181 protein-coding genes and 2 pseudogenes are annotated in these 182,684 nt (G+C 70.1%); 60 read left to right on the top strand and 123 right to left on the bottom strand.

Annotation, left to right across the window (positions count from 1 at the left end; all coding sequences use genetic code 11):
- The 7 genes and pseudogenes from AB0N02_RS24695 to AB0N02_RS24665 all read left to right on the top strand — a co-directional run.
- Window positions 1-212: pseudogene (locus AB0N02_RS24695) on the top strand (2-oxoacid:ferredoxin oxidoreductase subunit beta); the annotation flags it as partial.
- A 196-nt stretch (window positions 213-408) separates the two neighbouring features.
- Window positions 409-1,365, top strand: a complete 957-nt coding sequence (locus tag AB0N02_RS24690; RefSeq protein ID WP_363950745.1) for an NAD-dependent epimerase/dehydratase family protein — start codon at window positions 409-411, stop codon at window positions 1,363-1,365.
- A 244-nt stretch (window positions 1,366-1,609) separates the two neighbouring features.
- Window positions 1,610-2,275 carry a polysaccharide deacetylase family protein gene (locus AB0N02_RS24685; protein ID WP_363950742.1) on the top strand — a complete coding sequence of 222 codons (666 nt, stop codon included), beginning with the start codon at window positions 1,610-1,612 and terminating at the stop codon, window positions 2,273-2,275.
- Between the two features lie 67 nt (window positions 2,276-2,342).
- Window positions 2,343-3,266, top strand: a complete 924-nt coding sequence (locus AB0N02_RS24680; RefSeq protein WP_363950739.1) for a glycosyltransferase family 2 protein — start codon at window positions 2,343-2,345, stop codon at window positions 3,264-3,266.
- A gap of 34 nt (window positions 3,267-3,300) precedes the next feature.
- Window positions 3,301-4,413 (top strand): GNAT family N-acetyltransferase, encoded by a 1,113-nt coding sequence (locus tag AB0N02_RS24675; RefSeq protein WP_363950736.1) that lies wholly within the window; start codon window positions 3,301-3,303, stop codon window positions 4,411-4,413.
- Window positions 4,414-4,638: 225 nt separating this feature from the next.
- Window positions 4,639-5,817 carry a glycosyltransferase family 4 protein gene (locus AB0N02_RS24670; protein WP_363950733.1) on the top strand — a complete coding sequence of 393 codons (1,179 nt, stop codon included), beginning with the start codon at window positions 4,639-4,641 and terminating at the stop codon, window positions 5,815-5,817.
- Window positions 5,818-5,996: 179 nt separating this feature from the next.
- Window positions 5,997-6,746 carry a methyltransferase domain-containing protein gene (locus tag AB0N02_RS24665; RefSeq protein WP_363950731.1) on the top strand — a complete coding sequence of 250 codons (750 nt, stop codon included), beginning with the start codon at window positions 5,997-5,999 and terminating at the stop codon, window positions 6,744-6,746.
- A gap of 58 nt (window positions 6,747-6,804) precedes the next feature.
- Here the strand turns inward: AB0N02_RS24665 and AB0N02_RS24660 are convergent, their stop codons facing one another.
- Window positions 6,805-7,710: a glycosyltransferase gene (locus tag AB0N02_RS24660; protein ID WP_363950730.1), complete on the bottom strand. Its 906-nt coding sequence runs from the start codon at window positions 7,708-7,710 to the stop codon at window positions 6,805-6,807.
- A gap of 38 nt (window positions 7,711-7,748) precedes the next feature.
- Here AB0N02_RS24660 and AB0N02_RS24655 point away from each other — a divergent pair, with 38 nt between their 5' ends.
- The 3 genes from AB0N02_RS24655 (at window position 7,749) to AB0N02_RS24645 (ending at window position 11,531) form a co-directional block, all read left to right on the top strand.
- Window positions 7,749-8,360 carry a dTDP-4-dehydrorhamnose 3,5-epimerase family protein gene (locus tag AB0N02_RS24655; protein WP_363950728.1) on the top strand — a complete coding sequence of 204 codons (612 nt, stop codon included), beginning with the start codon at window positions 7,749-7,751 and terminating at the stop codon, window positions 8,358-8,360.
- A 70-nt stretch (window positions 8,361-8,430) separates the two neighbouring features.
- Window positions 8,431-9,330 (top strand): hypothetical protein, encoded by a 900-nt coding sequence (locus AB0N02_RS24650; RefSeq protein WP_363950726.1) that lies wholly within the window; start codon window positions 8,431-8,433, stop codon window positions 9,328-9,330.
- Between the two features lie 305 nt (window positions 9,331-9,635).
- Entirely contained in the window at window positions 9,636-11,531 is a 1,896-nt protein-coding gene (locus AB0N02_RS24645; protein ID WP_363950724.1) for a DUF4082 domain-containing protein, read from the top strand.
- Here AB0N02_RS24645 and AB0N02_RS24640 read toward each other — a convergent pair.
- The 12 genes from AB0N02_RS24640 to AB0N02_RS24585 all read right to left on the bottom strand — a co-directional run bounded on the left by AB0N02_RS24640 (window position 11,496) and on the right by AB0N02_RS24585 (window position 24,818).
- Entirely contained in the window at window positions 11,496-12,926 is a 1,431-nt protein-coding gene (locus AB0N02_RS24640; RefSeq protein WP_363950722.1) for an O-antigen ligase family protein, read from the bottom strand. The genes AB0N02_RS24645 and AB0N02_RS24640 overlap by 36 nt on opposite strands.
- Window positions 12,927-12,934: 8 nt before the next feature.
- Window positions 12,935-13,690, bottom strand: a complete 756-nt coding sequence (locus AB0N02_RS24635) for a hypothetical protein (RefSeq protein ID WP_363950719.1) — start codon at window positions 13,688-13,690, stop codon at window positions 12,935-12,937.
- A 134-nt stretch (window positions 13,691-13,824) separates the two neighbouring features.
- Entirely contained in the window at window positions 13,825-14,742 is a 918-nt protein-coding gene (locus AB0N02_RS24630; protein ID WP_363950717.1) for a hypothetical protein, read from the bottom strand.
- 469 nt (window positions 14,743-15,211) lie between these two features.
- Window positions 15,212-16,108 carry a hypothetical protein gene (locus AB0N02_RS24625; RefSeq protein WP_363950714.1) on the bottom strand — a complete coding sequence of 299 codons (897 nt, stop codon included), beginning with the start codon at window positions 16,106-16,108 and terminating at the stop codon, window positions 15,212-15,214.
- Between the two features lie 111 nt (window positions 16,109-16,219).
- The gene (locus AB0N02_RS24620; RefSeq protein ID WP_363950711.1) at window positions 16,220-17,119 is read right to left on the bottom strand and encodes a glycosyltransferase family 2 protein; all 900 of its coding nucleotides are present in this window, start codon (window positions 17,117-17,119) and stop codon (window positions 16,220-16,222) included.
- Between the two features lie 17 nt (window positions 17,120-17,136).
- Window positions 17,137-18,690 (bottom strand): lipopolysaccharide biosynthesis protein, encoded by a 1,554-nt coding sequence (locus AB0N02_RS24615; RefSeq protein ID WP_363950708.1) that lies wholly within the window; start codon window positions 18,688-18,690, stop codon window positions 17,137-17,139.
- Between the two features lie 59 nt (window positions 18,691-18,749).
- Entirely contained in the window at window positions 18,750-19,784 is a 1,035-nt protein-coding gene (locus tag AB0N02_RS24610) for a hypothetical protein (protein ID WP_363950705.1), read from the bottom strand.
- Window positions 19,785-19,789: 5 nt separating this feature from the next.
- Complete coding sequence (locus AB0N02_RS24605; RefSeq protein ID WP_363950702.1) at window positions 19,790-21,106, bottom strand: DUF4910 domain-containing protein; 1,317 nt, start codon at window positions 21,104-21,106, stop codon at window positions 19,790-19,792.
- The gene (locus AB0N02_RS24600; protein WP_363950700.1) at window positions 21,096-22,139 is read right to left on the bottom strand and encodes an SDR family oxidoreductase; all 1,044 of its coding nucleotides are present in this window, start codon (window positions 22,137-22,139) and stop codon (window positions 21,096-21,098) included. Before AB0N02_RS24600 ends, AB0N02_RS24605 begins: the two co-directional genes overlap by 11 nt.
- A gap of 5 nt (window positions 22,140-22,144) precedes the next feature.
- Complete coding sequence (locus AB0N02_RS24595; protein WP_363950697.1) at window positions 22,145-22,795, bottom strand: PIG-L deacetylase family protein; 651 nt, start codon at window positions 22,793-22,795, stop codon at window positions 22,145-22,147.
- Entirely contained in the window at window positions 22,792-23,586 is a 795-nt protein-coding gene (locus tag AB0N02_RS24590) for a glucose-1-phosphate cytidylyltransferase (protein WP_363950694.1), read from the bottom strand. Before AB0N02_RS24590 ends, AB0N02_RS24595 begins: the two co-directional genes overlap by 4 nt.
- A complete protein-coding gene (locus tag AB0N02_RS24585; protein ID WP_363950691.1) occupies window positions 23,583-24,818 on the bottom strand; it encodes a class I SAM-dependent methyltransferase in 1,236 nt (411 codons plus the stop codon). The genes AB0N02_RS24590 and AB0N02_RS24585 overlap by 4 nt, the downstream gene beginning before the upstream one ends.
- Window positions 24,819-24,949: 131 nt before the next feature.
- Between AB0N02_RS24585 and rfbC the strand changes: the two genes are divergently transcribed.
- Entirely contained in the window at window positions 24,950-25,555 is a 606-nt protein-coding gene (rfbC, locus tag AB0N02_RS24580) for a dTDP-4-dehydrorhamnose 3,5-epimerase (protein ID WP_363950688.1), read from the top strand.
- A gap of 42 nt (window positions 25,556-25,597) precedes the next feature.
- Here rfbC and rfbD read toward each other — a convergent pair whose 3' ends face one another.
- From rfbD to AB0N02_RS24545, 7 genes are all read right to left on the bottom strand, one after another.
- Window positions 25,598-26,449 carry a dTDP-4-dehydrorhamnose reductase gene (gene rfbD, locus AB0N02_RS24575; RefSeq protein ID WP_363950685.1) on the bottom strand — a complete coding sequence of 284 codons (852 nt, stop codon included), beginning with the start codon at window positions 26,447-26,449 and terminating at the stop codon, window positions 25,598-25,600.
- Window positions 26,446-27,483 (bottom strand): dTDP-glucose 4,6-dehydratase, encoded by a 1,038-nt coding sequence (gene rfbB, locus AB0N02_RS24570; RefSeq protein WP_363950682.1) that lies wholly within the window; start codon window positions 27,481-27,483, stop codon window positions 26,446-26,448. Before rfbB ends, rfbD begins: the two co-directional genes overlap by 4 nt.
- Window positions 27,480-28,547: a glucose-1-phosphate thymidylyltransferase gene (locus AB0N02_RS24565; protein ID WP_363950679.1), complete on the bottom strand. Its 1,068-nt coding sequence runs from the start codon at window positions 28,545-28,547 to the stop codon at window positions 27,480-27,482. The genes rfbB and AB0N02_RS24565 overlap by 4 nt, the downstream gene beginning before the upstream one ends.
- A gap of 2 nt (window positions 28,548-28,549) precedes the next feature.
- A complete protein-coding gene (locus AB0N02_RS24560; RefSeq protein WP_363950677.1) occupies window positions 28,550-30,004 on the bottom strand; it encodes a sugar transferase in 1,455 nt (484 codons plus the stop codon).
- A 254-nt stretch (window positions 30,005-30,258) separates the two neighbouring features.
- A complete protein-coding gene (locus AB0N02_RS24555; RefSeq protein ID WP_363950674.1) occupies window positions 30,259-30,609 on the bottom strand; it encodes a hypothetical protein in 351 nt (116 codons plus the stop codon).
- 176 nt (window positions 30,610-30,785) lie between these two features.
- Complete coding sequence (locus tag AB0N02_RS24550; protein WP_363950671.1) at window positions 30,786-31,406, bottom strand: GntR family transcriptional regulator; 621 nt, start codon at window positions 31,404-31,406, stop codon at window positions 30,786-30,788.
- Complete coding sequence (locus AB0N02_RS24545) at window positions 31,403-32,257, bottom strand: EamA family transporter (protein ID WP_363950668.1); 855 nt, start codon at window positions 32,255-32,257, stop codon at window positions 31,403-31,405. Before AB0N02_RS24545 ends, AB0N02_RS24550 begins: the two co-directional genes overlap by 4 nt.
- A 101-nt stretch (window positions 32,258-32,358) precedes the next feature.
- Here AB0N02_RS24545 and AB0N02_RS24540 point away from each other — a divergent pair, with 101 nt between their 5' ends.
- Both AB0N02_RS24540 and AB0N02_RS24535 read left to right on the top strand, forming a co-directional pair.
- Window positions 32,359-32,898, top strand: a complete 540-nt coding sequence (locus AB0N02_RS24540; RefSeq protein WP_363950665.1) for a ribonuclease domain-containing protein — start codon at window positions 32,359-32,361, stop codon at window positions 32,896-32,898.
- Window positions 32,899-32,904: 6 nt separating this feature from the next.
- Window positions 32,905-33,483, top strand: a complete 579-nt coding sequence (locus AB0N02_RS24535; protein WP_363950663.1) for a barstar family protein — start codon at window positions 32,905-32,907, stop codon at window positions 33,481-33,483.
- Here the strand turns inward: AB0N02_RS24535 and AB0N02_RS24530 are convergent.
- Window positions 33,393-33,770 (bottom strand): hypothetical protein, encoded by a 378-nt coding sequence (locus tag AB0N02_RS24530; RefSeq protein ID WP_363950661.1) that lies wholly within the window; start codon window positions 33,768-33,770, stop codon window positions 33,393-33,395. The genes AB0N02_RS24535 and AB0N02_RS24530 overlap by 91 nt on opposite strands.
- Window positions 33,771-34,215: 445 nt before the next feature.
- Window positions 34,216-34,707 (bottom strand): GNAT family N-acetyltransferase, encoded by a 492-nt coding sequence (locus tag AB0N02_RS24525; RefSeq protein WP_363950658.1) that lies wholly within the window; start codon window positions 34,705-34,707, stop codon window positions 34,216-34,218.
- 186 nt (window positions 34,708-34,893) lie between these two features.
- Here AB0N02_RS24525 and AB0N02_RS24520 point away from each other — a divergent pair, with 186 nt between their 5' ends.
- Complete coding sequence (locus AB0N02_RS24520) at window positions 34,894-35,220, top strand: hypothetical protein (RefSeq protein ID WP_363950656.1); 327 nt, start codon at window positions 34,894-34,896, stop codon at window positions 35,218-35,220.
- 127 nt (window positions 35,221-35,347) lie between these two features.
- Here AB0N02_RS24520 and AB0N02_RS24515 read toward each other — a convergent pair whose 3' ends face one another.
- The 5 genes from AB0N02_RS24515 to AB0N02_RS24495 all read right to left on the bottom strand — a co-directional run bounded on the left by AB0N02_RS24515 (window position 35,348) and on the right by AB0N02_RS24495 (window position 40,996).
- The gene (locus tag AB0N02_RS24515; RefSeq protein ID WP_363950653.1) at window positions 35,348-36,778 is read right to left on the bottom strand and encodes a DJ-1/PfpI family protein; all 1,431 of its coding nucleotides are present in this window, start codon (window positions 36,776-36,778) and stop codon (window positions 35,348-35,350) included.
- Window positions 36,779-37,059: 281 nt separating this feature from the next.
- Window positions 37,060-38,031 (bottom strand): GlxA family transcriptional regulator, encoded by a 972-nt coding sequence (locus AB0N02_RS24510; RefSeq protein ID WP_363950650.1) that lies wholly within the window; start codon window positions 38,029-38,031, stop codon window positions 37,060-37,062.
- Between the two features lie 169 nt (window positions 38,032-38,200).
- Window positions 38,201-38,788, bottom strand: a complete 588-nt coding sequence (locus AB0N02_RS24505) for a TetR family transcriptional regulator (protein WP_363950647.1) — start codon at window positions 38,786-38,788, stop codon at window positions 38,201-38,203.
- Window positions 38,789-38,843: 55 nt separating this feature from the next.
- On the bottom strand, window positions 38,844-40,268 hold the full coding sequence (locus tag AB0N02_RS24500; protein ID WP_363950645.1) for a HAMP domain-containing sensor histidine kinase: 1,425 nt from the start codon (window positions 40,266-40,268) through the stop codon (window positions 38,844-38,846).
- Window positions 40,265-40,996: a response regulator transcription factor gene (locus AB0N02_RS24495; protein WP_363950642.1), complete on the bottom strand. Its 732-nt coding sequence runs from the start codon at window positions 40,994-40,996 to the stop codon at window positions 40,265-40,267. The genes AB0N02_RS24500 and AB0N02_RS24495 overlap by 4 nt, the downstream gene beginning before the upstream one ends.
- 154 nt (window positions 40,997-41,150) lie before the next feature.
- Here AB0N02_RS24495 and AB0N02_RS24490 point away from each other — a divergent pair, with 154 nt between their 5' ends.
- The 3 genes from AB0N02_RS24490 to AB0N02_RS24480 all read left to right on the top strand — a co-directional run bounded on the left by AB0N02_RS24490 (window position 41,151) and on the right by AB0N02_RS24480 (window position 44,220).
- A complete protein-coding gene (locus tag AB0N02_RS24490; protein ID WP_363950639.1) occupies window positions 41,151-42,578 on the top strand; it encodes a ferredoxin reductase family protein in 1,428 nt (475 codons plus the stop codon).
- Between the two features lie 9 nt (window positions 42,579-42,587).
- Complete coding sequence (locus tag AB0N02_RS24485) at window positions 42,588-43,175, top strand: FMN-binding protein (protein ID WP_363950637.1); 588 nt, start codon at window positions 42,588-42,590, stop codon at window positions 43,173-43,175.
- A gap of 259 nt (window positions 43,176-43,434) precedes the next feature.
- A complete protein-coding gene (locus tag AB0N02_RS24480) occupies window positions 43,435-44,220 on the top strand; it encodes an FAD:protein FMN transferase (RefSeq protein ID WP_363950634.1) in 786 nt (261 codons plus the stop codon).
- 9 nt (window positions 44,221-44,229) lie between these two features.
- On the opposite strand, the gene AB0N02_RS24475 is transcribed toward AB0N02_RS24480, so the two are convergent.
- The 9 genes from AB0N02_RS24475 to AB0N02_RS24435 form a co-directional block, all read right to left on the bottom strand.
- Window positions 44,230-44,763 (bottom strand): hypothetical protein, encoded by a 534-nt coding sequence (locus AB0N02_RS24475; protein ID WP_363950631.1) that lies wholly within the window; start codon window positions 44,761-44,763, stop codon window positions 44,230-44,232.
- Between the two features lie 88 nt (window positions 44,764-44,851).
- Window positions 44,852-45,160, bottom strand: a complete 309-nt coding sequence (locus AB0N02_RS24470) for a transcriptional regulator (RefSeq protein WP_363950629.1) — start codon at window positions 45,158-45,160, stop codon at window positions 44,852-44,854.
- Complete coding sequence (locus AB0N02_RS24465; protein ID WP_363950626.1) at window positions 45,157-45,633, bottom strand: hypothetical protein; 477 nt, start codon at window positions 45,631-45,633, stop codon at window positions 45,157-45,159. Before AB0N02_RS24465 ends, AB0N02_RS24470 begins: the two co-directional genes overlap by 4 nt.
- A gap of 227 nt (window positions 45,634-45,860) precedes the next feature.
- Window positions 45,861-47,510 (bottom strand): hypothetical protein, encoded by a 1,650-nt coding sequence (locus AB0N02_RS24460; RefSeq protein ID WP_363950623.1) that lies wholly within the window; start codon window positions 47,508-47,510, stop codon window positions 45,861-45,863.
- A 119-nt stretch (window positions 47,511-47,629) separates the two neighbouring features.
- On the bottom strand, window positions 47,630-48,979 hold the full coding sequence (locus AB0N02_RS24455; RefSeq protein WP_363950620.1) for a M48 family metallopeptidase: 1,350 nt from the start codon (window positions 48,977-48,979) through the stop codon (window positions 47,630-47,632).
- 155 nt (window positions 48,980-49,134) lie between these two features.
- Window positions 49,135-49,845, bottom strand: a complete 711-nt coding sequence (locus AB0N02_RS24450; RefSeq protein ID WP_363950617.1) for a DUF4386 domain-containing protein — start codon at window positions 49,843-49,845, stop codon at window positions 49,135-49,137.
- A 190-nt stretch (window positions 49,846-50,035) separates the two neighbouring features.
- Window positions 50,036-50,260, bottom strand: a complete 225-nt coding sequence (locus AB0N02_RS24445; protein ID WP_363950614.1) for a helix-turn-helix transcriptional regulator — start codon at window positions 50,258-50,260, stop codon at window positions 50,036-50,038.
- A 2-nt stretch (window positions 50,261-50,262) separates the two neighbouring features.
- Window positions 50,263-50,682, bottom strand: a complete 420-nt coding sequence (locus AB0N02_RS24440; RefSeq protein WP_363950612.1) for a hypothetical protein — start codon at window positions 50,680-50,682, stop codon at window positions 50,263-50,265.
- A gap of 172 nt (window positions 50,683-50,854) precedes the next feature.
- Window positions 50,855-51,424 carry a CGNR zinc finger domain-containing protein gene (locus tag AB0N02_RS24435; RefSeq protein WP_363950609.1) on the bottom strand — a complete coding sequence of 190 codons (570 nt, stop codon included), beginning with the start codon at window positions 51,422-51,424 and terminating at the stop codon, window positions 50,855-50,857.
- 72 nt (window positions 51,425-51,496) lie between these two features.
- Between AB0N02_RS24435 and AB0N02_RS24430 the strand changes: the two genes are divergently transcribed.
- The gene (locus AB0N02_RS24430; protein WP_363950606.1) at window positions 51,497-52,252 is read left to right on the top strand and encodes a methyltransferase domain-containing protein; all 756 of its coding nucleotides are present in this window, start codon (window positions 51,497-51,499) and stop codon (window positions 52,250-52,252) included.
- Between the two features lie 112 nt (window positions 52,253-52,364).
- Here the strand turns inward: AB0N02_RS24430 and AB0N02_RS24425 are convergent, their stop codons facing one another.
- The 3 genes from AB0N02_RS24425 to AB0N02_RS24415 form a co-directional block, all read right to left on the bottom strand.
- The gene (locus tag AB0N02_RS24425) at window positions 52,365-52,928 is read right to left on the bottom strand and encodes a hypothetical protein (RefSeq protein ID WP_363950603.1); all 564 of its coding nucleotides are present in this window, start codon (window positions 52,926-52,928) and stop codon (window positions 52,365-52,367) included.
- 99 nt (window positions 52,929-53,027) lie between these two features.
- A complete protein-coding gene (locus AB0N02_RS24420; RefSeq protein WP_363950601.1) occupies window positions 53,028-53,606 on the bottom strand; it encodes a hypothetical protein in 579 nt (192 codons plus the stop codon).
- Between the two features lie 280 nt (window positions 53,607-53,886).
- Window positions 53,887-54,468, bottom strand: coding sequence for a hypothetical protein (locus AB0N02_RS24415; protein ID WP_363950599.1), 582 nt, complete (start codon window positions 54,466-54,468; stop codon window positions 53,887-53,889).
- Window positions 54,469-54,716: 248 nt separating this feature from the next.
- Between AB0N02_RS24415 and AB0N02_RS24410 the strand changes: the two genes are divergently transcribed.
- Both AB0N02_RS24410 and AB0N02_RS24405 read left to right on the top strand, forming a co-directional pair.
- Complete coding sequence (locus AB0N02_RS24410; RefSeq protein ID WP_363950597.1) at window positions 54,717-55,910, top strand: sensor histidine kinase; 1,194 nt, start codon at window positions 54,717-54,719, stop codon at window positions 55,908-55,910.
- Window positions 55,907-56,563, top strand: coding sequence for a response regulator transcription factor (locus AB0N02_RS24405; protein ID WP_363950595.1), 657 nt, complete (start codon window positions 55,907-55,909; stop codon window positions 56,561-56,563). The genes AB0N02_RS24410 and AB0N02_RS24405 overlap by 4 nt, the downstream gene beginning before the upstream one ends.
- Here the strand turns inward: AB0N02_RS24405 and AB0N02_RS24400 are convergent.
- A complete protein-coding gene (locus tag AB0N02_RS24400; RefSeq protein WP_363950592.1) occupies window positions 56,553-57,371 on the bottom strand; it encodes a DUF2306 domain-containing protein in 819 nt (272 codons plus the stop codon). The genes AB0N02_RS24405 and AB0N02_RS24400 overlap by 11 nt on opposite strands.
- A gap of 158 nt (window positions 57,372-57,529) precedes the next feature.
- On the opposite strand from AB0N02_RS24400, the gene AB0N02_RS24395 reads away from it, so the two are divergent.
- From AB0N02_RS24395 to AB0N02_RS24380, 4 genes are all read left to right on the top strand, one after another.
- Window positions 57,530-58,516 (top strand): NAD(P)-dependent alcohol dehydrogenase, encoded by a 987-nt coding sequence (locus AB0N02_RS24395; protein WP_363950590.1) that lies wholly within the window; start codon window positions 57,530-57,532, stop codon window positions 58,514-58,516.
- A 317-nt stretch (window positions 58,517-58,833) separates the two neighbouring features.
- Window positions 58,834-59,934 (top strand): hypothetical protein, encoded by a 1,101-nt coding sequence (locus AB0N02_RS24390; protein WP_363950588.1) that lies wholly within the window; start codon window positions 58,834-58,836, stop codon window positions 59,932-59,934.
- 85 nt (window positions 59,935-60,019) lie between these two features.
- Window positions 60,020-60,379, top strand: a complete 360-nt coding sequence (locus AB0N02_RS24385) for a hypothetical protein (protein WP_363950586.1) — start codon at window positions 60,020-60,022, stop codon at window positions 60,377-60,379.
- An 8-nt stretch (window positions 60,380-60,387) separates the two neighbouring features.
- Window positions 60,388-63,921 (top strand): hypothetical protein, encoded by a 3,534-nt coding sequence (locus AB0N02_RS24380; RefSeq protein WP_363950583.1) that lies wholly within the window; start codon window positions 60,388-60,390, stop codon window positions 63,919-63,921.
- A 129-nt stretch (window positions 63,922-64,050) separates the two neighbouring features.
- Here the strand turns inward: AB0N02_RS24380 and AB0N02_RS24375 are convergent, their stop codons facing one another.
- The 4 genes from AB0N02_RS24375 to AB0N02_RS24360 all read right to left on the bottom strand — a co-directional run bounded on the left by AB0N02_RS24375 (window position 64,051) and on the right by AB0N02_RS24360 (window position 67,610).
- Window positions 64,051-64,593, bottom strand: a complete 543-nt coding sequence (locus AB0N02_RS24375) for a hypothetical protein (protein ID WP_363950580.1) — start codon at window positions 64,591-64,593, stop codon at window positions 64,051-64,053.
- Window positions 64,594-64,817: 224 nt separating this feature from the next.
- On the bottom strand, window positions 64,818-65,732 hold the full coding sequence (locus AB0N02_RS24370; protein WP_363950577.1) for an LLM class flavin-dependent oxidoreductase: 915 nt from the start codon (window positions 65,730-65,732) through the stop codon (window positions 64,818-64,820).
- Window positions 65,733-65,950: 218 nt separating this feature from the next.
- Window positions 65,951-67,042 carry an FAD-dependent oxidoreductase gene (locus AB0N02_RS24365; RefSeq protein ID WP_363950574.1) on the bottom strand — a complete coding sequence of 364 codons (1,092 nt, stop codon included), beginning with the start codon at window positions 67,040-67,042 and terminating at the stop codon, window positions 65,951-65,953.
- An 85-nt stretch (window positions 67,043-67,127) separates the two neighbouring features.
- Window positions 67,128-67,610: a MarR family transcriptional regulator gene (locus AB0N02_RS24360; protein ID WP_363950571.1), complete on the bottom strand. Its 483-nt coding sequence runs from the start codon at window positions 67,608-67,610 to the stop codon at window positions 67,128-67,130.
- A 269-nt stretch (window positions 67,611-67,879) separates the two neighbouring features.
- Here AB0N02_RS24360 and AB0N02_RS24355 point away from each other — a divergent pair, with 269 nt between their 5' ends.
- A complete protein-coding gene (locus AB0N02_RS24355; protein ID WP_363950568.1) occupies window positions 67,880-68,248 on the top strand; it encodes a hypothetical protein in 369 nt (122 codons plus the stop codon).
- Between the two features lie 197 nt (window positions 68,249-68,445).
- Here the strand turns inward: AB0N02_RS24355 and AB0N02_RS24350 are convergent, their stop codons facing one another.
- Both AB0N02_RS24350 and AB0N02_RS24345 read right to left on the bottom strand, forming a co-directional pair.
- Window positions 68,446-68,868 carry a GntR family transcriptional regulator gene (locus AB0N02_RS24350; protein WP_363950565.1) on the bottom strand — a complete coding sequence of 141 codons (423 nt, stop codon included), beginning with the start codon at window positions 68,866-68,868 and terminating at the stop codon, window positions 68,446-68,448.
- On the bottom strand, window positions 68,865-69,749 hold the full coding sequence (locus tag AB0N02_RS24345) for a hypothetical protein (protein ID WP_363950561.1): 885 nt from the start codon (window positions 69,747-69,749) through the stop codon (window positions 68,865-68,867). The genes AB0N02_RS24350 and AB0N02_RS24345 overlap by 4 nt, the downstream gene beginning before the upstream one ends.
- Before the next feature lie 166 nt (window positions 69,750-69,915).
- On the opposite strand from AB0N02_RS24345, the gene AB0N02_RS24340 reads away from it, so the two are divergent.
- Entirely contained in the window at window positions 69,916-70,074 is a 159-nt protein-coding gene (locus tag AB0N02_RS24340; RefSeq protein ID WP_363950558.1) for a helix-turn-helix domain-containing protein, read from the top strand.
- Window positions 70,075-70,305: 231 nt separating this feature from the next.
- On the opposite strand, the gene AB0N02_RS24335 is transcribed toward AB0N02_RS24340, so the two are convergent.
- Entirely contained in the window at window positions 70,306-70,920 is a 615-nt protein-coding gene (locus tag AB0N02_RS24335) for a histidine phosphatase family protein (protein ID WP_363950556.1), read from the bottom strand.
- 128 nt (window positions 70,921-71,048) lie between these two features.
- On the bottom strand, window positions 71,049-72,296 hold the full coding sequence (locus tag AB0N02_RS24330; RefSeq protein WP_363950554.1) for a PEP/pyruvate-binding domain-containing protein: 1,248 nt from the start codon (window positions 72,294-72,296) through the stop codon (window positions 71,049-71,051).
- 59 nt (window positions 72,297-72,355) lie between these two features.
- Here AB0N02_RS24330 and AB0N02_RS24325 point away from each other — a divergent pair, with 59 nt between their 5' ends.
- Together AB0N02_RS24325 and AB0N02_RS24320 are read left to right on the top strand one after the other, a co-directional pair.
- A complete protein-coding gene (locus tag AB0N02_RS24325) occupies window positions 72,356-72,751 on the top strand; it encodes a DNA-binding protein (RefSeq protein ID WP_363950552.1) in 396 nt (131 codons plus the stop codon).
- Window positions 72,748-73,383, top strand: a complete 636-nt coding sequence (locus AB0N02_RS24320) for a transcriptional regulator (RefSeq protein ID WP_363950550.1) — start codon at window positions 72,748-72,750, stop codon at window positions 73,381-73,383. The genes AB0N02_RS24325 and AB0N02_RS24320 overlap by 4 nt, the downstream gene beginning before the upstream one ends.
- A gap of 554 nt (window positions 73,384-73,937) precedes the next feature.
- Here the strand turns inward: AB0N02_RS24320 and AB0N02_RS24315 are convergent.
- The 5 genes from AB0N02_RS24315 to msrA form a co-directional block, all read right to left on the bottom strand.
- Window positions 73,938-74,342, bottom strand: coding sequence for a DUF3592 domain-containing protein (locus AB0N02_RS24315; protein WP_363950548.1), 405 nt, complete (start codon window positions 74,340-74,342; stop codon window positions 73,938-73,940).
- A gap of 702 nt (window positions 74,343-75,044) precedes the next feature.
- Window positions 75,045-75,716, bottom strand: a complete 672-nt coding sequence (locus tag AB0N02_RS24310) for an HNH endonuclease family protein (protein WP_363950545.1) — start codon at window positions 75,714-75,716, stop codon at window positions 75,045-75,047.
- A 342-nt stretch (window positions 75,717-76,058) separates the two neighbouring features.
- Window positions 76,059-76,436 (bottom strand): GntR family transcriptional regulator, encoded by a 378-nt coding sequence (locus tag AB0N02_RS24305; protein WP_326822967.1) that lies wholly within the window; start codon window positions 76,434-76,436, stop codon window positions 76,059-76,061.
- Window positions 76,433-77,248 (bottom strand): hypothetical protein, encoded by an 816-nt coding sequence (locus AB0N02_RS24300; RefSeq protein ID WP_363950543.1) that lies wholly within the window; start codon window positions 77,246-77,248, stop codon window positions 76,433-76,435. The genes AB0N02_RS24305 and AB0N02_RS24300 overlap by 4 nt, the downstream gene beginning before the upstream one ends.
- A gap of 287 nt (window positions 77,249-77,535) precedes the next feature.
- A complete protein-coding gene (msrA, locus tag AB0N02_RS24295) occupies window positions 77,536-78,195 on the bottom strand; it encodes a peptide-methionine (S)-S-oxide reductase MsrA (RefSeq protein WP_363950541.1) in 660 nt (219 codons plus the stop codon).
- A gap of 138 nt (window positions 78,196-78,333) precedes the next feature.
- Here msrA and rarD point away from each other — a divergent pair, with 138 nt between their 5' ends.
- Entirely contained in the window at window positions 78,334-79,242 is a 909-nt protein-coding gene (gene rarD, locus AB0N02_RS24290; protein ID WP_363950539.1) for an EamA family transporter RarD, read from the top strand.
- A gap of 35 nt (window positions 79,243-79,277) precedes the next feature.
- Here the strand turns inward: rarD and AB0N02_RS24285 are convergent, their stop codons facing one another.
- From AB0N02_RS24285 to AB0N02_RS24200, 18 genes are all read right to left on the bottom strand, one after another.
- Window positions 79,278-79,679: a MarR family transcriptional regulator gene (locus tag AB0N02_RS24285; protein WP_363950537.1), complete on the bottom strand. Its 402-nt coding sequence runs from the start codon at window positions 79,677-79,679 to the stop codon at window positions 79,278-79,280.
- A 794-nt stretch (window positions 79,680-80,473) separates the two neighbouring features.
- On the bottom strand, window positions 80,474-81,469 hold the full coding sequence (locus AB0N02_RS24280; RefSeq protein WP_363950536.1) for a polyprenyl synthetase family protein: 996 nt from the start codon (window positions 81,467-81,469) through the stop codon (window positions 80,474-80,476).
- 14 nt (window positions 81,470-81,483) lie between these two features.
- Window positions 81,484-83,037, bottom strand: coding sequence for an NADH-quinone oxidoreductase subunit NuoN (gene nuoN, locus AB0N02_RS24275; protein WP_363950532.1), 1,554 nt, complete (start codon window positions 83,035-83,037; stop codon window positions 81,484-81,486).
- Complete coding sequence (locus tag AB0N02_RS24270; RefSeq protein ID WP_363950529.1) at window positions 83,034-84,581, bottom strand: NADH-quinone oxidoreductase subunit M; 1,548 nt, start codon at window positions 84,579-84,581, stop codon at window positions 83,034-83,036. Before AB0N02_RS24270 ends, nuoN begins: the two co-directional genes overlap by 4 nt.
- Window positions 84,581-86,422, bottom strand: a complete 1,842-nt coding sequence (gene nuoL, locus AB0N02_RS24265; RefSeq protein ID WP_363950776.1) for an NADH-quinone oxidoreductase subunit L — start codon at window positions 86,420-86,422, stop codon at window positions 84,581-84,583. Before nuoL ends, AB0N02_RS24270 begins: the two co-directional genes overlap by 1 nt.
- Before the next feature lie 70 nt (window positions 86,423-86,492).
- Window positions 86,493-86,789, bottom strand: coding sequence for an NADH-quinone oxidoreductase subunit NuoK (gene nuoK, locus AB0N02_RS24260; RefSeq protein ID WP_363950526.1), 297 nt, complete (start codon window positions 86,787-86,789; stop codon window positions 86,493-86,495).
- Complete coding sequence (locus tag AB0N02_RS24255; RefSeq protein ID WP_363950523.1) at window positions 86,786-87,787, bottom strand: NADH-quinone oxidoreductase subunit J; 1,002 nt, start codon at window positions 87,785-87,787, stop codon at window positions 86,786-86,788. The genes nuoK and AB0N02_RS24255 overlap by 4 nt, the downstream gene beginning before the upstream one ends.
- On the bottom strand, window positions 87,780-88,295 hold the full coding sequence (gene nuoI / locus AB0N02_RS24250; RefSeq protein WP_363950520.1) for an NADH-quinone oxidoreductase subunit NuoI: 516 nt from the start codon (window positions 88,293-88,295) through the stop codon (window positions 87,780-87,782). Before nuoI ends, AB0N02_RS24255 begins: the two co-directional genes overlap by 8 nt.
- On the bottom strand, window positions 88,282-89,634 hold the full coding sequence (gene nuoH / locus AB0N02_RS24245; RefSeq protein ID WP_363950518.1) for an NADH-quinone oxidoreductase subunit NuoH: 1,353 nt from the start codon (window positions 89,632-89,634) through the stop codon (window positions 88,282-88,284). The genes nuoI and nuoH overlap by 14 nt, the downstream gene beginning before the upstream one ends.
- Window positions 89,635-89,639: 5 nt before the next feature.
- A complete protein-coding gene (locus tag AB0N02_RS24240; protein ID WP_363950515.1) occupies window positions 89,640-92,186 on the bottom strand; it encodes an NADH-quinone oxidoreductase subunit G in 2,547 nt (848 codons plus the stop codon).
- A gap of 64 nt (window positions 92,187-92,250) precedes the next feature.
- Complete coding sequence (gene nuoF, locus AB0N02_RS24235) at window positions 92,251-93,540, bottom strand: NADH-quinone oxidoreductase subunit NuoF (RefSeq protein ID WP_363950512.1); 1,290 nt, start codon at window positions 93,538-93,540, stop codon at window positions 92,251-92,253.
- Complete coding sequence (gene nuoE / locus AB0N02_RS24230; RefSeq protein ID WP_363950509.1) at window positions 93,537-94,196, bottom strand: NADH-quinone oxidoreductase subunit NuoE; 660 nt, start codon at window positions 94,194-94,196, stop codon at window positions 93,537-93,539. Before nuoE ends, nuoF begins: the two co-directional genes overlap by 4 nt.
- Complete coding sequence (locus tag AB0N02_RS24225) at window positions 94,193-95,449, bottom strand: NADH-quinone oxidoreductase subunit D (RefSeq protein ID WP_363950773.1); 1,257 nt, start codon at window positions 95,447-95,449, stop codon at window positions 94,193-94,195. Before AB0N02_RS24225 ends, nuoE begins: the two co-directional genes overlap by 4 nt.
- A gap of 65 nt (window positions 95,450-95,514) precedes the next feature.
- Complete coding sequence (locus AB0N02_RS24220) at window positions 95,515-96,192, bottom strand: NADH-quinone oxidoreductase subunit C (RefSeq protein ID WP_363950506.1); 678 nt, start codon at window positions 96,190-96,192, stop codon at window positions 95,515-95,517.
- A 53-nt stretch (window positions 96,193-96,245) separates the two neighbouring features.
- On the bottom strand, window positions 96,246-96,797 hold the full coding sequence (locus tag AB0N02_RS24215; RefSeq protein ID WP_184755084.1) for an NADH-quinone oxidoreductase subunit B: 552 nt from the start codon (window positions 96,795-96,797) through the stop codon (window positions 96,246-96,248).
- A gap of 2 nt (window positions 96,798-96,799) precedes the next feature.
- On the bottom strand, window positions 96,800-97,159 hold the full coding sequence (locus tag AB0N02_RS24210; RefSeq protein ID WP_363950503.1) for an NADH-quinone oxidoreductase subunit A: 360 nt from the start codon (window positions 97,157-97,159) through the stop codon (window positions 96,800-96,802).
- Window positions 97,160-97,280: 121 nt separating this feature from the next.
- A complete protein-coding gene (locus AB0N02_RS24205) occupies window positions 97,281-98,558 on the bottom strand; it encodes a geranylgeranyl reductase family protein (protein ID WP_363950502.1) in 1,278 nt (425 codons plus the stop codon).
- A gap of 147 nt (window positions 98,559-98,705) precedes the next feature.
- The gene (locus tag AB0N02_RS24200) at window positions 98,706-99,431 is read right to left on the bottom strand and encodes a demethylmenaquinone methyltransferase (protein WP_363950499.1); all 726 of its coding nucleotides are present in this window, start codon (window positions 99,429-99,431) and stop codon (window positions 98,706-98,708) included.
- Window positions 99,432-99,538: 107 nt separating this feature from the next.
- On the opposite strand from AB0N02_RS24200, the gene AB0N02_RS24195 reads away from it, so the two are divergent.
- Window positions 99,539-100,858, top strand: a complete 1,320-nt coding sequence (locus AB0N02_RS24195; RefSeq protein WP_363950496.1) for a hypothetical protein — start codon at window positions 99,539-99,541, stop codon at window positions 100,856-100,858.
- On the opposite strand, the gene AB0N02_RS24190 is transcribed toward AB0N02_RS24195, so the two are convergent.
- Window positions 100,859-101,056 carry a DUF4229 domain-containing protein gene (locus tag AB0N02_RS24190; protein ID WP_363950494.1) on the bottom strand — a complete coding sequence of 66 codons (198 nt, stop codon included), beginning with the start codon at window positions 101,054-101,056 and terminating at the stop codon, window positions 100,859-100,861.
- A gap of 262 nt (window positions 101,057-101,318) precedes the next feature.
- On the opposite strand from AB0N02_RS24190, the gene AB0N02_RS24185 reads away from it, so the two are divergent.
- Window positions 101,319-101,558 carry a BldC family transcriptional regulator gene (locus AB0N02_RS24185; RefSeq protein ID WP_179820504.1) on the top strand — a complete coding sequence of 80 codons (240 nt, stop codon included), beginning with the start codon at window positions 101,319-101,321 and terminating at the stop codon, window positions 101,556-101,558.
- A 171-nt stretch (window positions 101,559-101,729) separates the two neighbouring features.
- Here AB0N02_RS24185 and AB0N02_RS24180 read toward each other — a convergent pair whose 3' ends face one another.
- The gene (locus tag AB0N02_RS24180; RefSeq protein ID WP_363950491.1) at window positions 101,730-101,969 is read right to left on the bottom strand and encodes a hypothetical protein; all 240 of its coding nucleotides are present in this window, start codon (window positions 101,967-101,969) and stop codon (window positions 101,730-101,732) included.
- A gap of 10 nt (window positions 101,970-101,979) precedes the next feature.
- Window positions 101,980-102,693: a hypothetical protein gene (locus AB0N02_RS24175; RefSeq protein WP_363950489.1), complete on the bottom strand. Its 714-nt coding sequence runs from the start codon at window positions 102,691-102,693 to the stop codon at window positions 101,980-101,982.
- A gap of 236 nt (window positions 102,694-102,929) precedes the next feature.
- On the opposite strand from AB0N02_RS24175, the gene AB0N02_RS24170 reads away from it, so the two are divergent.
- Window positions 102,930-103,229 carry a PLDc N-terminal domain-containing protein gene (locus AB0N02_RS24170; protein ID WP_363950486.1) on the top strand — a complete coding sequence of 100 codons (300 nt, stop codon included), beginning with the start codon at window positions 102,930-102,932 and terminating at the stop codon, window positions 103,227-103,229.
- Window positions 103,230-103,334: 105 nt separating this feature from the next.
- Here AB0N02_RS24170 and ccsB read toward each other — a convergent pair whose 3' ends face one another.
- The 6 genes from ccsB to AB0N02_RS24140 all read right to left on the bottom strand — a co-directional run bounded on the left by ccsB (window position 103,335) and on the right by AB0N02_RS24140 (window position 109,204).
- On the bottom strand, window positions 103,335-104,315 hold the full coding sequence (gene ccsB, locus AB0N02_RS24165) for a c-type cytochrome biogenesis protein CcsB (RefSeq protein WP_363950483.1): 981 nt from the start codon (window positions 104,313-104,315) through the stop codon (window positions 103,335-103,337).
- Entirely contained in the window at window positions 104,305-105,990 is a 1,686-nt protein-coding gene (locus AB0N02_RS24160) for a cytochrome c biogenesis protein ResB (RefSeq protein WP_363950480.1), read from the bottom strand. Before AB0N02_RS24160 ends, ccsB begins: the two co-directional genes overlap by 11 nt.
- A complete protein-coding gene (locus tag AB0N02_RS24155) occupies window positions 105,990-106,724 on the bottom strand; it encodes a cytochrome c biogenesis CcdA family protein (protein WP_363950478.1) in 735 nt (244 codons plus the stop codon). Before AB0N02_RS24155 ends, AB0N02_RS24160 begins: the two co-directional genes overlap by 1 nt.
- A 32-nt stretch (window positions 106,725-106,756) precedes the next feature.
- Entirely contained in the window at window positions 106,757-107,326 is a 570-nt protein-coding gene (locus AB0N02_RS24150; RefSeq protein WP_363950476.1) for a TlpA disulfide reductase family protein, read from the bottom strand.
- Window positions 107,327-107,382: 56 nt separating this feature from the next.
- Window positions 107,383-108,021 (bottom strand): histidine phosphatase family protein, encoded by a 639-nt coding sequence (locus AB0N02_RS24145; protein WP_363950474.1) that lies wholly within the window; start codon window positions 108,019-108,021, stop codon window positions 107,383-107,385.
- A 226-nt stretch (window positions 108,022-108,247) separates the two neighbouring features.
- Window positions 108,248-109,204, bottom strand: a complete 957-nt coding sequence (locus tag AB0N02_RS24140; RefSeq protein WP_363950472.1) for a LysR family transcriptional regulator — start codon at window positions 109,202-109,204, stop codon at window positions 108,248-108,250.
- Window positions 109,205-109,278: 74 nt separating this feature from the next.
- Between AB0N02_RS24140 and AB0N02_RS24135 the strand changes: the two genes are divergently transcribed.
- On the top strand, window positions 109,279-110,256 hold the full coding sequence (locus AB0N02_RS24135) for an EamA family transporter (RefSeq protein WP_363950470.1): 978 nt from the start codon (window positions 109,279-109,281) through the stop codon (window positions 110,254-110,256).
- Here AB0N02_RS24135 and AB0N02_RS24130 read toward each other — a convergent pair.
- Window positions 110,240-110,971, bottom strand: coding sequence for an SDR family NAD(P)-dependent oxidoreductase (locus tag AB0N02_RS24130; protein ID WP_363950468.1), 732 nt, complete (start codon window positions 110,969-110,971; stop codon window positions 110,240-110,242). The genes AB0N02_RS24135 and AB0N02_RS24130 overlap by 17 nt on opposite strands.
- Window positions 110,972-111,077: 106 nt before the next feature.
- Here AB0N02_RS24130 and AB0N02_RS24125 point away from each other — a divergent pair, with 106 nt between their 5' ends.
- Window positions 111,078-111,725: a helix-turn-helix domain-containing protein gene (locus AB0N02_RS24125; protein WP_363950466.1), complete on the top strand. Its 648-nt coding sequence runs from the start codon at window positions 111,078-111,080 to the stop codon at window positions 111,723-111,725.
- A gap of 74 nt (window positions 111,726-111,799) precedes the next feature.
- Here AB0N02_RS24125 and AB0N02_RS24120 read toward each other — a convergent pair whose 3' ends face one another.
- Both AB0N02_RS24120 and AB0N02_RS24115 read right to left on the bottom strand, forming a co-directional pair.
- Window positions 111,800-111,976 carry a hypothetical protein gene (locus tag AB0N02_RS24120; RefSeq protein ID WP_363950463.1) on the bottom strand — a complete coding sequence of 59 codons (177 nt, stop codon included), beginning with the start codon at window positions 111,974-111,976 and terminating at the stop codon, window positions 111,800-111,802.
- Window positions 111,977-112,339: 363 nt separating this feature from the next.
- On the bottom strand, window positions 112,340-112,804 hold the full coding sequence (locus AB0N02_RS24115) for a DNA-binding protein (protein ID WP_363950460.1): 465 nt from the start codon (window positions 112,802-112,804) through the stop codon (window positions 112,340-112,342).
- A gap of 509 nt (window positions 112,805-113,313) precedes the next feature.
- On the opposite strand from AB0N02_RS24115, the gene AB0N02_RS24110 reads away from it, so the two are divergent.
- Together AB0N02_RS24110 and AB0N02_RS24105 are read left to right on the top strand one after the other, a co-directional pair.
- Window positions 113,314-113,802: a vitamin K epoxide reductase family protein gene (locus AB0N02_RS24110; protein WP_363950458.1), complete on the top strand. Its 489-nt coding sequence runs from the start codon at window positions 113,314-113,316 to the stop codon at window positions 113,800-113,802.
- A gap of 52 nt (window positions 113,803-113,854) precedes the next feature.
- Window positions 113,855-114,685, top strand: a complete 831-nt coding sequence (locus tag AB0N02_RS24105) for a thioredoxin domain-containing protein (protein WP_363950455.1) — start codon at window positions 113,855-113,857, stop codon at window positions 114,683-114,685.
- A 25-nt stretch (window positions 114,686-114,710) separates the two neighbouring features.
- On the opposite strand, the gene AB0N02_RS24100 is transcribed toward AB0N02_RS24105, so the two are convergent.
- The 8 genes from AB0N02_RS24100 to AB0N02_RS24065 all read right to left on the bottom strand — a co-directional run bounded on the left by AB0N02_RS24100 (window position 114,711) and on the right by AB0N02_RS24065 (window position 123,198).
- A complete protein-coding gene (locus AB0N02_RS24100; protein WP_363950453.1) occupies window positions 114,711-115,001 on the bottom strand; it encodes an SDR family oxidoreductase in 291 nt (96 codons plus the stop codon).
- Window positions 114,908-116,203 (bottom strand): glutamate-1-semialdehyde 2,1-aminomutase, encoded by a 1,296-nt coding sequence (gene hemL, locus AB0N02_RS24095; protein WP_363950450.1) that lies wholly within the window; start codon window positions 116,201-116,203, stop codon window positions 114,908-114,910. The genes AB0N02_RS24100 and hemL overlap by 94 nt, the downstream gene beginning before the upstream one ends.
- 225 nt (window positions 116,204-116,428) lie before the next feature.
- On the bottom strand, window positions 116,429-117,070 hold the full coding sequence (locus AB0N02_RS24090; protein WP_363950448.1) for a bifunctional DNA primase/polymerase: 642 nt from the start codon (window positions 117,068-117,070) through the stop codon (window positions 116,429-116,431).
- Between the two features lie 323 nt (window positions 117,071-117,393).
- The gene (gene hemB / locus AB0N02_RS24085) at window positions 117,394-118,380 is read right to left on the bottom strand and encodes a porphobilinogen synthase (protein ID WP_363950445.1); all 987 of its coding nucleotides are present in this window, start codon (window positions 118,378-118,380) and stop codon (window positions 117,394-117,396) included.
- 145 nt (window positions 118,381-118,525) lie between these two features.
- Entirely contained in the window at window positions 118,526-120,106 is a 1,581-nt protein-coding gene (locus AB0N02_RS24080; protein WP_363950442.1) for a bifunctional uroporphyrinogen-III C-methyltransferase/uroporphyrinogen-III synthase, read from the bottom strand.
- Window positions 120,103-120,996, bottom strand: a complete 894-nt coding sequence (gene hemC, locus AB0N02_RS24075; protein ID WP_363950770.1) for a hydroxymethylbilane synthase — start codon at window positions 120,994-120,996, stop codon at window positions 120,103-120,105. Before hemC ends, AB0N02_RS24080 begins: the two co-directional genes overlap by 4 nt.
- A gap of 23 nt (window positions 120,997-121,019) precedes the next feature.
- A complete protein-coding gene (locus tag AB0N02_RS24070; RefSeq protein ID WP_363950439.1) occupies window positions 121,020-122,342 on the bottom strand; it encodes a glutamyl-tRNA reductase in 1,323 nt (440 codons plus the stop codon).
- A 148-nt stretch (window positions 122,343-122,490) separates the two neighbouring features.
- On the bottom strand, window positions 122,491-123,198 hold the full coding sequence (locus AB0N02_RS24065; RefSeq protein WP_363950437.1) for a redox-sensing transcriptional repressor Rex: 708 nt from the start codon (window positions 123,196-123,198) through the stop codon (window positions 122,491-122,493).
- Between the two features lie 395 nt (window positions 123,199-123,593).
- Here AB0N02_RS24065 and AB0N02_RS24060 point away from each other — a divergent pair, with 395 nt between their 5' ends.
- Window positions 123,594-123,842: a glutaredoxin family protein gene (locus AB0N02_RS24060; RefSeq protein WP_363950434.1), complete on the top strand. Its 249-nt coding sequence runs from the start codon at window positions 123,594-123,596 to the stop codon at window positions 123,840-123,842.
- Here the strand turns inward: AB0N02_RS24060 and AB0N02_RS24055 are convergent.
- Complete coding sequence (locus AB0N02_RS24055; protein WP_363950432.1) at window positions 123,832-125,709, bottom strand: hypothetical protein; 1,878 nt, start codon at window positions 125,707-125,709, stop codon at window positions 123,832-123,834. The two genes, AB0N02_RS24060 and AB0N02_RS24055, sit on opposite strands and share 11 nt — an antisense overlap.
- A 205-nt stretch (window positions 125,710-125,914) precedes the next feature.
- Here AB0N02_RS24055 and AB0N02_RS24050 point away from each other — a divergent pair, with 205 nt between their 5' ends.
- From AB0N02_RS24050 to AB0N02_RS24040, 3 genes are all read left to right on the top strand, one after another.
- Complete coding sequence (locus AB0N02_RS24050) at window positions 125,915-126,559, top strand: sigma-70 family RNA polymerase sigma factor (protein ID WP_363950429.1); 645 nt, start codon at window positions 125,915-125,917, stop codon at window positions 126,557-126,559.
- Window positions 126,560-126,656: 97 nt separating this feature from the next.
- Window positions 126,657-127,352 (top strand): DUF5667 domain-containing protein, encoded by a 696-nt coding sequence (locus tag AB0N02_RS24045; RefSeq protein ID WP_363950426.1) that lies wholly within the window; start codon window positions 126,657-126,659, stop codon window positions 127,350-127,352.
- A 49-nt stretch (window positions 127,353-127,401) separates the two neighbouring features.
- Complete coding sequence (locus AB0N02_RS24040) at window positions 127,402-128,268, top strand: HAD-IB family hydrolase (protein WP_363950424.1); 867 nt, start codon at window positions 127,402-127,404, stop codon at window positions 128,266-128,268.
- Between the two features lie 83 nt (window positions 128,269-128,351).
- Here the strand turns inward: AB0N02_RS24040 and AB0N02_RS24035 are convergent, their stop codons facing one another.
- The 8 genes from AB0N02_RS24035 to proC all read right to left on the bottom strand — a co-directional run bounded on the left by AB0N02_RS24035 (window position 128,352) and on the right by proC (window position 135,839).
- Window positions 128,352-129,389 (bottom strand): lysophospholipid acyltransferase family protein, encoded by a 1,038-nt coding sequence (locus AB0N02_RS24035; protein ID WP_363950422.1) that lies wholly within the window; start codon window positions 129,387-129,389, stop codon window positions 128,352-128,354.
- 89 nt (window positions 129,390-129,478) lie between these two features.
- On the bottom strand, window positions 129,479-130,507 hold the full coding sequence (locus tag AB0N02_RS24030) for an NAD-dependent epimerase/dehydratase family protein (RefSeq protein ID WP_363950419.1): 1,029 nt from the start codon (window positions 130,505-130,507) through the stop codon (window positions 129,479-129,481).
- Window positions 130,508-130,531: 24 nt separating this feature from the next.
- Entirely contained in the window at window positions 130,532-130,630 is a 99-nt protein-coding gene (locus AB0N02_RS24025) for an AURKAIP1/COX24 domain-containing protein (protein ID WP_018654693.1), read from the bottom strand.
- 290 nt (window positions 130,631-130,920) lie between these two features.
- A complete protein-coding gene (locus AB0N02_RS24020) occupies window positions 130,921-131,124 on the bottom strand; it encodes a helix-turn-helix domain-containing protein (RefSeq protein WP_012887307.1) in 204 nt (67 codons plus the stop codon).
- A gap of 322 nt (window positions 131,125-131,446) precedes the next feature.
- Window positions 131,447-132,226 (bottom strand): phosphatase, encoded by a 780-nt coding sequence (locus tag AB0N02_RS24015; protein WP_363950767.1) that lies wholly within the window; start codon window positions 132,224-132,226, stop codon window positions 131,447-131,449.
- A 168-nt stretch (window positions 132,227-132,394) separates the two neighbouring features.
- Window positions 132,395-133,558, bottom strand: a complete 1,164-nt coding sequence (locus tag AB0N02_RS24010) for an acetoin utilization protein AcuC (protein ID WP_363950415.1) — start codon at window positions 133,556-133,558, stop codon at window positions 132,395-132,397.
- 150 nt (window positions 133,559-133,708) lie between these two features.
- Window positions 133,709-134,968, bottom strand: coding sequence for an MFS transporter (locus AB0N02_RS24005; RefSeq protein WP_363950412.1), 1,260 nt, complete (start codon window positions 134,966-134,968; stop codon window positions 133,709-133,711).
- Between the two features lie 76 nt (window positions 134,969-135,044).
- The gene (gene proC / locus AB0N02_RS24000; protein ID WP_363950409.1) at window positions 135,045-135,839 is read right to left on the bottom strand and encodes a pyrroline-5-carboxylate reductase; all 795 of its coding nucleotides are present in this window, start codon (window positions 135,837-135,839) and stop codon (window positions 135,045-135,047) included.
- Between the two features lie 174 nt (window positions 135,840-136,013).
- Here proC and AB0N02_RS23995 point away from each other — a divergent pair, with 174 nt between their 5' ends.
- The 6 genes and pseudogenes from AB0N02_RS23995 (at window position 136,014) to clpB (ending at window position 143,463) form a co-directional block, all read left to right on the top strand.
- Window positions 136,014-136,481, top strand: a complete 468-nt coding sequence (locus AB0N02_RS23995) for a hypothetical protein (protein WP_363950406.1) — start codon at window positions 136,014-136,016, stop codon at window positions 136,479-136,481.
- A gap of 249 nt (window positions 136,482-136,730) precedes the next feature.
- On the top strand, window positions 136,731-138,599 hold the full coding sequence (gene dnaK / locus AB0N02_RS23990; RefSeq protein WP_363950403.1) for a molecular chaperone DnaK: 1,869 nt from the start codon (window positions 136,731-136,733) through the stop codon (window positions 138,597-138,599).
- Between the two features lie 28 nt (window positions 138,600-138,627).
- Window positions 138,628-139,218: a nucleotide exchange factor GrpE gene (grpE, locus tag AB0N02_RS23985; RefSeq protein WP_363950401.1), complete on the top strand. Its 591-nt coding sequence runs from the start codon at window positions 138,628-138,630 to the stop codon at window positions 139,216-139,218.
- Window positions 139,219-139,251: 33 nt separating this feature from the next.
- Window positions 139,252-140,445, top strand: coding sequence for a molecular chaperone DnaJ (dnaJ, locus tag AB0N02_RS23980; RefSeq protein ID WP_363950398.1), 1,194 nt, complete (start codon window positions 139,252-139,254; stop codon window positions 140,443-140,445).
- A 2-nt stretch (window positions 140,446-140,447) separates the two neighbouring features.
- Window positions 140,448-140,723: pseudogene (locus AB0N02_RS23975) on the top strand (helix-turn-helix transcriptional regulator); the annotation flags it as partial.
- A gap of 154 nt (window positions 140,724-140,877) precedes the next feature.
- The gene (gene clpB / locus AB0N02_RS23970; protein WP_363950396.1) at window positions 140,878-143,463 is read left to right on the top strand and encodes an ATP-dependent chaperone ClpB; all 2,586 of its coding nucleotides are present in this window, start codon (window positions 140,878-140,880) and stop codon (window positions 143,461-143,463) included.
- A gap of 106 nt (window positions 143,464-143,569) precedes the next feature.
- Here the strand turns inward: clpB and AB0N02_RS23965 are convergent, their stop codons facing one another.
- Window positions 143,570-144,106, bottom strand: coding sequence for a hypothetical protein (locus AB0N02_RS23965; protein WP_363950394.1), 537 nt, complete (start codon window positions 144,104-144,106; stop codon window positions 143,570-143,572).
- A 168-nt stretch (window positions 144,107-144,274) separates the two neighbouring features.
- Here AB0N02_RS23965 and AB0N02_RS23960 point away from each other — a divergent pair, with 168 nt between their 5' ends.
- Window positions 144,275-144,895, top strand: a complete 621-nt coding sequence (locus AB0N02_RS23960) for a hypothetical protein (RefSeq protein WP_363950392.1) — start codon at window positions 144,275-144,277, stop codon at window positions 144,893-144,895.
- Here AB0N02_RS23960 and AB0N02_RS23955 read toward each other — a convergent pair.
- The gene (locus AB0N02_RS23955) at window positions 144,871-145,509 is read right to left on the bottom strand and encodes a TetR family transcriptional regulator (protein ID WP_363950764.1); all 639 of its coding nucleotides are present in this window, start codon (window positions 145,507-145,509) and stop codon (window positions 144,871-144,873) included. The genes AB0N02_RS23960 and AB0N02_RS23955 overlap by 25 nt on opposite strands.
- A gap of 159 nt (window positions 145,510-145,668) precedes the next feature.
- The gene (locus AB0N02_RS23950; RefSeq protein ID WP_363950390.1) at window positions 145,669-146,775 is read right to left on the bottom strand and encodes a CapA family protein; all 1,107 of its coding nucleotides are present in this window, start codon (window positions 146,773-146,775) and stop codon (window positions 145,669-145,671) included.
- 122 nt (window positions 146,776-146,897) lie between these two features.
- Between AB0N02_RS23950 and AB0N02_RS23945 the strand changes: the two genes are divergently transcribed.
- From AB0N02_RS23945 to AB0N02_RS23930, 4 genes are all read left to right on the top strand, one after another.
- Entirely contained in the window at window positions 146,898-147,317 is a 420-nt protein-coding gene (locus tag AB0N02_RS23945) for a Fur family transcriptional regulator (protein WP_363950389.1), read from the top strand.
- Between the two features lie 22 nt (window positions 147,318-147,339).
- On the top strand, window positions 147,340-148,791 hold the full coding sequence (locus AB0N02_RS23940) for a catalase (protein ID WP_363950387.1): 1,452 nt from the start codon (window positions 147,340-147,342) through the stop codon (window positions 148,789-148,791).
- Window positions 148,792-149,226: 435 nt separating this feature from the next.
- Window positions 149,227-149,781, top strand: coding sequence for an HD domain-containing protein (locus AB0N02_RS23935; protein ID WP_363950761.1), 555 nt, complete (start codon window positions 149,227-149,229; stop codon window positions 149,779-149,781).
- A 134-nt stretch (window positions 149,782-149,915) separates the two neighbouring features.
- Entirely contained in the window at window positions 149,916-150,737 is an 822-nt protein-coding gene (locus AB0N02_RS23930; RefSeq protein WP_363950385.1) for a Rieske (2Fe-2S) protein, read from the top strand.
- A 45-nt stretch (window positions 150,738-150,782) separates the two neighbouring features.
- Here AB0N02_RS23930 and AB0N02_RS23925 read toward each other — a convergent pair whose 3' ends face one another.
- The 4 genes from AB0N02_RS23925 to AB0N02_RS23910 form a co-directional block, all read right to left on the bottom strand.
- Window positions 150,783-151,010, bottom strand: coding sequence for a hypothetical protein (locus tag AB0N02_RS23925; protein WP_363950383.1), 228 nt, complete (start codon window positions 151,008-151,010; stop codon window positions 150,783-150,785).
- A 29-nt stretch (window positions 151,011-151,039) separates the two neighbouring features.
- The gene (locus AB0N02_RS23920; RefSeq protein ID WP_363950381.1) at window positions 151,040-151,795 is read right to left on the bottom strand and encodes a sulfite exporter TauE/SafE family protein; all 756 of its coding nucleotides are present in this window, start codon (window positions 151,793-151,795) and stop codon (window positions 151,040-151,042) included.
- Window positions 151,796-151,854: 59 nt separating this feature from the next.
- Window positions 151,855-152,787, bottom strand: coding sequence for an SPFH domain-containing protein (locus AB0N02_RS23915; RefSeq protein ID WP_363950379.1), 933 nt, complete (start codon window positions 152,785-152,787; stop codon window positions 151,855-151,857).
- 94 nt (window positions 152,788-152,881) lie between these two features.
- Window positions 152,882-153,676 (bottom strand): ABC transporter ATP-binding protein, encoded by a 795-nt coding sequence (locus AB0N02_RS23910; protein WP_363950376.1) that lies wholly within the window; start codon window positions 153,674-153,676, stop codon window positions 152,882-152,884.
- A 66-nt stretch (window positions 153,677-153,742) separates the two neighbouring features.
- Here AB0N02_RS23910 and AB0N02_RS23905 point away from each other — a divergent pair, with 66 nt between their 5' ends.
- Window positions 153,743-154,462, top strand: a complete 720-nt coding sequence (locus AB0N02_RS23905; RefSeq protein ID WP_363950373.1) for a hypothetical protein — start codon at window positions 153,743-153,745, stop codon at window positions 154,460-154,462.
- A 234-nt stretch (window positions 154,463-154,696) separates the two neighbouring features.
- On the opposite strand, the gene AB0N02_RS23900 is transcribed toward AB0N02_RS23905, so the two are convergent.
- Both AB0N02_RS23900 and AB0N02_RS23895 read right to left on the bottom strand, forming a co-directional pair.
- Entirely contained in the window at window positions 154,697-155,329 is a 633-nt protein-coding gene (locus AB0N02_RS23900) for a response regulator transcription factor (protein ID WP_363950758.1), read from the bottom strand.
- 11 nt (window positions 155,330-155,340) lie between these two features.
- Window positions 155,341-156,462, bottom strand: a complete 1,122-nt coding sequence (locus AB0N02_RS23895; RefSeq protein WP_363950370.1) for a GAF domain-containing sensor histidine kinase — start codon at window positions 156,460-156,462, stop codon at window positions 155,341-155,343.
- Window positions 156,463-156,586: 124 nt separating this feature from the next.
- Between AB0N02_RS23895 and AB0N02_RS23890 the strand changes: the two genes are divergently transcribed.
- The 6 genes from AB0N02_RS23890 to AB0N02_RS23865 all read left to right on the top strand — a co-directional run bounded on the left by AB0N02_RS23890 (window position 156,587) and on the right by AB0N02_RS23865 (window position 162,937).
- Window positions 156,587-157,252 (top strand): SDR family oxidoreductase, encoded by a 666-nt coding sequence (locus AB0N02_RS23890; RefSeq protein WP_363950367.1) that lies wholly within the window; start codon window positions 156,587-156,589, stop codon window positions 157,250-157,252.
- Window positions 157,253-157,394: 142 nt separating this feature from the next.
- Window positions 157,395-158,504, top strand: a complete 1,110-nt coding sequence (locus AB0N02_RS23885) for an S-adenosylmethionine:tRNA ribosyltransferase-isomerase (RefSeq protein WP_363950364.1) — start codon at window positions 157,395-157,397, stop codon at window positions 158,502-158,504.
- 117 nt (window positions 158,505-158,621) lie between these two features.
- Window positions 158,622-159,155, top strand: a complete 534-nt coding sequence (locus tag AB0N02_RS23880) for a hypothetical protein (protein WP_363950361.1) — start codon at window positions 158,622-158,624, stop codon at window positions 159,153-159,155.
- Window positions 159,156-159,392: 237 nt separating this feature from the next.
- Window positions 159,393-159,950 (top strand): hypothetical protein, encoded by a 558-nt coding sequence (locus tag AB0N02_RS23875; RefSeq protein WP_363950359.1) that lies wholly within the window; start codon window positions 159,393-159,395, stop codon window positions 159,948-159,950.
- Between the two features lie 403 nt (window positions 159,951-160,353).
- A complete protein-coding gene (locus AB0N02_RS23870) occupies window positions 160,354-161,034 on the top strand; it encodes a response regulator transcription factor (RefSeq protein WP_363950356.1) in 681 nt (226 codons plus the stop codon).
- A 346-nt stretch (window positions 161,035-161,380) separates the two neighbouring features.
- Entirely contained in the window at window positions 161,381-162,937 is a 1,557-nt protein-coding gene (locus AB0N02_RS23865; protein ID WP_363950353.1) for a hypothetical protein, read from the top strand.
- A gap of 140 nt (window positions 162,938-163,077) precedes the next feature.
- On the opposite strand, the gene AB0N02_RS23860 is transcribed toward AB0N02_RS23865, so the two are convergent.
- A complete protein-coding gene (locus AB0N02_RS23860; RefSeq protein ID WP_363950352.1) occupies window positions 163,078-163,941 on the bottom strand; it encodes a lysophospholipid acyltransferase family protein in 864 nt (287 codons plus the stop codon).
- A complete protein-coding gene (locus tag AB0N02_RS23855; protein ID WP_363950350.1) occupies window positions 163,938-164,840 on the bottom strand; it encodes a GNAT family N-acyltransferase in 903 nt (300 codons plus the stop codon). The genes AB0N02_RS23860 and AB0N02_RS23855 overlap by 4 nt, the downstream gene beginning before the upstream one ends.
- Before the next feature lie 37 nt (window positions 164,841-164,877).
- Between AB0N02_RS23855 and serB the strand changes: the two genes are divergently transcribed.
- Window positions 164,878-166,101, top strand: coding sequence for a phosphoserine phosphatase SerB (gene serB / locus AB0N02_RS23850; RefSeq protein WP_363950348.1), 1,224 nt, complete (start codon window positions 164,878-164,880; stop codon window positions 166,099-166,101).
- 78 nt (window positions 166,102-166,179) lie between these two features.
- On the opposite strand, the gene AB0N02_RS23845 is transcribed toward serB, so the two are convergent.
- The 5 genes from AB0N02_RS23845 to AB0N02_RS23825 all read right to left on the bottom strand — a co-directional run bounded on the left by AB0N02_RS23845 (window position 166,180) and on the right by AB0N02_RS23825 (window position 172,821).
- A complete protein-coding gene (locus tag AB0N02_RS23845; protein ID WP_363950345.1) occupies window positions 166,180-168,267 on the bottom strand; it encodes an FUSC family protein in 2,088 nt (695 codons plus the stop codon).
- 87 nt (window positions 168,268-168,354) lie between these two features.
- On the bottom strand, window positions 168,355-168,828 hold the full coding sequence (locus AB0N02_RS23840; RefSeq protein ID WP_363950342.1) for a histidine phosphatase family protein: 474 nt from the start codon (window positions 168,826-168,828) through the stop codon (window positions 168,355-168,357).
- Window positions 168,829-169,233: 405 nt separating this feature from the next.
- Window positions 169,234-171,567 (bottom strand): sodium-translocating pyrophosphatase, encoded by a 2,334-nt coding sequence (locus AB0N02_RS23835; RefSeq protein WP_363950339.1) that lies wholly within the window; start codon window positions 171,565-171,567, stop codon window positions 169,234-169,236.
- Between the two features lie 452 nt (window positions 171,568-172,019).
- The gene (locus tag AB0N02_RS23830; protein WP_363950336.1) at window positions 172,020-172,466 is read right to left on the bottom strand and encodes an ATP-binding protein; all 447 of its coding nucleotides are present in this window, start codon (window positions 172,464-172,466) and stop codon (window positions 172,020-172,022) included.
- Window positions 172,467-172,479: 13 nt separating this feature from the next.
- Window positions 172,480-172,821: an STAS domain-containing protein gene (locus AB0N02_RS23825; RefSeq protein WP_363950333.1), complete on the bottom strand. Its 342-nt coding sequence runs from the start codon at window positions 172,819-172,821 to the stop codon at window positions 172,480-172,482.
- Between the two features lie 154 nt (window positions 172,822-172,975).
- Here AB0N02_RS23825 and AB0N02_RS23820 point away from each other — a divergent pair, with 154 nt between their 5' ends.
- Window positions 172,976-175,342 (top strand): DEAD/DEAH box helicase, encoded by a 2,367-nt coding sequence (locus AB0N02_RS23820; protein WP_363950331.1) that lies wholly within the window; start codon window positions 172,976-172,978, stop codon window positions 175,340-175,342.
- 498 nt (window positions 175,343-175,840) lie between these two features.
- Here the strand turns inward: AB0N02_RS23820 and AB0N02_RS23815 are convergent, their stop codons facing one another.
- The 7 genes from AB0N02_RS23815 to AB0N02_RS23785 form a co-directional block, all read right to left on the bottom strand.
- Window positions 175,841-175,972 (bottom strand): hypothetical protein, encoded by a 132-nt coding sequence (locus AB0N02_RS23815; protein WP_363950328.1) that lies wholly within the window; start codon window positions 175,970-175,972, stop codon window positions 175,841-175,843.
- A 590-nt stretch (window positions 175,973-176,562) separates the two neighbouring features.
- Window positions 176,563-177,501: a polysaccharide deacetylase family protein gene (locus AB0N02_RS23810; RefSeq protein ID WP_363950326.1), complete on the bottom strand. Its 939-nt coding sequence runs from the start codon at window positions 177,499-177,501 to the stop codon at window positions 176,563-176,565.
- 195 nt (window positions 177,502-177,696) lie between these two features.
- On the bottom strand, window positions 177,697-178,098 hold the full coding sequence (locus AB0N02_RS23805; RefSeq protein ID WP_363950755.1) for an Rv3654c family TadE-like protein: 402 nt from the start codon (window positions 178,096-178,098) through the stop codon (window positions 177,697-177,699).
- Between the two features lie 312 nt (window positions 178,099-178,410).
- Entirely contained in the window at window positions 178,411-178,779 is a 369-nt protein-coding gene (locus AB0N02_RS23800; protein WP_363950323.1) for a TadE family type IV pilus minor pilin, read from the bottom strand.
- A 121-nt stretch (window positions 178,780-178,900) separates the two neighbouring features.
- Window positions 178,901-179,137, bottom strand: a complete 237-nt coding sequence (locus AB0N02_RS23795) for a DUF4244 domain-containing protein (protein WP_363950320.1) — start codon at window positions 179,135-179,137, stop codon at window positions 178,901-178,903.
- Window positions 179,138-179,321: 184 nt separating this feature from the next.
- Window positions 179,322-179,951 carry a type II secretion system F family protein gene (locus AB0N02_RS23790; protein ID WP_363950318.1) on the bottom strand — a complete coding sequence of 210 codons (630 nt, stop codon included), beginning with the start codon at window positions 179,949-179,951 and terminating at the stop codon, window positions 179,322-179,324.
- A 1,335-nt stretch (window positions 179,952-181,286) separates the two neighbouring features.
- Complete coding sequence (locus AB0N02_RS23785; protein ID WP_363950315.1) at window positions 181,287-181,832, bottom strand: type II secretion system F family protein; 546 nt, start codon at window positions 181,830-181,832, stop codon at window positions 181,287-181,289.
- Window positions 181,833-182,684 lie beyond the last annotated feature (852 nt).

Here is a 182,684-nt window from a genome sequence, read left to right as displayed (position 1 = left end):
ACGTGCACCGCCCCGACCCCTCCCTGGCCTTCGCACTGTCCCGCCTCGACGAGCCCGCCTTCGAGCACGTCCCGATCGGCGTCTTCCGCAGCGTGGAGCGCCCCTCCTACGACGAACTGATGGCCGAGCAGCTGACCGAGGCCGCCGGCCGGAGCGGCTCCGGGGACCTGGACGACCTGCTACTGTCCGGAGACACCTGGCGCATCGAGTAACCGAAGCGAGAACGGCGGGACCACCCATCCGGGCGGTCCCGCCGTCTTTTCTCACACGCTTTTTCACAGCATGTCTTCACCTGATGTGGATACCAACCCCATCGGTCACGAGGTATGAAAAGCGTGGGCCTCTCAGCCGGGTCCGCTAGCCCAGAGCATCCGACGGAACTCGTTACGTACACGAGGAGTACGCCCCATGCTTACCGTGCCGGCTTCCCTGGACACCCTTGCCTCGGATCAGGAGGATCTCGACTGGTACGGAGCGCCCGTGCTGGTGACGGGCGCCACCGGCTTCATCGGCGCCCACCTCGTCCGCCGCCTGGCCGCCCTCGGCGCGCAGGTGCACGCGGTCAGCCGCGTCCCCAGGGAGAAAACCAAGCAGGGCGAGATCTGGCATGTCGCCGACGTCAGCGATCAGGAGGCGATCGAGCGCCTCGTCCGTTCCACCGCTCCCGCCGTCGTGTTCCACCTCGCCAGCGAGGTCGCGGGCGCCAGGGACCACCGGCTCGTGCGGCCGATGCTGGACAGCAACCTCTCCAGCGTGGTCAACCTGCTGACGGCGGTCGCCGAGAGGCCGGACACCCGGGTGGTGCTCGCCGGGTCGCTTGAGGAGCCCCGGTCCGACGAGGGCGAGGCGACCCCGTCCTCGCCGTACGCGGTCGCCAAATGGGCCGCCAGCGCCTACGCGCGGATGTTCCACCACCTGTGGGGCGTCTCGGTGACGACCCTGCGCATCGGGATGGTCTACGGGCCCGGCCAGCACGACACCAGGAAACTGGTGCCCTACGTGACGCTCTCGCTGCTGCGGGGCGAGGAGCCGAGCCTGAGCAGCGGGACACGCCAGCTGGACTGGGTCTACGTCGACGACGTGGTGGACGCCTTCCTCGCCGCGGGCGTGGCCCCGCAGGCGGCGGGCCTGAGCTTCGACATCGGCACGGGGACGCGGACGTCCATCCGGGACACCGTGGAACTGCTGCGCGACATCGTCGGCAGCGCGCTGCGCCCGCGGTACGGCGCGATCTCCGACCGCCCGCTGGACAGCGCCAGGATCGCCGACATCGCACCCGCCGCCGAGACGCTCGGCTGGCACCCCTCCGTCGGGCTGAAGGAGGGGCTCCGGCTCACCGCGAGCTGGTACGCCGACCGGCTGTAGAACCGGTCGGCTGCAGGACCGGCCGGTTGTGGAACCGGCCGGCCGTAAACACGCGGCCATCACGCCCACGAACCATCTAAAGTCACCAACAAACCTGACATAGGGACAGAGTTCGTGTAATCCGCCATCCGCAGCGGGAATGCATGTAACAGGACGCCCCGGCTCCCCGATAAAACTTAAAATCAGACATCGTGCGGCGCCATCATCCCCTGTCAGAGTGCCCACCCCAGAAACGAGGAAGCTGGTGCATTCGGTCGTCAACCTCACGGTGCACGGTATCGGCCCGACCAACCGCGAGCTCGACCCCGGCGAGGACGGCACCTGGGTCAACGTCGAGCAGTTCGAGCAGGTGCTCGACGCGGTGGTGGGCCGCCAGGACGTTCACATCACCTTCGACGACGGCAACGCCTCAGATCTTGAGATCGCCCTTCCCCGGCTCGTCGAGCGCGGCCTGACCGCGGAGTTCTTCGTGCTCGTCGGGCTCCTCGGCGAGCCGGGGAGGCTGGACGTAGCCGGGGTGCGGGAGCTGGCGGCCGCCGGCATGCGGGTCGGCTCGCACGGCTGGGCGCACCGCGACTGGCGCAAGCTGAACGCGGCGGAGGTGAAGCAGGAGATCGTCGACGCCAACCGGGTCCTCGGCGAGATCCTCGGACGGCCGGTGTCCCGGGTGGCCATCCCGTTCGGCTCCTACGACAGGCACGTGCTCGGCAGGCTGCGGCGGGCGGAGGTGACGTGCGCGTACAACAGCGACGGCGGCCGCGCGAACCCGGACTCCTGGCTCCAGGCGCGCAACAGCCTGCGTCATGACATCGACGCCGCCTGGGCTCCGCGTGTCATGGACGGCACCCCCTCGCCGCCGCTCCGCGCCCGCCGGGTCGCCGCGCGGGCGTACAAACGTCTCCGTGGTTAGGGGCCGGGGCCACGACGACATATTGGAACGTAGTAACAGCTCTCCGCCGGATGACGATGACCCGTATATGACGCCTGGTACCCCCCGGATCGCCATAGTGATCGTCACGTACAACAGTGCGCAGGTACTCGAAGGCTGTCTGCGTTCGCTGCGTGACGGTGCGCGGGACACCCATCTCGTTCACGTCGTCGTGGCCGACAACGCCTCGAAGGACGACACCCTCAGGATCGCGAAGGAGGCGGCCGACCTCCCGATGCAGATCGTCCAGCTCGGGCGGAACGCCGGTTACGCGGCGGCGATCAACGCCGGCGTCGACGCCGTGAGCATCGACGAGCTCGACGCCGTCCTCGTGCTCAACCCCGACTGCAGGCTACGGCCGGGCTCGCTCCTGCCGCTCGCCGAGGCGCTGCGGCAGCCGGGGCGCGGCATCACCGCACCGCGTCTGGTCAACCCGGACGGCAGCCTGCAGCCGTCGCTGCGCAGGATGCCCACCGTGGGCAGGGCCCTGGTCGAGGCGTTGATCGGCGGTATCCGCGCGGGCAGGATCGGCACCCTGGGGGAGATGGTCACCGCCCCCGAGGAGTACGAGCGGCCCGGCTCGGCGATCTGGGCGACCGGCGCCGCCATGCTCATCTCCACCGACGTCATCAGGAAAATCGGCCCGTGGGACGAGTCCTTCCTGCTCTACAGCGAGGAGACCGAGTACGCGCTGCGCGCCCTGGACCACGGCTGGACCCTCTGGTACGAACCCGCGTCGGTGGTCGAGCACATCGGCGGCGAGTCCAGCGTCAACCCCACCCTCGCCGCGCTGCTCACGGTCAACAGGGTGAGGCTCTTCCAGCGGCGCCGGGGCCCCCTGGCCTCGTCCGCCTTCTACTGCGTGGTCCTCCTCGGCGAGGCGTTGCGCGCGCTGGCGGGGCGCCGTACTGCCAAAGCCTCCGTCGTGGCGCTCCTGCGGCCGTCCCGCCGCCTCCAGAAGCTCGCGGACTGACCAGGATCATTCGGGGAGAGACAACGAGATGAGCATGCCCGCGAGCAAGGCCCCCGGCGGGGGGAACGAGGCCACCGGCCTCACCGGTCCCGCGACGATCCATACCGTGCGGACGGTCGCGTTCGACGCCCTCACCGAGCAGGAGGTGGACACCTGGCACCTGCTGCGGGCGGCCAACCCCCTGCTTGACAGCCCCTACTTCCACCCGGGTTTCGCCGCCGCCGTGCACGCCGGCGGGCGCGAGGTGCGGGTCACCGTCGGCAGGGACCGGGAGGGCGGGATCCGGGCGTTCCTCCCCCACCATCGCGAGCGGTCGCTGATCAGGCCCGCGGGCTGGCCGGCGGCCGACTTCCAGGGCCCCGTGATGGCCCCCGGCTCCTGCCTGCCCCCGCTGAGCCTGCTCTCGGACGGAGTCCGGGCTCTGGAGTTCGACCACCTCATCGAGGGCTACGCGGACTTCGAGCCGTGGGTGGAGTCACGCCGCCCCTCGCCCTTCCTCGACGTCTCGGGCGGTCTGGAGGGATATCTGGGCCGTGCCTCGCGCAGCGGCAAGGACAACATGGGGCAGGCACGCCGCCGCGCCGCGAAGGCGGAACGGGACCACGGCGCGGTGCGGTTCGCCGCGGACACCGTGGACCAGGAGCTCCTGGACCGGGTGGTGGAGCTCAAGCGCGCGCAGTACGCGGCGACCGGGGCCAGGGACTACTTCGCGGAACCGGACCGCCGTGACCTGATGGCGCGGCTGCTGCGCACCCGCGACTCCTCCTTCGGGGGGGTGCTGTCCACCCTGCACGCGGGCCCGCACCTGCTCGCGGCGCATTTCGGAATCCGTTCCGGAAACGTGCTGCACTGGTGGTTCCCGGTTTACGACCCCGCTTTCGGCAATCTCGCGCCGGGGTGGATGCTGCTGCGCGAACTCGTCGTCGCCTCCCCCGCCCTCGGAATAACCCGCATCGACCTCGGGCGGGGCGACGACGAGTACAAACGGCGCGCGAAGACCGGCGAGACGCTCGTCTGCCAGGGGATCGTGACGCGCAGCTCGGCCCGGCAGGCCGTGCGGCGGGTTCGCGACTCCGCGGTCCGGGCGGCGAAGTCGTCCGCCCTCGGTCCCGGCCTGCGAAAAATCGTCCGCGGATTCCGGCGTTGAGCCGCCGGCCGCCTCTGGAATCCATCGGCAGCGAGCCGCCACCCCCGGGCGACCCGCCGACCGACTCCGTCGACGATGTGCCCGCACACGCCGACACATGCGTGATCGGCCGCATGGACCCCGCCGTACCGAACGCATTCGACGGCGCGGGAGACCGCACGATCACCGACCTCGTCCGCCTCCCCGACGCCGAAAGGCGCCGAGCACACACTGGATACCTTGGCCTTGGCTGGTAAAGCACTCATCCTTGTCGAGAACCTCTCCGTGCCGTTCGACCGCCGGGTCTGGCAGGAAAGCACCACGCTGCGCGACGCCGGCTGGGAGGTGCACGTCATCTGCCCCCGCGGCACCACGCGGGACACCGAGCCGTACGTCGAGATAGACGGGGTGAGGATCCACCGCTATCCGCTGCGCGCGGCGACCGGCGGCCCCCTCGGCTACGTGCAGGAGTACAGCGCGGCGCTGTGGCACACCTTCAAGCTGGCCAGGCGGATCGGCCCCGTGGACGTCGTGCACGCCTGCAATCCGCCGGACCTGCTCTTCCTCGTGGCGCGGATGCTCAAGCGGCGTGGCGCGCGGTTCGTCTTCGACCAGCACGACCTGGTGCCCGAGCTGTACCTGTCCCGCTTCAACCGCGGCGAGGACTTCCTCTACCGCGCGGTGTGCAAGGTCGAACGGCTCACCTACCAGGCCGCGAACGTGGTGATCTCCACCAACGAGAGCTACCGTGACATCGCGCTCACCAGGGGTGGCAAGAGGCCCGAGGACGTGTTCGTCGTGCGCAGCGCGCCCGCCGTCGAACGATTCTACCGGTTACCGGTGGAGGAGTCGCTCAAGCGGGGCAAGCCCCACCTGCTGTGCTATCTGGGCGTGATGGGCCCGCAGGACGGCGTGGACTACGCGCTGCGGTCGCTCGCCAGGCTCCGCGACGAGGTCGGCCGTACGGACTGGCACGCGGTGTTCATCGGCGACGGCGACACCTACGAGGACATGATCGCGCTCTCCCGCGAGCTGAAACTGACCGACCAGGTGGAGTTCACCGGACGGCTCATAGGCGACGACCTGCTGCGCTACCTGTCGGCGGCGGACGTCGGCCTGGCCCCGGACCCGCTCAACCCGCTCAACGACCTGTCGACCATGAACAAGATCATGGAGTACATGGCGATGTCCTGCCCGGTCGTCTCCTTCGACCTGCGGGAGGGCAGGGTCTCGGCCGGGGACGCCGCCCTGTACGCCCCGGCCAACGACGAGTCGGAGTTCGCCAAGCTGGTCGCCCACCTGCTCGACAACCCGGAGGAACGCAGGCGGATGGGGGAGATCGGCAAGGCCCGCGTCGACGGCCCGCTGTCCTGGAAGCACTCCGGGGAGGCGCTCCTGGCCGCCTACGAGGCCGCCCTCGCCTAGGAGACGGCCACCCGGCCCCCACGGGCCTCGTGGGGGTCTCCCGCCGCGGCGAACCCGCCCGGGAAGTCCCGAGAAAGTCGCACCGGAAGACCTCGCAACACCCAAATGAAAAAGCAAGCAGAACAACGGAACAGGAAAACCCCCGACTATCGACAGGCAGACCGAAAAGGGTGGTTGGAATGAGCATTGTTCTTAACACGGTCGCCGCCGGAGATGTGACCTCCGTGGTGGAGAACGTCGGCGGAGTGGCGGCCGGCGCGCTGCTCGCACCGCTGCTGCGCCCCTACCGGTGGCTGCGCCGCACCGCCGTCCACCTGCTGTTCGACCGCCGGTACGGCGTGCGGACCTCCGGCATGGTGCGCCTGGAGGAGTTCGGCCTCGCCGGCGAGGAGCGCGTCTACTACGCGGCGGCCAGATGGAACCTGCTGCGCCGGTGCCTGCCCCCGGGCGACGTCGGCCCGGACGACGTGTTCGTCGACTTCGGCTCCGGCATGGGACGGATGGTGCTGGAGGCGGCGTGGCGCTATCCCTTCAAGAGGGTCATCGGCGTCGAGCTGTCGAAAGAGCTGAACGACATCGCGCAACAGAACATCGCGGGCACCCGCCTGCGCCTGCATTGCAAGGACATCCGGCTGGTCCACACCGACGTGCTCGAATACGAGATCCCCGAGGACATCAGCGTGGTGTTCTTCAACAACCCCTTCCGGGGCGAGGTGTTCGCGAGCGTGATCAAGAGGCTGCTCGCGACCGTCGACCGGAACCCGCGCCGCGTCACGATCGTCTACGCCAACCCCACCGAGGAGGAGTTCCTGCTGGGCACCGGCCGTTTCCGCCACGTCCGCACGATCAAGGGCGGGCGCCAGGCCCGGCCGGACGCCCCGTTCGACTGGATCCGGATATACGAGGTCACCGAGCGGGCCGGTGCGTGACCGTACCGCCCGCCCGGACGACATGTCCTTTCCGCACCGGCAGGCGCCTCCGGACGGGCTATCCGCCCGTCTGGGAGCGGCTGCCGGCGTCCGTGCCCCACGCGACCCCGCCACCGCGCGCGGCCCGCAGCCGGGTCAGCGCCTTGTCCATGAGCAGGACGGCGAGATAGCAGCCCGCGTCGAGCGGGCTCACCTCGCGTGCCGTCACCAGGGCGCCCAGGGAACTCGGCCGCAGCCGTCCCTCGGGCGCGGACCGGCCGAGCTCCGCGAGCTGCCGGTTGCCCATCCGCACCCTGACCCTCCGGTTCAGGTGCGCGGAGACGGTCCTCGCCGGGCGCACCAGGGAACGCGCCTCGGTGACGACCACCCGTTCCTCCGGCGCGAAGCTGCCGTGCGCCCAGCCGTCGTCGGAGATGATGTCCGGCGGCATGGGGAAGACCCTGGCGTGGCCCGGCTCGGTGAGGACGTAGACCCCGGCCCCCGCCAGCGCCCGGCCCGGCGAGATCAGCCGGTCGTGCACCCTGTGCATGCGGCGGGCGATCCAGCCGACCCCCTCCAGCGCCAGCACCGGGACCGGGGCGCAGGCGAGCACGCCGGGCTCGCCCGCCGCCGCCACCAGCGCGCGCACCGAGTCCGCGTCCAGCTCGACGTCCGCGTCCAGGTACACCCGGGGAAAGGTCCGGCAGACCTCGTCGCCGAGCCTCAGCGCGTTGGCCTTGCCCGGAACGGGCGTCTCCAGCACGCGCACCCCGGCCCGCCCGGCGACCTCGGCCGTCCGGTCGGAACACGCGTTCGCGACCACCACCACGTCGAACTCGCCCGGCGCCGTACCCTCCAGCAGCCGTTCGAGACCGCCCGCGATCACGGCCTCCTCGTTGTGAGCGGGCACGACGACACTGACGACCGGCTTCGGGTCACCGGAGCGCGGCGAACCAGGCAGGATGCCCTCGGTGGCGCCATCCATCGGAACGTCTCCCCACTCACCTCTGAAGGACCGACGACATGAGAGTAGAGCGAACCGGAATCGACGGCGTGTTGTTGTTCATACCGACGCCACACCGTGACGACCGGGGGTTGTTCACCAGGACGTTCGACAACATCACCGCCGAGAAGGCCGGTCTGGACCCCGCGGCCTTCGTGCAGGACAGCCAGTCCCGCTCACGACAGGGAACGGTCCGCGGGATGCACGGCCGCTCGGGCCGGGGCGAGGCCAAGCTGGTGCGCTGCGCGCGTGGCGCGGTGCACGACGTCCTGGTGGACGCCCGCCCGGACTCCCCCACCTTCGGGGAGCAGATCTCCATACTGCTGGACGACGAGACGTTCACCACCCTCTACGTGCCCCCGGGACTGCTCCACGGCTTCCAGGCCCTGACCGAGCAGACCGACATCTGTTACCGCATCGACCGCGAGCACGACCCCTCCGAGGACCTGTCGGTCCGCTACGACGATCCCGAGCTGCGGATCCGTTGGCCGCTGCCGGTGGCCGCGATCAGCGAGCGGGACCTGTCGGCGGGATCGTGGGCGCAGCTGCGCGAACGGCTCCGCGGCACGGGCGGGATCACAGGCGGGATCACGGGCGGGATCACGGGCGGGAGTCCGAGTGCGACGCGGTGAACGGCTCCCCGCGCGGTGGAGTGAATGCGACCGTGAACGCGATCTCGAATGCGATGGAGTGTGAACCACGATGCGATGGGTCAGCCTGCTCGCCCCTCTCTCGGCGGCCGCCGTGATGCTTCTGGCCGGATGCACCACTTCCTCCGCGGGCAAACCGACGGCTAGGCCGACCGCCGCCCCCAGCGCCGCTCCCACCGGCTCGGCCCGCTGTGAGGCCTACCCGACCCCCGCCTGCACCGGCGTGCTCCCGGGCACGAAGCTGAAGGACCTGGCGCTGAACGAGGCCAACGCGGCCTACCGGGTCACCACCCCCGGCGCCGTGCTCGACGGTGTGCGCATCCCCGGCGACCTGCTCATCCACGCCGAGAACGTCACGGTGAGGAACAGCCGGATCGACGGCACCGTGATCAACGCCAGGGGACCGGAGACCTTCCACTTCACCATCGTCGACTCGACCGTCGGCCCCACCGACAGATGCGAGTCACTGCCGGCCATCGGCCAGGACAAGTACACCGCGCTGCGGGTGCTGGTCCGCAACCACGGCGACGGATTCCGGGCCTCCGGCGACGACATCACCATCCGGGACTCCTACGTGAAGCTGTGCTCGAACCCCGGCGACCACTCCGACGGCATCCAGACCTACCACACCGGCAAGAACCTGGTCCTCGACCACAACACCATCGACCAGCGCGGCGTCAAAGATTACACCGCTCCAATTTTCCTGACCGACTCCCAGATCGTGAACGCGAGCGTCACCGACAACCTCGTCATGGGCGGCACCTTCAGCATCCAGCTGTTGAACGCGCGGGGAAAACTCGTGATGCGCGGCAACAAACTGGTCGACAAGACCTGGGACTACCAGCCGGTGGCCGCCGACTGTCCGAAGATCGAATGGGCGGACAACTGGCTGGTCACAATCGATGATAACTACCGGGTCACTTCGACGGTGGGCCCCCTGAACTGCAAGTAGGCTGATCTTCATCAGCCCCTTTCCGGCAGGCCAAAAAATGCGCTTCAGCGACAAAGAGGCCTAGTTACGACACTGCGGGGCAATCTTCATTAAATATCACTTGTAGACAAATACTCACGAAACCACTGCATACCTATGACCTCAGTCGTAACAATGGCCTCTGTACGAGGACCAAAACCGACACATCGTCAAGCCGATCACAAATCGGCACGGAGGTCAGAGATATGGCCAGTACACACCCCCCACACGGCGGAGAGAAACGTGAGGGCAGCCGACCAGGCCGCCGCAGGTCGCAACCCGGTCTCGTGGCGGCCCTGGTCGTCACCCTGACCGCGATCACCGTCCCCTCGGTCTGGGTGCTCACCCACAACGAGGTGACGGTGAAGCCGGTGGCCGCGGCCCAGCCGGCGGCGGCCGAGAAGGTGGCCCAGGAGGAGCCTCCGCGGGAGACCAGCCTCTGGTCGGAGGAGAACGCGGTGGACGCCGTGACACACTCCGACCGCGCGCCCGTCGAGCTGGGAACGCGCTTCACCGCCGCCCAGAGCGGGTGGGCGACGGGAGTCCGCTTCTACAAGGCCCGGGGCGAGAAGGGCGAGCACACCGGAAGCGTCTGGGACTCCAGCGGCCGCCGGCTGGCACAGGTCACGTTCGCCGGGGAGAGCTCCTCCGGCTGGCAGGAGGCCCGCTTCGCCTCGCCGGTCCGCCTGGAGGCCAAGCAGATCTACACGGTCTCCTACCACAGCAAGAACGGCACCTACGTGGGCACCCAGGGCTCCGCCCCCGCCAGGTCCGGCCCGCTGGTCACCACCTCCCGTGACGCGGGAGTGTTCGGGTACGGCGGCAGCGCCTTCCCCAAACGGTCGAACCCCAAGGGGTACAACTACTGGGTCGACGTCGTCTTCCGCTGGCGCCACCGTCACCCGAGGCCCACGGCCTGGCCGTCACCGACGTCCTCGACGACGACCGGCCCGACCTGGAGCCCGAGACCGACCTGGACACGGCCCGTCCCGACCTGGACCTCGACTCCCGGCCCGACCTGGACACGGCCCGTCCCGACCCTCACCTCGACTCCGGGACCGACCTGGACACGACCTGTCCCGACCTGGACATCGACTCCCGAACCGACCTGGACCTCGTCCCCCGAACCGACCTGGACCGTCAAACCCCCGCGGCCCACACCGACGTGGACCCACAGCCCACGCCCCACGTCGACGTGGACCCGTACCCCGCGGCCCACGCCGACGTGGACCCGTACCCCGCGGCCCACGCCGACGTGGACCCACAGTCCGCGGCCCACGTCGACGTGGACCCGTACCCCGCTCCCGACCCCGACCAGCGGTCCCAGCGGGACCCCGACCCCGTCTCCCACCCGGACCACTCCCAGGCCGACCCTGACCCCGGACCCGACGAGTTCGCCCCAGCCCGGGGGCGGTGGCTGCGCCTATCCGACCCCCGCCTGCGCCGGCGTGCCCGCGGGCACGAAGCTCTCCGAGAGGTCGCTGAACGAGGACAACGCGGCCTACCGGGTCACCACCCCCGGCGCGGTGATCGACGGCGTGCACATCGCCGGTGACCTGCTCATCCACGCCGACGGCGTCACGGTGAAGAACAGCCAGATCGACGGCACCGTGCTCAACGCCAACGGGCCGAAGACCTTCCGCTTCACCATCGTCGACTCGACCGTCGGCCCCGCCAAGGGGTGCGAGTCACTGCCGGCCATCGGCCAGGACAAGTACACCGCGCTGCGGGTGCTGGTCCGCAACCACGGCGACGGGTTCCGGGCGGCCGGTGACGACATCACCATCCGGGACTCCTACGTGAAGCTGTGCTCGAACCCCGGCGACCACTCGGACGGCATCCAGACCTACAACACCGGCAAGAACCTGGTCTTCGACCACAACACCGTCGACCAGCGCGGTGTGAAGGACTACACCGCTCCGATCTTCCTGACCGACCCCCAGATCGTGAACGTCACCCTCACCAACAACCTCATCATGGGCGGCACCTACAGCATCCAGCTGAGGAACGGCCGAGGGACCCTGATCGTTCGCGGCAACAGGCTGGTCGACAAGAGCTGGGACTACGCGGCCGTCGAGTCCGACTGCTCCAAGATCGACTGGGCGGACAACTCCCTCGTGACGATCGACTCGAACTACCGCATCACCTCAATCGTCGGTCCGCTGCCCTGCGCTCCCAAGTAGCGCCACCCCCGGCAGGGCGGGTGAGCCCGTCCTGCCGGGCCTGCGGAACGGCCTGGCCACGGCCCGCAGGGTCCGCCCGAAGGGAACGCGCAACCGCGGCACGGCGGGCCCCGGCGTGTTCCGCAGCAGCGCCCCGGCGGCGCCGATCAGCAGGAACGACAGGCCCGTGATGGTGGCGAAGGACAGCAGGTCGAAGGTCGCTGCCCCGATCAGCGGGACCAGCAGGCAGGCCGTGAGGGTCAGGCCGAGGTCGCGGGTGCCGGGATCGGTGCTCAGGTAGCGGGCCCGCAGCCCCGAGTACATCCCGCACGCGAACATCGCGACGATCGATCCGACGCCGACCAGGCCGGTCTCCACCGAGGAGAGCAGGTACTGGTTGTCGAAGATCTGGTGTTTCGGGGCGTACCAGGTCCCCGCGCCGCGTCCGAGCCACGGATGCCTGGCGATCTCGGCGAGGGCCACCTCGTAGTCATGGGTGCGGAAGCGGACGCTGTCGTCGTTGCTCGCGTTGGCGAACAGGTTGTAGAAGGTGCCGATGAGCCCCGGGGACATGATCCTCATCACGATCAGGAACCCGACTATGACGAGCACCACCTGGACGCGCCGCCGCATGGGCCAGCCGAAGAACAGGATCATCCCGACGCCCGCCAGGCTCAGCACCGCCGAGCGGGAGACGGAGAACATCAGGCCCATTCCGATCAGAGCGGCGCACACCCACCACCGCAGGGCGGGCTCCCCGCGCTCGCGAGCCTGGAACCCGTAGTGGGCGGCGAGCGGCAGGAGCATCGCGGATATGACGCCGAACTCGATGGCGTGGCCGGTCGTCGCGGCGACCCGGCGGAACTCGGATCTCGCGGTGATGAAGATGATCTCGTCGGTGGTGTAGCGCAGTCCGGGCAGCGCCAGGTAACGGGTGAGGTCGAACTCGAAGAGGAACTGGAAGGCCCCGACCACCGCGATGGCGGCTCCGGCCACCACCAGGACCTGGAGCAGGAAGTCCAGGCGGTCGAGACCTCGCACCCCGTCGCACACCATGAGCGCGAGCCCGGCGTTGGCGACCAAGAGGATGATGGCGTGGTCGGCGAGGTTGAGCTCGTAGGCCGGGAGGTAGCCGAAGGTGGCGTAGCCGAAGGTGGAGATCATCGCGATCACGAACACGAACAGCGAGCTGCGCACCGGCGTGCGGCCCTTCGCCATCCCCAGCGTGAGGGTGAAGTGCGCGCAGAACCAGCAGAGGGTGGAGATGAGGGCCATGAGGTTGGCCGGGGTGAGCGACAGCGGTATCCCGCGGAAGACGAGCCTGGCCGGGATGATCATCAACGCCACGACGAAGAAGGCGGCCATCGTCGCGCCGTCGGCACGCCGGCGAACCGGCAGAACGAGCTTGGTCGTCATGCGCCCGCCTACCTCGCAGCCGAGCTGTCGGCCGGCGCGCGGCCGTTGAGGGCGGCCGTGCCGGGCGGCGGTTCCGCCGTCCGCTTCGTGTCCGCGCGCTTCCTCGCCTCGCGTCTGGCCCTGCGGGACTGGGTGAAGCTCTCGGCGATGAAGGCCGCGCAGATGGCCGTCGCGATGCCGACTCCCAGGGCCGCGGCGACGGCGCGCATCTTACGGCCGCGCTGCGCCAGCGGGACGGTCGGCGGCACCGCCTCGTAGGAGGTGATGTAGGTCGCCTTGGGCGCCTTCACCGCCTCCTGGCGGTTGGCCAGCTCGATCCTCGTCCGGGCGATCACCCGCTTCACGATGTCCTGCGCGGCGTCGGGTGAGAGGCTCTCGCCCTCGATGAACACGTACGGTCCCGTGGCCAGCGACTCCAGGTTGTTGCCGCCGTTGCTGATCTTGAAGGTGGTGTCGCCGCCCTCGGCCACGCCGAGTTCCGTCCCCATGTCCGGCGTGCTCATCACCGCGATGAGGATCGAGGCGGAGATGCTCAGTCCCCGGTCGAAGTTGAGCAGCGGGTTGGTCAGGCCGTTCGGTCTCGACGGGTCGCTCGGCAGGCTGCCGCCGGTGGTCGGCGTGGTCAGGACGAGGACCGCGCTGGAGACGTAGGTGGTGGGGACCGTCGAGTAGACGCCGACCGCGGCGGCCAGGGAGAGCAGGAACGCGGGCACCACGACGTACCAACGCCGGAACAGGACGGTGATCGTCCCCCAGAAATCCATGTGCTTCCTCCCTTCAGCCTGACGGTGGGCAACCGAGCCGGCCTCGCCAATGATCATCGCCCGTGTCCGGGCGGGGTGTTACTCGAACGTCGGGCGGCGTGCCCGGTCCCGTGGGCCGTGGATCGCCGCGCCGTTCACTTGTCGTAGTCGTCCCGCCCGCCCGCGCGCATGAACACGATGGTGTCGGCCCCCTGGTCGTCGTGCGCGAACGGCTCCTCGGCGTCGTCCACCACCACCACGAGCTCCGTGGAGTCGTCTTGGAACGGTCCTTCCGCGGTTTGGAGCGCGTCGGCCGTCGCGTATACCGCCACGGCGGGCCGCTCGGCCGCCACGTCGCCGTCGCCCGGCCCCCGCGGGCCCGCGAGGCCGTCCCCGGCCCCGGGAGGGGCCGCGGGTCCCGTCCGGCCCGCCCGCCGCTGCGCCACGCCGTACGCGATGCCTATGCCGGCGAGGATCACTCCGAAGAACACCCCGCCCATGACCGCCAGCTTGCTCGACATCCTCGCCTCGGGAGAGGAGGAGGGCACGACGTCGACGATCGTGATGAAGGTGGAGCGGGGAGCCCTGAGCGCCTGCTGCCGGTTGGCCAGCTCCTTGCGGACGCGGGCCTTCGCGCGCAGCAGCACGTCCTGCGTCGTCGCGGGGCTCCTGCTCTCCACCTGCACGTAGACGAACGGGCCGTTCGTGCTGATCCCCAGCAGGTCGGGGTTGCTCCGGCCGTCGTCGATCGTGACCTTGGTCGTGCCGTTCTTCTCCACTCCCAGCTCGGTCATGACGTCGTCGGTGTTCAGGGACAGGATGAGGATGCCCGCGGTGACCTTGAGCCCGTCACTGAACTGCAGCAGGGGGTTGGTCAGGCCGATCGGCTTGGTCGGGTCGGTCGAGAGCGTTCCACCGGAGGCCGGGGTCGTCAGGACCATGGACCCGGTCGAGACGTAGGTCGTCGGCATGAGGAAGAAGACCAGAGCCGCCGCGACAAGACCGGCCGCCACCAGGGGCGGGCCGATCGTTTTCTGCCTGACGAGGCTGTAAATGGCCTTCCAGAAGTCCATGTGCCTCCGCCCCCTATTCGTGCCGGGGCACAGCAAACCCCCGAGACAATACAGTTACCAATCGACAGCCACAGGCTTGCCGTTACATCGGTCGGGCAGGAGGCCGATCTGTCCGGCGACTCCCCTCCGGTATGTTACGTCTGGTGACCATACAGCGATAGACCCGTCGATAGGCCGAAAACGGCAACATAACGTCTGCCCTGGCCCGAGATGGGGGCACCGGATGGAATCCTCTCATAGGCATCCGGGACCGTTCCATTCACCGCCCGGCCGTTCACGACGGCCCTGAAACCGCTTTTCCGGCGGCACCGGTTCCGGCCGTCACGCGAATCGGTACCGGCCGGTACCACGCGTGACGCCGCCGGCCCGTACCACGCACGGCGGCGCGGACCGGGCCGTCGCCGGCGCGCACGGGAGTACGCCCCGCGCCGTGGGCGGCGGGGGGCGGGGGGTCGGCGCGGCGGGATCCTCAGCGCACCCGGGCGAGTGCCTCGGCCTCGTACTCCAGCGCCAGTTCCTCGGGCATCGGGTCGAGGTCGGCGCAGCGCACGAAGTCGCGCAGGGTGGTCCCGGTGCACGCCGCGTCCACGTTCACCGCGCTCCTGCGCGCCCGGACGTCGTCGATGTTCACGGTCCGGAAGTCGATGCTGAAGCGGGTCCTGCCGGAGGTGTTCGGGACCGTGGAGTGCAGCTGCGCGCCGGAGAACAGCATCACCCCGCCCGGCTCGGGCACGACCCGGACCTGCGGGTCGAGCTCGATCGGCTCCTCCGGCTTCGGCTGCTCCCTGGTGTCGCTGCGCACGTGCTGGGCCGCGCTGAGCCTGCTGCTCCGGTTCCACTCGGCGTAGTCGTAGCGGGCGCTGCCGTTGCGCACGGGGTTGTCGAAGTAGGCGGGGTGGAAGGCCATCACGTTCTCCGGCACCACCGGGTAGATCGGGATCCACCAGTTGATCTGGTTGAACGGCGCGGAGTACCAGCAGTCCCGGTGCGGGTGGAAGGCGTAGGAGATGCCGGAGGTGAGGTAGTCGTTCGAGGTGGAAGTACGCATCCGGGGGACGTCGAAGTAGGTCCGGTCGAGCCGGCAGCCCAGCTCCTCCAGTACGGCCGGCAGCAGCTTCTTGCACTCCGGGTGGTGGATGAACCGGGGCTTGAGGTCGGACAGCAGCGCCGCGAACTCCTCGACCCGCATGTCGAACTGGGCGGTCTCCGGGTCACGGGCGCCGAAGGCGTCGGCGATCAGTTCCTGGGCGAAGGCGATGAGGTCCCTGGAGGCGGGTGTCGAGGAGTAGACGAACACCTTCCCCTCGTAGAGCAGACCGCGCCGGGTGTCGTCGTCCACCACGCTGTTGGAAAAGACGGTGGTCATCCTGTGTCTCCTTGTCCGCGACATTCAAGGCCGGCGGGACTTTGGGGGTTGTGGGGTTTCGCAGCCGGTGTGACGGGGCGAACCGGCGGGCACGGCCCGGGGACCCGGGGGTCAGTTCCCGGGCCTGAGCACTCCGGTGGCCAGCCGTACGAGCTTGCGGCTGCGCCGTGACACCAGCCGTCGCTGGCGGCGGGTGTACATCCGGCGCGCGGCGGCACGCGCGCGGCGCTGCTGTTCCTCGGTCAGCCGGAGGTCGGCCTCACGCAGCCAGCGGAGCATCTCCAGGTACTGCAGGGTCGTGGAGAAGTGCACCTGCCAGCCGGGGACGCCGAGGCGGCTGCTGACCACGTTCATGCTCTCGTGCTTCCAGTGGCGGTGGGCGAGCACCTCGTCCACGTGACCCCACGGCCCGGCCAGCGCGAGCTTGGTGGCGAACACCTCGTCCTCGCGGAGCATGTTGCGCCGGGGGATGTGCACCACGGACTCACGGCGCATGAGGCTGTACAGCGGGTCGATCATCAGGTGGGTCTCGTTGAGGATGCGTAACATCTCGGCGAACCGGTCGACCGGGTCGTCGGAGAGCAGCCCGGTGCCGTCGTAGGCGCTGGTCCTGACCGTGCCGTCCGGGTCGGTGTACGACATCTGCGTGGCGACGAGGATGAGCCGCTCGTCCTTGGCGAACTCCTGGAGCGAGCGGGAGACGTAGTGGGGCTCCAGGCGGTCGTCGTCGCCGATCCACCGGAAGAACGTCCCGCGCCCGTTCCTGCCCGCGTAGATGAAGTTGTTGAGCAGCCCGATGTTCTCCGGATGCCGCCGGTAGACGATCCGCTCGTCCGAGCGCGCCAGCTCCCTGCAGATCTCCTCGGTGCCGTCCGTTGAGGCGTTGTCGCAGATCAGCAGTTCGATGTTCCGGTGGTCCTGCGCCAGCACCGACCGGATCACGCCTTCCAGCCTCTCGGCGCCGTTGCGCACGGGAAGCCCGATGGACACCAGTGTGTCGGAATCAGCCATCCGATTTCCTTCTCGGGTCAACGTGAACGTACGGGGATCAGCTCGGTTACCCGGCCGCCCAGTTGCTTGAGTACGGCCTGCGGCACGACGACCAGGACGTAGACGAGCAGCCCCGTGCCGCCGGCCACGACCAGCTGGACGAACGGGGAGCCGTGGACGAGGTAGGCCAGGACGGTCGTGACGACCGCGGAGAGCACGCCGCCCACCAGCGGGCGCACCAGCGCGGACAGGAGGGGGGTCAGCACCACGCCCGCTCGCCCCAGGACGAACGTCCCCAGCGGCAGCGCGACCACGAGGGCGATCGCCGCGTGCCCCATCGCCGCGCCCTGGATGCCGCCCAGGCGCGCCCCGACCATCACTCCGGGGATCATGGCGACGGCCCAGCCCAGGTTGAGCCAGAAGGTGGCCTTGGTCTTGCCCATCGAGGCCAGGATGTCGAAGGCCAGGGCGATCAGCATCCGGACGACCATGACGACCGCCAGGAAGGTCAGCACCGCGGCGGAGGGCCTCCAGCGCTCGCCGTACAGGAAGACCACCATCGCCGTCGCGAGTGTTCCCATCAGCACCGCGACCGGCAGCACGATGGAGATCAGCATCGGCACGGCCCGCTGCACCCCCAGCGACAGCGAGTCCCTGTCCTCCTCGGCCAGCCGGGAGAAGCTGGGCAGTGCGACATAGCGCACCGCGGTGCCGACGATGCCGGGCACCCAGCTGGAGATGTTGAAGGCCAGCAGGTAGTAGCCGAGCTGGGTGCGGCCGAGGGCGTTGCCGACGATGACGGAGTCGGCGTTCAGCAGCACTCCCTCGATGCCGAGGGTGAAGCACAGCGGCAGCCCGAAGATCAGCAGCCTCTTCGCGACCACGCGGTCCAGCCCGAATCCGATCCGCACCCTGGCGTAGGCGACCACCAGTACGCCGGTGACCACGGCACCGCTGAGCTGGCCGACGGCGAAGCTGTAGGCGCCGGCCCCGTTGACGGCGAGCGTGATGGAGATCGGGGCGGTCACCAGGAAGCCGACCAGGTTGGCCTTGGTTAGCTTGTCCTGCTCGAACCTGCGCATCAGCGCCGCGCTGCGCACCGCCGTCATGCCGTAGACGAGGTTCACCGCGGTGAGCACCCGGATCACCCCGGCCGCGCTCTCGCTGCCGGACAGGGAGGAGAAGTACGGCGCGGCTATCCAGAAGATCCCGTACAGGGCGAGGCTCGACGAGATGGCGACCACCGTCGCCGTCGGCGCCATGTCCTCCAGTTTGCCCCGCCACTGCACGGTGGCGGCGATGACGCCCGCGTCGTTGATGTAGATGACGAACTGGCTGGCGGACAGGGCGATGGCGTAGACGCCGAAGTCCTCCGGGGCCAGCAGGCGGGCGAGGATCAGGCTCATGACGAAGGAACCGGCCTTGAGCAGCACGGTTCCCATCACGCTCCAGCGCAGCCCCCGGCCGGCCTGGCGGCCGATCTCGCCGACCTGGGAGGCGGGCGTGGCCGGTTCGCCCGCCGGGGTGCGCGGATCCGGTTCCCCGGACTCCGCCCTCACCTCGGCCGGTTCGGCGCCCTGTGTGTTTTCCATGTCTTACCTTTCACCGTTCGCCGCCGAACCGCCGTCGCCGCCGCGGCACCCCGGTTCGATCAGGCGGGCTCTTGGACCCGCTCAAGCCAGATTTCCCGCCAGAACGGGACGAACTGCCGGGGGCAGCTGACGCTGTACGCGCCCGCGCAGACGACGCCCTCGAGGATGATGCAGGAGCTCTTCATCGTGAGCATGCGACCGGTCTTCTCGTCGATGCACCGGTCGACCCTGGAGAGCACGCGCGCGGTCTGCCCGCAGTATCGCGACATCTCCTCCTCGAATCCCATCCCCCGGTTGAGCAGGTCCTTGTTGAGGGTCTTGAGGATCTCCTCCTTGGACTTGATCCGGACGAGCTCCCCCGGCTGGAGGTCGAGCGTCATGTTCGGCGTCGCCCCGCTGAGCCGCCCCTCGACGAAGCCCCACTTCAGGCCGCCCCTGATCTGCAGCCATTTCGGCAGCACCCGCTTGCTGCGCACCTGGTAGCGGTTGAACAGGCCGACCAGCAGCGCGCGGAGCATGAAGAACACGCTCGCGTTGCCGGTCTGCACGTCCGTGACGTACTGCCCGAACTCCTTCATCGGCAGGCAGGCAGGCGCGGCCCGCAGCAGCTCGGTCGCCTGGCAGGAGTAGCGCTCCTCCCCGTCGGACTCGGGCTCCTTCCTGGCGGCGACCCGCAGGACGGGCAGGAGGGGACGGCCCTGGGCGAGGTCGTCCGGCCCCGTCCCGGAGTCCTCGGACGCCGGAGGAGTGCCGGGGTCCACCCGCTTGAGCCAGGCCTCCTTCCAGTACATCAGGCAGGCCGTCTGGCATCCGCCGTGCGCCTGGCCGTCACACCGCGCGCCGGTGAGGTGTACGGCCCGCTCCATCCTGCGCATGCCGGAGCGGCTGATGGTGTCGCACAGCTTGTAGGCCACCTTGTGCACGGTGAGACGCTTGCCGCAGTAGGCCAGCATCTCCGGCATGAACGGCAGCTCGTCCAGTTCCCCCTTCTCGTCCAGCGTGGCCATGATCTCGGCCTCGCTCAGCACCTCGACCGTCTCCCCCACCCTGAGGTTGAGCACCTTTGGCTCTTCGACGGCTCGCAACCGCGTCATCTCCACTACTCCTTGAGGAGTCCTGCACCACGCAGGGCTTGTGCCGCTTCCGCCACGGTGGCGAAGGGCAGGTCTGACTTCTCGGCGATGTCCAGCAGGGTGTGCTCCCCGTCGGAGAGGTTGAGCACCCACAACATCGCCATCTGCGTCTGCTTGGTGTCGCTGCGGCCCCCCAGCGATCCGTACAGACCTCTCCGGCCGAGCTGTGGCTCGCCGTAGGGACTGAGGTTGAGGTAACGGCGGTTGCCCTCCAGCACCCGCGTGACCTCCCAGCAGGTCTCCAGCGTGTCGGCCATCGCCTCCGGCGAGACGAAGTCCGGGTTGTCGGCGGAGGTGTGGTACTCCGGGTAACCGGCGTACGGCGTCCGGGTGAGGGAGCCGACCGGCAGGTTGAACCCGGGCGAGCAGAACTGCCGCTCGTCGTAGCCGTACGGGGAGAAGTCCACGACCCGGTGCTCGCGCCCCGAGGTCCGCAGGACGTGGCGGACCGCCCGGTCGATCTCGGCGTCCCCGCGCCTGCTGCGCTTGTAGGTCAGCGCGCCGCTGTCGCCCGCGCAGGCCAGCACCAGGCCGTGTTTGACCCGGTCCACGCGCTCCCGGTTGCGCGCCAGCCACGTGATCGCGCCGATGGTGCCCGGCATGAACAGGAAGCGGTAGGTGTACCAGGGGTCGCTCTCGGCGAGCCGCCTGGCGAGCCGGGTCGCGACCGCGACGCCCGCCAGGTTGTCGTTGGCCAGCGAGGGGTGGCAGACGTGGCAGGAGATGAGCACCTCGTCCGCGACCCGGCCCGGCACCACGTGCTCGCCGTAGGTCAGGTGGCCGTCGGCCAGCGTCGAGTCGATCACGACCTCGTAGGGGCCGTCGCCGAGGCCCGCCAGGGTGTTCTCGCGCAGGCAGAAGCCCCAGGTCTCGGCGTAGTAGCTGGTCCGGTACGGGATCAGGTCCGGCTGCTCGGGCAGCGTGTGCAGGTGCCCGCGCAGCTCGTCGAGGGTCATGGTCGCCGAGACCGGCACGCTGTAGCCGACCACGTGGAGGTTGGACTCGGCGAAGTCGACCACCCGGGCGCCCGAGGGGTCCTTGACGTAGGCGTCGCGGATGTTCCACTCCCTGGGCACGGTCCAGTCGAGGACCTCCGTGCCCGTCGGAACCTCGCTGACCTCCAGCGGCACCGACTCGGAGACGATCTCCAGCGTACGGCGCACCCCGTCGCCGGTGATGCTCCGGCAGAGCGGATAGAGCCGCTCGACCAGGGCGTGCATCTCACGTCCCTCGGTCTCGCGGCCCTCCTGCCCGGACGGTCCGGCCTGGGCGTCAGCTGTCACCGACGGCCGCCTCACGTGGCCGCAGCGTGTCGTCGACGGTGCCCTCCGCGGTCCGGGCCGCGAGCCGGGCGAGCCTGGTGAAGCGGTGCTGGAAGTCCCGCTCGGTCAGCTCGAAACGCCGGTAGGTATCGACCAGCTCGGCCGCGCCCGCCTTGACGGTCCAGCGCGCGTCGTAGCCGGGCAGCGCGGCGCGGACGCGGGAGAAGTCCACCCGGTAGGACCGCGGGTCCGCGCCCGCCTCGCCGGTGATCACCAGCGTGGAGCCGGGCACCGCCTCGACGACCTCGGCGGCGATCTCCGCGACGGTCACGTTGTTGCGCTCGGTGCCCACGTTGAACGCCTTGGCGTGCACGGCCTCCCTGGGCGCGGTCAGCGCCTGGACGAAGGCGTCGGCGATGTCCGCGGCGTGGACCAGCGGACGCCACGGGGTGCCGTCGGACAGCACCCGCACCTCGCCGGTCAGCAGCGCGTGCCCCACCAGGTTGTTCAATACGATGTCGGCGCGCAGCCGGGGCGAGAACCCGAACGCGGTCGCGTTGCGCATGAACACCGGGGTGAAGTCGTCGTCGGCCAGTTCGGCCAGGTCGTCCTCGACGCGGACCTTGGACTCGGCGTAGGGGGTCACCGGGCGCAGCGGCGCGTCCTCCCCGACGAGCTCGTCTCCGCCCGAGGCACCGTAGACAGAGCAGGTGGAGGCGTACAGGAACCGCCGCACACCCGCGTCACGGGCCAGCTTGGCCAGGTGCACCGAGGCGTGGTGGTTGATGTCGTAGGTCAGTTCGGGCGCCAGCGAACCGAGCGGGTCGTTCGACAGCGCGGCGAGGTGCACCACGGCGTCGACTCCGGCCAGCTCGGCGGCGGTGACGTCCCGCAGGTCGACCCGGTGGCCCGCGGGGTCGTCGGGCGCGGGTCCCAGCAGGCAGTCGGCGAACAGCCCGGAGTCCAGGCCGATCACCTCGTGGCCCGCCTCGGCGAGCGCCGGGGCCATCACACTTCCCAGGTATCCCTGGTGCCCGGTCAGCAGCACGCGCATCCGGTTCATCCTCCAGCCAGGTCGAGAGTCAGCTTGTTGGTGTGGAACGCCTCCGCGTACCGCGATTGGCACTCGATGCCGCGGATGCGGGCCAGCCCGAGGAACGCCTCGCGGTCGTACCAGGGGCGTTGCCGTTGTGAGGGGTAGTGCCGCTGGAGCAGCGCCACCTTCTGCTCGGCCACCTCGGGCGTGAGCGCCTGGTAGACCGAGGGGCGTCCGAGGTCGCCGTCCCACTTGACGATCTCGTAGCCGAGGACCTGGTGGTCGCGGAAGGCGGTGGGCACCAGCTTCGCCAGGCCGCGGTGGTCCTGGTGCGCGTCCCCGGGGTGCGGGGCGAACAGCAGGTCGGGCTCGGTGCGGGAACGCAGGTCCTCCACGGCCTCCTTCGCCTCCTCCCAGTTCGCCGGAAGCCGTCCGTCGGGCATCTTGAGCACGGTGAGCCGCAGGTCGGCGCCGGGGCAGAAGGCGGTCAGCGCCGCGTGCTCCTCGTCCTCCCGTTCCGTGCCGCCGCCGGAGAGCACCAGCGCGTCCACCTGGAGGCCGGGCCGGGCCGAGCAGAGGGTCAGCAGGCTGCCGCCCGCGCCGATCGCGATGTCGTCGCAGTGGGCGGCCAGCAGCGCGACCCGGTTCACCGCGGGGGGCTTGAAGCCGATCATGCGGTGCGCACCGCCGGTTCCCGTTCCCACAGCGCCCACGGCCGGTCGCCGCGCGAGTACGCCTCGTCGAGGGCGATCCGCTCCTTGACGGTGTCGGTCGGCTTCCAGTAGCCGCGGTGGGGGTAGGCGAGCAGCCGCCCGTCCTTGGCCAGCCCGCCGCAGCCGTCGGCGACGAGGTCGCCGCCCGGCGGGATGTGGTCGAAGACCTCCTGGCGGAGCACGAAGTATCCGCCGTTGATCCACAGCGCCATCTCGCTGACCGGCGTGATCCCGCCGACCATGCCGCCCTCGGCCAGCTCGATGCAGTGGAAGGTCTCCGTCGGCGGGACGACCATCATGGACGCGCCCGCGTCGGAGGCGGCGAAGCGGTCGATGATCTCCGGCAGCGGCGCGTCGGTGAGCACGTCGGCGTAGTTGGCCAGGAAGATCTCGTCGCCGTCGAGGTGGTCGCGGACCCGGCGCAGCCGCTCGCCGATCGGCGAGTCGATGCCGGTCTGCACGAACGAGATCGACCAGTCGGAGATGTCGGTGGACAGCAGCTGGACCTCTCCGCCGCGCAGGATGAAGTCGTTGGAGGTGGTCTCCTGGTAGTTGAGGAAGAAGTCCTTGATGTGGTGCGCTCCGTAGCCGAGGCACAGGATGAACTCGGTGTGCCCGAAGTGGGCGTAGTAGCGCATCACATGCCAGATGAGCGGCCGGGGGCCGACGAGCTGCATCGGCTTGGGTACGTCACCCGGGGTGCCGCTGCGCATCCGCGTTCCGTACCCACCGCAGAAGAGGACGACCTTCACGGATTCACCTCGACGATCTCCAGATTGGGGATGGGGAAGACCAGCCGGCCGCCCCACTCGTGGATGTAGGACAGCTGGACGGTGAGTTCCTCGCGGAGGTTCCAGGGCAGGACCAGCACGTAGTCGGGACGGTCCTCGGCGATCCGCTCGGGCGCCACGATCGGGATCCGCGTGCCGGGAGTGAACCTGCCGTGCTTGTAGGGGTTGCGGTCAACGGTGTACTGGAGCAGGTCCGCGCGGATCCCGCAGTGGTTGAGCAGCGTGTTGCCCTTGCCCGGGGCGCCGTAGCCGACCACGCTCCTGCCCTGCTCGGCGGCCTCGACGAGGAACCTCAGCAGCTCGCGCCGTACCGTGGCCACCCGCGCGGCGAACTCGGCGTATCCCGACAGCTCGTGCAGCCCGGCCGCCTTCTCCGCGGCGAGCACCTCGGTCACCCGCGCGCCGGGCTCGCCCGCCACCTCCTGGGGACGCGCCCACAGGCGGATCGACCCGCCGTGCGTCGGCAGCAGCTCGACGTCGACCAGGGACAGGCCGCCCGAGGCCAGGGCGCGCTGCGCGGAGGCGACCGTGTAGTACTGGAAGTGCTCGTGGTAGATCGTGTCGTACTGGTTGAGCTCCATCAGCGTCAGCAGGTGCTGGACCTCGATGGAGACCCAGCCGTCGTCCGCCACCAGCGCGCGCAGGCCCTCGGTGAAGCCGATGACGTCGGGGATGTGGGCGTAGACGTTGTTGGCCACCACGAGGTCGGCCGGTCCGTGCTCCCGGCGCACCTCGGCGCCCGTCTCCGGGCCGAGGAACGCGGTGAGGGTCGGCACGCCCTTGTCCCTGGCCGCCTGGCCGACGTTCTTCGACGGCTCGACGCCGAGACACCTGATCCCCCGGTCGACCACGTGCTTGAGCAGGTAGCCGTCGTTGCTGGCCACCTCGACCACGAACGAGTCCGCACCCAGCCCGAGGCGGTCGGCCGCCCCGTCCACGAACTCCCTCGCGTGCTCGACCCACGACGTCGAGAACGACGAGAAGTAGGCGTACTCGGTGAAGGTGTCCTCCGGCGTGATCAGCGGCGGGATCTGCGCCAGCCAGCAGCCGGTGCACACCCTCAGGTGCAGCGGGTAGGTGACCTCGGGCTCGTCGAGCTGCCCGGCGGTCAGGAACCGCTCGCAGGGCGGTGTCGCCCCGAGGTCGACGACGCTGGCAAGGCTCGTCGAACCGCACAGCCGGCACGTTGTCATCAATACGCTCCCTCGCCGCACGACGCGGCTCGACCGGTATCCATCAAGATCATTTCATCGAGGGCGAACCCTAGGATTTCGCCCGGCGGTCCGGGGGTGTTACAGCCCCTCGCTGTGTCATGCTTCGGCCCATGGAACCCCTCAGCATCGACGGAACCTGGTGCCATACGCCGCGCGTCCACACCGACCAGCGCGGCGCCTTCCTGGAGAGCTACCGTGCCGCCGACCTGCAGGAATCCCTCGGCCATCGGATGGATCTCGCCCAGGTCAACTGCTCGGTCTCCCGCCGGGGCGTCCTGCGCGGCATCCACTTCGCGGACGTGCCGCCGGGCCAGGCCAAGTATGTGACGTGTGTCTCCGGGGCCGTCCTCGACGTCGTCGTGGACATCCGGGTGGGCTCGCCCACGTTCGGCCGCTGGGAGGCGGTGCGCCTGGACGACGAGTCCCGCCGCGGCCTCTACGTCGCCGAGGGAATCGGCCACGCGTTCATGGCGCTCAGCGAGCAGGCCACGATCGTCTACCTGTGCTCCCAGCCGTACGCCCCCGGGCGCGAGCACGAGGTCCACCCCCTCGACCCGGCCATCGGCATCGACTGGCCCGCCGACGTGGAGCCGATCCTGTCGGACAAGGACGCCGCCGCCCCGACCCTCAAGGAGGCCCTGGAGGCGGGCCTGCTGCCCGACTACGACAAGTGCCTGTCCCACTACGACGCCCTCACCGCACGCACCGCCCCCTGACGCACGGCGGCGCCCAAGCCCGCGCCGCCGCGGGCGTCGCCGTCAACGGAGCACATCGGATTCCCGCAGCGCCTCTCGCCAGTCCCGCATCGGCGGCAGCCCCGCCCGGTTCCAGCGGTCGTGCCCGAGCACGCTGTAGGCCGGGCGCGGCGCCGGGCGCGGGAACTCCTTCGAGGAGACCGGGTTGATCCGGCCCGGGTCCGCGCCGACCAGCGTGAAGATCTCTCTCGCGAAGTCGTACCAGCTCGCCCGGCCCGAACCGGTCGCGTGGTAGACCCCGGCCTCGGGGGCCGCCCGCGCGAGCTCCACGATCCAGCCGGCCAGGTCACCGGCCCAGGTGGGCTGGCCGTGCTGGTCGTCGACGACGTCCAGGGCCGGCCTGGACTTCTCCAGGCCGGCGATGGTGGCGACGAAGTTCCGGCCGGCCGCGCCGTACAGCCAGGCGGTCCGCACCACGTAACCGGTCTCCGGCAGCACCTCCAGCACGGCCTGCTCACCGGCGAGCTTGGTGCGCCCGTAGGCGTTGATCGGCGAGGTCGGCGCGTCCTCGCGGTAGGGGTCCAGCGAGGTCCCGTCGAAGACGTAGTCGGTCGAGGGCTGGATCAGCCGCGCGCCGGCGCGCTCGCACGCCTCGGCCAGCGCCCGCACCCCGTGCCCGTTGACGGCGAGCGCCTCCTCCTCGTGCGTCTCGGCGTCGTCGACCGCCGTCCAGGCCGCGCAGTTCACCACGACGTCCGGCCCGCACTCCGCCACCGCGTCGCGTACGGCCCGCCCGTCACGGAGGTCGAGGTCGTCCCTGCGCAGCCCGACGACCTGTTCCCCCTCGGCCCGCAGGCGGCCCAGCACCTCGGCCGCGAGCATGCCGGAGGCGCCGGTGACCAGCCACCGGCTCATCCGTTCTCACCGGCCGGTTCGCCGGGCTCGGCCGCCTCGGCCCCGTCCCGCCCCTCGCCCGTGCCGTGCCCGCCCGCTCCCGGGGGCCCGCCGCGCTCGCCCAGGGCGGCCTTCCACCAGTCCGGGTTGTCGACGTACCAGCGGACCGTGGCGGCCAGGCCTCGCTCGAACGGCACCGAGGGACGGTAGCCGAGGGCGCGCAGCCGGGAGTCGTCCAGGGAGTAGCGGCGGTCGTGTCCCTTGCGGTCCTCGACGTACTCGACCATGTCCCAGCTCGCGTCGCAGGCCTCCAGCAGCCGCGCGGTGAGCTCGGTGTTGGTCAGCTCGGCCGTACCGGCGATGTGGTACACCTCGCCCGGCTCGCCCCGCTCCGCGACGAGCCGGATGCCCGCGCAGTGGTCGGCGACGTGGATCCAGTCCCTGATGTTGCCGCCGTCGCCGTAGAGCGGGACCTTGCGCCCCTGGAGCAGGTTGGTGACGAAGAGGGGGACCACCTTCTCCGGATACTGGTAGGGGCCGTAGTTGTTGCCGCAGCGGGTGATCGACACCGGCAGGCCGTGGGTGACCGCGTAGGCGCGGGCGATCATGTCCCCGCCCGCCTTGGACGCCGAGTACGGCGAGCGCGGGCGCAGCGGCGCGTCCTCGTTCCACGAGCCGATGTCGATCGACCCGTAGACCTCGTCGGTCGAGACCTGGACCACCCGCGGCGTGCCCGCCTCCAGGCACGCCTGCATCAGGGTCTGGGTGCCGAGCACGTTGGTCCGGACGAACTCCCCGGCCCCCTCGATGGACCGGTCCACGTGGGATTCCGCCGCGAAGTTGACGACGACGTCGTGACCGGGAACCACCTCGGCCAGGAGTTCGGCGTCGCAGACGTCGCCGAGCACGAACTCGTGCGCCGAGCCCTCCAGGTTCGCCGGATTGCCGGCGTAGGTGAGCTTGTCGAGAACCGTCACCGCGATGCCGTCCGCGCTGAGCGTGCGGACGTAGTGGGAGCCGATGAACCCGGCCCCGCCGACGACCAAGACCTTCATGAGCTGATCTGCACCTTGCTGTGATCGCCCAGCACGAGGCGGTGGGCTCTGGGGGTGTTGGGGGCGGGGGTGACCTCGACGTCGTGGCCGATGAGCGAGGCCTCGATCCGTGACACCCCGGAGATCGAGGCCCTGGGCAGCACGATCGAGTACTCGATCTCGCTGGTGTCGACCACGCAGTCGGCCGCGATGGAGGTGAAGGGGCCGATGTAGCTGTCGACGATCCGCGCTCCCGCACCGATGATCGCCGGGCCGACGATGCGGGACCGCTCGACCACTCCGCCGGCCTCGACGACCACCCGGCCGATCAGCTCGCTGGCGTCGTCGACCCGGCCGTCGAGGCGGCCGTCCAGGGACTCCAGCACCAGCCGGTTGACCTCGAGCATGTCGGTGACGTTGCCGGTGTCCTTCCAGTAGCCGGAGATGGTGGTCGACTCGATCCGGTGTCCACGCTCGATCAGCCACTGGATCGCGTCGGTGATCTCCAGCTCGCCCCGCCACGACGGCTTGAGCTCGGCCACGGCCTGGTGGATGGCGGGGGTGAACAGGTAGACGCCGACGAGTGCGAGGTCGCTCTTGGGGACGGACGGCTTCTCCTCGAGCCCGACCACCCGCCCGTCGGCGTCGAGCTCGGCGACGCCGAACTGCCGGGGGTCGCCGACCTGGGTGAGCATGATCTGCGCGGCGGGCCGGTCACGGGCGAAGCGGCCCACGATGCCGTCGATGCCGCCGACGATGAAGTTGTCGCCGAGATACATGACGAAGTCGTCGTCGCCCAGGTAGTCGCGGGCGATCAGCACCGCGTGGGCGAGCCCGAGCGGGGCCTGCTGCCGCAGGTAGGTCACCTGCAGGCCGAGCGCGGAGCCGTCACCGACGGCCGCCTCGATCTCGGCCTGCGTCTCGCCGACGACGATCCCTATATCGCGGATCCCCGCGGCGGCGATGGCCTCCAGGCCGTAGAAGAGCACCGGCTTGTTGGCGACGGGAACGAGTTGTTTGGCCGAAGTGTGGGTGATCGGCCGGAGCCGGGTGCCCGACCCCCCGGCGAGCACGAGAGCTTTCACGGCTAGTAGGCCCCTTCTCCACCGGTGACGGCGCTCCAGGTCTTCCACAGGATCTGCAGGTCCAGAAAGAGCGACCAGTTCTCGACGTAGCGCAGGTCCAGGCGGACCGACTCCTCCCAGCTCAGGTCGGAGCGTCCGCTGACCTGCCACAGGCCGGTCATGCCCGGCTTGACGACCAGGCGGCGGCGCACGTCGGCGCCGTACTGCTCGACCTCGTCGGGCAGCGGCGGGCGTGGCCCGACGAGCGACATCTCCCCTCGGATCACGTTGAGCAACTGCGGCAACTCGTCCAGGGAGTAGCGGCGCAGGAAGGCTCCCACGCGGGTGATACGTGGATCGTTCCTCATCTTGAACAGCACGCCGTCGAACTCGTTCTGCTGCTGAAGTGCGATTTTGAGCCGTTCCGCGTCGTTGACCATGGTGCGGAACTTCACGACCTCGAACTCCCTGCCGCCCCTGCCCACCCGGGTCTGGCGGAACAGCGCGGGCCCCGGGCTGGTCACGCGGATCAGCACGCTGATGACCAACATGGGTACGGCCAGCAGAAGCAGGGCCATGCTCGCGCCGACCCGGTCGAACAGGCTCTTGGCGAGCTGCTTGGCACCGTCGAACTCGGGGTGCTCCACGTGGAGCAGGGGCATCCCCGCCACCGGGCGGATGCTGATGCGCGGGCCGGCCACGTCCATGAGCGCGGGCGCCACGAACAGGTCGGTACGCGCGTCCTCCAGTCCCCAGGCGATCCGGCGCAGTGCCACGCCGTCCAGCTCGGGGCAGGCCAGAATGGCCACGGCGTCCGCGTCGACCTTGGCGACCACCGCGGCGACGTCGCTGAAGCTCCCCAGCACCGGGATCCCGTCGACGTCCATGGAATCCGGCCCGGAAGGCAAACAGGCGGCGGCGACGGTCATGCCGTGGTGGGGCTGCCTGCGCAGCTGCATCACCAGATCGAGCACCGACTCGCGGTGCCCGACGGCGACGACCTGGCGCATGTACTCCCCCAGGGAGCGGCGCCGGTGCAGCCGTTTGCGCATCCGGTACCGGAAGATGATCGTGAGCACCAGGGCGAGGGGGAGCATCGCCATCACAAAGCTACGAGCGATCAGCGTTTGTGTGGCATAAGCCCCAATTGCGACAGCGGCCGTCAAACCCACCCCGCCATCGAAAACCGCCCGAAACTCCTCCGTTCCCTCGCCGTGCGCACGCTTGCGGTAAGCGCCCCCGACCGCCAGGAACAGCGGCCACGCCAGGGCTAGCCCCAGGCCGAACAGCGCCTCCGTCCTGGGGATGAAGGCACCGAACCAGAGCCGGACCCCCAGAACCGCCTCACACGCGACGACGGCGCACGCGAGATCTCCGGCCAGAAGGATCCGGGCGTACGACCGTGTCCAAATACTTGGAGCGGTCCGTGCCGAATCATCGAGGAGCGCAGCGGCGGGCTCCTCTGTCCCCACTCTCATACCCCACCCCACCCAGATGCCCCATCGTTACCAGGTAACGGGACGCGCATCTCATTTCATTGGTTGACAGCTTTCCCGAATGCACCAGGCGCGTGGATACCCATGGAAATCCTAGTGATCAACTTTCCACAGGGGAATACCGACCAACTGTCCACTACTGGCCTAATAGGTACAGAGAGAGCATCTTGACGGAACGGTCCAAAGGTGTAGGTTCGACCGTCCTGTCGACCCGGTCCGCGTCCGGACCAAGCCCATCAGTCGTACTCGAAATCGGGCAGCGGGGACGGCGGATCCGGGCTGCGCCAGACGACGACGTAGCCGTCGCCGACGGTCTCGACCGCCTCGCCGAGCCGGTCCACGTCGAAATCCGGCAGGTAGCGGAGCCGGGCGAGGAAGGTGGTGTCGGTCGCCGACTCGGGCACCACACAGACCTCACCGACTCGGTCGAGCAGGATGTACAGGATGTCTGAGTCCGTATCACCCACCACCCGCACCTCGACGACGTCCTCCCACGCGAGGGCGTCGACGCTGCCGTCCGCGTAGTGGCGGGTCACGCCTTCTTCGGTGACGTACACGTAGGAGTCCGGCACTGAATTGCCGTGCATGGCCGCGATTGTGACGACATCAGGGCATCGCGTGCAAGAGAAGTGCGTAAGTCGGCACCCGGCGCATACTTTCGGTCATCCCTCACCGGGTCCATGACGTCACACGAACAGCCCATGTATCCGTGAAAAACCAAACGGCGACGGACAGTCACCCCTCCCCGAGGGACGGAAGGGCCCTACTCGCCCCAGCCGTGGTCGAGGTGCGCGGCCACGGCCCGCCTGGCGGCCTCCCCGGGGCCCTCGCCGATCGCGTCGAGCAGGTCCCGGTGCTCGGCCACCAGCACCTCCCTGTCGGTGTAGACGGCGCGCAGCCGCACCAGGCCGAGCCGCGTCTCGGCGGCCAGCGCGGAGTAGAGCCGCTCAAGGCGGGGACTCCCGACCGCCACGATCAGTGCCTGGTGCAGCGCCATGTGCTCGGCCACCACGTCGGCCCAGGGGGCGTCGCCCGGCAGCGCGGCCATCCGCGCCAGCGCCAGGTCGGCCCCCTCGACCCGCCGCCCGGCGAGCGTGGTGGCCATCAGGTCCTCCAGGGGGCGCCTGACGAACATCAGGTCCTCCAGGTCGGCCACGGTCACCTCGGCCACCTGGGCGCTGCGGTGGCGTTCGCGCCTGAGCAGCCCCTCGTGGACGAGCACGGCCAGCGCCTCCCTGACGGTCGGGCGGGCCACCCCGTACAGGGCCGACAGTTCCTGTTCCGGCAGCGCGGTGCCCGGGGCCATCTCGCCGGAGAGCACCCGCGTGCGCAGGGCGTCGGCGAGGGCGGAGACGGCGGAGACGGGACGGAGCGGGATGGTCACGCCGACGACCCTAACGCCGCCGCCCGGCGGTCCGGCAGGGCCACCACGACCAGGCTCGCGCCGAGCAGCACCAGCCCGCAGGCCGAGACGAGGGTGAGCCGTTCGCCGAGCACCACGACACCCAGCAGGGCGGCGACCGCGGGCTCGGCCAGCGCGAGGGTCGCCGCGGTCGCGACGGGGGTGGTGCGCAGGCCCCTGCCGTACAGGACGTAGGCCAGCGCGGTGGTCACGCAGCCGAGGTAGACCGCGGTGAGCAGGCCGCGCGGTTCGGTGAGCCAGGCGGTGCCCGTCCACAGCAGGACGGGGAACATCACGACGGCGGCCCCGCCGAACATCGCGGCCATCACCCCGTCGGACGGGGCTCCCGCGCCGATCACCCGGGCGGCCGTCACCGCGTAGAACGCGTAGAGCAGACCGCCGAACAGCGCGATCAGGACGCCGTCCAGCCGCACCTGGCCTCCCCCGCCGGTCAGTACGGCACAGCCCGCGACGGCCACCGCGGTCGCCCCCGCCCAGCGCCGGGTCGGCGGCCTGCGGTCGAGCAGCCAGGACAGCAGCCCGGTGAAGACGGGACCGCTGCCGATGGCGACCACGGTGCCGACGGCCACCCCCGTCCGGCTGACCGCCGCGAAGAAACAGAGCTGGTAGGCGGCCACGGCGACCGCGGCCAGCGGAAGCGGGCTCCGGCGGGGCAGCAGGGGCAGGACCCGCCGGGCGGCGACCACGAGCACGAGGCCGCCGAGCACCAGACGGGCTGCCGCCAGGGAGATCGGATCGACCCCGGCGGCGAGCAGTCCGGCGGTGCCCGCGGTGCCCCAGAGCACGGCGGCTCCGATGACGGCGAACTTCATGCCCACATTGTCTGACAACTAGACAATGCCTGTCCAATCCTTGCCGTTGATCACACACACCCGATCGTTTTTCCTGGTTCGCCCCCGGGTAACTTGGCCAGGTGACGCATCGGGGAATCGCCGCTTTTCTGTCTGCTCTGCTACTGCCCGCCGCGCTGCTGCTGTCCGGGTGCGCACCCGCCGACCAAGCCGCGAGCGCCCGCACCTCGTCCACGACGACCGCGGGACCAGGCGTCACCGGCCGTGCCTCGCCGTCCGCAGGGGCCGGCACCGGCAGCGACACCGGCAGCGACACCGGCAGCGACACCGGCGGCGACACCGACGCTCCCCGGCCCGCCCCGGCGAAGACCGGGACACTGCCGGTAAGGGCGTTGTCCGCGCTGCCCCCCGAGGCCGCCGCCACCTGGCGACTCATCCTCAGCGGCGGCCCGTTCCCCTACCCGCGCGACGGCGTGGTCTTCCAGAACCGGGAGCGTCGCCTGCCGATCAGGAACCGGGGTTACTACCACGAGTACACCGTCCCCACCCCGGGCAGCCACGACCGGGGAGCGCGGCGGCTGATCAGCGGCGGCGGGACCGAGGAGATCTACTACACCGGCGACCACTACCGGTCCTTCGTCGCCGTCGACGTGCGGAGGTGATCGGCGGTGCCCAGGGGAACGTTCGAAGAAGGGCCGCACGCCGGGGAAACCCTGCGGGCACTGGAGGCCACTGCAGGGGCCGGAGGGGCCACGGGGGCCACGGGAACCGCGGGGGTCTCCGGGGGCACGACGCCCGGGGAGGGCACGCGGAGCGCGGAGCTCTCGGAGACCGTGCTCGGGGCGGCGAAGGCCGAGGACGCGCCGGAGACCACCGAGGCGGTGCGGGTCGTGGGAGCCGCGGGCACCACCGCGGCCGCGGAAACCGGCGGGGCCCCGCGGAGCGGGACCTTCGTCCACCGGATCGACGGCTCGGAGATCACCACCTCCGCCGAGGCCATGTCCGCGATCGCCGCGGCGCTGTCGTTTCCCGACTACTTCGGGCACAACCTCGACGCGCTCTACGACTGCCTGACCGACCTGGCCTGGCTGCCCGCCGGAGAGCACGTGCTGGTCTGGTCACGCTCGGGGATACTGCGGACCACCGACCGCGCGGCCTACGAGGCGATCCGGACCGTGCTCACCGACGCCGTCGCCGACGACACCGCGGGAGAGGCGTTCCTGTCGGTCCTGCTCCCCGGCGAGTGAGCGGTCCTCCTGCCGACCGCCTGGGCCGTCGCGACACAGTGCGCGCAGAAGACCCCGTTTCGCCCTGAATCGCAGGTGCAGTACCAGCGCAGGGCTCCGTCGACGACCTGGAACTGCACGCAGGCGGCCGCGTCGTCCACCTCGGCGGTGACCTGAAGCCGGCTGAAGCGGACCACCTGCACCGCGTCGGCCCTCTCCAGTTCCCCGCCGCGGGCCAGTGCCGCCTGTGTCGCGAGGCCGGCCTCCGGCCGGATCAGTCCCTCGATGTCCGTGACGATGTCCACCATGGCTCGTCTCCCCCTCTCACCAATGGGGACGCGTTCCGGGCGGTACGGGTTCCCACTCATAGCGAAACTCCACATTTCACTGAATACGAACCACTCACGCCTCTGATCGCCGCCCCTTTGTCCCTGGGGCTTCATCGCTTTCAACCAGAGGTGTTCGGAGTGCACGGGCGTTGCGGATGGCCCTGAACGCCGAACGCGGGGCGAATTTGCCACCCCTTGCCGCCGTCCTCTTCCTCGCTTGAAGAAATATGAGCTTTGGCCACTCTACCGTCAGGAAAAACGGGAAACCCCGGGGGGTCGGGATGGCTCGCGAAGACCCGTTCTTTCCCAAGGACTACCGGACCGCGATCGAATGACGGCCGCGTGACGACCGGGCGACCGGCGGACGACGACCGGACGACGACCCCGTCGCCTCCCGCCACGCGGGCGGGCGGCCGGTCGACGGTCAGTCGGTGGCCAGACGGGCGTGCCGCTCCACGTCGTACCGGACGCCGCCGTACCTCAGCTTGGCCCGCTCGACCCCCTCGAGCAGGAAGCCCGCCCTGGTCGCCACCGCGCAGGAGGCCGTGTTGTTCAGCCGGTGTCCCAGTTCGAGGCGGAACAGCCCCCGCTCCCTGAAAGCCCAGTCCGCCAGCTTCAGGACCGCCGCCACGGCCACCCCCCGCCCCCTGGCGTGCGCCGCCGTCCAGTAGGACACCCAGCCGGTGTCGTGCGAGTCGATGTTGCTCACCGCGACGTTCCCCACGACCTGGCCGCCGACCACGACCGCGAAGGCCTGGGCGTCGTCCCGGAAACCCCACATCCCCATCCACTCCAGCGCCGCCCTGGGCGTGTCGATCGGCCGCGCGGCCTGCTCCGCCATGTCCGGCGACCCGAACGCGTCGATCACGACCCCGGCGTCGTCGGGCCGCCAGCCACGCAGTTTCACTTCAATCATGCGGGCAGAGTATTTCCTGGTGGAAAGCCGGAAAAGCCCGGCGGCCCAGGGAGGACACCCCGGGGACGCGAAGGCCCTGCGGGGGCCGGCGGCGGGCGGTACCGCGTGCCCCGGAAGCTGCCGTAAGCCCTCATATCCCACCGAAGTTCCCAGATAGTTCCACGAACGTGTGGGCACTCAGGCTGTATGAGTGACGAGTCTGAGAGCCACGGATCCCGTGAGGGCGGCGCCGAGGACAAGCCTCTTGGGCGGCCCAGGACGATGGGGGAGATAGCCGTGAACCTGGCGGTGAGCGAGGCACTCGCCAATCACGGCCACCACGCCCTGGTCGACGCGCACGAGTCCGCGGCGACCAACCACGAGCTCATGGCCAGGGCCGGGGTGGGAGATGTGGACGAGCACCTCGACCTGGCCCGGTGGCATCGCTGGTGCGCGATCGTGGAGGACCAGCTGGCCGACGAGGCCGACCGCCGGACCCCCGCCAGACGGGACACCGGCCCCCGGAAGGACTGACCGCCCTTTCGGCCTCCGGACCGCGCGTCCCCGGCCTTGCCGCCATCGGCGGCGACATCGGGCGGGACAAGGTCGTCGGTCGCGAAGGATCCCGAGCCCGATGACCTGATCGATGACCTGATCATGGTCATGGCGCCGCCGAGGCCGCGGCGCGACGGGTGAGCGAATGCCGTACGGCCGCGGGCAGCAGGCCCGCCCCCGCCGAGACGGCCAGGGCGGCGGCGAGGAGCGCGGTCGGCCGCCAGGGCCAGGAGGCGCCCCCCAGCACCAGGTGCCCGGCCGGATATTCGGAGAACTTGGCCGTGCTCCTGGCCGTGGCCGCGTCGGCGTCGGCGGCGAGGTCGCGGAGCACCGGGTCGAACCCGAACTCGGTGTCCCTCCGGCCGCCCCCGGGCAGGCGCGGAGTGAGGCCGCGGCTCGACGCCCAGCGCGTCAGGACCGGTCCGGCATCACTCACGCTCCGCACACCGGGGATCAGGAACCGCGCCGGATTCGGCACGGTCCCGCCCGCGGGCTCGGTGAGCAGGACCACGCCGTGCCGGGTCGTGACCGTTCCGGTCGCACCGACCGGGATCGCACGGGCGGCGAAGGAGACCCCGGAGTAGACCTCGAACGCGGCCGCGACGTCGATCTCCCCCACCCCGTCGACCAGCCCGATGCCGACCGTGGGACGCAGCCACGGGAAGGCGGCGTTCAGGACGTAGGGCAGGTCGGACGGGGCGAGGTGATTGGCGGTGATCGCGGTCGGACCGTCCGGGGTCCAGCCGGGATAGTGGAGTCCGGCGCCGATCCGCCGGGCCTCGGCGGTCCCCGCGAGCGCTTCGACCAGCCGCAGGGCCCCGACGGTACCGGAGGTGACGCCGGCGGTGGTGATGACCGCGCCGTCCTCGACGTAGCGTTGGCCACGCTCCCAGCGCGTCCTCGGATAGGCCCGCTCAAGCGAATCGAGGTTGGCCCAGAAGGAGGTCGCCCGGCGCCCGTCGAGCAGGCCGGTCTCCGCGAGGAGCTCGGCCCCCGCGCAGACCCCCAGGACGCGGGCGCCGTGCCGGAACCTGGCCGTGATCCACGCGCGCAGCGGCGCCTCGGCGCCCCCTCCCGGATCGGCGACCGCGGGCACGACCACCACGTCCGGTTCGGCGAGGGCCCCGGAGGCGATCTCGTCCAGGGTGTGGTCGGGCAGCAGGTGCAGGCCGCCGGAGAGCGCGGCCGGGATCCGCCTGGCGGCGACGGTGTAGACGGCGAACCGGTCGGATCGGGAGAAGACCTCATAGGGGGCGAGGACGTCCGCGGTGACCGAGCCGGTGCCGCCGACCACCACCGCGACGGTGATCCGACCGCCGGGGATCGGCTTGGGCCGGGGCAGGCCGGGAGACGACGGGCCCCCGAGGGGCCGGTCGAACGCGGGGTAGCTCTCGCCCATGGCGGTCGCGACGCCCGCGGCGCAGATTCCCCCCAACGTGACCAGGAACAGGACGATCCCCGGCAGGGCACGCCCAGCACGGCGCAGGAGGCTCGGCAGCACACGCGATGTGGCCGGGTGGATGCGGGCAGCGGACATAGGGCTCTCTTCTCAGACGTTCCTGGTCGAGCGGTGGCTCGGCAGGGCGAGATCGCGACGCGGCCGTACGGGCACGGCGGCGCGACGGTGTGGGACGTGGTGGGGGCGGGACACGCGGCGGTGCGGCAGAGCGAGGGGCACGGGCCGGGAAAGGTGGGGGCGACACCGGTGCCCGCCGGTCGGCGGGTCTGCCTCCCGGCCCGGGAAAAGGCCCGGGGAAGGCCGGGGGAAGGCCCGGGGAAAGGTAGGTGGAAGGTAGGGGGAACGCCGGCGTCCGCCGGTCAGCGGACGTGCTTGCGGGCCGCGGACGGCGGCATTCCGTACCTCGCGGCGAACAGCCGGCGCAGGTGCCTCGCGTCACGGAAACCGCAGCGGGCCGCCACCCCCTCCACGCCGAGGTCCGTCTCGGTCAGCAGGGTCAAGGCCCGTTCCAGGCGCAGCCGCTGCCGGTACTCCAGGGGACTCATTCCGATGGCGGCGCCGAACGCCCTGCTCAGGCCGCGCGGGGACAGATGGGCGACGGCCGCCAGTTCGGTGAGGGTGTGCGGCCTTTCCAGGTTCTGGGCGAGGTGGTCCTGCACACGGTGGACGGCCGGATGCAGGTGCGAGCGGTACTGGAGGAAGGGGCTGATCTGGGCGGCCGAGCCGTCACGACGCATGTAGACCACCAGTTCCCTGGCGACCGCGGCGGTGATCTCGGGGCCGTGGTCGCGTTCGACCAGCGACAGCGCCAGGTCGATCCCTGCCGAGATCCCGGCGCTGGTGCTCACCGGGCCGTCGTGAACGTACAACACTCCGTCCAGGACCCGGGCCGCCGGATACCGCCGCCGCATCGCCTCGACCAGTGACCAGTGCGTGGTGCACCGGCGGCCGTCCAGCAGTCCCGCCTCGCCCAGCGCCGCCGCGCCGGTGCACACCGACGCCAGCCGGGCCCCGCTCCGCCGTACGGCGCGCAGCCACTCGACGACCGCCCCCGGCACCAGCGGCGCACCGGGCCCGGGAGACCTCAGCCGAGGCCCCGGCACCAGCACCAGGTCACCGGCGCCGGTCGGCGGCAGGGCACCGAGCCCGGCCAGCCGGATCCCCTGCGCGGAGACCGCCTCCTCGGCGTCGGCCACGAACTCCAGCCGGTACCCGGCGCCCAGCCCCGCCGCCGCGTCGAAGACCTGCACGGGACCTCCGAGATCCAGCAGGTTCACCTCCGGCAGGACCAGGACGACCACCCGGCCCGTGCCGGTCTCTTCCTCACTCACGGCCATCACGCTAGATCGCCCCCGTCCGCCCTGGCGAGGGCCGTACCCACCGCGCACCGGACGGATCAGGTCAACCTCAGCCGTGGCGGACCGGGCGGTTTCGGGGCGGACACGGGTTCGGGCTTACCCGGCGACGCGCCGGAGCCCCCGAGCCGCACCGGGCTTCGCCCTACCGCTCCGGGCGGCTTTCCGGGACGAGGCGCTCGACCGCGCGCTCGACCAGGTCGTGCAGTTCCTCGTCTCCGAAGACGTCGGGCAGCGTGAGCCGCTCCACGATCAGCCAGTTCACGGCCATGTAGAGCAACTTGACCGCCGTGGCGTCGCCGGGCAGGCCGGAGCTCAGGTGGTAGTTCACGTTGGCGTCGACGTCCGCCCTGATCCGGGGGGTGAGCACGGCGCGCAGGCCGGGCCTGCGGGTCGCCTCCAGGCGCAGCTCCAGCAGGGCGAGATAGCCGGTGCGGTAGGTGGTGATCCGGCCGACCAGGTCGTGCATGAGCTGGGCCACCCGCTCGCGGTCGCGGGGGCCCTCCAGGCTCCGGGCCAGGGTCACGGCGTCCGGCTCCAGGCGCTCGTAGATGCGCGCGCCCGCCTGGGTGAGCAGGTCGTCCCGGTTGGCGAAGTAGTTGGACGCCGTACCGCCGGGCACCCCGGCCTGGACGTCCACGGCGCGGAAGGTCAGCCCGCGCGCTCCCTCGCGGGCCAGCACGTCGATGGCGGCGTCGAGCAGCGCGGCCCGTCTCGCCTGGTTCTGTCGCATCCCGATTGAGACTACTCCACCTGTAGTGCCATGACGGGTGGCACCACGGGAGACGTCACCCGGAGATGGGAAGCGTCACCCGGAAGACGGTACGGCCGGGGCGGCTCTCCACGGCCGTCGTGCCGACGTGCGCGGCGACCACGGCCTTGACGATGGCGAGCCCGAGGCCGCTGCCGCCCAGGGCGCGCGAGCGTGCCTTGTCGGCCCGGACGAACCGTTCGAAGATCTCCCCCTGGAGCTCCTCGGGGATGCCGGGCCCGTCGTCGGTCACGGTCAGCTCCGCCCTCCCGGGATCGGGAACGCGCACGGAGGCGGTGACCGTGGTGCCCGGCGGGGTGTGCGCGCGTGCGTTGCCCAGCAGGTTGACGACCACCTGGTAGAGCCGGTCCGCGTCGCCGACCAACGTGACGGGCTCCTCCGGGAGTTCCAGCCGCCAGTGGTGTCCCGGCCCGGAGACGCGCGCGTCACCGGTCGCGTCGATCACCAAGCGGGTCAGGTCCACCTGGTCGCGGGCTAGCGGCCTGCCCGCGTCGAGCCTGGCGAGCAACAGCAGGTCGTCGACGAGCGTGCCCATGCGGGAGGACTCCGCGTCGATCCGCTCCAGGGCGTGCGCCACCTCCTCCGGCACGTCGCCGGGATTGCGGCGGGCCAGTTCGACGTGAGCGCGGATGGTCGCGAGGGGGGTGCGCAGCTCGTGGCCGGCGTCGGCGGCGAAGGTCCGCATCCGCTGCTCGCTGGCGTGGCGGCGGGCGAGGGCCTCCCCCACGTGGCCGAGCATGCGGTTGAACGCCGCCCCCACCTGGCCTATCTCGGTCCGCGGGTCCTCGTCCGGCACCCGATCCGGCAGCGCCACCTCACCGCTGGAGAGCGGAAGCGTGCTGACCCGCCGGGCGGTGGCCGCCACCCGTTCCAGCGGACGCAGGGACAGCCGCACCCAGATCGCTCCGGCCACCCCGGCGACCGTCATGACGACGGCGAACACCACCGCCTCGCCGAACTGGAGGCGGTGCACCGTGGCGTTGACGCCCTCCAGCGGGAGCCCGGTGATGAGGACGTCGCCGTCGGCCCCCGTGATCGACATGACGCGGTAGTCGTCCAGCGCGGACAGCTCCACGGTGTGGCCGCATCCGTCCACCGGAACGGCGGCCAGGACGGCGGCGTCGGCGTCGGAGAGGGTGAGGCCGGTGTTGTCCACGGTGGTCGAGGCCACCACGGCGGCGTCGGTCACCCGTCCGCCCGCGAAGCGGACGCCCAGGGTGCCGACGGACTGCCCGCGGCTGTCGGCGCGCCGGGCGTTGCCCTCCCCGTGCTCCAGGCTGGCGGCGAACCTCCCGACCGTCATGGACAACTGCTGGTCCAGCCGCTCCACCATGAAGCGTTCCAGCACCAGGGAGGCGGCCACGCCGATCGTGGCGCAGGCGAACGCGAGCAGGACCAGCACGCCTGCCACCAACCGGGCGCGGAGCGTGCGCGGTCTCATGGTTTGAGGACGTATCCCACGCCCCGCACCGTATGGATCAGCGGCGGGCGTCCCGCGTCGATCTTCTTGCGCAGGTAGCTGATGTACAGCTCGACGACATGGGCCTGGCCGCCGAAGTCGTAGGACCAGACCCGTTCGAGGATCTGGGCCTTGCTGAGCACCTTGCGCGGGTTGCGCATGAGCAGGCGCAGCAGCTCGAACTCGGTCGGGGTGAGCTCCACCAGCTCGCCGCCCCGGGTCACCTCCCGCGCGTCCTCGTCCATCACCAGGTCCCCCACGACCAGCCGGGCCGCCTCCGAGGCCCTGGCGGTCCTGGCCATGCCGGAGCGGCGCAGCAGGCCGCGCAGCCGGGCGAGAACCTCGTCCAGGCTGAACGGCTTGGTCACGTAGTCGTCGCCGCCCGCGGTTATCCCGGCGATCCGGTCCTCCACGGCGTCCCTGGCGGTCAGGAACAGCACGCACACGTGCGGCGCCTCCGCGCGCAGACGGCGCAGCACCTCGATGCCGTCGATGTCGGGCAGCATGACGTCGAGAAGCACGGCGTCGGGGCGGAACTCGCGGGCCACGCTCACCGCGGCGGCGCCGTCGGCGGCGGTGCGCACCTCCCAGCCCTCGTAGCGGAGCACCGCGCCGAGCACCTCGACGAGATCGGGCTCGTCGTCGACGACGAGCACGCGGACGGGGGTGCCGTCCGGGCGGAGCAGTTCGGGGAGATCACGGGAAGTCACACGCATGGTGGTATCAGGATCCCTCCGTCCTCGATGCGGACCCTCTGAAGCACCTCTGAGAATCCTATGAACTGTCGAGGTATGCCCCTTTTCATAGGGAAACGAGAAGTTCGGCTGCCACTGTGACTCACGGATCGACGAAAGGAGACACCCCGTGAGCACCGCCCTCGCCGGCCCCGTCACCGATCGGCAGCGGGACGTCCCCCGGGGAGGCACCCGTGCCCGTCCGGCGGCCGTCCTGCCGGTCATCGCCGCGGGCGGGCTCGCCGTACTGGGTCTGTGGTGGGTGAACACGGCCGACGTCTCCGGGCCGGACGGCTGGCTGATCGGAGCCGGTCGGATCACGGGACTCCTGGCCGGGTACGCGATCGCGGTCCTGCTCGCGCTGATGGCCCGCGTCCCCGCGCTGGAGCGCGGGATCGGGGCCGACAAGCTCGCCCGCTGGCACTCCATGGGCGGGCGGTACGTCGTCGGGCTGGCCGTCGCGCACACGCTGCTGACCATCTGGGGCTACGCGGTGGCCGACGCCACCGACGTGGTGAGCGAGACGGTGACGCTGAACCTCTCCTATCCGGACGTGCTCCAGGCCACCGTGGCGGTGCTGCTCCTGGTCGGCGTCGGCGTCGTCTCGGCCCGCGCCGTCCGGCCCCGGCTGCGCTACGAGACCTGGTTCCACCTGCACTTCTACACCTATCTCGCGGCCTGGCTGGCGTTCGGGCACCAACTGTCGACCGGTAACGAGTTCGTGGGCGCCCAGGCCGCCCGGGTGGCCTGGTACGCCCTCTACCTCGGGGTCGCGGCGGTGCTCGTCTGGTACCGGTTCCTCACCCCGGTACGGCGGGCCCTCCGGCACCGGCTCAGGGTGAGCCACGTCGTGCACGAGGGACCCGGGGTCGTCTCCGTCCACATCTCGGGACGCCGCCTCGACGAGCTGGGGGCCGAACCCGGCCAGTTCTTCCGGTGGCGGTTCCTCACCCAGAGCCTGTGGTGGTCCCCCAACCCCTACTCGCTGTCCGCCGTCCCCCGGCCCGGCGAGCTGCGGATCACGGTGAAGGACCTGGGCGACCAGAGCCGCCTGCTCGCGGACCTGCGCCCCGGCACCCGGGTCGTCGCCGAGGGCCCCTACGGCGCCTTCACCTCGGGAGCCTCGGGCCGCCGCGGAGAACGCCGCAGAGAACGCCGCGGAGAACGCCGCGGAGAACGTCACGCGGGACGCAAGGTGCTGCTCATCGCGGGAGGGGTGGGGATCACCCCGCTGCGCGCGCTGTTCGAGTCGATCCCGGCCGCGCCCGGCGACCTCACCCTCCTCTACCGGGCCCGCAGCGCCGAGGACCTGGTGTTCCGGACGGAGCTGGAGGCGATCTCCGCCCGGCGGGGCGCGGCGCTGCACTACCTCGTCGGCCCCCGCAGCCGGATCGGCGACCCGTTCACCCCCGGTGCGCTCACCGGCCTGGTCCCCGGCCTGCCCGGCCACGAGGTCTACGTGTGCGGCCCCGCCGGCATGACCCGCGACGTGGTCTCCGCGCTCCGCGCGGCCGGGGTGCCGAAGCGCCGCGTCCACCACGAATCCTTCGAGTTCTGAGGAACCCGTATGCGCAGAGCGATATTCGCCGTCCTCGTCACCGCCGTCGGCCTGGTGCTGCTGCTGGGTTTCAAACCCCACGAGATCACCGCGTCGGCCGACCGCCCCTCCGCCGTCTCACAGGACGGCTCGGACCGGAACACGGGCGTCCGGGTCTCCGATGACGGCCGGGGACTCGAAGGCGGCCACGACGAGGACGGCGACGGGGACGGCTTCGGCGGTCCCCTGCCGGAGGGCGGACCGGGCGAGCGGGGCGGGCAGGTCTCGGCGAACTCGGGCACCTGGACGGGCGCGGGCGCCGCTGCGGGCGCCGCGACCGGCGAGAAGGTGGCCACCGGGAACCCGGCCGACACGCGCTGGGGCCCCGTGCAGGTGGAGCTCGTGCTCTCCGGCGGCACCGTGACCGGCATCAAGGTGCTCCAGGCCCCGGACCACAACCACCGGGACATCGCCATCAACGACCAGGCACTCCCGATCCTGAACGAGGAGGCGCTGTCGGCGCAGTCCGCCCGGATCGACACCGTCTCCGGCGCCACCTACACCAGCGAGGGATACATCCGCTCCCTGCAGAGCGCCCTCGACAAGGCCGGTCTTTGACATCCTCCCGGCCCCGAAAGGACCGGGATTCCCGGCCGAAGCCGGGTGGTTCGCGGTTCACGGCCCCGCCCAGTGGCCGGCGGGCTCCCCGCGCTGCCACCCCATGCCCTGGGGCGGTCCTGCGATGCCGGCTTGGCTATCTCCGGCCCGATCACCATGACAATCCCCGCCGAGCATGTCCGGAGAACACCATGAGGGACCGTTCCGCATTTCCTCCCCGCCCTGAAGGACGGGGCGTCCATGCTGGAGGAACGTGGTGATGCGTCACGTCGAGCACGTCATGGGCACGGTCTTCTCCTTCGACGTACGGCTTCCCTCCGGCACGGGGCGGGAGACCCTCGCCCCCGCCGACGCCGTCTCCGAGGCCGTCTCCGAGGCTGTGGCGTGGCTGCATCGCGTCGACGAGATCTTCTCGACGTACCGGCCGGACAGCCCCGTCAGCCGGCTGGGCAGGGGCGAGATCGGCCTGGCCGACTGCCCGCCGGAGATCACGCACGTCCTCGACCTGTGCGAGTCGGTGACCGAGGTCTCCGGCGGATACTTCACGGCGCGCCCCGGGGGACGACTGGACCCCTCCGGACTCGTGAAGGGCTGGGCCGTCGAGCGGGCGTCGCTCATCCTCACCCGGGCGGGAGCGGTGAACCACTGCGTGAACGGCGGCGGCGACGTCCGGCTCGCCGGATCCTCCGCCCCCGGTCACCCCTGGCGGGTCGGCGTCGCCCACCCGCTGCGGCCGGGCGGCCTGGCGGCCGTGGTCGCCGGGCGCGACCTCGCCGTGGCGACCTCGGGCACCGCCGAACGCGGGCCGCACATCCTCGACCCGCTCACCGGCCGCCCCGCCACGGAACTGGCCTCGATCACCCTGGTCGGCGAGAGCCTGACCCTGGTCGACGCGTACGCCACGGCCGCCTTCGCCATGGGGAGCGCGGCCCGCCGGTGGGTCGAACGGCTCGACGGGGTGGAGGCCTTCGCGGTCACGACCTCGGGCGCCACCTGGCACACCTCGGGGTTCCCGCACGCGCTCCCGTCCTTCCCCCGGCGGTGACGGCGCCCCTCAGCACAGATTGCTCCCGCTGGGGCCGGAGACGACCCGCACGTAGTATCCGTCGTCCGCCTTCCCCTCCGCCCCGTCCAGGCGGGACACCGAGAGATAGGCCTTCCGGTCGTTGATCACCTTGGTGAGACAGAGCCACGCCACGTCGTCCCCCTTCCGCTCCGGCGGCGGCACCGGTACCGGCCTCCAGCCGTCCCTGGCCCCCGCCTCCTGGTAGAAGGACGGCAGATCGGCGCGCGGGGCGGACAGCCGGTAGGACCGGCCGGCGTAGGAGAGCCGGTCGTCGTCGTCGCATCCCCCGTCCCGGTTCCCGTACGGCGTCGCCCCCTCCGGATGCGCGTCCAGGACGCCGAGCGTCGTGAAGGCCGTGGTGAGACGCTCGTCGTCGTCGGTGCACCGGGGGAACACTGATTCGGGCATCATCTGCGACACGGCGAGGTCCTCCAGCGCGGCCCCGCCCCTCACCACACCCACGGCGGCGGCGGTACCGGTGGCGCAGGCGACCGCGAGCAGCAGGACAACGGCACGCTTCATGATCCCGAGACTACGTCGGCGCGCGTTTCCCGGGAGGTGATACGCATGAATCACCATTTCTCCCCCGCCGGCACGGCGAGGGAGGACGTCAGCGCTCTCCGATGGTGAGACCGACCCCGGACCGGGCGATGATGGCCTGCAGTGCGGCGACGTGGGCGAGGTAGGCCCGCCGTCCCTCGGCCGAGAGCCTGAGCCAGGTCCTGGGGCGCTTGCCCACGTACCCCTTGCGGATCTCGACGTACCCGATCGCCTCCAGGGCGCTCGCGTGCTTGGACAGCACCGAGTCGCTCACCCCCACCTGGTCGCGGACGAACCCGAACTCGGCCTCCTCAGCGGCGGCCAGAACGGAGACGACCTGCAACCGGGTGGGGGCGTGGATGGCCGGATCGAGCTTCATCGGTCGCCTTCGTGGATCGCCCCGGCGATGCGCCGCGAGATCCAGCGGGCGACGAGCGGGCTGGTCGCGGTCATGAAGGCGGTCATCGCCAGGCATCCGTAGGTCCCGGCGTAGGCGACCTCTCGCGTGCCCAGGGGAAGGGCGACCAGCAGGGCGACCGCCACGCTCGCCAGGACCCAGCAGAGATAACCGGTCATGGCCGTGCGCGTGATCAGGCTGCGGTGGGCGCGCATCCGCCCGCCACGCGCGAGCCCGAACACCATCGCGACGAGCGCGGCCGTCAGCACCACGACGCCGACGCCGGTCGTCAGGGGCGGGGTTCCGGGTTCGGAGAGGAAGGAGACACCGGTGGCGAACAGGGCCACCCCGGTGACGAACCAGGTGGGGAAGAACGGTTCGGACCGGATCGCGCGGGCCTGGGTGGCGTGGATGTCCGACAGGGCACGGGCGGCATCCTCGGGTGAGACGCTCATCTGACTCCTCACTTAGGTTTCCAATCAGGAAAGTACTTTCCACTTTCCATATCGTCAAGTACTTTCCGAGAGCCCTCCTCCTCACTCCCTGCCGCAGATGAGTTCGTACGGCGGCACGCCGGGCACACGACGACCGCCCCCGTACCGGACACCCGGAAAGCCGGCCGTCGCGGGACCGCGAACCCGGCGATGACGGCCCCCGTTGGAGGGGCCCGTTACCAGGCGATTTACCAGGCGATGTCGCTCAGCAGGCGCGTGCCCTGCCACACCACGCGCCGGGGCAGGTTCGGCGTCGGATCCTCACCGGGATAGACGGGTGCCGAGGTGACCGGCTCCGGGGACGCGCGCAGGTCCACCCGGAGGAGTCCGTAGGGCGGCATGTCCTCGCACTCCGGCCGCGGTGGATTCCCGACCAGCGTGTTCATCACGTTGTCCTCCGCGACCAGCAGGTAACGGCCGGACGCGTCCAGGGTGAAGGCCACGATGGCGGTGCAGCCGGAGCCGAGTACCGTCCCGACGGGCCGCTTCGCCGGCGGTTCGAGAAGCAGGAGCTTCTGGTCCCACGCCCCCGCCATGCCCTCCAGAAGGAGGATCCGGTTCCCTCCGGGGACGGACAGCGCCCTGCCCTCCTTGAGTGCCTCCATGGTGTGGATCGTCGTGACGGCGGGCGGGTCCGCGCTGGGCCGTCGTGTGTCGAGGGCGACCAGGTGGGGTGAGCGGGCCCCCGGGGGCACCGCGCGGAACACCAGCGTGTCCGCGTCCCGCCAGTGCAGGCCGAGCCTGGCGGTGAGGAAGTCACTCGCTCCCCGCCCCTTGGGCATCGCCCATTCCCCGCGGGAGTCCACCAGCCCGACGAACGTGGCACCGACCTCCGTGGAGTCGTCCGGGGTGCCGACGACGCGGCTGTAGGCGACACGGCCCCGCGGGGAGACGGCGAGGTCCCCGACGATCCCCCGGAGGTCGCCGCCGATGCGCTCACCGGCCGCCGCGCCGTTCCCGTCCACGACGATCCGGTAGATCCGCGACGACCGTTCCCCCCGCGCCCCCTTCCCCGCGGTGGTCACCGCGGCCACGTAGCGACCCGGAACGACGTCCCTGGCGATGGCGGTGTACTGGTAGAAGACCCGGTCCGGGGCGGCGATCGGCTCCGGCTCGGCGTTTCCATCGAGTTCGAGGAGTACCAGCCTGTCGCCGGACAGCACCAGCGCGTGCCGGGGGGTGCCGTCGGCCGCCGGGCGCGGAGCCCCGGGCGGTCCGGCCGCCTGCCGTACGACCACGACCACGACCGCGACAACGGCCACGGCCACGGCCACGGCCGCCGCGACGATCGGCCGCCACCGCGGACGGGAGCGAGGGCGGGGCGCGGGAACGCGAACGCCCGCCCAGGCACCGGCCAGCAGCAGGAGCGCGGGCGCGAACGTCCAGGCCAGCCGCTCCGGCGGGATGACGTCGAAGATCGCGGGATCCACCGAGCAACCGGCGTCCTCGGGCATCAGATCCACCAGCCCCTGCGCCAGCTGAAGCAGGTGCCCCAGGACGATCAGGCCGATGCCCGCGAAGGCCGTCCACAGGTGAACGCGGGGACGCCCATCACCGCGACGGTCGATGAGCCACACGCACAACCCAAGCACGACCGGGATCGCGAGTTGCAGGAACGAGGACGCCTCCGAGATCCGCCCGGACAGCGCCCACTTCCAGTCGGGGATGGGTTCAATGCCGCCCCACGAGCAGTTGATGGTCTCGGTCAGCCCGAGTTCCGGGACGAACTCGACCAGTGCCGTCTCCGCGAGGCTCCAGACCGTCAGCGCGAGGGCCAGGCACCACCAGAAGAGGGCGTACGGCTGACGCGTCGGCGGGACGGATCCGTACGACGGCAAGCGGAGCTCCCGAAACTCTGTTCGAATGTCGTCCATGATCTTTCCGTCTCCCCTTTCGAGGCCAACCGCGGACGTCCGCGACGACCTCGGGAGTCCTCATGAGACGCGGCACCCCCGGCTCAGTGGTTGAAGGTGAGCACGGCACGAGCCGCTCGGGCACGGACGGACCCCAGCTCGGCTTCGATGGCGGCGACCTCCGGCTCCGGGAGGGTGATCCGGGTTTCCCGGTGCCCGCGCGCGTCGACCAGCCGGATGCGCAGATGGGTGGGCGGATGGGTCGTGTCCACGGACATCATGTGGAGGGCCGACACCCGGAGCAGCCGCAGGCGTTCGGTTTCGGGGATCGAGGCTACGTACTCCCGCAGCGCCTGCCACAGGCCGAAATCATGCCCCTCTCCGGAGTCGGTGTGAAAGGAATGCCTTCTGTGGTAAGCGGCTATCTGCCGGTAGAACAGGCTCTCCAGGCTCTCCTGGAGTGCCAGGACCTCCAGGTAGGAACGAGCAGCCGCCGACGAGGCGATGCGTGCGGCCAGGTCGTCCGCCAGGTATTCGGCGCGCTGGTTGGCACGCAGCATGTGCCGGCCGAGCAGGATCAGGACCAGCTCGGCGATTTTGTTGGGCACGAACAGCAGCGGCGCGAGGACCATACGGCCGACCTCGATGAAAATATCCGGGTCGGTGGTGGCGGCTCCCCGGGAGTCGGTGACCTTGTAACAGCGATACAGCGCCAGGTAGGCCGAGTAGAACCACAGGCCACGGCGCAGCTCACCGTTGAGGGCGTGCCCGAATTCGTGGGCGAGCAGCCCGACCCGCTCCTGGGAAGTCAGCACCTCCCACATGGACAGGCCGAACGTGAGGACACTCCGCTGCCGCAGTCCGACCTTCTCGTAAACGGCGCCGAAGTCCGGGGTGAGCCGGATCAGATCGACGGGAGGCGCTCCGACCTCGGCCGCGACCCGGTCCGCGAGTTCGTACAGACGGGGTGCCTCGGCGCGGCTCAACGACCACTCGTCCCGCCCGAATCGGCCCAGCCGCGGACGGAGAACGACCGCGGCGACGAGTCCCGCCGCGCCGAGGACACGGATCATGAGGGGCCCGGCGAGCAGCGCCCAGACGGAGCCCGCCACCAGGGCGACGGCGGCCAGATGTATCACCCCCGCGAGGGCCATGGCGATGAACCATGACCCGTCGCGCCGGAGACGCGGCCTCGCCTCGCCGACGACCTCCGCGTACAGCCTCTCGGCGGCCACGTGAACGGCCGCGCGTCGCGCCTCCTCCCGCCGGGCGGCGCGTCGGCGCCGGGCACCGGTCTCGGCGGGTACGGCCTGCACCTCGACGGGCACGGTGGCCGTGGGATCGACGTTCCACTCGCAGGCGGGGCACCAGGTGACGAACCGGGGATCCACCGGGACGGGAGCGGAGCAGGAGGGGCATAAATTGTCAGCCGGAGCGGCGGGCGCCGAAGACATGACCTTGATCATGCCGCATACGCCCCATTTTGTGGCCCGAATCCACCGATGATCTCTCGTGGGCGGCGGACGGCGCGCCCTCGCCTGGCCGGGCGTTTCCCGGCGTGGGGTGCGGCCTCCAGCGTGGGGCGTACGGCCTCCGGTACGGGCCCGGCTCAGGCCGCCGCGAGGACGTGCCCGTCCCCCGACGGGGTCCTCACTCCCTTCACGAACAACCACAGCAGCATCGAGATCTCCGCGACAGCGGCGGGCGCGACCGCGAACGGCTCCAGGGCCGCTCCGAGGTCCGGGGCCAGGAACAACGCGAACGTGTCCAGGAGATAGCCGGCGCATCCGAGGACGAGCAGGACACCCAGCACGCGGGGGAACATCCCCGACCTGTGGACGAGGTACCCCAGCGGCAGCAGCCACAGACCGAAGAAGATCTGCGCGACGAGGTAGCCGTAGTGCTGGAGGTCGAGCATGAGCAGTACGAGCGCGTCGGACCCCTGTGCGCCGAGAGCCCCGGCGTAGGAGGCGTCGGTGGCGACGAGCAGCGCCGCGAGCTGGTGAACCATGTTGAGACAGATGATGGACACGGCGACCGCCACGAAGATCACCATCGTGCGGGCGGCGTTCTTGTTCACGTGCTTGAGAAGCAGGTAGAAGGTCATGGCCAAGAGCAGGAAGAACACGGCCTGCACGAGGTCGGCCACGAAACCGGCGCGGACCAGGCCCGCGTTGGCCACGACGTTGCGCGCCGTACCGGTCGCGTCGCCGGGCCGGTAGACCTCGCCTCGCGAGAAGAAGTGGGCGAAACCGCCCAGGACTGCGACGACCAGATAGAACAGCCCCGCGATTCTGGCGAGGCTCCGAGGTGAGCGCATGCTCTCTCCCTGGTATCGAGCGCGCCGAGTTTCGAGCGCGCTGGGTTTCAGGCGTGCTGGGTTTCAGGCGTGCTGGGTTTCAGGCGTGCTGGGTTTCAGGCGTGCTGGGTTTCAGGCGTGCTGGGTTTCGGGCGTGCTGAACGGAGGCCGCGGGGCGGTTTCCCCGCGTGCCCGTGCGATGGCGCGGCGGCTATTCCTCGGTGTCGGGGTACTGGAACACGTCGTCGAGCGGAACCGTGAACACCCGGGCGATTCGGAAGGCCATCTCCAGCGACGGCGAATAGCGGCCCTGCTCGATGGCGATGATGGTCTGACGGGTCACGCCGACCCGGTCGGCCAGCTCCGCCTGCGTCATCTCGCCGTGGGCGAATCGCAGGGCTCGGATCGAGTTGGTGACTTTGGTGGACTTGGCCATGGTCAGAAGCCTCGGCGATACGCGACGATCTTGACAATCGACGAGGCGATCGAGGACAGGACGAACGCCAGGTAGAGCGCGTTGGCGATCCAGAAGTGCTCGGCCTCCATCATCGCCAGGCCGAGCGGGAGCAGCGCGCAGACGCTGACGACGTAGAACCCGACGTACTCCCCGAACCGGTTGATCTCCTTGTCGCGCTCGTCCTCCTTGTCACGCTCCCTGGGCGAGGTGATCGCGGCCACGACGGTCGCGACGATGTTCAGGACCACCGCGACGCCGATGGCCGTGAGCATCGGCCACACGTAGGCGATCCTCCTGACGTCCGCCCCCGGAACCCGCCCGAGGACGACCGCGAAATAGACCGCGGAGACGACGAGCGCGGACACGACGTAGATCCACGAGCGCTTCTCCCCGAACGACATGCCCGCCTCCCATGTATAGAAAACTTGACATCATCAAGGTAAAGCAACCCCGACACGATGTCTAGTATTTTTTACTTCCCTCCACGGCGGAGCACCCTCGGAACGGAACCGCTCTCGCGGAACTCCGCCCGGCGCCGAAACGTCCCCGCGAGACCCCCGGCGCGGAACGCCTCTACGAGACCCTGCCCCTGGCACGGAAGGCCGCGGTCTTGACGCGGTTCTGGCATGCGGTACCGCAGAAGCGGCGGGTGCCGTTGCGGGACACGTCCACGTACACGCGGTCGCACTGCGGTGCCGTGCACACGCCGAGACGGTCGCGGAAGTCACCGCCCAGCACGATCGCCAGCCCGGTGGCGCAACTCGCCGCCCATTCGCCGGCCACGGTGCCGCCGGGGCCGTGGAAGTGCAGGTGCCACGGTTCCCCGTCGTGCCGCTGGAGCAGCGGCCTCGCGCGGGTCTCCTCAAGAAGGGCGTTGACCCGCAGGGCCGCAGCGTCGATGTCTCCCGTCGCGACGGCGTCGAAGACCGCGCGCAGCCGTACCGCGATCCCGGCGAGCTCACCGGCCTCGTCCTCGGTGACCTCCCGGTGCCCCGGATAGCCGGTCCGCAGTCCCTCGGTCGCGGCGGCGGCGAGATCGCTCGGCGCCGGGAAGGGGCGTCCTCGCCTCTCCCCGGGGGTCAGCTCGTTGACCAGGCCCACCGCCACCCGGACGATCACATCGGCGTGACTGTTGAAATCCACTTGACCGGTTACATCCTCGCATCCTAGGTTGTGACTATCAAAAGCTTAAACGACAGTCACACGGAGGTCGTTGTGCTCACCCATGATGCCGCGCTCGAGTGGATCGCCCGCTGGGACCGCCAGCAGGAGGGATATCTGCCCGATCGCGAGGAGCGCTTCACCGCGTTGATCGACGCCGTCGAGGCGATGGGCCTGCCCGACCCCCTGGTCGTCGACCTGGGCTGCGGGCCCGGCTCGCTGTCCGCCCGGCTTCTGGAGCGGCTCCCCGGGGCGACGGTGGTCTCGGCCGACGCGGACCCGCTGCTGCTCGGGCTCGGCCGGGCCGCCTATCCCCACCTCAGGTTCGTCTCCGTCGACCTGCGCGTCCCCGGCTGGACCGGTTCCCTGGGCCTGGACAGGCCGGTCGACGTGGCGGTGAGCACCACCGCGCTGCACTGGATCTCCGATGCGGATCTCCCGAAGATGTACGCGGAACTGGCGACCGTGCTGCGTCCGGGCGGACTCCTGCTCAACGGGGACCACCTGGAGACCGACGACACCACTCCGGCCATCGCCCGCCTCGAACGCGCCGTACACGAGCGGCGGACCGAGCGCAGGTTCGCCGACCGGCGCCCCGAGGACTGGCGGCAGTGGTGGGACGCGGTCGCCGCCGACCCCGCCTTCGCCGAGCTCCACGCCGCGCGCACCACCGCGGGCGCCGACCATCACGGCTCGGAGTCCCCCCTGCTCTCCTCGCACGTCAGCGCTCTCCGCGACGCCGGTTTCACCGAGATCGGCCCCCTGTGGCAGCACGGCGACAACCGGCTCCTCTGCGCCGTCCGCGCCTGACCCGCTCCGCCGTTCCGCCTCCCGGTCTCCTCGTCGGGCGGCCTCCCTCCGCCCTGCGGGGCACCCCGGCGCCCCGGCTCCGGCCCCCTCTCCCGTCGATCGGCGCGGGACGTCAGTTGACGCAGTCCTGGTTGTTGAGGCCGAGGATCATCTGGCGGATCCGGCCGCGTGACAGGAGAAAGCTGTAGGAGGCCCGCGGATTGCCCGGAGCGGTGACGACGGGGTAACCGCTCGCCGAGAGCTTCAGGTCGGGGTAGGCCTTCTTCAACTGGGTGCCGGTGGAGCCGATCCCGATCCCCTGGGGCGTCTTGACCCCCTTGGGGGCGAAGATCACGGCGACGCCGCGCCTCTTGGAGATGAACAGGCCCACTTCGCCGCGGCCGGTCGGGGACGCCGTCAGATCCCAGCCCGTGCACGGGCCCCAACCGGCCTTGGCCGTGATCTTCTTGGTCGCCCGGGCCTGCTTGGCGCTCATCCCGAGCTTCACTCCGCCGTAGCCGAACGGCCCGAACACCCCGGTCGCGTAGGCGGGGGAGGCGGTCACGGAGGCGGGGGAGGCGGTCGCGGAGGCGGGGGCCGCGAGGGCGGCGGGGGTGACACCGCCTGCCAGTGCCCCGCCGGTCAGCGCCGCCACCAGCACCGGACGGCCCAGCCGCCGGACAACCGCGTGCTTCATCGTGTTTCCTCCATCAGGGGGGTGAGCCGTACGCCGGCTCGATCGGCTGATCGCCGCCCCACGGACCGGCGGGCGGCGATCAGGGTGACGCGGGCGGGATCAGCCCTCGAAGGTCACCGTGGCGTACTGGTAACGGGTCTTGCCGTTCTCGTCACCACCGTGCGAGCGGCCGGTCATGACCTGGTTGTAGCCCGTCTGGTAGATGTGGTTGCTCTCCTTGTAGTCACCGCTCCAGTTCGTGCCGGTCAGCTTCACCTGACGGCCCTGCCAGTACAGCGCGGCGGTGCGGTACCTCGTCATGCCGTTCTCGTCGCCGGTGTGCCACCTGCCGACGAGCACCTGGTTCAGCGGGGCGGTGAAGCTGGACTTGCTCTCCATCTGGCTGGAGCTCCAGTCCCCGGAATGCACCTCGACCTGCTCGCCGTTGATGAAGATCCAGCTGCAGTAGTAGGTGGTCCGCTTGTTCTCGTCACCGACGTGCGAGCGGCCGGTGAGCACCTGGTTCGCCGGGCAGGTGAACGGGTCCGCCCGCTCCAGCACGGTCTGGGAGGAAATGCGCTCGACCTTGATCGTCACCGCCGCCGCGGCGGACGCGGCCGAGGCGGGAGAGGCCACGGCCAGGGCCGCCAGAGCGGTGGCCGCCATCGTGGCGAGTACGGCCTTGCTGTACGTCCTCATCTTCTTCTTCGGTTCCTTTCTGCGTGCGATTACGTTCAGAGAGGCGGCGGGATGAAGATCACCGTGTGGCGCGCCATGATGAGGGTCCCCCCGGAGGATGATCCGCCGGCCCGCTGGGGGCGACGGAGATCCCCGCTGTCGGCGAATGCGCCGATCCACACGGTGACGGCCGCTCGGCCGGTTGAGGACCGAGCCGAACCCGTCCCCCGCCGAGATGGTCACCCGGTCGCCGCCACCCCACCCGTTCGACCGGCGACGACCGTGTTGACCGTGGAGGAGATCAGCCCTCGAAGGTCACCAGGGCGTGCTGGTAGCGGGTCTTGCCGTTCTCGTCCCCGCTGTGCGAGCGGCCGACGAGGACCCGGTTGTAGGCAGCCTGGTAGCCGTGGTTGCTCTCCTTGAGCTCACCGCTCCAGGCCGTACCGGTCAGGCTCACCTGACGGCCCTGCCAGTACAGCGTCGCGGTGCGGTACCTCGTTATGCCGTTCTCGTCACCGGTGTGCCACCTGCCGACGAGCGCCTGGTTCGGCGGGGCGCTGAAGCTGGACTTGCTCTCCTTCTGACCGGGGCTCCAGTCACCCTGGTACACACGGACCTGCTCGTCGTTGATGAAGATCCAGCTGCAGTAGTAGGTGGTCCCCTTGTTCTCGTCACCGACGTGCGAGCGGCCGGTGAGCACCTGGTTCGTCGGACACGTGAACTGCGCGTTCCACTCCGGCACCGTCTCGCTGTGGGCCCGCTCGACCCTGATCGTCACCGCCGCGGCGGACTCGGCCGAGGCCGAGGCGGGAGAGGCCACGGCCAGGGCCGCCAGAGCGGCGGCCGCCATCACAGCGGGTACGGCCTTGCTGTACGTCCTCATCTTCTTCTTCGGTTCCTTTCTGCATGCGATTACGTCCAGAGAGGCGACGCGGTGAAGATCAAAGTTTGGTCGCGGGCACGGCGAAGGGCGTCCCCCTGCTGGGTGATCCGGAGTCCCGCTCGCGACCGACCGGGGATCCCCCCGGCTGTTGACGACCGCTCCGCGACCCCGAGGGCGCCGGGCGAGAGCGGCGATCGCCGCCCGCTTCGGGAGATCCGGAGTAGCGGGGGCTCCCGTACCATGAATGCGTGGAGGGTTTTCTTCGCTCCGTGTGGCACGAACCCCGTCCCCCCGACCCTCCGCCGCGGGCGTGGCGAGACTGGGCGCTCGTGGCCGTGTTCGTGGCGCTCACGCTGCTCGAAGGAGCGGTGCGGACGGATCTCCCGTGGCGGGCCCTCTCGGTGATCCTCACCCTCGGGCTGGTGCCCACGTTGCTGTGGCGCCGGACCAGACCGCTGCTGATGATCGCGATCCCCTTCACCTTCACGAACCTGGTCCCGCTGTTCACCGGCGGCGAGACCGTCGAGACGAACACGATGGCGTTCGTGCTGGTCCTGCTGTACGCGCTGTTCCGGTGGGGGTCCGGACGCGAGGTCGTGATCGGATCGGCGATCATGACCGTCGGAATCACCGTTCCGATCGTCTCCGGCCGTCTCGGCTTCCCCGACGCGTTCGGCGCGTTCGCCGTCATGTTCTCGGCCGTCACCCTCGGCGGGACCTTCCGCTATCGGAGCAGGGCGAGGATGCGCGAGCTCGACCAGGTCAAGCTGCTCGAACGCGAACAGCTGGCCCGCGACCTGCACGACACTGTCGCGCACCACGTCTCGGCCATGGCGATCCGCGCCCAGGCGGGCCTGGCGACCTCGGCGTCGCGGCCCGACGCCGCGACCGAGGCGCTCCAGCTGATCGAAGCCGAGGCGGCGCGCGCCCTGTCCGAGATGAACGCCATGGTCCGCGTCCTTCGCCGGGACCGGCCGGTGGAGCTGACGCCCGGCCGGCGCGTCACCGATCTCCGGGAACTCGCCGACCGTCCCCGCGTCGGCCCGTCCGTCGAGGTGGAGATGTCCGGTGACCTCGACGGCGTCCCTCCGTCGATCGGAGCCGCGATCTACCGCATCGCCCAGGAGTCGGTCACCAACGCCAGGCGGCACGCGCGCCACGCCACCCGCATCGAGGTCCTCGTCGCCGTCGACGACACGTCGGTGCGTCTGCGGGTGAGCGACGACGGCGACACCGGTTCCGTACGTCCGGCCGCGTCGCCGGGATACGGGCTCATCGGCATGACCGAACGCGCCGACCTGCTCGGCGGTACCTGCGTGGCCGGCCCGAATCCCGGGCGCGGCTGGACCGTGACCACCGTGCTGCCACGGACACGGACAGGGACGGGGACGGGGACCGGGGTGGAGACGGAGACGGACGCGGGGACGGGGGTGGCGACATGAGCATCCGGGTGCTCGTCGCCGATGACCAGGAGATCGTCCGTACCGGGCTCGCGATGATCCTCGACGCCCAGCCGGACATCGAGGTCGTCGGCCAGGCCGCCGACGGGCGACGGGCGGTCGAGCTCGCGCGGCGTCTGCGCCCCGACGTGTGTCTGTTCGACATTCGCATGCCCGGCCTCGACGGCATCGAGGCCACCCGCGCCCTCGCCGGACCGGCCGTCGAAGACCCCCTCGCCGTCGTCGTCATCACCACCTTCGACCTCGACGAGTACGTCTACGCCGCCCTGCGGGCCGGCGCCCGGGGGTTCCTGCTCAAGAACGCCGGTGCCGCCCTGCTCTCCCAGGCCGTACACGCCGCCGCCGACGGTGACGCGCTCATCGCCCCGAGCGTCACCGCGCGGCTGCTCGGAACCTTCGCCCGCACCGGGCCCGCCTCACCTCCGGTGCAGCCCGTCGAGGCGCTCACCGACCGTGAGGAACAGATCCTGGCCACCGTGGCACGCGGGCGCACCAACAGCGAGATCGCCGGTGAGCTGCACATCTCGCTCAGCACGGTGAAGTCCCACATCGCCAGCCTGATGGCCAAGCTGGGCGCCCGCAACCGCGTCGAGATCGCGATGTGGGCCTACGAGACCGACCGCGTCAGGAACTGAGCCGGGTGCCGGAGGAGCCGACGGGGGTGCGGGACGAACGGATCGGCCGCCTGCGGAGGAACCACTCGGCCACCGCGAGGTTGATCACCCATCCCGCGCCCACGAGCAGAGCTCTGGCGAACTCTCCGGGCACGCTGCCGAAGCCGAGGAACAGGAACCAGAGCAGCTGGGTCAGCACCTGCGTACCCGCGCCCAGGCCGATCGCGTAACCGCGGGTCATCCAGGCGCGGTGCCGGGCGATGTCCCGTCGCCGGATCGCGGCGAGGCCGAGCACGATCGACACGGTCATGGCCGTGCCGAACACGAGCCGGAAAGCGGTGAGGAGATCGCCGTCACCGACGGGGCGGGGATAGAACAGGGTCATCCAGAGACCCGTGAGCGCCGCGGCGAGCCCGCACGGGACCAGGAGCCACCCGGCGGCGCGGTGCAGGCCGGGCCTGCGCCGGCGGAGACCCGGGGCGAACTGGAAGGCCCCCAGAACGCAGTACAGGCTGACGCACAGGATGTGCGTCACCACGGGCAGGGGCACCGCGAAGAACCGCGCGTTCTCCGGCGTGATCGCCGCACCGCCGGTCAGCTCGTTGAGGCGCACGGCGCCCATGACGATGGGGACGGCGCTGAGCAGGATCAGCGCGGCGGGCACGAACCGGCCCGCCCTCGTGGAGGAGGCGGGGAGGGCCCCCGCGCTGCTCCGGTCGCCTGCCGAGTCACTCCGGTCCTCTACCGAGTCGCCCCGCTCCTCTGCCGGACGGCCGCTTCGCGGCGACGGCGGGAATCGGCGGCGGCTCATCGTGCTCTCGTCGGTCATGCTCCGATCATGAGGATCGAGGCGCCGCGGCTCATCGATAGATCGGCCCGATCCGGCCTGGCCGATCGTCCGCCAATCAGGCGTACTTTCGGCTGATGAACCCTTTCCGCAGGCCTTCTACCGTGCTCCTCAGCGGGGCTCCGCGAGAGGAGGATGTGATGAGGGCGTTCGTCTTACGCTCGTACGGCTCACCCGACGTCTTGGACCTCACCGACGTCGACAAGCCCGTACCCGGTGACGGCGAGGTTCTGGTCCGGGTACGGGCCACCTCCGTCAACCCATATGACTGGCACATCATGAGAGGCGAGCCGTACATCGCGCGTCTGATGGGCGGCTCCCTCGGGCCACGCCGCCCGAAGCTCACGATCCTGGGCGCCGACATGGCGGGGCAGGTCGAGGCGGTCGGCGGGGGCGTGACGGGGTTCCGTCCCGGCGACGAGGTGTTCGCGTTACTCGAACAGGGTGGTTTCGCCGAGTACGTGTGCGTCCGGGAGGCCGACCTGGCGCCGAAGCCGAAGAACCTGTCGTTCGAGCAGGCGGCGGCGGTACCGATGGCGGCCAACACCGCCCTGCTGGGCCTGCGCGACGAGGGACGGGTCCAGCCGGGACAGAGGGTTCTCGTCAACGGAGCCTCGGGAGGTGTGGGCACGTTCGCCGTACAGATCGCCCGGGCGTTCGGCGCGGAGGTCACCGGTGTCTGCAGCACGCGTAACGTCGGCCTGGTCCGGTCGATCGGCGCGAAGGAGGTCGTCGACTACACCGAGGAGGACTTCACGCGGAGCGGACGGCGCTACGACCTCCTGCTGGACATCGCGGGAAGCCGCCCGGTGCGGACGTGCCGGCGGGCGTTGACCCCCGGGGGGACCCACGTCGTCGTCGGCGGGCGGGCGGGCCGCTGGCTGCGGCCCGTCAGCCATGTGATGTCGGCGCTCGCGACGTCGCCGTTCGTGTCCCAGAGGATGGCCGTGGCGGACGCGGTCCGATGCACACAGAACAAGCAGAACCTGATGACGCTGACCGAGCTCATCGAGGACGGAAAGATCACACCGGTCATCGACCGGAGTTACCCGTTCGAGGAGATCCCGGCGGCCGTCGGCTATCTGGAACAGGGGCACGCCCCGGGGAAGGTCGTCGTCACGGTCTGAGCGGACCTCCCGTCGCGGCCACGCCCACCTGTCGTCCGGCGGGTCCCCACCTCGGACGGGTCACTCGGCCTGCCATCGGTGGGTGGCCCGCTCGGCCTGACGTCGGTGCCGCCGAGACCGCGGCGATCTTCTCCACCCACTGTTCACCTTCCGGGACGCAACCGGGAACCGGCGAGTACCGTCTTCTTAGTGTGGACGGATATCGCATCCCCCTGGTCCTCATGTCGGCGGCCGCCCTCAGCCTCGCAACGGCCCCTTCGACCGCGGCCGCCCCTTCAGCCGTGATCGTCCCTTCGACCGCCGTCATCTCTTCGGCCGTGACCGCCTCGGCGCCCGGCTGGCAGGTGAGCCTGCGCGGCGGGGCCGACTCGTCCGTCGACGACCTCGCCGCCACCGGGCCTGCCGACGCGTGGGCCGTGGGCGCGCGCAGGACCCGAACGCTCGATCCGAGGAACGGCTCGTACTTCACGGCCCCCATGATCAGGCACTGGGACGGGAGCCGATGGACGACGACCGCGAACCCCGCGGGCCCCGCGGGGTTCCCGCTTCGCGCGGTCTCGCTGGTCGACGCCTCCGCCCCGGCCAACGTGTGGACCGCGGGCACGGCCGTCGCCCCGGGGACGGGCGACGTCTCGGCCGCCACCCGGTCGGTGCTGTCGCGCTGGGACGGTGCCCGGTGGCGGCTCATGGGCTCGGGCCGTACCACGATCATCGATCTGGACGTCCTCGACGCGACGCGGACCTGGGTCCTGGGCCGTGACGACCGCACCGGGAGGGACTTCCTCAAGCGCTTCGAGGGCGGCCGCTGGACGAGCCTGCCCTGCCCCGCCTCCCTGAAGGGGATCAGCGTACGGTCGCCGGGCGACATCTGGGGCTTCGGTCCTTCGTCGGTCATGCGCTGGAACGGCCGGGCCTGGAGCACGGTACGACTGCCCAAGACAGCCGTGCCCGCCGCCTCCGCCCCGGCGTACGGGCCCGTGAAACTCCGGCTCGACGCGCTGGTCACCTCGGGAACGAAGGACGTCTGGGTCGCCGCGGGATTCCAGCAGGGCGACTGGTCCCAGCCTGGAGCCGTCCTGATGCACTGGGACAGCGCGAAGTGGCAGCAGATCCGCCTGCCCGGCGACGTCGTCAGAGCCCTCTCCTCCGACGGCCGGGGCGGCGTGCTCGCGGCCTCCTACCGGCAGGCGATCACCGCGACGCCTGACGGGCAGGACCCCTACGCCTACACCACCCTGTCCGTCGACTCCCTGCGCCACACCGACGGGAGGCTGACCCGCCAGACCGTCACCTCCCCGTCGAGCGGCTTCGAGTGGTCCGACCTCGTCGCCGTCCCGGGTACCGGCTCGGCCCTGGCCGCGGGCTTCAACTGGCGGGTTCCCCAGGGCCACGTCGTCTTCCGCTACGGCGGCCGGTAGTGCCCCACCACGTCCGCCCGTCGCGGCCGGCGGCCGTTCCGGAAAGCCCCTGATGTTTGGGTTCGTCATGAGAGATGATGACGAGATGGGCGCACGGCGTGGAGTACTCGCGGTCACATGCGTGGTCGTGGCGGTGTTCGGTGTCGTGTTCGCCGTGGTCCAGTGGGAACAGGCCAACCGGATCGCGACCTCGGTGTCCGCGCTGGCGGCGCTGGCCGCGGTGGGGATCGCGGTGTGGGCGGCACTGCCGGCGACGCCATCGGGAACGGGGACGAGGATCCGGGTCTCCGGCACGGGTAAGGCGGTCTCCGGCCCCGGAGGCCAGGCGGTGACCGGGGTGAGCGGGACGGTCGCCGCCGCGGCGGGAGAGATCGTCGTTGAGAGGACCGGAGACGCCGATGCCTCCGAGGGCGGAGAGGCCACCAGTGGCGTCCGTCTGACCTGACCGGGTGGATGCGAGAGATCGATGAGGCGGGCGTGTCGATGTTCGGTGCTGGATCGCCGAAGAGTGGTGGATCGCTGAGAAGTACGGCCAGGCACAGCGGGGACGCCAAGGCCGTCGGCGGCGGGGTGGCGATCAGCGGCGTCAACAATGGCGACATCAACCTCTTCTCCGCTCCCGCTCCCGCGGCCCGATCGGCGTATCGGCAACAGGTGCGACGGATCGCCCCGCGGCGGTTGCTGGGGCGGGACGGGGAGTTGGCGGAGCTTGCGGCGTTCTGCACGGCCGCCGATGAGCGCGCGTTCGCGTGGTGGCAGGCTCCCGCGTGGGCGGGCAAGTCGGCGTTGCTGTCATGGTTCGTGCTCAACCCTCCCCCCGGGGTGCGGGTGGTGTCGTTCTTCATCACGGCGCGTTTCGCGGGGCAGAGCGATCGGGGCGCGTTCGTCGACGCGGTGCTGGAACAGCTGGCCGAGGTGGTCGGCGAGTCGCTGCCGACGTTCCTGACCGACGCCCTCAAGGAGGCTCACCTCCTGGACCTGTTCGAGCGCGCGGCGCGGATCTGCCGGGCGGAGGGCGGGTCGTTGGCGTTGGTCGTCGACGGCCTGGACGAGGACCGGGGGGTGGTCGTCGGCCCGGAGGCGTACAGCATCGCGGCACTGCTCCCCTCAGACCTCCCCGAAGGGGCGCGGGTGATCGTCGCCGGACGGCCTCATCCCCCGGTGCCGTCGGACGTCCCAGATGACCATCCGCTGCGTGACCCTCGTATCGTGCGCCCGCTGAGGAAATCGCGGGACGCCCAGGTGATCAGGGCGGACGCGGAGCGGGAACTGAAACGGCTGCTCCATGGGAGCCCGACCGAGCAGGGCCTGCTCGGCCTGGTCGTCGCGGCCGGCGGCGGCCTGAGCGGTCCGGACCTCGCGGAACTCACCCGTCTGCCCGGCACCGATGTCGAGGAATACCTGTACGCCGTGTCGGGCCGGACCTTCGCCGCCCGGGTCAGCCAGTGGCAGCCGACCGCGTCACCGGTGGTGTACGTGCTGGCGCACGAGGAACTTCAGAACACCGCCGTCCGATACCTCGGCGACGCGCGGCTGGAGGAGTATCGGCGACGGTTGCACGCCTGGGCCGACGGTTACCGTGATCGCGGCTGGCCTCCGGGAACCCCCGGGTATCTTCTGCGCGGGTACTACCGCCTCCTGCAGAGCACGAACGATCACGACCGGATGGCCGTCATCGCCGCCGACCGGGCTCGTCATGATCGAATGCTGGACGTCACCGGTGGTGACGCCGGGGCTCTCACCGAGATCACCACGATTCAGCACGTGATCCGCGACCAGGCCGCCCCGGACCTGTTGAAGCTGCTGCGCCTGGCCATCGCTCGTGCCCGGTTGACCGACCGCAATGACAACGTTCCCGCCGAACTGCCTACGGTATGGGCCAGGCTCGGACACACCGGCCGTGCCGAAGCACTCGCGCGATCCATCACCTCCTCCTCTCGACAGGTCAGCGCTCTGGCCGGGCTGGTGGTCACCGTGGCGGAGTCCGGCGACCTCGACCGGGCACGCCGACTCGCCGACGAGACAGAGACCCTCGCACGGACCATCACCGATCCCGTGACACAGGTCGAGGCTCTGGCCGCGTTGGCGACCGCGGTGAAACAGTCCGGTGACCTCGGTCGAGCACGTCAACTCGCCGAAACGCTCGAGACCTTCGTATGGGCCATCAGCGACCCCAGGTGGCATGCCGGAGCCCTGGCCGAGCTGGCGACCCTGGCAGCGCGGTTCGGCGATCTCGACCGCGCCGAAACAATCGCATGTTCCATCACCGACCCCTCCGAGCAGGCCGCCGTCCTGGGGTGGCTGGCGATTCCCGCGGCGAAAGCCGGTGACCTGGACCGCTCTCGCCGACTCGCCGAGCAGGCGGAGATTCTCACACGATCTGTCCTCGACCCCTACGACCGATCCTCGGTTCTGGCCGGGCTGGCGACCACGGCGGCGGAGCTCGGCGACCTCGACCGCGCACACCGGCTCGCCGAGGAGACCGAGACCCTCGCGCAGTCCATCACCGACCCCTCCCAGCGATCCTGGGCTCTGGCCGGGCTGGTGACCACGGCGGCGGAGGCCGGCGACCTCGACCGCGCCGAAACAATCGCACGGTCCGCCACTTATCCCGATCAACAGGCCTGGGCTCTGGCCGAGTTGGCGGCCGCGGTGGCGGAGTCCGGCGACCCCGACCGTGCCGAGACCCTCATCCGATCCATCACCGACCCCAAGTCACAGGCCAGAGCCCTGGCCGGCCTGGCGACCACGGTGACGGAGTCCGGCGACCCCGACCGAGCCGAGACCCTCATCCGATCCATCACCGACCCCAAGTCACAGGCCAGAGCCCTGACCAGCCTGGCGACCACGGCGGCGGAGTCCGGCGACTCCGACCGCGCACACCGGCTCGCAGAGGAGACCGAGACCCTCGCGCAGTCCATCACCGACCCCTACCAGCGATCCTGGGCTCTGACCGAGCTGGCGACCACGGTGGCGAAACTCGGTGATCTCGACCAGGCGCGCCGGCTCACCGAAACAGCCGAGGCCCTCACAGGATCCATCGCCAACCTCTACCAGCGGAGCCTGGCTCTGGCCGAGCTGGCGACCGCGGCGGCGGAGCTCGCCGACCCCGACCGGGCACGCCTGCTCGCCGAAACAGCCGAGAGCATCGCACGATCCATCACCGACCACTCTGGACAGGCCTCGATGTTGGCCGAGCTGACGCCCACGGTGGCGAAAATCGGCGACCGCGACCGCGCCGAAAGGCTCGCACGGTCCATCACCGACCCCGGCCGACAGGTCAGAGCCCTGGCCGGGCTGGCGACCACGGTGGCGGAGTCGGGCGACCTCGACCGGGCGCGCCGGCTCACCGAAACAGCCGAGCCCCTCATCCGCGCCATTACCGACTCTCGTGATCAGGCCACAGCCCTGGGCGAGCTGACGGCCGCGGTGGTGAAACTCGGTGACTTCGATCATGCCGAAGAGCTCACCCGATCCATCACCGTCGCCCACGAGCGAGCCCAGGCTCTGGCCGGGCTGGCGGCCGCGGCGGCGAAGTCCGGCGACCTCGACCGGGCGCGCCGGCTCATCGAAGAGGCCGAGCCCCACAGCCGATCCGCCACCGACTCCTACGACCAGCAGGCGGCGGCTCTGACCGAGCTGGCGGTCGCGGTGGCGGAGGCCGGCGACTTCGACCGCGCCGAAACCCTCGATCGAGCCGCCGACGAGCTCCATGGGTACGTCTCAGCCTCGGCAAGGCTGGTGGTCGTAATGGCGGAGTCCGGCGATCTCGACCGGGCCGAAACCTTCGCCCGATCCATTCCCGGCCGCCGTGATCGGGCCCTGGCCCTGGTCGGGCTGGCCGAGTTCGTGGAGCCCGTTCACGCCCGGCGTCTCGTGGCGTGGGCACTGTGTGAGAGTTTGTGGACGATCAGCCTGAACGCCATCGCCCGGATACAGCCGGACGCCCTGATCGCGGTCGCCCATGATTTCCCGGCGGACACCTGAACCCGTCGTGAGCCACGCGATGAAACGCGGCGAAATGCGTCACCGGAAACATCGCGAAGGCCTCGCGCCGGCACCATCGCGGGCACATCTGACTGAAAGCGTGTGGCCGGTTCCCGGCCTTGGCCGGATCTAGAAGCCGGGCCATAAGGCGAGCACGGCGAGAGCCCCGGAGATCACCAGGGAAACTATGCTCAATATGAGCCAACGAGCCGCCCGCCTAAGCTGATATATGCGGTTTCTGTGGAGCACGCTGAGCCTCCACAGCTCCGATATTCCTGCAGCCAGCTCTTTTTCCGGCGTCCAGGCTTCAACGATCTTCCGAAAGCCGGCGAACGTCTCCAAGGCCTGTACCGTATCCGACATGCAAAAGATCAGAGGCGTTGGAGAGTCCGCCGCTGGAAAGCTTCTACCCCACTCTCTGACGGCTGCGATCAGGCGCATGACCTCAAAGGTCGAGACGAGAACGAAAACAAGCGCCACCAACGCGGCGATCAGACTGCCGCCCGATGATCTGGTTCCGAGAGTCAACATCAGCGCGGCACCGGCGATCACCAAAGTGTTGGCGCTCAGAACCGCTGCCGCACGAGTCCACAGTCCGGATCGCTGAGCTTCAGTACGCGATATGTGCCACCTAACGATCTCCAACCGATAGGCGACACTCGGATCGACCATCTCTGCTCCTCGGCATGGGCAAGCGGGGCGGATGGGTGCATGAGCTACAAGAGGAACGCCCCGCCTTTGGCTCCGGTTCCTCAGTACGGCGCACCATCAAGCCGGTCCCGCGGCCTTTCTGGAGCGCGTCACCCGCCGGTGTTCCCGGCTCTTGGTTCACCGGGCATGGATCGCGTGTCACGGGTGACCAGGACGACCGGGAACGGAGTGACGAGAGACCGGCCTCAGCCGTTCTCCTTCGTGATCGCTTCGCGTACGGCCGGGACGATCTCCCTGGCCCAGCGGCCGAGGGTGACGAGGTCCGGGGCGTCTTGATCGGCCGAGAAGAGGACGAAGCCCGACGCGTCGTGCTCCAGCACGGCTCCGGTCAGTTCCTCGACCCACTGGCCGACCGAGCCGCCAACCCATCGGCCATCGTGGTCACGGGTGGCGGGCAGTGGCCGGTCGGTGATGCGGCCGGGGAAGTTGTAGACCGTACGGATCTCGCGCGGATCCCGGCCCGCGGCCGTCGCCGCCTCGTCGATGACCGGCCGCGAGGTCCGGTAGCGCTCGCTGAGCCAGTCCGCCGCGTGGCCGGGAATCCAGCCGTCGGCCACTCTGCCGGTGGCGGCCAGGGATTTCGGTCCGTTCGATCCCGTCCACACGGGAGGCGCGGCCACGGGAGCGGGTTCGATCCGGTGCACCTGGTAGTGACGGCCCTGGTAGGTGACCGGCGGTCCACCGCCCGACAGCTTCTTGATCAGGACGATCGCCTCCTCGAAGGCGTCCACGGCAGCACCTGGCGACAGCCGGGGCACGCCCATGCCGGAGATCCGGTCCCACAACCCGCCCGCGCCCATGCCGAGCACGACGCGACCGCCGGACAGCGCCGACAGCGACGTCGCGGTCCTGGCCAGCATGGGAGCGGGCCGGGTCGGCAGGTTGGTGACGTTGACGAGGCCGGCGATGTGCCGCGTACGTCCGAGGATGAAGCCGAGTGCGGCGTAGGCGTCCAGCCGTTCGCCGAGGTAGGGATGGTCCGACAGCGAGAAGAGGTCGAGCCCGTCACTGTCGGCCTGCTGAACCATGCGCAGCAGCTCCGGGGCCTCGTCGATGCCGCTGTGCGCGCCGAAGCCGAAGACGACGTCATGTCCGGACAAGGTTCTGCCTTTCCTTTCGAAGTTCCTGGTCGTTTCCTGATCACCAGACGTACGCCTCGGGTGCGGGTTCGGCCCCGTTCGGCGCGGACGGCGGGAACGCGGCGGGCAGCACCTCCGGCTCGGCCCGGCGGTTCATCGGTCGCGGACGGTGCCCAGGACGAGCCGGGACACGGAGCGGCCGGCGTGGCCAGGGTGGGGGTGTCTCACATATGCCCCCTTCAGGGGGACCCGAACTGTTCGGTGAAGCGGCCGGTGAACAGGTCGGCGCCCTTGTACGCCGACACCGTCTCCGCCGGGACGACCGCCGGACCGTCGGGGGTGGGCAGCTGGCCGACCCCGCCACGCGGTCCCAGCGGGAGCAGGATCATGGGGTGGGGCTGGGGCAGGTAGGTGGCCGTGGGCCGCTCGCCGTGCAGTTGGGCGATGATGTTGCGCGCCACCACCTCGGCGTGCTGCATGGCGTTCCCGGCCCTCTTGCTCTCGGGGACGTCGGTGATGTCGCCGATCGCGTAGACGTGGTCGTATCCGCGGACGTTGAGCGTCTCGGTGACCGGGACCTGCCCCTGCGGGGTGCGGGCGGTGAGCCGGCCGTCGGCGAGGTAGTCGCTGTTGACGCGCACACCGTAGGCACGGAACCAGATGTCGGCGGTGATCTCCTCCCCGCCGACGGTGGTGACGGTGAAGGTCTCGGCCTGGCCGGGCCCGGTGGTCGGCGGCGCGGTCAGATCGGTGCCCAGCCGCAGGTGGACGCCGAGCTCGTCGAGCTGGCGGTGCAGGTCATGACGCAGCTCCGGCTCGAACGCGGGCAGCAACCGCTCGGCCGGGTCGACGATGGTCACATGCTTGTGCGGCCAGACCTCCTTGATCTCCCCGGCCAGCTCCAGACCGACCGGCCCCGCGCCCAGGACCAGCACCCGCTCGGCACCGGCCAGCTCCTTGTGGGTCAGGCGGAGATCGTCCAAGATCTGCCCGGTGGAGTCGGCGGTGGGCTTGGCCGGGTAGGCGTAGCTGGACCCAGTGGCCAGAACCAGATAGGCCGCCTCGATCCGCTCACCCGAGGCCAGGGTGACGCCGCCGGAATCCACGGAAACCGCACGGTCGCGGATCACCGTGCCCCCGGTCAGGAACCCGGCGTAGGGGAAGAACATGTTGCTCCCCCAGTCGGGCCGGGTCAGCGTCCGCAGCGACCCCGCCGTGTTGACGAACGCGTCCCGGGGATCGATGAGGACGACCTCGGCCTCGGCGGCCAGTGCCTTGGCGAGTGCCGACCCCCCGTAACCGCCGCCGATGACCACAACCGTACGACCCATGATGCACACCCCGATCAACAAAAGAGCTTGAGTTCGTGACACGAACCATATTAGTTCGTGTCACGAACTGCAACCCGGGGTGATTTCAACGCCCGTGTTCGGAGTGCGCCCCCTCGCCGGGCTCCAGAAAGACCACGGGGACCTTGTTGTCCAGCACGACGCGGCCGAGCAGGCCGGCGAGCGTGTCACGGTCGGCGTCGGCGAGCCCCGCCGTCAGGTTCTCGACCCGCCTGCAGGTCTCGGCATAGAACTCCTCCGCGAGCCCGCCCCCCTTCCTGGTGAGCGCGATCCGCACCGCACGCGAGTCCTGCGGATCCGGCGTGCGCCGGACCAGGCCGTTGCGCTCGGTGCGGTCCACCAGGCCGGTGAGGCTCGACTTGGCCAGCCCCAGCATCGCGCCCAGCTCGCTCATGCCGTACGGCTGCGCCATCAGCACGCACAGCAACTGCCCCTGCTGCGAGGTGAGGCCGTACTCCCTGGCGGACTCGGTGTACACGGCGTTCACCAGGAACGCGGACCGCACCAGCGCGGCCACCGCTCCGATCTGTCCATCATCACGCTTTCCCACGCGTTCAGGGTAACATTCAAATGCCTTACAATTCGTAGAACGAACTGTCTCCCCCGGTGGATCACCGAGCCGTTGAGTCGGCCGCCACGCTTTCACCCGCCACCGGGAAGCTTCCACGGTGCCCGCACCGGCACGCCTGCCACCGGACGGCGCGGCGATCGGGAAGGACACCTCCCGCAGGGCGGCTCCGGGACCTGACGAATCCTCAACAAATTCTCAACACGCCCCGGCCTACCTTCCTCCCGTACCAATCGAACAGGGAGGAAGACATGAACAACATGATCAAACTCAGCACCGCAATCGTGGCCGGGGCCCTTTCGCTCGGCGCCCTCAGCACGGCCCCCGCACAGGCGGCTCCTGCACAGGCGGCCTCCGCGCAGACGGTTCACTCGCAGGCGGCCCTCGCGCAGACGGCCTTCAGCGGCGCCGCCATGGGGTGCGCCAAGGTCGAGCACTGGACCGGCCGGGTCACGCAGAGCGTCAGGGTCACCAACAACTGCGGCTACACGATCTCCTTCCAGGTCAAGCGGCGCGGGCCCGACCCCCGTTGCACGGTCCTCACCGACCGCCACTCCTACACCTGGCAGTGGACGCGCTGGGGCGGCCAGTGGCAGGGCATCCGCTGGAACTGCGCCTGACCCCGCGGCGGCCCCGCGGGAAGGGGGTCCGGCGACCGAGGTGGTCCGGCGACCGGGGTGGTCCGGCGACCGGGGTGGTCCGGCAGAACCACCCCGGCCGGCCGGTGGCCACCCGCGTATCGCACCCGCCCGGCGGCCCGCGTGAGCACCGCAGCCCGAAAGGCCGCCCCCGCTACGCGACGGTCTCCACCAGCTCCCTATGACATCCCCGCCCCAGGGAGATCGAGCCGCTCACGGTCCGCGACCTCGCCTGGGTGGTGGGCCGCGGCCGCGTCGGACAGGGCGGCGATCGCTTCCTCAGCGGATCCACCAAGGCGGATCACCTCGGCGAGGTAGGCGCGGGCGTGGCCCCTGATCAGCTCCGCTCGCGCCGTCCGAGGTTCGGATTGCAGCAGAACCCGGGTGCCGCCGCCGCGTTTTCCGGTGACATATCCGGCTTGCTCCAGCTCCTTGTACGCCCGCGCCACCGTACCCGCCGCCAGGCCAAGGTCGGCGGCGAGCTGGCGAACCGGAGGGAGCCGGGTGCCGACGGCCAGCACCCCGCACCTGATCAGCTCTGCGAACCGCGCCCGGATCTGCTCGTACGGCGGTGAGGGGCTGGTGACATCGACCTCGATCATGAGGCTCTGATCATCGGCCGGGAGAGCAACTCGGCCAGGTACCAGATGGCGGAGCCCGCGGCGAAGACCGCGATCCCCAGGAGGGCGAACGCCGCGGGCGCGGCCCAGCCGGCGAAATCGCTCTGTCTGAAGAGGGCTTCCGCGGCGAAGACCACGACACCGGTCAGCGGCAGGGCCACGCAGAGGCCGTAGGCCGCGGTGACCACGCGGGCGGTATGGGCGCGCTGCACGTCGTCCACGGCTCTCGCCGCCGCGTCGAGACCCGGGCGTCCACGCTGCACGACGCGATGCACCACCAACGCGGAGAGTAGAAACGCGGTCGCGAGCACGGCCAGCATGGGCCACGCGTAGAACCAGCCGGGCCACGGACCGGTCACGCTGCGCACGCTGCCGTCGGGGCTGGTCATGGCCAGTTCCCGCCCTGCACGCCCCAGGTCGTCGGCGCTCGCCGTGACGGAGGTGGCGGACAGCAGCAGGACGGTCACCAGCGAGAGGGCGCCGGCCAGCCGCGCCGAGAACCCGGGCAGATAGTCACGCGCCCTTCTGATCTCCAGTGACGCACCCCGGATCGGCCCGTGGGGACGTGGCGCGGCGAGCTCTCCCGCCAACGTGCCCAGCAGCAGGCCGATGCCCAGGGCGGGGGCGGCCAGCATCGGCCCCCGTCCGAGGCCGTCCCAGCTCAACACGAGCCAGGAGGCCGCGAGGCCGACCACCAGCCCGCCAAGCCGCGCCCAGAGGAGCCGTGTCGTGGTTACGCGCAGCACAGACAGATCGCCGCCGGCCAGCACTGAGACCACGCGGTTCAGCGATATCAGTACAGCAAGGAGTGCGGCGACCGGCACCAGCAGCACCGCCAGGGTAAGGGGGATCACAGGACCCATGCCAGCTCCTTTGTAGCAACCAGATGATACAAATCCTGTCCGATCCGACAACTTGTGGCAACTCCTTGACACAAATCCCGCTTGGACCCGCCGCCGCAGCGTCGACGGAGCCCGAGCCGTGATCCTTTCTCGGGGATCGCCATGAAGCGGCCTCCCGCTTCGTTCCGTGTTGGAGCGCGCGCAGGGCATGCTGCTGGAAACCACCGGCCACACCGTCGAACGCATCGGCGCCCAGGTCGGTTTCGCCTCCTCCACCGCCTTCCGCGATCGCTTCAAGCGGGTCACAGGCGTCAGCCCTCACACATACCGGCGCACGTTCCGCTGAGCCTGCCCGGCCTGGAACTCCTGACCGAATGTGATCAGTGCTTCGCCGACTCACCTGGATCGACTGGATCGGCGAAAAGGTGCCGGCGAAACCGCACAGACGGTACGGCTCACGCCCAGGCAACGAACCCCCGGAGCAGGCCTGACACAGGACCGGCCCACAGGGGTCTCGAAGAATCAGCGGTTCGCGTCACGTAGCCGAGGGAGGCGCGTACGGGCAGTGGGAGCTACCTCACGGCCTGATGCCTTCGGGGAATCCGGTCCAGCGTAGGTCGGGCGGGAGGTGGCTCATGTCGTTGAACATCACGATCGTGGGCGGCAGGCCGTTGCGGTACTCGATGACCGTCAGTGCGGTGTTGGCGCTGTTCAACCCGAGCCACCGGGATGGCGGCGCGTCCAGTGCGTGCCGTACCAGCCACGCGATCGGGTAGGCGTGTGTCACCAGGACCTCGTGTGTGTGGAGCCGGGTCCCTTTCGCGGTCCTGTCGGGGACCTTCGCGAACCGGGCGACCAGGCTCTCGGCGAGCCTCTGGCCCGAGGCCGCCTCGGCGTCGTCGTAGCCGTCGAAGAAGCCGGCCCAGGACGGGGGCATTTCGGCCGCGCTGGGAACGTAGGGCACGTGGTCGACGAGTTCGGCGGCCTCGGTCACGGGCACGTTCGGTAGATAACGGGCGAGTTCGTGCGCGCTTGCCATGGCACGTGGTAGCGGAGAGTGCCACACGGCGTCGACCGGTACGCCGGCGAGCCGTTCGCCCAGCAGATCCGCCTGCCGACGCCCGATATCGGTGAGTTTCCCAAACGCGTCGGCCGCGCCGTGGCGTGCAAGGTAGAGACGTCGAATTGTCATGTGTGGTCAGGGGCGGGAGCCTGCGCAGGCCGTTCCCCGTCTCCTTCCGGTCGGTACGTGGGGGTTCAGCGGCGGGATGCTCGGAGGGGTCGGCTTGGCGGCGCGCGGCCAGGGACGGAAGTGATCAATCACGCGTCTGTCGCCGTGACGGTGCCGGTGGTGCCGTCGACGGTGATGACGGTGCCGTCGCGGAGCCTGCTCGTCGCGTTCGGGATGCCCAGGACGGCGGGGATGCCGTGCTCTCGAGCGACAATCGCGGCGTGGGAGAGTACGCCTCCGGTTTCGGTGACGACGCCGGCGGCGATGCGTAGCAGCGGCGTCCAGGCAGGGTCGGTGAAGGGGCAGACGAGGATGTCGCCCGGGCGCACGCGCGCGAAGTCGCCGAAACCACGAACGATCCTCGCGGTGCCGGTCACGGTCCCGCGGCTACCCGGCATTCCGGTGAGTCCGGCGGCTGTGATGCCCGAGGCGCCGGAAGGAGGTACCGGTGGTGGGGGTACGGCGGTGACCGGCCGTGCTTGCAGAACCCAGGTGCAGCCGTCGGCGATCGCCCACTCGATGTCCTGCGGGCCACCGAGTACGGCAGCGATCTGTTCGCCCAGCTTGGCCAGCTGCGCGGCGGTCTCGTCGTCGACCGTCGGCTGGTTCCGGGTGGCGACGGGCACGTCGCGGACGACGAGCTGCGTGCCGCGCCGGTCAAGGCGCTTCTGTTTGTCTGCGACGGTGCGGGTGACCGACCCGTCCTCGGAGACCAGGTAGGCGTCAGGGGTGACCTTGCCCTCGACGACGCTGGGGCCGAGGCCCCAGGACGCCTCGATCCGGGTCGCGGCGTTCGGGCCCGCAGGGGTGAACATGATCCCGGATACCTCGGCGTCCAGGTGGCGTTGGACGATGACGGCCATCAAAAGATCGTCGGACGGTTGGTCGTCGCAGCCGGAGGCGGCCCGGTAGGCGATGGCACGCGGGGAGAACAGCGAGGCCCAGCAGGCACGTACGGCTTTGGCGACCTCACCGAGTCCGTGCACGGCGAGGAAGCTCTCGTGCTGACCGGCAGCCGATGCCTGACCGGTGTCCTCCTTCGCTGCCGATGATCTTACTGCCACGGGCGGATCACCGAGCTCGTCCAGTGCGCGTCCCAGCGCATCGATCACGGCGGCCTGGACCGGGCGGGCCTCAATCGTCTGCCGCGCCGCGTCGACATCGTCCGACTCGTCGGCGAACCGTCCGAGGTCCAGGTCGTGGACAGCGGCGAGGTAGGCGGCGAACGAGACGACGAAGCCGTCAGGAACCGGCAGACCCGCACGGAGCAACGCGCCGAGCGCACCGGCCTTGCCCCCGCAGGTGTCGGCGACGGCCTCCCCAAGGGGTACGATCATACACTCCACCTTTCAACAGAAGATTGACAACAATTTATTGATTGTGCATTCTGAGACGCATGCAACGCAAGAACGACATCGCCCCCGGCACGCGCGCCGACCATGTCCAGGCCCAATGGGAGCGGGACGCGCGTGAGCGTCTTCTCGACCTGGGCGCGGATGAGCTTGACGCCCGTCCGTGGCGCCCTCCGCCCGCCCCGCCGTCGGCGGTCGACCTCGTACAGTTCGCCGTCTGGCGCAACGCCGACCTGGCCCCGGAGGACATCCTGAGCGCGCTCGCCCTCCTGCCCGCCGCACGAGCCGAGGTCGAAGGACTCGAATCCGCCCTGCTGTTCATCGCCCGGAGCGCAGGTCTGACCTGGGCACAGATGGCGCACGTGATGGGGTTCAACTCCCCGCAGGCATGCCAGCAGCACTACACCCGCCTGACGGCACGACAGGACGCCGACTCGTGACGCGCGACTCCACGCACGGCCTCCTGGTCCTGCACGCCGTGCGCATCACCGGTTTCGCGGACACCCCGGTGATCGCTCATCGGTACGGTCTCGATGCGGCCACGACGAAAGAGGTGCTACGCGACGCCGAGACACGTGGCTGGGTCGAGCACACCTCCTTCGCCGGCACCGGAGGCTGGTCGTTGACCGAACCGGGCCGGGCCGAGAACGAGCGCCGGCTCGCGGCCGAGCTCACACTCACCGGCGCCGCCGACGAGGTCCGAGAGGTCTACCGCAAGTTCCTCCCGCTGAACGCTCTCCTGCTACAAGCCTGCACCGACTGGCAACTCCGGCCCACCGCCGACGATCGGCTCGCCGCCAACGACCACTCCGATCCCACCTGGGACGCCGGAGTGCTCCACGAGCTCGCCTGCATCGACCGGGCGCTCACGCCGCTCGCAGACCGGCTCGGTCGCGTCCTCACGCGGTTCCGCGGATACGACACGCGATTCACCACGGCCCTGGCGCGCGCACGAGCCGGGGAGGGCGCCTGGGTCGACCGCACCGACGTGGACTCCTGCCATCGTGTCTGGTTCGAGCTCCACGAGGACCTCATAGCCACGCTCGGCCTCGACCGGCACGCGGAACCCTGACCCGCCATCCCGGCGAAGAAGGCGAACAACGCCACACCGCACAGGGCATCCAGCCGGCTCTTCGGCACCGACCCACCCGGATCAGCGGAAGGGCGACGAAGTCGTGAGACGGATACGGGTTCACTCCCGGAAGCCGGGCGTGAACCCGTACGAGCGAAGTTCGACGTTACTCCTCAGCCGGGAGCAGGCCCGTCTGGCAGGCGCCCCGCTGAGATGGGTCACCCGGCTTGACGTTGGTGCCGCCGGTACCGCAGTAGCCGTTGGGTACTTTGTACAGATATTGCCGGTGGCAGCGATTCACTTCCGGCAGTAGGTCTGGGCTAATGCGGGTTTGACAGGAACATCCGCTCCACCAGCCGCTGATTCTCCGCCGCCGCGTCGGCCCGGGTCGTGTACCGCACCACATGCGTCTCGCCCATCTGAACGACACCTCCTGATCTCCGTGGATGCGACCTGCGCAGCCCGCGTCATTCCGGTCCGTCTACAGATACGGAGGCGCCATGCCGCGAAAACTCATCGGCCCGAACGGATGCCGGTGATGTCCGCTCCCGTCCTCACAACCAGGAACTGACCGCGAAAAACAGGGAGACCACCAGGACGACCGCCCCGACGATCAGGAACAGCACGCCGTGAAGCACACCGCTGCCGCCCGCCCCGTCCAGACGGACACGCTGGGGTCGCGCGGGGTCGTAGACCACCATGACCTGCTGGCCCGGACGGACTGGCGACGGGTTGGAGCCCAGATCCGACTCGGTCTCCACCACGGAGCCCTGCACCGTCTGGAAGCGCAGTGTGGGGTAGTACACGCCCTTGCCGCCGCCGGACCGGCGCAGTCCCACGACGACGCCCGGCACCCGCGTCCCGTGCCGCAGCAGCCACTGCCCGACGGTGATGACACGGATGCTGGTCGCGATGAACACCGCTCCGATCACGATTCCGAACAATGGCACGGTGCTCATGTCCGCTGTCTCCTTCTCATCTCGTTCAAGGGCCGCCGTCACACTCCCGTTCGAGGGCCTGCACCGCCGAAGCCCGACCCGGTCGATCGCCTGCCGGTGCTCGCATCATCAGAAGGAGCAATGGGATCGCGGCAGCTTGCCGGATGCCCTGCGGTCCTTGCGATTCCCCGACATGAACCGCACCGGCGCTCTCCTGTCCCCGCGCATCACACTTCTCCGTGACAGCCCGGTGTGATTCACGGCAGTAGGATTCCGGGCCGCGATTGCAAACGGCTTGGATCTTGCTGCAGGACGCGCGACCGTTTCACGCCGGAGGGGGCGGACGACGACCGCGAGAACACGCCGGACCATCCGGCCCGTAGGCCATGCAGCGCCTGCTGCGCACCGCAGGCTGGGACACCGAAGCCGTCCGCGACGACGTGCGTCGTTCGGAGAAAATCCTCGCGTTCCCCTCCCTTGATCCACCCACTGTGGATCAAGACATGGTCATCAGACGTCACCGAACGTCAGACCGACCGGACAGGAGACACCGGTACCGCTCAGCCCGCAGCACTTGTTCTCTCGCGGGTTCGGTGCGGCAGCCGGAGGGGCGATCTTCGTGTAGAGGTCGTGAAATCCTCTCGGCGGCCCCTCACAGGGGTCGCCGTTCCAGGGGGAGACCTTCTCTCGTGCGGCGCGAGTCGTCGGCCGGTGTGTCAATCATTACCTCCGGCAGGTGCGGAGCATGTTGAGCAGGGCTGCTTTCTCCTTCCGGGTCACGAAAAGCCGGTAGTGATACTTCACAGTGATCCACGAACTCGCATAACGGCACCAGTAACCGCGGCGCGACGGACGCCAGCTCTGCGGCCCTTGGCCTCCCTTCGCGATGTTGGCGGAGTGGCTGACCGCTACCAGCTCGGGGCGAGTGAGATCGTTGGCGAAGGCGCGCCTCCGCGCCTGGCTCCATCTTCTGGCACCGGAGCGCCAGGCGTACGCCAACGGCACGACATGGTCGACGTCGATCTGTTGCGCACTCCTCAGCGACTTGCCGTCGTACACGCTGTACCAAACACCCTTTACAGGGTGACAGGCCGCGTTTCTGCGCACGCCCTGCCCGCTACGAGCAAGGACCGTCTCCCGCACGTCGCACCTACCCCTGTGGTGCGCCCACCGGGGCTGGAACCGTCGATGGCTGTAACCACGGATCGACAGCGGCCTGGCGACTTTCAGCCGGGCCAGCATGCGGCGAGCCGGTGCCGCAGCATCGACCTGTGGCCGTTTGCGCGCGTCGGCCACCGCCGAGTGGGGAGCGGTGACAACGGTGATCTGAATGATCAGAAGAGTGAGCATGACGACTCGGAGGACCCGACTCAAGAAGATCATGGTTCCAGCCATACCATTAACTCCCCTTCGGCCATGCCGATATGCAGGGCACGAGCACGAGGGGTGAAGCGACCATGCGGTGCCGTCGGTTGACGACCGGGCCCCGCGAGGAGGACCCGGCAGGAACTCTGCATCCAGCGCGCGACCGGCTGCGTCGCCGGTGGGAGAAGGTCACGACTGCCACCATCCTGCGAGGACGGTGGGACGATCCGGAATCGAACTTGTCCTCGTCAGGGCGGCCGACAGCCGGAGACGGTGTGCCAGGACCCGGCCTCAAAGGGGACAGGGGCCGCCTGATCGGCCGCTACGCCGGCGTCGCGCGCCCGGCGACGTGATCCTGCGGCCGGGTCGCGGTCATGACGAGGCCGGTGCTGCCGCGCCGGACGTCAGAGCCGCCTGTACGATGCGGATCGCCTCGCCCGCGTCGATGCCGACGCTGGCGATCACGGCCGCGTAGTCGGCGGCGGCCCGGCGAGCTCGCTCCCGGCCCTCCTCACCGGCGGCCGACACGAACGAGCCCGCCCGCCCGCGCGTCTCGATCAACCCGGCCTCCTCCAGCTCCCGGTAGGCCCGGCCGACCGTGTTGACGGCCAGGCCGAGGTCGGCCGCGAGGTGGCGGATGGTCGGCAACCGGGCGCCCACGGCCAGCGTGCGGTCCTGGATCTGCCGGGCGAGCTGGGCCCGCAGCTGCTCGAACGGCGGCACCGGCGAGGCCGCGTCGATGACGATCATCGGACGCTCATGACCCGCCGGGCCACCGTCGCGCTCGACGGCGTCCTGGCACGGAGCGCGACGATCGCGATCAGGCCCAGGATCAGGTAGGCGACCGCAGCGGCGCTCCACCAGCCGGGCGCGGTGCCGAACAGCAGCACCATGGGCAGCGACCACTGCACGTTCGGCGTGGTGAGGTCGCGGGCGTCCTCGACGCGCATGATGACGTCGGCGGTCAGCGACTCCTCGTCCTCCGCCACGACCGGGCACCTGAGCAGGTGACGCAGCTGCACGGCGATGATGGCCGTCACACCGAGCAGGCCGATCAGCAGAACGACGGCCAGCTGCCGCACGGTGGGGTCGGGAACGGCCAGTGCGCTCCCGACCAGCACCATCGCACCGGCGAACGTGGCGACCGCAAAGACGGCGTACGGCCGGCCGAGCACGGCCCGCCAGCCGGGCTGGACCAGATGGGCGGCCCTGCGCGACAGCGTCGCGCCCGCCCGCTGGTCGACGCGTCGCACCCACCGGTCGAGCAGCGACTGTGCCAGCAACAGCCCGGCCACCAGCGCGGTCAGGGCCAGCAGCGGCAGCGGGCGATGCGGCGGGAGGCCGCCGAAGGCGGAAGTGGCGGCGAGCGCGCTCGCGAGGATCAGCACGGCCAGGATGACGTGAGCGGCGAGGCGGGCGCGGCTGCGGACCGCCAGCCGACTGGCCAGCAGCGGGGTCGGGCGGGCGTCGGCCAGGTCGTGCCGGGCCAGCCACTCGCCCGCCAGTCGCAGATCGGCCGCACGCGCCGGCGGGCCGGCGTCCGGTAACGGCTCACGGGTCATAGCGCCTCCTTTTGTCGCAATCTTTGTAGCAACATATTGCGTCATATCTTGCGACAAAGTCAACGCCCCATGGGCCTTCGTCGTCCCGATGGCGCGAGCCCCGGCTCAGCGGCGGCCATCGCCGTGGACCATCAAGTGGACGGCCACCGCCTGACGCGCGGCGAGACGCCGAAGGCGGCTCGTCTTCAACTGTGTGATGAAACTCCTCGCCGGAAACGGCTCTGGCCCAAGATCGACACCGGGTGAACCGGGCGATCCTGGGCCAGGAATCGACTATCTCCGCAGGTCTACGCGTCGCCGGAGGTCAGGCCAACAGGACACGAGACTCCAGTGCCGCCGATGCCGCAGTAGCCGTTGGGTACTTTGTATAGATATTGCTGGTGGTACTCCTCGGCGAAGAAGTAGTCGCCGGCTGGGGCGATCTCTGTGGTGATCTGGCCGTAGCCCGCCTCGTTGAGCACCTTCTGGTAGGCGTCGCGTGAGGCCAGGGCGGCCTTCTCCTGTTCGGGTGAGTGGAAGTAGATCGCCGAGCGGTACTGGGTGCCGACGTCGTTGCCCTGGCGCATGCCCTGGGTGGGGTCGTGGGCCTCCCAGAAGACGCGGAGCAGTTCCTCGTAGGAGATGTGGGAGGGGTCGAAGACCACGCGGACGGCCTCGGTGTGGCCGGTCTGGCCGCTGCAGACCTCTTCGTAGGTCGGGTTCGGGGTGTAGCCGCCCTCGTAGCCGACCGAGGTGGACACCACTCCGGGAGTCTGCCAGAACTTGCGCTCGGCGCCCCAGAAACAGCCGAGGCCGAAGTCGGCGATCTCGGTTCCCTTGGGGTACGGCGGAGCCAGCGGGGCGTCGAGGACCGCGTGACGTGCGGGCACCGCCATCGGGGTGGCCCGGCCCGGCAGCGCGTTCTCCGGGGCGACCATGGAAGTCTTGTTGCCGAACAGCCAGCCCATGCTGCGAACCTCCTTCTGACACGTTCTCACCAGGTAGGAACCACCTCGGGCACTCCCGTGTTCCCATAAGAGTCACTTAATGATTGGAGAAGGACTACTAACTTGTAGTAAATCAGGTAAGCAGTAAAGATGGGTGTCATGCCTGAATCGCGTCGCGGGGTCCTGTACGGCATCGCCGCCTACAGCATGTGGGGCCTGTTCCCCCTCTACTGGCCGCTCCTGAAGCCCTCCGGAGCCCTGGAGATCCTCGCCCACCGCGTCGCGTGGTCCCTCGTCGCCGTCATCGCGATCCTGGCCGTCAGACGGCACTGGTCCTGGTTCCGCGAGTTGCTGCGCACCCCGAAGCGGCTCGGTCTCCTCGTGCTGGCCGCGGCGGTCATCACAGTCAACTGGGGCGTCTACATCTACGCCGTCAACAGCGGGCACGTGGTCGAGAGCGCGCTCGGCTACTTCATCAACCCGCTGGTGAGCGTGCTGTTCGGGGTGGTGCTGCTCAAGGAGCGCCTGCGGCCCTGGCAGTGGGGCGCGGTCGGGCTGGGATCCGTGGCGGTGGTCCTGCTCGCCGTCGACTACGGCAGGCCGCCGTGGATCGCGCTGGTGCTGGCCGTGAGCTTCGGCACCTACGGCCTGATCAAGAAGATCGCGAGGGTCGGCGCCGCGGAGAGCATGGCCATCGAGACCCTGGTTCTGCTGCTGCCCGCGCTCGGCTACCTGGTCTATCTGCAGCAACAGGGCGCCGGCACCTTCGGGAGCCTGGGCACGGGTCACGCCCTCCTCCTGGCCGGGGGCGGCGTCATCACGGCCGTTCCGCTGATCTGCTTCACCGCGTCGGCGTTGCGGGTGCCGCTCACCACGATCGGCCTGCTGCAGTACATCGCCCCGGTGCTGCAGTTCCTCGTCGGCGTGTTCGTCGCCCACGAGGTCATGCCGCCCAGCCGGTGGGCCGGATTCGCCATCGTCTGGCTGGCCCTGTCGCTGTTCACCTGGGACAGCCTCCGCGCCGCCCGTAAGACCCGCCGCACGGTGCCGGAGCCGGTGACCGCCTAGGCGACCGCCCGGGCCGCCTAGGAGGGTCAGGAGGATCAGGAGCCCCGTACGGCCGCGACCAGCGGGCTCAGGAGTGGGTCGTCTCCCGCCTGTTCGAGCGCGAGGTCGAGGGAACGCTCGTAGGTGGGGATCGCCTCGGCCAGGCGGACCCGACCGGCGTCGGTGATGACCGAGTAGACGCCTCTGCGGTCACCCTCGCACAGGGCCCTCCTGGTCAGACCGGCCTGTTCGAGGCGGGCGACCAGCCGGGTGACCGAGCTCTGGTTGAGGCCGAGCGCCTCAGCCAGTTCCTGCATGCGCAGCTCACCGCCGGACACCTGGGCCAGCTCTCCCAGCGCGCGATACTCCGACAGGCCCAGCCCGTGCCCGCGCTGCAACGCCTTGGCCAGGTCGGCTTCCACCCTGGTGTGCAGAACCACGAACCTGTCCCATGACATCGCCGGTCCTCCTCGTTCGGTCAGTGCCCGCCAAGATTCTCCATGCACATACAATATTTGCCTGCGCATGCGCGGGGAGGGAATTCCGAGAAGCCGGCGAACCGGCACCCGTCGGCGGGCCCGGACCGCGACGACCTCTCCCGGGACTCCCCACGAAATTCGTCTGCCGTCTCTCGTGCGAGGTCTCACGGAATTCGAGGGACCTGAGAAGGCATATTCGAGTCAGGCGCCGGAATCGCTGGTAATTTCGTCTCGGTTCGTGAGTGTCGCGCAGCTTCTCTCCGCCCAGTCGAGCCCCCGGGGATCGACTGGACGGACCGGGGTCGTCCCCAAGGGCAGTACCGGTCCGGGAAGGCGGGAAAGCGATGGCGAAACACGCCAAGCGGACCGACGACAGGTCAGGTCGCATAGCAGGCCGATGGTGGCTCCTCGTCGCAGGAGTCGCCGTCGTCACGGTGACCTGGCTGCTGAACAGACGCAGGCCCAGCTAGCCGAACGGCCGGCTGAGCCCGCGGTTCAGAACGAAGCCCCGGCCGGGACTGTCATCACGTGTCGGGGCTTCGTGCTGTGTTCAGCACTACGGAGTTCATTACTTCTCCACCGTATCCGACTTCCTGGTCGCAGCACCGTTTTATTCACGGACCACCGCGACTTCTTACGCCGATTTCTTATCGGCGTACTCTTACGCGGCAACCGTTAGGCCACCATCGCGTTTCCCATTCCATCTCGTTTCGCGCCACGTTCGCGTCTCGTTCGCGCCACGTTTCGCGTCAGCCGTCGCCGGAGACGCCGGCTCAGCCCGAGCGCTCGATGACGTAGTCGCAGAGGGCGAGGTAGGCGGCGCGGGCCGGGGTGTCGGGAAGGCCGGAGAGGTCTTCGCGGGCCCGGTCGACCCAGGCCACCAGCTCGGCGCGGGCCCGCCCCATGGCCGGGTTCGCCCGCAGCAGGCGCAGGGCTTCCTCGACGTTCTCCTCGGCCACGGGACCGGCCAGCAGCTCGCGCAGACGGGCGTCCTCGGGGGCGTCGGAGGCCAGGACGTACAGCACCGGCAGGGTGCGGATGCCCTCGCGCAGGTCGGTACCGGGCGTCTTGCCGGACTCGACCGACTCGGAGGCGACGTCGAGCAGGTCGTCGCCGAGCTGCCAGCCGACACCGATGGCCTCGCAGGCCCGGGTCAGCCGGGCGACGATCTCCGGCGACGCGCCGCTCAGCATGGCGCCGAACCGGCCGGAGGTGGCGATCAGGGAGCCGGTCTTGTCGGCCAGCACGTCGATGTAGTGGGCCACGGGGTCCTCGCCCGCGCGAGGGCCGATGGTCTCGCGGATCTGGCCCCGTACCAGGCGGGAGAACGTCTGGGCCTGGATCCGGATGATGTCGGGCCCCAGGTCGGCGAGGATCTCCGAGGCCTGGGCGAACAGGTAGTCGCCGGTCAGGATGGCCACGGTGTTGTCCCAGCGGGCGTTGGCCGACGGGGAGCCCCTGCGGACCGGCGCCTCGTCCATGACATCGTCGTGGTACAGGGTCGCCAGGTGGGTCAGCTCGATGACCACGGCCCCGGGAATCACCCCCGGGGCCTCGGGCCTGCCGAACTGGGCGGCCAGCAGCACGAGCATGGCCCGGAACCGCTTGCCCCCGGCCTCGATGAGGTGCTTGGACGCCTCCGTGACGAAGGCGTCCTCGCTCTCGACCGAGGAACGGAGCAGCTTCTCGACCTCAGCCAGGCCGTCGGCGAGGTCCTGCGCCAGCCGCTCGTCGACGAACGGAAGATCAACAACCGGTGGCGCAGCCATGAAGCATTACTCCTCTAACGAATGAACAGCGCGGACGCAGCCTGGTCCGCCAGAGTGAGCACCGGCTGCGGGAAAACACCCAGCACTACCGTAGCCGCTGCCGCGAGGGCGACCACAGCCGAGGTGCTCACGCTGGGGGCGGCGATGGTCGGGCCGTCCGCAGCGGGCTCGTTGAAGAACATCAGCACGATCACCCGGACGTAGAAGAACGCGGCGATCGCCGAACTCACCACACCCACGATGACCAGCGGAATCGCCCCTCCGCCGACCGCGGCCGTGAACACGGCGTACTTGCCGAAGAAGCCGCTCGTCAGCGGGATGCCCGCGAAGGCCAGCAGGAAAAATGCAAAGATTCCCGCCAGAATCGGCGCTCGCTTACCAAGTCCGGCCCAACGGGACAAGTGCCCCGCCTCGCCGCCCGCGTCGCGAACCATGGTGACGACCGCGAAGGCGCCGACCGTGGTGAAGCCGTAGGCCGCCAGGTAGAACAGGATGGCCGACAGCGCCTTGGTGTTCTGCTCCGCGGCGCCCGTCGCGATCACACCGGTGAGCAGGAAGCCCGCGTGCGCGATCGAGGAGTAGGCAAGCATGCGCTTGATGTCCGTCTGGGTGATCGCCAGGACCGCGCCGACGATCATCGTGAGGATCGCGACGCCCCACATGACCGGGCGCCAGTCCCAGTCGAGGTTGCCCAGGGCGACCCAGAAGACGCGGAGCACGGCGCCGAAGGCCGCCACCAGCACGGTGGAGGCCATCAGGGCGGTGATCGGGGTCGGGGCACCCTGGTAGACGTCGGGCTTCCAGGCCTGGAACGGCGCGGCGCCGATCTTGAACAGCAGGCCGACGGCGAGCATCGCGACGCCGACGAGCAGCAGCGGCCGCTGCCCGGACACGGTGCCGAGCGCCTGGCTGATGGCCTTGAGGTCCACCGAGCCCGCGTAGCCGTACAGCAGGGCCATGCCGTACAGGAAGAAGGCCGAGGAGAACGCGCCGAGCAGGAAGTACTTGACCGAGGCCTCCTGCGAGAGCAGGCGGCGACGGCGGGCCAGGCCGCACAGCAGGTACAGCGGCAGGGACATGACCTCCAGGGCCACGAACATCGCCAGCAGGTCGTTGGCCGCCGGGAAGAGCAGCATGCCGCCGACCGCGAAGAGCAGCAGCGGGTAGACCTCGGTCTGCGCGAACCCGCTGCGGACCGCGTTCTCCTCGTCGGCGCTTCCCGGTACGGCCGCCGCCTGCGCGACGAACTGCTCGTCGTCGTTGATCAGCAGCGCGCTGATGAAGGCCAGGATGAGGATGATCCCCCAGATGAACAGGGAGGGACCGTCCACCGCGACCGCCCCCATGGCCGAGGCGGTCTCCGGCAGGCCGTTCATGGCCGCCAGGATGGTCGTGATGAACGCGCCGCACAGCGCCAGCAGCGTGAGCGGCGTCTGGATCGACTTACGCAGGTAACGGGGCGCGAACGCCTCGACCAGCACCCCGATGATCGCCGCACCGAACACGATCAGCATCGGGGACAGCAGCGCGTATTCGATCGTCGGAGTTGTCACAGTGGTGCCGTTCACTGCCCGGCCCCCTTCTTCTCGGCGACGGCCGGCGTGACGTGCACGTTGGAGATGTGGACATTGGACAGGGTGTGGTCCACCGCCGGGTTGATCATGTCAAGCGCCGGCTTGGGGAAGAAGCCGAGTGCGATGATCACGGCGATCAGCGGGCCGACCACCCACTTCTCCCGGGCGTTGAGGTCCGGGAGGGTCTTGACGGACTCGGCCGTGGGGCCGGTCATCGTGCGCTGGTACATCCACAGGATGTACACCGCCGCCAGGACCACACCGCTGGTGGCGATGATCGCCGGGACGACGTAGCGCTCGTAGGTGCCGAGCAGGACCATGAACTCGCTGACGAATGTGGACAGTCCGGGCAGCGACAGGCCCGACAGGCCGGCGATCAGGAAGGTGCCCGCCAGCAGCGGGGCGACCTTCTGCACGCCTCCGTAGTCGGCGATCTGGCTCGAACCACGGCGGTAGATCAGGAATCCGGCGATCAGGAACAGCGCGCCGGTCGAGAAGCCGTGGTTGACCATGTAGAGGGTGGCGCCCGCGCCCGCGTCCGTGGTCATCGCGAAGACGCCGAGGGCGATGAAGCCGAAGTGCGAGATCGAGGTGTAGGCGATCAGGCGCTTCATGTCGGTCTGGCCGATGGCCACGATCGCGCCGTAGACGACGCCGATCACCGAGAGCACGATCACCAGCGGTGTGAAGAACTTGGACGCCTCGGGGAACAGCTCCAGGCAGAAGCGGAGCATGCCGTAGGTGCCGACCTTGTCCAGCACGCCGACCAGGAGAACCGCGGCGCCCGCCGGGGCCTGCGCGGCGGCGTCGGGCAGCCAGGTGTGGAACGGCCACAGCGGCGCCTTGACCGCGAACGCGATGAAGAAGCCGAGGAACAGCCACTTCTGCGTGGTCGGGTCCTGGATGACCCCGATCAGCTCGGGGAACATGAAGGTGCCCTTGTCGGCGATCACGTAGAGCGAGATCACCGCGACGAGCATCAGCAGGCCGCCGAAGAGCGAGTAGAGCAGGAACTTGACGGCCGCGTAGGACCGCTGGGCTCCGCCGTACGACCCGATCATGAAGTACATCGGGATCAGCATGGCTTCGAAGAAGACGTAGAAGAGGAAGACGTCGGTCGCCGCGAAGACGCCGATCATCATCGCTTCCAGCACCAGCAGCAGTGCGAAGTAGGTCTTCACCGAGCGCTTGGGCGGGGCCGCGGCGCCGGTGCCGTCCGCGTCGTGCCAGGAGGCCAGGATCACGATCGGCACGAGGATCGCCGACAGCGCGATCAGCACCAGGGCGATGCCGTCGACGCCGACGCCGTAGTGGACCCCGAAGCGCGGGATCCAGTCGTAGGTCTCGGCGAACTGGAAGCGGGTCTCCTTGGCCGCGCCCAGGGCCGGGTCGAACCTGACCGCCATGACGGCGGTCAGGACGAGCACGACCAGGGAGACCGCCAGGGCGAGCTGCTTGGCGAGCTTGTCACTCTTGACAAGGGAGACACCCACCGCGCCCAGTACGGGCACGGCCATCAGGGTCGAGAGCCAGGGCATCACATGTTCCCTACGTAGAGCAGCGCGCCGACGACCAGGGCGGCACCGAAGAGGATGGACAACGCATAGGACCGTACGTAGCCGGTCTGGATGCGACGCAGCCGCCCGGAGGTTCCGCCGATGGCCGCGGCCAGCCCGTTGACCAGGCCGTCGATGCCACGGTTGTCGAAGAACACCGCGATCCGGGTCAGCCACTGGCCGGGACGCATGAACAGCGCCTCGTTCAGGGCGTCGCCGTACAGGTCACGACGGGCGAACACGGTGAGGAACGAGCCGCGCGGGGCGACCCGGGGCACCTCGGCGGCGCCGTAGCGGGACCAGGCGAAGGCGGCGCCGACGGCGACCAGCGCGAGCGTGGCCAGGCCGGGGACGCTGAAGGGGTGGAAAGCGGGCAGTTCCTCGGGGAGGCCGACGGCCGGGGCGAGGAAGAGCATGAGCCGGTTGCCCAGGATGAGGAAGGCACCCAGGAAGATCGACCCGATGGACAGGATGATCAGCGGCACGGTCATGACCGAGGGCGACTCGTGCGGGTGGGCGTCCTCGTCCCAGCGCCTCTTGCCGAAGAAGGTCATGAAGACCATCCGCGACATGTAGAAGCCGGTGATGCCGGCGCCGACGACGGCCAGCCAGCCCAGGATCTGGCTGTGCTCCATCGCCGTCTCGATGATGCCGTCCTTGGTGAAGTAACCGGACAGCAGCGGGAAGCCGATGATCGCCAGATAACCGATCATGAAGGTGATCGCGGTGACCTTCATCACCGAGAACAGGCCGCCGTACTTGCGCATGTCGACCTGGTCGTTCATGCCGTGCATGACGGAACCGGCGCCGAGGAACATGTTGGCCTTGAAGAAGCCGTGCGTGATCAGGTGCGCGATGGCGAAGGCGTAGCCGACCGGGCCGAGGCCCGCGCCGAGCATCATGTAGCCGATCTGCGACATCGTCGAACCGGCCAGGCCCTTCTTGATGTCGTCCTTGGCGCAACCGATGATCGCACCGGCGAGCAGCGTGGCCACACCGACGATCGTCACGACGAGCTGCGCGGTCGGGGCGCCCTCGAAGATCGCGCCGGAGCGGACGACGAGGTAGACACCGGCGGTGACCATGGTCGCGGCGTGGATGAGGGCCGAGACCGGGGTCGGGCCCTCCATCGCGTCCAGAAGCCAGGACTGCAGCGGCAGCTGGGCCGACTTACCGCAGGCGCCCAGGAGCAGCAGCAGGCCGATCGCGGTCAGCGTGCCCTGGGAGGCTTCGCCGGCCGCGCCGAAGACCTTGCCGAAGGTGACCGAGCCGAACGTGGTCCAGATCGTGAAGATCGCGATCAGGAGGCCGAAGTCGCCGACGCGGTTGACGATGAAGGCCTTCTTGGCCGCGACCGCCGCGGAGGGCTTGAACTGCCAGAAGCCGATCAGGAGGTAGGACGCCAGGCCGACGCCCTCCCAGCCGATGAACAGGCCGACGTAGTTGTCCGACAGCACCAGCAGGAGCATCGCCGCCACGAACAGGTTCAGGTAGGAGAAGAACCTGCGCCGGTCGGGGTCGTGCGACATGTAGCCGATCGAGTAGATGTGGATCAGCGAACCCACACCGGTGATCAGCAGGGCGAAGCTGATCGACAGCGGGTCGATCAGGACGCCCATGTCGGCGACGCCGGGGATGAACTGGTACAGCTCGAACGCCCTGCGACGCTCTCCCTCGGGCAGGCCGATCAGCTCCACGAAGGACAGGACGGCGACCACGAAGGCGGCCAGCGACATGGCGACGCCGAGGAAGTGGCCCCACCGGTCGGTACGGCGGCCGCCCAGCAACAGGATCGCGGCACCGAGCAGCGGCAGCGCGATCATCAGCCAGGAGACCCCGATCACTCCACCGGAGTGCTGGATGATCTCAGCGGGAGATTGCACCGGCCACCTCTTAGTACTTCAGCAGGTTGGCGTCGTCGACCGACGCGGACCTGCGGGTTCGGAAGATCGTCACGATGATGGCAAGGCCGATCACGACCTCGGCCGCGGCCACCACCATCACGAAGAACGCGATGATCTGGCCGTCCAGGTTGCCGTGCTGTCTGGCGAAGGTGACGAACGCGAGGTTGCAGGCGTTGAGCATGAGCTCGACGCACATGAACACCACGATCGCGTTGCGCCGCGTCAGCACGCCGATGGCGCCGATCGCGAACAGCAGCGCCGAGAGCACCAGGTAGTGAGTGGTCACTTGGCGTCCTCCTGGTGAGCCGCTTCCTTGGCGCCGCCCTCCCGGGCGGTCTCCGGCGCCGCGCCGTCCTCCGCGACACCGTCCTCCACGACGCCGTCCTCCACCACGGGGTCCTCCACCACGGTGTCCTCCACGACGGCCCGCTCGTCCTCCCGCACGGTGTCCCGTACGGCGAGTTCCTCCGGCTCGGCGTGGTCGGCGGTGTGGCCGTCCACGACGGTGTCCACGGCACTGTCCGCGACACCGTCCTGCGCGAGGACCTGCTGGATGAGCGCGGCCTTGCGCGGGTCGGTCGGGGCGATGCGGTCCTCCTGCTCGTGCCGGGCGAGCACCCGGTTGACCGACTTGGCCGAGACCGTGCCGTCGGGCAGCAGTCCGGGCATGTCGATGGCGTTGTGCAGGGCGTAGGTGCCGGGGCCGGGCAGCGGCGAGGGCTGCGGGCCGAGGAACCGGGCACGGGCCAGGTCGCGCTGGGTGGCCTTGGGCCGTACCCGCTCGCGGTGGGCCAGGACCATCGCGCCGAGCGCGGCGGTGATCAGCAGCGCCGAGGTGACCTCGAAGGCGAAGACGTATCGGGTGAAGATCAGCTGGGCCAGGCTGGGCACGTTGCCGCCCGCCTGCTTGACGGCGCCCGACAGGCCGGTCGCCGGGCCGACCACCGTGTTGCCGACCCCCAGGGCGAGCAGGGCGGCGAAGCCCAGGCCCGCGATCGCCGCCCAGAGGCGCTGTCCCTTGATGGTCTCCACCAGCGAGTCCGCCGAGTCCACGCCGACGAGCATCAGCACGAACAGGAAGAGCATCATGACCGCGCCGGTGTAGACGATGATCTGCACCGCGGCGAGGAATGGGGCGTCCTGGACGGCGTAGAGCACCGCCAGGGAGAGCATGACCACGCCCAGCATCAGGGCCGAGTAGACGGCCCTGCGGCTGAAGACGAGGCCGAGGGCGGCGGCGACCGAGACGACCGCCAGCACCCAGAACGTGATGGTCTCACCCATTGTTGCGTCCCAGCCGGTAGTAGTCCTCTTCGCTCTCGCCGAGACGCATGGCGTGGGGCGGGGCCTCCATGCCTGGACCGAGGGGCGCGAGGAGCATCTCCTTGGTGTAGATGAGGCTCTCGCGGCTCGAGTCGGCGAGCTCGTATTCGTTGGTCATGGTCAGCGCGCGGGTCGGGCACGCCTCGATGCACAGACCGCACAGGATGCACCGCAGATAGTTGATCTGGTAGGTGCGGCCGTAGCGCTCACCCGGCGAGAACCGCTGCTCGTCGGTGTTGTCGGCTCCCTCGACGAAGATCGCGTCGGCCGGGCAGGCCCAGGCGCAGAGCTCGCAGCCGATGCACTTCTCCAGGCCGTCGGGCCAGCGGTTGAGCTGGTGCCGGCCGTGGAAACGCGGAGCCGTGGGCCGCTTCTCCTCGGGGTAGTTGACCGTTTCGACCTTCTTGAACATCGTGTGGAAGGTCACGCCGAACCCCTTGACGGAGTTCAGCCAATCAGTTGCTCCCACTGGGAACCTCCTTGCGCGCTACGCCGTGGTAGTGCGGCAGGTCGAGTGGCGGCACGGGGAAGCCACCCGCGGCCGGTTCGGCGTCAAGGTGCGCGAACTCCGCCTCAACCTGGGCGGCCTTGGCCTCCCTGCGCTTTTGCAGGACGTTGTCGAAACGCCACCACAGCGCGAAGCATCCGAGGAGCACCACACCGGCCATGATGACGACCAGCTGCCGGTTGATGCCCTGGATCTGGTAGGCCTTCATGGTCGCGACCAGGAGGATCCAGCCGAGGTTGACCGGGATGAGGACCTTCCAGCCGAGGGCCATCAGCTGGTCGTAGCGGACTCGCGGCAGCGAGGCGCGGCACCAGATGAAGAACGCGAAGACGAGCACCATCTTGAGGAAGAACCACAGCAGCGGCCACCAGCCGCTGTTCGCGCCCTCCCACATGGAGATCGGGAACGGCGCCCGCCATCCGCCCATGAACAGGGTGATCGACACGGCCGAGACGACGAAGACGTTGACGTACTCGGCGAGCATGATGACGGCGAACTTCAGCGAGTTGGAGTACTCGGTCTGGAAGCCGCCGACCAGCTCGCCCTCGCCCTCGGGAAGGTCGAAGGGGACCCGGTTGGTCTCGCCCAGCATCGTGACGATGTAGATCAGGAACGAGGGGATCAGCAGGACCATGTACCACGAGGGCATCTGGATGGTCAGGCCGCCCAGCTCGACGGCCCTGCCGCCCGCCTGCGCGGCGACGATCTCCGAGGTGGACAGCGTCCCGGCGTACAGGAACACGCCGACGAACGACAGGCCCATCGCGATCTCGTAGGAGACGACCTGGGCGCTGGCCCGCAGGCCGCCCAGGATCGTGTACGGCGAGCGCGATCCCCAGCCCGCGAGCACGATGCCGTACACGCCGATCGAGGCCATCGCCAGCACCAGCAGCACCGCGACCGGCAGGTCGGTCAGCTGCAGCGGCGTCTTGACGCCGAACATCGAGACCATCGGCCCCATCGGGATGACCGAGAAGGCCAGGAAGGCCGGGACCGCCATGACGACCGGGGCGATGAAGTAGATCACCTTGTCCACGGTCCGCGGCATCAGGTCTTCCTTCAGGCCCATCTTCAGGCCGTCGGCGACCGACTGCAGCAGACCGAACTTGCCCGCCCTGTTGGGGCCGTAGCGGTTCTGCATGCGGGAGATGAGCTTGCGCTCGAACCACACGCCGAACAGCACGCCCAGCATCAGGACGATGAAGATGACGACGGCCTTGATGATGCTGATCCAGAGCGGGTCCTTGCCGAAGTCGGCAAGGGAGGGATCGGCAGCCGCCGCAAGCAGGTGCGTGTTCATTTCGCTCACCGCTCCTCGTTCACTTCGCGGGCGGCCGCGCCGGAGGCCGGCTCCGGAGCCGCGGACTCGCCGTCCGCCGTGCCGGAGGCGCCTTCGGCGAGCACGGCGCCCGCCGCGTCGGGCTCGCCCGCCTGGGCGCTCCCGATCCTGACAACGTCACCGGCCGCGGCGCGCAGGTCGCGGGTCACCGAACGGCCCGCGGAGTTCGAGGGCAGCCACACCACCCCGTCGGGCAGGTCGGCGACCAGGACCGGCAGGCTCAGCGAGCCGCCCTCGGTGGCGACGGTGATCTTGTCGCCGTCCGCGACGCCGGACTCGGCCGCGGTGGCCGCCGACACCAGCGCCACGCCCGCGCGGGCCGTGCCCGCGAGGTACGGCTCGCCGTCCTGCAGGCGGCCGTCGTCGAGCAGCAGGTGCCAGGTGGCCAGGAGCGCCTCCCCCGCCTTCGGGGCGGTGACGGGCCGGCCGACGACGCTCGGCGCCGCGGTCCGGGGACCGCGCCACGCGCCGATCGAGGCGAGCTCGCGGCGGGCGGTCGCGGGGTCGGGCAGGCCGAGGTGCACGTCCATGTGGTCGGCGATCGCGGAGATCACCCGCAGGTCGCTCATGACTCCCGGAACCGGGAGCGCCTCCTCGAACGTGCGGCCGCGTCCCTCCCAGTTGACGAACGTGCCGGACTTCTCGGCCACCGTGGCGACCGGCAGCACCACGTCGGCGCGGTCGGTGACCGCGCTGGGGCGCTGCTCCAGGCTCACGATGAACGGGGTGTTCTCCAGGGCCGCGAGCGCGGCCTCCGGGTCGGCCAGGTCGTAGGGGTCGACACCGGCGACGACCAGGGCGTCGAGCTCCCCGCCGAGCGCCGCCGCCAGCATGGCGGAGGTGTCGCGGCCCGGCTTCTCGGGGAGCGAGGTGACGTCCCACGCCCTGGCCACTTCGGCGCGGGCGGTCTCGTCGTCGATCGGGCGGCCGATGGGCAGCAGGTTCGGCAGCGCTCCGGCCTCGACCGCGCCGCGCTCACCGGCCCGGCGCGGGATCCACGCCAGGCGGGCGCCGGTGGTCTCGGCCAGCCGTACCAGTGCCGACAGCGCGCCGGGCACGGTGGCGAGCCGCTCACCGGCGAGGATGATCGCACCCTCCCGCCTGACCGCCTCGGCGGCCGGCGAGGCGCCGGAGATCAGGTCCTCGACGGCCGAGGTCTCGGCGCCGGGCAGCGTGGGCACCAGCGTGCCGCCCATCTTGGCCAGGCCCTCGGTCTCGAACGGCGCGACCGAGAAGACCCGCAGGCCCTTCTTGCGCCACGCCTTGCGCAGACGCAGGAAGACGATCGGCGACTCCTCGTCGGGCTCGAAGCCCACCAGGACCACGGCCGGAGCCTTCTCCAGGTCGCGGTAGCGGATCTCGATGCCCTTGCCCGCGACGGCGTGCGCGAGGAACCGCTCTTCCTCGGCCGAGTGCGGCCGGGCGCGGAAGTCGACGTCGTTGCCGCCGAGCGCGATCCGGGCGAACTTGGCGTAGCCGTAGGCCTCCTCGACGGTCACCCTGCCGCCGACGAGCACGCCCGCGCGGCCGCGGGCGGCGCTCAGGCCCCGGGCCGCGACGGCGAGCGCCTCGGGCCAGGAGGCCGGCACCAGGCGGCCCCCCTCGTCACGGACGAGGGGGGTCTTGAGCCGGTTGGGCTGGGTGGCGTAGGTGAAGGCCCAGCGGCCCTTGTCGCAGTTCCACTCCTCGTTGACCTCGGGGTCGTCCCCGGCCAGACGGCGGGTGACCTTGCCGCGGCGGTGGTCGGTGCGCAGCGAGCAGCCGCTGGCGCAGTGCTCGCACGCGCTGGGCGTGGAGACCAGGTCGAACGGGCGGGCCTGGAAGCGGTAGGCGGCGCCGGTCAGCGCGCCGACCGGGCAGATCTGGATGGTGTTGCCGGAGAAGTAGGACTCGAACGGCTCGCCGTCGGCGGTCCTGACCTGCTCCTTGGCCCCGCGCTCGAAGAACTCGATGAGCGGGTCACCGGCGATCTCGTCGGAGAAGCGGATACAGCGCGCGCACTGCACGCAGCGCTCGCGGTCCAGCAGCACCTCGGTCGACAGCGCGATCGGCTTGGGGAAGGTGCGCTTGCTCTCCTCGAAGCGGCTCTCGCCCTGGCCGTTGGACATGGCCTGGTTCTGCAGGGGGCACTCGCCGCCCTTGTCGCAGACCGGGCAGTCCAGCGGGTGGTTGAGCAGCAGCAGCTCCATGACGCCGCGCTGTGCCTTCTCGGCGACCGGCGAGGTGAGCTGGGTCTGCACGACCATGCCGGGGGCGACCTCGATGGCGCAGGACGGCTGCGGCTTGGGGAAGCCCCGGCCGTTGCCCGCGTCCGGGATGTCCACCAGGCACTGGCGGCAGTTGGCCGCGGGGTCGAGCAGCGGGTGGTCGCAGAACCGGGGGATCTGGATGCCGAGCAGTTCGGCCGCCCGGATGATCAGCGTGCCCTTGGGGACGCTCACCTGGAAACCGTCGATGGTGAGGGTTACCAGTTCTACCGGCGCCTGCGCCGGGGTGGTCGCTTCGACGGTCATGGCGTCTCCTCCGTCGGCCTCATGACCGAAACGGTGCTGTGCTTGCCGGTCGCGTGCCGTCCGCTCACTTGTTCCCCCAGACCGTGGAGGGGGCGTGGTCGAACGGGCAGCCGCCGATCTCGAAGTGCTTGAGGTACTCGTCGCGGAAGTGCTTCACCGACGAGTGGATGGGGCTGGTGGCGCCGTCGCCCAGGGCGCAGAAGGAGCGGCCCAGGATGTTGTCGGCGATGTCGGTGATCGTGGTCAGGTCCTCCTCGGTGCCCTGGCCCTTCTCCAGCCGCTTGAGCACCTGCTTGAGCCAGTAGGTGCCCTCCCTGCAGGGGGTGCACTTGCCGCAGGACTCGTGCGCGTAGAACTCGGTCCAGCGGAGTACGGCGCGCACCACGCAGGTGGTCTCGTCGAAGATCTGCAGGGCCCGGGTGCCGAGCATGGAGCCCTTGGCCCCGACCGACTCGAAGTCGAGCGGGACGTCCAGGTGCTCCTCGGTGAAGATCGGGGTGCTCGATCCGCCGGGGGTCCAGAACTTGATCCGGTGACCCTCGCGGATGCCGCCCGCCATGTCGAGGAGCTCGCGCAGCGTGATGCCGAGCGGGGCCTCGTACTGGCCGGGCCGGGTGACGTGGCCGCTCAGCGAGAAGATGCCGAAGCCCTGGGACTTCTCGGTGCCCATCGAGGCGAACCACTGGGCACCGTTGGAGATGATCGAGGGAACACTCGCGATCGACTCCACGTTGTTCACGACGGTGGGCGAGGCGTACAGGCCCGCCACGGCCGGGAAGGGGGGCTTGAGCCGAGGTTGACCGCGATGGCCCTCCAGCGAGTCGAGCAGCGCCGTCTCCTCGCCGCAGATGTAGGCGCCAGCCCCGCTGTGGACCACGAGTTCCAGGTCGAAGCCGGAGCCGAAGATGTCCCTGCCGAGCAGGCCCTTGCCGTACGCCTCGGCCACGGCCGCCTGCAGGCGGCGGATGACGTGCAGCACCTCGCCGCGCACGTAGATGAAGGCGTGGTTGGCGCGGATGGCGTAGGAGGCGATGATGACGCCCTCGACCAGCGAGTGCGGGTTGGCCATCATCAGCGGGATGTCCTTGCAGGTTCCCGGCTCGGACTCGTCGGCGTTGACCACCAGGTAGTGCGGCTTGCCGTCGCCCTGGGGGATGAAGCCCCACTTCATGCCGGTGGGGAAGCCCGCGCCGCCGCGGCCGCGCAGGCCGGAGTCCTTGACGGCCTGGATGACGGCGTCGGGCTCCATGCCCAGCAGCGCCTTCCTGGCCGCCGCGTAGTCGCCGTAGCCGTCCAGGGTGAAGGAGTCGGGCTGGTCCCAGTTGGCCGTCAGGACCGGGGTGAGAGTCGTCATGATGGCTCAGGAGCCTTCCATCCGTTGGCCTTGGCGACCTTCAGGCCCTCCAGGGAGGCGCCGTTCGCCGAGGGGCCCTCGTCCGCCAGGCCGTCCGGCAGGCCGGACAGCACGCGCGAGGCCTCCTTGAAGGTGCACAGCCGCTTCGGGCCGCGGGTCGGGGAGATCTCCTTGCCCGCCCTCAGGTCGTCGACGAGCTGCTTGGCCGACTCCGGCGTCTGGTTGTCGAAGAACTCCCAGTTGACCATCATCACCGGGGCGAAGTCGCAGGCGGCGTTGCACTCCAGCCGCTCCAGCGAGACCTTTCCGTCCGGGGTCACCTCGTCGTGGCCGACCCCGGTGTGCTCGGACAGCTCGTCCCAGATCTGGTCACCGCCCATGACGGCGCACAGCGTGTTGATGCAGACGCCGACGTGGTAGTCGCCCATCGGCCTGCGCTTGTACATGGTGTAGAAGGTGGCCACGCCGACCACCTCGGCCTTGCTCAGGCCCAGCGTCTCGGCGCAGAACTCGTGGCCGTCGTCGGAGACGTAGCCGTCCTCGGACTGCACCAGGTGCAGCAGGGGCAGCAGGGCCGACCTCGGCTTGGGGTAGCGGCCGATGATCTCCTTGGCGTCGCGCTCGAGGCGCTCGCGGACCTCCGGTGCGTATGTCACCGGTCCACACCTCCCATGACGGGGTCGATCGAAGCCACAGCCGAGATGACGTCGGCGACCATGCCGCCTTCGCACGTCGCGGGCATGGACTGCAGGTTCGTGAAGGACGGGTCGCGGAAGTGTACGCGATAGGGCCGGGTCCCGCCGTCGCTGACCACGTGGGCGCCGAGCTCTCCGCGGGGCGACTCGACCGAGGCGTAGGCCTGCCCGGCCGGGACCCGGAAGCCCTCGGTGACCAGCTTGAAGTGGTGGATCAGCGCCTCCATCGAGCCGCTCATGATGTGCGCGATGTGGTCGGGCGAGTTGCCCAGGCCGTCGGGGCCGAGCGCGAGCTGCGCGGGCCAGCCGATCTTCTTGTCGTCCACCATGACCCGGCCGCCCTTGAGCGGGCCGGAGAGCCGGTCGAGAGCCTGCTCAATGATCTTGAGCGACTCCTCCATCTCGGCCATGCGCACCAGGTAACGGCCGTAGACGTCGGCGGTCTTCTCGGTCGGGACGTCGAACTCGTAGGTCTCGTAGCCGCAGTAGGGCTGCGACTTGCGCAGGTCCCACGGCAGGCCCGCGGCCCGCAGCATCGGCCCGGTGACGCCCAGCGCCATGCAGCCGGTGAGGTCGAGGTAGGCGATGTCCTTGGTGCGGGCGAGGTAGACCGGGTTGGCGTCGAGCAGCTTGCGCATGTCCTTGATGCGCTCCGGCATGACCTTGAGCAGCTCGCCGACCTTGTCGACGGCGCCCGCGGGCAGGTCGACGGAGACGCCGCCGGGCCGCACGTAGGCCATGTTCATCCGCAGGCCGGTGATGTACTCCATCACGTCGAGCACCATCTCGCGCTCGCGGGACCCGAAGAGGAACGGCGTGGTCGCGCCCAGCTCCATGCCGAAGGTGCCGATGGCCACCATGTGCGAGGAGATGCGGGTCAGCTCCATCATCATCACGCGGATGGCCTGGGCCCGCTCGGGGATGCGGTCGGTGATGCCCAGCAGCTTCTCGACGCCCATGCAGTACGCCGTCTCGTTGAAGATCGGCGCGAGGTAGTCCATGCGGGTGACGAACGTGGTCCCCTGGGTCCACGTCCGGAACTCCATGTTCTTCTCGATGCCGGTGTGCAGGTAGCCGATGACCGTGCGGGCCTCGGTGACCGTCTCACCGTCGAGGTTCAGCACCAGGCGGAGCACGCCGTGCGTGGACGGGTGCTGGGGGCCCATGTTGACGACGAGCTGCTCGTCCTGCTGGCCGCTGAGGGTCTCGACCAGTTCCGTCCAGTCGTTGCCGGAGACGGTGTAGACCTTGCCCTCCGTGGCCTCCTCATAGGGAGCACTCACGAGTACGACCTCCTCTGGTCGGGCGCGGGGATCTGGGCGCCGCGGTACTCGACCGGGATGCCGCCGAGCGGGTAGTCCTTGCGCTGGGGGTGGCCGTCCCAGTCGTCGGGCATCATGATGCGGGTCAGCGCCGGGTGGCCGTCGAAGACGATTCCGAAAAAGTCCCAGGTCTCCCGCTCATGCCAGTCGTGAGTCGGGTAGACCGAGACTGTGGAGGGGATGTGCGGGTCGGAGTCGGGGCAGGACACCTCGAGGCGCAGGCGGCGGTTGTGCGTGATGGAGCACAGGTGGATCACCGCGTGCAGTTCCTCACCTTCGAGGTGGGGGTAGTGCACGCCGGAGACGCCCAGCGACAGCTCGAAGCGGAGCGCGGGGTCGTCGCGCAGGGTCTTCGCGACCTCCAGCAGGCGCTCGCGCCTGACGTGGAAGGTCAGCTCGCCGCGGTCGACGACGACGCGCTCGATCGCGTCGGCGAGGTCGGCGCCGAGCGCGCGCTCCAGCTCGTCGGCCACGGTGTCGAAGTAACCGCCGTAGGGACGGGGGGTGGACAGCTCGGGCTTGCGCCGCACGACCAGGCGACCGTAGCCGGAGGTGTCTCCGGTGCCCTTGGCGCCGAACATGCCCAGGCGGGCGATCGGCTCCTGGGGGACCTCGGGGAGGTTGTCAGTGCTCATGCCGGTATCTCACCGTTCCTTGTTCGCCGCGCGGGTCTCGCCGCTCTCGCGCCTCACTTGGCGGTCCCCTGATCGATCAGGGGCAGCGTCCGCAGGGCCTGCAGTTCGAGCTCGTCGATCTGCTTGGCTCGGTGCGCGCCGAACTTCATGTTCTGGATCTTGTCGTGCAGCTTCACGATCGCGTCGATGAGCATCTCGGGCCGCGGCGGGCAGCCGGGCAGGTAGATGTCGACGGGGACGACGTGGTCCACACCCTGCACGATGGCGTAGTTGTTGAACATACCTCCGCTGGAGGCGCAGACGCCCATGGCGATGACCCACTTGGGCTCGGCCATCTGGTCGTAGATCTGCCGCAGCACCGGGGCCATCTTCTGCGACAGCCGGCCCGCCACGATCATCAGGTCGGCCTGGCGCGGAGACGCCGAAGCGCGCTCCATGCCGAAGCGCGCCAGGTCGTGCTTGGGGCCACCGGTGGACATCAGCTCGATGGCGCAGCAGGCAAGACCGAAGGTCGCCGGCCAGACGGAGTTCTTACGCGCCCAGCCGGCAACCTGCTCGACCGTGCTGAGCATGAATCCGCTCGGAAGTTTCTCTTCAAGACCCATATCTAGTCCCAGTCCAGACCCTTGCGGCGCCACACGTACGCGTAGGCCACGAGCACGGTGACGATGAACAGCACCATCTCGACCAACCCGAAGACCCCGAGCTGGTCGAACGCGACCGCCCACGGGTAGAGGAAGATGATCTCGATGTCGAACACGATGAAGAGCATCGCGGTGATCATGTACTTCAGCGGGAAGCGACCGCCACCGACAGGCTGGGGCGTCGGCTCGATCCCGCATTCGTAGGCGTCGAGTTTCGCGCGGTTCCAGCGCCTGGGACCGGTGAAGGGCGCGATCGTCACCGAGAAGATCGCGAAACCCGCCGCGAGAACGGCGAGCACCAGGATGGGTGCGTACAGCTCCATCGCTACGCCTCCTCTCCCATCTCCACGCGCGCCGGCGCGCAGCTCATCATGTCGTTTCGTTGTGCAAGTCTAGGCAGGGGGATCATCGCTCTTGGTTCCAGGTTCTGGACGTTTGCCGAGGTCATGCCGACGGCACGACCTTTGACAGAGCGTTGATGATGCGGTCGGACGCGTCGCCCCGCCGGTCGGTGAGATTAGCAAGGAGTTTCAACGCGAAGCGCATCAGGCGGGGGTGGGGCAGCGCGTGACGGGTGGCGAAGTCCATCACTCCCCGGTGTCCGATGAGCTCCACGAACCCTCTGCCCAGGTTGAAGTAACCACCGTAGGCGTCTTTCAGTACCTGAGGGTAGGCCCGCAGCACGCGTTCCCGCTGGGCGGGGGTGGCCCGGCCGAGGGCCTGGACGACGGTCTCGGCCGCGGTCCGGCCGCTCTCCATCGCGTAGGCGATGCCCTCACCGTTGAACGGGTTGATCATCCCGCCCGAGTCGCCGACCAGCACCAGGCCCCGGGTGTAGTGCGGCTGGCGGTTGAAGGCCATCGGCAGCGCCGCCCCCCGGATGGGGGCGGTCATGTTCTCCTGGCTGAAACCCCACTCGGAGGGCATGTTCTTGACCCAGCGCTTGAGCAGGTCGCGGTAGTCCATGCCCTTGAAGGCCTCGCTGGTGTTCAGCAGGCCGAGTCCCACGTTGGAGGTGCCGTCGCCGACGCCGAAGATCCAGCCGTAGCCGGGCAGCAGCGTGTCGCCGTCCCACAGCTCCAGCCAGATCTCCAGGTAGTCGTCGTCGTGACGCGGGCTCTCGTAGTAGGTGCGCACGGCCACGCCCATCGGACGGTCCTCGCGCTTGTGCAGCCCCATCGCCAGGGAGAGCCTGCTGGAGTTGCCGTCGGCGGCGACCACCAGGCGGGAGCGGTAGGAGACGTCCTCGCCGTCCTTCTTGGCGATCACGCCCACGATGTGGCCGCTGCGGTCGTCGAGGATCGGCGCGGTCACGTTGACGTCCTGCAGCAGGCGGACACCGCCGCGCACCGCGTTGGAGGCGAGGATCTCGTCGAAGTCCTGGCGGGTGCGGACCAGCCCGAAGTCGGGGTAGCTGGACAGCTCGGGCCAGTCGAGCTCGAAACGGCGCCCCCCGCCGACCACGCGCAGGCCCTTGTTCCTGACCCACCCGGGGGCGTCGATGTCGATCCCCATCGCGATGAGCTGCTTGACCGCCCGGGGCGTCAGCCCGTCGCCGCAGACTTTCTCACGGGGGAATGTGGTTTTCTCCAGCAACAGGACGTCGAGCCCGGCCTGTGCGAGATGGAAAGCGGTTGTCGAACCGGCGGGCCCGGCGCCGACGACGATGACGTCGGCGTCAGCCTCAGCGACATTCCGCTGTATGGCGGCTGGCACGGTCACGGGACCTGTCCTGTCCTACACCCTTTGACGGCCTCGGATGGGGGCCTTTCGTTCCTTTGTGAAGGTCTTCACAAACTTGTCGGGCCGAAGTCTAACCCCTTTGCGGGGTGAAGTGTCAGGCGGGTACTGCTATCGCCTGTCAATCTTCTATGCGGGCTTATATGCGCGATGAAGCGCCACGATACCCAGGGCGAGATTGCGCCAGGCGACCCGCTCCCAGCCCGCCTCCTGGATGATCTTCGCCAGGCCCGCCTGGTCCGGCCACTCCCTGATCGACTCGGCGAGATACTCATAGGAGTCGTCGTTGGAGCCGAACAGTTTGGCGGCCTGCGGCATCAGCTTCATGAGGTACTGCGTGTAGACGAGGTCGAACGACTTCGACGGCGGGTGGGAGAACTCCAGGATCACCAGACGCGCCCCCGGCTTGGCGACCCTCAACATCTCGCGCAGCGCCTGGCCGGTGTCCTGCACGTTGCGCAGCGCCGTGGAGATCGTCACCGCGTCGAAGACCTCGTCGGCGAAGGGCAGCCGCAGCGCGTCGCCCGCGATGAAGCTGACGCCGCGGACGCCGCCGCCCGACAGCCCGGAACCGCCCCGCCGCCGCACGCCGGTGCTCAGCATGCCGAACGAGAAGTCGGAGGCGATGGCCCTGGCACCGAGCGTGGTGAACGCGTCGGTCGAGGTGCCGGTGCCCGCGCCGAGGTCGAGGACCAGCTCACCGGGGCCGGCGTCGACGGCCGCCGCGGTCGCCTTGCGCCACAGCCGGACCTGACCGAGAGAGATGATGTCGTTGACCAGGTCGTACCGCCGGGCCGTGCGATCGAACATCGCAGCGACCTCGTGCGGTTTCTTGTCCAGCGAAGCGCGCGTCATGAGGACAAGCCTAGGGCGTGTCGTCCCTGCCACGTCTGGCGGCGGCCCGTTGGGCGATCCACGGAAAGTGGCGACTCGGTCACTCGCAGTCTGCTAGGAATTACCGAATGTTTGCCAGAACCACTTCCGTGCTGGTCGCGGCCCTGATCCTGGTTCCCCCCGGGATCGCCGCCGCCGGCACGACGAAGCACGACCGGGTCGTCTCGGCCGATCCGGTGGACACCACTCCCCACGTTCTCGACGGGATCGTCGACGCGATCGCCCTGGTCGGCGGCACGGTGGTCGTCGGCGGATCGTTCGACCGGGTGCGCGAGGCCCGAGGCACGACGGTCCTGGAACGCTCCAACCTCTTCGCCTACGACCTGGCCACCGGGCGGATCCTGCCGGGCTTCGAGCCGTACCTCGACCGTCCGGTCCGCGCGCTGGCACCGGGCGCCGACGGCACCGTCTACGCGGGCGGCGACTTCACCGAGGCGCGCACCGGGACCGGCGACGACGGCCCCGCCAACGGAGCCCTCGCCGACACCCGAGGCCTGGTCAGGCTGCGTCTGTCCGACGGCTCACCGGTGCCGGGCTTCGGCGCGCGGGTCCGCGGGGGCACGGTCACGACCCTGGCCGTCCAGGGTTCGCGCCTTTACGCCGGCGGCGACTTCACCGGGATCGGCGGCGCCCGCCGTACGGCGCTGGCCCGTCTCGACGCCCGGACCGGGGCGGCCGACCCGGGCTTCGCGATCGAGCCGGACCGGTCCAGAGGCCGCAGGGTGCGGGTCCACGCGATGGCGCTGAGCGGCGACCGTCTCGCGGTCGGCGGCGACTTCACCACGCTGGGCGGGCTGTCGCGGCCCCAGCTCGGGCTGGTCGACACGGGCGGGAGCAGTGGAAACGGCGAGGGCGGCGGCGGCACGGCTCCCGCGAAGGTCGCCGACTGGCGGACCGCCACCTACGCCGCCAGGTGCAGGGACGTCTTCCCCGGTTACATACGGGGCCTGGACTTCGCCCCCGACGGCTCCTACTTCGCGGTCGTCACGACCGGCGGCCCCGAGGGCCCGGACAAGCCGTGCGACAGCGCGGCGCGCTTCGAGACCCGCGCCAGGGGGGAGGTGCGGCCGACCTGGGTGAACCACACCGGCGGCGACTCGCTCTACGCGGTCGCGGTCACCGGGGCCGCGGTGTACGTGGGCGGCCACCAGCGCTGGCTGGACAATCCGTACGGCCGCGACTCGGCGGGGCCGGGCGCGGTCGCGCGGCCGGGAATCGGGGCGATCGATCCCCGCACGGGGAAGGCGCTGAAGTGGAACCCGACAAGGGAGCGCGGAATCGGCGTCAAGGCATTCCTGGCCCATCACGGAGGGTTACTGGTTGGTAGTGACACAACGCGGCTGGGTCACGAGTACCATGCCCGAGTCGGCATGTTCCCGTTGCCGTGATCACTCCCGGTTCTTAGTGAATCGCTCACTCACCGCGTCACGCTGCTTCGACAGCAGGACGTAGCTGGCCACCCCACTGACCAGGAATGCGGCGACCAGCAGGATGAGGGGCTGACGCAGGCCGACCAGATAGAGCAGAGCGATGCTCGCGGCCAGCAGTCCCAGCCGGGAGACGGTGTAAACGAAGACGGGATGCACAGCGTTGAGGTTACGTCACGCCATCGACTTCTAGCGCGAGCGGGAAGCGGGGAAGACGGCCTTCGCGCTGGCTACGAGCGCTGCTAGTGTTCCCAACAGATCAGTTTCGTAAAGAAACACCCACGAGAGTCTCAAAGAGGCTCTATCATATAACAATCGGGCAGTCAGTCGATAACAACCCGTGATCTTTGTTGAAAAGCACGGATAAATCAGACTTCGCTCGGCACACTGGTTACCTGTCCGCCCGCTGGCAGGAAGCGGGATGCGAGGGGGAGAGATTGTGGAGAGTAGCAGCGAGCGTCTGCTGACGCCCGGAGAGGTTGCCGCCCTCTTCCGGGTCGACCCAAAGACGGTTACACGCTGGGCCGCGGCAGGCCGCATCAGCAGCATCCGTACCCCCGGAGGGCATCGGCGGTTCCGCGAGTCGGAAGTGCACGCCCTTCTGCGTGGAGAGGACGTCTTGACGGCCGAACGGCCGGCAGGCGAAACCCCGCGCGTCTGACGACTTATGACGTCACACCATCGGTGGTCCTGTGGATCCACACCCGACATCCGCAGGGTCACCGATGGGGTCGTATGACCCCCGCCTCCGCACCCCCGGCGCGATCCCCCGCCACTCGGCCCCCGGCTCCGGCGCCCCGTCGAACGGGGAGAACCTCGGCGACGTCGTCGCCTAACCGTCCTGCTCGGCCTTGAAGGCCAGGAACTCGCGCTCCAGCTCGTCGTTCTCCGCAAGCCAGCGTCTCCTGCGCCCGGCCAGCTCCTCCTCGGTGAGCGCCTCGGACAACCACCGGTCGTAGTCCGGATCCCCCGGCAACAGCTCCACGTACGCGTTGCCGATCAGACGCCCGTCCTCGCTGGACAGGGTCTGCGGCACCCGCAGAGTCCCGTCAGCGAGCAGGATGACGTACATCCCAGATCACCTAGATTCCGTAACGCCGGTTGAAGAACAACATGACATTGAGCGCCATCCTCGTGTCGCCGCCCAGCATGTCCACCAGGGCGGGACGCTGCCGCGAGACGATGGCGGCGAAGGCGTCGGCGAAGAACTCCTTCCGGCCCAGGTCCGCCGGTTGCAGGTGGAAGCCCGAGGCCAGCAGGGGGACGCACTGCTCGTAGAGCGCGGCGAACTCCGGGGAGTCGGAGACCCAGCTCCCGTGCGGCGCGTCCACGTCGTCGAGGGCGTGCCCGACCTCGTGCATCATCACGTCGGGGGTGGGCGAGGGCCGGTCTCCCACCACGATCTTGCGATCGCCGTAGGCCCCGGCGCAGATGTCCCACGTCGCCCGCCCCGAGGGCAGCGGCGCGCCCCGCAGGTAGCCCATGTCGTCCAGGTCGGGCACCCCGCCCGCGCCGACGTAGATGCCGTCGAGTCCCTCGGAGAGCTTGTCCTTGAGCCGGTCGGGCAGCCTGGCCAGGCTCTCCACGGCGCGTACGGCGTCCGCCGACGGCGGTCCCTGCCGGGAGTCCCACTGCCGGTGCAGGATTCGTTCGAGGCGCCCGCAGTGCCGCAGGCCGTCACCCAGGTCGGGGGTGTCCGGGGTGTTGGGCTGGGCCCTGGGACGCTCGTCCTCCAGCTCGAAGTCCCGCCAGGTGTACTGCGGCCGGTCGACCACCGGCGCCGTGACCGTCCCCACCCGGCGCTCCGGCTCTCCGGGGACCTCACGGACCGCTCTCCTGGCGACACTCTCCGTGCGCTGGGACGGGCCCCGCTGCCACCAGCGCCGTCGATGCCGACCTTTGTCCGCCGAATTCGCCATCACACGCCCCAGGGGAAGTGGCAACAGGCTCCACCGTACGACGTGGATCTCTGTCAGTCATCAGGATCGGGGGCACGACCGCACCCTGTCTCCGAATGGCTTACAGTTCGGGCATGCCCCTGCTTGTCGGTCTGGCGTTGCTCGCCTTCTGGCTCTACTGCTTGTTCGACGCGATCACCACGCCGGACGAGGAGGCCAGAAACCTGCCCAAGCTTCTATGGGTGATCATCGTGCTGCTGCTGCCGCTCGCGGGCGGCGTGTTCTGGCTGCTGCTCGGCAGGCCGAGCGGTCCCCGGGCGCCGGGCGCGCTCCCGCACGACGGTACGGCGGCGCGGCCCGCGGCTCCGAAGGGGCCGGAGGACGACCCCGACTTCCTCAAGGATCTGGAGCGCCGGCTGCGCGACGAGGAGTGACGCCGGGGCGGCACGGAGGGGAACCTCCGCGCCGGAGCCGGGCGGAGACGCCGTCGGAGGGCCCCGGAGTGCGAGGGCACCGGAGACCTCCGCCCGGCGGTCGTGTCAGGGGACCTCGGCGTAGGAGTGCAGGCCACCGAGGAAGATGTTCACCCCGACCAGGTTGAACATCAGGCAGGCGAAGGCGATGAGCTGCACGATCATGGCGGCCTTGCCCTTGAACCCGGCCGTGGCGCGGGCGTGCAGGTACGCCGCGTAGGCGATCCAGGTGATGAAGGCCCAGACCTCCTTGGGGTCCCAGCCCCAGTAACGGCCCCACGCCTTGTCCGCCCAGAGCGAGCCCGCGATGACGGCGAACGTCCAGATCGGGAAGCCGATCACGATGGCCCGGTGCGCGACCCGGTCCAGGTCCTGCCGGGACGGCAGCCGGACTGCGGTGTCCTTCCTGATCAGGTAGAGGACGCCCGCGACGCCGGCCATGATGAACAGGCCGCTGGCGATGATCGCCGCCGTCACGTGGATGGCGACCCAGTAGGAGTTGAGCGCCGGCACCACGGGACCGGCCTGCACGTACAGGTAACGCACGGAGAAGCCGAGCCCCAGGGCGGCGGCCACCGTGACGAACGCTCCCAGGAAACGGCTCCGGTAGCGGATGTGCATGAACAGGAACGCGCTCACCGCCGCGAAGCACATCGCGACCACGAACTCGTACATGTTGCCCCACGGCCACCGGCCGACGGCCCAGCCCCTGGTCAGGATGGCCGCCAGGTTCGTGGCCCAGCCGAGCCAGGTCAGCCCGACCGCCACCGGGGCGGCCCACACCACCCAGACGGGAGGCGCCTTGTCGGCCTGGTCGCCGCCCTCCTCGCCGGTGGACCCGGCGGACCCGGCGGCCTCGGCGTCGGCCGTACCGCCGACCGTGACGAGCGCGGGCTCGGCCTTCCTGGTTGCGACTTTGGCGATCTTCGACCGGCCGAAGCCGAGGTCGAGGGCGTAGCCGATCATCGCGACGATATAGAGCAGCACTGTCGCCAAGGTGAGCTGGTCGCTCAGCGTGGCGAGGCCGACGTCGACCTCAACGGGCATCGTTCTCTCCTGGATTCAAAGCGGAGACGATCTCGGCGAACTCCTCGCCGAAGTCGCTGCCTTCGGTGCGCGTGAGCCCGCCCACCTCGACGTATCCACGTCTCTGCGCGCCGCCCTCGTCCGGGGACGTCGAGGGGTCCGTCCCCTTCGTTCCCCGTCCGGACGTCCCGGCGGCTCCGAGCCGTACCCACACCCTGCGGCGGCGGACGGTCAGGGAGAGCACCAGACCGACGACCGCCAGCGCGGAGGCCACGAACGCGGGCATCCGGCCCGGGTCATGGGTGATCTGGAGGGCGATCCACTCCTTGACGCCGGTGAACTCGATCGACCCGGCGCCGTTCGGCAGGTCCAGCTTCTTGCCGACGGCCAGCGGATCGGCCTTCATCACCAGCGGCTTCATCTTCTTCAGGCTCGCCGGATCGAGCTCGTAGACCGACTGCGGCCTGCCGTTCTTCAGCCCCAGGTCACCGGCGAACGCGCCGTACACCTGGGCGGTCGGGTTGGCCGCGCCGGGGAAGACCGAGATCCACTGGCCGTTCATCGGCACGGTGGTCGGCAGGAAGGCCACCAGCAGGCCCAGCTGCTCGGGCTGGGCGTCGGGGACCTTGATGACGCACTCGGAGGTGAAGGTGGCCGGCTGGGCGACCAGGCACGGCACCGGGCCGTCGAAGGCGACCTGCCCCTTCCCATCGGTGATCTTGAAGGTGGGCGCGTAGCCGTGGTCGATCAGGTACGTCAGCGTGCCGTTGACGTCCAGCGGCTCGTTGACCTTGAGCGCGTAGTCGCGCTCGGGGCTGCCCGGGGTGTCGGTGACCTTCAGGTTCGCCTGGAAGTCGAGGGGCTGGCCGCGCCGCTCGCCCTTGACGATGTAGGTGGCCTGGAAGTCGTCGAGCGTGAAGGAGAACGGCTCCAGCGACTCGGCGCTGACCTGCTGGCCGGGCATGTAGCGGTCGTAGGCCGCGACCGTGTTGGCGAACCCCTCCCCCTCGACGACCAGCACGTTGCCGCGGTAGCCGTACAGCGCGCCCGCCCCGACCGCCAGCAGCAGCCCGAGCAGCGCGACGTGGAACAGCAGGTTGCCGGTCTCGCGGAGGAAGCCCTTCTCGGCCGCGACCCAGTCGGGGCCCGTCGTCACCCGGTACCGCATCCGCCGCAGCCGGGCCGCGACCGTCTCGACGGTCAGGTCGCCGGCCTCGAACGAGGCGTGCTGGGGCAGCCTGACCAGGTTGCGCGGCGGCGCGGGAGGCTTCCTGCGCAGCTCGCGCAGGTGGGTCATGGCGCGCGGCAGCACGCAGCCGATCAGCGACAGGAACAGCAGCAGGTAGATCGCGGCGAACCACGGCGCCCTGAACACGTCGAACAGCCAGAGGCGGTCCAGCCACTCGGCCAGCGCCGGGCTGTCGCTGAAGTACTGTGCGACCTTCGCGTCGGAGACGCCGCGCTGCGGCCAGATCGACCCCGGGATCGACCCCAGGGCGAACAGGAACAGCAGGATCAGGGCCGTGCGCATCGAGGTGAGCGTGCGCCAGAACCAGCGCGCCCAGCCGACGACGCCGAACCCCGCGGGCCGTACGGCGGGGCTCTCCTCGGCCGGGGTGACGGCGTCGTCCATCGGGCCGTCCGCCGGGCTGTCGCCCGCCGTACGCCTCCTGGCGGCCTGCTCGACTTCCTCCATCAGATCACCGGCTCGAATCCGCCGATCCACCCCTGCATGGTCACGATGAGCTCTCCCCAGAGCCCGGTGACGAGCAGCAGGCCGACGGCGACCAGCATGGCCCCGCCCACCCGGGTGATCAGCTGCGAATGGCGGCGAACCGCCTTGAACGTGTGCAGTGCCCTACGGTATGCGAGCCCGGCCACCAGGAAGGGCAGCCCGAGCCCGAGCGCGTAGGCGAAGGCGAGCAACGCGCCCCGCCCCGCGCTGCCCTCAGTGAGACCGAGGGTGAGCACGACCCCGAGGGTGGGGCCGATGCAGGGGGTCCAGCCGAGGCCGAACACCACGCCGAGCAGCGGGGCGCCCGCGAGCCCGGCGGCCGGGACCCGGTGGATGCGGAAGTCACGCTGGAGGCCGGGCAGGAGCCCCATGAAGGCCAGGCCCAGCACGACGGTGAGCGCGCCGAGCACCCGCGTGATGATCTCGACGTTGCTCGCCAGCGCGGAACCGAGCCCGCCGAAGAGCGCCCCGCCGGCCACGAAGACCACCGCGAATCCGAGGACGAACAGCGCGATACCGGCGACCATCCGGCCGCGCCTCGGATCGGAGCTCATCCCCGTCACGTATGACAGGTAGCCCGGGACCAGCGGCAGCACGCACGGCGACAGGAACGAGACCAGACCCGCCGCCATCGCGATCGGCAGCGCCAGGACGAGCGACCCGCTCGCGACCGTCGTGGTCAGGTCAGCGCTCATCACAGCGCTCATCACAGGACCACCGCGTCCGCTTACTTCTCATCGCCGACCTTGGTGACCGCGTCGAGCAGGTCGTTGTACTTGACCGCGCCGAGGGCGCGGGCGGCGATCCGTCCCTGCCTGTCGATGATCAGGGTCGAGGGGATGGCCGCGGGCGGGACCGTGCCCTGGAAGGAGAGCGCGACCTTGCCCGGCTGGTCGAAGATGCTCGGGTATCCGGTCCCCAGGTTGCGTTCGAAGGCCAGCGCGTCCGCCTTGCGGTCCTTGAAGTCGATGCCCAGGAACTCCACGCCACCGGCCTTGGTCTTGGCGGCGATGTCCTTGAGCACCGGGGCCTCGGCCCGGCAGGGCGCGCACCACGAGGCCCAGAAGTTCAGCACCACGACCTTGCCCTTGTGCGCGCCGAGCGTCGCGGACCCTCCGTCGAGGGTCTCCCCCTCGACCGCGGGCGCGGCCTTGCGGTCGGCGGCCTCGAACATGGTGATCCTGCCGTCGCCGGGCACGAAGCGGGTGTCGCCGCTCTGGGGCTGCGCCCCTTGGTTACCGGCACATCCGGCCACGGCGAAGAGCAGCGCGGCGGCGGCCAAGGGTTTTGCGCGCATCAGAGGCTGAGTCTTCCTGTACTACAACCGGTAGAGCAGTCACTCTACCGGCGCGGTCAGGCGCCCGGCACAGTGGGGCGCCTGGCCAGCACGCCCGCCGGTTCGCTGTATCCGACGCTGATCAGCCGATCGCCCTCGAAGGAGAAACTGGTGAGGCTGGCCAGCCCGCACTGCCTGCGGCGGGGGTCGTGCGGCAGCCGCCTGCCCTCGGCCGCGAGCCGGATGATCCAGATCGGGAGCTGGTGGCTGACCAGTACGGCCTCGTGACCGCGCGCCGCGTCGCGGGCGGTGTCGATCACGCTTTTCATCCGCCGGACCACGTCGGTGTAGCGCTCGCCCCAGGAGGGGCGCAGCGGGTTCCACAGGTGACGGTAGTGGCGCGGGCTGCGGAAGACCCCGTCGCCTCCGCCGACCGCGATCCCCTCGAAGATGTTCTCCGCCTCGATGAGGCGCTCGTCGAGCGTGACCTCAAGGCCGAAAACCGCCGCGAGCGGGGCCCCGGTCTCCTGGGCCCGCTCCAGCGGGGAGGAGAACAGCGCGGTCACATCGCGTCCGGCGACGGACTTGGCGACCATCTCCGCCATCTGCCTGCCGGTCTCGGAGAGGTGGTAGCCGGGGAGCCTGCCGTACAGGATGTTCGCGGGGTTGTGCACCTCACCGTGGCGCAGGAGGTGAACGACGGTCGTCTCAGCCATGGTTCCGCCAGCCTACCGACAGGTACGGGTGAATAGGGCGCATAGATGGACCAGTGTGGCTGTGCCGTACGGGCGGCGCCAGGACCGAAAACGATCGTGTTTCAGGTTCCGCGGCGAGTTCCGTGTGGGTTCCACGTGTTCCATCCCGGTTCCATGATGGATTCGCGCATTGCACGTCGAATCCATATTGAATCCACCTTTGATCAACGTCGGATTTACCCGGCGTTCATGTGAATTCGGCCCGTCCGCCGGAGACCTCGGCCGCTCCGGCGGAATCGGCGGACCGGTGGGCGGCGGAGGCGATCCTGAGCGCCTCGACCGCGGCCCGGATCGCCGGGCGGCGGGCCGCGTCGGTGCGCCAGAGCGCGTAGATCTTGCGCACCGGAGGCGGGCTGAGCGGGACGACCCGGACCCCGGCGGGGACGAAGTCCCGGCCGAGGCGGGGGATGATGGCGCAGCCCTGCCCGGCCGCGACCAGGGCGAGGTGGGTGGGATATTCGTCCGCCATGCAGGCGATGTCGGGTTCGAGCTCGGCGGCGCGCAGCGTGTAGACCAGCCAGTCGTGACAGACCGTGCCGGGTGAGGAGCTGATCCACTGCTCGCCGGACAGCTCGGCCAGCTCGATCTCGGACCGGCCCGCCAGCGGGTGGGAGGCGGGCAGGATCGCGTCGGCGATGTCGTCGAAGAGCGGCGCCCGGGACAGCCCCTCGGGGATGGCCATCGGCCGGTTCACCCAGTCCTGGATCACCGCGAGGTCCAGCTCGCCCCTGCTCACCTCGCGGAGCTGCCGCTCGGGCTCCCGCTCGTGGAGCTGGAGGCGTAGGTCCGGGTGGCGCTCCCGCAGGTGGACCAGCGCCGCGGGCAGCAGTCCGCGGGCCGCCGTGGGGAACGCCCCGATGCTCAGGCGGCCCACGACCTCCCCCCGCAGCGCCTCGAAGTCGGCCTCGGCGGTCTCGACCAGCGCGAGGATGCGCTCGGCGTGATCGGCGAGCAGCCCGGCGGCGTCCGTCAGCCGCACCCCGCGCCCGTTGCGTTCGAGCAGCGTGGCGCCGGTCTCGCGTTCGAGCTTGGCGAGCTGCTGCGACACCGCCGACGGGGTCACCATGAGGGCGTCGGCCGCCGCGCCCACCGATCCGTAGACGGCCACGGCGTGCAGGGCCTTGAGGCGGTTGAGGTCCAACATATAAGTAACTCTAAATGATCCTGATAAGAAAGTCTCGCTTGTGCTGAATTATCGGCGCAAATAAGGATAAAGAGATGCGACCCCGTCATCTCCTCCTGGCTGTCGGTCTCGCCGCCGTCTGGGGCTTCAACTTCGTCGTGATGCAGGTGGGACTGCGCCACTTCCCGCCGCTGCTGTACGTGACGCTTCGCTTCACCCTGGCCGCCTTCCCGGCGCTGCTGTTCGTCGGCGGCCCCAGAGCGCCCTGGCGGTGGGTCCTCGCCGCGGGCGCCACCCTCGGTGTCATGCAGTACGGCCTGTTGCTGGTGGGCATGCGGGCGGGCATGCCCGCGGGCCTGTCCTCCCTTGTCGTCCAGATCCAGGCGGTCTTCACCGTGATCCTCGCGACGGTCCTCCTCGGGGAGCGGATCACCACCCGCCGGATCACCGGCATGGGCGTCGCGTTCGCGGGACTGGCCCTGATCGCGCTGACCCTGGGCGACGGCAGTCCGACGGGGGCGTTCGTCCTGGTCGTCGCCTCCGCCCTCTGCTGGGGGGTGGGCAACATCGCGGTCAGGAAGGCCGCGCCGCCCGACTCGTTCCGCTTCACGGTCTGGCTGAGCGCGGTGGCCGCCCTCCCCATGATGGGCCTGTCCCTGCTGTTCGAGGGCGTGCCCCACCTGACGTTCTCCCTGGAGGGAACCCTGTCGGTGCTGTACGTGGCGCTGATCTCCACCCTGGGCGGCTTCGGCGTCTGGGGTTTCCTGCTCAGGCGCTACGACGCGTCGGTCGTCGCCCCCTACAGCCTGCTCGTCCCCGTCTTCGGCATGTCCTGCGCCGCGCTGTTCGCCGGCGAGCCGCTCTCCCCGGTGAAACTCCTGGCCGGCGCCCTCATCGTCTGCGGCGTCCTGTACGCGGGCACCCGTCCCGCCGGCCGTACGGCCGCCGCCCCCGCGGAGGCCGGTCCGGCGGGTCCGCGGCCCGAACCCACCGGCCCACACCGGGAGCGGACGGCCCCGCGACCCCGGCCGGACGCGCCGGACACACCGGACGCCCTCAGCCGAACGCGCTGAACGTCACCTCGGGGCGGTCGCGCCTGGAGTACAGCTCCCAGGCGGTGTCGGCGATGTCGTCCGGGTCGAGGGACATGGCCCCCACGTCGCCGAAGCTCTCCTGCTGGGAGCTCACCATCCTGTGGATGTCACCGCGTTCGATGAGGCCGCCGATGACCAGGGTCCCGGCGTAGACGCCCCGCTCGGCCACCGCCGCGTTGAGGGTCAGGGCGTAGTTGCGCAGGGCCGCCGAGGAGACCGCCAGGGCGCCGAGGGCGGGCATCGGCACGACGGCGCTGAGGCCGCCCGCGAACAGCAGCCCGCCGTCACCGCGCTCGATCATGCCCGGCAGCACCTTGCCGACCACGTCGACGGCCGGATACACCCCGTTCATCGCCTCCCGGACGCTCTCGGAGTCGGTCTCGGTGATCGGCCTCGGCCGGGCGTCGAAATCAGCCGCGGCCGGCCCGTAGTAGAGCAGATCGATCCCGCCGTACCGCTCGGCGACCGCGTCCAGCACCGAGAGGATCCGGTCGCGGTCGCACACGTCGGCGACGAAGGCCGTGGCCTCGATCCCCGCCTCGGCCAGGGAGGAGAGGTATCCGGCGTGGCGGGTGTCACTGCGGGACACCAGGGCCACCGCGAAGCCCTCACGGCCGAAGCGATGGGCGATGGACATGCCGAGTCCCGGGCCGACCCCGATGACGACGGCGGTCTTGCGCGCCGGTGTGGACATGACGATGCCTTTCCGTCGGATTCGGAGAAAAGTCGAGGGTCCCCTCAACTTCACTGCCGACGATAACACTAATTTGAGGGTCCCCTCAATTTCGTATGATGAGGACATGGCAGCCGAAACCAAGCCGCTGCGGGCCGACGCCGCCCGCAATCGCGACAAGCTGCTGGCCGCCGCCACCCGGGTGTTCGGCGAGCGCGGCCTCGACGCGCCGCTGGAGGAGATCGCCCGCCGCGCGGGGGTCAGCATCGGCACGCTCTACAACCACTTCCCCACCCGCGAGGCGTTCCTCGACGCGATCTTCCCGGAGCGGCTGGCCGCCCTCGACCGGATCGCCGCGGCCGCGCTGGCCGATCCGGACGCCTGGAACGGCTTCACCGGCTTCGTCGAAGGGCTGTTCGCGCTGCAGGCCGAGGACCGCGGGCTCAACGACGCGCTGGCCCGGCGGTTCCCGCTGAGCCCCGACGTGATCGAGGCCTGTCACCGCGGTTTCCGGCACGTGGACCAGATCGTCGGCAGAGCCAAGGAGAGCGGACGACTGCGCGCCGACTTCGAGCCGCAGGACCTGATCACCCTGGTCTGGGCGATGTCACAGGTGATCCGGGAGTCCATGGAGGCGGCACCGCAGGCCTGGCGGCGGTGCCTGGCGTTCTTCCTGGACGGGCTGCGCGCCGACGGCGCTCGTCCCATCGCGGTGCCCGCCCTGACGCAGGAGCAACTCGCCGAGGTCCTGCGGCTCCCGGCGGACCGGGTCTGAGCCGGGACACACCCCTTCCGGCGGGGTCCACCCACCGGCGGCGCTCCCGGTCCGGGCCACGCCCCCGACGGCGGTCAGCGGGACCAGCGCGACGGGAACTCCGCCGGGCGAGGGAGCGAGTCCTTCTCGATCAGCACGTGAACGTCACGGCCGTCCATGCGGCAGAGGAACTCCATCATCTCGTGCTCCACGGCCGATCCGCCGTAACGTCTCCTGACCGTCGCCGCCGCCCTCCAGCCGAGCGCCGTCATCCCGCCTGAGTTCGATGTCGATGACCGTCGGTCCGGCCTACCGGCCCGGAGTCGTCGTGGCCCTCCGGGGCGTTGTGGACGGCCCCTCCTGATCCGTCGTGGCCGACTTCTTCCGGGTCGTCGGTGACGGCTCGGGCGGAGTCTCCGTGGACGGCTGCCGGGATTGGTGCGGGGCCGGAACCACCACCGTGGGGGGACCGGGTCTCGGGACCGGGACCGGGTTCCCGGCCGGCCTCACCAGCAGCCAGGTGATCAGGCCCACCGCCGTCACCACCCCCAGCAGGACCGGGATCATCCGTAAGGACCGCGGGCGGGGACGTGGGTGCCGGTGCGTGCTCGGGTATGGCCGGTCCTCCTCACCGGTCAGCTCGTTCCGGTGTCCGCCTCGGAGCCCGTTTCGGCGGCCAGGCGGCCGGACAGCCGTTCGTAGCGCTGCCTGGCGGCCTGGGAGGTGCCCAGACCCAGCCCGAAGGCGATCTCCTGCCAGGTCATGCCGCGCCCCCGCGCCATCAGCAGGAGCCCGGCCTCCAGCTGGTCCATCTCCGCGCGCACCAGCGGGACGAGGGTCAGGGCGGCGGTGATGTCGGCGACGTCCACCTCCGGCTCGTCCTCCTCACGCTGCGCCGCGCCTCCCGCGAGGAACGACACGAGCCTGACGGCCTCGTGCGGGCCGAGGACGTCGGGGTGGACCTGGCGGGAACGCTGCGCCCCGGTGGCCGCGTGCCGCTCGGCGATGCGCATGAGGGAGGCGTACACGCGGTGCGCCCGCGCCCTGCCCGGGTCCGGGGGCGAGAAGGGGTCGAGGGATTGCTCAGAACCGGTAGCCATGCACCCAGCATGGACGATCAAACGATTCGTTGTCAACAAGTCGATGCAAACAACTTGTTCACAACGACGGTACGGCAGGCCCGGAAAGAGCCACGGAGCGGCCCGGGGCCCCTCGCGGCGAGGGGACCACAGGTAGGGCACAAAGTCCCTATCGCCGGAAAATCGCCCTCGCTAGGCTCGCTGCTGACCGGCCGGTCTGGCAGCCGTCGGATATGCGATACATCACGAAGGCACCACCGTCAGGACACGCGTCGAATCCGCGACCCCGGGATTTCCCGGTCCTCTGCGAGGTTTCGGCACTCGACGCCGGACTACGGAGTGCGTTCGACAGGTCACACGGCATATCGGGACGGCGCCACCCGGCCGCGCCCCTTACCACCTGTTTACGTGCGGTGCCTTAGCATCACCACGCCTTTGTTCACATGGCGCCCCCTTGCCCGCCCGATGACGGGGCACAGAGGTTCGCGGCGAAGAGCGGGTCGGCGGCTGCCCGCGTGGAGGAATCAACCATGGCCAGAGATGTCCACCTGCCCCCCGGCCGGACATCGGCGTTGTCACGTCCGGGATGGTTCCTGACGGTGACGGCTCTGCTGAGCCTCACCGGTCTGGCGATCTCGATCTACATGACGCTCGCCCATTACAACCGTGCCATCGCCCTCATATGCACGGAGAGCTCCACGATCGACTGTGCCTCCGTGACGTCGAGTGAGTACTCCGAGCTGTTCGGGATTCCCCTGCCCCTGCTGGGGCTGTCGTTCTTCGTCGGGATCGGAGCGCTGACCGTCCCCGCGGCATGGCGCTCGGAGTCGCCCGTCGTCCGGTGGGCACGGCTTGGCGGCGTGATCATCGGAGTCCTTTTCGTGGTCTACCTGGTGAGCGCGGAACTGCTCGTCCTGGGCAAGATCTGTCTGTGGTGCACGGCCGTGCACGTGATCACCGTCGCCCTTTTCGGACTCGTGGTCCTCGACGAATACCGGCGTGCCGGCCAGACGTCCTGATCTCCGTTTCCCCGGACGAAACCAGAACGCGAAACACCATAGAGGAGTGGTAATGAACAAGAACGCCCGGCAGAAGTCGGCCAGGGAGCGGCTCGCCGAGGAGCGCAAGCAGCAGGCGGCCCGTGAGAGGCAGCGGAAGCTGTTGCTGGGCGTTGTCGGCGGCATCACCGTGGCGGCGGTCGGCGTGGTCGCCGTCGTCGTCCTGGGGAACAACGCGAGCAAGAGCGGCCAGAAGGGCATCGCCTACACCGGGCCGCTGGCCACGACCGTCCGCCAGGAGGACGGGTCGATCCTGATGGCCAAGGAAGGGGTCACCGGCCCCACCCTGGAGATCTTCGAGGACTTCCAGTGCCCGTACTGCAAGAAGCTCGAGGAGGCCGCCGGCGACGCGATCTACAAGGCCGCCGCCGACGGCAAGGCCAGGGTGATCTTCCGCCCCTTCCAGCTCTTCAAGGCGCCCAACCAGGCCGAACCCGTCCCGTCCGTCTCCCGGCGCGGCGCGAACGCGGCCCTGTGCACCCCGGCCGACAAGTGGCCCTCGTACGCCAAGACGCTCTTCGCCTACCAGCCGGAGGAGGGGAAGAACGGGTTCGAGAACAAGGACCTCCTGAACTGGGCGCGGGACCTCGGCTTCTACAGCGCCGAGTTCGACAAGTGCGTGGTGGGCCTGGAGAAGGTGGCCGACATCGCCAAGGCCGACGCGTACGCCGCGGCGCAGAAGGTGGAGGGCACTCCCACCCTGAAGCTCAACGGCCAGGACATGAGCATGGACCAGGTGAACCAGATCTTCTCCGACCCCTCCAGCCTTGAGCGGATCCTCGCCGCCGCGCCCGCGCCCGTGACACCGAGCGCCTCGGCGTCGCCCTCCACGACCGACAGGTAACCGCGAAGACGGTCACGCCCCGGGATCAGCCGGTGGGGCGGGGGCCGAGACATATGCCGCCGCTCACGTCGAGCACGTGACCGGTGACCCACCGGCCGTCGTCGGAGGCGAGGAAGGCGACGGCCGCGGCGATGTCAGCGGGCCGCCCGACGCGGCTCAGGGCGGTCAGGGCCCCGGCGTCCCGGGGCCCCCGTCCTGGGCCGCACGGCCGGGAGAGAGGCGTCAGGAGGCCTGGGCGGCGGCCTTCGCGGCGAGCGGAAGGGCCTCGGCGACACGCGACAGGGCCTCGTCGTCGTGGGCGGCCGACAGGAACCACGCCTCGTAGGCCGACGGCGGCAGGTAGACGCCCTGGTCGAGCATGGCGTGGAAGAAGGCCCGGTAGGCGGCGGTGTTCTGGCTCTGCGCCCCGGCGAAGTCGGTGACCCGGTCCTCGGTGAAGAAGATCGAGAACAGGCTGCCCGCGCGCTGCAGGCGGTGCGGCACCCCGGCGGCGGCCAGTGCGTCGGCGGCGGCGCGGCCGATGACCAGCGCGGCGGCGTCGACCCGGTCGTAGACCTCGTCGTCGCACGCGCGCAGCGTCGCCAGCCCGGCGGCGCAGGCCAGCGGGTTACCCGACAGGGTGCCCGCCTGGTAGACCGGGCCCTCCGGGGCGAGGTGGGCCATCACGTCGGCGCGGCCGCCGAACGCGGCGGCGGGCAGGCCGCCGCCCATCACCTTGCCGAAGGTCATCAGGTCGGCGTCCACCGGGTCGAGCCCGTACCATCCGGCCTCGGAGACCCTGAAGCCGGTGAGCACCTCGTCGATGATCAGCAGGGCACCGTGCGCGGTGCACAGCTCACGCAGCGTGGCGTTGAACCCGTCCAGCGGCGGGACGACGCCCATGTTGGCCGGGCACGCCTCGGTGATCACGCACGCGATCTCGTCGCCGAACGTCCGGAAGGCCTCGGTCACGGCCTCGACCGAGTTGTAGGGCAGCACCACCGTGTCGGCGGCGGAGGCGCCGGTGACGCCGGGGGTGTCGGGCAGGCCGAAGGTGACCAGGCCAGATCCGGCGGAGGCCAGCAGGGCGTCCACGTGGCCGTGGTAGCAGCCCGCGAACTTGACGACCTTCGCCCGGCCGGTGAACCCGCGCGCCAGCCGTACGGCGGACATGGTGGCCTCGGTGCCCGAGCTGACCAGGCGGACCTTCTCCACCGGCTCGACGAGGGAGACGATCTCCTCGGCGAGCTCCACCTCTCCGGGCGTCGCCGTACCGAACGAGGTCCCGGCCGCGAGCGCCTCCTGCAGCGCCTCGACCACGGCGGGGTGCCGGTGCCCGAGGATCATCGGGCCCCACGAGCAGACCAGGTCGACGTAGCGGTTGCCGTCGACGTCGGTGATGTACGGCCCCTGCCCCGAGGCCATGAAGCGCGGCGTGCCGCCGACGGCGCCGAAGGCGCGGACGGGGGAGTTCACCCCTCCCGGGACGATCTCACGGGCGCGGGCGAACAGGTCCTCGGAGTTCTCAGTACGGCTCACGCCCTCCAGCGTAGCCACGGGGAGACCAGGCCCCGCCCCCGGCTCGGACACCCCGGTGGCCGGGACCGCTTCCGGCTCGGCCGGGACCGCTTCCGGCTCGGGCGGGGCGGCGTCCGGGGTGAGGAGTACGGAGCGAAGGAGTGAAGCGGACGGGCGGCGGGGGAGGACGCCGTCTCGAAGGCGCCCAGGCTCGCGACGCCGCCAGGCGTCGCCGGAATCGCGGAACTACTCGCAGACGTCGGCCAGACGCTCCAGGACGAGCAGGGGGTCCGGCAGCGGGCGGCCGTCCGGGGGGCGCAGCCACGAGGCGGCCTGGCCGGTCGGCAGGATCGACGGCGGGGCGAGAACGTAGCTGTCGCGGCAGTGCCAGCGCAGGCCCGGCATCTCCTCGATGGTCGAGGGTCCGTAGTCCAGGGGGCAGGACCACCATTCGTCCTCGTCGTCCGAGACGTTGCGGGTGGCCACAAAGAACAGGACCCGGTCGCCGTTCACGGCGACCGGGCCCGAGGCTGATCCGGTGGATTCCATATTCGCGAAGGCGGCCAGACCGGCGGCGTGCGGTACGTCGAAGACATCGAAGACGCGGCCGGTGGGCAGGACCACGTTCGCCTCCGGGTCGCGGTGCCACCAGTGACCGAGCAGCGTGGGGTCGGTGGTGGCCTGCATCTGCCAGGCACGCGAGAGCGGATGGGCGCCGGGGTCGGGACAGCCGATGCGGTCACACGAACAGGAGCGGGAACCGCTGGGCAGCGGACGCGCGCCGGGACAGCTGGCCCACCCCAGGGCGGCGTACTCCAGCACAGAGTTGATCATCTGTTTCGGATGAGCACGTCGTTTGCCCCGACGAGTCAGCGGTACCCCCACCATTGTGTCCTCCGTCGTCCGCGTGTCCCGCGTGCCTTCGGATGCGACGACATGTCCACACTTGGTTGGTCAGCAAAAGAAGTCAGACAGCCAGGGTCTACACCACCTGGGACACATCCGCACCGGTCTTCGCACTCTAACGCACAGACCTCGTCAGTAAGCGGCAAACCCCCAGTTCTCAGCGTGTGCCTCTCGTCTCACTCGGATTCCCACGCCGATCACCTGGCGTTCTCCCGGCCCCGGCGCCACCGGCCCGCGCGTTCCGGCCGTCCGTAACCCGCTTCCTCCGAACGTCTTTGCGCTGTGAACGCGCTGTGAAAGACGGATCAGCGGAGCTTCCTGGCCACCTCGGTCGCCCAGTAGGTGAGGATCATGTCCGCGCCCGCCCTGCGGATCGCGACCAGGGACTCCATGATCGACCGGTCCCGGTCGATCCAGCCGTTCGCCGCGGCCGCCTCGATCATGGAGTACTCGCCGCTGACCTGGTAGGCGGCCACCGGGACGTCCACCGTGTCGCGCACCTGGCGCAGGATGTCGAGGTAGGCGAGCGCGGGCTTGACCATCACGGCGTCGGCGCCCTCGTCGAGGTCGAGACGGACCTCCCGCAGCGCCTCGCCGAGCGGGCCCGCCGCGTCCTGCTGGTAGGCGTTGCGGTCGCCGAACTGCGGCGCGCACTCGGCGGCCTCCCGGAAGGGACCGTAGAACGCCGAGGCGTACTTGGCCGAGTAGGCCAGGATCGGGATCTGCCCGAAGCCGTCGGCGTCGAGCGCGGCGCGGATCGCGGCGACCTGGCCGTCCATCATGCCGCTGGGCGCGATGACCTGGGATCCGGCTCTGGCCTGGGCCACCGCGGCGGCCGCGTAGCGTTCCAGGGTGGCGTCGTTGTCCACCTCGCCGCCGGGCGTCAGGATGCCGCAGTGGCCGTGGTCGGTGAACTCGTCCAGGCAGGTGTCGGTCATCACGACCAGCGCGTCGCCCACCTCGGCGACGAGATCGGCGACGGCGCGCTGGACGATGCCGTCGGGGTCGTCGGCCGCGGAGCCGCGGGCGTCCTTCACCGCGGGCACGCCGAACAGAATCAGCCCGCCGACCCCCGCCTCGGCGGCCTCGTGGGCGGCCTTGCGCAGTGAGTCACGGGTGTGCTGGAACACCCCGGGCATCGAGACGATCGGGTTGGGCTCGTCGATGCCCTCCTTGACGAACACCGGCAGCACCAGCTCCGCGGGGTGCAGCCTGGTGCCCGCGACCATCCTGCGCATCGTCGCCGTACGGCGAAGCCTTCGCGGGCGCGCGACAGGGAACTGGGCGGTCATGGTGTCTCCCCCTCCCCCCGGTCACGCGGGCCCCGCCAGGGGTGAAGGAGCCGGGGGACATATGCGGTTAGAACGATCAGATTCATCGCCTCGCGGGTGCCGCCGTCGTGCCTGCGCCACACGGCACCCGCCACTGCTTCCCAGACTACTTGGCCCGGCGCCGGGCCCCTCTCCGGGTCTGGGAGGGCCTGCGCGGAACGTCTCCGGCCGCCACGGCGGCCTGCCGCTGCTTGGCGCCGTACTCGGCCAGCGCGGCGGCCAGGGCCGAGGCCGACGGCTTGTCGGCCATGACGTCCACCCTGAGCCCGAACTCCTCCGCGGTCTTGGCGGTCTGCGGGCCGATCACGGAGATGACCGTGACGTTGTGCGGCTTGCCCGCGATGCCCACGAGGTTGCGCACGGTGCTCGACGAGGTGAACAGCACCGCGTCGAAACCGCCGCCCTTGATGGCCTCCCGGATCGGGGCCGGCGGCGGCGCCGCCCGGACCGTCCGGTAGGCGGTCACGTCGTCGCACTCCCAGCCCAGCTCGGTGAGCCCGGCGACCAGGGTCTCGGTGGCGATGTCGGCGCGCGGCAGCAGCACCCGGTTGATCGGGTCGAGCATCGAGTCGTACGGCGGCCACTCGGCGACCAGTCCCTCGGAGGACTGCTCCCCCGACGGCATCAGGTCGGGCTTGACCCCGAACCGCACCAGCGCCCGCGCGGTTCCCTCACCGACCGCGGCGACCTTGAGCCCGGCGAAGGCCCTGGCGTCGAGACCGTACTCCTCGAACTTCTCGCGCACCGCCTTGACCGCGTTCGCACTGGTGAAGGCCACCCACTCGTAGCGTCCGGTGACCAGGCCCTTGATCGCCCGGTCCATCTGCTGCGGGGTGCGGGGCGGCTCGACGGAGATCGTGGGGACCTCCTCGGGCACCGCGCCGTAGGAGCGCAGCTGCTCGACGAGCCCGGCCGACTGCTCCTTGGTCCTGGGCACCAGCACCCGCCAGCCGAACAGCGGCTTGGTCTCGAACCACGAGAGGCGGTCGCGCATGCCGACGGCCTCGCCGACCACGATCAGCGCGGGCTCGGTCATCCCCGCGTGCTTGAGGTCGGGGGCCATCCGGCCGAGGGTCGTCACCACGGTGTACTGTTCGGTAGTGGTTCCGGAACTGCTGATCGCGACCGGTGTCGAGTCCGGACGGCCCGCGGCGATCAGCGCCTTGCCGATCGCGACGGCCTGGGAGACACCGTTGTAGATCACCAGGGTGCCCGCGCCCGCGGCGTGGGCCGACCAGTCGTCGACCTGGGTGGCGTCCACGACCCGGAACTCGGGCACGGAGACGGCCGCCGGGATGCCCGCGTAGGTGAGGACCGCGGTGGCCGGGGGCACGCCCGGCACGATCTCGAAGTCCACCTCCGCCTTGGCACAGGCCGCGACCTCTTCGGTGATCGAGGAGAAGAACATCGGGTCGCCCGCGCACAGCCGCACGACGCTGCGGCCGCCCTTGGCCGCGGTGACGGCCCGCAGTGAGACGGCCTCCTCACCTGTCGCGTCGACGACCTCGACGTTCTCCCGGCAGTGGCGCAGCAGCCCGCCGTACGCCTCCCGGTCGAGCACGACGACATCGGCCTTCGAGAGCAGGTCGGCGCCACGAAGCGTGAGCAGGCCCTCGTCACCCGGGCCCGCGCCGACAAAGGCGACGAACCCGGCAGGGCGCTCGAAGGTGGTACTTCCGGAGCTCAATGTGCTCGCTCCCCTATCAACGTGCCTGCCCCTTCGGCGATCATCTCGGCCGCGAGGTCGCGACCCAGATCCATCGGCGCCGAAGAGGTCCCGGCGGTGGACTTGCGCACCGCCCGCTTGCCGTCGACGGCGACGACAGCGGCGGCCAGGAAAAGATCACGCCCGCGCTCGGCCGAGTACGCGCCGACCGGAGCCGCGCACCCCGCCTCCAGGGCGTTGAGCACCGCGCGCTCGGCGGTCACCTCGGCACGGGTCTTGGCGTCGTCGAGCACGCTCAGGAACTCGACCAGGTCGGTCCGGTCCGAGCGGCACTCCACGGCCAGCGCGCCCTGTCCCGGCGCGGGCAGGATCTCCTCGACCTCGAAGATCTGGGAGATCTCGGCCTCGCGGCCGAGGCGGCCGAGGCCGGCGGCGGCCAGCACGACGCCCTGCAGCTCGCCTGAGGTGACCTTGCCGATGCGGGTCTCGGCGTTACCGCGGATCGGGACGTACTCCAGGTCGGGGCGGAGCACCCGGAGCTGGGCGACCCTGCGCGGGGAGCCGGTGCCGATCTTGGCGCCGGCCGGCAGGTCCGCCAGCTTCGCGGGACCGACCAGCGCGTCCCTGGGGTCGTCGCGCGGCGGGATCGCCGCGATGACCACGCGCGGGTCCGGCGTGGTCGGCAGGTCCTTCAGCGAGTGGACCGCGAAGTCGATCTCGCCGTCGATCAGCTTGTCGCGCAGCGCGCTGACGAAGACACCGGTCCCGCCGAGCTGCGTGAGACCGGCCCTGGTCACGTCACCGAAGGTGGTGACGCCGACGAGCTCGACGGCACGGCCGGTCAGCTCGGTGAGGCGGGCGCCGACCAGACCCGACTGGGTCGTCGCCATGATGCTGCGCCTCGTGCCCATCCTGAGCGGAGGGGTCACGTCGTTCACCTGCCCGCCTCCTTCTTGCTCGTCTCCACGTCGGCCGACTCGATACGTCTTACCGCGTCGGGCACCTTCGGGTCCAAATTGAACAGCTCACGGAGCGCCTCCGCATAATGATCTCCTGCCGGAGACTCGGCGAGCTGTTTGACACGCACGGTGGGTTCGTGGAGCAGTTTGTCGACCACGCGCCGGACCGTCTGGGCGACCTCGTCGCGCAGCCGCCCGTCGAGGTCGGGGACCCGCGCGGCGAGCCGCCCCAGCTCCGCCTCGACCACGCCGGCCGCCTTGCTGCGCAGCGCGACCACGGTCGGCGTCACGCGCGCCGCGCGTTCGGCCGACAGGTAGGCCGCGACCTCGTCGGCGACGATCTCGCGCACGGCGACGACCGCCTCGGCTCGCCCGCCGTCGTCGGTGTCGGCGTCCGCGCTGCCGTCCTGCATGGACTCCAGGTCGACGAGGGTGACGCCGGGCAGCCGCCGTACGGCGAAGTCCACGTCGTGGGGCAGCGCGAGGTCGAGCAGGAACATCTCCTTGGCCGGCACCATGTCGGCGGTGACGACCACGTCGGTCGCGCCGGTGCACGAGATGACCAGGTCGGCCTCGGCCAGCTCGGCCGCCAGCGCGCCGAACTCGGCGGCCCTGCCGCCGACCGTCTGCGCCAGCCGTACCGCGCGCTCGTAGGTGCGGTTGACCACCACGATGTCGGTGACGCCGGCCCGCTGCAGGGTGGCGGCCGACAGGGCGCTCATCGAGCCCGCGCCGACCACCAGGGCGCGCTTGCTCTGGAGGGGACCCAGGGTCCGCTCGGCGAGGGTGAGGCCGACGCCGACGAGGGAGGCGCCCGCCCGATCGATGCCGGTCTCGGTGTGGGAGCGCTTGCCGACCCGCAGCGCCTGCTGGACGAGCTCGTTCAGCGTGGAGCCGACGGTGCCCTGCTCCTGGGCGAGCTTGAGCGCCGAACGGACCTGGCCGAGGATCTGCCCCTCGCCCAGGACCATCGAGTCGAGGCCGGAGCCGACCGAGAACAGGTGCTCGACGGCCCGGTCCTCGTAGTGCACGTAGAGGTGGCCGGCGAGCCGCTCCATGGGGACGCCCGAGTGGGTGCCGAGCAGCTCGGAGATCGCGTTCACCGCCGCGTGGAAGCGGTCGACCACGGCGTAGACCTCGACCCGGTTGCAGGTCGAGACGACCATGGTCTCGGCCACCCGGACGTCCTGCTGGACGTCGTGGAGCAGCTTGACCAGCGCGTCACCGGAGACGGAGACCCGTTCCAGCAGGGCCACCGGGGCGGTCCTGTGGCTCAGGCCGACGACGAGAACGCTCACCGGCCCTCCCCCGCTCCCGGGGAGCCCGCTCTTCGCGGCCCCGCCTTCGGCGAACCCGTTCCCGGCGAACCCGCTCCAGGCGCGCGGAACCGCTCTCCCGCGCCGGCCGCGCCCGTTCGGGACGCGCCGTTTCCTCGGGCTCTGTCGTTCACAAGTCCACCGCCTCGGGCCACTCCTCGGCCATCGCGGGCCCCCCAGTCATCCGATCCGTTTTGCGCTGCTCGTGGAACGCCAGGATCTGCAGTTCAATCGATAGGTCGACTTTACGGATATCGACCCCTTCGGGTACAGCGAGTACCACCGGGGCGAAGTTCAGAATGCTCGTCACACCTGCGGCGACGACCCGGTCGGCCACCTGCTGTGCCGCCGCCGCGGGCGTCGCGAGCACCACGATCGACACTCCCCGCCGCCTGATCACGGCCTCCAGCTCGTCGATGTGCTCCACATTCAATCCCGCGATCCGGTCACCCACCACTTCGGGGTCGGCGTCCAGGAGCGCGGCGACCCGGAAGCCACGGGAGACGAACCCTCCGTAGTTGGCGAGCGCACGACCGAGGTTACCCACCCCGACAATGGCCACGGCCCAGTCCTGGGTCAGCCCCAGCTCACGGGAGATCTGGTAGATGAGGTACTCGACGTCGTACCCTACCCCGCGGGTGCCGTAGGAGCCCAGGTGAGAGAGGTCCTTGCGGAGCTTGGCCGAGTTCACACCGGCGGCGACGGCCAGGTCCTCCGAACTCACGGTCGCCAGCCCCCGCTCGGCCATGCCGTTCAGCGCTCGCAGATAGAGCGGCAACCGGGCGACGGTCGCCTCGGGAATGCCACGTTCACGAGCTTGGGAAAGACGGCGAATCACGTGCCGGAGCTCCAGGGGGACAGGCGGCCGGCGCGGCCCGGACGCGACGGATGACGAGGTGAGGCCACTGTCTTTCAGGTTAGTCCCTTTGTGAACCGGTGCACAAAGTGGGTCTTCACAGTTGGGACCACGACACGGTGCGTGAGGATCTACCCGGTCGTTCTCCCCCTGACCCGCATCCGCCCCGAACCGGCCCTCCGCCCGTTCCCCGTCCTCATCCCCACCGCGTCCCCACCGCGTTCCCCACCGCATCTCCATCGCGTCCCCACCGCGCCTCCCGGCCCGCTCCGGCCCGGTCCTGGTCCCGTCCCGGACCTGCTCCGGACCTGCTCCGGACCTGCTCCGGGCCCGCTGTGGGCCCGCTGTGGGCCCGCGTCTGGGCTACCGTGGCGGGCATGGCACCGCAGGACCATCGCATCACCCTGTACGGCAAGCCCGGCTGTCACCTGTGCGACGACGCACGAGCGGTGATCGAGCGCGTGGCGACGGAACTGGGCGTTCCCTGGGAGGAACGCGACATCACCGCCTCCGAGGAGGACCAGGCCAAATACTGGGAGATGATCCCGGTCACCCTGATCGACGGCGTCCAGCACGACTTCTGGCGCGTCGACGAGAACCGCCTGCGCGCCGCGCTCAGATCCTGAAGGCCGTGGGCAGCGGCACTACCTTCGCGGCGTTGACGTTGAGCTCGATCACGTTGGTGGCGAGCACCATGTTCTGCCGCTCGGCGACGAAACGCTCCACGTGGGGCTGTCGCTGGTGGTCGCCGTAGGCGACCTCGTCGCGGTAGAGCTCGTAGACGATGCGCTGCAGCGGAGCCGACTTCACCGAGTGGCACGCGTAGATCAGCGTGTCCGGCTCGGCGCGGCGGACGGCCTCGACCGTGTCGTCGGCCAGCCTGTCGAACATCTCGCCGGTGCCGTCGAGGAGGGTGAACACGGTCAGCAGGCCGAAGATGCCCGGGGCCGGGCGACCGCCCCCGCCCCCCTGCTCGGCGATCGCCCCGGGGTAGAGGGCCCCGGTCTCGGGAGGAGCGGCGGGCGGCTGGCCGTAGACGGGGAAACCGGGGACTCCGGCGGCCGGCGTGCCGGGGCCGCCCTGGCCCGCGAACCCCGGGTCCGGGGAGTGTCCGTGACGGGGGGCGCCGAAGCCCTGGACGGGGGTCGGGCCCGCGCCGGGGAACCCGGACGGGCCGGGGGCGCCGAACGCCTGCTCGGCCGACATCGGCTGGAGGCTGCCGTTCTGCTGCCCTCCGTAAGGGGAATCGGGCATGGCGAACTCGCCCGTGACGGGGCCGCCCAGCCTGCCGTGCTGGCCGGAGCCCGGCCCCTGGTGCCTGCCGTGCCTGCCGTACTCGTTGGTCGGGACGTCGTACTCGCCGGTCGCCTGACCGCCCGACGTCATGCCGAACTGGCCGGTCGACGGGGGCGGCGGGAAGTGGTCGCCGCCGGAGTGCTGCCCGTGGGGACGGCCGGCGAGCGGCATGCCGTACTCGCCCGCCATGAACATGCCGGTCGCGGGGCCGCCGAACACGTCGTCCTGGGCGGGGCCCCGCTGTACCGTGCGCGCCGCGTAGTCGACCTCCTGCTCCCCCGCGCGGTATTCGGCCACCAGGTCGCCGAGGCCCGAACGGCGGGAGGAGTCGTCGGGCAGGGCCCGGCCGGCGGGCCGTTCCTCGGGGGCGAGGCCACGGCCGGCGACCTGGACGTCGCCGAAGGGGGGCTGCTCGGGGGCCGCCCTGCGCCCCACGGAGCGGGTCTCCTGCCGCTCGGCGCCCCGCGAACCCCTCCGCGCACCGTCCGCCACCTCGTCCGCCACCTCGTCCTCCTCCTCGTCCTCGTACGGCGCCAGCGGGCGGAGCACGACGTACCAGACCGCCGCGGCGGCGACACCGAGAAGAAGGATGGTGAACATCCCGGGAACCGCGAAGCTCACGGCTCCCAGCAGGGCGAGGCCGGTCGGGCCGAGAACCAGCAGCGCGTGCATGTTGTCGGCGTCGTAGTCGTCGCCGCCGCGCCAGCGCAGCACGGCGAACACCAGGCCGCCCAGCAGGACGAGCGCGACGACCACGTGGGTCACCCAGAGCAGATAGGCGGGGAAGACGTCCCAGTGACGGCTGCCGAGCGGGAGACCGGTGGTGAACTCCTGCGCCAGGTTGACCGGGTCGGAGATCATGATCACCGTCCCGACGACGGTGAGGGCGACTCCCACGAGCCAGGAGGCGAACCTGACCGCGGGCTTGTGACCGATGAGCTGGACGACGCCGACGGCCAGCCAGATCGGCGCGAGCAGCGAGCCGGTCAGTTGATAAATGCGGAATGTGGCCGCCCCAAATCCCACGAGGGAACCGGTTCCGATTACTCCGAGTGACACACCCAGCGTCGCCGTCGTGAGGCTCCAGGCGATCAACCATCCCTTGCGCTCATCCCGGAGACGGCTGAGGAGAGCGACGGTGGCGATGATCGCGAGCAACGCACCCGCGAACGCGATGACAGCGACAAGGAGATTCATGGTGCCTCCAATGCTGCCGGACATTACCCCCCAACCGGTAGCCGAGCTGCTAGCGGGGGTGTCCGGACGGCCCAGAAACAATCAGCGCCATACCGTATCGGCTGATTACCCCTAGTCACGACATTACGAAGTGGATTGTGGAATTTCCGCTTCGTTTCCTAGAGTGTTCGAGCACGCCGTACCCCCTCCCTCACAGGGATACCGGATGCCAGACACATGGCCGTTCGCCGGGCCCCTCCCCACGACCTCCGGGGTGACCCAGCCTGTCCGCAGTAACGAGCTCGCCGCGCGCGAGGACGCCTCGGAGGAACTCCGGAGGCTCGTTCTGCGTGCCAAGACCGGGGACACGGACGCGTTTGGCACGCTCTACGACCGCTATCTCGACCTGGTCTACCGCTACATCTACTTCCGCGTCGGCTCGCATCCGCTGGCCGAGGATCTCACTAGCGAGACCTTCCTGCGGGCGCTGCGCCGTATCGCCGACTTCACCTGGCAGGGCCGTGACTTCGGGGCCTGGCTCGTGACCATCGCCAGGAACCTGGTGGCCGACCACTTCAAGTCCGGCAGGTACCGCCTTGAGGTCTCGACCGCCCAGGTGATCGACGTCCCGCTCGACGGCCCGCACATCCCGGAGAACGCCGTCGTCACCGCGATGATCAACGACCGGGTGCTCAGCGCGGTCCGGGCCCTGGGCCCCGAGCAGCAGGAGTGCGTGGTCCTGAGGTTCCTGCACGGTATGTCACTGGCCGAGACAGCACTGGTCATGGGCAAGAAGAGCGGAGCGATCAAGGCTCTGCAGTTCCGCGCGATCCGGGCGCTCGCCCGCGCACTCCCCTCGGACCTCGGCTGACCATGCCGATGGCGCCGAATCGCGTAACCTGGCACGCGGGGCTGTCGTTAGGCAAGTGCACAGACGGATCATGACCTGGGGGCGGCAGGGAGCGTTCATGGGTAAGTGGCTGCCCGGAATCTCACGCAGATCGCAGACGCACATCCAGAACCACGTGTCCAGGCTCGGCGCCCAGATGGGGGGCGAGCCCAGGCCCGAGTTCCGTGCCGAGCTCCGGCGTCGTCTCACGAACACCGTCGAGCAGGAGGAGACTCCTCCCGACCCCGTCACGCCCGCGCGGCACAGGCGTCGTACCGTCCTGTTCCCCCAGCTGCTGAGCCTGGGGCTGACGGCCGCGATGATCGCGGCGGGCCTGGGCACCTACCGGTCGATGCCGGGCGACACCCTCTACCCCCTCAAGCGCGCCGCCGAGAACACGCTGTTCCACCTGAGCACCGACGACGCCGAGCGGGCCGACCGTTCCTTCGGCTACGCCGAGACCCGCGCCCACGAGGTCGAGGAGCTCCTGGGGGCGACCAAGCGGGAGAGCGGGCTGATCGACGAGACCCTCAAGGACATGGAGGACACCACCCGCTCCGCGGTCACCTCCCTCACCCGGGTACAGCGCCGCGGCGACGCCAGGAGCACCGGGAAGCTCAAGCGCTTCGTCCAGAAACAGCGGACCCAGATCCAGATCATGATCCCCCGGATGGACGAGGAGGACCGGCGCACGGCCAACAGCTACCTCGACTACATCGACGGGCTGACCCCGCCGGAGTCGTCCCCCGACTCACCCGACGCCACCGAGGACTGACGCGCCGTATCCCGGTTTCACCCATGTGCGACGGTTAAGCTGAGGTGCTATGAGGCGGCTACTACGACGGCGGGACGAAGCGGAGACAGCCGGAGAGGTGGCGGCCGCGGCGGCGATCGCCATGCCGACGGCGGATCCCGACCCGACCGCGGCCGCCTTCTTCGACGTCGACAACACCATGATGCGCGGCGCCTCCATCTACCACTTCGCCAGGGGCCTGGCCTCCCGTGGCCTGTTCACCACCAAGGACCTCGTCAGGTTCGCTCTGGGCCAGGCCATCTTCCGGGTGCGCGGCGACGAGAACCCCGCGCACATCGCCAAGGCCAGGGAGACCGCGCTGGCCTTCGTCGCGGGCAGCAAGGTCGAGGAGATCGTCAGGCTCGGCGAGGAGATCTACGACGAGGTCATGGCCGACCGCATCTGGGCCGGCACCCGCGCCCTCGCCCAGAGCCATCTCGACGCGGGCAGGCGCGTGTGGCTGGTCACCGCGACACCGGTCGAGCTCGCCCGGGTGATCGCCCAGCGTCTCGGCCTGACCGGCGCCCTCGGCACCGTGGCCGAGACCAGGGACGGCATCTACACCGGGCACCTGGTGGGCGACCTGCTCCACGGGCCGGCCAAGGCGGAGGCCGTACGCGCCCTGGCCCGCAGGGAGGGCCTCGACCTGAGCCGCTGCTCGGCCTACAGCGACTCGGCCAACGACCTGCCGCTGCTGTCGCTCGTCGGCCACGCGACCGCGATCAACCCGGACGCCGAGCTGCGCGAGTACGCCAGGGAGAGCGGATGGGAGATCAGGGACTTCCGCACCGGCAGGAAGGCCACCATGATCGGGCTGCCCATCGCCGCGGCGGCGGGTGCGGTCGCGGGCGGCGTGGCCGTGGCCGTGGCCCTGCGCCGCGGCCACCGCTCCCGGTGACCGCTCCAGCGGCCGGCCCGCGGCCCTGAGCGGGAGCCCGGCCGCGCGCCGGGGACGGGCCTCGGAAAAGCCGGGGACGGGCCTCAGAAGAACGGCGGGAAGGCGTGACCGCGCTGGAGCCTGAGCTCGTTCAGCTGCTGCTGGACCACCTCTCGGACATGGTCGGTGAGGTTGAAGACCAGCATGGGGTCGTCGGCGTCCGAGGGGGCGAACTCGTCGGTGCGGATGGGCTCTCCGAAGCCGATCACCCACTTGGACGGCAGCGGCACCAGCCCGAGCGGGCCGAGCCAGGGGAACAGCGGCGTGAGCGGGAAGTAGGGCAGGCCCAGCGCCCTGGCCAGGAGCCGCAGATCGCCGATCTTGGGGTAGATCTCCTCCGCCCCCACGATGGAGCAGGGGACGATCGGCACCCCGGCGCGGATGGCCGAGGCGACGAAGCCCCCGCGGCCGAACCGCTGCAGCCGGTAGCGCTCGGAGAACGGCTTGCCGACGCCCTTGAAGCCCTCGGGGAAGACGCCCACGAGCTCGCCTTTGCGCAGCAGGCGGTCGGCGTCCTCACGGCAGGCCAGGGTGTGGCCGGTCTTGCGGGACAGGTGGCCGAGCACCGGAAGCTGATAGACCAGGTCGGCCCCGAGCAGCCGGATCGCGCGGCGCCGCGGATGCTCGTCGTGCAGGGCCACCTGGAGCATGAGCGCGTCGAGCGGGACCGTGCCCGAGTGGTTGGCCACCACCAGGGCCCCGGAGTCGCCGGGCACGTTGTCCATGCCGACGGTCGTGACGCGGAACCAGTGCCGGTACAGCGGGCGGATCAGCTCCAGCAGCACCTTGTCGGTGAGCTCGGGGTCGAAGCCGAACTCGTCGACGTCGTAGTCGCCCGTGACGCGGCGTCGCAGGAAGGCCAGCAACTCCGCGAGATCACGGTCGCGGTCGCGCTCTCCGCCGGTGCTTTTGGAGCCCGTGCCCTCGGAGCCGGTGCCCTCGGAGCCCGGAGTGTCACCGGGGGGACCGGAGGACCCGTCCGGAGGTTCGTGCCGGGGCTCGTGCGGGGGCTCGCCGGCGGAGCGGGCGCGGGTTATGGGAATCACCCGCGCGTCTCGCGAACCACCGGGTTCTCCTGCCATCCCGCTCACCTCTTCATCACCCGCTCACCGCCCGTTCCTTGCTCGATCCCGTCCGGCCCCACCCGGCCCCTACCCGGTCGCCACCCCGGTCATCGCCGGTGGACCGCCTCGGCGAGCAGATCCACCATCACCGCGGGAAGGCCGCCCGACAGGTCGCGGGCGCGGATGAAGTCCTCGAAGGCGGCGGCGGTGGAGAACCTGGGCCGCCAGCCGAGGGCCGAGACCAGCCGGCCGGTGTCGACCACGCGGCCGTAGCGCATCAGGCGGAGCTGCTCGGAGGAGAAGTCGGCCAGCCCGGCGCCACGGGCGAGCTCGCCGATGAAGCGGAACGCGGAGGAGGGGATCGGCAGCGAGGACAGGCCCGCCCTGCGGGCGCACTGCGACAGCAGCAGCACGCCGTCCCCGGCCACGTTGAACGTGCCGGGGTGGTCCTCCGTCGCCATCCGCCTGAGCACCTCGACGGCGTCGTCCTCGTGGATGAACTGCAGCCGGGGGTCGTAGCCGAGCGCGGTCGGCAGTATGGGCTGGGTGAGGTAACGGGTCAGCGGCGAGTTGACGTCCGGCCCCATGAAGTTGGCGAACCTCAGCATCGAGACGACCACGTCCGGGCGCCGTCTGCCGAAGCCCCGGACGTATCCCTCGACCTCGCAGGCGTCCTTGGCGTAGCCGTGCGCGGGCGGCTGGGCGGGCTCGGCGTCCTCGGTGAAGACGGCCGGGTCGTGCGGGGACGAGCCGTAGACCGCGGTGGTCGAGCGGATGACGACACGGCGGACCGTCGCGGACCGCTGACAGGCACCGAGCAGCTGCATGGTGCCGATGACGTTGTGCTCTTTCATGAGAGACCTGCCACCGCTCCTCGGGGGAGCGCTGACCAGGCTCATGTGGACCACGATGTCGATGTCGGCGGCCGCGATCACCTGGGCGATGTCGGGACCGCGTAGATCGACGCGGACGAACTCCGTCCGGCCGAGAGGTACGCCGCCATCACCTGAGAGCGAAGGCGGCGGCACCGTGTCTACTCCGATGACCCGGTCGATGCCCGGGTCAGCCGCGAGAACGCTCGCCACTCGGGCGCCGATGTGGCGTGAGACCCCGGTGACGAGCACGGTGTGGGTCATCGGCGCCTCGCAGACTCCGCGTCGCTACTTCTTGTTACGCCGCTGGATGCGGGTCTTCTTCAGAAGCTTGCGGTGCTTCTTCTTCGCCATACGCTTACGGCGCTTCTTGATCACAGAGCCCACGGGACCCCCAGGTAGCTGGTAGCCGAGAATGTCAGACCGGTGCGCGATAACACACCGGCTCAACAGACTACCGGCGATCCATGGTAGATCGCCCCTGGGGGGATCCCGTGTGGAACTCACGACGTGACGATCACGTCGCTACCTGGCCGCCGTCTCGTCGAAGGCCGGGCCGTCACCACCGGTCTCAACCGGGGGATCCGGGCCCGTCGGTCGCTCACCGTCCTTTGCTCGCCAGGTGGCCGCATCACTCGTGAGCGGCCACCTCACTCGCTCGTCGGGCTCGCGCCGCTTCAACCCGCCTCGATGTAGGCATCCCTGAGATAGTCGTGTACCGCCTGCTCAGGCACTCTGAAGGATCGACCGACCCGGATGGCCGGTAGCTCGCCCGAATGCACGAGTCGGTACACCGTCATCTTGGACACCCTCATGACCGTGGCCACTTCTGCCACCGTCAGGAACTTCACCTCGCTGAGAGGTCTTTCGCCTGCACCCATCGGACGCCTCTTCCGCACGTGTTTCCGGGTTATCCCCACTGGTGCCATTGCTCACGCACGTGTACTGCCGTCAGCGTAAGTCGGGACTCCGAGTGTGCAAACCCCCTACTGTCTCAGTCTTCGTAGCCCCATGTCAGCGAAACGGAGGAAATCGCTGGCCAGCAGCCGGACCGTGCCGCTTATCTTGATCTTGGAACGGACCAACTGTCTCTTATTAGAGTCGCCCACAACGCCCAAAAAGTTGGCAAACGGCGGGCGAGGCCCGTGGAATGCAGGCACGAAAAGCCCGTATAGGGACGACCCGATTTACGCAACGTCCGCCTCAGAGGGCCCGCACGACCCTCTCGACCAGATGGTCCGTCAGCGGAGCGTAATACCTTGGTAGCACATTGTCGTCAAGGGGGACGGTCACCGCGATCTTGCCCTCCGCCTCCCCCACGAAGAGCGCCGGATCGTTGCTGTCGGCGAATCCGACCGTGAGGATCCCCGCCTCCCCCGCGGCCCCGGCCCAGCCGTGGTCGGCGATCACCAGGTCGGGGCGGTCGTCACCGAGCTCGGCGAGCATGGCCCTCATCGGGTCCGGGTCGTGGGTGTGCACGAAGGCTCCCCGGTCGTCCAGCATGGCGACGTCGTCCAGATAGCGGATCTTGCGCTTGCGGCCGAAGCCCTCGATCCAGTAGGCCCAGCCCTCGGCCGGGCTCATCAGCGTCGCGCCGCACTCCCTGAGCAGCCTGACCAGTGCCAGATGGATGGTGAGCAGGCCGGTGGGGTGCCCGGTGGCGACGAGGATCCGGGGCGCGCCGGCGCGGAGCACCCCGGCCACCGTGTCCCCCATCGCCTCGATCGCGTCGATCGTGCGGTCGGGGTCGATGGTGTCCTGGCCCTGCCGGTGCCCGGGGTCGGCCACGACCCCGGCGGACTTGGCCATCAGCTCCAGCACGTCCCGGTAGGCCCAGCGGCCCTCCAGCGTCAGCCCGAACATGAGGTACGGGTCCCGGTCGGCCAGCGACCGGTAGTGGTCGAGGTTGTTCTCCCTGCTGGTGGCCACGTCACCGGCGATCCTGGTGCGGACCAGGTGCTCGCGGAGGTCACCGCGCGCCATCGGCGGCGCCGTACGGCGCGGCTCCCGCTCCGGTGCCGATGACAGCTGGATTCCCTCGTCACTCATCCGCTCGTTCCCTCCGTCGCGACGCCCCCCGCGCTGGGCGCTCCCGTAGGTCGCGACGTCGCGCGTCACGGTCGGGCTCGGTGATCGGCGGCTTCTCCTCGGTCACGGGAGGGGGTCGAGCCCGTGGAAGGGGAAGATGGCTTTCCTTGTCGCCATGATGGCCCGGTCTATCGGGTCCGCTGGATCATAACCAGCGGAGAAATCGCGAAATTCCGGGCTCATCCCATCGGTCAGCGTCAGTGGCGCCGTCTCCCCCGTCCGCTCCTCGACGAACCGCCGCCACTCCTTCGGGGTGGCGGCGGCCGGGTCGAGGGGATGTCCGGAGACCTCGGCGATCAGGTGGGTCCAGGCCCTCGGCACCACGCGCACCAGCTCGTATCCCCCGCCGCCGGTCACGATCCACCGGCCGCCCGCGGTCTCGTGGGCCAGCTCGTGCAGCGCCGCGTAGGCGGTGCGCTGGCCGTCCAGGCTGAGCATCAAGTGGGTCAGCGGGTCCAGCGCGTGGCTGTCGCAGCCGTGCTGGGTGAGCAGGATCTCGGGGGCGAAGTCCCGCAGGAGCGGCGGCACGACCGCGTGGAAGGCCCTCAGCCAGCCGCTGTCGCCGCATCCGGCGGGCAGCGCCACGTTGACCGCCGTCCCCTCGGCCCCGTGCTCCTCGGGACGGCCGGTGCCGGGGAAGAGCGTCCTGGGGCTCTCGTGCAGGCTGACGGTCAGGACCCTGGGGTCGTCGTAGAACATCGCCTGGACGCCGTCCCCGTGATGGGCGTCCACGTCCACGTAGGCGACCCTGGTGGCCCCCTGCGCCAGCAGCCAGGCGATCGCCACCCCGGGGTCGTTGTAGACGCAGAACCCGCTCGCGGCCGCGGCCATCGCGTGGTGCAGGCCACCGGCGACGTTGACCGCGTGCTCGGCCTCGCCGTTCCAGACCGCGCGGGCCGCGGCGAGAGTGGCGCCGGTGATCAGCGCGGAGGCCTCGTGCACCCCGGCGAAGGCCGGGTTGTCCTCGGTGCCGAGCCCGTGGGCCAGATCGGGCCGCCCGGTGGCGGAGACCCGTTTGACGGCCTCGATGTAGTCGCGCTCGTGGACCAGCGCCAGCTCGTCGTCGGTCGCGGGGGCGCAGCCGATCCGCTCGACCCGCTCCAGCACCCCGAGCTGCTCGGCCAGCGCCATGGTCAGCTCGACCCGGACGGGGGCGAGCGGATGCCCGGGACCGAAATCGTATGAGGTGAGGGCGTCGTCCCAGACGACCCGCACGGACCGGCTCATGCGCCCTCCCAGTTCGATCGCGGCGCCGCGCGCCGCGGCGCGGTCGCCGGCGATCCGGCGGTCCCGCGCCGTGAGCCCGGCTCACCCACGCGGTCACGCGACCGGATCTTCCACCCCGGCCGACGTTACCGCACGCGTACGGGCACGGGTTCACACGGCGGTCACCGAGGCGGGCCCCGTCGTCCGGCGCAGCCGCCGTACGGCGGGCACCAGGAGCAGCGAGACGCAGCCGCACACCGCCACGACCGAGGAGACGACCAGCAGCTCCCGCGCGCCGACCACGGCGGCCACCGGGCCCGCGAGCGCCTGGCCGACCGGGACGGCGATCGTCGATCCGGCGACCTCGTAGGCGGTGACGCGGTTGAGCGCCTCCGGCGGCACCTGGGTCTGGATGCTCGTGGCCCACATGACCGACCAGAACGCCCAGCCGATCCCGCCGACCACGTGCGCGGCCATCAGGACGGCCAGCGGCATGCCGGTCGCGATCGTCAGCGGCTCCAGTGCGAAGCCGAACAGGCCGATCGCCCCGGCCATCAGCGGCCGGGCCGGACGCACCCGCATCGCGACCAGGCCGCCCAGGATCGTGCCGGCGCCGGAGGCCGACATCACCAGGCCGTAGGCGCTCACCCCCAGGCTGCCGGAGATCAGCACCGAGCCCAGCGGGATCATCGGGCCGAACAGGGTGATGCCGAAGATGATCCAGATCAGGATCACCGACCACATCCAGGTCCTGGACCGGAACTCGTGCCAGCCGCCGCGCAGGTTGCGCCACATCGACTCCTCGGCGGGAGCCGCGGCGAGCACCGGCAGGCGCAGCAGGAGCAGGCAGGTCGCGCTGATCGCGAACCCGGCGGCGTCGATCGCGAAGACGACCCCGACGTTGGAGAAGCCGATGACGGCGCCCGCGACGCCCGGCCCGGCCAGCAGCATGATCGACTCGGAGACGCGCAAGGTCGCGTTGGCCTTCTGCACGTCCCGCGCCACGCGGGGGACGGTGCTGGAGACGCCGGGCTGGTACATGGCGGCCGCGACGCCGTTGATCGCGGAGATGACCAGCACCTGCCACAGCTGCGGCCGGCCGAGGAGGAACAGCGCGGCCATCAGCCCCTGGGTCGCCACCCTGACCGTGTCGGCGCCGATCATCATGCGCCGCGGCGTGAACCTGTCGGCGAAGACCCCGCCGAACAGGATCAGCACCGCGAAGGGCGCCATCCACGTGGCCAGCGCCAGCCCGACCCCGGTCGGGCCGTACCCCAGCGCGCCGACGCCGATCGCCGTGGCGAAGGGGATCATCGCGGCGCCGAGCATGGAGACCGACCGCGCGGTGAAGAACAGTCCGAAACTCCGTGACCAGACCGCCGCTTCCCGATGTTCCCGCTGCTCACCTGGTCGTACGGCCTGCCCCACCACTGCCCCATTTCCACGAAGTTCCGTGGAAATAATGCCTTATGCAGGAAACTTTATTAAACGGTTAAAGAGGGACGGGTCAGCCGCCCGCGAGCTGACGGCTGCGGTCCCTGGCGGCCTCGATGGCGGCCAGGAAGGCCGCGCGGACGCTGTGGCGCTCCAGTTCGGCGATGGCCGCGATGGTGGTGCCGCCCGGGGAGGTGACCGCCTCGCGGAGGATCACCGGATGCTCGCCGGAGTCGCGGAGCATGATGGCCGCGCCGACGATCGACTGGGTGACCATGTCGAGCGCGGCGTTGCGGGGCATGCCGAGCAGGATGCCCGCGTCGACCATGGCCTCGACGAGATAGAAGAAGTAGGCCGGGCCGCTGCCGGACAGCGCGGTCGCGGCGTCCTGCTGCGACTCGGGGATGCGCAGCACCTTGCCGACCGGCCGCAGCAGGTCCTCGGCCCGTCGCAGGTGCTCCTCCGAGGCGTGGGCGCCCGCCGAGATCACGCTCATCGCCTCGTCGACCAGCACCGGGGTGTTGGACATGACCCGCACCACCGGGATGTCCGCCTCCAGCCGCGACTCGACGAACGAGGTCGTGATGCCGGCCGCCGCCGAGATCACCAGGCGGTCGGCCGGGACGTGCGCGGCGATCTCGGCCAGCAGGGACGCCATGTCCTGCGGCTTGACCGCGAGGATGATCGTCTCGGCGCTCTTGGCCGCCTCCGCGTTGGAGACCACCTGCACGCCGTACCGCTCCCTGAGGGCGGCGGCCCGCTCGGCGCGCCGCGCGGTCGCCAGCACGTCGCCCGGTTCCACCCCGGCCCGGAGCAGCCCCGACAGCAGGGCCTCGCCCATCTTCCCGGTTCCCAGAATCGCGATCATGTCAGCACACCTTGCATGAGAAGAAGCGGATGACCAGCCTAAGGGCCGCCCCGGCGGGCCATCACAGCAGGCGACGGCCACCGTCCCCGAGTCCGCGTGGCGCCGGGTGGGGAACGCGCGACGCCAGAGCACCCTGAACCGGGCGGGGGCGCGATCCGTTAGAGGGGTATGCGTATGATCGTGATCCCCGCCGTGGCGGGAAGCCTGCTACTGGCCACCGGCTGTGGCGTCGAACACAGCGCCACACCTCCCGGCGCCGCGGGAGGCGCCGTCGCCGTCCCCGTATCCGTGAGCCGCACCGTCGCGCCCCGGGTCGAGCCCACCGGAAAGGACGCCCCGAAACCGGTCAAGCCCGAGGGCCACACCGTCAACCCTCGCAAGGTGTCGTGGCTGTCGGCCAAGCCGTCCAAGGACGGCAGGAGCCTGCGGGTCGTCTGGTGGTCCGGGGTCGAGCCCTGCCACGTGCTCGACCACGTGACCGTCAAGCAGACTGCCAGGCGCGTGACCGTCACCCTCTGGGAGGGCGAGAGCGACAAGGTCCAGAACGTGGCCTGCATCGACATCGCCATCAAGAAGTCGACGATCGTCAAGCTCAAGGCCCCGCTCGGCAAGCGCAAGGTCGTCGACGGCGCCCGGCACTGATCCCCCTCCCCGTCCCTTCCCCCTGATCGCTCCCCGGTCTTCCGGCCCGGGGAGCGTTCGCGTGCGTTCCCTCGTTGGAGGAGAGGGCGCCTCCGCGGAGGCGGGACCGCCCCCTGTTTCGGGGGAATTGTCGGGAATGTTTCCGCGCCCTTCAGGGTTGAGCGGCATAGACTCAAGTCGTTTGACAAACGCAATACGAAGCTCCACTATGAGTCTGACCCACTCAACTTTGACTACAAGGACGTACTCATGGCACGTGCGGTAGGTATCGACCTGGGGACGACCAACTCCGTCGTCTCGATCCTCGAGGGCGGTGAGCCCACGGTCATCGCCAACGCTCAGGGCTCGCGGACCACGCCGTCCGTGGTCGCCTTCGCAAAGAACGGCGAGGTCCTCGTCGGCGAGGTCGCCAAGCGGCAGGCCGTCACCAACGTCGACCGGACGATCCGCTCGGTCAAGCGGGAGATGGGCACCAACTGGGCCGTCGAGATCGACGGCAAGAAGTTCTCCCCGCAGCAGATCAGCGCCTTCGTCCTGCAGAAGCTCAAGCAGGACGCCGAGGCCTACCTGGGCGAGAAGATCACCGACGCGGTGATCACCGTTCCGGCCTACTTCAACGACGCCCAGCGTCAGGCGACCCAGGAGGCCGGCACCATCGCCGGTCTCAACGTGCTGCGCATCATCAACGAGCCGACCGCGGCCGCGCTCGCCTACGGTCTCGACAAGGAGAAGGACGAGACCATCCTCGTCTTCGACCTCGGCGGCGGCACCTTCGACGTGTCCCTGCTCGACGTCGGCCAGGAGGACGGCCACGGCTTCGTCGAGGTCAAGGCCACCAGCGGCGACAACCACCTCGGTGGTGACGACTGGGACCAGCGCGTCGTCGACGAGCTGGCCAACCGGTTCAAGAACGCCCACGGCGTGGACCTGACCAAGGACAAGATGGCCCTGCAGCGTCTGCGCGAGGCCGCCGAGAAGGCCAAGATCGAGCTGTCCAGCCAGTCTGAGACCTCGATCAACCTCCCCTACATCACCGCCTCGGCCGAGGGCCCCCTCCACCTGGAGGAGAAGCTGACCCGCGCCGAGTTCCAGCGGCTGACGGCCGACCTGCTCGAGCGGTGCAAGGGCCCGTTCAACCAGGTCGTCAAGGACGCCGGCATCAAGGTCTCCGACATCGCCCACGTGGTGCTCGTCGGCGGCTCGACCCGCATGCCCGCGGTCGCCGAGCTGGTCAAGGAACTGACCGGCGGCAAGGAGCCCAACAAGGGCGTCAACCCGGACGAGGTCGTGGCCATCGGCGCCGCCCTGCAGGCCGGCGTGCTCAAGGGCGAGGTCAAGGACGTCCTGCTGCTCGACGTGACCCCGCTGTCGCTGGGCATCGAGACCAAGGGCGGCATCTTCACCAAGATCATCGAGCGCAACACCACGATCCCGACCAAGCGCTCGGAGGTCTTCACCACGGCCGAGGACAACCAGCCGTCGGTGCAGATCCAGGTCTACCAGGGTGAGCGTGAGATCGCGGCCTACAACAAGAAGCTGGCCACCTTCGAGCTGACCGGCATCGCCCCGGCGCCGCGCGGCATCCCGCAGATCGAGGTCACCTTCGACATCGACGCCAACGGCATCGTCAACGTCTCCGCCAAGGACCTCGGTACCGGCAAGGAGCAGACGATGACGATCACCGGCGGCTCCGCGCTGCCGAAGGACGACATCGAGCGCATGATGCGCGAGGCCGAGTCCTACGCCGAGGAGGACAAGAAGCGCCGCGAGGACGCCGAGACGCGCAACAACGCCGACTCGCTCGTCTACCAGACCGAGAAGTTCCTCGGCGAGAACGCCGAGAAGGTCCCGGACGACATCAAGACCGAGGTCAACGACGCGCTCGCCGCGCTGAAGAAGACGCTCGAGGGCACCGACTCGGCCGAGATCCGCTCCGCGGCGGAGAATCTCGCCACGGTCAGCCAGAAGATGGGCTCGGCCATCTACGCCCAGTCGCAGGCCGAGGGCCAGAGCGCCGCCTCCGGCGCCCAGGGCGCCGACGGCCAGAAGGCCGACGACGACGTGGTCGAGGCCGAGATCGTGGACGATGAGCCGAAGCGCGAGAACGGCGCCAAGTGACGGCGGGTAAGCCGAGGGGAGCGCGAGGGTGAACACGCGTGAGAACGGTTCCGAGCAGGAGCCGGTGATCCGCGACAACCGCAAGATCGACCCGGAGACGGGGCAGGCACGTGAGGGGGGCAAGGAGAAGGAGCAGGCCGAGCAGGCGGCTCCCGCCTCCGACCTCGCCTCGGCCGAGCTGGCCACCCAGCTCGCCGAACGTACCTCTGACCTGCAGCGTCTCCAGGCCGAGTACTCCAACTACCGCAAGCGGGTCGAGCGAGACAGGACCCTGGTCAAGGAGCAGGCCGTCGCCGGTGTGCTGACCGAGCTCCTGCCGGTCCTCGACGACATCGGCAGGGCCCGCGACCACGGCGAGCTCACCGGCGGTTTCGCCAAGGTGAGCGAGTCGCTGGAGACGGCGACGGGGAAACTGGGACTGAGCGCCTTCGGCACCAAGGGCGAGCCTTTCGACCCGACGGTGCACGAGGCACTGCTGCACAGTTACTCTCCCGACGTCACGGAGCCGACCTGTGTGGAGATCCTGCAGCCCGGCTACCGGATCGGCGAGCGTGTGCTCCGTCCCGCGAGGGTCGCGGTCGCCGAGCCCGAGGCGGAATCCGCCGCGGGTGACAACTGAATCCCCCATATCTGAGTCTGAAAAGGAACTGAGATGAGCACCAAGGACTACCTGGAGAAGGACTACTACGCCGTCCTTGGTGTGCCCAAGACCGCCACCGCCGAAGAGATCAAGAAGGCGTACCGGAAACTGGCCAGGCAGTACCACCCGGACGCCAACCCTGGGGACTCGCCGACCTCTGAGAACACAGCGAAGTTCAAGGAGGTCTCCGAGGCCTACGACATCCTGTCCGACACCAAGCGCCGCAAGGAGTACGACGAGGCGCGGACACTGTTCGGATCGGGACTCGGCGGTTACGCGGGGGCCGGGGGGGCCTCCCGCGGGGGTGGGTTCCCCTTCGACCTGGGAGACCTGTTCGGAGGCACCCACCAGCAGAGCGGTGCGGGCGGGGGCATCGGCGACATCTTCGGCGGCATCTTCAACCGGGGCGGGACCTCCCGCGCCGGTGGGGCGACCACCAGGGCGAGGCGTGGCCAGGACATCGAGTCCGAGGTCACGCTCTCCTTCGGCGAGGCCGTCGAGGGCACCACGGTCTCGCTCCGTCTGACCAGTTCCTCAGCCTGCACGGCCTGCAGCGGCACGGGGGCCAAGGCCGGGACGACCCCGAGGGTCTGCCCGACCTGCGAGGGCACCGGCGCGGCCAGCCGGAACCTGGGCAACTTCGCCTTCTCCGAGCCGTGCCGTGACTGCAAGGGGCGGGGCCTGCTGGTCGACGACCCGTGCGAGGTGTGCGAGGGGAGCGGGCGGGGCAAGAGCACCCGCACGATCCAGGCGCGCATCCCGGCCGGGGTCGGCGACGGCCAGCGCATCAAGATCAAGGCCAAGGGGGCGCCGGGCGAGAACGGCGGTCCGGCGGGTGACCTGTACGTCCAGATCCACGTCAAGTCGCACCCGGTCTTCGGCCGGACCGGCGAGAACCTGACGATCACCGTGCCGGTCACCTTCACCGAGGCCGCGCTCGGCGCGGAGATCAAGGTCCCGATCCTCAAGGGCATGCCGGTCACGCTGCGCATCCCCGAGGGCACCCCGAACGGCCGCACCTTCCGGGTGCGGGGCAGGGGCGTGGCCCGCAAGGACGGCACCAAGGGCGACCTGCTCGCCACCGTCGAGGTCCTCGTCCCCCAGCAGCTGGAGGACAAGGCACGAGGGGCCCTGGAGGAATTCCGCGACGCCACCGCGGGTGGTGACCCACGGGCCGAGCTCATCGAACAGGCCAGAAGCGAGTAGCCATGGATGCCAACTACTTCGATCTGTCGGATGACACACCCGTATACGTGATCTCGGTGGCGGCCCAGCTGTCGGGCCTCCACCCGCAGACCCTGCGGCAGTACGACCGTCTCGGCCTGGTCAGCCCGGGCCGTACGGCGGGCCGCGGGCGCCTGTACTCCACCCGCGACATCGTGATGCTCCGCGAGGTGCAGCGACTCTCCCAGGAGGAGGGCATCAACCTCGCGGGCATCAAGCGCATCCTGGCGCTGGAGACCGAGGCGCTGCGCCTGCGCGACGAGAACCACCGGCTGCGCGCCGAGATGACCATGATTCGCGCGCTGATCCAGTACCAACTGCCACCCGCCTGACTCCATCTCGAAGGCCGGGGGGACCACATCGCGCCGGCTGCCACCGGCGCCGTAGCCGCCGAACGGAGCAAGGCAGACAAGCATGGACTACAAGCTCACCCAGAAGAGCCAGGAGGCGATCTCCTCCGCGATCAGGCGCGCCGCCGCGGAGGGCAACCCCGAGGTCGCCCCGGCCCACCTGTTCACCTCACTGCTCACCCAGACCGGGGGCACCGCCGTCCCCCTGCTCGAGGCCGTCGGCGCCGACTGGAAGAAGCTGCGCACCGAGGCGGAGAAGCAGCTGGCGGCCCTGCCGAAGGCACAGGGCGCCACGGTCGGCGCCCCCTCCAGCTCCCGGCAGCTCCTGACGGTGATGAACACCGCGGCCCAGCGCGCCAACCAGCTTGAGGACCAGTACGTCTCGACCGAGCACCTGCTGGTCGGCCTCGCCGCCGACGGCGGCCCGATCGCCGAGCTGCTCAAGGCGAACGGAGCCACCCCGAGCGCGCTGCTCGACGCCTTCGAGAAGGTGCGCGGGCACGCCAGGGTGACCAGTGAGACGCCGGAGGACACCTACCAGGCGCTGGAGAAGTACGGCGTCGACCTGACGGAGCGGGCCAGGGCGGGCAAGCTGGACCCGGTGATCGGCCGTGACTCGGAGATCCGCAGGGTGATCCAGGTGCTCAGCCGCAGGACCAAGAACAACCCGGTGCTCATCGGCGAGCCCGGCGTCGGCAAGACCGCCGTGGTCGAGGGCCTGGCCCAGCGGATCGTGGCGGGCGACGTGCCCTCCAGCCTGCGCGACAAGCGCCTGGTGGCGCTGGACCTGGGGGCGATGGTCGCCGGGGCGAAGTACCGCGGCGAGTTCGAGGAGCGGCTCAAGGCCGTGCTCGGCGAGATCAAGGAGAGCGACGGGCAGGTCGTCACCTTCATCGACGAGCTGCACACCATGGTCGGCGCGGGCGCCGCCGAGGGCGCGATGGACGCGGGCAACATGCTCAAGCCCATGCTGGCCCGGGGCGAGCTGCGGATGATCGGCGCGACGACGCTCGACGAGTACCGCGAGCGCATCGAGAAGGACCCCGCGCTGGAGCGGCGCTTCCAGCAGGTCTACGTCGGCGAGCCCACGGTCGAGGACACCATCGCGATCCTGCGCGGCCTCAAGGGCCGCTACGAGGCGCACCACCAGGTCCAGATCTCCGACGGCGCGCTCGTCTCCGCCGCGGCCCTGTCCGACCGCTACATCACCTCCAGGTTCCTGCCGGACAAGGCGATCGACCTCGTCGACGAGGCGGCGTCCCGGCTGCGCATGGAGATCGACTCCCGTCCGGTCGAGATCGACCAGCTCCAGCGGAACGTGGACCGGATGAAGATGGAGGAGCTCGCGCTGGCCAAGGAGACCGACGAGAGCAGCCTCCAGCGCCTGGAGCGGCTCCGCAAGGAACTCGCCGACCGGCAGGAGGAGCTCAACGGCCTGGTCGGGCGCTGGGAGCGGGAGAAGGCCGGGCTCAACCGGGTCGGCGACCTGAAGAAGCAGCTCGACGAGGTGCGCGGCGCCGCCGAGCGGGCGCAGCGCGACGGCGACTTCGAGGCCGCCTCCCGGCTGATGTACGCCGACGTGCCCAGGCTGGAGGCCGCGCTGGCCGAGGCGACCGCGGCGTCCCAGCCCGAGGACCCGATGGTCAAGGAGGAGGTCGGCCCCGACGACATCGCCCATGTCATCTCCTCGTGGACCGGCATCCCGGCCGGCCGTCTGCTGGAGGGGGAGAGTTCCAAGCTGCTGCGCATGGAGGACGAGCTCGGCAGGCGCCTGATCGGCCAGAAGCAGGCCGTCCAGGCGGTCTCCGACGCCGTCCGGCGGGCCCGCGCGGGCATCTCCGACCCCGACCGGCCCACCGGCGGCTTCCTGTTCCTCGGTCCCACCGGCGTCGGCAAGACCGAGCTGGCCAAGTCGCTGGCCGACTTCCTGTTCGACGACGAGCGGGCCATGGTCCGCATCGACATGAGCGAGTACGGCGAGAAGCACAGCGTGGCGCGTCTCGTGGGCGCCCCGCCCGGCTACGTCGGCTACGAGGAGGGCGGCCAGCTCACCGAGGCCGTGCGGCGCAGGCCGTACAGTGTGGTGCTGCTGGACGAGGTCGAGAAGGCCCACCCCGAGGTCTTCGACATCCTGCTCCAGGTGCTCGACGACGGGCGGCTCACCGACGGGCAGGGCAGGACCGTCGACTTCCGCAACGTGATCCTGATCCTCACCTCCAACATCGGCTCGCAGTTCCTCGTGGATCCGAGCCTGGACAGGGAGACCCAGCGCAAGGCCGTGATGGACTCGGTCAGGGGCTCCTTCAAGCCGGAGTTCCTCAACCGTCTCGACGACGTGATCCTGTTCGACGCGCTCGGCACCGAGGAACTGTCCAGGATCGTGGACCTGCAGGTGAACCACCTGGCCAGGCGGCTGGCCGATCGCAGGCTGACGCTGACCGTGACCCCCGCGGCGCGCGACTGGCTGGCGCTGACCGGCTACGACCCCCTGTACGGCGCCCGCCCGCTGCGCCGCCTGGTCCAGTCCGCGATCGGCGACAAGCTGGCCAAGGAGGTGCTCTCCGGCGAGGTGCAGGACGGCGACGAGGTCCTGGTCGACGTGGACGAGGCGAGCGACACCCTGGTGATCGGCCCCGCGCCGCGGGACTGACCGGTGCCGGGCCGGGCGCACCGCTCCGGCCCGCCGCCCGGTCCCGAGGGCCGTGTTCTACGGAGGGTTCGCCGAAGGCGGCTCCCGGCGGACACGGCCCCTGCCGTCAGTGCGTCGCGTCGAGCAGCGCGTCGAGCTCGTCCTCGGGGAGCCCCAGATCCACCCTGATCCGATAGCGGGCCCGGAGCAGGGCGGTGTGCTCCCCGCTGTCCTTGGCCGCCCTGTGGGCCCCCTCGGTGGCCCACAGGTGGGCCTGCCGCAGATCGCCGTAGGCGACGAGGGTCTCGGTCAGCAGGAGTGCCGTCGCCGGGGTGACGTCGCCGGCGGCGATCGCCTCGATCACCCGCCGCGCCTCCTCCGGCTGCTCCAGCTCGAAGAGGGTGTCGGCGATCCCGGCTCTCGGATCGACCCCCACCTCGCCGCCGTCGTCGATCGCCCGCTGGAAGCAGTCGAGGGCGTAGGCGGGCTGTCCCGCCTGCCGCCATTCCTCCGCGGCGAGCACGAGGATCGCGGCCCGCGAGATGTCACCGGACACGTAGGCCTCGGCCAGCGCTTCCAACCGCCGGGCGAGGTCTCCGTGATCGTCGGCCAAAAGTGCCTGTTCAAGCAACCGATCCAGTTGCTCACGTGTCACATGCGCCACATCGCGAGAGTAGCGAGCGCCGCTCGGTTTCGTCCGCACAACGGCAGGTATTCCTTGCGCAACCGCATGTAAACGATTGACTCCGAAGCGCGTGTTTCGCCAGGAAAGCGGGCATATGGCAGGCGTCTCCTGCTCGTGGAGCGTTATGTTTGGAGGGCTGCGATGGGCATGTCCAAGCAGACGACCTTCACTCTGACCTTCCTGGTGGGACTCTCGGTGATCGTGCCGGGGTGCGCCGGTTACCTCTCCGCCAAGATGGACGCCGTCGAGCGGGCACACCGCGAACTCGTCTCGCTGGAGACCCGGATACGTCAGGAACGGCTCGTCCCGCCGGGCCTGGAAGCGGATCAGGACGACAACGAGGGCGGGGGCGAGGGCGAGACGATCGCCGTGCCGGGCACGGTCCCCTGCGACATCGCACCGCAGTCCCCGCCGAGGCAGCGGCGGGACTCCAGGACCGCCGCGCTCGTCCCCGCGCCCACCGGTCTCCCCGCGGGCGAGCCCGAGCCGCGCGATCCCGTCTCCGGCGGACGCGCACCGCTCGCCGCCCCGCGACAGGACGGGCTCGTCCAGGACGGGGACGGGGAACGTTCCCAGAGCGCCGCCCACGAGCACAGGCGCAGGCACCGGGACCGCCAGGAGCGGATCGGCGCCTCCGGGTGCGTGCCGGCTCCCCAGGGGGCCTCCTCCGCCCCCGGGCAGGGCGTCGAGGGCTCGGAGGTCTCCGGCCCCTCCTGGCCGCAGTCCCGGCGGGATCGGGGGTCTCAGACGGAGGCCCCGGAGAACTGACGGTTGAGATAACCCCTGACCAGGCGTTTCGCCTCGGCCACGATCTCCGGCGCCCCTCCGGGGTCGCGCCGGAAGGCCAGCTTGAGCACCGCGTCACCCGCCTCGACCGCGACGAGGATGGCCAGGTCCAGTTCCTCGCTGTCGGCCAGGCCGTACTCCTGGAGCAGGAGCCCGCGCAGCCTGCCCGCGATCACCGTGTTGTTGTCGGAGACCCCGTCGAGCAGATCGAAGCCGACCACGTCGCCGAAGTGCAGGACACGGAATCCTGGAACGGTCCTGTGCATGTCGACGTACTCGTCGATGATCGCGTCGACCGCGTCCCACCAGCCCTCGTAGTCCTCGGACAGGAACCGCCGCCCGACCCGGGAGACGAACTGCTCCACGTGGCGCCTGGTCACCGCCTGGGCGATGGCCCGCTTGTCGGGGAAGAACTGGTAGATCGAGCCGATCGCGACACCGGCGCGCTCGGCGATCCGGGTGGTCGACAGAGCCTCGTAACCGATCTCGTCCAGCAGGTCGGCACAGGCGTCAAGCATCCTCTCGACGCGGCGCGCGCTCCGCCGCTGGGTGGGCTGACGCCGCAGCGAAGCTTCGCAGGGCTCCTCGGCAGGCATGGTCACGCCACCATATTGCCCGCCCGACACCCTCCCGGTCAGTCTCTCGCCGCCAATCGTGTGATTTTCCCGGCCCATGTTCCCCGGCCGCCCGGCGCTACCGGCCCGGCGGGTGTCAGCCCGGCGTTAGCCCGGTGTCAGCTCGGTGTCAGCCCGGGGTCAGCTCGAGGTCGCCGCCAGTCCCGCGCACCCGCGCAGCGCCTTCCAGCCCGTCACGGCCTGCCTGCCGGCCGCCCCGGTGAGCGGGACCGGCACGCCGCCCTGGATGCTGGCCGGGGTCCACTGGTCCTTGAGCACCTTGCGCCCGTTGATCGTCAGGGTGAGCACGCCGGTCCTGCCGGTCTCCGGACCCCAGTTGTAGAAGACGAAGTTGCCCATGCCGTAGTTGACGTAGCCGTCGCCGAGGTAGCCGCTGCCGAGCAGGATGTGCGCGTGGCCGCCGACGACGACGTCGGCGCCCGCCTCGATCAGCCTGGGCGCCAGCGCGCGCTGGGCCTCGTTGGGACACTTCTGCAGTTCGGTGCCCCAGTGCAGGTGGACGATCACCGTGTCGGAGTTCTTACGGGCCCTGCGCACCTCCTGCAGCAGCCGGGCCTCGTTCTTGGCGGAGGCCAGGCCGCCCTTGGTGGGGGTGGCCGTCCACGACTGGATGAACTCGGCGTCGAGCACCTGGGTGGCGCCGATGACGGCGACGCGGTTGCCGTTCACCGTCGTCCGCCACGGCTTGTAGGCCTCGTCCGCGTTCGCGCCCACCCCCACGACGGGGAACCTCGAGCGTTTGATCGCGGCCAGGGAGTCGGTCAGCCCTCCCTGCATGTAGTCCATGCCGTGGTTGTTGGCCATGGAGGCGACGTCGACCCCGGCCGCCTTCAGCGCGGTCAGCGCGGTCGCCGGAGCCCGGAAGGTGTACTGCTTGCCCGGGGCCGGGGTGCCGCCGGTGGTGATCGCGGTCTCCAGGTTCACCATCGCGATGTCCGAACGGCTGAGCACCTTGGCGATCGGGCCGAGCGCGGTCTTCGGGTCGGCGTTGAGCCTGGTGCGCAGCACCCCTTCGAAGTGCACGTCACCGCCGAAGGAGATGGTGTACGGCCTGCGCTCGGGGGCGGCCTTCGAGGGGGATCCCGCCGAGGTCGAGGTGGTCGGTTTCTCGACGACGTCCGGGGAGGCGGGGGCGGCGGACTCGGCAGCCGAGCAGGCCGCGCCAAGGAGGGCTGAGGCGGTAACGATCGCGGCCACGACGAGGCGGCGGGGGATATGCGTGTTCATCGCTATCCGAGGATGCCATCCCACCCGCGATACGGGGAACAGCCCGGCCGCGGAAGCCGACACCAAGAACTGAATGCCTCAAATACTTGAATCGTTCAGATTTGCCACATAGCGTGTGATTTGTGGAGGACGAGGTTCGGCTCCGCCGGGCGGGACTGCGGGTGACCGCGGCACGGCTGGCGATCATGCAGACCGTTCGGGAAGGCGACCACCTGGATGTGGACGCCGTCCATCGCGGTGTGCTGAAACGGGTCGGCCACGTCTCCCTGCAAGCCGTCTACGACTCTCTGAACGCACTGCACCGAGGCGGACTGCTCAGGCGGATCGAACCCGCGGGCAGCCCCGCCCGATACGAGACACGGGTGGGGGACAACCATCACCACCTCGTCTGCCGGCGGTGCGGAAGGGTCACCGACGTTGATTGCGCCGTTGGACACGCCCCATGCCTCGACCCCGTCTCGGACGCCGGATACCTGGTCGACGAGGCGGACGTCATCTACTGGGGCGTGTGTCCTGATTGTCGTTCCGAAGACGCTCGATGAAGAGAACCCCGGAGGACCGATTATGAGCACCAGGCCCATAACCACGACCGATGCCGGCATCCCCGCCCCCAGTGACGAGCACTCCCAGTCGGTCGGACCGAACGGGCCCCTGCTGCTGCAGGACCACTACCTGATCCAGAAGATGGCTCACTTCAACCGGGAGCGCGTGCCCGAGCGGGTGGTCCACGCCAAGGGCGGTGGCGCGCACGGCATCCTCCAGATCACCGAGGACGTCAGCCAGTTCACCAAGGCCGGGCTCTTCCAGAAGGGCAAGGAGACCCCGCTCTTCCTGCGCTTCTCCTCGGTCGCCGGCGAGCTCGGCAGCGCCGACACGGGGCGTGACCCGCGCGGCTTCGCGATCAAGTTCTACACCGAAGAGGGCAACTACGACATCGTCGGCAACAACACGCCGATCTTCTTCATCCGTGACCCACAGAAGTTCTCCGACTTCATCCACAGCCAGAAGCGCCGCGCGGACACCAACCTCCGCGACCACAACATGCAGTGGGACTTCTGGACACTCTCTCCCGAGACCGCCCACCAGGTCACCTTCCTGATGACCGACCGCGGCACCCCGGCCTCCTGGCGCCACGTACACGGCTTCGGCTCGCACACCTTCCTGTGGTACAACGCGGCCGGTGAGAAGTTCTGGATCAAGTACCACTTCAAGACCGACCAGGGCATCAAGAACCTCACCGACTCCGAGGCGGGCGCCCTCGCCGCGCAGGATGCGGACTACCACATCCGCGACCTGCACACCGCGATCAAGAACGGCGACCACCCGTCCTGGACGGTGAACGTGCAGATCATGCCGTTCGAGGAGGCCGCGGACTATCGCTTCAACCCGTTCGACCTGACCAAGGTGTGGCCGCACGCCGACTACCCCGAGATCACGATCGGCAAGTTCGTCCTGAACCGGAACCCGGAGAACTACTTCGCCGAGGTCGAGCAGTCGGGCTTCGAGCCCGCCAACCTGGTGCCCGGCATCGGCCCGTCCCCGGACAAGATGCTCCAGGGCCGGCTGTTCTCCTACCCCGACGCCCACCGCTACCGCATCGGCGCCAACTACCTGCACCTGCCGATCAACCGGCCGCTGTCGCCCGTCCACAGCTACAACAAGGACGGCCAGATGGCCTTCGTCAACCCCGCCGACCCGGTCTACGCCCCGAACACGGTCGGCGGTCCCGCCGCCGACCCGTCGCTGTTCAAGGGCGAGGACTACCACGTGACCGGTGAGATCATCCGTTCCGCCTACACCCTGCACCGCGAGGACGACGACTACGTCCAGCCGCGCGCCCTGTGGGAGAACGTCCTGTCCGACACCGACCGCTCCCACCTGGTGAGCAACGTCGTCGGCCACGCCTCGGCCCCCGAGGTGACGGCCGAGACGAAGAAGCGCGTCGTGGAGTACTGGACCAACATCCACAAGGACCTCGGCCAGGGCGTCGCCCAGGGCCTCGGCATCGGTCAGTGACGCCCGAACGGTCCGCGCCGTACGGCACGGCGCGGACCGTGACCCCTCCTCGGGGCCCGCGCACGCGCGGGCCCCTTCCCATGCCCGCCCTCGTCCCGGCTCCCCCTCTCCTCCCGGCTCCCCTTCTCCTCCCGGCTCCTTCCCTCGTTCCGGCTCCTCCTCTTGTCCCGGCTCCTCCCGAGGCGCCCCGTATCCGCCCCGTGCCCGTCCTCTTCCGGCCGCCTCACGCCTACGGGGTCAGACCCCGGCCCGCCGTCCCCGGCCCCACTGTTCTGGGAAAACCTCCGGGAAATCCCGTGTTCGACGCGGTGACCCTCCCCCGGGCCCCACATGATTGCCCGGCCGTTCGAAAAACGGGGATCGGCGCGCATTAGGCTTGCGCAGGTGACCATCCCTCCAGAACAGGACCGCCTGCGCGCCCAGCTCACCTTCGCCATGGAGATCGACAAGCTCAGACGCATCGTCCGTCGCAACACCCTCATGGACGGATCCCGGCGGGAGAACGACGCCGAGCACTCGTGGTACGTGGGCATGCTGGCGATGGTCCTGTCCGAGCACGCACCACCGGGCACCGACCTGGACAGGGTCATCGCGATGCTGCTCGTCCACGACATCGTCGAGATCGACGCCGGAGACACGTTCATCTACGACGCGGGCGCCGTCGAGGCGCAGCTCGGCATCGAGCGCAAGGCCGCCGACCGGATCTTCGGGCTGCTCCCCGAGGACCAGGCGGCGCGGCTGCGCGCGCTGTGGGACGAGTTCGAGGAGCGCAAGACCCCCGAGGCCCGGTTCGCCAAGGCCCTCGACAGGATCGCGCCGATCATGGCCAACCACCACAACGAGGGCGGCACCTGGTCGCTGTACAAGGTGACGGCGGAGCAGGTGCTGGAGAAGGTGAAGATCATCGAGGAGGGGTCGCCGACGCTCGGCTCCTACGCCACCGAGATCATCGAGCTGTCGGTCAGCAGGGGGCATCTGGCGCGTGCATGACATGGTTCCCGGGTAGGTCCCTACTGGGTTGAGAGGGGGCGATCGTGAAGGAAACAGTCAAAACGAAGCGCCGAAGCTTCAGGCATCTCGTACCCCCGGTCAACGTCGCCGGCCGAATCGAACAGTCAGACCGGATGGACAGACCGATCCGGGTGCTGGCCAAGGCGGTACGCCGGCGCATCGGTCCGGGATGGCTGCGCGACCTGCTGCACGGGGTGCCCACCGGCAAACCACTTCACCCACCGCTCACCGACCTCAGCCTGGGCTGCTGGCTGGCGACCGCGGTGCTCGACCTGGCCGGCGCCGATCCCCGCGCGACGCGCGCGGTGCTCGCGACGGGCATCGCGGGGGCGATTCCGGCGGCCGCCGCCGGAATCACCGACTGGTCCGCGCTCCACCGGGAGCAGCAGCGGGTCGGGTTCGTGCACGCGATCGCCAACATCACCGCCCTGGGGCTGTACGCCGGTTCTCTGGCCCTCAGGCTCGCCGGGAACGACCGGCGCGGCAGGCTGCTGGCGTTCGCGGGCCTGGGGGCCGCGAGCGCGGGAGGCTACCTCGGGGGGCACCTGGCCTACCGGCAGGCGGCCGGGGCCAACCACGCCGAGTCCGTCAGCCACCTGGTCCCGCTGGGCTGGCACGACCTGTGCGACATCAAGGACCTGCCGGAGGGACGCCCCGTGGCCAGGCGCCTGGGCTACATCGACCTGTTCGTGCTGAGGATCGGCGAAGGGGTCACGGTGCTCGCCGACCACTGCTCCCACCTGGCCGGGCCGCTGCACCAGGGGCAGCTGGTGTCCGACAGGGGCACCACCTGCGTGGTGTGCCCGTGGCACGGCAGCACCTTCCGGCTGTCGGACGGGACGGTCGCGCACGGTCCCGCCACCGCCCCGCAGCCCTACTTCGAGACCCGGATCCGCCGCGACGGCGTGCTCCAGGTCCGCCCCGCCCTGACCTGACCCGCCGGGGCACGGGAGATCCCGGCCGTGGCGGGCCCGGCGGGCTCAGTCGGGTCTGCCGTCGGCGGGGTGCTCGACCAGGGCGAGGATCCGGCTGGACATGAAGCGGGCGGTGCGCACCGCCGTACCGCTCCGGGTGACCTCGCTCACCTCGACCACGCCACCGCGGCGGTTGGCCACCTCGACCCGGCGGCCCGCCCTGGTGGCGACGACTTCGTAGGTCCGCGAGCTGTCGCCCGCATCAATGACGATCTCTACCTTGTCGCCCTTCATACCTGATTTATGCCCAAAACTCGGGGAATCTAGGCGTACACCAGTTTGACTATCGCCACGACGCCCACGCAGACGACGACCCCCCGCAGCACCGGCGCGGGCAGCCGCCGGCCGACCCGCGCGCCGAAAAAGCCGCCGATCGCGGCCCCCAGTGCGACGAGCGCGACCCCGCGCCAGTCGACCTCGGCGACGAAGACGAACAGCACCGCCGCGGCGCCGTTGACCAGCAGCGCGAGCACGTTCTTGGCGGCGTTGACGCGCTGGAGGTCCTCGTCGAGGACGCTGCCGAGCAGCCCGATGAGCAGCACCCCCTGGGCCGCGCCGAAGTAGCCGCCGTAGATCCCCGCCGCGAGGACCCCGAGCCACAGCCAGGGGCCGCCGTTCGGGTGGACGTCCTTCCGCCGGGCGCTCAGCCACCTGTTGAGTTTCGGCTGGACCACCACCAGCACGCACGACATGCCGATCAGAACCGGCACCACCATGTCGAACGTGCTGGCGGGCAGGAAGAGCAGCAGCACACCGCCGACCAGCGAGCCCAGGACGGAGGCCGTCCCCAGCCGCATCAGCCGCTCACGCTGCCCCTTCAGCTCCGCGCGGTAGCCGAGCACACTGGTGAACGACCCCGGTACCAGCCCGATGTTGTTGGAGACGTTGGCGACGATCGGTGGCATCCCCATCGCGACCATCGTCGGAAACGTGATCAGCGACCCCGAGCCGACGACGGCGTTGATGCCCCCGGCCCCGACTCCGGCCGCGAAGATCGCGACCGCCTCCCACGGCGTCATGCCCCTCCCCTGCCTCCGGCTGCTCGCGCCCGTGAACGGTGCACGGCACTCACCGGATGCTAGGAGGACGCCGGCGGCCCGCCGGCGGCGGGGGTCTCCCTGCCGCCGAACAGGCCACCGAGACTTTCCATCGCCTTGGTCATCTCGGATGGAACGATCCACACCTTGTTGGCGTCGCCCCTGGCGATCTCCGGCAGGGTCCTGAGGTACTGGTAGGCCAGCAGCCGCTGGTCGGGCCTGCCCTCGTGGATCGCGCGGAAGACCATGCCGATCGCGTCCGCCTCGCCCTTGGCCCGCATCGCCTTGGCCTCCGCGTCGGCCTGCGCCCTGAGCACCACGGCCTCCGCCTCACCGCGCGCCTTGAGCACCGTGGCCTGTTTGTGCCCCTCGGCGGTGAGGATGGCCGCCTGCTTGCGCCCCTCCGCCTCCAGTACGGCGGCCCGCTTGTCGCGGTCGGCGCGCATCTGACGCTCTATGGACTCCTGGATGGCGGCCGGCGGCCGGACCTCCTTGAGCCTGACCCGGTTGATCTGGAGCCCCCAGCTGCCCGCGCCGTCGAGCGCCTCGCGCAGCTCGGTGTTGATCTCCTCGCGTGAGACCAGCACCTGTTCCAGGCCCATGCCGCCGATCACGTTGCGCAGCGTGGTCACGGTGAGCTGCTCGACCCCGACGAGGAAGTCGGCGATCTCGTAGATCGCCGCCTGCGGGTCGGCGACCTGGAGGTAGACGACCGTGTCGACGGAGACGACGAGGTTGTCCGAGGTGACCACCGACTGCGGGGGAAAGGAGACGACCTGCTCACGCAGGTCCACCGTCCGCTTGAGCCGGTCGACGAAGGGAACCACGAGGCTCGGCCCGGGGGTGAGCGTCCGGTGGTAGCGCCCCAGACGCTCCACGACCCCCGCGGTGGCCTGCGGAACGATGTGGACCGCCTTGAAAAGGACGAATCCAACGAAGACCACCACGACGAGCGCGACGAGTAACAACTGCATGAGCCACCCCGGACGGTCGAGTCAAGTGGATCTCTCTCGTTCGGAAATGGTATGTGTTTTTCTCGTTACCGACCCTTGAACAGCGTAAACAGGCTCAGAACTGGTGCGCGCGGGCGTACCAGCGGCCGTCGCGGCCGCGTTCCAGGCTGAGCGGTACGCCGAACGTGTGCGAAAGGTTCTCGGCGGTCATCACCTGCTCGATGGGCCCCTGGACGACCACCGAGCCGTGCCGGAGCAGCAGCGCGTGGGTGAACCCGCTGGGCACCTCCTCCACGTGGTGGGTGACCAGCACCATCGTCGGCGCCTTCGGGTCGTGGGCGAACGCCGACAGGCGGCGGACCAGGTCCTCCCTGCCGCCCAGGTCCAGGCCCGCGGCGGGCTCGTCCAGCAGCAGCAGCTCGGGGTCCGGCATGAGGGCCCTGGCGATCTGCACCCTCTTGCGCTCCCCCTCGGACAGGGTGTTGAACCGGCGGCGGATCAGGTGGGCGCAGCCGAGCTGGTCGATCAGCTCGACGGCCCGGGTGACGTCGTTGGAGTCGTACTCCTCGGTCCAGCGGCCGAGAATCGCGTAGGAGGCGGTGAGCACCAGGTCGATGACCTTCTCCTCCGGCGGAACCTTCTCGGCGAGCGCGGCGCTCGCGAGGCCGATGCGGGGTCGCAGGTCGAACACGTCACTCTGGCCGAGCCGCTCGCCCAGGATCTCGACGACGCCCTCGGCGGGGAACAGCATCGCCCCGAGGACCTGCAGCAGCGTCGTCTTCCCCGCGCCGTTGGGACCGATGACGACCCATCGCTCGTCCTCGTGAACGGTCCAGTCGATGTCCCGCAGCAGGGCCGCCCCGTCCCTGCGGACGGTGACGTCCTGTAGCCGAAGCACCTGACCGCCCATCCCTAACGCCTCCTTGAGAGTCACTGGAACAAAACCTATTGCAGGACAAGCGCATATCGTGGATCGGTGCACCCTGATTCACGGATCTCGGCCACCCTGGTCTGCTGGGGCAACGCCTGGCTCGCCGGACAGGTCGGCCTCGACGAGGCCGCCGACCGCGTCGAGCGACAGGCAGGCCCCCAACTCGTCGCCGGTGAGACGGGCGACGCTCCCCTGCGCGGTTTTCTCGCCGACCTGCGGGTCGAGGGCATGCGGTCGCTGCGCCTCGCGCTCCCCGTCGCGGGCGACCCGCTCGGACTCACCGGACCGCCCTCCTTCAACTCCGCGGCGATCGAGGCCGGGCAGGCGGCGATAGCCGTGTTTCCCGGCAGATGCCTGGGCATGGTCCCGATACGGGACCGCCGCGGCTCATCGTACGCCGGGGTGCGCTGGACCGTACTGGAGGCCAGTGCCAACGTACCCGACATCCCCTCCCTCGCCGAGGCCGAGCACGCCCTGACCGTCGCCATGCGCGAGACGACCGACGCCCTGCTCGGCGTCGAGGGTCCCGCCCAGGGGCACCGGCGGGTCACGGCCATGGACGACGGCCTGGCCCCCGGCTATCCGGCCCGTGCCCACCGGGTCGCCGCCCTGGCCGCCCGGCTCACCACGGTGCTCCAGATCGCCGACGACCGGGGACTCACCTCCGGCCAGGTCGCCGCCCGGAGCCAGGCGCTGCGTGCCCTGGACCGCGCGGTACGGCGGGCCCGCGTGGCCGCCCACCACGCCATCTCCGAACTCGTCTGACCCCGCCGCCCACCACACCGTCTCCCAGCCCATCCGCCCACTCCATGGCACCGGCTGATGCGACAACCCCGGCCGCCGCCATCGGGGCACCGGCTGATGCGACAGCCCCGGCCGCCATCATCGGGGCACCCGTGTGACAGCCCCCGCTGCGCCGGTACGGCGAGCGGTGACGCGGACCGGACCGGCGCCGGTGAGCGGCGCACGGCCCGCACGAGGCCCGAGCCGTCTCGGAACTCAGGCCAGGCCGTGCCGGACCGCGTAGAGGGCCGCCTGCGTCCGGTCCTGCACGCCCAGCTTCATCAGCACGTTGGAGACGTGGGTCTTCACGGTCTTCTCCGCCACGGCCAGCTCCCTGGCGATCTCACGGTTGGACCGGCCGGAGGCGATCAGCGCGAGCACCTCGCGCTCCCGCTCGGTGAGCGGCGTCACGGAGGCGGCCGCGGCGGGCGCGGGGGCGGGACCGGACAGCATGGCCTCGGCGGCCTCGGGGGCCAGCAGCACCTGACCGCCGTGAACCGCGCGGATCGCCTGGACCAGCGCGACGGGCCCGACGTCCTTGTAGAGGAATCCGGCCGCCCCGGCCCGCATGGCGGGGGCGACGTCCCGCCGTTCGGCGACCGAGGTCAGCACCAGCACTCGGGGCGACAGGCCCCGCTCCCTGAGCCGGAGCAGCGTGCCGTGGCCGTCCAGGACGGGCATCTTCAGGTCGAGCAGCAGCACGTCCGGACCGAGGGACTCCGTCAGCTCGACGGCCTCGGCGCCGTCGGCCGCCTCCCCCACCACGTCGAGATCCTCCTGCAGGTCCAGGAAGGTGCGCAGCCCCTGCCTGACGACCGGGTGGTCGTCGGCGATGAGCACCCGGATCATCCGCTCGTCGCTCACGCGGGCACCTCCATCCGGACCAGCGTCCCCGCTCCCGGCCCCGAGCTGACGTTCACGCTTCCGCCCAGGGCGTGGGCCCTGTCCTCCATCGACGCGATGCCGAGCCCCCGGCCCGCGGCGGCGGCCACGTCGAAGCCCGTCCCGTCGTCCCGCACCTCCAGGACCACCGTGCCCCCCTCGCAGCCAAGGCGCACGCCGACGGTGCGCGCCGCCGAGTGCCGGGAGGCGTTGTGCAGGGCCTCCTGGGCCACCCGCAGGACCGCCACCTCGGTCGCCGGTTCGAGCTCGCACACCGGCGACTCCTCGAACGTGAACGACGCAGGATGCAGCCGGTCCAGCAGGCGGACGTGCTTGCGGAGCGTCTCGGCCAGGCCGTGCCGGTCGAGCTCGGCGGGACGGAGCTCCACGATCACCGCGCGGAGCTCGGCCAGCGCCTCCCCGGCCAGCCGCTCGACCCGTTCGATCTCCAGCAGCGCCCGCCCCGGATCACGGGTGACCAGCGAGGAGGCCGCCTGGGCGGTGAGCCTGAGCGAGAACAGCTTCTGGGTCACCGCGTCGTGCAGCTCCCTGGCCATCCGGGTGCGCTCCTCGACCAGCGCCAGTTCCCTGCCCCGCTCGTAGAGACGGGCGTTGGTGAGCGCGATCGCGGCGTGCGCGGCGAACATGGTGAGCAGGTTCTGGTCGGCCTCGGTGAAGCCGCCTGGCGAGCGTTTGTTGGACAGGAAGATGATGCCGAGCACCTGGTCGCCGTCGCGGATCGGCACGCCGAGGAAGTCCTTGAGCACCGGGTGGGCCCGGGGCCAGTACTCGAACCGGTGGTCCCTGCGGATGTCGGGCAGCCGGACCGGCGCGCCCTCGCGCAGCATCGCGCCGAGCATGCCGTGCTGGCGGGGCATCGGCCCGATCGCCTCCCACTCCTCCTCGGAGATGCCCTCGGCGACGAACTCGGCGAACGCCCCCTGGTCGTCGGGCACGCCGAGCGCGGCGTAACGGGCGTCCAGCAGCCGCCCCGCCGAGCGCACGATGACCTGCAGCACCTCCCGGACCGACAGATGCCTGGTCACCGCCAGGACGGCGGAGCTCACCGCGTGCAGGACGGCGTCCCGGTCATCGCTCACGGAAAAACTCTAGGCGCCCGCGGCGAACGGCCGCGTTACGCCATCGGTCCTAGGTCCATCAGCCCAGACGGAGGCGGGCCCCACGGCCGATGCGCTCCGGACGCCCGGTTCCTAGCGTCGAGGCATGACGAAGACCGCACTCATCACCGGGGCATCCCGAGGGCTCGGCCTGGCGCTGGCCCGCTCGCTGGCCGCCGACGGCTGGCGGCTCATCCTCACCGCCCGGGGCGCGCGGGCGCTCGAAGCCGTGGCGGACGAACTCGGCGCCGACGCCCTGGCGGGGGACGTCCGCGACCCGGCGCACCGGGAGCGGCTGGCGCGTGCCGTACGGCGCGCGGGAGGCCTGGACCTGCTCGTCAACAACGCCTCCGGGCTGGGCGCCGTCCCACTGCCCCCGCTCGCCGACTACCCGCTCGACACGCTGGAGGAGCTGTTCGGGACGAACGTGCTGGCACCGCTGGCGCTGATCCAGGCCGCCCTGCCCGGACTCAGGGAACGGCGCGGCGCGATCGTCAACATCTCCTCGGACGCGGCGGTCGAGGCGTACGAGGGCTGGGGCGGTTACGGGGCGACCAAGGCCGCCCTGGAGCGCCTGTCCGGCGTGCTGGCCGTCGAGGAGCCGGCCGTCGCGGTCTGGTGGGTCGACCCGGGCGAGATGAACACGGCGATGCTCACCGCGGCGGTCGGCGCCGAGGAGGCGGCGACCGCCCCGGGACCGGAGACGGTCGTCCCCACGCTCCGGCGGCTGATCGACGAGCGCCCGGCGAGCGGGCGGGTCGGCCACCCGTGAACGGGCGGAACGGGCGCGACGACCGGCACGGTGGCCTGCACGGTGGCTTACAGGGCGGCTTACAGGGCGGCTTACAGGGCGGCTTACAGGGTGGCCGGACGGGTCCGGGAGGTCCCGTCGATCCGGAGAAGGAGGAGGGTCCGTGAGCGCATCGATGACGGACGGCGTGCCGGCGGGCTTCGTGCTCCCGCACGAGTCGGAGGCGCACGAGCCACCGGAGGCACGGGGGCTGGCTCGTGACGGGATACGGCTCCTGGTCTCGCGCCGCGACACCGGGGTGATAGGCCACCACGGGTTCACCGATCTGCCGGATCTGCTCCGCCCCGGTGACCTGCTCGTCGTCAACGACTCCGCGACCCTCCCCGCCGCGGTCCGGCTCGACCGGCTCGCGGTGCACTTCTCGACCGAGCGCGAGGACGGGACGTGGCTGGTCGAGCTGCGCCGCCGTGGCGCGAACGTGAAGCGGAACCGGTCCGGCACGAGGGTGACCGGGGTGGGGCGGGGAAAGGGGGACGGTCCGGGGACCGGGGCGGGCGGCGCGGGCGAGCCGTACCGGGGCTGCGCTCCCGGGGAGTGGCTGCCGCTGCCCGGCGGGGCCACGCTGCGCCTGCTGGCACGGGAGACGCCACGGCTGTGGCGGGCCAGGCTGGACCGCGACGTCCCCGCCTACCTGCGCCGGTACGGCGTGCCGATCCACTACTCCTACGTGGAGCGGGACTGGCCGCTGTCGAGTTACCAGACCGTGTTCGGGACACGGCCGGGCAGCGCGGAGATGCCCAGCGCCGGCCGGCCGTTCACCGCCGAGCTGGTGACCCGGCTGGTGACCCGCGGGATCGGTGTCGTGCCGATCACCCTGCACACCGGGGTCGCCTCCCCGGAGAGGGACGAGCCGCCCTACCCGGAGTGGTTCGAGGTGCCCGAGGTCACGGCGCGGCAGGTGGAGTTCACCCGCGGATCGGGGGGACGGGTGATCGCGGTGGGCACGACCGTGGTGCGGGCGCTGGAGTCGGCCGCCCCGGCGGAGGGCCGGATCGGCCCGGCGCGGGGCTGGACCTCCCACCTCGTCACCCCCTCGACCGGGGTGAGGGTGGTCGACGGCCTGATCACGGGGCTGCACGAGCCCCGTTCCACCCACCTGATGATGCTGACGGCGATCGCCGGGGAGGACCTGCTGTCGCGGTCGTACGCCGAGGCGCTCGGCGAGGGCTACCTCTGGCACGAGTTCGGCGACGCCCACCTCATTGTCGGCTGATTGTCAGGCGAACCCGTCAACCGCGAGACCCAGTCAATCACAAGAGGTTTCCAAGTCGGCCGCTCCATGCTGATATCAGCACATAACGGGGGAATACATTTCCGATTGGAGCATGAAATGCGCCGGCACCTGACCGCCTTCGCCGCCCTCGCCCTGGCGGGAAGCACTCTGTTCGTCACCCAGAGCGCGAACGCCGCCGCAGCGGCACCGCGGACCGCGAGCGTCGCGACTCCTCCGCTCTCCCCGCTGAGGACCAACGTCCACTACCCGCGCGTGGCCTGGTCGGGCGACACGGTCGTCTACACGATCTACACCAAGAACGTCGGCCAGTGGTCCACCGACATCGCCTACATCGGGGGCTACGTCCCCAGCCAGGCGCGCAGGGTCCAGATCACCGGTCCCTCCGGCTCCTACTGCGAGGCCGACGGCCGCGAGGTCGGCTGCCTGCTCGACAGGCTGCGGCCCGGCAGGACCGTCGCCGTCAAGGTCAAGATCTGGCTCAGGAACAGCGCCAGGGGCACCGCGACGGCCCGGTTCGCCTCGGCGTCGATCGACGTGCCCGCGGGCGGGATCGACACCCTGAACATCCACGGCATCGACACGGGCGTGGACCTGAAGTTCGTCACGGTCAAGACCCGGATCCGGCGATAGCCCGATCCCGCGACGCCTCGGCTCGTGTTCCCTCAGGTCGCGGGCGCCCCGACACTGTTCTCCGGGGCGCTCCGGCCGAAGCGGCACCGTCGTCTGAGTCCGGTAACCACCGGGTCGTCTGTGAAAATAGTGTCGAATGATAAAAAATCGACTTTCCTAGTTGGCTGTGGTAAAACGCTGCGGACTTTCACGGGGACCGCCGCAGCGTCCTCGTACCCCTCAACTGGGAGACGTTTGATGCTCCACCCAATCTCCAGGATCGCCGCTCTGGCCCTGGTCGCCCCGCTCGCCGGCACGATGCTGCTCGCCGCACCGGCCTCGGCCGCTTCCGCGAAGGCGCCGACCGGGGTCGTCACGAAGGCCGACGATCCCTTCTCCTCCTTCACCATCAACCTGTCGGCCCCGAAGCGGGTCAAGGCCGGCGGAAAGATCACCTATATCATCAAGGCCACCAACAAGGGCCCCTACCTGGCCGACTCGTTCTGGACCGGCGGCGTGCTGCCCAAGGGTTCGAAGCTGACGAAGGTGTACGCCCCCAAGGGCAGCGAGTGCGGCCTCTACGACGACGGTTTCTGGTGCCTCACGCCGCGCGCCCTGCAGATCGGCGACAGCGAGAGCATCTCCGTGGTCGTACAGCTGAGCAAGAAGACGCGCGGCACCGCCACCGCCTACCTCGGTGTCGACACGGTCGACCTGCCGACCGGCGCGGAGACCCTGAACCGCGACGAGCTCGAGCGCCTGGGCATCAAGCACTGGTACTTCGTGAAGAAGGCCAAGACCGGCATCGTGCGTTAGGACCCGTTCCCGGAGGCCGCGCCACGGCCGGGCCTCCGGGCGGATCCGGGTGGGGAGGCTCCCGTCCTGTCACAGGGCGGGGGCCTCTCGCGTCCCGGGGGCGGCGTGCCGTACCCCGCGAAAAACTCCACGGCGAAACTCCACGGAAAGACTCCGCCGGAAGAGTTCACGAAAGAGTTCACGGAGAGCGGGAAAACGGTCCCGCTTTTCCGGGGTTCCAGAATCTCCCGGCCTTCCGAAAAACATCCGGGCGGTTTCCGAAAAGGCGGCGTGAGCCGGAAAGGCGCCGGAGGGACGCCCTCGGGAGGCGCCCGCCGGAAAGAGGTGCGGACAGCCTCATATGCGGCGCGCCCGTCCAGCGGGCAGGATCTCCCCATGACCGTCTTCCGGCACCGTACGGCCCATGGCTGAGCTCACCGTCGTCCTGGCAGAGGACCACTACCTGGTGCGCGAGGGCACCCGCAGGCTCCTGGAGGCCTCCGGCGAGATCAGCGTGGTCGCGGCCGTGGGGACCGCCGACGAGTTGCTGGACGCCGCCCGGCGGCTGCGGCCCGACGTGGTGGTGACCGACATCCGGATGCCCGGTTCCGCCGACCTCGTCCGCGCGGGCATGGAGGGCATAGACGCCGCGCACCGGATCAGGGCGGCCTCGCGGGACATCGGGGTGGTGGTGCTCTCCCAGTTCTCCGACGCGCTGTTCGCGCTGGACCTGTTCAGGGACGGCACCGAGGGCAGGGCCTACCTCCTCAAGGACCGGGTCGGCGACATCGACGAACTGCTGGGGGCGATCCGCTCGGTCTCCACGGGCGGATCGGTGATCGATCCCAAGGTCGTGGAGGGCCTGCTGGCCAAGCGCGGTGTCAGGGACGTGCCCCCGCCCGCCGAGCTGACGCCCCGCGAGCTGGACGTGCTCAGGGAGATGGCGCACGGGCTGTCCAACGGCGGCATCGCCCGCGCCCTGCACCTGTCGGTATCCGCGATCGAGAAGCACGTGAACTCGATCTTCATGAAGCTGGCGCTGGAGAACAGCCCCGACACCCACCGCCGGGTGGCGGCCGTCATCGCCTACCTCGGGCCCCGCTGACACGCGTTCCCCGGCCAACCGGCCGCTCCGCCCACCGGTTCCCGCCCCGACGGCTCCCGGGGGCGCCCCGCCCCGCCGGGGCCGGTCGCCCGCCGATCGGCCCCGGCGGCCGGTGCACGGCCTCTCTCGACGCCTCTCGGGGCGCGCCTCGTCATGGCCGGTTTTCGGTCCGGATCCCCCCATGCCGCGTCCGCACAGGTCAACGTCCCGCCAAGCGTTGAAACGCGCGCTCGTGTCGCGCGCCGCCGACCGGCCCGTCAGGCGAGTCTGCCCTGCGGCACCGGCGCCGGTCTCTCCCGGCGCGGTGGACGAAAGCAGTCCGTCACCACACGAAAGGACGTCGATGATGAGGCACATCCGACGGATGTGTTACCCGGTCGCGGCACTGGCGATGATCACCGGACCGCTGACGCTGTTCAGCACGGCCCCGGCCGAGGCCGCACGGACCGGCGCCCCGGTCAGGGCGATCCCGCGAGCCGCGCCGACCCCGTCCTCCTGCCCGCAGCAGGTGGCGCTGGTCAACGGCGGCTTCGAGCGGCCCGCCGTCACCGGCGGCGCGGTCGGTTTCTTCCCCGACGCCTCGCAGAACGGCGTGCCGGGCTGGGTGACGACCGCCACCGACCACCAGATCGAGCTCTGGACCGGTCCGCCCAACCCGACCAACGCCACGACCGCGGAGGGCAAGCAGTTCGCCGAGCTGAACGCCAACCAGGTCTCGACCCTCTACCAGGACCACCCGACCACCCCGGGCACGACGCTGTACTGGCGGCTGGCGCACCGCGGCCGCCTGGGCGCCGACACGATGGCGCTGGACATCGGCGCGCCCGGCTCGCCGGTCCGGCAGCAGACCGTGTCCGACGGGGCCTCGGCCTGGGGCACCTACACCGGCACCTACACGGTGCCCGCCGGCCAGACGGTCACCAGGTTCGCCTTCACCTCCCTGTCGGCCGCCGGGGGCAACCGCGGCATCGGCAACTTCCTGGACGACGTCTTCTTCGGCACCGCGCCCTGTGTCATCGTCACCAAGGCCGCGATCCCCGACGGCCCGGTGGACGTCGGAGACGTGGTCACCTACCGGCTGACCGCCAGGAACGAGGGCGGCGCGCCCGCGGAGAACGTCCGGCTCACCGACACCGTCCCGGCCGGGACCTCCTACGTGCCCGGCTCGCTGCGTGTCGTGGACGGCCCCAACACCGGGATCAAGACCGACGCGCCGGGCGACGACCAGGGCGCCTTCGCCCCCGCGACCGGCGAGGTGTCCTTCACGCTGGGCAACGGCGCGACCGGCTCCGCCGGGGGCAGGCTGCCCAACACCGCCGACCTGCCCAACGGCACCACGGTCGAGTTCCGGGTGCGGGTCGACCGGGCGGCCGCGGGCAGGCAGATCGTCAACCAGGGCACCGTCGGCTACGAGAACCGCCTCGGCACCACCCCGGAGCCGCTGACCTCCACCACGGGCGAGGTGGCCACCAAGGTCAACCCCGCCGTCGACCTGAGCGTGATCAAGTCCGCCGACCTGACCCGGACCACCGTCGGGCAGACCGTCACCTACCGCCTCGCCGTCCGCAACGCGGGCCCCAATGACGCCACCGGCGTCACCGTCGAGGACGTACTGCCGACGGGGCTGTCCTTCCTCTCGGCGACGCCCTCGACCGGCGCCTACAACCCGGCGACCGGGACGTGGGCGGTGGGCCCACTGCCCAGCGGCGGCAGGGCCACGCTGACGATCCGCGCCAAGGCCACGACGGCCGGTGAGAAGACCAACACCGCCACCGCCGGGGGCAACGAGAAGGACCTCGACCCGACCAACGACTCCGACAGCGTCAAGGTCTGCGTCGACGCCCCGCCGCCCTGCCGGGACTGCGACTCCGCCCGGTGCGCGGAGTGCAGGCCACGGACCTGACCGCACATCGGAGGTGACCTCCGCCACCGGCCGGTCGGCATGAGACCCACCCGTCTCGGCCACCGGCCGGTGCCGGTCCGGAGACCACGCGGAGAACCCCGCGTGGAAAATCACCCCCCGAGAACGCGCCCGTCCGCCGCTCAGGCTGCCACCCGGGCGGCGTGGGCGGTCGGGGCGATCACCACCGAGGCGATCGAGGACTCCGCCGCCCACGCCAGGGACCTGCGGTCACGGGCCTGGACCGGGGGCAGCAGCGTCACCTCGACGGTCAGCCGCCGGATCCCGGCCACCCTGCGGACCGAGGCCACCAGCGTGTCGTCGCCGACGTACGCGGCCTCGGTCGCCGTGGCCCCGCCCGGTCCCAGATATCTCAGCGCCACGGGCCGGACCGGGGCGCCTGCGTCCAGCGCCGCCTGGAACACCGCGCGCCGGAAGGCGCCCATCTCCCGGCCGCACCACGTGGTGCCCTCGGGGAAGGCCGCGACCGGCTCCCCCTCGCCGAGCGCCCCGGCCACCCCGGCGACAGCCTCGGGCAGCGTGGAGGGCCTGCCGGCGTCGATGACCAGGACGCCCGCGGCCGCGGCCAGCCCGCCGATCACCGGCCGGCCCAGGGTCTCGCTCCTGGTCAGCAGGCGGCAGGGCATGACGGCCGCCATGACGAGCGGGTCCAGCCAGGAAACGTGGTTGGACACGACCAGCGGTGCCGCCGTGGAGACGGGGCGGATACGCAGCCCGGCGGCCGAACCGGCCAGGAAGGCGAAGCCGGGCCGTACCTCGACCCGGACGCCCAGGGTCCACAGCACCGCCCGGGACCAGGCGCTCATCAGCCGGATCCGCCTGGTCGTGCTCAGCCCGCGGGCGACGAGGGCGAGCACCGTCCCCGCCAGCAGGACCAGTACGGCCGCCGCCAGCCGCAGCACCTTGAGCGGGCGGCCGACCGTCGGTCCCTGGGGCGTGAGGCAGGTGGCGGGCCTGCAGGGCCCCACCGGCAGCCACGCGTTCATACCGGGGCTCCCAGGAAGTGCCTCAGGTAGCGCGGGTCCAGGTCGGCCATCGACAGCAGCACGAAGAAGTCGGCCGTGCCGGAGACGGGGTCGTGGGCGGGCGGACCGCAGACCCACGCGCCCATCCGGACACAGCCCCTGAGCAGGACGGGAAGCGTGTCCCGCTCCGTTCCCCCCGCCCCGCGCGCCGAACCCCGCCCGGAACCTCGCTCCGATCCCGCCGCGCCACGCGCGGAACCCCGCGCCGAACCGCGCCCCGTCCCGGCCGTCCCGCGTGCCGAGCCCCGGCGGGGACGCCAGGGGCTGCGCGGGGTGACACGGTACTCCGGCGGGGAGAGCGGCACCCGTTCCATGACCCCGGCGGCCTCCGCGACCGGGACCGAGCAGGCCCCGGCCAGCCACCGGTGGCCCCCCGCGACCATGTAGCGCGCGATGGCCGCCCACATCAGCCCGATCACCGTGCCGTACCGGTGGTCGGCGTGCACGCAGGCCCTGGCCACCTCGACCGTGCTCTCCCGGATCCCGGCCAGCGCGCCGAGGTCGAACCCGGAGTCCGCGTGGAGGCGGTCGGCCCTGCGGGGGGAGAGCAGCCGGTAGGTGCCGACGACCTCGCCCGTCTCGCCGTGCCGTACCAGCAGGTGGTCGCAGTAGGCGTCGAGCGGGTCGACGTCCAGACCGGTTATGGGGGTGTCCAGCCGAGCGCCCAGTTCCTCGGCGAACACCTGATGACGCAGGCGCTGTGCCTCCCGCATGTCGGCGGCGGTATCGGCCAGCCCGACGACGTAGCGAGCGACCCTCTGCCCCGCGGGAGTGGTCGTCATGAAGACATGAAGCCAGGCGTAGATGACGCAGGACAGGAGGTCGCCGCGAACTTCAGGCGTCCGGATGATGAACCGCATTCACGATCGTTTCGGGGGCCAAGTAGCGTAGACACCGATGAACCAGCGCACGCTACTTATCACGCTGTCCGGACCGGACCGCCCCGGGGTCACCTCGCGGCTCTTCTCCGTCCTGTCCGGCTTCCCCGTCGTCGTCGCCGACGTCGAACAGGTCGTCATCCGCGGCAGGCTCACCCTGGGGGTTCTCGTCGCCTACGCGGGCGACACCCCGACCGGGACCGGCGGCACCCTCGGCGCCCTGTGGACCGCGATCGAGCGGACCGCGGGAGACCTGGGTCTCGAGGTGGAGCTGTCCACCGGCTCGGACCTCCAGGAGAAGCGCCGTCGCGGGCGGCTGCACGTCACCGTCCTCGGCTCGCCCCTGCAGCCGGCCGCGATGGCCGGCATCGCGGGCCGGATCGCGGCGGCGGGCGCCAACATCGACCGGATCGAGCGGCTGTCCAACTATCCGGTGACCTGCTTCGAGCTGGCCGTCTCCGGCGCCGACCCCGACGCGCTCCGCACCGAGCTGGCCACCGAGGCGTACGCCCAGCAGGTGGACGTCGCCGTGCAGCGCAGCGGCCTGCACCGCAGGGCCAAGCGGCTGATCGTGATGGACGTCGACTCCACCCTGATCCAGGCCGAGGTGATCGAACTGCTGGCCGCCCACGCGGGCTGCCTGGAGGAGGTCGCCAGGGTCACCGAGGAGGCGATGCGCGGCGAGCTCGACTTCGCCGAGTCGCTGCGCCGCCGGGTCGCGCTGCTGAAGGGCCTGAGCGAGGAGACCTTCGAGAAGGTCCGCAAGGAGCTCGTGCTCACCCCGGGCGCCCGGACGCTGGTGCGGACGCTCAAGCGGCTCGACTACCGCTTCGCGATCGTCAGCGGTGGGTTCACGCAGCTCACCGACGCCCTCGTCGAGGAGCTCGGGATCGACTACTCCGCGGCCAACACCCTGGAGGTGGTCGACGGCGTGCTCACCGGGCGGGTCGTCGGCGAGATCGTCGACCGTCCCGGCAAGGCGCGGGCGCTCGAGCGCTTCGCCCGGGAGGCGGGCATCCCGATCAGCCAGACCGTGGCCATCGGCGACGGCGCCAACGACCTGGACATGATCGCGGCGGCGGGCCTGGGCATCGCGTTCAACGCCAAGCCGGTGGTCCGCAAGGCCGCCGACACCGCGGTCAACGTGCCCTACCTCGACGCGATCCTCTACCTGCTCGGCATCCCGCGCGCCGAGGTCGAGGCCGCCGACGCCGAGGACGGCGTCCCCTCGGTGAAACACTGACGAGGCACTGGGGCGGCGCTGAGGCTGCGCTGGGGGCGGCAAGTACCGGGGCGGCACCGATGAGGCCCTGAGGCGGCTTCAGCGCGGTGGAGCGGTGAGCGAGGCCAGCCGGAGCGCGGCGGAGCTCAGCCCCTTCAGGGCAGGCTGTACGGCGGCGGCGTGCATGATCCCCCGCCGTACCCCGGTCATCCGGTCGCCGGCTCCCTCGGCCACCTCGTCCAGCCGCCGCGCGGCCAGCATGTTCACCCGCGCCCCGAGCTCGTCGAGCACGCGGTCCAGATCGTCCGCGGGCGCCGCCGGGCGGCCGGTCCCGACCTCCTCCGCGACGCTCTCCAGCCGGTCGGCGACCATGTCGAGGATCGTCACCGTCGGCCCCGACTCCTCCACGGGCGGCGGTACGGTCAGCATCGCCAGCGCGTTGTCCCGCAGCCGCCTGGCGGCCGTCACCGCCTCCCTCAGGCGCTGCGGGGCACCGCCTCCCGGCTCCTTGTCCAGCCGGTCCAGGGAGTCGGTGAGCCGCTCCGCGGCCTTTCCCGCGTCGGAGATCGCGGCGCGCACCTCGGCGGGATCCCGGTCGGCCAGCAACCGCACCACCGTCGCGTGCCGTTTGAGGGTGGCCACGATCCTGCCGGTCAGCCGCGCCCGGTGTCCCCTGGGCCACAGCAGGCGGGAGAGCAGCAGCGCCAGCGCCCCGCCCGCGACCGTGAGAGCCACCCGGGCCGCCGCCGCGCCCCAGTCGATCGGCGCGGTGAAGTCGGACAGTATCAGCGACATCGGCGTGGCGAAGATCGTCCAGTAACCGTAGCTCGCCCCCCTGAACGCGAATCCCAGCACCGCGCAGACCCCGATGAACGCGATCAGGTAGAGGTGGCCGGGGGCGATCGCGAGCACGACCGCCGCCCCCGTCGCACCGACCGCCGTGCCCAGCCCCCGCAGCGTCACCCGGTCGACCGTGTCGCGGTAGGCCGGGCGGGTGCTGACGAGCACGGTCACCACGAACCACTTGGCGTAGTGCTCGTGGGCCAGCTGCATCAACACCATGGCCAGCGTCACCGCCAGACCGAGCCGCAGGGGGTGGTAGCCGGTGGAGAAGACCGGTTTGCGTGGCCTGACGAACCTCGGCAGGCGCGGCCCGACCTCCACCGCCTCGGCCGCCTGCTGCGAGACCGACCGCACCGCCGTCCAGATCCGGTCCAGGCACCGGCGGATCTGCCCCAGCAGCACGACCCCGGGCAGCGGCACCTCGCCCGCGTGGGCCGCCCTGCGCATCTCCTGGACCCGGTCGGCGAACCGCGTGACGGCCGCCAGGGACTCGGGCATCGCGACCGTCCCCCCGGCGGTGACCGCCTCCCGCAGCGCGCGGGCCAGGGTATCGGCCGCCCCGGCCAGATCCTCGGTCCACTCCGTCCCGAGATCCGCCCGTACGGCCGCCACCCGCAGCACCCTCAGCGCCACCGTTTCCTGGAAGACGCGGTCCAGCGTGACCAGCAGCCGGTCCCCGGCCTGGTCGCCCTCCTGCGAGACCCGGTAGAGGGAGAAGGACCTGTTCGCGTCGTCCTCGGCCGTGACCGCGCGGCGTCGCAGCGACTCCCAGCTCTCGTCGGAGAGAGGGGCGCGGCCCGCGCCGACGAGCAGGTCGGCCAGCGCCGTACCGGCCTCCTCGAAGGCCGTGCGGAGCGGCCTGAGGCGGCGCACCGGCCACAGCGCCAGGAGCAGCACCGTGACCAGCAGGCCGCCCGCCGCGGTGAACGCCATGTGGACGACGGGGCCCACACCCGAGGGGGCGAAGTAGCTCAGGGTCACGGCGAGCACCGCGGACATGCCGATCACCCGCCAGTAGGCGCTCGCCGCCGCGACCAGGCCCACCACGACGACCGCGAGCCACGGCCACGGCTGGATCAGCTGCCCCAGCCCCGTCCCCAGCGTGACCATGAACGCGGTGGTGAGCAGTTTGCGGGCCCGCGTGCCGTACGGCAGGCCGGGGGCGTCGCCGAAGACGGTGAGGTAGGCGCCCAGGGCCATCACGGCGCCCTGCCGGACGTGGCCGACGGCGACGCCGGACAGCAGCGGGAGGCAGATGCCCAGGGCGCACAGCAGGCCGTACCCCCACGCGGGACGGCCCGTGATCGCGAAGTCGCCGCGCAGGGTCCCGGCGATCCTCCGCATGCCGTCCTCCCGGGCCTCCCGAGGTCGGATCCGCGCGGGCCGGGCGTACCGCTCCCGCGCGGGTCCGCAGCGTTCCCTAGTGGTTCCCTAGTGCTCCTTCGGACTCCAGCGCACGACGGTCCGTCCGCTGTCGAGCCCGGCCCACTCGTCGTCGGTCTCGATGACCGCGAAGGCGCCCGGCGGGAAGCCGGAGTCGCCGTCCCTGGTGGTGAGGTCCTGGATCAGCTCGTGGACCCCGGGGTTGTGACCGACCAGGATCAGCGTGCGGACCGCGGGGTCGCTCCGCCGGACGAGCATGAGCAGGTCGTCGGCGTAGGCCTCGTAGATGTCCCGCTCGAACGTGATGTCCGCGCCCGGCAGGGCCAGCTCCGCCGTCTCCCTCGTCCGCGTCGACGGCGAGCAGAGCACCAGGTCCGGCCGGAGGTCCAGGCCGGCGAGCTCCTGGCCGATCCGGTGGGCATCGCGTTTGCCGCGCTCGGTCAGGGGCCGCTCCCTGTCGGCGAGCCCGGGAATGTGTGCCGCCTTGGCGTGCCTGAGCACGACCAGCGTCCGTGTCGTCACTTCACCCTCACCCCGCCGCCCACATCGCGACCCCCACGATCACCGCGAACACCACGACCATCGCCAACAGGATGAGCAAGAGCGTTCTGGCTCCGGAGGGCTGCTGTTCCATACGGGCCAGTTTCCCACCGGGGGGCACCGCACACGCGAAAGGGGTGCACGGCTCCCGTGCACCCCTCGTTGCGGACGTCACGCCGGGCCCCGTCACGGACCGTCACGTCCGATCCCGTCACGGAACGCCGCATCGGGTCCCGTCACGGAACGCCGCGTCCGATCCCGTCGCGAAAGGCCCGTCCGGTCCCGTCACGGGACGCCACATCATGTCCCGTGACGGGACGCCACGTCCGATCCCCTCGCGGGACGTCACGTCCGGTACGGCCGGAGAGCGGATCTCCGGCCGCCCTCTCAGCTGGAGACCGACTCGCGCTCCCGGTCCGCGGGGTTGTTCTCGGTCGGGCTGATGCTCGCCGAGCGGCGCTTGGAGACCACCACCGCGCCCACGACGATCACGACCGCGACCACGGTGATCCCGACCCGGAGCGTCACGTTGTCGGCGTACGCCACGACGGCCGGGGCGATCAGCAGCGCCACCAGGTTCATCACCTTCAGCAGCGGGTTGATCGCCGGTCCCGCGGTGTCCTTGAACGGGTCGCCGACCGTGTCGCCGATGATGGTCGCCTCGTGGGCGGGCGAGCCCTTGCCGCCGTGGTGACCGTCCTCGACCAGCTTCTTGGCGTTGTCCCACGCACCTCCGGAGTTGGCCAGGAACACCGCCATGAGCGTGCCGCACGCGATGGCACCGGCCAGGAACGCGCCGAGCGGGGCGTAGCCGAGGGCGAAACCGACCGCGATCGGGGTGAGCACGGCCAGCAGACCCGGGGTGGCCAGCTCCCGCAGCGAGTCACGGGTGCAGATGTCCACGACCCTGCCGTAGTCGGGCAGCTCGGTGCCCGCCATGATGCCCGGCTTGGTGCGGAACTGCTCGCGGACCTCGAAGACCACCCGTCCGGCCGCGCGGCCGACCGCCAGGACGGCCAGCCCCGAGAACATGAACACCACCGCCGCGCCGACCACCAGGCCGACGAGCACGTTCGGGGAGTCGACGCTCAGGCTGAAGGAGCTGAAGGAGCCCAGCACCTCCTTCACCCCCTGGGTGGCCTTGCCCAGCTGGGTCTCGATCGCCGTCCTGAACGCGCCGAACAGCGCCGTCGCCGCGAGCACCGCCGTCGCGATCGCGATGCCCTTGGTGATGGCCTTGGTGGTGTTGCCCACGGCGTCCAGCGACGTGAGCGTCCGCGCGCCCTCGCCCTCGACGTCGCCGGACATCTCGGCGATGCCCTGCGCGTTGTCGGAGACCGGGCCGAAGGTGTCCATCGACACGATCACGCCGACCGTGGTCAGCAGGCCGGTGCCGGCCAGGGCCACGGCGAACAGGGCGATGGTGACGTTGCCGAAGCCAAGCAGGAACGCCCCGTAGACGGCGGCGCCGATGACCAGCGCCGAGTAGACCGCCGACTCCAGACCGACGCTGATGCCGGACAGGATGACGGTCGCGGGACCGGTGCGGGCGCTCTCGCCGATGTCCTTCACCGGACGGCGGTTGGTCTCGGTGAAGTAGCCGGTGAGGATCTGGATGGCGCTGGCCAGAACCAGGCCGATGAGCACCGCGCCGATCGCGATCAGACGCGGATCGGTGGTGACGGAGGCGATCTCCGGGCTCACGCCGCTCAGCTTGGAGAAGCTGTCGGGCAGGTAGAGGAAGGCGGCTCCGGCGACCAGGACCGCCGAGATGGCCGCCGAGATGAAGAAGCCCCGGTTGATCGCGGCCATGCCGTTGCGGTCACCCTTGCGCGGGGCGGTGGTGAAGATGCCGATGATCGCGGTGATCACGCCGATCATCGGCACGACCAGCGGGAAGACCAGGCCTTCGGTACCGAAGGCGACCTTGCCCAGGATCAGGCTGGCCACCAGCATGACGGCGTAGGACTCGAACAGGTCGGCGGCCATGCCCGCGCAGTCGCCCACGTTGTCGCCGACGTTGTCGGCGATGGTCGCGGCGTTGCGCGGGTCGTCCTCCGGGATGCCCTGCTCGACCTTGCCGACCAGGTCGGCGCCGACGTCGGCCGCCTTGGTGAAGATGCCGCCGCCGACCCGCATGAACATGGCGAGCAGCGCCGCGCCGAAGCCGAAGCCCTCCAGCACGGCCGGGGCCTCGCCACCGTAGACGATCACGACGATGGCGGCGCCGAGCAGGCCGAGCCCGACGGTGATCATGCCCGCCACACCGCCGGTGCGGAAGGCGATCCGCATCGCGACCTTCTCGCCGGACTCGCGGGCGGCGGCGGCGACACGGACGTTCCCCCGCACCGCGAGCCACATGCCGATGAAGCCGGTGAGCGCGGAGAACAGCGCGCCGAACACGAAGAAGACCGACCGGCCGACGGCCACGCCGGTCGAGTCGGCGGGAAGCAGGTAGAGAAGGAAAGGAATAAGGATGACGAACAACGCGAGCGTCCGGAACTGCCGCGTCAGATAGGCGGAAGCTCCTTCCTGTACGGCACGCGCGATGTTCTGCATTCGCTCGGTGCCTTGACTGGCGGCGAGCACCTCCCGCACCAGCACGGCCGCGACGGCCAGTGCGATCAGGGCCACGACGGCCACCGCGATCACGATGTTGAAATGGGTACCGTTCAGGGATACCGCTGGCTCTTCGGCAGCGGCGAGATCGAGCACAGACATCCGACTCTCCTCGGCAAGACGGGTACACGTCCTGCCCGGACTGCGCTGCGGTAGATGATCGGCAGTTGAAGCGGCGCACGTCCGGGGTGGTTGGCAGTGCCGCTTCCGGTTGCGTCCGCAGACCTCCTTCGCAACCGATCCCGCCCGGGGACCGCTTCCGAAGGACAAACCTTGGCCGGTGCGGGGAGTCTACGCAGCGAGGACGCCGATATGAAGCCTCTGCGGGTGGCCATTTAATGACGGCCCCAGTAATCCCTCCCGACTCCCTTGCCTAACAGGTGGCCCAAAGCGGGAGGTGAGGGGCTTCCACCAGGGTTTTCCTCTGTTTCAGCCCGTAGGTAGCAAAATTATGTTTGACCGAAACAACAGTCCACAAACGGACAGCCGGGCGCGTCTGGGACGCGTCCGGCTGCCGGGATCTTGCCGCTGTCAGACCAAGGGGGTACTCGCTGTCAGACCGGGGTCAGGCCGTTGGTGGACGCGGGCCAGCTCATGCGGATGCGCATGCCCTTCTGGCTCGGATAGACCTGGACGTCATCGGCCAGCCCCACGATGACCGCGATACCGAAGCCGGACATCAGGGCATCGGGAAGCTGCACGAACGGATCGTCGAGCTGCAACAGCGCACGATCCTGCTCCAGCTCATCGCTCGGGGCCGAATCGGTGACAGTCACCTCGAACCGTCCCAGATCATCACGGAGCTCGATGCGGATCGGCTCTCCCGGACAGTGGAGACGATGTGCCTCGACGGCCCGGGAGCATGCCTCACCGACTGCGAGCCGTACCTCGTCCAGCAGCGACTCCTCCACCCCGGTGCGCCTGGCGATCGCCGTGGCGACCAGGCGTGCCGTACGCACATGGGCGGGAAGGGCACTGAACGTCAGCTCGACGGTAGCCATGGTTACTTCTGTCTCAGCCGTGAGCTTCCTTGGCCTCATCGACCGAGGCATAGATTCCGAAGACCTTGGTCAGTCCGGTGATCCGGAAGATCTTCAGGATGCGCTCCTGGGTGCAGACCAGCTCCAGTGAGCCGTCGTGCGCCCGCACTCGCTTGAGCCCGCCGACCAGGACACCAAGGCCCGTTGAGTCAAGGAAGTCGACCTTCTCCATGTTGACGAGCAGGTGGAAATTCCCCTTGTTGACCAGGTCGATCAGGAGCTCACGCAATCTGGGCGCGGTGTAGACATCGATCTCACCCTCGACCTCAACGATGGTGAGACGGTCCTCGGAATGGTGGTCCAACTTCAGATCCACAGATCCTCCAGCGCCTTGCCTGCGAAAGTACCGATTCAGGCGTGACTCCTGGGACCGGGTGGCCCCCAGACGACAAGCCCCGACGCGCGGCATTCAACCATGCGTACGCTCAGTGTCTATACGAAATCACGATTCCCGGCGACTCTGCCCACAGATGCCAGACTGGAAACCAGTGACTCCGCCCTCATCCTCCTCCCTCCGAGCGGGTTCCGCACTCGGTCACCTGCTCGGCGTTCCCGCACGTCATGACCGCGTGACCCACGTCGAGCACGTTCCCGCACGTCAGGCGGCCCCTACCCGCTGGCCCGACTGGGTCGACGAGCGGCTGGTTTCGCGCTGGGCGAACCAGGGGGTCCCCGGACTCTGGCCACATCAGGCCGAGGCCGCTGAGCTGCTCCATCGTCGCCAAAACGTGATCATCGCCACAGGCACCGCGTCGGGGAAATCCCTCTCCTACCTGGTCCCGGCCGTCTCGGCGGCGCTCGACGGCGGCACGGTCCTCTATCTCACGCCGACGAAGGCCCTGGCCGCCGACCAGCTCCGCGCGGTGGAGGAACTGGACGTGCCCGAGCTGCGCGCGGCCACCTTCGACGGTGACACCCCCTTCGAGGAACGGGCCTGGGTCCGCAAACACGCCAACTACGTCCTGACGAACCCGGACATGCTCCACCGCACGCTGCTGCCCCGCCACGCCCAGTGGTCGGCCTTCTGGCGGCGGCTGGAGATCGTCGTGGTCGACGAGTGCCACGGCTACCGCGGTGTGTTCGGCTCCCATGTCGCGCAGATCCTGCGGCGCCTGCGCCGGATCTGCGCGCGGTACGGCGCCGCCCCCGCGTTCCTGCTCTCCTCGGCCACCGCCAGCGAGCCGGGGGCCTTCGCGACACGCCTGACGGGCCTCCAGATGGCCGAGGTGACCACGGACACCTCTCCCCGGGGTGCGACCACCTTCGCCCTGTGGGAGCCGCCCCTGACCGAGCTACGAGGCGAGGGAGGCGCTCCCCTCCGCCGCCCCGCCGCCGTCGAGAGCGCCGACCTCCTGGCGGACCTGGTCGCCGCCGACGTCCGCACCCTCGCCTTCGTCCGCTCCCGCAGGGCCGCCGAGTCGGTCGCCCTGACCACCCGCGCCAGGCTGCAGGACCTCGTCTTCGGCGGGGAGGCTCCGGCGGACCTGCCCGACAGGGTGGCGGCCTACCGGGCCGGCTACCTCGCCGAGGACCGCCGCGGACTGGAGAAGGCGTTCCGCTCGGGAGAGCTCCTCGGGCTGGCCACCACGAACGCGCTGGAGCTCGGCGTCGACGTGTCCGGGCTGGACGCCGTGCTCATCGCCGGATGGCCGGGGACGCGGGCGTCGCTGTGGCAGCAGGCGGGTCGGGCCGGCCGGGCGGGGCAGGACGCCCTGGCGGTGCTGATCGCCAGGGACGACCCGCTGGACACCTATCTCGTCCACCACCCCGAGGCCCTCTTCGGCCGCCCGGTCGAGGCCATCGTGCTGGACCCCGGCAACCCCTACGTGCTGGGCCCCCACCTGTGCGCCGCCGCCGCCGAGCTTCCGCTGACCCATGACGATCTGGAGATCTTCGGCCCGTCCGCGAAGGAGGTGCTGGCCGGCCTCGTCGCGGACGGCATGCTCAGGGAGCGCGCCACCGGCTGGTTCTGGACCAGCCGGGAGCGGGCCACGGACCTCGCCGACATCCGGGGGGCGGGCGGCTCCCCCGTCCAGGTCGTCGAGACGTCCACCGGCCGGCTGCTGGGCACCGTGGACGAGCCCTCGGCGCACACCAGCGTGCACACCGGCGCCGTCTACGTGCACCAGGGGGAGACGTTCCTGGTCGACGAGCTCGACCTGGAGGCGGGGGTCGCCCTCGTCGAGGCGGGGACCCCCGACTACACGACCTTCGCCAGGGACGTCACCGACATCTCGGTCCTGGAGTCGCTCCGCTCCCATTCGCTCGGCCCCGGAGAGCTCCACTTCGGCTCGGTCGAGGTGACCCGCCAGGTCGTCTCCTATCTCAAGCGCCGCGCCCAGAGCGGCGAACTCCTCGGCGACGAATCCCTGGAGCTGCCTCCGCGCACGCTGCGCACCCGCGCGGTCTGGTGGACCCTGCCCGCCTCCGCGACCGTCTCCCTGGCCCAGGAGGGCCTGGACCTCGGCGGGGCGGCCCACGCGGCCGAGCACGCCTCCATCGGCCTGCTGCCGCTGTTCGCGACCTGCGACCGATGGGACATCGGCGGCGTCTCCACCGAGCTCCACCCCGACACCGGCCTGCTCACCGTCTTCGTCTACGACGGCCACGAAGGCGGCGCCGGCTTCGCCGAACGCGGCTACGCCCGCGCCCTCGACTGGCTCACGGCCACCAGGGAGGCCATCGCCTCCTGCGAGTGCGAACGCGGCTGCCCGTCCTGCATCCAGTCCCCCAAGTGCGGCAACGGCAACGAACCCCTCGACAAGGCCGGAGCGCTCCGCCTCCTGGCCGTCCTGCTGTCCACCCCCGAACCCCCGCCGTCCACCCCCGAAACCTGAGAGGCGCTCCAGCGCCCGCGGCGAGGCCCCGACACCACCCCCACCCCAAAACCCGAGAAGCACCCACCGAACACAGTCAACCCCTGGACAACACGCACATCCCCGCCCCCAAACCCGAAAAGCACCCCACTGAACACAACAGGCCCCTGAACAACCCCCTCGCCCCCGTCCCAAAACCCGGAAGACACCCCACCGAACACAGTCAACCCCTGGACAACACGCGCGTCCCCGCCCCCAAACCCGAAAAGCACCCCACCGAACACAACAGGCCCCCTGGCAACACACGTCCCCCCACCCCGAGGTCCGAGGCAGCGGTCACCGAACGCGATGAGAGGCCCGGAGGGCCCCGACGGCGTGTGCGCCTGTCCCACAGAACCTGGGACGGCGAGCCACCGGGCGCGGCGAGAGCACTGCCGCATATGCCGCATGTTCGGCATGGCGCACCGGTACCGACCGAGCCGACACTCTCCAACCGCGATGTCGGACAACGAGAAGGTTTCACACGGCCGGATTCACGGTGATGCGATCGAACCGGTTGACGATGAACATGCTCCCTCCAGACGAACGGAGAGGAACGCAGCCGTCCAGAACGGCGAGCTTCTCGAGTTTTCCCCGATCCCGGTCGACCACGCCGCCCCCACCTTTAGCACGTCACCGGCGACAATCCGCCCGACGCCCGGAACGTGAACTCCGTGCCTTCTCACATATATGATCGACCGAGTTCCGTCCGGCCAGACGGGAGACAGTTCGACGCCCCTCTGCGCCTCTTCTCGATATCCCAACGTCAAGCACTTGCCGGCGGAGTCGTACGCGAGGGTCCCGACAAAGAGCATCTCCATGCCATGGCCTAGTCGTGAACGATGACGCGGGGGTCGTCCCCCAGTCCCCCACCACACGTACCGCCCCGGTGGAGGCGGCGCAGGAGATACAGGAGACGGGCGCGGAGGCAACGGTCACGGCGAGCGTCGACAAGGGATCTCTTCCCGGACTTCGACAGTTCGATCACCGAAAACCATCGCCGCATTCCCAGGCAGGAACCTTCGAGGAGTTGAATCGTAAAATCGAAATCCGGCCACAGTTCGTGAAACAGAATCCCAACGTCTCAGGCCGCCACCTGAAAGCGATCAGGAATTCCCCCTTCCCCGTTGTCGTTTCGCGGACCTGCTCCACCTCGACTCTCGGCGATCGCACCGATATCAGACATCCCAATTCGAAGAGCATCAAATATGTTGGCATCCATGTGAAGGAACCATCGCCGGTGACACCCGCTCCGCAAGTCCTCTTACGGTCCCGCTTGCATCTTCCTTCATCAGGAGAAGTCCCCTGCGGTTCTTACCGACATCCTGGGCTGTCGCCGTGACGTCAAGCTCTTCATCATGGCCGTGGCGGACGGCTACCGATCGATCAGCTCGCTGACCGTGACGAACCGGTAGCCCTCGTCCCGGAGGGCCTCGATGCCCCCCTGACGGCCTCTCGTGTGCTCTGTCCGCTGGTGTACCAGGGGTGGAGCAGGACGATAGAGCCGGGACGCACCTGCGCGCGCACCGTGGCGACGATCTCGGCGGCCGTCGGAGTGCCGCCCGAGTCGGGCTCCACGTCCCATGTGACAGTGCGCCGATCATGCTCGGCGAGATAGAGGGGCAGCCCAGGAACTTCTTGCCGTTCGGCGGCCGGAACGGGATGTCCCCCTTCTGCCCCGCCTCACGAATCAGCGCGTCCGTCTGCTCGATCTCGGCGGCGACGGTGCCCTGCGAGACGAAGACCATCCTGCGGTGGTTGTAGGTGTGGTTGCCGAGTTGGTGACCCGCCACGACGAGCGCCGCCGCGTACTCGGGATGAGACCTGACCTGCGAGCCGATGACGAAGAAGGTGGTGTGCACCCCTTCCTTGGCGAGGACGCCGACGATCTCCCCGGTGTGCTGGTCGGGTCCGTCGTCGAAGGTCAGCGCGACGACCTTCTCGTCGGTCTCGACATGGCTGATCAGCTCCCCGGCGAGCTGGAAGGTCCGGGAGTCGGCCAGCTGGTAGAGCCCGGCACCCCCGAGCAGGAGAACGGCCACCAGGGCCGACACCAGCCAAATCCACCGACGCCTCCGCGAACGCTCCCCGCCTCTTCCCCTCTTTTCGCTCTTCTTTCCATCCTCCCCGTCATGCCCCACCAAGGCTCCATCAGCCGACGCCTCCACCGATCCCCTCTCGTGTGGTCACCGTCTCGTCACTTGGTCCACCCGCTCCCCCAGCGTCACCTCTCCACCACCCACATCTCGACCTTGCCGGCCGTAATGCCCCATCCCCGCCAACCCCGCGTACGCGAAGAACAGGAACGTCCGCCAAATCACCTGGACGGAGTCGTCTCATCCGGTGGTGTCGGCGATATGGACGGGACCCGCGCGGGCTTCTGCTGTGATCACCTGGCTGCCCACCGCGGGTAGCGAGAGCACCACGGTCACCTGGACATCGGCGATGCCGTAAGCATCGATGGAGCACCGCACGAGCTTCGCGCCGTTGCCCACGGCCAGCGACGACGCCTGCGCGCATCCGCGCGCCGGATCGGCGAAGGCCAGGCGAGCGGCGGCGAGCGCGCTCAGGTCGGCGGCGTTCCGGGCCCGATGACGGGCGACCCTGGCGGTCCCGGCGAACACGACCGCGGTGGCCACGGAGAAAATCAGCGCCATGATCCCGACCGTCCATATCGTCGCCGCACCTCGGTCTCCCCCTCCCCGCCCGCCCACGGCCCAAAAACGGGGTTCGCCCATGACCCGGCGGGAAGCCCGGCCAGGAGCTCCCCTCCGGACCCGATGCTCCCGCTCCTGTTTCCACGCGAAGCTGCTGCCCCTCATCCATCGCGATGAGCCGGCCTGCTCCTCGCTCGCCGCCGTCTCCCCCTGCTCCTCGCTCGCCGCCGTCTCCCCCTGTTCTTCTCTTGCCACCATCTCCTCCTGTTCTTCTCTCATCGCCTGTCTCCTCCCGTGCTCCTTCTGCCTGCGCCCGTCCCGTTCACCCCTGCTTGCTCCCGTCACCCCCATCACTTCTCCGGCCTCCCGTCACCTGTCTCCTCCCTCACTTCTTCACCTCGGCTGCTCCACGCCCGGCTCGGTGGCGGAGACGGCGGTCGCCTGGACGGTGACGGCCGGAAGCACGGCGCCCCAGCGGGGCCTGACGCTCGCTGACACCTCCACCCGGGTGATCTCGGTGCTCCGGGTCACCGTCACCCGCGCACCCGGCGGAGCGGCACTCAGGACGCCTTCCCGCACGCGCTCCAGCGACTCACCCCGTGAGGCGGCCAGAGCACCCGCCCGCGCCGCATCCACGCATTCGAGTTGCGCACCGACCGCGGCCACCGTCCACAAGGCTGCCGCCAGAACCACGACGAGGGCGGGGAGCGCGACCGCCGTCTCCGCGGTCACCGACCCCCGGGACCGACGGAAGGCGAACATCGGTCTCACGAAAACCTTCCGACCGCACCGAACGCCTTGCGGGCGGCAGGAGGCGAGCATCCGCCACATGAGAACCTTCCGGTCACGCTGAACACCCTGGCGGGGATCCGTTCCATGGGGGTCATCCGGCCACGTTGAGCGCCTTGTTGATCAGGCCGGTGACCAACTGCTGGACCTCGGGGCTCGTCACCACCTTGAAAAGGAGCGCCGCGAAGGCACAGGCCGCAATCGTGCCGACGGCGTATTCGGCGGTGGACATGCCCCGGTCTCGACCCGATGCGGCGATCAACAGTGCCCAGCGGGCCCGGAACCACCGCATCCGGTCAGGCCGGTCACCACCAACGGTCGATGGGTTCATCGTCTCCTCCTGGAATCCATGGCCGGGTCCGATGCCCGGCGCCGGTGAGGCCAGCTTTCTCGATGGAGGTGGGATCCCGGGGATGTGAGCGGCGTTCTGTGGACAACCGCGAGACAGCTGGCCACCCCTGTGGACAACTCATCCGTGAGCCTCTCGGGACAGCTCAGAGAACTCGCGGGACAGCTCAGGGAAGCAGCACGTCACTGGCGAGACTCGCCACGACGGGGATGATGCCGAGACAGACGAAGGCAGGCAGGAAACACAGTCCCAGCGGAGCGACGGCCTGCACGCCGACCCGCCGCGCAGCCGCCGACGAGGCGGCACGGGCGGCCTGACGGGAGTCGTCGGACAGCCTGGTGAGGACATCGGCCACAGGGGCGCCGCTGAGTGCGGCCCTGCTCATGGCGCGCGCCAGCGGAGCCAGTGAGCGCTCGTCCGCCAGGGCCTGCCAGGCGTCTTCTGGACTGGCTCCCAGTCTCAGCTGTCCGCTCACCCAGGCCAGCCGTTCACCGAGCGGCCCGCCGATCGCCTCGACCGTGACGTCGACGGCACCGGTGATCGGCTGCCCCGCGCGCAGGCAGGCGACCATGAGATCGGCCGCCAGCGGTAGATCCGCCGCGACACGATCGCGTTCCCTGCGGAGCCGGGACGGCTCCCGCCTCCGGATGACCCCCAACGCGCCCGCGAAGACGACCACGCCCACGACGGCCCCCGGCAGGGCGCCGACGACCAGGAACGCCATCACTCCGACGACCGCGCAGAACGCCACCTCCCCCCGGCTCTGCCGCCGCCTTTCCACAGGTTCGCGGCCCATTCCCGTGGACGGGGAAAGCGGGCGATCCCGCGTAGGAGGCGGCGTCCAGGTCGGTGACGACGCCCTAGGCGGAGCGGAGGAGAACGAGCGGGACAGAGAGAAACGGGACAGAGAGAAATAGGAGGAGGACGGCCGGAAGAGGGATTCCCGGAGAGCAGGCGTCCGTGCATGAAGCTGGAAGGACGTCTGGGGAGAAACCTGGGATGAGGACGCCTCCGGGGAAGCCTCTCGGGGAAAGGATGCCTTCAAGAAGGAGGCCGGAGGAACCTGGGGAACCGGCGGCCTCAGGGCTCTGCCGATCCGTTCGGCGGGATCACGCGACGGCGTCCACAGCCACCCGGCAATCCCTGCGAGCACCACGGCCAACATGATGATCATCCGCTTCACTCCTCGCGGTTTCTCGGCGGAGACTTCGCTTCTTGCGACCTCCGGCGGGGGAAAGAGAAAAATCGGCCTCCGTACGGCAGGCAGTACCGAGGTTCGGTGCCCTCACCTGGCTCCGGCTCCCACCGGTCCCCAGTTCCGGTTCCGGTTCCGGCCGGCCCTTCTCTCCGTCCCCGACTCCCACCCGCTCCCATTCCGGCTCCCACCCGACACCGCTTCCGGCTCCTACCCGACACCACTCCCGCCCCGGCTCTCACCTGGCACCTATCCCGGCTCCATCCCCCTTCTCGCCGTCCCCAGCTCACATCCACCCCCATTCCGGCTCCTAGCAGGCACCACTCCCGGTCCCGCCCCCCTTCTCTCCGCCCCGACTTCCACCCGACACCACTTCCGGCTCTGTCCGGCTCTTCTCGTCGGCTCCGGCCCATCCAGTCCTTCTCGGGCATGCCACTTCAAGCACCACCGCCCTCACCTGGCTGTTCCTGAACCCGTGACGGATGCCGAAGCCGAAGTGACTGCCTCTCGTGGCCCTCGAAGGTGGCAGACGGCTTTGAACTGCCGGAGCGGAATCTTCTGAGGTGAAGCCGGAGCTCCCGGTGAAGTGGAGTCGGTACCCCGAAGTGGCATGGCGTCCGTCTCCGTCGCCGGCAGATCGACGCAGCCGGAGACTCCTCGGACTCTTTGAGCACGCCTCTCCTTGAGGCAAAAGTCCTCGGGCGCGGAACTCCTCCGAGCGCAACGACTTCCCCGGCATGGGGCGCAGGAGTTCTCTGACCATCCCTTCAGGCACGAGAGTCCTCCGGGCGCATGAACTCCCAGGGAAATATGGAATATGAGGACTGCGGGCATATGGGGCACCTGGATCGATGCCCGCCCCCAACCACCCCCGACCGCCGCTGTCCGCCGCTGTCCGCCGCTGTCCGCCGCTGTTCGTCAGAGGGATGGACGGGATCACACTTGCTGGGCGCGGGTGACGAGGCGGTTCGTCCACCACAGACCGCAGCCGTCGAGAGCGAGGCCTGCGGCGAGGCAACCGATGCCCGCCGTACTGCCGAACAGGAAGTCCAGTGGGCTCATGCCGAGCCCCGCCGCCATCAGCAAGCCGAGTGCGGGTAGAAAGGCCAGCAGGCGGGCGGTGGCGCGGGGACCGGCGAGCTGGGCGGCGAGGTCCTGATGATGAGCCTGAGCCTCTCTGAGGGAGGCGGCGACGCGGTCCACGAGGCCCGCGAGGCCCGCCCCGGTGGTCATGCTCACCCGCCAGCAGGCGGCCAGTTCCCGGAAGGCCTCGCCCCCTTTCTCCGGAGCCACGGCCAACAGGGTGGTGGGGATGTCTCCGCCGTCTCTCGCGGCCGCGACCAGAGGCCGGAGCGCCACAGGGTCAGGGAAATCCGTGGCCGACGCTGCGCGGGCCAGCGCCTCCCCGGCCGTACGCCCGGCGGCCAGCTCGGCCGCGAGCCCGTGGCACAACTCGATCGACGCCGTCTGCCAGGCGGCCATACGTTTCGCAGGCCGGGAACGGGCGGTGAACCTCTCACGTAGCGAACGTGACCGACGCGGACGCGGATGGCGGTGTTCCGTCCGGTGTAGACGGGCGGTCGCCGGATCGGGCCCGGTCCACAGCCACACCGCCACAGCGGCCAGAAGCACGGCCGTCGCCGTCACGACAGCACCTCGCGGACGGTCACAGCCGGACCATCGGGTGACCGGCGAATCGCCCCGAGAACGTCTTGCCCGGGGTGATGCCCTGGTCTGACCGACTCTTCCTGCCCGCGTAGGGCAACTCGCTCAGGGGACACACCTGGAACACGGGCTATCTCGAAGTGACTCTCCGGCCCGACCGATTCACACGACCCACAAGACGAAACCCGCGAAGGAGAAGCATCCGAAACACGAACCGCCTTGGAACAGCGCTCTGAACTGATCAATCCATCTGAACCGTAAGGCGAAACCCACAGGGAGGAGACACCCGAAACACGAGCCATCTCGGAACCGCACTCCGTCTCGACCGATCCCTCCAGAGCACGGAGCGAGACCTGTCGAGCGGAAACACTCCGGGTGCGGGGCGGCTCGGGATGACTCTCTGGGCTGTCCGGGGGACGAGGCGAGAGCCGGTCAGGAGAGACACCCGAGACACGGACCATCCCCGGACCACTCCTTGACCTGACCGGCTTGTCCAACCCGCCAGGCGGGAGCCGTTGAGCGGAAACGCGCGAGGCACGAGGCGGCTCGGGATGACTCCCTGGGCTATCCGAGGGACGAGGCGAGAGCCGGTCAGGAGAGACACCCGAGACACGGACCATCCCCGGACCACTCCTTGACCTGACCGGCTTGTCCAACCCGCCAGGCGGG

The organism is Streptosporangium sp. NPDC051022, assembly GCF_040683035.1.
Lineage (GTDB): Bacteria > Actinomycetota > Actinomycetes > Streptosporangiales > Streptosporangiaceae > Streptosporangium.
The sequence above is the reverse complement of the archived record's forward strand: the minus strand, read 5'-3'. Positions and strand labels throughout refer to the sequence as shown.

Coding starts and splice junctions, on each gene's coding strand:
- AB0N02_RS23940 (WP_363950387.1), top strand. CDS start 147,340: ATGAGCACCAGGCCCATAACCACGACCGATGCCGGCATCCCCGCCCCC.
- AB0N02_RS23930 (WP_363950385.1), top strand. CDS start 149,916: ATGGACAGACCGATCCGGGTGCTGGCCAAGGCGGTACGCCGGCGCATC.
- AB0N02_RS24040 (WP_363950424.1), top strand. CDS start 127,402: ATGAGGCGGCTACTACGACGGCGGGACGAAGCGGAGACAGCCGGAGAG.
- hemB (WP_363950445.1), bottom strand. CDS start 118,380: ATGACCGCCCAGTTCCCTGTCGCGCGCCCGCGAAGGCTTCGCCGTACG.
- AB0N02_RS24240 (WP_363950515.1), bottom strand. CDS start 92,186: ATGACCGTCGAAGCGACCACCCCGGCGCAGGCGCCGGTAGAACTGGTA.
- AB0N02_RS23920 (WP_363950381.1), bottom strand. CDS start 151,795: ATGACGCCGTGGGAGGCGGTCGCGATCTTCGCGGCCGGAGTCGGGGCC.
- AB0N02_RS23830 (WP_363950336.1), bottom strand. CDS start 172,466: ATGGCTACCGTCGAGCTGACGTTCAGTGCCCTTCCCGCCCATGTGCGT.
- AB0N02_RS24355 (WP_363950568.1), top strand. CDS start 67,880: ATGAACAACATGATCAAACTCAGCACCGCAATCGTGGCCGGGGCCCTT.
- AB0N02_RS24375 (WP_363950580.1), bottom strand. CDS start 64,593: ATGGTCGATCCGAGTGTCGCCTATCGGTTGGAGATCGTTAGGTGGCAC.
- AB0N02_RS24680 (WP_363950739.1), top strand. CDS start 2,343: ATGACGCCTGGTACCCCCCGGATCGCCATAGTGATCGTCACGTACAAC.
- AB0N02_RS24305 (WP_326822967.1), bottom strand. CDS start 76,436: ATGATCGTCATCGACGCGGCCTCGCCGGTGCCGCCGTTCGAGCAGCTG.
- AB0N02_RS24015 (WP_363950767.1), bottom strand. CDS start 132,226: ATGGCGCGCGGTGACCTCCGCGAGCACCTGGTCCGCACCAGGATCGCC.
- AB0N02_RS24155 (WP_363950478.1), bottom strand. CDS start 106,724: ATGAGCGCTGACCTGACCACGACGGTCGCGAGCGGGTCGCTCGTCCTG.
- AB0N02_RS24440 (WP_363950612.1), bottom strand. CDS start 50,682: ATGTCGTTCGGGGAGAAGCGCTCGTGGATCTACGTCGTGTCCGCGCTC.
- ccsB (WP_363950483.1), bottom strand. CDS start 104,315: ATGCCCGTTGAGGTCGACGTCGGCCTCGCCACGCTGAGCGACCAGCTC.
- AB0N02_RS24350 (WP_363950565.1), bottom strand. CDS start 68,868: ATGATCGAGGTCGATGTCACCAGCCCCTCACCGCCGTACGAGCAGATC.
- AB0N02_RS24425 (WP_363950603.1), bottom strand. CDS start 52,928: ATGAAGCACGCGGTTGTCCGGCGGCTGGGCCGTCCGGTGCTGGTGGCG.
- AB0N02_RS24120 (WP_363950463.1), bottom strand. CDS start 111,976: ATGACGGCGCTCGGCTGGAGGGCGGCGGCGACGGTCAGGAGACGTTAC.
- AB0N02_RS24405 (WP_363950595.1), top strand. CDS start 55,907: ATGAGCATCCGGGTGCTCGTCGCCGATGACCAGGAGATCGTCCGTACC.
- nuoH (WP_363950518.1), bottom strand. CDS start 89,634: ATGAACACGCACCTGCTTGCGGCGGCTGCCGATCCCTCCCTTGCCGAC.
- AB0N02_RS24555 (WP_363950674.1), bottom strand. CDS start 30,609: ATGCACGGCAATTCAGTGCCGGACTCCTACGTGTACGTCACCGAAGAA.
- AB0N02_RS24110 (WP_363950458.1), top strand. CDS start 113,314: ATGGCCAGAGATGTCCACCTGCCCCCCGGCCGGACATCGGCGTTGTCA.
- AB0N02_RS24595 (WP_363950697.1), bottom strand. CDS start 22,795: ATGATCGGCTTCAAGCCCCCCGCGGTGAACCGGGTCGCGCTGCTGGCC.
- AB0N02_RS23915 (WP_363950379.1), bottom strand. CDS start 152,787: ATGCAGTTGTTACTCGTCGCGCTCGTCGTGGTGGTCTTCGTTGGATTC.
- AB0N02_RS24525 (WP_363950658.1), bottom strand. CDS start 34,707: ATGATTGAAGTGAAACTGCGTGGCTGGCGGCCCGACGACGCCGGGGTC.
- AB0N02_RS24545 (WP_363950668.1), bottom strand. CDS start 32,257: ATGAAGTTCGCCGTCATCGGAGCCGCCGTGCTCTGGGGCACCGCGGGC.
- AB0N02_RS23960 (WP_363950392.1), top strand. CDS start 144,275: ATGTCCAAGCAGACGACCTTCACTCTGACCTTCCTGGTGGGACTCTCG.
- AB0N02_RS23910 (WP_363950376.1), bottom strand. CDS start 153,676: ATGGGCGGTCAGGTGCTTCGGCTACAGGACGTCACCGTCCGCAGGGAC.
- AB0N02_RS23880 (WP_363950361.1), top strand. CDS start 158,622: ATGCGCCGGCACCTGACCGCCTTCGCCGCCCTCGCCCTGGCGGGAAGC.
- AB0N02_RS24625 (WP_363950714.1), bottom strand. CDS start 16,108: ATGACCACCGTCTTTTCCAACAGCGTGGTGGACGACGACACCCGGCGC.
- nuoF (WP_363950512.1), bottom strand. CDS start 93,540: ATGACGACTCTCACCCCGGTCCTGACGGCCAACTGGGACCAGCCCGAC.
- AB0N02_RS24660 (WP_363950730.1), bottom strand. CDS start 7,710: ATGGATGGCGCCACCGAGGGCATCCTGCCTGGTTCGCCGCGCTCCGGT.
- msrA (WP_363950541.1), bottom strand. CDS start 78,195: ATGGGCTGGCTGTTCGGCAACAAGACTTCCATGGTCGCCCCGGAGAAC.
- AB0N02_RS24520 (WP_363950656.1), top strand. CDS start 34,894: ATGAGTGACGAGTCTGAGAGCCACGGATCCCGTGAGGGCGGCGCCGAG.
- AB0N02_RS23820 (WP_363950331.1), top strand. CDS start 172,976: ATGCCAGACTGGAAACCAGTGACTCCGCCCTCATCCTCCTCCCTCCGA.
- AB0N02_RS24125 (WP_363950466.1), top strand. CDS start 111,078: ATGGCAGCCGAAACCAAGCCGCTGCGGGCCGACGCCGCCCGCAATCGC.
- AB0N02_RS23950 (WP_363950390.1), bottom strand. CDS start 146,775: ATGAACACGCATATCCCCCGCCGCCTCGTCGTGGCCGCGATCGTTACC.
- serB (WP_363950348.1), top strand. CDS start 164,878: ATGAACCAGCGCACGCTACTTATCACGCTGTCCGGACCGGACCGCCCC.
- AB0N02_RS24200 (WP_363950499.1), bottom strand. CDS start 99,431: ATGACGCGCGCTTCGCTGGACAAGAAACCGCACGAGGTCGCTGCGATG.
- AB0N02_RS24515 (WP_363950653.1), bottom strand. CDS start 36,778: ATGTCCGCTGCCCGCATCCACCCGGCCACATCGCGTGTGCTGCCGAGC.
- AB0N02_RS24385 (WP_363950586.1), top strand. CDS start 60,020: ATGGGCGCACGGCGTGGAGTACTCGCGGTCACATGCGTGGTCGTGGCG.
- AB0N02_RS23890 (WP_363950367.1), top strand. CDS start 156,587: ATGACGAAGACCGCACTCATCACCGGGGCATCCCGAGGGCTCGGCCTG.
- AB0N02_RS24530 (WP_363950661.1), bottom strand. CDS start 33,770: ATGGTGGACATCGTCACGGACATCGAGGGACTGATCCGGCCGGAGGCC.
- AB0N02_RS24130 (WP_363950468.1), bottom strand. CDS start 110,971: ATGTCCACACCGGCGCGCAAGACCGCCGTCGTCATCGGGGTCGGCCCG.
- clpB (WP_363950396.1), top strand. CDS start 140,878: ATGGACTACAAGCTCACCCAGAAGAGCCAGGAGGCGATCTCCTCCGCG.
- AB0N02_RS24160 (WP_363950480.1), bottom strand. CDS start 105,990: ATGGAGGAAGTCGAGCAGGCCGCCAGGAGGCGTACGGCGGGCGACAGC.
- AB0N02_RS24150 (WP_363950476.1), bottom strand. CDS start 107,326: ATGCGCGCAAAACCCTTGGCCGCCGCCGCGCTGCTCTTCGCCGTGGCC.
- AB0N02_RS24255 (WP_363950523.1), bottom strand. CDS start 87,787: ATGGGTGAGACCATCACGTTCTGGGTGCTGGCGGTCGTCTCGGTCGCC.
- AB0N02_RS23900 (WP_363950758.1), bottom strand. CDS start 155,329: ATGATCCGGGTGCTCATCGCCGACGACCACCCGGTCGTCAGGCAGGGG.
- AB0N02_RS24620 (WP_363950711.1), bottom strand. CDS start 17,119: ATGGCTGATTCCGACACACTGGTGTCCATCGGGCTTCCCGTGCGCAAC.
- AB0N02_RS24050 (WP_363950429.1), top strand. CDS start 125,915: ATGCCAGACACATGGCCGTTCGCCGGGCCCCTCCCCACGACCTCCGGG.
- AB0N02_RS23860 (WP_363950352.1), bottom strand. CDS start 163,941: ATGAACGCGTGGCTGCCGGTGGGGCCCTGCAGGCCCGCCACCTGCCTC.
- AB0N02_RS24345 (WP_363950561.1), bottom strand. CDS start 69,749: ATGGGTCCTGTGATCCCCCTTACCCTGGCGGTGCTGCTGGTGCCGGTC.
- AB0N02_RS24415 (WP_363950599.1), bottom strand. CDS start 54,468: ATGAGGACGTACAGCAAGGCCGTACCCGCTGTGATGGCGGCCGCCGCT.
- AB0N02_RS24635 (WP_363950719.1), bottom strand. CDS start 13,690: ATGGATTTCTGGGGGACGATCACCGTCCTGTTCCGGCGTTGGTACGTC.
- AB0N02_RS24475 (WP_363950631.1), bottom strand. CDS start 44,763: ATGAAGCGTGCCGTTGTCCTGCTGCTCGCGGTCGCCTGCGCCACCGGT.
- AB0N02_RS24105 (WP_363950455.1), top strand. CDS start 113,855: ATGAACAAGAACGCCCGGCAGAAGTCGGCCAGGGAGCGGCTCGCCGAG.
- AB0N02_RS23870 (WP_363950356.1), top strand. CDS start 160,354: ATGGCTGAGCTCACCGTCGTCCTGGCAGAGGACCACTACCTGGTGCGC.
- nuoL (WP_363950776.1), bottom strand. CDS start 86,422: ATGATCGCGCTGCCGCTGCTCGGTGCCGCGATCCTGTTGCTGGGCGGC.
- AB0N02_RS24675 (WP_363950736.1), top strand. CDS start 3,301: ATGCCCGCGAGCAAGGCCCCCGGCGGGGGGAACGAGGCCACCGGCCTC.
- AB0N02_RS24600 (WP_363950700.1), bottom strand. CDS start 22,139: ATGCGCGTGCTGCTGACCGGGCACCAGGGATACCTGGGAAGTGTGATG.
- AB0N02_RS24445 (WP_363950614.1), bottom strand. CDS start 50,260: ATGGCCAAGTCCACCAAAGTCACCAACTCGATCCGAGCCCTGCGATTC.
- AB0N02_RS23865 (WP_363950353.1), top strand. CDS start 161,381: ATGAGGCACATCCGACGGATGTGTTACCCGGTCGCGGCACTGGCGATG.
- AB0N02_RS23925 (WP_363950383.1), bottom strand. CDS start 151,010: ATGAAGGGCGACAAGGTAGAGATCGTCATTGATGCGGGCGACAGCTCG.
- AB0N02_RS24170 (WP_363950486.1), top strand. CDS start 102,930: ATGCCCCTGCTTGTCGGTCTGGCGTTGCTCGCCTTCTGGCTCTACTGC.
- AB0N02_RS24560 (WP_363950677.1), bottom strand. CDS start 30,004: ATGAGAGTGGGGACAGAGGAGCCCGCCGCTGCGCTCCTCGATGATTCG.
- AB0N02_RS23845 (WP_363950345.1), bottom strand. CDS start 168,267: ATGCGGAGGATCGCCGGGACCCTGCGCGGCGACTTCGCGATCACGGGC.
- AB0N02_RS23835 (WP_363950339.1), bottom strand. CDS start 171,567: ATGTCTGTGCTCGATCTCGCCGCTGCCGAAGAGCCAGCGGTATCCCTG.
- AB0N02_RS24115 (WP_363950460.1), bottom strand. CDS start 112,804: ATGGCTACCGGTTCTGAGCAATCCCTCGACCCCTTCTCGCCCCCGGAC.
- AB0N02_RS24485 (WP_363950637.1), top strand. CDS start 42,588: ATGCGCAGAGCGATATTCGCCGTCCTCGTCACCGCCGTCGGCCTGGTG.
- AB0N02_RS23805 (WP_363950755.1), bottom strand. CDS start 178,098: ATGGGCGAACCCCGTTTTTGGGCCGTGGGCGGGCGGGGAGGGGGAGAC.
- AB0N02_RS24615 (WP_363950708.1), bottom strand. CDS start 18,690: ATGGAAAACACACAGGGCGCCGAACCGGCCGAGGTGAGGGCGGAGTCC.
- AB0N02_RS23935 (WP_363950761.1), top strand. CDS start 149,227: ATGGAGATCGACAAGCTCAGACGCATCGTCCGTCGCAACACCCTCATG.
- AB0N02_RS24380 (WP_363950583.1), top strand. CDS start 60,388: ATGCGAGAGATCGATGAGGCGGGCGTGTCGATGTTCGGTGCTGGATCG.
- AB0N02_RS24500 (WP_363950645.1), bottom strand. CDS start 40,268: ATGAGACCGCGCACGCTCCGCGCCCGGTTGGTGGCAGGCGTGCTGGTC.
- AB0N02_RS24135 (WP_363950470.1), top strand. CDS start 109,279: ATGCGACCCCGTCATCTCCTCCTGGCTGTCGGTCTCGCCGCCGTCTGG.
- AB0N02_RS24400 (WP_363950592.1), bottom strand. CDS start 57,371: ATGACCGACGAGAGCACGATGAGCCGCCGCCGATTCCCGCCGTCGCCG.
- rarD (WP_363950539.1), top strand. CDS start 78,334: ATGCCTGAATCGCGTCGCGGGGTCCTGTACGGCATCGCCGCCTACAGC.
- AB0N02_RS24365 (WP_363950574.1), bottom strand. CDS start 67,042: ATGGGTCGTACGGTTGTGGTCATCGGCGGCGGTTACGGGGGGTCGGCA.
- AB0N02_RS24180 (WP_363950491.1), bottom strand. CDS start 101,969: ATGTACGTCATCCTGCTCGCTGACGGGACTCTGCGGGTGCCGCAGACC.
- AB0N02_RS24395 (WP_363950590.1), top strand. CDS start 57,530: ATGAGGGCGTTCGTCTTACGCTCGTACGGCTCACCCGACGTCTTGGAC.
- dnaK (WP_363950403.1), top strand. CDS start 136,731: ATGGCACGTGCGGTAGGTATCGACCTGGGGACGACCAACTCCGTCGTC.
- AB0N02_RS24045 (WP_363950426.1), top strand. CDS start 126,657: ATGGGTAAGTGGCTGCCCGGAATCTCACGCAGATCGCAGACGCACATC.
- AB0N02_RS23795 (WP_363950320.1), bottom strand. CDS start 179,137: ATGAACCCATCGACCGTTGGTGGTGACCGGCCTGACCGGATGCGGTGG.
- AB0N02_RS24450 (WP_363950617.1), bottom strand. CDS start 49,845: ATGCGCTCACCTCGGAGCCTCGCCAGAATCGCGGGGCTGTTCTATCTG.
- AB0N02_RS23995 (WP_363950406.1), top strand. CDS start 136,014: ATGATCGTGATCCCCGCCGTGGCGGGAAGCCTGCTACTGGCCACCGGC.
- rfbD (WP_363950685.1), bottom strand. CDS start 26,449: ATGAGCCGGTGGCTGGTCACCGGCGCCTCCGGCATGCTCGCGGCCGAG.
- AB0N02_RS24285 (WP_363950537.1), bottom strand. CDS start 79,679: ATGTCATGGGACAGGTTCGTGGTTCTGCACACCAGGGTGGAAGCCGAC.
- AB0N02_RS24455 (WP_363950620.1), bottom strand. CDS start 48,979: ATGTCTTCGGCGCCCGCCGCTCCGGCTGACAATTTATGCCCCTCCTGC.
- AB0N02_RS24140 (WP_363950472.1), bottom strand. CDS start 109,204: ATGTTGGACCTCAACCGCCTCAAGGCCCTGCACGCCGTGGCCGTCTAC.
- AB0N02_RS24270 (WP_363950529.1), bottom strand. CDS start 84,581: ATGCCCTGGCTCTCGACCCTGATGGCCGTGCCCGTACTGGGCGCGGTG.
- AB0N02_RS24145 (WP_363950474.1), bottom strand. CDS start 108,021: ATGGCTGAGACGACCGTCGTTCACCTCCTGCGCCACGGTGAGGTGCAC.
- AB0N02_RS24480 (WP_363950634.1), top strand. CDS start 43,435: ATGCGTCACGTCGAGCACGTCATGGGCACGGTCTTCTCCTTCGACGTA.
- AB0N02_RS24585 (WP_363950691.1), bottom strand. CDS start 24,818: ATGACAACGTGCCGGCTGTGCGGTTCGACGAGCCTTGCCAGCGTCGTC.
- AB0N02_RS24220 (WP_363950506.1), bottom strand. CDS start 96,192: ATGAGCACTGACAACCTCCCCGAGGTCCCCCAGGAGCCGATCGCCCGC.
- AB0N02_RS24185 (WP_179820504.1), top strand. CDS start 101,319: ATGCGAGGGGGAGAGATTGTGGAGAGTAGCAGCGAGCGTCTGCTGACG.
- AB0N02_RS23875 (WP_363950359.1), top strand. CDS start 159,393: ATGCTCCACCCAATCTCCAGGATCGCCGCTCTGGCCCTGGTCGCCCCG.
- AB0N02_RS24665 (WP_363950731.1), top strand. CDS start 5,997: ATGAGCATTGTTCTTAACACGGTCGCCGCCGGAGATGTGACCTCCGTG.
- hemC (WP_363950770.1), bottom strand. CDS start 120,996: ATGGGCACGAGGCGCAGCATCATGGCGACGACCCAGTCGGGTCTGGTC.
- AB0N02_RS24640 (WP_363950722.1), bottom strand. CDS start 12,926: ATGACGACCAAGCTCGTTCTGCCGGTTCGCCGGCGTGCCGACGGCGCG.
- AB0N02_RS24335 (WP_363950556.1), bottom strand. CDS start 70,920: ATGACAATTCGACGTCTCTACCTTGCACGCCACGGCGCGGCCGACGCG.
- AB0N02_RS24420 (WP_363950601.1), bottom strand. CDS start 53,606: ATGAGGACGTACAGCAAGGCCGTACTCGCCACGATGGCGGCCACCGCT.
- proC (WP_363950409.1), bottom strand. CDS start 135,839: ATGATCGCGATTCTGGGAACCGGGAAGATGGGCGAGGCCCTGCTGTCG.
- AB0N02_RS24690 (WP_363950745.1), top strand. CDS start 409: ATGCTTACCGTGCCGGCTTCCCTGGACACCCTTGCCTCGGATCAGGAG.
- rfbC (WP_363950688.1), top strand. CDS start 24,950: ATGGAACCCCTCAGCATCGACGGAACCTGGTGCCATACGCCGCGCGTC.
- AB0N02_RS24630 (WP_363950717.1), bottom strand. CDS start 14,742: ATGGACTTCTGGAAGGCCATTTACAGCCTCGTCAGGCAGAAAACGATC.
- AB0N02_RS24325 (WP_363950552.1), top strand. CDS start 72,356: ATGCAACGCAAGAACGACATCGCCCCCGGCACGCGCGCCGACCATGTC.
- AB0N02_RS24310 (WP_363950545.1), bottom strand. CDS start 75,716: ATGGCTGGAACCATGATCTTCTTGAGTCGGGTCCTCCGAGTCGTCATG.
- AB0N02_RS24610 (WP_363950705.1), bottom strand. CDS start 19,784: ATGACGCGGTTGCGAGCCGTCGAAGAGCCAAAGGTGCTCAACCTCAGG.
- dnaJ (WP_363950398.1), top strand. CDS start 139,252: ATGAGCACCAAGGACTACCTGGAGAAGGACTACTACGCCGTCCTTGGT.
- AB0N02_RS24505 (WP_363950647.1), bottom strand. CDS start 38,788: ATGCGACAGAACCAGGCGAGACGGGCCGCGCTGCTCGACGCCGCCATC.
- AB0N02_RS24300 (WP_363950543.1), bottom strand. CDS start 77,248: ATGACCCGTGAGCCGTTACCGGACGCCGGCCCGCCGGCGCGTGCGGCC.
- AB0N02_RS24010 (WP_363950415.1), bottom strand. CDS start 133,558: ATGAGCCGGTCCGTGCGGGTCGTCTGGGACGACGCCCTCACCTCATAC.
- AB0N02_RS24280 (WP_363950536.1), bottom strand. CDS start 81,469: ATGGCTGCGCCACCGGTTGTTGATCTTCCGTTCGTCGACGAGCGGCTG.
- AB0N02_RS24210 (WP_363950503.1), bottom strand. CDS start 97,159: ATGGAGCTGTACGCACCCATCCTGGTGCTCGCCGTTCTCGCGGCGGGT.
- AB0N02_RS24060 (WP_363950434.1), top strand. CDS start 123,594: ATGGCACCGCAGGACCATCGCATCACCCTGTACGGCAAGCCCGGCTGT.
- AB0N02_RS24470 (WP_363950629.1), bottom strand. CDS start 45,160: ATGAAGCTCGATCCGGCCATCCACGCCCCCACCCGGTTGCAGGTCGTC.
- AB0N02_RS24195 (WP_363950496.1), top strand. CDS start 99,539: ATGTTTGCCAGAACCACTTCCGTGCTGGTCGCGGCCCTGATCCTGGTT.
- AB0N02_RS23790 (WP_363950318.1), bottom strand. CDS start 179,951: ATGGGCCGCGAACCTGTGGAAAGGCGGCGGCAGAGCCGGGGGGAGGTG.
- AB0N02_RS23800 (WP_363950323.1), bottom strand. CDS start 178,779: ATGTTCGCCTTCCGTCGGTCCCGGGGGTCGGTGACCGCGGAGACGGCG.
- AB0N02_RS24020 (WP_012887307.1), bottom strand. CDS start 131,124: ATGGGTGCAGGCGAAAGACCTCTCAGCGAGGTGAAGTTCCTGACGGTG.
- AB0N02_RS23855 (WP_363950350.1), bottom strand. CDS start 164,840: ATGCGGTTCATCATCCGGACGCCTGAAGTTCGCGGCGACCTCCTGTCC.
- rfbB (WP_363950682.1), bottom strand. CDS start 27,483: ATGAAGGTCTTGGTCGTCGGCGGGGCCGGGTTCATCGGCTCCCACTAC.
- AB0N02_RS24315 (WP_363950548.1), bottom strand. CDS start 74,342: ATGAGCACCGTGCCATTGTTCGGAATCGTGATCGGAGCGGTGTTCATC.
- AB0N02_RS24650 (WP_363950726.1), top strand. CDS start 8,431: ATGCGATGGGTCAGCCTGCTCGCCCCTCTCTCGGCGGCCGCCGTGATG.
- AB0N02_RS24030 (WP_363950419.1), bottom strand. CDS start 130,507: ATGACCCACACCGTGCTCGTCACCGGGGTCTCACGCCACATCGGCGCC.
- AB0N02_RS23785 (WP_363950315.1), bottom strand. CDS start 181,832: ATGGCCGCCTGGCAGACGGCGTCGATCGAGTTGTGCCACGGGCTCGCG.
- AB0N02_RS24655 (WP_363950728.1), top strand. CDS start 7,749: ATGAGAGTAGAGCGAACCGGAATCGACGGCGTGTTGTTGTTCATACCG.
- AB0N02_RS24055 (WP_363950432.1), bottom strand. CDS start 125,709: ATGAATCTCCTTGTCGCTGTCATCGCGTTCGCGGGTGCGTTGCTCGCG.
- AB0N02_RS24465 (WP_363950626.1), bottom strand. CDS start 45,633: ATGAGCGTCTCACCCGAGGATGCCGCCCGTGCCCTGTCGGACATCCAC.
- AB0N02_RS23955 (WP_363950764.1), bottom strand. CDS start 145,509: ATGCCTGCCGAGGAGCCCTGCGAAGCTTCGCTGCGGCGTCAGCCCACC.
- AB0N02_RS24090 (WP_363950448.1), bottom strand. CDS start 117,070: ATGGTGGGGGTACCGCTGACTCGTCGGGGCAAACGACGTGCTCATCCG.
- AB0N02_RS24035 (WP_363950422.1), bottom strand. CDS start 129,389: ATGGCAGGAGAACCCGGTGGTTCGCGAGACGCGCGGGTGATTCCCATA.
- AB0N02_RS24330 (WP_363950554.1), bottom strand. CDS start 72,296: ATGATCGTACCCCTTGGGGAGGCCGTCGCCGACACCTGCGGGGGCAAG.
- AB0N02_RS24215 (WP_184755084.1), bottom strand. CDS start 96,797: ATGGGTCTTGAAGAGAAACTTCCGAGCGGATTCATGCTCAGCACGGTC.